Source organism: Microbacterium songi, from assembly GCF_042747925.1.
In the GTDB taxonomy this organism is placed as follows: Bacteria; Actinomycetota; Actinomycetes; order Actinomycetales; family Microbacteriaceae; genus Microbacterium.
On sequence record NZ_JBHZIE010000010.1, the window covers coordinates 230,687 to 457,590 of the forward strand.

Sequence of the window (226,904 nt, forward strand, 5' to 3'; positions counted from 1 at the left end):
ACGGTCCATGCCGGCGATGCCGATGGCCGACAGCAGGGCGCCGATCGTGGTGGGGATGAGGCACACCAGCAGGGCGATCAGCACGGGGATGCTGACCGGCGAGGCCGCGTACGAGGCGATCGGGTTCAGCGTCAGCACGACCACGAGGAAGACGATCGACAGGCTCGCGAGCAGGATGTTCAGCGCGATCTCATTCGGTGTCTTCTGCCGGCTCGCACCCTCGACGAGCGCGATCATCCGGTCGACGAAGGTCTCGCCGGGCTTCGAGGTGATGCGCACCACGATGCGGTCCGACAGCACGCGGGTGCCGCCGGTGACCGCGCTGCGGTCGCCCCCCGATTCGCGCACGACCGGCGCGGACTCGCCGGTGATCGCCGATTCGTCGACCGTGGCGATGCCCGAGACGATGTCGCCGTCACCGGGGATGAGCTCGCCGGCGGTCACGATGACGACGTCGCCGAGGCGGAGGTCGGCCGACGACACCTCTTCGATGGCCGAGGCATCGGCGGCAGCATCCGTCCCCTCGTCGTAGGAGGAGACGCGACGCGCCATCGTGCTGGTGCGGGTCTTGCGCAGGCTCGCGGCCTGCGCCTTGCCGCGGCCCTCGGCCACCGATTCGGCGAGGTTGGCGAAGACGACCGTCAGCCACAGCCAGATCGCGATGCCCCAGGTGAAGCCCGCGGGCACGGATGCTCCGCCCGACGTCTCGGGCCCGCCGAGGAACGGCTCGGCGACCGCGATCACCGTGGTGAGGGCTGCGCCGACCCAGACGAGGAACATGACGGGGTTGCGCCAGAGCGCGGCGGGGTTGAGCTTGCGCAGAGCACCCGGGAGCGCCTGCCAGAGCTGGCGTGCGCCGAACGCGCGGACCGGCGCGGGCCGGGTCGCCTCGGGAGTGGAGTTGATGAGCACGGACATGTCAGACGAGGCCTTCCGCCAGGGGACCCAGTGTGAGCACCGGGAAGTAGGTGAGAGCGGTGATGATGACCGCCACGACGACCAGGAGGCCGACGAACTGCGGGCGGTGGGTGGGCAGCGTGCCGACGTTGGTCGGCATCTTCTGCTGGGCGGCGAGGGAGCCCGCCAGCCCGAGGGCCAGCACGATCGGAACGAACCGGCCGAGCAGCATCGCGACGCCGAGCGCGGTGTTGAGCCACGGCGTGCTGGCCGTGAGCCCCGCGAACGCCGAGCCGTTGTTGTTGGCCGCCGACGTGAAGGCGTAGAGCACTTCGCTCAACCCGTGGATGCCGGGGTTCCAGATCGAGGTGCTCTCGATGTCGGCGCGCACGGGCGGGATCGCGAAGCTGAGTGCGGTGCCCACGAGCACGAGGGTCGGCGTCACGAGGATGTAGAGGCTCGCGAGCTTGATCTCGCGGGGTCCGATCTTCTTGCCGAGGTACTCGGGGGTGCGTCCCACCAGCAGACCGCCGACGAACACCGCGATGATCGCCAGCACGAGCATTCCGTACAGGCCCGATCCGACGCCGCCGGGGGCGACCTCGCCGAGCATCATGTTGATCATCGGCATCATTCCGCCGAGCGCCGTGTAGGAGTCGTGCATCGAGTTGACCGCACCCGTCGAGGTGAGGGTCGTCGCCCCGGCGAACAGCGCGGATCCGACGATGCCGAAGCGCTGCTCCTTGCCTTCCATCGGCGCACCGGCGAGCTGGGGGGCGGTGCCCTGCCCGAGCGACTCGAGCCAGACGCCGGCGGTGATCGTGACGAGGAAGATCGTGGCCATGACCGCGACGATCGCGTAGCCCTGGCGGTTGTCGCCGACCATCCTGCCGAAGGCGCGCGGCATCGCGAACGGGATCGCGAGCAGCAGCAGGATCTCGACCGCGTTCGTCCACGGTGCGGGGTTCTCGAACGGGTGCGCGGAATTGACGTTGAAGAATCCGCCGCCGTTCGTGCCGAGCTCCTTGATCGCCTCCTGCGAAGCCACCGGGCCGCCCGGGATCGACTGCGAACCGCCCGTGAGCGTGCTCACGTCGGTGAAGCCGGCGAAGTTCTGCACGACGCCGGCCGCCAGCAACGCGATCGCCGAGATGATCGCGAGGGGGAGCAGGATGCGGGTGATGCCGCGCACGAGGTCGACCCAGAAGTTGCCGATCGTCGCCGACCCGTGGCGCGCGAAGCCGCGGACCACGGCGATCGCGACGGCGATGCCGACGGAGGCCGAGACGAAGTTCTGCACGGCGAGTCCGGCGAGCTGCACGGTGTAGCCCAGCGTCAGCTCGGGGGAGTAGGACTGCCAGTTCGTGTTCGTCACGAACGAGACCGCGGTGTTGAAGGCGAGGCCCTCGGGCACGGCGGGGAGGCCCAGTGAGTAGGGCAGCACGGCTTGGGCCCGCTGCAGCGCGTAGACGAACAGCACGCCCACGACCGAGAACGCCAGCACGCCGCGGGCGTAGGCGCGCCACGTCTGCTCGGCCTGAGGGTCGACGCCGACGAGACGGTACGTGCCGCGCTCGACGCGCCAGTGCTTCGCGCTCGTGTAGGTGCGGGCGATCCAGTCGCCGAGCGGACGGTAGAGCAGGACCAGGAGGAGGACGATGCCCGAGATCTGCAGGACGCCGAACCAGACGGCGTCGGCGGGCAGAGGCGCGGCCATCAGAAGCGCTCCGGCTTCAGGAGGGCGACCACGAGGTAGGCGATGCCGCCCACGGCGAGGACGGCGGCGAGGATCGAGAAGACGATCACAGCTTTTCCACGCCTCTCGCGACGAGGGCGACGATCGCGAACAGCGCGAGCGTCGCGGCGAGGTAGATCACATCGAGCACAGGAACTCCCGTAACATCCGGCATCGCCGGGACTGCTGCCGCGCGACTGCTGTGGCGCGGGTGCCCGCGGTGGGGCACTTCTCGATGCAACACCCGGACGGATGCGGCATCCGTCGTCCTCACGGTTTCCATACGGCGTGCGCTGATTTGCTCACGGACTCCGCGCGGCGAGGATGCTCCCGGCCCGCGGACACGGGCGGATAGGGTGGGCGGCACGGCCGACGAGGGGATACCCGTGTTCGATCTCAGCTACGCGCGCGACCTGGTGATGACGGGCGCGATCTTCGGGGTCGCCGCGTTCGTCTGGGCTGGATGGGCCCAGGAGAAGCCGCCGCCGCGGGTCGCCTGGCGGGTCATCCTCGGTCTCTTCAGCCTCGCCGGCGCCGCCCTGGCGGGCATCACAATCCCGGTCGCCATCCGCCACTGGGATTCGCCGACGGCCATCGACCCGTCGACCGGGGCGTTCGCGGTCTACCTGACGGTGTTCTGGGTCGAGGTCGTCCTCTGCGCCGGGCTCGCTTTCTGGGCGGCCCGCAGGAAGCGGTCCGACCTCATCGCCCCTCTGATCCTCGCGATCGTGGGCATCCACTTCCTCCCGCTCGCGGCGGTCTTCGGTCAGCCGATCATGGCGGTCGCGGGCGTGCTGCTCACGGCCATCGCCGTCGTGGCGGCGCTTCTGCCGACCGGGTCCGTCGGGCGCAGCTTCTGGTGCGGCATCCTCGCAGCTCCGGTGCTGCTCGTGATCGGCGCCGTCTGCGCGTTGGCCGGCATCCCCGAGGTGCGCGAAGCCTGAGACGGGCCCCGCGACTCAGGCGGACGTATCGGTGCGCTCGGTCTCGGGCGGACCGGCCGGCCTCGAGACCCGACGCGCGTGTGCGGGCGATTCCACGGGGATCTGTCCGCTGCGCTCCTGGCCGGGCAGAGGGCGGGACCGCCTGCCGTAGATGAGCTCGGTCGAATCCAGCAACCACGGGACGAGGTTGATCGAGACGCCGTGGATCATCATCAGCTGCTGGCCGATGCGCCGTGCGCGCCGGTTGTGCAGCACCGACTCCCACCAGTGACCCACGATGTACTGCGGCAGGTAGACGGTCACCACCGAAGAGCCGTGCTTCTCGCGGTACTTCTTGATGAAGCCGGCCACGGGGCCCGCGAACGTGCGGTACGGCGACTCGATGATCACCAGCTGCACGGGGATCCGGTGGTCGATCCACTGCTGCTGCAGCCGATCGGTCTCCTCCTTGTTGACCGAGACGTGGATCGCGAACGTGTTCTCGTGCTTGGCGGCGAGCGCGTAGTCCAGGGCCTTGATCACGGGCTTCTGCAGGCGGTTCACCAGGATGAGGGCCACGTCGCCCTCCGATCCGAAGTGCGTCTGGTCATCGGGCTCGATCTCGGCCTCGACGTCGCGGTAGTAGCGGTGCACGCCGATCATGAGCACTGCGAGCACGGGGATCGCCAGGAAGACCAGCCAGGCTCCGTGCGTGAACTTGGTGATCGTCACGATCACCAGCACGGCGACGGTCATCGTCGCGCCGATGGAGTTGATCACGAGTCCCTTGCGCAGCTCGAACTCCTCGGCGCGCGCGGACTTCTGCGCCCTCGCCTCCTCCGGCAGTGCGCGGAGCTCTCGCAGGCCGCGGCGCCAGTGCCTGATCATTCCGATCTGGCCGAGGGAGAACGACACGAACACCCCGATGATGTACAGCTGGATGAGGTTCGTCAGATTCGCCTGGTAGACGATCTCGACCAGGATCGCGCCCAGTCCGAGCAGGATCATGCCGTTGGAGTAGACGAGCCGGTCGCCGCGGGTGTTGAGCGCCTTCGGTGCGTACCCGTCGCGGGCGAGCACCGACCCCAGCAGCGGGAAGCCGTTGAACGCCGTGTTCGCGGCGAGCAGCAGCACCAGGGCGGTCGCGGCCTGGATGATGTAGAAGGGGATCGAGCCCATGCCGAACGTCGCGGAGGCGACCTGCGCCATGAGACTCGGCTGCGGGTTGTTCGCGCAGTCGAAGCCGATGAGGTGACAGGGGTTCTCGGCGTAGTGCACGCCCGAGACGAGCGCCAGCAGCGTGAGCCCGGCGAACATCACGATCGCGATGGTGCCCATGAGCGTGAGGGTCGTCTGGGCGTTGCGCACCTTGGGCTTGCGGAACGCGGGCACGCCGTTCGAGACGGCCTCGACACCGGTCAGGGCGGAGCATCCGCTCGAGAAGGCGCGCAGGATCAGCAGGATGACGGCTGCCTGACTCAGGCTCTCCGCCTGCACGGCGTACTGCGCACTGCTCGCAACGGGCGGGTCGCCCAGGATCATGCGGATCACGCCCACCACGATCATCACGACGACCGAGCCGATGAAGAGGTACGTCGGAATCGCGAAGACGAGCGACGCCTCGCGCACGCCGCGCAGGTTCACGATGACGATGATGATGATGAAGACCACGGCCAGTTCGACGCGCAGGGGGTTCAGGCCCGGGAGCGCCGAGATGATGTTGTCGACACCCGACGCCACCGACACGGCCACGGTCAGCACGTAATCCACGAGGAGAGCGGATGCCACGACCACGGCGGGCACTTCGCCGAGGTTCTTCGATGCCACCTCGTAGTCACCGCCGCCCGACGGGTACGCCTTGATGAGCTGCCGGTAGCTGACGACCACGACGATGAGCAGGAAGACAACGGCCGCGGCGATCCACGGGCTGAACGCCAGGAAGCTGAGGCCGCCGATCAGCAGGATCATCAGCAGTTCCTGCGGCGCGTAGGCCACGGACGACAGTGCATCGGACGCGAAGATCGGCAGCGCCATCTTCTTGGGCAGAAGCTGCTCGTCGAGCGCTTCGCTCGTGAGGGGCTCACCGATGATGAGTCGCTTCGCGATCGGAGTCTCGTCGAGCGGCTCCGTGCTGTCGTTGGTCACGCCGCGCGACACTACGCCTGTCGGCACATCAGCGCAATCTGGCAGGCGGCACGTCACCGGATCGTGTTCTGCGTGTCGCATGCCATACTTCCGCAGTGCGCGACATAGACATGCAGGGCATCGCGGCGGGCGAGGTGGTGCTGCCCGACGCGCGGCGCTCGCTGAGGCGTACGGCCCGGCTCGAGCCGTTCGCGATCGGCGTGTTCGCCGTCACCGAGGAGCAGGTCGCCGAGCTGCTCGGCGAGGCCGCCGAGCACCCGCGCCGGCCCGCGGTCGAGCTCAGCTGGCTGCGGGCGATCCGGTTGTGCAACGCGGCATCCGAGTGGGAGGGCCTCGACCCCGCGTACACGTACGACGGCGACCAGGTCACGTGGCACGTGGACTCCGACGGCTATCGTCTGCCGACGGAGGCGGAGTGGGAGTACGCCTGCCGGGCCGGCTCGACCAAGCCTCACTACGGACCGCTCGCCGAGATCGCCTGGACGAGCGCCGACGGGGTGAGCCGGCCGCAGGAGGTCGGGGGGAAGCTGCCGAACCTGAACGGGCTCTTCGACACTCTCGGCAACGTGTGGGAGTGGTGCTGGGACCTCCTCGACCCGGCCCGCTACGGCGATTACCGGGTGTTCCGCGGGGGCGGGTTCGCCGACGACGCCTGGAGCGCCCGCGCGTCCACGCGTCGCGGTGGGCCGCCGCGCGCCACCCACGAGGACGTCGGCATGCGGTTCGCGCGCGGCGCCTTCGACGGACCGGATGCCGCGCAGGGCTGGTCGGCGGCCGAAGACCTCGAGCGCGCGTCGGGTGACGACCCCCGACCGTCGGGCCGGACTCCCCGCCGCTGAGCGGGACGGGTCGCGCGGCCGGAGTGCGTCGGACGCTCAGCGCGCGGCGCCGCCCAAGAACTCCTTGGCGGCGACGACGAGGTTCTCGACTCCGCGCTCGATGGTCGGGTGGAGCACCGGCGCGAAGAACGGCGAATGGTTCGTCGGGATGTCGCGTTCGATGGTGCCGGCGGCGGCCGCATCCGTGTACGTCTGCGGATCGACGCCGCCCCAGAACCAGTAGATCAACGGCACGCCGGTCTCGCGGGCGAACCACGAGACGTCCTCGCTGCCGGTGAACATGCCGGGATCGACGACGCTGCCCTCGCCGAAGGCGCGCTCGAAGGACTCGGTGAGACGCGCGGTGGCGGTGGCGTCGTTGATCGTCGGCGGGAGGGTGTGGTCGGTCGTGATCGTCGGCGGCCGCTCCGCCCCCGACGCGTCCGCCTCCGCGAAGATGACACGCTCGACCTTCGCGAGCAGTCGCGTGCGCGCCGTGTCGTCGGGGTATCGCAGGCTGAGTTCGAGCTTCGCCTCGGCCGGGATGATGTTGTTCTTCAGGCCCGCGTGGATCGATCCGACGGTGACCACCGCGACGTCGCGCGGGTCGATCTCACGAGAGACGATCGTCTGCAGGCGCATCACGGTCGCCGCGGCCATCACGATGGGATCGATCGTGGAGTGCGGGCGCGAGCCGTGTCCGCCGCGGCCGTGCAGGGTGACGGTCAACCCGTCGGAGGCGGCCATCTGCGTGCCGGGGCGCACGCCGATCAATCCGGCGGGAAGCGGGGTGAGGTGCTGGCCGAGCACGATGTCGGGCGTGGGGAACCGTTCCATCACGCCGTCGGCGATCATCGCCTGGGCGCCGGCGCCGTACTCCTCCGCGGGCTGGAAGACGGCCACGACGGTGCCCGACCACTCGTCCTTCGCGTTCACGAGGTGCTCGAGCGCGCCCAGCATCGCCGTCACGTGCATGTCGTGGCCGCACGCGTGCATGACGGGCACGTCGTTGCCGGCCGGATCGGTGCCGCGTGCGGTGCTCGCGTACGGCAGGCCGGTCTGCTCCGGCACGGGCAGGGCGTCCATGTCGGCGCGCAGCCAGACGACGGGGCCTTCGCCCCTCTCCGAGTCCGCCGACGGGTTGCGGATGATCGCGACGATGCCCGTCTTGCCGATGCCCTCCTCGAAGTCGATGCCGAGATCGGCGAGGTGCGCAGCGATCACGCCGGCCGTCCGCGTCTCCTGGAACGACAGCTCAGGATGCCGGTGCAGGTCGATGTACAGCGCTTCGAGGTCGATCGTCATGGGGTGAGCCTACGCGGGGTCGTTACGCGGTGTTCGCGGCCGGGTTCGGTGGGGGTTCGACGGCGCGACCCGTCCCGGACTTCTGCAGAACGATGTGCCGCGCCGGGCAAGGCGCCACAGGTGGTGCCACCCGTCACACCCTGCAGAAGGTGGGGACCTCTCGGCGCGCCGCGGAGGGCGTTACTCGCGGAACGGCAGATTGAGGTCGGCCGGATCGACGTCGACATCGCCGACATCGTCGGGGCCGCCGGTCCCGGGCACGGCGCGCACGTCGTCGGGGTCGATGTCGTCGTCCACACCGTCCGGCAGCGGGTCGTTCTGCTTCGCCTCGGTCTCGCGCTCGCTGCCCGGCCCGTACGTCGTGTCCTTCCGCACGGAATCGGCTTCGGGGAGGCCGGTGTGGGGAAACGTGTCCGCGCCGTTGGCGTCGGTCGGTTGCGTGCCGTTGGTGTCCATGTTCCCGAAGGTACGGACGTGACCGCCCGTCGTCGGGGGCCTTGACAGGTGCGCGCGACGGACGTACGTCAGCGCGCGGGCGGCGCGGTGCTGCCCCGCACGACGAGCTCGAACGGCAGGGTCTCGCCGGGCTGAGGCGTCCGGTCGTCGGATGCCTCGAGCTCCGCGAGCATCGTCGTCGCCGCCCGCTCCCCCTGGCCGAGCGGGAACTGGTCGACCGTCGTGAGCCGGAAGAACGCACCGAGCTCCGAACCGTCCACTCCGACGACCGAGAGGTCTTCGGGCACCCGGACGCCCCGCTCGCGCGCGGCCGTCAGTGCGCCGACCGCGAGTTCGTCGGAGGCCGCGAAGATCGCCGTCGGGGCGACACCGGTGCCGCCGCCGTCGAGCAGCAGGCGTGTGGCATCGGCGCCGCCCTGCAGAGTGAAGTCGGTCGACACCACGAGCTCGGGACGCACCGGGATCGAGGCATCCGCCAGCGCCTCCTCGAACCCCCGGCGGCGCAGGGTCGGCACGTGGTGCCGGTCGCCGCTGCCGTCGGCCCCGATGTGGGCGATCACCCGATGCCCCTGCTCGAGCAGGTGCTCCGTGGCGAGACGGCCGACGGCGACGTCATCGACCGTGAGGGTCGTCGCCGCGACGGTCGCCGCGGCGCTCGGACCGCCGATGGCCACCACGGGCAGGTCGAGCTCGCGCAGGCGCGCGCTCTCACGTTCGTCGAGCGTGATGGCGATGAGGATCACACCGTCGACCCGCTGCCGTCGCAGGAACGTGTCGAAGATGCGCTCCCGCTCGTCGCGGTCGATCGTCAGGTTGTACAGCGTGATGTCGTAGCCGCTCTGCATGAGCGTGGCCGTGATGCCGCTCAGCACCGTCGAGAAGAACCACATGTCCAGCAGCGGCACCATGACACCGATGTTGCGCGTGCGCCCGGACGCCAGGCTCGACGCCGACGACGAGACGACGTAGCCGAGCCGGGCCGCGGCCGCCTCCACGCGGTCGCGGGTGTCCGCGGCGACGGGTCCCCGGCCGCTCAGGGCGCGCGAGACCGTCGCCGTCGAGACCCCCGCGAGGCGGGCGACGTCGTCGATCGAGCTCATGCCGGGGTCAGTCCGCGACCAGCCAGACCGTCACGTCCTGCGGCACGGCCCCGTTCTCGAGGGGCTCGCTCGCCAGCAGCACGCGGGCGCCGTCGGGCAGCACCACGGGTCGGCGGCCGAAGTTGGTGAGCACCGTGACCTCGCCGTTGCGGAACGCGACCACTTTGCGCCGGTAGCCGCTCAGCCACTCGAGCTCGCCGCGGCCGAGGCCGTATCGACGTCGCGTCCGCAGGGCCAGCCGGTAGAGCGAGAGAGTGGATGCCTCGTCCGCGGTCTGCGCGTCGTGGGCGAGCTCCGCCCATTCTGCGGGCTGCGGCAGCCATGCGGCGCCCGTGGCGTTGAACCCGAAGGCGGGCTCGTCCGCGTTCCAGGGCAGCGGGACGCGGCATCCGTCCCGTCCGTAGCGCTCGCCGGCGGTGCGGAACCAGGTCGGATCCTGACGCACCTCATCGGGGAGCTCGATCACTTCTGGCAGTCCGAGCTCCTCGCCCTGGTACAGATAGGCGCCGCCCGGGAGCGCGAGCATGAGCGCGGTCGCGGCCCGCGCGCGCCGGAGACCCAGCTCGGGGATCGGCTTGCCGGGGGAGTCCGGTCCGATGCCCTGGCCCTGCGGGCTCGCGGCGGTCAGCGCGAGTCGGGAGGCGTGCCGCACGACGTCGTGGTTCGACAGCACCCAGGTACTGGGCGCGCCGACCGCGCCGAAGCCCTCGATCGACTCGCGGATCACCCGACGCTGCTTCTTGGCCTTCCAGTCGCTCACGAGATAGGCGAAGTTGAACGTCTGCTGCATCTCGTCGGGCCGCACCCACTTGGCCATCTCGGCCACGGTCGGCATCCACGCCTCGCCGCACAGGGCGCGATCGCCCTCGTACTCGGCGAGCACACCGTGCCAGTCGCGGTAGATCTCGTGCACGCCGTCCTGGCCCCAGTACGGCACGTTGCGCTCGTTGCCGCCCATCGAGTCACCGTCCTCCGGCGCGTGGTAATCGGGCAGGCCGTCGGCCTTGACCAGGCCGTGCGCGACATCCACGCGGAAGCCGTCGACGCCGCGGTCGAGCCAGAACCGCAGGATGCGACGGAACTCCTCGTGCACGACGGGGTTGGACCAGTCGAAGTCGGGCTGGCTCTCGTCGAACAGGTGCAGGTACCACTGGCCGGGCGTGCCGTCGGGTTCCGTGACGCGCGTCCACGCCGAACCGCCGAAGACCGAGTCCCAGTTGTTCGGCGGCGTGGCCCCGTCGACGCCCTTGCCGTCGCGGAACATGTAGCGCGCCCGCTCGGGGCTGCCCGCCGGGGCGGCGAGAGCCTGCTGGAACCACTCGTGCTGGTCGGACGAGTGGTTCGGGACGAGATCGATGATGACGCGGATGTCGCGGCGATGGGCGGCGTCGAGCATGTCGTCGAAGTCGCCCAGCGTGCCGAAGAGCGGGTCGACGTCGCAGTAGTCCGCGACGTCGTAGCCGGCATCCTTCTGCGGCGAGACCATGAACGGGCTCAGCCAGATGGCGTCGACGCCGAGCTCGGCGAGATCGTCGAGGTGCGCCGTCACGCCGGGCAGGTCGCCGATGCCGTCGCCGCTCTGGTCGGCGAACGAGCGGGGATAGATCTGGTAGATCACCGCGGAGCGCCACCACTCGGAGCCGGGGGTGCTGGAGGTGCCGGGTGCGGTGAGGCCGGAGGGGGAGAGGTCGAGCGAAGTCATCCGACGAGCGTAATGGAAGCGCTTGCATGGGTGCAAGCGCTTCCATCGCCCCCGGTAGGGTGGGCGCGTGCCGACACCCGAAGCCCTGCACCGCGCCGAGGCGCTCATCGCCACCATCCCCGACTACCCGGAGCCGGGGGTGCTGTTCCGCGACATCACACCGCTCCTCGCGGATGCCGCGGCCCACCGAGCCGTCATCGACGCCATGATCGAGCCGTTCGCCGGCACGTTCGATGTGGTGGCCGGAGTCGAGGCGCGCGGGTTCCTGCTCGCCGGTGCCATCGCCGTCGCCGCGGAGGTCGGCCTCGTGCCGATCCGCAAAGCCGGCAAGCTGCCCCGGCCCGCGGCGTCCGTCGCCTTCTCCCTCGAATACGCCGAGGCCACCATCGAGGTGCACGACGACATCGAGCCCGGCACCCGCGTGCTACTGGTGGACGACGTCCTGGCCACCGGCGGCACCCTCGCCGCAGCCCACGAGCTGCTCGCCGCGATCGGCGGGATCGTCGCCGGAACCTCCGTCCTGATGGAGATCGAGGCCCTGGGCGGTCGCGCGCTCGTCCCCGACGTGCGCGCGGTCTTCCTGGCGTGAGCCGACCTGGGTGCGCTCCGAATCGCGGCGCGTCCCGGACTTCTGCAATTCGGCGGACTCTGCCGCGGCCGCCCGCGGAAGTGTGCGGCCCGACCGAGGTGGTCAGCGCGCGCTGCAGAAGTTCGGGACGGCGGGGGACGCGGGGGACGCGGGGGACGCCGGGGGCCGGCTTCAGACGGCGGCGGCCGGCGTCGGGCGGCGCGAGCGGAGGTCGCACCTCCCTGGCAGACTGCCGTCGTGCGCTTCACCCAGCCCCCGGTCGTCGCGGTGCAGGCGCGCCCCGAAGCCGAGATCGACCACGGCGCCTGGCCGGCGACGATCCCGGCGGTCGCGCAGTTCCTGCGCGAGGGGATCGATCTCGCGCCGGGCGTGACGTTCCTCGTCGGCGAGAACGGCTCGGGCAAATCGACGATCCTCGAGGGTGTCGCCCTCGCCTACGGCTTCTCGCCCGAGGGCGGGTCCGCCTCGGCGAGACACAGCACACGGCCGACCGAATCGCCGCTGTCGGACTGGCTGCGCGTGCAGCGCGGGGTCGGCAGCAGCCGGTGGGGCTTCTTCCTGCGCGCTGAGACGATGCACTCGTTCTACACCTACCTCGAGGCGAACCCCGGCGACGGCCCGGAACCGGCGTTCCACGAGATGAGCCACGGCGAGTCCTTCCTGGCGATCCTCGACACGCGCTTCGACGGTCCCGGCTTCTACTGTCTCGACGAACCGGAGGCAGCCCTGTCCTTCTCGTCGACCCTCACGCTCATCGCGGTGCTCGATCGCATCGTCGCCGAGCGCGGCCAGGTGCTCTGCGCGACCCACTCGCCCGTACTCGCGGCGCTGCCCGGAGCCCACATCCTCGAGGTCGGTCCGTGGGGCATGCGGCCCACCGCGTGGGAAGACCTCGAGCTCGTGCAGCACTGGCGCTCGTACCTCGAGTCGCCCGGACGCTACCTGCGCCATCTGCTCGGCTGAGTCAGGCCCGGTTGATCATCCGGCGATCACTCGCCGGCCGCGGACGTAGACCTCGACGACGGATGCCTCTCGCATGCCCATCAGCAGGGTGAAGAGCTCGGCAGCCGGCCCCTGCTCGCGCGCGAGGTGCAGGGTCTGCTCGAACCCCGCCTGGGCGCCGGGCTCGATCACGACGAAGTCGGCCTCCTTGCCGGCGTCGAGGTTGCCGAACACCTCTTCCTGGTCCAGCGCGCGGGCTCCGGCGAGCGTGCCGAGGAACAGCAGCTGGGCGGGGTGTAGCGCGCTCGCCAGCAGGCTCTCCTCGCCCATGTGCACCTTGTAGCAGTCGTTGAGCACGCGCGGGATCAGCCACTCGTCGCCGCCGCCGATGTCGGACCCGATCGCCACGGTCACCCCCGACGCGATCGTGCGTCGCCACGGCATCGTCCCGCTTCCGAGGAACAGCTGCGACGTCGGGCAGTGCGCGATCGACGATCCGGTCTCGGCCAGACGGTGCAGTTCGCCGTCCTGGCAGTGCACGGCGTGCGCGAGGATGCTGCGCCGCCCGAGCAGGCTCTCGCCGCCCCGCCGCGATCCCGGCAGGAACAGGCCGTCGTAGGTGTCGAGGTAGGAGTGCACGCCGTACACGTCGCGCACCGCGGCGATCTCCCCGTCGCCGGGGCGGTCGTTCTCATTGAGGTGCGAGTGGAAGTAGATGCCCTGCGCGCGCACGTCGGCGTACAGGTCGCCCAGTCTCGCCAGCGTCTCGGTGGTCACCGAGAGGCTGAACCGCGGCACCACCGCCACCTGCGTGAGGGCGCGGCGAGGATCGACGCGCCCGACCGCATCCCGGCCGTGCCAGCGCGCGATCTCGTCGCGCGTGAGCCCGATCGCCGTGTCATCGTCGGTGATCAGGGCGGCCGCCGAGGACGGGCCGATGGTCTGGATGCCGCGACCGCTGACCGTGCGCAGCCCGGCCGCCAGGCCCGCCTCGAACAGCGCGTCCTGCGCCCCGGGGAACGCCGAGCCGAACACCATCGCCGCCGTCGTCCCGACCGCGGCGCGCCGCCGTGTGAACTCGGCGGCGACGAGCCGGGCGTGGTCGGGGTCGGCGAGTCGGGTCTCGGCCGGGAACACGCAGCGCTCCAGCCATTCGAGCAGTTGGCCTCCGCCGAAGGCGTCGGTGGTGAAGGTCTGCGGGTAGTGCAGGTGCGTGTCGACGAAGCCGGGTACGAGGTATCCGCTCGTCTCCCGCACGTCGTGGCCGGCCCACTCGTCAGGCACGTCCGCCCACGCCCCGGAGTACGCGATCGATCCCTGGTCGTCGACGACCAGGGCGCCGTCCGGCACCGACACCAGCGACCCGGCGGCCGCCACGAGCGTCGGCGACCCGGTGATGTGCAGGAGGTGCCCGCGGTGGATCGTCACGGTGGAGCCTCCAAGTAGCGCCGCTCGAGACGGCGGCGAGAGCGATTCTGGTTTCCCCGAATTGCCGCCACGTAACGCCGCCGTAAATCCTGCGCGACGGTCGGCGCCGGAGGTGGCGCCCGCGCGCCGGGAAGCTCTAGCTTCACTTCCAGGCGAGGGCGTGGCCCGTTCGGGTGCGCTCCATTATCCAGAGGAGCCACCGATGTCCACCACCGAGCGACCGCCGACCGGCGACACCTCCCGCAAGAAGAAGGGCAAGCGCCCGGACGACAACACCGTCGACGGCGTCCCGCCCCTCGCGCGCCTGTTCCCCCTCGGGCTGCAGCACGTGCTGGCGCTGTACGCCGGCGCGGTCGCGGTTCCGCTCATCGTCGGCGGCGCACTCGGGTACTCCGCTCAGGACCTCGCCTTCCTGATCAGTGCCGACCTGTTCATCGCCGGCATCGCCACCATCGTCCAGTCGGTCGGCTTCTGGCGCTTCGGGGTGCGACTGCCGCTCATGCAGGGCGTGACATTCGCCGCGGTCGGTCCGATGATCGCGATCGGCACGCAGCACGGCATCACCGCGGTCTTCGGTTCGGTGATCGCCTGCGGACTGTTCATGATCCTGATCGCGCCGTTCTTCGCCCAGCTGCTGCGGTTCTTCCCGCCGATCGTCACCGGCACCGTCATCCTCATCATCGGGCTGTCGCTGATGAGGGTCGCCGCCGGCTGGATCATGACCGGCTCGACTCCGGAGGAGCCGGGCGCGCCGCCGGTGAACATCGCCTTCGCCGCCGGGACGGTGGCCTTCATCATCCTGATCGAGCGGTTCGGACCGCCCGCGCTGGCCCGCACGTCCGTGCTGCTGAGCCTCGTGCTCGGCACGATCGTCGCGCTCTTCGTCCCCGGAATGGTCGACTGGTCGGGCGTCGCCGAGGCCGGCTGGTTCGCGGTCGTCACCCCCTTCCACTTCGGCCTGCCGACGTTCGAGATCGCCTCGATCGTGTCGATGCTGATCGTCGGCATCGTGATCATGACCGAGACCACCGGCGACATGATCGCGGTGGGGGAGATCGTCGACAAGCCGGTCACGCGCCGTCAGCTCGCCGACGGCCTCCGCGCCGACGGCCTCGGCACGGTGCTCGGCGGGATCTTCAACACGTTCCCGTACACGGCGTTCGCGCAGAACGTCGGGCTCGTCTCGCTCACGGGTGTGCGCTCGAGGTACGTCGCCACGATGGCCGGCGCGATCCTCGTGGTACTGGGGCTCATCCCCAAGGTCTCGGCGATCGTCGAGGGCGTTCCCCGCGCCGTGCTGGGCGGCGCCGGGATCGCGCTGTTCGGCATGGTCGCGGCATCCGGGATCCGCACGCTGGCGAAGGTCAGGTTCAACAATCGCAACGTGCTCATCGTGGCGATCTCGGTCGGCGTCGCCTTGCTGCCGACGGTCGCTCCCACGATCTACGACCGCTTCCCGGACTGGTTCACCCTCATCTTCGACTCGGGAATCAGCGCGGGTGCGATCGTCGCGATCCTGCTGAACCTGCTGCTGAACACCGAGGAGATGCGCAGAGAACACGCCTCCGACCCTGCGATCGGGGCATCCGATGCCATCCGGGGCCCGGCTGCGGCCGCCCTCGTGCACCCGGAGGCCGAGGGGACGGGCCTGATCCCCACTCAGCTGCTCGATACCGGCGACCAGGCCGCCGCACGGGCCGACGAACGACCCGCGAAGGACGACGCGGGGGGCCCGGCGCGCGCGTAACCCACGCGCAACAGTTGTAGGACAGGCTTAGGCCATGTCGATCAAGGTCGCTCTCGAGCACTACACGAGTTACGAGTTCGCACGTCCGGTGACGGTGCACCCGCACCTCGTGCGCTTGAGGCCGGCTCCGCATGCGCGCACGCCGATCGAGGCGTATTCGCTCGACATCTCGCCGAAGAACCACTTCCTCAACTGGCAGCAGGACCCGTTCGGCAACTGGGTGGCACGCATCGTCTTCCCCGAGAAGGTGAGCCACCTCGAGATCACGGTCGGACTGGTCGCCGACATGATGGTGATCAACCCGTTCGACTTCTTCATCGAGGAGTACGCCGAGCGCTTCCCGTTCCACTACACGCCCGAGCTCGCGGCAGATCTCGCTCCCTATCTCTCGCCGGTGCAGGACAGCGACGATGCCGGAGCGTGGATGCAGGGTCTGCCGCCGCTGCCGGCCGACGGTGTGGCGACGGTGACGTTCCTGGCTGATCTGAACGCCGCCGTCACCGGCGCCGTCGCGTACGACGTGCGCATGGAGCCGGGGGTGCAGAGCCCTGACGAGACGCTGCGGATCGGCATCGGATCCTGCCGTGACAGCGCCTGGCTGCTGGTCAGCCTGCTGCGGAAGTACGGGCTCGCCGCCCGCTTCGTCTCGGGCTACCTCGTGCAGCTGGCGGCCGATCAGAAGTCGCTCGACGGGCCGAGCGGTCCCGAGGAGGACTTCACCGACCTGCACGCCTGGGCCGAGGTGTACGTGCCGGGGGCCGGCTGGATCGGAATGGATGCCACCAGCGCGCTCTTCGCCGGGGAGGGCCACATTCCGCTCAGCGCGACACCGCACCCGAGCACGGCCGCGGCCATCGAGGGCGGGACGGAGCCGGTCGAGGTGCGCTTCGACTTCCACAACGAGGTGCGGCGCATCCACGAGGACCCGCGCACCACGAAGCCCTACACATCCGCGCAGTGGGAGCGCATCGACGCGCTCGGCGAGAGCGTCGACGAGCGACTCCGGGCGGGTGACGTGCGCCTCACGATGGGCGGCGAGCCCACGTTCGTCGCGCTGGACGATGCCACGGCGAAGGAATGGAACACCGCCGCAGACGGCGAGCACAAGCGAGAGCTGGCGAACGTCCTCGCCGGACGGCTGCGGAGAACCTACGCGCAGGGCGGCGTCGTGCATCGCGGCGACGGCAAGTGGTACCCGGGCGAGCGGCTCCCGCGCTGGAACATCGCACTGCAGTGGCGCACCGACGGCGTGCGGCTGTGGTCGAACCCCGACCTGTTCGCCGATCCGTGGAGCGATGAGCCGACCCCGGGGGCACCGGCGCTGGCCCGGGCGCTCGCCCGCCGTGTCACGGAGGTGCTCGGCCTGCCCGACGGGCAGCTGCTCCCCGCGTTCGAGGACCCGCTGGCAGAGCTCGCGGCCGAAGTCCGCAAGCCCGAAGGCCCAGCGCCGGGCGAGGATCCCGATGCGGAGGGGCTCGTCGGGATGGATGCCGCCGTCGTGGAACCGACGGGGTGGGTGCTGCCGCTGACCACCGAGGACGAGTGGACGAGCCCGTCCTGGCGCTTCCGCCGCGGCCGGCTCGTACTGCGGCAGGGGACCAGCTCGATCGGGCTGCGACTGCCGCTGGACTCGGTGTCATGGGTGGATCCGGAGCAGCCCGGGGAGCCGTCGTATCTCGAAGCCGGCCCGCCCCTCTATCCGCGCGTGCCGTCGGTCGCGATCGTCGATCCCGACGGCGCCAAGACCACCGCCCTCACGTTCGAGGGCCGCGACGGGTTCGTCCGCGTCTACCTCCCGCCCACCACGACGCTCGAGGCGTACACGGCGCTGCTCAAGGTGGTCGAGATCGGGGCGGCGGATGTCGCGGTGCCGATCGTGCTCGAGGGCTACGGCCCTCCGAACGACGCGAGGATCACCCAGTTGATCGTGACGCCCGACCCCGGCGTGATCGAGGTGAACGTGCAGCCCACCTCGTCGTGGGCCGACCAGCGCGACCTGACGGTGACGCTCTACGAAGAAGCGCGGCAGAGCCGCCTCGCGACCGAGAAGTTCGACCTCGACGGTCTGCACACCGGCACGGGCGGCGGCAACCACATCACGCTGGGCGGCAGCCAGCCCATCGATTCGCCCCTGCTGCGGCGGCCGGACCTGCTCACGAGCCTCGTCACCTACTGGCAGCGGCATCCGAGCCTGTCCTATCTCTTCTCGGGGCGGTTCATCGGCCCGACGAGCCAGGCGCCGCGCTTCGACGAGGGCCGCCCCGAAGCCGTCTACGAGATGGAGATCGCGATCCAGGAGGTGCACCGTCTGGCAGGGATGGCCCGCGCGGAGGATGACGAGCACCCGCTGCCGTGGCTGGTCGACCGCGCGCTGCGGCACCTGCTGACCGACCTGACCGGCAACACGCACCGGGCCGAGTTCTGCATCGACAAGCTCTACAGCCCCGACAGCAGCCGCGGCCGCCTCGGACTGCTCGAGCTGCGTGGGTTCGAGATGCCGCCGCACGCCGAACTCGCGCTCGTGCAGGCGCTGCTCGTGCGCAGCCTCGTCGCGATGTTCTGGGAGAAGCCGCTCGATGCTCCTCTCGTGCGCTGGGGAACCCGTCTGCACGAAGACTTCCTGCTGCCGCACGGCGCGCACGACGACATCGCGCAGGTCGTGCACGACCTCCGGGCCCACGGCATCGCGTTCGAGGAGAGCTGGCTCGATCCGTTCGTGGAGTTCCGGTTCCCGCGGATCGGCATGACGCGGATCGCAGGGCCCTCGGGCGAGGCCATGGAGCTCGAGCTGCGACAGGCCATCGAGCCGTGGCACGTGCTCGGCGAGGAGACCAAGGCCGGCGGCACGGCGCGCTACGTCGACTCGTCGGTGGAGCGCATCCAGGTCACCGTGCGCGGCGTCGACGTGAACCGCCAGCTGGTGACATGCCAGGGTGTACCTGTGCCCCTCACGCCGACCGGACACCTCGGCGAGTACTACGCGGGGGTGCGCTATCGCGCCTGGCAGCCGTGGTCGGCGCTGCACCCGTCGATCGAAGCGCACGCGCCGCTGGTGTTCGACATCGTCGACATCGACTCCGCCGTGAGCCTCGGCGGGGCGACCTATCACGTGGTGCACCCGGGCGGACGCTCGTACGACCGGCCGCCGATCAACGCGAAAGAGGCCGAAGCGCGGCGGGCCGGGCGATTCGAGCCCCGAGGCCACACCGCGGGTGCCCTCGACATCGCCGCGATGCACGATCGCGCGCGACGCGCGGCTACGATCGACTACCCGCACATGCTCGACCTTCGGAGGGTTCCCCCGGCGTGACCCTGCTCCGCGACTACGCCGCTGCGCTGACGCAGCCGACGCTGCCGATCTCTCCGGGGAACGGCGGCATGTCGGGCGCGCGCTACGACGAGGTCATCGGACCCGACGGAGCCCTGCGTGCGGCGTGGAAGGGCATCGGCTCGACGGCCGCGAACCTCACCTCCGAGGAGCTGCGGCGCCTCGAGGAGGAGATCGCGAGGTCGCTCGTCGACGACGGCGTGACCTACGGCCATCCGGACGACGGCCCGCGTCCGTGGCGGCTCGATCCGATGCCGCTGGTGCTGGATGCCGCGAGCTGGCGACGGCTCGAGACCGGTCTTGCGCAGCGCGCCGAGCTGCTGAACGCCGTGCTCGCCGACGTCTACGGCGCGCAACGGCTGCTCGCCGACGGCGCGATCCCGGCGTCGGTCATCGTGGGGCATCCCGGATTCATCCGCGCGGTGGCGCGGCCGAGCGCTGTGGACGCCCACCCGCTGCTGCTGTCGGCGACCGACCTCGGTCGCGACGCCGACGGAGAGTGGCGCGTCCTCGCCGACCGCGTGCAGGCGCCGTCGGGCCTCGGATACGCGATGGCCAACCGACGCGTCATCGCCCGCCTGCTGCCCGAGCTCTATCAGGACGCCGAGCTGCACCGCCTCGACCCGTACTTCGCCGCGCTCCGCGACGCGCTGCTCGGATGCGCCGAGCCCGACAACCCCAACCCGCGCGTCGTGGTCCTGAGCCCCGGCACGCATTCCGAGACGTCCTACGACCAGGGTTTCATCGCCCACATGCTCGGGTTCCCGCTGGTCCAGGGCAGCGACCTGGTCGTCCGCGACGGCGCGGTCTGGATCAAGCCGCCGCGGTGGCCGAAGGCCGCCCCCGCCGATCGCGTCGACGTCATCCTGCGGCGCGTGGACGCCCCGTACAGCGATCCCCTCGAGCTGCGCGGCAACTCCCGCCTCGGTGTCGCCGGTCTGGTGGAGGCGGTGCGCCGCGGCCGCGTGCGTGTCGTCAACGGGCTGGGCGCGGGCGTGCTCGAGAACCCGGCGCTGCTGCCGTTCCTCCCCGCGCTCAGCGAGCGGCTCCTCGGCGAGCAGCTGCGCATCCCGTCGACGACGGCATGGTGGTGCGGCGACCCGACGGGCGTGGCCGAGGTGCTGCACCGCCTCGAGACCGACCCGCAGTCGGTCATCGTCCGCACGATCGACGGTGCGCTCGCCGGAGCGGCGCGGCCGGATGTCGTGGGGCCGGATGCCGCGACCTCCGCGTCGGACGTCGCCACGGGTGTCGCCGCCGAGGTCGTGGACGGCGCCGGTGCTGCGGCGACGGTCATGGGCCCCGACGAGCTGCGCGCCCGCATCCTCGCTGAGCCGTACCGATACGTCGGGCTCGAACGACTGCCGCTGTCGCAGGCGCCGACGTGGGGGGAGGGTCAGCGCGTGCATCCGCGATCGATGATCCTCCGCACGTTCACGGTGCGGCACCGGTCGGTCTACCGGCCGATGATGGGCGGCATGGCGACGCTGTTCGACGAGGCCGGAGTGCCGCTGACGAAGGACGTCTGGGTGATCAAGGCGGACCCGGAGGACGCCGACCAGGGCCTGTCGGCCGTCACGCCCCTCACGCTCGTGCCCTCGATCCCGGCGCTCGCGCCGCGCGCGCTCGAAGACATGTTCTGGGCCGGACGCTACGCCGAGCGGGCCGAAGACCTGCTGCGGCTCGTCGTCACCACCCACGCCCATCTCGAGCAGCGCAGGGGCGTCGACGGCGACGTCGTGCCGGTCCTGCTCGGCGCGACCGAACGGCTCGCGGGGCGCCGGTGGCTCGACCCCGAGGCGGAGCTGCGCTCCCTCATCGTCGACGCCGACCGGCGCGGCTCGGCCGCGCAGTCGCTGGCCGCCCTCCGCACCGCGCTCGAAGGCGTCCGTGACCAGATGTCGAGCGATACGTGGCGGGTCTTCGGCCTCACCGACCGGGCTCTGCTCGGGGTCCGCGAGTCGGGCCACAGTCCGCACATCGCCGAGTTCGCGGGTAGGGCGCTGACCGGCATCCTGTCCTTCCAGGGCGTCACGGCGAACATGATCCGCGACACCGGCTGGCACATGATCGAGGCGGGGCGCTACCTCGAGCGGTCGATGCAGTTGTGCACCCTCCTGGCCGCGACCACGACCACGCGCCGCGGGAGTGCCGCGAACCGGGAAGTTCTGGACGGAGTGCTCGTCGCGTCCGAGAGTCTCGTCACCCACCGTCGGCGTTACCGCGGCTACGGGCGGGTCGCGAGCGTGTTCGATCTGCTGCTGACCGACCTCGACAACCCACGGTCCCTCGGCTTCTCGCTCGAGCAGCTGCGCGTGCACCTTTCGGCGCTCCCCGATTCCACCGGCTCGACGCGTCCTGAGCGACTGCGGCAGGACCTCGCCGACGCGCTGAACAGCGCCGACATCGCAGCGATGGTCACCGCATCCGGTCAATCCCGTCCGGCGCTGGAGCTGTTCCTCCTCGAGACCGCGGCGTCGCTGCGCCAGCTGGCACAGTCGATCGCCGACCTGCACTTCGCCGGTGGCCCGCTGCCGCAGCTGATCTCGTCGCTGTCGCTCGTCGAGGAGACGGGGGTGCGCGCATGAAGTACCGCGTGACCCACCAGACCGTGTACTCCTACGACGGCAAGGTGAGCGACAGCCTGGGGCTCTATCACCTGCAGCCGCGCACACTGCCGTGGCAGGAGGTGGCGGATGTCGCGGTCGCGGTCACCCCGTTGCCGGCGGATGTCGCGCCGGACGAGGACTACTTCGGCAATTCCGTGACCTACTTCCATGTGCTCGAGCGGCACAAGCAGCTCACGATCGAGGCCACGAGCGACGTGTCGGTCATGACGCCGCGCTACGACGACGACGCGCTGGCGACTCCGTGGGAGCAGGCCCGCCCGCTCCTTCACCCCGCGACCCCGCACGCGTGGGCGGCGGTGGAGTTCGCGCTCGAGTCGCCGAAAGTGGCCCACCTGGCCGAGGCGACGGCGTACGGGGCGGAATCCCTCACGCCCGGGCGTCCGATCGGCGAGGCCGCCACCGACCTCATGCAGCGCATCTACCGCGACTTCGACTACGACACGAAGGCGACGACGGTCACCAGCACGGTCGCGGACGCGATGCGCGAGCGGGCCGGGGTCTGCCAGGACTTCGCGCACGTCGCGCTCGCGTGCTTGCGCGGAAACGGTGTGGCCGCCCGTTATGTGAGCGGTTACCTCGCCACGCGGCCGCTGGCGGGAAAGCCCCGCGTGGTGGGGGCGGATGCCTCGCACGCCTGGCTCGCGGTCTGGCTGCCCACGTCCAACGAGTGGCTGGCGATCGACCCGACGAACAACCAGTGGGCGAACGACCGTTATGTGACGGTCGCCTGGGGTCGGGACTACGGCGACGTGTCACCGGTCAAGGGGATCATCTTTTCGAAGGCGAAGAAGTCAACCCTGCGGGTCGCGGTCGACGTCGCTCCCGTGGGCTGACACTGTTGGAGGAATGAAGGCTTATTCCTGTCGCATCTGCAGCGCACCGCTGTACTTCGAGAATTCGGTCTGCGTGTCGTGCGGGACGGGTCTGGGGTACTCGCGGGGCGAGCGTGAGATCGTGCCGGTCGACCTCGCGGGTCGCTACGTCGATGCTCAGGGCCTGATCTGGCACGTCTGCCGCAACCTCAACCTGTCGGGCTGCACGTGGCTGGCACCGCTCCAGGGCGGTCAGTGCTTCAGCTGCTCACTGACCCGCACGCGCCCGAACGACGCCGACCTGCCCGGCATCGAGGCGTTCCCGATCGCCGAGCGCGCCAAGCGCCACCTCATCGTCGAGCTCGACCGTCTCGACCTCGCCGTCGTGGGCCGGGAGGAGGACCCCGGGCGCGGTCTCTGCTTCGATCTGCTCTCCAGCAGCCACGAGAACGTCACGATCGGCCACGACGACGGCGTGATCACGATCGACCTCGCGGAGGGGAACGATTCCTACCGCGAGCGCATCCGCAGCAAGCTCGACGAGCCGTACCGCACGATGCTCGGGCACTTCCGGCACGAGATCGGGCACTACTTCGAGTGGCAGCTGGTCGAGGGGACCGAACACGAGGCGCGGGCCCGGGAGCTGTTCGGAGACGACCGGGCGGACTACCAGGAGGCGATCGATCGTCACTACTCGCAGGGGCCGCCGGCGAACTGGCACGAGAACTACATCTCGAACTACGCCACGATGCACCCCTACGAGGATTTCGCCGAGACGTGGGCGCACTTCCTGCACATCAGCGACACGGTCGACACCGCGGCCGCCTACGGTCTGGTGCCGTCGCTGTGGGCGGTCGGCGACGGTCGCTTCCGAGATCTGGTCATCGAGGTGTGGATGCCGATGGCCACGGCGCTCAACATGATCAACCGGTCGATGGGCCGCCGCGATCTCTATCCCTTCGTGATGCCGCCGGCCGTGATCGACAAGCTCGAGTTCGTGGCGTCCCTGCGGCCGGTGGTGCCCGCGGCCTGATCCCGCAATCGACTCCCGAGGTTCCCGGAGCAGGGCCCCCGCCCGCTCAGACGAACGAGGGGAGGTCGGCCCAGGCATCCGGAGCCGGCGTCACGCCGTCGCGGATGACCGTGCCCTCGATCAGGCCGTAGGGGCGATCGGCCGCCCAGAACACCTCGTTCTCGTTCTCGAGACCGAACGGCGCCATGTCGTACGCGAAGTGATGCTTGTTCGGCATCGCGAACCGGACCTCCGCGATCTCCGGCCGCGCCTCGATGGCCGCCTTGCCCATCTCCCAGAGGGTCTGCTGCAGAGCGAGCGAGTGGACGGTCGCGAAGGTCGACAGCAGCACGGCCGACACCTCGGTGTAGAGCGCGTTGTAGTCGATGCCGGCGTCGACGGCCTCGGGCAGATAGCGCCACCGCCCGGTCACCGAGGTGGCCATGATGCGATCGGTGGTCTCGACGAGCGTCGTGTACCGGTCCCGCGGGAAGCCCGTGAACTCGCTGCCCGACGACTTCAGCACGGTGAGGTCTTTCAGCCCCCCGGTGACGTGGGTGGCGGCGTCGATGATCTGCACGGCCGCCAGCCGGGTCGCGCGACCGGACCGCACGAAGGAGTGATCGTGCGGTGCCCCGTCCGAGACGATGCGGTCCCACGCGTACTGCTCGGCCTGCCAGAGCCCGCCCTCGATCCAGTCGAACCCGTCCACGAAGTGACGTCCGAGGCGCAGCAGGTAATCCTCCGGCGAGCCCACGCCGTGCTCCTTCGCGAACGCGAACGCCGTGTTCTTCTGCGTGTCGGTCGCCACCACGAGGGCGTTGTCGCCCACCAGGTACGAATCGACGAGCGCGGCACCGCGCAGCTGCGACGAGACGTTCAGATCTTCGATGTGGTGCACAGACCCGTCGCGGGTGATCTTGACGATGCGGTTCTCGGCCTTGCCGTACTTGTTTGCTCCCAGGCTGACTGACACCACTGCTAGCTCCCTCTGTAGGTGGAATAGGCGAACGGACTCAGCAGCAGCGGCACGTGGTGGTGCCGCACCGATCCGTCGTCCGTGGCGTCGACGGTGAACGTCACGGTGACCGAGGGGTAGAACGTCGGGGTCCCCCGCGCGGCGAAGTACTCGCCCGTCAGGAACGTGAGGCTGTAGTCGCCCGCGGGCAGCACCTCGGGACCGAGGCCGAGGCGACCGTCGGCATCGGTGCGACCGTGGGCGATGATCGTGCCCGACACTTCGCCGACGACGGATGAGCCGGATGCCTCGGCCAGGACGAGCCCGACGCCGGCGGCGGGACTCCCCGAGACGGCGTCCAGGACATGGGTGGTGAGGTGACTGATCATGGTGTCATCCTTCCGTCACGCCCGCCCGCAGGCGCAGCAGCGCGATCTCGGCGAGTTGGCCGGTCGCCTCGTCGGCCTCGGCCTCCTCGTCGTTCGCCAGACGGCGTTCCAGCTCTTCGAGCATCTCGTCGGGGGCGCGCCCGGCGGCGCGGATGAGGAACACCCTGCCGAAGCGCTCCTCGTAGGCTGCGTTCCCCGCCGCGATGCGGTCGGCGACCGAGGCGTCCGCGTCGTCCATCGATGCCTGTTCGCGGGCGGATGCCGCGGCCTCCGCCCCCGAGCCACTCGGGCGCTGCCCGATCCGGGGGTGGTGGGCGAGCGCTTCGTCCAGGTCGGCGCGGGACCAGCCGGTGGCGAGATCGGCCGCGCGTGCGGCGAGCGCGTCGACGTCGGCGTAGGGCCGGCCGGCGACGACGTCATCGACCCACCAGGGGATCGAGGCCCACACGCGGACGACGGATGCCGCAGCCGCGGCATCCGCGTCGTTGAAGTCCCCGAGCGCGAGAGTGTCGGCCGGGGTCCCTGCGGGTGACATGCGCACACGCTAGCGGCCCCGCGTTTCCTCGGGATTACAGCGGGGCGGTCAGCGGTCCGGATGGACGATCAGCCATCGCGCGACGGCGGCCACGGCACCGGTGTTGTGGATGCGGTGCGGGGTCGAGCAGGGGTAGCTGATCGAGTCGCCGGGCCGCAGGATCACGCGCTCGTCGTCGAAGTCGATCGTCAGCTCGCCCGAGACCATGGTGCCGACCTCGTAGCCGTCGTGGCGGAAAAGCTCGTTGTCGGCGTGCGCGGTGCTGCCGACGGGATACATCGACTCGAAATAGTCGACGCCGGGGGTGCGGCCCGGCGCGAGCCGGCGGAAGGTCACCCCCGTGTCGAGCAGCACGCCGGTGGCGTGGTCGGCGCGCTGCAGCGTGAAACCGCCCGCGGTCGCGCCGATCTCGCGGACGATGTCGATCCGCGTGTCGAAGACGGCGGCGAGCGGGACGTCGAGGGCATCGGTGATCGCGATCAGCCGCGACACGCTCGGCCGCAGGACGCCGCGCTCGATCTGCGACACCGCGCTGGGCGAGATGCCGAGGGCGTCGGCCAGTTGCCGGGCGGAGAAGCCCTGCTGCTTGCGGAGGTCGCGCAGGCGCGGGCCGACATCGGCGTTCGAATCCGCCGCCGTCGCATCCACGGCGGCGCCGTCGACGGGAAAGGTGGCGGCACGGTCCGACATGCCTGCATCCTATCCGGCGCTCCGATGCGGCCTCCTCGTGCCGCCGCGCCGCACTCTCGGGGCTCCGCGCGAGGCGGGTGCGGGATGCCGAGATGAGAGCTCTGTAATGAAGGAGCAACTTCACACGAGCGTTACAGGGCAGAAACCTGCGGCGTCCCGTGAAGCAATAACTTCACATCAGCACCACCAGGCCGCGGACCCCACGTCGTGGTCATCCATGACCCGGGCATCCCCATGCCCTCCCCACCTGGAAGGTCTGTCCATGACGCTCAAAGACGGGGCGGCGACCGCCGCACCCATGACCAAGCCGCACGACATCGTCGAGGCGGCCGGCCACCCCACCGGGGGCGGCAACATGAAGCCCGAATACGACATCCGTCTCGCGAACGAGGATCTCGCTCCGCTGCGCAAGCAGAAGTGGACCTCCTACAACATCTTCGCGTTCTGGATGTCGGACGTGCACTCGGTCGGCGGCTACGTGACCGCCGGCAGCCTCTTCGCGCTCGGCATCGCGAGCTGGCAGGTGCTGCTGTCGCTCCTGATCGGCATCCTCATCGTGCTGTACTTCACCAATCTCGTCGCGAAGCCGAGCCAGAAGACCGGGGTGCCCTACCCCGTCGTGAACCGGGCGATCTTCGGCATCCGCGGGGCGAACATCCCCGCCATCATCCGCGGCCTGATCGCGGTCGCCTGGTACGGCGTGCAGACGTATCTCGCGTCGCTGGCGCTGAACATCGTCTTCCTCAAGTTCATCCCGGGCAGCGCAGACCTGCTCGACTACAGCTTCCTCGGGCTGAGCGCGCTCGGCTGGATCTCGTACGCGGTGCTGTGGGTCGCCCAGGCGGCGCTGTTCTGGAACGGCATGGAGGCCATCCGGCGTTTCATCGACTTCGCCGGCCCCGCCGTCTACGTCGTGATGATCGTGCTGGCGGTCTATCTCGTGTCGCAGGCGGGCTGGGAGAACATCAGCTTCGACCTGTCCGAGGGGGAGCCGCTCGACTTCTGGGCGTCCATTCCGGTCATGATCACCGCGATCGCGATCGTCGTGTCCTACTTCTCGGGTCCGATGCTCAACTTCGGCGACTTCGCGCGCTACGGGAAGTCCTTCGCGGCGGTCAGGCGCGGCAACTTCCTGGGACTCCCGATCAACTTCCTGTTCTTCTCGATCCTCGTCGTGGTCACCGCCTCGGCGACGGTACCCGTGTTCGGTGAGCTGATCACCGATCCCATCCACACCGTGGAGCGCATCGACACGTGGTTCGCGATCCTGCTCGGAGGACTCACCTTCGTGATCGCCACGGTCGGCATCAACATCGTGGCCAACTTCATCTCGCCCGCGTTCGACTTCTCCAATGTCGCCCCGCACAAGATCAGCTGGCGCATGGGCGGCATGATCGCCGCCGTCGGATCCGTCATCCTGCTGCCGTGGAACTGGTACTCCAACCCCACCGCCATCCACTACACCCTCGGTGTTCTGGGCGCGATGATCGGACCGCTCTTCGGCATCCTGATCGCCGGCTACTACGTCTCAGCGCACCAGCGCATCAAGGTCGACGACATGTTCACCATGTCGACCGAGGGCTCCTACTGGTACAAGAAGGGCTACAACCCGAACGCGGTCAAGGCGCTGCTGTGGGGCGGCATCCCGACGATCGTCCTGGCGATCTTCCCGAAGCTGATCGCCGACATGGGCGGAATCGACGTCTCGTGGATCGGCAACTTCACGTGGTTCATCGGCTGCGGGCTCGGCTACGTGCTCTTCATCCTGTTCGAGCGGGCCGATCCACGGGTGCCCACCCTGGCCGGCCTGGCGGAGGGCATCTCCGACGGCACGCTGGACGGGGCCGCAGCGACGGCGAGCGCGGAGCCGCCGGCCATCTCGGCCGAGGTTCCCGTGCAAGCTGCGAAGAACGACACCCACGGATGAGGATCACCCTCATCAACCCCAACACCTCCCGGGCGATGACCGCGAAGATCGCGGCCGCCGCCCGGGAGGTGGCGGGGCCCGGGATCGAGATCGTCGCGGTGTGCCCCGACGAGGGCCCGTCGGCGATCGAGTCCCACTTCGACGAAGTCTTCGCGGCCGTCGCCGTCGTCGCCCTCATCGACAAGGACCTCCGGGACGGCGGCAGCGACGCCTATGTGGTCGCCTGCTTCGGAGACCCCGGCCTGGACGCCGCGCGCGAGCTCGTCGATGTGCCCGTGATCGGGATCGCCGAGGCCGCGATGCACGTGGCCTCGATCTCCGGCCGGTCCTTCGCCGTCGTCACGACCCTCTCGCGCACCCTCGGGCGGGCGAAGGACCTGGTGGCGCGGTACGGGATGGCCGAGGCCTGCGTCTCCATGACGGGGTCGGGCATTCCGGTCCTCGACCTCGAGGACACCGGATCGGCCGCGTACGAGACGATCGCCGGCCTCTGCGCGGAGGCCGTCGCCGATCGGGGCGCGGACGTCATCGTGCTCGGGTGCGCGGGCATGGCCGACCTCTGCACGACTCTGACCGCCCGTGTGGGTGTGCCGGTCGTCGACGGGGTGGCGGCCGCGGTGGGGTTGGCGTCGGGGATGAGCCGCATGGGCGTCGGCACCAGCAAGCGCGACGAGTACGCGACCCCGCCGTCGCGCACGCCCGTCCTGCGCTGACGAGACCTCCACCGCCTTCTCCGTGCGGGCACGGCTCGAGCTTTTACGCGGGGGAAACGTGAGCGCATCCCGCCGGCACGCCGGATGGGGGAAGGTGGACTCAGGCGAGAGAGAAGAGAACTGATGCGCGAGGAGCGTTTCGTCGTCCGGTCAGGACGCGCGTTCGTGGACGGGGTGTTCCAGCCCGCGGCGGTGGTCGTGGAAGACGGCGGCATCATCGACGTCCTGGAGGTGCGCGGCCGCGTCAGAGGCGCCGCGACCGTCATGGTGCCCGACGATGCCGTGCTGCTCCCCGGCCTCGTGGACTCGCACGTGCACGTCAACGAACCCGGCCGCACCGAGTGGGAGGGGTTCCGTTCGGCGACGCTGGCCGCCTCCGCCGGGGGCGTCACCACCATCGTCGACATGCCGCTCAACTCGATCCCACCGACGACCACGGTGGACGCCCTCGAGATCAAGCGGGCCGCGGCCGCGCCCTCCGCCTTCGTCGACGTCGGCTTCTGGGGCGGTGCCGTTCCCGAGAACCTCGGCATGCTCGGTCCGCTGGCCGAGGCGGGCGTCTACGGCTTCAAGTGCTTCCTGGCGCCGTCGGGGGTCGACGAATTCGGCCACCTCGACCGCGCGCAGCTCGCCGCGGCGATGGAGGAGATCGCCGCGATCGACTCCCGGCTGATCGTGCACGCCGAAGACCCCGCGCTCCTCCACGAGCACGGAGCCCTCGGCCGCGGGTACGAGGCCTTCCTCCAGTCGCGGCCGCCGGCCAGCGAGGCATCCGCCATCAACGCCGTCATCACCGAAGCCCGTCGCACCGGCGCGCGCGCCCATATCCTGCACCTCAGCGATGCGGGGTCGCTTCCGGCGATCCGGGCCGCGAAAGCGCAAGGAGTGCGCCTCACGGTCGAGACGTGTCCGCACTACCTGACGATCATCGCCGAGGAGATCCCCGACGGCGCCAGCGAGTTCAAGTGCTGCCCGCCCATCAGGGACTCCGGCAACCGCGATCTGCTGTGGGACGGGCTGCGGGATGGCACGATCGACGCCATCGTGAGCGACCACTCTCCGAGCACCGTCGACCTGAAGCGCTCGGGCGGCGGCGATTTCGGTCTGGCGTGGGGCGGCATCGCCGGCCTGCAGCTGGGGCTCTCGGCCGTGTGGACCGAAGCGCGTGGCCGCGGCATCCCGCTCGAAGCCCTCGTGCCGCTGTTCACCACCGGCCCGGCGCGCGTCGCCGGCATGCCCGACGTCGGCGTCATCGCCGAGGGGGCACCCGGTCACCTCACCGTGTTCGGCGTCGACGACCCCCTGCTCATCGACGCGAAGGCGCTGCTGCACCGCAACCCGATCACGGCGTACGACCACCGGCTCCTCACCGGGCGCGTGCGCCGCACGTGGCTGCGTGGCCAGTCGGTCTTCAACGTCACCGAGGGGGGCGCGGGCGAGGCTCCGGAGTTCCGCCAGGCCCGCGGCCGCCTGCTGACCGCCCCGGCCGGAGTGCAGGCGTGACGGCCGTCTCCTCGGCCGACGTCGCCGCGCCGATGCAGTTGGATGGAGCCATGGCGACCGACCTCGAGATCCTCCAGCCCGGCCGGGGTCCGATCCCCGGCGAGCACTACCTCGCCGCCTCGCCCGACACGGTCATGTGGGGGCGACTGCCCTGTGCGACGGATGCCGCGGTCCTGCGCATCGCGTCGGGTCAGACGGTCACGATCGACACCGTCAGCCACGAGGGCGTGCTCGAGGACCAGGGCAAGGACCCGCTGGCCTACTTCACCGGACACGGCGTGCCCGAGGCATCCGTGCTGGAGGACGCGATCGAGATCGCCGCGACGCTGTCGCGGGACCCCGCGGCCGACGGACCGCACGTCGTCACCGGACCCGTGTTCGTCGTGGGCGCGCAGCCCGGTGACCTGCTGAAGATCACGGTCGAGCGGCTCGACCTGCGGGTGCCGTACGGGGTCATCTCGAACCGGCACGGCAAAGGCGCGCTCGCCGGGTCGCTCCCGCGCACGCCGGGCACCGTGAGCGTGTTCGCACCCGTGCAGCGCGACGGCGACGGCTTGGTCGGCGCCCTTCCGGTCACCGAGGGCGGGGAGCGGGTCGTGCGGTTCCCGCTCGCGCCGTTCCTCGGCACCATGGGGGTCGCCGTCGCGTCCGACGAGCGCCCGCACTCGGTGCCGCCCGGCGCCCACGGCGGCAACATCGACATCAACCTGCTCGTCGTGGGCACTGTCCTCTATCTGCCGGTGCAGGTCGAGGGGGCGCTCGCCTACGTGGGCGATCCGCATTTCGCGCAGGGCGACGGCGAGGTAGCGCTCACGGCGTTGGAGGCGTCGCTGCGGGCGACCCTGCGCTTCGACGTGGTGCCGCGCGCGGAGGCGCTCGCCGAGTTCGGCGAGGTGGGCGGACCCCTCGTGCGCACGCCGGAGTACCTCGTGCCGACGGGTCTCGATCCCGACCTCAACGAGGCGATGCGCCGCTGCGTCCGCGCGGCCCTGTCTCTCATCGAGGCGCGCTGGGGCATGCAGGAGCACCTCGCGTACGCCTACCTGAGCGCGGCGACCGATTTCGACATCTCGCAGGTGGTCGACATCGTGTGCGGCGTGCACGCGCGCATCCGCGAGGCGGACTTCGCGGGCGTGGCGGCCGGGGGCAGGTTCGGCGGCGCGGGCGGAACTGCGCCGGATCGCCGGACGCCGCCGGGGGTGGTTCTCGATGAGTGAGGCTGCTGCCGAGGCGTCCGTCGACGGCCCGGCGCTGTCCGACGACCTCCGCCGTGCGTTCGAGGCGTACGAGAGCGCGATCATGGCGAACGACCTCGACGCGCTGGACGCCGCGTTCGCGCCGGGAACGGGCACGATGCGCGGCGACGGCGCGGGGCTGCTCGTCGGACACGACGCGATCAGCGCATTCCGCGGGGTGCGCGGGGGAGTTCCGCCGCGGACGATCACGAGGGTCGAGCACCGGCCGTTGGGGGCGGATGCTTCGCTCATCGTGTCGGTCTCGCGCTACGCCGGCGGCGGGACGGGCCTGCAGACCCAGCTCTGGGAACGCATCGACGGGCGCTGGCTGATCACCGCCGCGCACGTCACCCCCCGCGCGCAGGCGCTCGACCGATCGGTGTGGCGCACCGTCGGCGATCCCCTCTGGCAGGGAGCGTGGGAGGGGCCGCTGCGCGGACTGACCGTGGCGGTGAAAGACCTCTTCGCCATCCGCGGGTACCGCATCGGCGCCGGCAATCCGACGTTCCTCGACGACGCGCGCGCAGAGAAGACCTCGGCGCCGGCGATCACCGATCTGCTCCAGGGCGGGGCGTCGCTGCGGGGCATCGCACGTACGGACGAGTTCGCGTACTCGATCGCCGGCGACAACGCGCACTACGGAACCCCTCCGAACGGCGCCGTGCCGGGAGCGCTCCCGGGCGGCTCCTCCAGCGGACCCGCGTCCGCGGTCGCCACCGGCCAGGCCGAGATCGGGCTCGCGACCGACACGGCGGGCTCGATCCGGGTCCCCGCTTCGTACCAGGGGCTGTGGGGCCTGCGCACGACCCACGGTCTCGTCCCCCGCCAGGGCCTGCTGCCCCTCGCGCAGTCGTTCGACACCATCGGCTGGCTCACCCGCGATGGCGAGACCCTGCAGCGGGTCGTCGACTGGTGCCTCAGCTATGACGGATCGGACTCCACCGAGAGCGTGCTCGGCGAGTCGGGCGAAGAGCTGCCGTGGAGCTTCCTCATCCCCGACGAGATCCTCGACGCGGTCGAGCCCGACACGCGCGCCGCGTTCGAGGCGCTGGTCGGGAAGCTGCAGCAGGGCACGGATGCCCCACCCGTGGCATCCGTCTCTCTCGGCGATCTCGGGGAATGGTACGAGCCGTTCCGCACCGTGCAGGCAGCCGAGGCGTGGCGCAACAACCGCGACTGGGTGCGCGAGCATCCGGGCGCTCTCGGCCCGGCCGTCGCGGAGCGCTTCCGGCTGGCCGCCACGATCACGCCCGCGCAGGAGGCTGCGGCCCGCACCGTCCTGACGGAGCTGAAGAAGCGCGTGCAGGGTGTGGTGGCGAACGCGGTGCTGCTGCTGCCGACCGTGCCGGGGCCCGCGCCGATGCGCACCTCGGTCGGCGCGCGGGTCGACGATGTGCGGCAGGCGACGCTGCGCATGACCACGCCGGCGGCGATCGGCGGGCTGCCCAGCATCTCAGCGCCGCTCCTGACCGTCCCCTCGAACCTCGGGTCCGCGCCGGTCGGCGTGTGCCTGGTGTCGCGCGCGGGCACCGACATCGCGCTCGTGCGGCTCGCGCGGCGTCTGGCGGATGCGGTGGCCCGCGCATGATCCGCTCGACCCCTCACATCGCACACCCCGTGACCCGCACCACCCCCGCGAAGGACCCTTCATGACCGACCCGCACCCTCTTCCCGGCCCGATCGACCCGCCCGCACGCCTGCTCATGGGCCCGGGGCCGATCAACGCCGACCCGCGTGTGCTGCGGGCCATGTCGGCGCAGCTCGTCGGGCAGTACGACCCGGCGATGACCGACTGCATGAATGAGACCCAGCAGCTCTATCGCGATGTCTGGGCCACCGGCAACGAAGCCACCGTGCTCGTCGACGGCACTTCCCGCGCCGGCATCGAGGCCGCCATCGTCTCGCTGGTCCGGCCCGGCGAGAAGGTGCTCGTGCCCGTGTTCGGGCGGTTCGGGCACCTGCTCGCCGAGATCGCCGAGCGGGCCATGGCCGAGGTGCACACGATCGAGGTGCCGTGGGGCCAGGTGTTCCCGACGTCCGTCGTCGAAGAGGCCATCCTGCGCGTCAAACCCACCCTTCTCGCGATGGTGCAGGGCGACACGTCCACGACCATGCTCCAGCCGCTCGAGGACATCGGTGCGATCTGCGCGAAGCACGGCGTGCTGTTCTACTCCGACGCGACGGCGTCCCTCGGCGGCAACGAGTTCGAAGCCGACGGGTGGGGGCTGGACGCGGCGACCGCCGGTCTGCAGAAGTGCCTGAACGGTCCGTCCGGTTCAGCGCCGATCACCCTCTCGCCCCGCGCCGTCGAGGTGATCCGGTCGCGCAAGAAGATCGAGGCGGGCATCCGCGAGCCCGGCGACGAGGATGCGCCCGACTTCGTCCGATCGAACTACTTCGACCTCGGCATGATCCTGGACTACTGGGGCCCTCGGCGCCTCAACCACCACACCGAGGCGACGACGATGCTCTACGGCGCGCGCGAGTGCGCGCGCATCCTGCTCGAGGAGGGCCGCGCCGAGGTCATCGAACGCCACCGTGTGCAGGGCGCCGCGATGCTGGCCGGCGTGCAGGGCCTCGGGCTGACCGTCTTCGGCGACCTCGGGCACAAGATGAGCAATGTCGTCGCGGTGGAGATCCCCTCCACCGTGGTCGGCGACGAGGTGCGCTCCTCGATGCTCCTCGATTTCGGCATCGAGATCGGCACGTCGTTCGGACCGCTGCACGGCAAGGTCTGGCGTCTGGGCACGATGGGCTACAACGCGCGCACCGACGCCGTCCTGCAGACGCTCGCGTCGTTCGAGGCCGTGCTCCGGCGTGCCGGAGCATCCGTTCCCGTCGGTGGGGGAGTGGATGCCGCAATGGACATATACGCCTCCTCCGGACGGTGATCGTGCCGACACTCCTCCGACTCACTCCCGACGACGTCGCCAGGTCGGCGCGACGCGTGATGGCGCGCTGCGACGAACTCGCTCTCGTCACCGCGGAACGCGGCCACATCGAGCGCGTCTACCTCTCACCCGAGCACGCCAGGGTGAATCGGCTGGCGGCGGAGTGGATGCGCGAGGTGGGGATGCGCACGTGGCAGGACGCCGCGGGCAACCAGGTCGGACGCTCCGGGCCCGACGACCTGCCGGCGCTGATGCTCGGCTCGCACCTCGACACCGTCCCCGATGCCGGCCGCTTCGACGGGATCGTCGGCGTGCTGATGGCGATCGAGGTGGTGCGCATGATGCGGCACGCCGCCCTCGCCGACCCGGACTGGCGGCTGCCGTTCGCGCTCGAGGTCGTCGCGTTCTCGGATGAGGAGGGCACCCGCTTCGGCAAGGCGCTGCTCGGCTCGTCGGCGGTCGCGGGCAGCTGGAACGACGAGTGGTGGGCGCTGGAGGACGGCGACGGCACGAGCCTGCGGCAGGCGTTCCTCGAGTTCGGGCTCGACCCCGGACGCGTGGGCGAAGCGGCGCGGCGGCCGGACGAGCTGATCGGCTACCTCGAGGCGCACATCGAGCAGGGACCCGAGCTCGACCGCCGTGGAGAGTCCCTCGCCGTGGTGTCGTCGATCGCGAGCGCACGCCGATTCCAGCTGGTCGTCGAGGGCGAGGCGCGCCACGCCGGCGGCACGCCCTACGACATGCGCCGCGATGCGCTCCTCGGGGCCAGCGAGGCGGCTCTCAGCGTGGAGCGCATCTGCCGCGGCGAGCACCACATCATCGGCACGGTCGGTCAGTTCGAGGCCTTCCCCGGCGCCGTCAACATCGTGCCGGGCGAAACGCGCTTCTCGCTCGACCTGCGCGGAGAGTTCGACGGCGAGCGCGACCGCGTCTGGGATCGCATCTCGCACGAGCTCGACGACATCATGGGCCGCCGCGGGCTCCGGTGGCGTGCGCACGAGGTGCACAGCGCGCCGGCGGTGCTCTGCAGCCCGCTCCTGCAGGACGTCATCCGCCAGGGCATCATGGCCACCCGTCCCGTGGGCGCGGACGACCCCGCGGTGATCTTCAGTCGAGCGGGTCACGACGGCATGGCGATCGGCGCGATCGCTGACGTCGGGATGCTCTTCCTCCGCAATCCCGACGGCATCAGCCATCACCCCGACGAGTTCGTGAGCGGCGGGGATGTCGCGGCCGGGCTCCGTGCCTTCGGCGAGGCCGTGCTGCACCTGGCTCACGAGTCGCGCTGAGCCGCGGCATCCGCTCGCTCGTCGTCGCCCGCGGGCCCCGACATATGTAACGACGCCGAAACACCACCGCCAGTGTTCGTGAAATCTACATCGCATAGCGTCGGCATCATCGCGTCTCGCCGAGTCCCACAGGCGCGCGACTCCATCCACCCGATGCACCATCCGCATTCCGTCACACGGCATGCCCCACTTCGCCCCTGGAGACACCGCACATGACATTCCTTTCCTCTCGCCGCGCATCGCGCGTCGTCGCCGCCCTCGCCGGTGCCGCCGTCGCGGCGGTCGCCCTCGCCGGGTGCGCATCCGGCGCGTCGAGCACGCCCGCATCGTCGTCGTCCGACGGTGCCGCCGCCGGACTCGGCGACCTCAAGGTGCAGCTCAGCTGGATCAAGAACGAAGAGTTCTCCGGCGAGTTCTTCGCCGACTCGAAGGGCTACTACACCGACGCCGGCCTCGGCACGGTCACCCTGACGCCCGGTCCGTCGACCGGCGCCGCCGAGCTCATCTCGGGGAGCGCCGATGTCGCCCTGTCGGATGCCGTCTCGATCGGCTCCGTCGTGTCGTCGGAGGGCGCGCCGCTGAAGATCATCGGCACGACGTACCAGAAGAACCCGTTCACGGTGCTCTCGCTCAAGGCCGGCGGCGACATCGCCACCGCGCAGGACCTCATCGGCAAGAAGATCGGCGTCCAGGACTCCAACACCGCCCTCTTCAAGGCGCTGCTCGCCGCGAACGACATCGACGAGTCCGAAGTCACCATCGTCCCCGTGCAGTACGACCCGGCGCCGCTCATCAACGGCGAGGTCGACGGATTCATCGCCTACCTCACGAACGAGGCGATCACCGTCGCCGCGTCGGGTGTCGAGACGACGAACCTGCCTTTCGCCGACAACGGCCTGCCGTTCGTCGCCGAGACGGTCACCACGACCGACGACATGATCAAGAACAAGCCCGACGTGCTCAAGGCGTTTCTGAAGGCCGAGATCCAGGGCTGGACCGACGCGGTCAACGACCCGGAGGCGGGCGCCAAGCTGGCCGTCGAGACCTACGGCAAGGACCTCGACCTGAACCTCGAGAACTCGATCGCCGGCGCCAAGGAGCAGGCCGAGAAGCTCGTCGTCTCGGACGAGACCGCCGAGAACGGACTCTTCACGATCTCGGACGACCTCCAGGCCGCGACGATCAAGAGCCTCAAGGGCGCGGGCATCACGCTCGAGGCCTCCGACCTCTTCGACATGTCGCTGCTGACGGCGGTCTACGAGGAGAACCCCGACCTGATCGCCTACAAGAAGTAAGAGGAGCCGCAGACATCATGACGCAACCCGGTGTGATCACCGGAGTCTCCACCGGTGCCCAGGGCGAAGCCCTGGGCACCGGCCTGCAGATCTCCGGGCTCAACAAGGTCTTCACGTCCGGCCGCAAGAGTGTGGTCGCTCTGCAGGACGCGAACCTCCACACCGAGCAGGGGTCCTTCCTCGCCCTGCTCGGACCGTCCGGTTGCGGCAAGTCGACCATCCTGCGGATCCTCGCGGGCCTCGAGGGCGCCACCAGCGGGACCACCAGGGTCGACGGCAAGAGCCCGAAGGAGCTCCGCAAGGAGAACAAGCTCGGCATCGCCTTCCAGGATTCCGCGCTGCTGCCGTGGCGGAGTGTGCTCACGAACATCCGTCTGCCTTTCGAGATCGCCGGCAAGACCGTCGACAAGGGGTACGTCAACGACATGATCTCGCTCGTCGGCCTGAAGGGGTTCGAGAAGGCGAAGCCCGCGCAGCTCTCGGGCGGCATGCGGCAGCGCGTGTCGATCGCCCGATCGCTCATCCTCAAGCCCGAGGTGCTCCTGTTCGACGAGCCGTTCGGCGCGCTCGACGACATGACGCGGCAGAAGCTGAACCTCGAGCTGCTGCGCATCTGGACCGAGAAGCCGGCGACCACGCTCCTGGTGACCCACGGCATCTCGGAGGCGATCTTCCTCTCGGACTACGTCGCGGTGATGAGCCCGCGTCCCGGGCGGGTCAAGGAGGTCATGAAGATCGACCTCCCGCGTCCGCGGACGCCCGAGATGATGCGCACCCCCGAGTTCCATGCCTACGTCGACCAGGCGTCAGAGCTGCTCTTCGGCGCCGGGGGCGCTGCCGCCGATGACCACTGAGACCGCCCCGGCGAGCCGGGCGACGGGAACGGGACCCACCGAGCCGCCGCCCAAGACGGGCACGATCCACTGGGAGGACGTCAAGCTTCCCGCGTGGGCGACCGGTGTGATCGGCGGGGTCGTCCTGATCCTGCTGTGGTGGATCCTCGCCGCGACCGTCTTCGCCAACGTCGGCCCGTCGGGTGCGCAGGCCATCCCGACGCCGTTCCAAGTCGTGATCGCATTCGGCGAGGCCGGGTGGGACTACTTCGCCCGCAACTTCTCGGTCACGCTCGCCGAGGCCGGCATCGGCTACCTGTGGGGCAACGGACTCGCCCTTGTGCTCGCTGCGCTCGTCCTGGTGGTGCCGCGGCTGGAGGGCCTCGCGATGCAGCTCGCGATCATCACGTACTGCGTGCCGATCGTCGCGATCGGGATGCTGGCGGTCATCGTGATCGCGCCGCCGACGGCCGGGCAGCCGAGCGGCACCGCCGTGCTGCTCGCCTCGCTGTCGGTCTTCTTCACGACGGTCGTCGGCGCCCTGCTGGGCCTCAAGTCCGCCGACACGTCGAGCCTCGACCTGATCACGGTGTACGGCGGATCGAAGTTCACCCAGCTGATCAAGGTGCGCCTGATCGCCGCTCTCCCCGCCATCCTGAACGCTCTGCAGATCGCCGTACCCGCCGCCTTCCTGGGCGCCGTGCTCGGCGAGTTCTTCGGCAAGATCGAGTCGGGCGTGGGCCTGGCGATGACCCTCGCCCAGCAGAACTCGAACGGGCCGCTGGTCTGGGCCCTCGCCCTCTCCAGCGGCGCCGTCGCCCTTCTCGGCTTCACACTCGTCGGAATCGTCGCGCGGCTCATCGCGCCCTGGTCGAAGGGGAGCGCCTCATGACCACGCTCACCGCTGCAAGCGAGATCCAGCTGGCCTCGCCCGCTGTAGCCGACCTCACCCGTGATGTCCGCCGCGCGGCGACGCGGAACGTCCTGCGGGCTCTCGGCTGGAGCCTGCTGACCTTCCTGCTCACCCTCGTGGCCGTCGTCGCGCTGTGGGTCGGCATCCTCTGGGTCTTCCAGATCTCGCCGCTGATCGCCAAGGGCCCCGTCGACGTCTGGAACTACTTCTTCACCGTGCCCGCGGCCGAGACCAACCGCGCGCTCATCATGGGCAACCTCGGAGTCACGCTCGGCCACTCGGTGATCGGCTTCATCTCCGGGCTCGTGGTCGCGATCGTCGGGGCGATGATCTTCCAGCTGAACAAGGGCGTCGAGCACGCACTGATGCCGGTCGCGATGCTGCTGCGGTCGGTTCCGCTGATCGCCATGGCGCCCGTGATCATCATGATCTTCGGGCGCGACATCTGGACGGTCGCGGTCATCGGCGGCATCGTCGTGCTCTTCCCGGCGCTCGTGAACATCTCGTTCGGCCTCCGCTCGGCGTCGGCGCAGATGAACGACCTCGTCGACGTCTACGGCGGCGGCGCCTGGACGAAGCTCAACAAGGTCGCGATGCCCTCGTCGCTGCCCGCGTTCTTCGCCGCCGTCCGCATCTCGGTTCCCGGCGCGATCACCGGAGCGCTCCTGGCCGAGTGGCTCGCCGTCGGTGGCGGCATCGGCGGCTCGATCGGTGGATTCGTGCCACAGGCGCAGTTTACCGCCCTGTGGGCCTCCGTCGTCGCGGTGACCGCGGTCTCGCTCATCCTCTACAACGTCATCCAGATCGTGGAGGACGTCGTGCTCGCTCGTATGGGGATGCACTCGCAGAAGGGCGTGTAGGTGCCCTCCATCGCCGCACCCGACGCCCGTCGGGTGGACGGCGACGAGCACGGGACGGATGCTGCGGCCCGGCGTCTGGGCGCCCACATCCGCCGCCTCCGCCAGGCGCGCAGGCTCACGCTCGTGCGGCTCGCGTCGGCCACCGAGCTCTCCCACCCGTTCCTGAGTCAGCTCGAGCGCGGTCTCGCGCAGCCGAGCCTCGCGTCGCTGCGGCGCATCGCCGTGGCGCTCGGAACGAGCCCGATCGAACTCATCGCCGCCGCGGATGCCCCGGCATCCGGCGGCCCTGCCGTGGAGGTGCACCGCCGAGGCGACGGCGCGCTGTCGGCCGATTTCGCCGTGGGGACGGCGCGGATGCTCGCGGGAGCGCGGCGGCCGTTCCACCCGATGGAGTACCACGCCGAGAACGTCGACCCCGGCGACAGCTTCGCGCACGATGAGGACGAGTTCGTCTACGTGCTGTCAGGGTCGGTGTGCATGGAGGTCGACGGGGCGGTCTCGGTGCTGTCGCCCTCGGACTCGGCCTACTACGCCGGCGGGGTGGCGCACCGGTGGTGGTCAGAGGACGGCCGGCCGTACCGGCTGCTCGTCGTGAAGCAGAGGCCCTGACGCGCTCCGGGCTCAGCCCTGCATCAGGCGCCACACCCGGTCGCGCGAGAACGGCTGCTCGAACGGTCGCCGCCCGAGGGCACGCGCGATCGCGTTCCCGATCGCCGGCGCGACCGGGTTGTAGGGCGATTCGCTCATCGACTTCGCACCGAACGGACCGAGGTCGTCGCTCGTGTCGGCGAAGTACACCTCGGTCGCGGGGACGTCGGCGAACTGCGGCACGCGGTACTGCCGGAACATCGGGTTCACGACGGTTCCGGCATCCATCATGACCTCTTCGTAGAGCGCGCTGCCGATGCCCTGCGCGGCACCGCCCTCGATCTGACCGATGCACTGCGCCGGATTCATGACGAAGCCGGCATCGGCCGACTGCACCGACTGCAGGATGCGCACGGTGCCGGTCGCGGCGTCGACGGCCACCCGCACCGCATGCACGTTGAATGCGATCGACCGCAGATCGCCGAACTCGCTCCCGGTCGCGACGAGCCCGTGCTCGGAACGCTCGGCCTCGGGTGCGGCCGCGACGATGCGTGCGAAGTCGACGACGCCGTTCGGGGTGTGCACGCCGTCCTCCTCGAGACGGCACGCGGATTCCTCCGCCCCCGTGATCTCGGCGGCGATGCGACGCATCCGCGCCTCCAGCGCGAGCGATGCCGCGTGCAGTGCCTTGCCCGCCACCGTGATGCCGGCCGACGCGAACGCTCCGGTGTCGTGGGCCACGGCATCCGTGTCGGAACTGCGCAGCCGCAGCCGATCGAAACCCGCCCGCAGCACGGTGGCCGCGATCTGGCGGTGCACCGTCGATGTGCCGTTGCCGAACTCGGCCGTCCCCACCGAGAGCACGTACACACCGTCGGGGCGGAGGGTGACCGACGTGTGCGCGATGTGCCCGCGAGGCGCCATCGTGGCGATCATGGCGACGGCCATCCCCTCGCCGACCTGCCAGCCGGCGGGGGCCGCGACGCCGTTGCCTGTCCGCAGCGCGGACTCTGCGAGATCGAGGCACTGATCGAGCCCGTAACTGCCCCAGACGAGGTCCTCCTCGTACTTGTCGTCCTCCTCATGCAGGGGGTCGCCCTCGCGGACGGCGTTGAGGCGACGGAGCGCGAACGGGTCGATGTCGAGCCGCTCGGCGAGCATGTCCATCGCCGACTCCACCCCGAGGATCACCTGACCGAGGCCGTACCCCCGGAAGGCGCCCGACGGCACGTTGTTCGTGTAGACGGCCTCGGCGTCGATCCACTTCGTCGGCGCGCGATACAGCGTGATCGACTCCGCGCAGCCGTGGAACAGCACGCCGATCGCGTGGTTGCCGTAGGCGCCGGTGTCGCTCAGCACATCGACCTTCATCGCCGTGAGCTCGCCCTTGCGGGTGGCCCCGAGCGTCACGGACACCCGCATGGGGTGGCGCACCGACGCGCGCCGGAACTCGTCGGCCCGCGAGAATTCATAGGACACCGGACGGCCCGTGCGCAGCACGGCGAGGGCGACGAGGTCTTCGGTGAAGATCTCCTGCTTGCCCCCGAAGCCGCCGCCGACGCGTGGCGCGAAGACGCGGACGCGGTCTGCGGGGAGGTCGAAGATGCGCGCGATCTCGTCGCGCGTGAGGAACGGCACCTGCGTGCTGGAGCGGATCACGAGGCGCCCGTCGTCGTCGAGCCAGCCGAGCGATCCGTGCGTCTCGAGCTGCGCGTGCGAGACGCGTGACGTCTGCCATGTGCCCGTCACGGTGACCTCGCTCGCCGCCAGCGCCGCGTGGATGTCGCCGCCGAATCCGTCGTGCAGGGCCGCGACGACGTTGCGCTCGGACCCGGCGACCCGGTCGTCGGGGGTGCGGTCGGGGTGCACGAGCGGGGCGCCGGCGCTGCGGGCCTCCTCGGGGTCGAACACCGCCGGGAGCACGTCGTACGAGACCCGGATGAGCCGGCACGCCTCTTCCGCCACGGCCGCGGTCTCGGCCACGACCGCGGCGACGCGCTGGCCGACGAAGCGCACCACCTCGTCGAGCATGCGCGTGTCGTCGGGGTCGTCCTCGCGGTGCTCGTGGCGAGCCGTCGAGTAGCGGCCACCCGGCACGTCCTCGTGGGTGTACACGGCGACGACTCCGGGCAGCGCCCGTGCCGCCGACGTGTCGATCGACGCGATGCGGGCGTGCGGATGCGGTGAGCCCAGCACCCGCAGCGTCAGTGTTCCCGGAATCGACGTGTCGAAGGTGTACGGCTCGAGGCCCTGGACCACGCGGCGGGCGGCCTCGGGCGAGACCGAGCGGCCGACGACGGGGTCGACCTCGCCCCGCCCCGTCGTCCGCACCGGCCCGAGCACGGACTCCTCGATCGCGGCGCGGATGGGGCGGTAGCCGGTGCAGCGGCACAGGCTGCCCTTCATGCGCCGGTCGAGGTCGGGCAGATCGGCCGCCGTGAGCGTCGAGGCGGTGACGCTCATGCCGGCGGTGCAGAAGCCGCACTGGAAGCCGAAGTGCTCGATGAGCTTCTCCTGCACCGGGTGCAGAGTGTCGTCCGGGGCGAGCCCCGACGCCGTCGTGACCGACGACCCCTCCGCGCGCACGGCGGGCACGATGCACGAATGCACCGGCTGCCCGTCGAGCAGAACGGCGCACGCGCCGCAGTCGCCCGCGTCGCAGCCCTTCTTCACCTCGTGATGGCCGTGCTCCCGCAGCAGGGTGCGCAGGCACTGCCCCGCCCGCGGGTCAGTGTCGAGGGTCTCGCCGTTGACATCGAGTCTCATGCCACCGCCTCCGATGCGGTCGTGACCGGCGGCACCAGCTCGCCCCGGATCCGCTCCGCCAGCACGATGCTCACCCCACGCCGCCAATCCGCCGAGCCGAGGGGGTCGGTGTAGTAGTCGGGCGCTGCGGCGACGGCATCGGCAAGGGTCGCGGCATCCGGAACCGCCTCGAACCGGAAGACGGTCGGTGTGAGGGTCGCCGCCGAGACCGTGAAGACGGCGCCGCCGTCCTCGTCGACGCGTCCCGTGACGACGGCGCCGGAGCGACCGAGCTCGGCGAGGGCGATCTTCCGCAGGATCAAGCGGGATCGCAGGGCGGCTGCCGGCAGTTCGACGGCACGGACGACTTCGCCGTGGGCGAGCGAGTGCGTGCCGTTGCCCGTCATCAGGTCGGCGACCGGCATGCGGCGATCGGTGCCGTCGGGTCTCCAGATCCAGGCGACGCCGTCGAGCGCGGCGGCGTACGAGACGAGCGCGCCGGCCGAGTAGGCGCGGCCCAGGTTGCCCCCGACGGTGGCGGTGTTCCAGATCTTGAACGAGGCGAGCAGGGCGTTCGCGGCGTCGGGGATGACCGATGCCGCGGTCCACCCCGCCGGCACCTCCGCGCTCTCCGCCCAGGCGACGAGCCGGGCGATCGTGCACGTGGCGCCGATGCGGAGCCCGAGAGCGGTGACCTCGATGTCGGGCCATCCCATCGTGGTCAGGTCGACGAACCCGGTCGTGCCGACCTGGGGCTCGCTCATCAGCCAGGTGCCGCCGGCGAGATAGACCTCTCCGGGGCCGAGCGCGAGGTCGGCGCGGCTGCGCGCGGCGCGGTAGCTCGTCACGGTCTCGACGTCCACAGCACCTCCTCCGGTCGGCTCGGGTCAGTCAATCAAACCCCGGTTTCACGGGTGTTTCGCCGTTATGCGGCGACGGGCGTCCTCATCTTCTGCACACGTCCTCCGGCAGGGCGCCGGTGGCCCGGATTCCTGCGGCCGATCCCGCCGGGGCTATCGGCTCTGCAGAAGTTCGGGACGGACGAGCCGCGTCAGAGGCGCTCGGCGAGCTCGCGAGAGGCGGCGGCGACCTCGGCCGCGACGACCTGCTCCTCGACCGTGACGAGGGTGCCGTCCTCGACGATCGCGCGCCCGCCGACGTACAGACGGCGCAGCGGAGGCATCGCGCCGAGCCCGAGGGCGGCGACCGGGTCGAGGATGCCGGCGTGCTCGACGCCGTCGACCCGCCAGACGGCGATGTCGGCGAGTTTGCCGGGCTCGAGCGAGCCGATCTCGGCCTCGCGACCCAGGACGCGCGCACCGCCCATGGTCGCGATGCGCAGGCCCGTCCGCACCGAGAACGAGTCGGCACCGGTGCGGAGGCGACCCATGAGCACGGCTTCGCGGATCTCGATGCCGAGCTGCCCCGACTCGTTCGACGCCGACCCGTCCACGCCCAGCCCGACGGGCACCCCTGCCCTCAGCATGTCGCGCACCGGTGCGATGCCCGAGGCCAGTCGGGCGTTCGACGAGGGGCAGTGGGCGACGCCTGTGCCGGTCGCGGCGTAGCGGGCGATGGCGGTGTCATCGAGGTGCACGCAGTGCGCCATCCACACGTCCGGCCCGAGCCAGCCGAGCGACTCGAGGTACTCGGTGGGCGAGGTGCCGAAACGTTCCAGGCAGTAGGCGTCCTCCTCGACGGTCTCGGACGCATGGGTGTGCAGGCGCACCCCGAGCGACCGGGCGAGCGGCGCCGATTCGCGCAACAGGTCGGCGGTGACCGAGAACGGCGAGCACGGGGCGATCGCCACGTGCGCCATCGATCCGAACGACGGGTCGTGCCACCGCTCCACGGCTTCCTGCGACGCGGCCAACGCGGCATCCGTCGTCTCGACCGCGAAATCCGGCGGCAATCCGCCCTGGGAGGCGCCGAGGTCCATCGAGCCGCGCGTCGCGTGCAGCCGCACCCCGACCCGCGAGCCCGCCGCGACGATCGCTCCGACGATGTCGCCCGACCCCTTCGGGAAGATGTAGTGGTGGTCGCCGACGGTGGTGCACCCCGAGCGGGCGAGCACCGCCATCCCGCCTGCCGCGCCGATGCCGGTCAGGCGCGCGTCGATCTGCGACCACAGCGGGTACAGCGCCGTGAGCCAGTCGAAGAGGATCGCGTCCTGCGCGTACCCGCGGGTGAGCCATTGGTAGAGGTGGTGGTGGGTGTTGATGAGACCCGGGGTGACGAGGCATCCGGTGCCGTCCACGATGTCGGCTCCCGCCCGCAGCTCCGCGGGCGCCGGGCCGTTCCCGACGGCCGAGATCACGCCGTCCTCGAAGACCACGTGACCGGACGCATGCTCCGTCCCGGCGGCGTCGACGGTGGCGACATAGGCGTTCTCGATGATGGTCCGTGTCATGTCACAGCTCCAGCTCGACGGCGGTCTCGAGGGCGGCCTCGATGCTGCGCATCCACCCGTCCTTCAGCGCGCCGTTCTTCTCGTCGTACAGGGAGGCGCCCGCCACGAGGTTGCTCGAACAGGCGCACACCATCCCGGCGCGGAGCCCGCGGAGGCGGGCGACGACGAAGAGAGCGGATGCCTCCATCTCGACGTTCAGGATGCCCATGCGGTGCAGCTGATCGATCCACTCCGGTGTTTCGGCGTAGAACGCGTCGTCGCTCACGCTGATACCGGAGAACGCGCGGGTGCCGGCGTCCTCGGCGATGCGCGCGGAGTGGCGGGCGAGTGCCAGGGTGAGCTCGATGTCGGGGACTGCGGGGAAGCCGACGGGGACGTACGCGGAGGTGGTGCCGTCGTTGCGGTAGCTTCCCTCGCTCACGAGCAGGTCACCGGGCTCGATCCGGGGCTGGAGTCCGGCCGAGCTGCCGACACGGATGAACGACGTCACACCCACGCGGGCGAGCTCTTCGACGGCGATCGCAGTCGACGGACAGCCCATGCCGGTGGAGGTGGCGGTGATGTGGCGGCCCTTGTACCAGCCGGTCATCGTGCGATGCTCGCGGTTGTGCGCCACCTCTCGTACATCGGTGAGGAACTCGGCGACGAACGGCACGCGGAACGGGTCGCCGGGCAGCAGGGCGACGGATGAGACCTCCCCGGGGGCGACGGCGATGTGGTACTGCCGTTCACCGATGCCGACCTGGGACTTGTCGACGGGGGCAGGGGCGGGCGCGGATGCGGGTGAAGACATCGATGACCTCCGGGACGGTGCTGAGACGACGGATATCGCCGCAGTCCCCGCCCTGACCGCTGATCGACCGACGGGGGTCGCGCAGGATCATGGTGATGGGACACGCAGTGCCGTGACGCTATCAGGCAGACATTGCGCCGCTGTTACGGCCGCACCGGCCCCGGTACCCGACTCCGATCGGTGGATCGGACCCGACATCGTCCTCAACGGCACGCCCGAGCCGCCGTGTCGGGCCGCGACGATCTCCGCCAGCGCGGCGATCGCGCTCTCCTGCACGGTGGCACCGCCGAGATCGAGTCCGAGCGGGGAATGCAGGCGTTCCAACTCACCGTCGGTGAGGCCCGCGGCCCGCAGGAGTGCCGCACGTCGTGCGACGGTGCGGCGGGCGCCCATCGCGCCGACGAACGCGACGGGCAGGCGCAGCGCGACCTCGAGCGCGGGTACGTCGAGGCGTTCATCGTGGGTGAGCACGCACACCGCCGTCCTCGCGTCGACCTCGGTCGTCGCGAGGTACTCGTGGGGCAGCGCGACGACGAGCTCGGTCGCCTCCGGGAATCGATCGGGCGTCACCAGCAGCTCCCATGCGTCGCACACCGTCACCGCGAAGCCGGAGGCCGCGCCGATCCGACAGAGAGCGGCGGCGTGCTCGCCGGCTCCCAGAACGATGAGCCTCGGGCGTGGAGCGCGCGAGAGGGCGAGGATCGCGGCATCCGGAGCGAACGCCAGCAGTCGGGTGTCGGCCACCGTCTCGGCGAGTGCGAGCGCGTCCGCCACCTCGAGGTCGCCGCTCTCGCGGAGTGACCGGGGTGTGCAGAGCAGGCCCGCCGAGGGGCCCCGGGTGATCAGCCCGACGGTCGTCGGACGCCCGGCGGACGCCCGTTCGAGCAGGGCGACCACTTCGTCATCGTCCGGTGCGACCACCCACGCGACCACATCGACGGCGCCGCCGCAGGCGAGGCCCGCGGCGTGCGCCGTCTCGTCGGAGAAGCCGAAACTCGCCGTCTGCGCCCGACCGGACCGCAGTGCCTGCACGGCCAGGGCGACGGCATCGCCTTCGACGCAGCCGCCCGATATCGCCCCGATCACCTCGCGCGTCTCGGTCACGGCCATCGACGAGCCCACGCCGCGCGGGGCGCTGCGGGCGACGCGGGTCACCGTCACGATGGCGACGCGTTCCCCGGCCCGCAGTCGCGGCAGGATCGCCTCGGCCAGTTCGAGCATGGTGACAACGCTAATGCGCTCGTGTTACCCGGGCGCTACGCTGACGTGACCATGGCGCCCCCTCGCATCCGCGGACTCGTGCTCGCCGCGGGGGCCGGCGTCAGATTCGGCGGGCCGAAGGCGCTCGCCTGCTCCGACAGCGGGAGTTCCTGGCTGGAGATCGCGACCCGGATGCTGCGATCCGGCGGCTGCGCGGACGTCCTCATCGCTCTCGGCGCCGGTGCCGACGAGGCGCGGTCCCTCGTCCCGTCGGACGCGTCGATCCTGATCGTGGAGGACTGGGCCGAGGGGCTGGGCGCGACGCTGCGCGCGGGCTTGGTCAAGGCAGCACGCGGCGTGGACGCCGTGGTGGTCACCCCGGTCGACACCCCCGACGCCCCGCCGCGCGCGGTGTCCCGTGTGATCGCAGCGGCAGCGGAGGAGGGCCGCGTGCGGGTCGGCCTGGTGCAGGCCGTCTATGGGGGGCGGCCGGGGCATCCGGTGCTGATCGGCGCGGATCGGGTGCCCGAGCTCATCGGCGAGCTGCACGGCGATCGCGGTGCCCGCGCGGCGATGAGCGCACGCGGGGTCGTCGAGGTGGAGTGCGCCGATCTCTGGTCGGGCGCAGACGTCGACCACCGCTGACGGAACGTCGTTCGCGGTGGGTGATCTGCAGCGCGCCTTGACATCGGTGAATAGTTACTGTTCACTCAGTCACATGAGTGCATCACCCACCGTGGCCGGCCGGAGCAGGCGGTCGAGCGTCCGCTCCACGGCGGACGAGCAGCGCGTGCGCATCATCGCCTGCGCGGTGGACACGTTCGCACGCGCCGGCTATCGGGCCACACCGGTCGCCGATGTCGCTGACGCCGCGAAGGTGTCCACGGCCTACGTGTTCCGGCTGTTCGACGGGAAGCTCGGGCTTTTCGTAGCCGCCGTCGACGACTGCTACGACCGTGTAACGGCGGCGCTGATCGCCGGGGCGGAGGCCGTCGAAGATCCCGGCGCGCATGCAGCGGCCAGGCTCGACGCGATGTCGGACGCCTACGTGGCGCTCATCCGCGATCAGAGCCTCATCGCGCTCCAGGTGCACGCCCAGAGCGCGTGCGACGTGCCCGAGATCCGCGACGCCGTCCGTCGGGGGATCGGTCGCATCGTCACCGCGGTGACGCGCGAGACCGGGGCGGATGCGGCATCCGTCCAGCGGTTCCTCGCCTACGGCCAGCTGTGCCACCTCATCGTCCAGGCGGGGATCGGCGATGTCGACGCCGCCTGGGCACGGATCGTCGACAACGGTATCGATCACCTCTGAGCCGACACCGAGCCCTCCCCGGATCCACCTCGAGCCCGCGCCCATCGCGGGATTCTTTTTCCCCAACGAAGTGACTGTTCAGTCACTCACAAATGAACGGAGCATCTCATGAACACACCAGCACCCGCCCGCGAGACCGTGCGCGTCGTCCTCCCCGGGGTCGTCGCGCCGTCGGGGCTCGAAGTGACGACCGCACCGATACCCGCGCCCGGCGCCGGGCAGCTTCTCGTCGAGCTCGAGGCGACGGGTATCTCCTTCGCCGAGCAGATGATGCGGCGCGGCCGCTACTACGGGCAGCCGGCCTTCCCGTTCACACCGGGGTACGACCTCGTGGGGCGCGTGGTCGACGTCGGCCCGGGAGCGGACGAAGCGATGCGGGGACGACGGGTGGCCACGATGACCAAGACCGGTGCATGGGCGGGTCATGTCGTGGTCGAGGGCCGCGACAGCGTTCTCGTCCCGGAGGGGATCGCGCCCGAGGACGCCGAGACCGTCGTGGTGAACGGGGTGACCGCGTGGCAGATGCTGCACCGGATCGCGCACGTGCGACCCGGGCAGACGATCCTCGTGTTCGGAGCGAACGGCGGTGTCGGCGGCATCCTCATCCAGCTCGCGCACCACCACGGTGTGCGCATCATCGGCGCGGCCTCGCCTCGTCATCACGACGCGCTGCGCGCCGGCGGGGTGATCCCGGTCGACTACGCCGATCCCCGGCTCGCCGATCGTGTGCGCGAGATCGCGCCCGGCGGAGTGGACGCGGTCTTCGACAACATCGGCGGCGACATGACGCGCACCGCCTGGAAGCTGCTGGCGCCGGGTGGAGTCCTCGTGACCTACTCGATCATCAGTGCACTGAGCGACGGCGGCGCCATGTGGGTCCCGTTCACGAAGGCGATCGGGCAGGCCCTGTGGTGGAGCGTGCTCCCCAACGGCAGGAAGGCGACGTTCTACAACCTGTGGGCGGGTCACCGGACGCGTCCGGCGCGATTCCGCCGGCACCTCGAGGAGGACCTCGGACAAGTGTTCGCACTGCTGCGTGACGGCGTCCTCACCGCGAACATCGCCGCCCGCTACCCGCTGAGCGAGATCGTCGCCGCGATGGAGCTCGCCGAGTCGAGGACGCTGAACGGAAAGGTGATCCTGGTGCCGTGAGCCGGCCGGCGCCTCAGTGGCGCTTGTCGATGACGATGTTCAACGGGGGCTCGCCCGCGACCAGCCGCTCGATCTGGGTGCGGACCAGCTTCGCGATGCGCGGACGCATCGCGCTGGTGGCGCCGCCGACGTGGGGAGCGATGAGCACACCGGGAAGCGCCCACAGCGGGTGGTCCTCGGGGAGCGGTTCGGGGTCCGTGACATCGAGTGCGGCGCGGATGCGACCCCGGCGAACGTGATCGACGAGGGCGTCCGTGTCGATGAGGGGTCCGCGCCCGACGTTCACCACGAGTGCGCCGTCGGGAAGCGCCGCGAGCGCAGCGTCATCGATGATGTGGCGCGTCTCTTCGCCGCCCGGCAGGCTGGCGATGACGACGTCGGTCGCGCCGAGCAGCGCGGGCAGCTCATCGATCGCGTGCACGGCGACCCCGTGCTCGACCCGCGCCCGACTCGCGACCGCGGTGATCTTCACCTCGAAGCCGGCCAGACGTGCCGCGATCGCTTTTCCGACACCGCCGTAGCCGAGCAGCAGCACCCGCCGGTCGGCAAGACTGTCGGCGAAGTCCTGTGCCCAGCGGTGCTCGTCCTGGGCGCGGACGTAGGCGGGAAGATGGCGCTGCGCCGCCAGGGCGAGCGCGACGGCGAGTTCCGCCGTCGAGGTCTCGTGGACGCTCGTCGCGTTCGCGAAGGCGAGGCCGTCGGGCAGCAGGTCGGCGATGCCCTCGTAGCCGATGGACTGACCCTGCACGAACCCGACCTCGACGCCCTCGAGCAGCGGGAAGACCTTGCCCATGCTCATGTAGGGCGGCACGACGATGTCGATGCGGTCGCGCGGGGCCGCAGCATCCATCGACCAGACCACGACGTCGACGTCCGCAGCGATCGGCTGCAGGTCGTCGGCGAGTTCGGCGGTGGGCACGGTCACGACGTAGCGGGAGGTCACCCGTTCACGCTACCCGCAGGCGGAGGGGTTCCCTCGCCCGGGATCGGTCAGGCGGCGGAGGAGACGAGCGACGCGATCGCAGACGTGAAGAACGCGATCCCGTCGGTGCCCGAGCGCATGGCCGCGGTCGTGTCGGGACCGAAACCCTCTTCCACCGCATGCTCGGGGTGCGGCATGAGACCGACCACGTTGCCGCGCTCGTTCGTGAGTCCGGCGATGTCGTCCAGCGAACCGTTCGGATTGACGCCCAGGTAGCGGAAGGCGACGAGACCCTCGCCGTTGATGCGCTCGAGGGTCGCGGCATCCGCGATGTATCCGCCGTCGGCGTTCTTGAGGGGGATGACGATCTCCTGCCCCTCCTCGAAATGCGACGTCCAGGCCGTCGACGCGTTCTCGACGCGCAGGCGCTGGTCGCGACGGATGAACTGCTGCGAGGCGTTGCGGATGAGTCCGCCGGGCAGGAGGTGAGCCTCGACGAGCATCTGGAAGCCGTTGCAGATGCCGAGCACGGGCATGCCCGCGTCGGCGGCGGTCCGAACCTCGTTCATGATGGGCGCGAGAGCGGCGATCGCCCCGGCGCGCAGGTAGTCGCCGTAGCTGAAGCCCCCGGGCAGCACGAGAGCGTCGACGCCTTCGAGGTCGTGGGAGCCGTGCCAGAGCGCCACCGGTTCGCCGCCGGCCACGCGGATCGCCCGTTGCGCATCACGGTCGTCGAGCGAGCCGGGGAAGGTGATGACACCGACGCGTGCGGTCACGCCACGACCTCGACGCCGACCACGTCTTCGATCACGGCGTTCGAGAGGATCTCGTCAGCGATCTCCCGCGCCTTGGCGAGCACGTCTTCGCCGACCTCGCCCTCGACGGTGAGCTCGAAGCGCTTCCCGATGCGGACGCTGGTGAACTCCTCGATCCCGAGCCGTGCGAGAGCGCCGGCGACGGCCTTCCCCTGCGGGTCCAGAAGCTCGGCCTTGGGCATGACGTCGACGACGATGGTGGGCATTGAGCAGCTCCGGATGTCGCGGGCAGGGGTCCACCCCAGTCTACGGCTCCGCCTCCGCGGCTGCCGAGCACCCGGCGCGTGGCCGGCCTGCCCGTCTCGCGCGGCGGCCCGGGTTCGTGGCGCAGGTCCCACCGGGGGACGGGACCACCGTGACCGGATCGTTATCACGTCATGGGAGCGCTCTCTTGACGACGTGGGAGCGCTCCCGTAACGTTCTGACCGTTCGGTGAGAGCGCTCCCACGGAATCCGGACCGACAAGAGACGTCGGCCTGACGGAGGGGGAGCGGGCTCGTTCACTTTCGACCCTTCCGTGCGGGCGCAGGCCCGGGACGGGCCCGATCCGCACCCGTACGACCACACCCGCACGACCGAAGAGCAGCACCACGGCACGACCCACCACCGCAAGACCACCAGCACCACCCACACCAGCACCACCCACACCACAAAGGAGTGACACGTGAATTCACGCGCACTGCGGCGTACCGCGATCATCACGGCCGCCGCGTCCATCTCCGCCCTCGTCCTGGCGGGCTGTTCCACGGGCGGTGGCGGCGCTGCCGCCAGCGCCGACCCGAACGAGAAGGTCACCCTCACGGTGGCCACGTTCAACGACTTCGGGTACACCGACGAGCTGTTCCAGGAGTACATGGACTCGCACCCGAACGTGACGATCGTCCACAACAAGGCCGCGACGTCCAACGACGCCCGCGCCAACTACTTCCAGAAGCTCGGCAAGACCGGCCTCGCCGACATCGAAGCCATCGAGGTCGACTGGCTGCCCGAGGTCATGCAGTACTCCGACCTGCTGGCACCGGTGCCCGCCGATCTCAAGGACCGCTGGCTCGACTGGAAGACGGCCGCCGCCACCGACCCCGCCGGCAACCTGATCGGCTACGGCACCGACATCGGACCCGAGGGCGTCTGCTACCGGTCCGACCTCTTCGCCGCAGCCGGGCTGCCGACCGACCGCGAGTCGGTCGCCGCTCTGCTCGAGGGTGACTGGTCGAAGTACTTCGAGGTCGGCGCCCAGTACACCGCCGCCACCGGCAAGGCGTTCTTCGACTCCGCCGGCGGCACCTACCAGGGCATGATCAACCAGGTCGACGCGGCCTACGAAGACCCGGACTCCGGCGACATCACGGCGACCACCAACCCCGACGTCAAGGACATCTACACCCAGGTGCTCGACGCCAGCAAGACGCAGTCCGCGCACCTCGCACAGTGGTCGGACGACTGGAACGCGGGCCTGGCGAACGGCGCCTTCGCCACGATGCTCTGCCCCGGCTGGATGCTCGGAGTCATCTCGGGCAACGCCAAGGACGTCACCACGTGGGACATCGCCAACGTGTTCCCCGGCGGCGGCGGCAACTGGGGCGGTTCGTACCTGACCGTCCCGGGCAACGGCGCGCACGTCGCGGCGGCTCAGGAGCTGGCCGACTGGCTGACCGCTCCCGAGCAGCAGATCAAGGCGTTCTCCTCGGCGGGCACCTTCCCCAGCCAGAATGACGCCCTCACCGACTCGACGCTGCTCGACGCGACGAACGAGTTCTTCAACAACGCCCCGGTCGGCCAGATCCTCACGGACCGCGCCAACGCCGTGACGGTGTCGCCGTTCAAGGGCGAGTTCTACTTCCAGATCAACGACGCGATGCAGAAGGCCCTGACGCGCGTCGAAGACGGAACGCAGGACGCGACCACCTCTTGGGACCAGTGGTCCTCTGAGGTCGACGCCCTCAAGTAGCAGGTGCGGATGCCGCGGCCACCCTCGTGGCCGCGGCATCCCCCAGGGCGTCTCGCTTCGCTCGCTCGACGACCGGCATCCCCGGTCCCACCTCGCTCGCCCGACGATCGGGCGTGCTGACCCCACCGACCCAGAGCAGTGAAACGAGGAGAGTCGTGACCACGACGATCAGGACCCCCCAGAGCCCGCGCACGACGCGGGCCGCGGCATCCGATGAGGATCGCCCGCCCCGCGAGCCCAAGCGCATCGGGTTCGGCTCGAGGATGAGCGCGTGGGACCTCAAGGTCGCCCCGTACCTCTACGTCTCGCCGTTCTTCCTCCTCTTCATCGTCACCGGCCTGTTCCCGATCGCGTACACCGCGGTGATCTCGTTCATGGACTGGGATCTCATCCGCGGCACGGGCACGTTCATCGGTTTCGACCAGTACGCGTACGTGCTGAACAACCCCAAGTTCTGGATCGCCCTGCGCAACACGTTCAGCATCTTCCTGCTGTCCACGGTTCCGCAGCTGCTGCTGGCCGTCTTCATCGCGGCCATGCTCGACCAGAACATCCGCGCCAAGACCTTCTGGCGCATGGGAGTCCTCCTCCCCTACGTGATGGCCCCCGTCGCCGTCGCCCTCATCTTCAGCAACATGTTCGGCGACCGCTACGGAATCATCAACACCTACCTCGGCTACATCGGCATCCCGGCCGTCCCCTGGCACTCGAACGCCTTCGCCAGCCACATCGCGATCGCCACGATGGTCAACTTCCGCTGGACGGGCTACAACACGCTCATCCTGCTGGCGGCCATGCAGGCGATCCCGCGCGACTACTACGAGGCTGCGGCGATCGACGGCGCGAACAAGTTCCGGCAGTTCCTGTCGATCACAGTCCCGAGCCTGCGTCCCACCCTGATCTTCGTCATCATCACCTCGACGATCGGCGGCCTGCAGATCTTCGACGAACCGCGCATGTACGACCAGACCGGCACGGGCGGCGCCAACTCGCAGTGGCTCACGATCACCCTGTGGCTCTACGACATCGGCTGGGGCGAGTGGAACTTCGGTCGCGCCGCGGCCCTCGCGTGGATCCTCTTCCTCATCATCATCGCGATCGGGTTGATCAACCTGCTCGTCACACGAGGACTGGTGCGCGACGACGGCGCACGCGGAGCCGTCTCGCGCCGTGATCAGCGCGCCGCCGCCCGCGCCGCCCGACGCCGCGTCCAAGCCGAATCACAGCAGCGAGAGAAGGGCCAGCGATGAGCGCCGTCGACAACGCACCGATCGTCATCCGAGACCGGGCGATCACGGAGCCCGCCCCACGCGGAGGTCGGCGCGCGAAGGCGCGACCCGTCCGGGGCTCGCGACCGGGGTGGTTCGTCTACGCCTGCCTGGGAGTGGTGCTCGCCGCCGCCCTCTTCCCGTTCTACTGGTCGTTCCTCATCGGCTCGGGCGACGCGTACACGATTCGCGACCCCAATATGTCGTGGCTGCCCGGTGGCAACTTCATCGAGAACGCCGCGAGAGTCATGAACGACCCGGCGGTGAACTTCTGGCAGGCGCTGTGGAACTCGATCTACAGCTCCGCCCTGATCGCCATCTCCGTGGTGTTCTTCTCCACACTCGCCGGGTGGGCGTTCGCCAAGCTGCGGTTCAAGGGCAGCAAGTGGATGCTGGTGTTCGTGGTCGCCACGATGGCCGTGCCCATGCAGCTCGGCGTCGTGCCGCTCTACATCCTGTTCAGCAACATCGGCTGGACCGGCCAGATCGGCGCGATCATCATCCCCGCCCTCACGAGCGCGTTCGGCGTCTTCTGGATGACGCAGTACATGCAGCAGGCTGTTCCCGACGAGCTGATCGAGGCAGCCCGGGTGGACGGGGCGAGCTCGTTCCGCACGTTCTGGACCATCGGTGTCACGGCCGCGCGGCCCGCGGCCGCCATGCTCGGCCTCTTCACCTTCGTCACCGCGTGGAACAACTTCTTCTGGCCGTTCATCGTGCTCGACCGGCAGAATCCGACCCTCCCGGTCGCTCTGTCGCTGCTGCAGTCGAACTACTTCGTGGACTATTCGATCGTGCTGGCCGGCGTGCTGCTGGCCACGATCCCGCTCCTGCTGCTGTTCGTCTTCGTGGGCAAGCAACTTGTGAGCGGTATCATGGCGGGCGCTGTGAAGGGATGACCATCACCTCGCCTTCGACCCGCAGCTTTTCCGAAAGGACCACCCCCGCCGTGGCATCCGCACCCCGAGAATTCCCGAACTCGTTCCTCTTCGGCGCGGCCACGGCCGCGTATCAGATCGAGGGCGCCGCGCACGAGGGCGGCCGCCGCGACTCGATCTGGGACGCGTTCAGCCGCGTACCGGGAGCGGTCATCAACGCCGACAACGGCGACGTCGCGTGCGACCACTACCACCGCTACGGCGATGATGTGGCGCTGATGAAGAGCATGGGCCTGCAGACGTACCGCTTCTCGACGTCGTGGTCGCGCGTGCGTCCCGACGGCGGGCCGGTCAACCCCGCAGGCGTGGACTTCTACAAGCGTCTCGTCGACGAACTGCTCGACGCCGACATCCTCCCGTGGCTGACGCTCTACCACTGGGACCTTCCGCAGGCCCTCGAGGAGCGCGGCGGCTGGACCGTGCGCGAGACGGCGGACCGCTTCACCGAGTACGCGCTCGACATGCACGACGCCCTGGGCGACCGTGTGAAGGTCTGGACGACGCTCAACGAGCCGTGGTGCTCGTCGTTCCTCTCCTACACCGCGGGGCTGCACGCACCCGGTCACTACAGCGAGGTCGAAGGGATGCTCGCGTCGCACCACCTCCTGCTCGGTCACGGGCAGGCGGTGCGAGAACTGCGCGCCCGCGACAGCTCGCTCGAGCTGGGCATCACCCTGAACCTCACCGTCGCCGACCCGGTCGACCCGGCGGATCCCGCCGACGTCGCCGCCGCGGCCAAGATCGACGGGCGCTTCAACAGATGGTTCCTCGGCCCCGTGTTCGACGGCGAGTACCCCGCCGATGTGCTCGACGACATCCGCCGGCTCAACCCGTCGGCCGCCGAGACCTTCGAGGCCGCGGTGCTCCCGGGCGACCTCCAGACCATCGCGACCCGCATCGACGCCCTCGGGGTGAACTACTACCACGGCGAGCTCGTCGGAGCCACGCCCGCCCCCACCGAGCCCCGCAGCGGTGACGCACCGACCGATCGCGTCGGCGGCTCTCCCTTCCCCGCCCTGGAGGACGTGTACTGGCACGACCGCGGTCTGCCGCAGACGTCGATGTTCTGGGACGTGCAACCCGAGGGTCTCACCCGTCTGCTGCGCCGGGTGTCGGAGGAGTACGCCGTGCCCGCGGGCACCTCGATCTTCGTGACCGAGAACGGCGCCGCCTACGACGACGTGCTCGTGCAGGAGGACGGCGAGCCGCGCGTCCACGACGCCGACCGCGCGGACTTCCTGCGCGTGCACCTCGGCGCGATCCTCGACGCGATCGACGCCGGCGTGGACGTCCGCGGCTACTTCTACTGGTCGCTCATGGACAACTTCGAGTGGGCGTGGGGGTACGAGAAGCGCTTCGGCATCGTCCGGGTCGACTACGACACGCAGGCGCGCACGCTCAAGGACAGCGGTCGCGCCTACCGTGACGTCATCTCCGCGCGCGCCCTCGACCTCGCCGCGACCCCGCAGTAGAGCCGCGGGACGGAAACGAGATGACGACCGACGCGGTGCGGACACCCGCCACCGGTCCGGCGACGATCGAAGAGGTCGCGGCGGCGGCGGGCGTCTCGCGGTCGACCGTGTCGCGCGTGGTGAACGGGTCGACGGCGGTCAGCCCGACCGCCCTCGATGCCGTGCGCAGGGCCATCGCCGATCTCAGCTACGTGCCCAACCGTGCTGCGCGCTCGCTCGCGAGCAGGCAGACGCACGCGATCGCGCTGATCGTGCCGGAAGACACCACCCGGTTCTTCGGAGACCCGTTCTTCGCGGCCATCGTCTCGGGCATCAACGCGCGGCTGTCACGGTCGGACTACGTGCTCAACCTCTTCATCGCCAGCGATGACGCGGGCGACAAGACGACGAGCTACGTGCGCGGCGGCAGCATCGACGGCGCGGTCATCGTCTCCCACCACACGAGCGACACCTTCATCGACCGCATCGCGCAGTCCGTGCCGGTGGTCTACGGCGGACGGCCCGTACGTGACCGCGAGGGTGCGTACTACGTCGACGTCGACAATGTGCAGGGCGGTCGGGATGCCACGGCTCATCTGATCGCGAAGGGCCACCGCCGCATCGCCATGATCTCGGGGCCCGAGACGATGCCCGCGGGCATCGACCGTCTCGAGGGCTACCGTGATGCGCTTGCGGCCGCGGGGCTCAGCCCCGTCACGGTCGAGGACGGCGAGTTCACGACGTCGGGGGGTTCCGCCGCGATGCGCCGCATCCTTGCGAGCGGCATCGAGCTGCCCGACGCGATCTTCGTGGCGAGCGACCTGATGGCCCGCGGCGTGCTGGAGGTCCTGCATGCCGCGCGCCTGAGGGTGCCCGATGACATCGCGATCATCGGCTTCGACGACTCCCCGGTGGCGACCTCCGTCACACCGGCGCTGACCACCGTCCGCCAGCCGTCGCACGAGCAGGGCGAGCAGATGGCGACGGTGCTGCTCGAACTGCTCGCCGGCGGCTCGCCGCCGCACGTCACCGAGCTCGCGACGACGCTCATCGAGCGCGATTCCTGCTGACCCGCGCCCGCACCCCGCGGATGCACGATCTGCGTGCGTCCCTAGGTCGGATCCCCGCCGAGCGGGCCGATGACCGGCAGCGGGCCGCCGTCGTCGGCGCCGGTTCGGCGCCACCGGGCGATCAGGTTGCCGAGGTGGTAGATGAGGAGGGCGGATGCTGCGCCGATGACGATCGCGCCGAGCTGGAAGTCGCCCCACTGCATCGTGAAGCCGGCGATGGCGATCACGAGCGCCACCGCCCCCGTGTACTGGTTGACCGGGCGGGAGAAATCGACGCGGTTGTCCACCCAGATCTTGATGCCGATGATGCCGATGAGTCCGTACAGGGCGGTGGTCACCCCTCCGAGGACGCCCATCGGGATGGTGTTGAACACGGCCCCGACCTTCGGCGACAGGCTCAGCAGCACCGCCGTGACGCCCGCGACCCAGTAGGCGGCCGTCGAGTAGACGCGGGTCGCGGCCATCACGCCGATGTTCTCGCCGTACGTCGTCGTCCCCGATCCGCCGAAACCACCGGCGAGGGTCGTCGCCACGCCGTCGGCGATGAGCGCGCGACCGGTCTGCGCGTTGACGGCCGTGCCGGTCATCGTCGCGACCCCCCGGACATGCCCCACGTTCTCGGCGATCAGCACGAGGACGACGGGCAGGAACATCGCGATGACGCCCCACGTGCCGGGGCTGGTGAGGTCGGCCACGTGGAACTCGGGGAGGCCCACCCACGAGGCATCCGCAACCGACGAGAAGTCGAGTTCGCCCACCATCGCGGCAAACGCGTACCCGACGATGACGCCCAGGAAGATCGAGATGCGACCGAGGAATCCTCGGAACAGCACGCTGAACAGGATGACGGCGCTCAGGGTGACGGTGCCGGTGAGCGGAGCCTCTCTGAAGTTCGACCAGGCGACCGGCGCGAGGTTGAACCCGATCAGGGCGACGATCGAGCCCGACACGACGGGCGGCATGAGCCTGTCGATCCAGCCGAGACCGGCGATCTGCACGATCACCCCGACGACCACGAGCAGCAGTCCCACCGCGACGATGCCCGCGAGGGCCGAACCCATCCCCGCGGTGGCGGTCGCCGCGGTCACCGGCGCGATGAATGCGAAGGACGAGCCGAGGTAGCTGGGCAGCTTGTTCTTCGTGATCACGAGGAACAGCAGTGTGCCGATCCCCGAGAAGAGCAGTGTGGTCGATACGGGGAAGCCGGTCAGCACCGGCACCAGAAAGGTCGCACCGAACATCGCGATGACGTGCTGCACGCCCACCGCGATCGTGGCCGGCCAGCTCAGGCGCTCGTCGGGGCCGACGACCTGGCCGGGCGCGACGGTGCGGCCGTTTCCGTGCAGGGTCCAGATGGGCATGGTGCTCCTTCGGTGGGGATGGCGCGGGCGCCGACTACGACGTGAGGCGCTCGAGGAGGGCGCGGTAGCGGTCCGCGGTCCGCTCCACGATCTCGGCCGGGAGCTCGGGCGGGGTGCCCTGTCTGTCCCAGTGCGCGGAGAGCCAGTCACGGACGATCTGCTTGTCGAAGCTCGCCATGCGCTCCTTCGCCGTCGCACCCGTGTCCCAGGCCTGGGCGTCCCAGTAGCGCGAGGAGTCGCTCGTGAGCACCTCGTCCGCGAGAGTGAGCACGCCGTCGGCATCCGACCCGAACTCGAACTTCGTGTCGGCGAGGATCAGGCCGCGCGACCGGGACAGAGCCGCTGCCCGCTCGTAGATCTCGAGCGACGTGTCGCGCAGCGCGGCAGCGGCGTCCGCCCCGACGATGTCGACGGTCTGCGCGTACGAGATGTTCTCGTCGTGCTCGCCCATCGGCGCCTTGTAGGCGGGGGTGAAGAGAGGTTCGGGCAGGCGGTCGCCGTCGGCGAGCCCGGCGGGGAGCGGGATGCCGCACACCGTGCCGCTCTGCTGGTACTCCACCCAGCCGCTGCCCGTGAGATAGCCGCGCACGACGCACTCCACCGGGTACATCTCCAGGCTCCGCACCAGCATCGCGCGGCCGACGACGCCGGCGGGGATCAGCTCGTGCACGCCGTCGGCGGTCAGCTCGTGATCGGCGACGAGATGGTTCGGGATGCCTCGCCCTCCGTCGCCGCCCGACAGCTGGTCGAACCACCACAGGCTGAGGGTGGTCAGCAGCACGCCCTTGTCGGGGATGCCCGGGGAGAGCACGACATCGAACGCGCTCACCCGGTCGCTGGCCACCACGAGCAGTCGGTCGGATGCCTCGGCGGCGCCTTCGGGGGCGTACAGGTCGCGCACCTTGCCCGAGTAGACGTGCTTCCAGCCGGGGAGGTCGAGGGGAGTGCTCACCCGCCCATTATCGCGGCCGGGCGTCACGCCCCGCGTCCGGGGGTGATCTCGTCGACGTAGGCGAAGGCCTCCGCGATGAGCGGGGCCCAGTGCTCTCTCTCGGCGCGGTCGACGAGAAGCCACTCGCGCATCTCCCGCTCGCGCATGACCATGCGCTCGGCGACCCCGGAGGCGACGATCTCATCGGCGCGCGCCGCGGGAACCTTGACCACGAGCGAGCTGAGGTACCCCACGAACGCGAAGATCTTGCCGCGGACGCGCAGCCCCTCGCTGCCGAACATCGGACCGATGTCGACGTCGGGACGCGTGAGGTACTCGGCCGCGATCGGGTCGAAGATCGCGTGGGCGCGAGCAGACCCCTCTTCGTCCTTCATGCGGCCACGGTAGCCCGCGGCGTGCCTTCCGGGAAGAGTCGGGCGGGCCCTCACGCCACCGCGCAGAGTGTATAGTCCATATGGACTAGTCGATACGGAGCACTGATGGGCGTTCTGCAGGCGAAACTCACCCCCCTCGGAGTGATGGTGCTGGCGTTGCTCCGCGAAGGCGATATGCATCCCTACGAGATGATGCGTCTGATGCGGCAGCGGCACGACGACCGTCTGGTGGCTCTGACCAACGGCACGTTCTACCACACGGTCGCGCGGCTCGAGCGGCTGGATCTCCTCGAAGAGGTCGGCGTCGACCGCGACGGCAACCGCCCCGAGCGGACGACATACACGCTGACGGCTGCAGGGCACGACGTCGTCACGGAGTGGGTGCGTGCGGAACTGCCGCGCATCGACCACCCCGCGGAGTTCCGCATCGCGCTCGCCGAAGCGCACAACCTGTCACGCGAAGAGACGATCGACCTGCTCGGCGTGCGGCTCGTCTCGCTCTCGGAAGAGCACCTGCTGCACGTCGGCGGCCTCGAGAAGGCTCGCGAACGCCCGGTGCCCGAGCAGTTCCTCCTCGAGATCGAGCGGCAGGAGGCGCTCCTCGCCGCCGAGCTCGGCTGGCTCCGCGCCCTGATCTCCCGTCTCGAGCGACGGGACTTCGCCTGGGGGGAAGCCGAGCTGGTCCCCCGATCCCACCAATACCTCTCCGACCGAATGGCTGCACAGCAATGACCGAACCGACCACCCGGGCCGCAGCATCCGCCGCCCGCAAGATCACCGCCGCACCGTCGGACGCCCCCGGACGAAACCCGTGGCCAGCCCTCTGGGCGCTCGTCATCGGCTTCTTCATGATCCTCGTGGACACGACGATCGTGTCGGTGGCCAACCCTGCGATCAAAGCGGCCCTCGACCCGACCACGAACAACCTCGACAACGTCGTCTGGGTCACCAGCGCGTATCTGCTGGCCTACGCGGTGCCGCTGCTGATCACCGGGCGTCTGGGCGACCGGTTCGGCCCCAAGAACCTCTACCTGACGGGTCTGGTGGTCTTCACGCTCGCCTCGCTCGGCTGCGGGCTCTCGAACAGCCTCGGGATGCTGATCGCCATGCGCGCCGTGCAAGGACTCGGCGCCGCGCTGCTGACCCCGCAGACGATGGCGATCATCACCCGCACCTTCCCGCCCGACAAGCGCGGAGCGGCCATGGGCCTGTGGGGAGCGACCTCGGGAGTCGCCATGCTGGTGGGGCCGCTCGCCGGAGGCCTGCTCGTGGACGGCCTCGGGTGGGAGTGGATCTTCTTCATCAACCTCCCGGTCGGCGTCATCGGCTTCGTGCTCGCCTGGATCCTCGTGCCGAAGCTCGAGACGCACCCGCACCGCTTCGACGTCCTCGGCGTCGTGCTCAGCGCCGTCGCCCTGTTCCTCATCGTGTTCGGGCTGCAGGAGGGCGAGAAGTTCGACTGGGGCGTCATCTGGGGACCGATCACGGTGTGGTCGATGATCATCGCCGGTGTCGTCGTGCTGGCCCTGTTCCTCTGGCAGCAGGCGAAGACGAAGAGCGAAGCGCTGGTGCCTCTCGCCCTCTTCCGCGACCGCAACTTCAGCGTCGCCAACATCGGAATCGCGACCGTGGGGTTCACCGTGACGAGCATGTCGCTTCCGCTCATGTTCTTCATCCAGCTCGCACGCGGCCTCACGCCCACCGAGTCGGCGCTGCTGCTGGTGCCGATGGCGGTCGCGGCCGGCGTGCTCTCGCCCTTCGCGGGGAAGCTGCTCGATCGCACCGACCCGCGCTTCCTTCTCGTGCCGGGGCTCGTTGCCGCGGCGGCAGCGCTGGTCTGGTACTCGAGCCTCATGAACGCCGACACTCCGATCTGGATGTTCCTGTTCCCGTCGGCCCTCATGGGCATCGCGAACGCCGGCATGTGGGGACCGCTGGCCACCACGGCGACGCGCAACCTGCCGATGCACCAGGCCGGCGCGGGCGCGGGCATCTACAACACCACGCGCGTGATCGGATCGGTGCTGGGTTCGGCCGCGATCGCCACGTTCATGCAGAGCCGGCTCGAGGCGAACCTGCCTGGTTCGGCCGATTCGTCGTCGGGCTTCGGCACCGGCCAGCTGCCCGCGATGGTCGTTCCCGGATTCTCGGCGGCGATGGCGCAGTCGATCCTGCTGCCGGCGGCCGTCATCCTCGTCGGCGCGGTCGCGGTGCTGTTCCTGCGGCGCCCGAAGGCCTCGAGCACGTCGGACTGGCACGCCGCGCAGGCGACACCCGGGGCACCCGCGGCGTCCGGTGCGTCTGACGCCCGCGACGCCTGACGACGCCCCGTCGCCGGAGGGCCCGCGTCAGTTCTCGTGCACTCCGGCGGCGATGTCGCCGCGGTGCTGCGAGCCCTCGAGCTCGATCCGCTCGACCGCGCGGTACACGCGTTCCGTCGCCTCGGCGAACGTCGTCCCCAGCGCGACCACGCTGAGCACCCGGCCGCCGGTCGCGATCAAGCCCTCATCGGTGACGGCCGTCGCGGCGTGGGCGATGTGCACGCCGGAGACGGATGCCGCGGCATCCAGTCCCTCGATGGGCCTGCCGGTCACGGGCGCCTCCGGGTACCCCTCGCTCGCGACGACCACCGTCACGGCGACCGCCTCAGCGAACGCGGGGGTCGCGTGGTCCTCGAGGGTTCCGGATGCCGCGGCCAGCAGCAGCTCCGACAGGGGGTCGAGCAGCCGAGGCAGCACGACCTGCGTCTCGGGGTCGCCGAAGCGCGCGTTGAATTCGATCACCTTGACGCCGGAGTCGGTGAGGATGAGTCCGGCGTACAGCAGGCCGATGAAGGGTGTCCCTTCGGCGTCCATCGCGCGCACGATGGGTTCCGCCACGTCGCGCGTGACGAGCTCCACGAACGCCGCTTCACCGCCGAACGTCTCGGTCAGCCACGGCAGCGGCGAGTACGCGCCCATGCCGCCGGTGTTCGGACCCGCGTCGCCGTCGCGGAGGCGCTTGTAGTCCTGCGCCGGGCTGAGGGGGAGGACATGGTCTCCGTCGCTCAGGAAGAACAGCGATACCTCGGGGCCCGACAGGAACTCCTCGACGAGCACCGGGCCGGTGGGGAGGTGGAGGTCGGCGTGGGCGAGTGCCGCCTCCCGGCTCCCCGTGACGATCACGCCTTTGCCCGCGGCGAGCCCGTCGGCCTTGACGACGTGCGGTGCGCCGAGCGCATCGAGCGCCGACTCCACCTCGGCACGCGTCCGCGCGCGGACGGCGCGCCCGGTCGGAACGCCGGCGGCCTCCATGATGCGCTTCGCGAACGATTTGGATCCCTCCAGCTGCGCGGCCGCCCTCCCCGGACCGAAGACGGGGATGCCGTGGGCGCGGAGCGCGTCGGCCACACCTGCGACCAGAGGCGCCTCGGGGCCGATCACGACGAGGTCGATGTCCTGGCCGTCGGCGTACTCCTTCACCGCGGCGGCGTCGCTCGGGTCGAGGGCGACCAGACACGCGACCTCCGCGATGCCCGCGTTCCCCGGAGCGGCGAACAGCTCGTGCGCGGCGTCCTCCGACGCCAGGGCGAGGGCGATGGCGTGCTCGCGCGCGCCCGAACCGAGGACCAGGATTCTCACCGGCCCAGCCTATCGGCGGGGGTTCCCGGGCGCAGTGGCGCACGTCGCCGCGCCCGGGCGTAGCGTGGTCGTGTGCCTCCCAAGATCACGACCGACGTCGGGCGCTCCGCGCTCGCCGCCGTGCGGACGGCGGCCGAGGCATCCGCTCCTCCCGCCCGCGCCGAGCTCGCGACCGCGGTGCGCTACCTGCTGCAGCTGCTCGCCGAGAAGGCGCCAGGGCATTCGGTCGAGGTGCGCGTGCCGCCGTTCGGGGCCGTCCAGGTGGTCGAGGGACCGCGTCACACGCGCGGGACGCCCCCGAACGTGGTCGAGACCGATGCCGCCACCTGGATCGCCCTCGCGACGGGGCAGGAGCAGTGGACGGATGCCGCGGCCGCCGGTCGGATCCTCGCCTCCGGCATCCGGGCCGACGTGTCGGACCTCCTGCCGCTTCGGCCCTGATCGAAACTCCTCCCGGAAGGTTCGCCGACGCCGACCCCCGGGGGCTGCAGAGGTGGGAGGATGTCGCTATGGCGGCCCACCGCTTCGGCGGAAATGTATACGGCAAACGCGAGTACCTGCTGGACGAGGAGCTACTCGACGTCTCGGTGCGGCGCGCCCCGCGCATCGGTCGCTTCCTCGGAATGGGCATCGTTCTCGGGCTGCTCGCCTCCACCGTGCTGACCGTGGCCTCGGGCATGAACGAGGCGGCGGGCGGCATCGTCTCGAGCGGTCCCTCCGGCGTCCTGCTCGTCTTCGGAGTGCTGTCCGCCGTCTGCATCGGCATCGGCCTGGTGATCTTCGGCGGGATGGCACTGGTGCTGGACCGTATGATGGCGCGGACACTCCGGCATTCCCTCGCGGAGCGCGCGACCACCCTCACCGACGACCTCGACACTCCGTCGAACGACGACCTGCCCAAGTGGGTCCGAGACCACGAAGAGCTCTCCTGACGGTTTCGCGCAGTTCCGGGAGAGCGCCTGTCGCCCCCTGATGCGGTGAGACAATGGAGCCATGCCAGATCAGGCGGACACACCGGAGTACGCGGCGCCGACACAGGATGTCGAGCCGCGCGTGGTCGTGCGCGACGAGGTCGTGACGGTCAGCGTCCGACGCGCGCCGAAATACACCGTCTTCGTCGTCCTCGGCGCCGGGCTCGGCATCCTCGTCGCGCTCATCCTGACGTTCACCTTCAACGGCTCGAACCAGGAGAGCGCCAACACGGGCATGGTCTACTCGCCGACGCAGGTCTTCGGATTCCTCGCCCTCGTCTGCGGCGTCGTCGGAGTGGTGGTGGGCGGTGTCGTCGCCCTCATCTTCGATCGGGTGCTCTCACGCCGCAGCCGCGAGGTCGCCGCCGACCGCGAAAGCGCGCACTTCGACGACTGAGGTCTGCCCGCTCCTGATCACGCCAGTTCGGCGATGATCGGGTGGATCGCGGTGTCGAACGCCACCACGTCGCCGCGCAGACCGTCGGTGACGGCGATCGTGAGCGAGCCGATCCACCACACGCCGCGCTGAGCGAGCGGCAGCACCTGCACGTTGAGCTCGAACGAATGCGCCCGCCGGCCGACCTGCCTTTCGTGCTCCGCGATCGCGCTCGCGTACGCCCGGTAGGAGACGCCCGGCTTGGCCGCGGCTTCTTTCGTGTACCGCTCATGCGCGTGCTTGGAGTACTCCAGCGCCTCGACGGCGTGGGGTGCGATCGCCGAGCGCAGTTCGGGCGATCCCCCCTCCGGCAGGGCGATGAGCGTGCCGAAACCGTCGACGAGATCGAGCGGGATCGGAGACGGGTGCGCCTGCGGCTCGACCGTCATGGCCCAGTACTCCCGCCACTGGCGCTCCAGAAGCGCCTGCGCCTGCTCGCTGCGGTCGTTCGCGTGCGGTGCGATTCCCCGCAGGTGCGGCAGTTCGTCGGGGGAGCGGATGCCGAGCACCTGCCGCAGGTAGAGCGCGAGCAGCACCGGCTGGCCCGCGTCCTCGCGAATCAGCCACTCAGGCGCCCCGGTCCCTCCCATGCGCCCATTGTAGGGCCGCCCGACTCCTCGGGATGGGGCCGGATGCCGCGGCCTGCAGCGGTCGCAGCGCCTCTCCACAGGCGTCGCACGGTCGACGCGGCATCCGGCCCCCGCACCCGCCGGTAGGCTGGCTCCGTGGCCTCCGCATCCACCGATCCCTATGCCGCAGCCGGCGTCGACACCGCTGCCGGCGACCTCGCCGTCGAACTCATGAAGTCGGCGGTCCGTCGCACCCACGGCCCTGAAGTGCTCGGCGGCGTCGGCGGCTTCGCAGGACTGTTCGACGCCAGTGCGCTGCGCGCCTACAGCCACCCGCTGCTGGCGACCAGCACCGACGGCGTCGGCACGAAGGTGGCCATCGCGCAGGCGATCGACAAGCACGACACGATCGGCATCGACCTGGTCGGCATGGTCGTCGACGACATCGTCGTCGTCGGTGCGAAGCCGCTCTTCATGACCGACTACATCGCGTGCGGCAAGGTCTTCCCCCACCGCATCGCCGAGATCGTCGCCGGCATCGCGCAGGGCTGCGCCGCGACCGGCACCGCCCTGGTCGGAGGAGAGACGGCCGAGCATCCCGGGCTGCTCGGGCTCAACGACTACGACGTCGCGGGTGCGGCGACGGGCGTGGTCGAGGCATCCGCGGTGCTCGAAGCCGGTCGGGTCCGGGACGGCGACGTCGTCCTCGCGCTGGCGTCGAGCGGCCTCCACTCCAACGGCTACTCGCTCGTGCGCCACATCTGCACGGGCGCGGGCATCTCCTACGGCGACAACGCCGCCGACTTCGGCACGACGTGGGGCGAGGCCCTCCTCGAGCCCACGCGCCTCTACACCTCGCCGCTGCTCCGCCTGCTGGCCGAGCCCGGCCTCGACGGCGCGGTCCACTCGCTGAGTCACGTCACGGGTGGGGGTATCGCGGCGAACCTCGCCCGCGTCCTGCCCGCGTCGGCCTGGGTGGAGGTCGACCGCTCGACCTGGTCGCCGCCGCCCGTCTTCCGCGTGCTCGCCGACCTCGGCGGGCTGGAGCTGACCGCCACCGAGGGCACCTGGAACCTGGGTATCGGGTTCCTCGCCGTGGTCGACGCCGGGAAGGCGGATGCCGCGGTCAGCGCCCTCGCCGGTGACGGCATCGCCGCCTGGCCGGTGGGCACGGTGCACACCGGCGCCCGACCCGACGGCTCCTTCGAGCAGGGCGCCAAGGGCGTCGACGGAGGAGCGGTGCGCCTCGTGGGCGCGTACACGGACGGCCCCTCGTCTGCCGCCGCTGAATCAGATGGAGCGAACTGACACCCCATGTGCGGAATCGTCGGCATGGTGGGCCGTGGGCCCGTCAACCAGGAGATCTACGATGCCCTCCTGCTCCTCCAGCATCGCGGTCAGGATTCCACCGGCATCGCCACCGCCGAGAAGAACGGCGTGTTCCACATCTCGAAGGCCCGCGGCCAGGTGCGCGAGGGCTTCCGCACCCGCGACATGCGCAACCTGCTCGGTGAGATCGGTCTCGGTCACGTGCGCTACGCCACGAAGGGCGCGGCGACGAACGAGGAAGAGGCGCAGCCCTTCTACGTGAATGCGCCGTACGGCATCGTGCTGGTGCACAACGGCAACCTCACGAACACGCGCGAGCTGACCGACGACCTGTTCCACAAGGATCGCCGGCACCTGAACACGACGTCCGACACCGAGCTGCTGGTGAACGTGCTCGGCAGCGAACTGCAGTCCGAGATCGCCGGTCTGGAGCTCGACCCCGAGCAGGTCTTCGGCGCCGTCGCCCGCGTGCACGAGAGGGTCGAAGGCTCGTACGCCACCATCGCGCTCATCGCCGGGTACGGCCTGCTGGCGTTCCGCGACCCGTTCGGGATCCGCCCGCTCATCATCGGCACGCGCGCGTCCGACGAGGGCGGATACGAGTGGGTCGTGGCCTCCGAATCGCTCGTGCTCGAGAACGCCGGGTTCGAGGTCGTCCGCGACGTGATGCCCGGCGAGGCCGTGTTCATCGACCTCGAGGGACGTCTGCACACCAAGCAGTGCGCCGCGAAGACCCAGCTCGCACCGTGCTCGTTCGAGTACGTCTACCTCGCGCGCCCCGACTCCGAGATGAACGGCATCTCGGTCTACGAGGCGCGTCTGCGCATGGGTGAACGCCTTGCAGACACGATCGCGAAGTACACGCCGACCGGATCGATCGACGTGGTGATGCCCATCCCCGATTCATCGCGACCTGCGGCGATGCAGGTCGCCCGCAAGCTGGGGCTCGAGTACCGCGAGGGCTTCTACAAGAACCGTTACGTCGGCCGCACGTTCATCATGCCCGGACAGGCGGTGCGCAAGAAAAGCGTGCGACAGAAGCTGAACGCGATGTCGAGCGAGTTCAAGGGCAAGAACGTGCTGCTGATCGACGACTCGATCGTGCGCGGCACGACGTCGAAAGAGATCATCCAGATGGCACGGGATGCCGGGGCCAAGTCGGTCACGTTCGCCAGCGCCGCCCCGCCCGTGCGTTTCCCGCACGTCTACGGGATCAACATGCCCTCGCGTCAGGAGCTCGTCGCGCACGGCCGGACGATCCCCGAGATCGCGACCGAGCTGGGCGCGGACTATCTCGTCTACCAGGAGGTCGAAGATCTCAAGGCCGCGATCATCGAGGGCTCCGACCTCGACGATCTCGACATGAGCTGCTTCGACGGCCGCTACGTCACCGGAACCGTGACCGAGGAGTATCTGGCCTGGGTCGAGGGCTCGCAGGAGAGCTGACGCCCTTCCTTTCGCGCCCTTCCCCGGCTGCCCTTCCTCGCCGACGGTGAGGGTTGCCGCCGCATCCGTTCGCCTGCTGTTCAGCTGCCGCACCCGCGGCGTTCCGACGACACGGGGCAGCGGTTCTTCCCGGCGGTGTTGCCTGAGGGAAGCGCCGCGACTTCGTGGTGCGCCGACCGCGAAGGACGACAATGACACTCAGCAGCACAACTTCACGGCGAGTGGCGGCCTGGCTGGCCGTCGCCGCCCTGGCGGCAGGCGGGATCGGCATGGCCGCTCCCGCGGTCGCCGCCGAGAGCGACGATGACCCCTCGATCACCGAGAACGGCGGCGCCGCGCGCCGCGATGGAGACCACACGCAGGCTCTGCGGGACTCCATCAAGGACACCCCCGCGAAGAACGTGATCCTGCTGATCGGCGACGGCATGGGCGATTCCGAGATCACGGTCGCGCGCAACTACGCCGAGGGCGCCGCGGGCGAATTCGCCGGCATCGATGCGCTGCCGCTGACAGGCAGCTACACGACCTATGCCGTGAACGATGACGGCACGATCAACTACGCGTCCGAGTCCGCATCGACGGCGAGCGGGTGGTCGACCGGCACGAAGACCGTCAACGGCAAGCTGAGCGTGGACTACCTGGACAACCCGCAGTCGACCCTGCTCGAGCTCGCCAAGGCGAACGGCAAGAAGACCGGCAACGTCTCGACCGCCGAGATCCAGGATGCGACGCCCGGTGCCGAGATCGCGCACATCTCTGCGCGCAGCTGCTACGGCCCCGTCGCCACGGCGCTGACCTGCCCGGACGAGACGGTCGAGGCAGGCGGCCTCGGGTCGATCAGCGAGCAGCTGCTCAACGTGCGTCCTGACGTCACCCTCGGCGGAGGCTCGAAGAGCTTCCTCGAGACGGCGACGGCCGGCCCGTGGGCGGGTCAATCGCTCTTCGCCCAGGCCGCCGACCGCGGCTACCAGGTCGTCGGCGACGCCGCCGGTCTTGACGCGGTGACCGCCGCCGACCAGACGCAGCCCGTGCTCGGACTGTTCAGCGAGGGCAACTTCCCCGTGCGCTGGGAGGGTCCCGCAGCGACCATCGGCGGCGGAGATCTGCCTGCGGCATCCTGCACCGAGAACCCCGCCCGCCTCGACACCGGCCTGTCGCTCGCCTCGCTCACGACGAAGGCGATCGAGCTGCTCGACAACGAGAACGGCTTCTTCCTGCAGGTCGAGGGCGCGAGCATCGACAAGCAGGACCACGCCGCCAACGCCTGTGGTCAGATCGGTGAGACGGTCGACCTCGACGAGGCCGTACAGGCCGCACTCGCGTTCGCCGAGCAGGACAAGAACACGCTCGTCGTCGTCACGGCCGACCACGCGCACACCAGCCAGATCGTCGGCGCGACGCCCCCGGGCGCGAGCGTCAACCTGCTGACCACCGAGGGCAACCCGATGATCGTGTCGTACGGCACGGCGCCGGTCGGCTCGTCGCAGCAGCACACGGGTTCCCAGGTGCGGATCGCGGCCTACGGCCCGGGCGCGGGCAACGTCGTGGGCCTGCTCGACCAGACCGACCTGTTCTTCATCTCGGCCGACGCGCTGGAGCTGAACCGCGATCTCGGCGCGCTGAGTGCGGGGGTCACCGTCACGGCCTCGCCCGCCGAAGTACTTCCGGGCGATGAGGTGACGATCACGGTCAGCGGCCTGGCGGGAGATCACCAGGTGACGGCGACGCTCGGGTCCGATCCGGTCGACCTGGGCCAGCGCGATCTCATCAGCGGCACCACCACCTACACGGTGACCGCGCCGGAAGAGGTCGGAACCTACGGCGTGACGGTCACGGGCGCGCAGACCGGCACGACGGCGCAGGCGACCTTCGCGGTCACCGAGACGCCGGCATCGCCGGCGCCGGCGCCCTCGACGTCGGAATCGCCCGCGGCAGCAGCCGGCGGCGTCTCCTCGGGCGGCATGCTCGGGAGCACCGGTGGCGGCATCCCCGCAATGGCCATCATGGCGGCGATCGCTCTCATCGCCACCGGTATGGTTCTGCGCGCACGCAAGCGTCAGCGGAGCATCGTCTGATCCGCAGGACCTGAGGGGAAGGGGGTGGGGTGCTGCGGCATCCCACCCCCTTCTGCCGTGACGCCCCTCGCGCTCCTCTAGGCTCGGGAGGTGAGTAACGCCCCCGCCCGTCCTGTGTGGCAGGGGCGAACCCTCGCCCTGGTGGGCATCGTCCTCTTCGCGTTCACCCTGCGCACCGCCGTCGCCTCGCTGTCGCCCCTCACCGGGTACATCGCCGAGGATTTCGACCTGCCCGCTGTGGCGATCGGTCTGATCGGGACGGCACCCCCCGTCTGCTACGCGATCTTCGGGATCCTCACCCCGCAGTTCGAGCGCCGCTTCGGGCTCGAGCGGCTCGTCGTCCTCGCGGCAGCGGTGGCGGCGGTGGGCATGGTCGCGCGTGCGCTGGCGAACGACGCGGTCACGCTCCTCCTCCTCACCGCACTGACGTTCGCCGCCGTGGGGGTGGGCAACATCCTGCTGCCGCCCCTGGTGAAGACGTACTTCCCCGACCGGGTCGGCCTCCTCACGACGGTGTACACGAGCACGATGGCGACCGCGACGTTCCTGCCGCCCCTGATCGCCGTGCCGGCGGCGGATGCTGTCGGCTGGCGCGTCTCGTTGGGGATGTGGGCCCTCTTCGCCGTGCTGGCCGCCCTCCCGTGGATCGCGCTGGTGGCGCGGGAGCGCGCCGCGGCCGAGGACGACGATGACGACGTCCTGGGGGAGATCGCCCCCGGAGTGTTCGGCAGGCTGTGGTCGCTGCCTCTGGCATGGGCACTCACCGCGACCATGGTGGTCTCGAGCACGGTCGCCTATACGTGTTTCGCCTGGCTGCCCACGATCCTCGTCGACATCGGCGGGGTGCAGCCCGCGACGGCGGGGCTGCTTCTCTCGCTCTTCGCGATGATCGGCCTCCCGTGCTCACTGGTGGTGCCGATCCTGGTGGCGCGACTGCAGATCGTCCGCACCCTCTTCGCGGTGGCGATCGTGTCGGGCCTCCTCGGGGTCGCGGGACTCGTCCTCGCTCCCGCAGCGGCGCCCTGGCTCTGGACCGCACTGCTCGGCGTCGCGCCGCTGCTGTTCCCGATGGTTCTCGTGCTGTTGAGCCTGCGCTCGCGCACACACGAAGGCGCGGTCGCCCTGAGCGGGTTCGTGCAGAGCGTGGGCTACGCGATCACGGCGACGATCCCGCTGCTCTTCGGCCTGCTGCACGACGCGACGGACGGCTGGACGCTGCCCCTCGGCCTGCTGGCGCTCGTCATCCTGATCGGGATCCCGGCGTCATTCATCGTCGCGCGCGGCGGCACCATCGAATCCGCATGGGAGCGGCGTCACGGTGCATGGTGATCGCCGAGGGCGGCGATCCGTGCATGGTAATCGCCGAGGGCGGCGATCCGTGCATGGTGATCGCCGAGGGCGGCGATCCGAGCGTGGAACAGACCTGGGTCAGGCCTTCTCCAGCTCGTCCTCGTCTTCGCCCTCGTATTCATCCGACCACTTGTCGACGTAGAGCTCGCTGTCGCCCGCGGGGTGCAGTTCGCGTTCGAGCGCACCGTAGTTCACCGTGGGGCTGTAGGACTTCAGCTCCCGGGCGATCTTGGTGTGCTTCGCCTTTTGACGGCCACGACCCATGCGAGACCCCCTCATATCTGAGATGCGAGCTGTGTGCGATGCCCGCCGCGTTCACGAAACCGGTAAGAGCCGGTAAGAGTAGCATTCAGAATAACACGGAGCATCCGGTCACCCGCGGCTCCGCCGACGATTCGGAAAGGGTCGTGACGAATATGTCGCAAGAGGCATCCGTTCCCGCAGATGAGACGGCGGCCGCTGCGCCGACCAACGCCGACGTTCAGGGGGCGGTCATCGTCGGGGTCATTCCCGGCCAGCCGAGCCGCGTGCTCAAAGAAGGAGCGCGCTACGCCCGGCTGATGAACGCCCCGCTGCTGGTCGTCTACGTGGACGTCACCCGATTCGTCACCTACGAGGACCCGGACGGCTACGTGCACTCCGCACCGATCGACATCAACATCGCCGCCGGCGACAGCGCGTTCGCCGAGGTGACGGCGACCGCCGCCGCGATGCTCGACGGTCACGACGTGCGCTGGAGCGCGCGCCAGCTGGTCGGCGATCCCGCGCTCGCGATCAAGCACCTGGCGGAGCAGGTTGACGCGAAGCTGCTCGTGATCGGCACCCGCCGCCGCGGCTTCGGAGAGTCGATCCGCGAGTTCTTCACCGGCGCGGTCGCGGCCCGGCTGGCTCATCGGCAGCACCGACCGATCCTGGTGGTGCCGCTCGGCGAGCCGGTGGCCGACGATCAGGACATCTGGCCGGAAGGCTGATCGGCCGGTCGAGAACGGCCGGTCGACGACGGTCGCCGGACGAGAGGAGGGCCCGGCGATCCGCCGGGCCCTCCTCTTGTCACCGGTCGCTCAGCTGCGCAGGGAGCGCGTCAACGCGCGTGCGGCGTCATCGAGACCCGAGACGAGCGCATCGACCACGTCGGCGGCCAGCGCACCTCCGCGTGCGACATGCGTGCGCAGGTCGGCACGGATCTGACCGCGGAACTCGTTGATCGCAGCATCCGCCCTCGCCAGCTGCTCGCGACTGGCGGCACGCGGCACGTCTTCGGGTGCGCTCCGGGTCGTGCGCGCGCGGTCCTCGTTCGCTGCCGCGGCGAGGTCGGCGCGAAGACTCCGCATGGCCTCGCGGACGCTGCCGCGCACCTCGTCGGCGATCAGACGCACGCTGTCGGCGAGTCCGGCCTCGATGCCCTCGAGGTCGCCCGCGCGGGAGGCGACTTCGGCGCGCCCGGCGTCGGTGATCTCGTACACGGACTTGCGCCCGTCGACGGACTTCGTGACGAGGCCCTCTTCTTCGAGCTTCGCCAGTCGTGGATAGACCGTCCCGGCGCTCGGAGTGTACGTGCCACCGGTGCGGTCCGACAGTGCCTGCATGATGTCGTACCCGTGGCGCGGGCCCTCGTCGAGCAGATTGAGGAGGTAGAGGCGAAGGTCGCCGTGGGAGAAGACGGGACTCATCACCACTCCTGTCCGGCGTCCGCCGACGTGCTGTCGTGCGGGGCGGTCTCGGGCTCGGCGAGGGAGGACGCGGGTTCGGATGCTGCGACCGCGGTCCTGCGCAGCACCGTGATGTCACCCGAGACGGAGTTGGCGCGGACGTCGACGAAGGACCCGCTCAGCTCGCCGGCGGAGCCGACGTAGTTCGTCGTCGGTCCGGTGCCCTTGCCCGATCGCTTGACGCCGTCCACCAGCACGCGTCCGCTGACGCTGCGAACGACGAAGTTGGCGGGCAGACTGTCGTCGATGCGGATCGTGCTCGCACCGCTCACCGTGTTGAGACCGACCTGGTGGATCGATCCGGTCGAGTCGACGAGCATCGCGCCCGACACGGTGTCGATCGTCGCCTTGCTGATCGACCCGGTGACGGCGACGTCGCCGGAGACGCTGTTCGCGCTGAGGGCACCGACGACCTCGCGTGCCTGCACGTCGCCCGAAACCGCGTTGACCGTCAGGTCGCCGGTCAGGCCGTCGACGATGATGTCACCCGAGACGGTGTTCAGACGGGCGTCGTTGACGATGCCCGACACCAGAGCGCTCGCCGAGACGACGCCGAGGGTGAGCGCTACGTCGCGGGGTACGGCCACGCTGATCTCGGCCTTGGGCCCGCCGGCTCCGAAGTTGCGGAACACTTCGAGGAAGTTGTCCCAGCGCAGCTGCGGGTGGTCGATCTCGACGGTGTCGCCGGTGGCCTCGATGCGGAGGTCCTTGATGGTGACGCCGTGCACCTCGATGCGAACGCCCGGCTCGTCGTGTCCGACCACGTCGATCTGTCCGCCGACGAGGCCCACTTTGAGCTTGCGGATGGACTCGATGTCGATGACGCGCGTCTCGCCCGGGTGGATGATCCACTTCTCGAGGGTCATGAGTGCTCCTGGTGATTCGGTGATGAAGACGCGATATATCGCGATAGGCGACAGTAACACGATATATCGCGTCTGGGCAACGTGCGGGGGCTGAGAGTTCGCCGAGCACGGTTGACCTTGACGTTGCGTCAATCCCTATGGTCGAAAGAGATCGAGAGAGGAGAAGGCGATGGACTGGTCGATCCAGCAGGTGGCCAAGCTCGCGGGCACGACGAGCCGCGCCCTCAGGCACTACGACGACATCGGGATCCTGCGCCCGACCCGCATCTCGGCAAACGGCTACCGGCACTACGACGAGCTCGCCCTCGTGCGCCTGCAGCGGATCCTGCTGCTGAGGGACCTCGGGCTCGGCCTGCCTGCGATCGCCGAAGTGCTCGACCGGAATCAGAGTCCCCGAGACGCCCTCACGGGGCACCTCGGATGGCTTCGGCAGGAGCAGGACAGGCTCGCCCGCCAGATCGCGGCGGTGCGATCGACGATCGAGACCCTGGAGGGAGGTGAACAACTGATGGCAGAGAACATGTTCGACGGGTTCGATCACACCGTGCACAAGGACGAGGTCACCGCGCGCTGGGGCGCCGACGCGTACGCCCAGGGCGACACCTGGTGGCGAACGAAGAGCGCCGAGGACCGGAGCGAATGGAAGCGACGTCTGTCCGACCTCACCCGCGACTGGGTGTCCGCTGCGGAGAGTGGCGTCGCGGCCGACTCCGCGGAGGCGCAGTCGCTGGCCGCCCGTCACGTCGAGTGGCTGGGTTCGGTTCCCGGAACGCCCATGGCGACGGGTGAGGCGAAGGCCTACGTGCAGGGGTTGGGTGAGATGTATGTGGCAGACCCTCGCTTCGGCGAGAACTACGCCACGTCGGCGGGCGGATCAGCCGGCGCGGAATTCGTGCGCGACGCTCTCCAGGTGTTCGCGGACACGCGCCTGTAGACGCCGACACCGGCCTCACGAACGAAACCCCCGGCCGTATCGGCCGGGGGTTTCGTCGAAGGGATGACCCTAGGTGCGGTTGCGTCCGCTGATGACGCGGAACAGGAACGCGATCAGGGCGATGACGCCTACGATCAGCGCGACCCACAGAAGCCACTGGAAGGCGGCGTTCAGTCCACCGACGATGGCCAGCACGATGGCGACCACGATGATGATGATGAGGGCGAGGTTCATGGAGGGTTCTCCTTCTGATAGTCCGGCGCGGTGGGGGTGCTCCGCGCTCGGGTGCCTCGAAAGGCACGGGGTGATGTTTCCATACCTGCGGATTCGCCCGGAAGGGGTTGACGACTCACATCGTCGGTGGTATCTCGAGCCAGCCGCGTGGGCGCCTTAGCGACACGGCCCGGCACTGTCAACCGCGCCCGGGTGCGCGCGGTGCCGTTCTATCGTCGGCGAAGAAGAGAGAGGGCGCGGATGCCTGAACGACGGTCACACGGATCTCGGGAGAATGCTCCCGTTCGGCGTCGGCCGACGCGGGAGCACTGATCGGATGCCTCGGCTCACGAGGGTCGTCCCCTTCATGGATCCCGGCTACACGCGCGTGCGGGTCGGCACGTCCCATCAGTTCGTCACGGCGCGCGGGCGCACCGCCGGGAAGAAGGATCAGGCGCGCATCCAGGCGATGGTCATCCCGCCGGCCTGGACCGACGTGTGGATCAGCACGCGACCCGACGGGCACATCCAGGTGGTGGGCACCGACGCCGCGGGTCGCAAGCAGTACATGTACCACCCGCAGTGGAGCGCCCGGCGCGACAAGGGCAAATTCGCCCGCGCCCTCGCTCTGGCGGAAGCGCTCCCGCGCGCTCGCGCCCGCGTGACCGCGGCGCTCCGGACCACGGGCATCACGCGGGAGCGCACACTCGCGGTGGCCTTCCGGCTGCTCGATCAGGCTGCGCCCCGCGTCGGATCGACCGCCTACCTCAAGGCCAACGGCAGCCGTGGTCTGTCGACGCTGCAGCGCCGCGACGCGACGGTCGCGGCATCCGTCGTCACCCTGTCCTTCCCCGCCAAGAGCGGCAAGCACGCGCTGCTCCGCATCGACGACGCCGACCTCGCGGCCGCAGTGACCGAGCTCAAGACCGGGCGACCCGGTGCGCCGCTGCTGGCTCCGCGCCGTGGGCGGAAGCGCGTCGCCCTCGGCGCGGGCGAAGTGAACCGCTACGTGCACGAGGTGACCGGGGGCGCGTTCACGGCGAAGGACTTCCGCACGCTCCGCGGCACGGTCGCCGCGGCGGAGGAGCTGGCCAGGATCGGCGTGGCGCACAGCGAGAAGGAGCGGAAGCGAGCCGAGCTCCAGGCGGTGCGGGCCACCGCCGACGCGCTGGGGAACACCCCCGCGGTGGCGCGCGGCAGCTACATCGACCCGCGCGTGTTCACGGAATACCGGAGGGGTCGTGTGATGACGCTGAGCGGTTCGCGGGACGCGGCGATCTGTGCACTGCTCAAGCGGGACCCTCCTCCGGGCCGGTAGGTCACGCGCCTAGGCTGACCGCATGAGTCCTGCGCCGATGATCGATGCGCGCACCCTCGGCCTCGTCGTCCTCGGGGGGGTCCTCGGCGTCGGATTGCGCGCGCTCATCCTGCTGCCGCTCGGCGCTCCCGTCGCGCCCCTGCTCGTGCCGGCCGTGACCCTCGTCGTCAATGTCGTCGGCTCGCTCCTGCTCGGCATCGTCGTCGGCACCCTCGACGACCGGCACCCACGTCTGCGCGCCTTCCTCGGCACCGGCGTCATGGGCGGTTTCACGACGTACAGCGCCTTCGCGGTGCAGACGGCCGAGCTGTCGGCGGCGCAGCCTCTCTTCGCCCTGGCCCTCGCTGCGCTGAGCGTCGTCGTCGGGGTGCTGGCCGGTGCCGCAGGGTTGGCGGTGGGGCGGGTGATCGCCCGTACGCGCGGCCACATCGAGGAACCGGAGGAGGCCGAATGAGCCCGCTGACCGTGGCGGCGACGCTCGCCGCCGGCGGGATCGGCGCAGGTCTGCGCTACCTCATCGACGCGCTCGTCATGCGCGGGCGAAAGGGGGGATTCCCCGCGGGAATCCTCGTGGTCAACATCTCGGGATCGCTACTGCTGGGCATCGTCACGGCGCTGTGGGCAGGCACGCCTGCCGTGACGATCCTCGGCCTCGGGCTGCTGGGCGGATACACGACATTCAGCACCGTGTCCGTCGAGTCGGCGCTCTTCAGCGAGCGCGGCCGCCGGCGGCGGGCGCTGCTGAACGCCGTGGGCACGCTCGTGGCGTGCGTGGCGGCGGCGGGTCTGGGGCTGTTTCTGGGAGCCTCGGCAACGGGCTGAATCCGGATGCCGCGTCCTCGGCGTCCCGCGGATGGCCCGGGATCCACGTGGGATACTGGAGTTTCGATACACCTCCGTATCCGCCGACGTGCCGCGGCAGCCCGCTGCGGCATTCGTGCCCGGGCGTGCCCGGGGACGCGGCATCCCGCACCATCTCCGATCGAAGGTCGACCGTGTCGAAACTCGCCGTCCTGAGCCTGCGCAACCGTGCGCTCATCGCACTCGTCACGATCGTCGTCGCGATCTTCGGCGGGATCGCGTTGACGAGCCTCAAGCAGGAGCTGATCCCGTCGATCGAGTTCCCGCAGCTCGCGATCGTCACGACCTACCCCGGCGCGTCGCCCGAGGTCGTCTCCAACGACGTGTCCACGCCGATCGAGACGGCGATCCAGGGGGTTCCGGGTCTCGAGACGAGTTCGGCCACCAGCACGACCAACGCCTCGATCGTGCAGGCGTCCTTCACCTACGGCACCGATCTGGCCACGGCCGAGCAGAAGATCACCCAGGCGATCAACCGCATCAAGAGCACACTCCCGGACGGTCTCGAGCCGAACGTCATCTCGGCCAACTTCGACGACTTCCCGGTCGTGCAGGTGGCGGTGACCGGCTACAGCGACCCCCAGGCGATCCAGGCCGAGCTCGAGGCATCCGTCATCCCCACGCTCGAGAAGGTCGACGGCGTCAATCAGGCGCAGGTCGTGGGCGGGCAGGGTCAGCGGATCACGATCACCCCCGACACCGCCGCGCTGAGCACCGAGGGCTTCTCGCAGCAGTCCATCCGGGACGCCCTCGATCAGAACGGCGTGCTCTTCCCGGGCGGCGACATCACCGAGAACGACCAGACGCTCACGGTGCAGACCGGCCTGAAGCTCACCAGCGTCGAGGACATATCGGCGCTGCCCCTCGTGCCGTCGGACGCGGCGCAGTTCCGCGAGGGGACCGTGACGATCGGGGACGTCGCGACCGTCGCGGAGGGGACCGATCCGATCACCACGATCTCGCGTGTCGACGGCGCCCCTGCGCTCACGATCGCGGTCACGAAGCTTCCGTCGGCCAACACGGTCGACGTCTCCCGCGGCATCCAGGCCGCGCTCCCCGACATCGAGTCCTCGCTCGACGGCGCCAGCTTCACCGTCGTCTTCGACCAGGCCCCCTACATCCAGCAGTCGATCGACTCGCTCGCGCAGGAGGGCCTGCTGGGCCTCTTCTTCGCCGTGATCATCATCCTGCTGTTCCTGATGTCGGTGCGCTCGACCCTCGTCACCGCCATCTCGATCCCCACCAGCGTGCTGATCACGTTCATCGGCATCCAGGCGTTCGGGTACTCGCTGAACATCCTCACCCTGGGTGCGCTGACGATCGCGATCGGGCGCGTCGTGGACGACTCCATCGTCGTGATCGAGAACATCAAGAGGCACTATGTCGGCGGCGCGGACAAGCTCGGCGCCATCACGCACGCGGTGAAGGAAGTGGCGACCGCCGTCACCGCATCGACCATCACGACCGTCGCGGTCTTCCTGCCGATCGCGTTCGTCGGCGACGTGACCGGGGAGCTCTTCCGGCCCTTCGCACTGACGGTCACGATCGCCATGGTCGCCTCGCTCCTGGTGTCGCTGACGATCGTCCCCGTGCTCGCCTACTGGTTCCTCCGCCCCGGCAAGCCGCTGCTCGATGAGAACGGCGCTCAGGTCGATCCCGAGTCTGCGGAGGCGCCGCCCACAAGGCTGCAGCGCGCCTACCTCCCGATCCTGCGGTGGACGCTCTCGCACTCACTGATCACGCTCGGCATCGCGGGCCTCGTGCTGGTGGGCACGGTCGTCGCGGCGCCGTTCATGAAGACGAACTTCCTCGGCGACTCGGGGCAGAACACGTTCACCATGACCCAGTCCATCGGCGCGGCGCCGAGCCTCGACGCCGAAGACCAGGCGTCCCAACAGGTCGAGCAGACGCTGCTCGGCATCGACGGGATCGACACGATCCAGGTGTCGATCGGCTCGAGCGGATCATCCCTGCGCGACGCGTTCAGCGGCGGCGGATCGGGTATCACCTACTCGATCACGACGTCCGCCGACGTCGACCAGGTGGCGCTGCGCGCCACCGTGCAGGACGCCGTCGACGCCCTCGGCTCGGACGCCGGCGAATTCACGATCGCGGGTTCGGGCGGCGGGTTCGGGTCGACGGACGTCGAGATCGACGTCGCGGCGCCCAGCCAGGGCGCCCTCCAGGATGCGACGGACGCCGTCGTGTCCACCTTGACGGGCAAGGACGGCATCGGCCAGGTCTCGAGCAACCTCTCGGCATCGCTGCCGTACATCGCGGTGCAGGTCGACCGCGACAAGGCCGCCGCCCTCGGGCTCTCGGAGGTCGCCGTGGGCGGGATCGTCTCGGGCACGATGCAGCCCCAGTCGATCGGCACCGTCGAGGTCGACGGCACGGGGCTGACCGTCTACCTGGCGGCGTCGCAGACGCCGGCGACCCTCGGCGAGCTCAGGCAGCTCGCGATCCCCTCGGCGACCGGCCCCGTCCCCCTGCAGGACATCGCCACCGTCGAGGAGAGCCAGGGGCCGACCTCGGTCACCACCCAGCGGGGGCAGCGCACATCGACCGTGACGGTGACCCCGTCGACCGACAACCTGACGACGGCGTCGGCGTCGGTCACGACCGCGTTGGAGGACGTCGAACTGCCCAGCGGAGCGACCGCCGAGATCGGGGGCGTCATCACCGATCAGCAATCGGCCTTCTCGCAGCTCGGGCTGGCTCTGCTGGCCGCGATCCTGATCGTCTACATCGTGATGGTCGCCACCTTCAAGTCGCTGCGTCAGCCGCTGCTGCTGCTCGTGTCGGTGCCGTTCGCGGCGACCGGGGCGATCCTTCTGCAGATCGCGACGGGCGTGCCGCTCGGGGTCGCCTCGCTGATCGGCGTGCTGATGCTGATCGGCATCGTGGTCACGAATGCGATCGTGCTGGTGGATCTCGTGAACCAGTACCGCGTCCGGGGCATGAGCACGCTGGAGGCCACGGTCGCGGGAGGCTCGCGTCGACTCCGCCCGATCCTGATGACCGCGCTGGCGACGATCTTCGCGCTCACCCCCATGGCCCTCGGCATCACCGGGCACGGCGGATTCATCTCGCAGCCGCTGGCGATCGTCGTGATCGGCGGGCTCATCTCCTCGACGGTGCTGACGCTCGTCGTGCTGCCGACCCTGTACAACCTGGTCGAGGGCGCGCGCGAACGGCGGGTCGCCCGCCGTGGTGGGGGAGCGGACGCGTCGTCATCCGTCGACTCCCGTGAGCCGGCCCTGGCGGGGGCTGCCGGCTCCGCGGTCGGCGGCGCCGCTCCCTACGAGACGCGTCGGGAACGGCGCGCGCGCGAAGTGACAGCGCACGAGGAGTCGTCACGCACCGAGATCCCGGATGCCGCGGCATCCGGTGCGTCGGATCGCATCGGTCGCGAGCAGGGCGCGGACGGCGACGTCGGGGGCGAGGTCGCGGGCGAGCAGGGGTCGGCGGATCCGGCGGGTCTGACCGAGGAGGGTGCCGCGGGTTCAGACGGTGACGAGAGCGGAATCGACGGGGACGCGCACCGTGGCAGCTGAACGGCGCGGGCCGCGCAGACGCACGGAGCGTGATTCGGCGGCGATGCCCGTGAGCGAGGCGGAGACGCGACCCCCGGTCGCCTCACGACCGGAGTGCGCGCCGGTGGAGACGACGCGGCGGCGGGCAGGAGCGGAGTGGCGGACGGCGGCCCGCGGGGTGAGGGTGACACGCGGAGCCGGCCGCAGCGCCGTCAGGGAGTCGTGCGTGCACGTCGTGGCGGCGATGGGCCTCTCGGGCTGCGCATCGAGGGCGACCGACGGGGCTTCGACGACCTGCAGCGCGCGTGCGCCGTGGGCGCGGAGCTCGGCCGTGAACAGGAGGATCCACGTGAACATCGCGGAGAAGGCCACGAGCTCGAACGCGGCCAGATTGATGTAACCGAGCGTCATCGCCGTGCCACCGGCCACGAGGAGGACGGTGACGGGAATGCTCGTCTTCCGCAGGTGCGTGCCGATTCCGCGCAGGACGATCGGGGCGCCGATGAGGACGGCGGCGAAGGAGAGCACCATCCCGGATGCGCCCTGCTCGTGGAGGGCTTTGAGGGTGTTGATCGGGACGAGGCCGACGATCGCGAGGTGGGCTCCGATGGAGATGAAGGCGCCGGCGAGGATGTGGGGCGCTTTGTGGTGCGACCGCGACCTCCCGACATGGGTGCGCAGATCGCGGTAGACGCGCACGGAGAAGGCGACGAAGAGGACACCGCAGAGCACCATGGTGCCGTTGAAGATCGCCGCCGAGAAGTCTCCGAGCGTTCCGAGCTGGCTGAAGTACAGGTGCCACCAGATGGGGTCGTTCGTGGTGACGATGGAGAACGCGATGCCGAGGACGAGGACCGCGACGATGCCGCCGAGCAGTTGACTCGTGGAGAGTGCGGGCAGCGCGATCGTCGGAACCGCCAGTCGCGGCATGCTCCACGGCCGGTCGCGACTGTGGATCGTCACGCTGCGGCGAAGCGTGTTCAGCGAAGGAAGGGAGATCAGGGAATCGGCGAGTGTCATTTTTTTCCACGCGGGGTCTACTGGTAGTCTCCCGACGCGGGTTCCCCAAACAACGTTGCCGCCGCCTTCTCCACCGCGGGTCGGGAGCGCTGATCGAATGCCGTCCCCAAAACGACTCCTTGCGGCGATCCTATCCTGTGTTCCTGATAGAACGTTACCCACGATTCAATGCGTGCCCGGCGTGTGCTGCAGCACCGACGATCAGGTCGTGATACCCCACCGCAGTGACCACGATTCTCCCGGCTGCAGCCACGTGAGGCCTGTACCCGAATTGAACGCGTCGGCCGGGGCCGTCATGGGCTCGACGGCCACCGCCAGCGGTCTCCCGGGATATCTGTCCGTCGTGTACACCTGCACGTAGTCGAAGCCGGCGCCCTGCCAGAGCGTCACCGACCGACCGTCCGGGGCGGTCAGCGTGGTCCGCGCCGTGCCCTCCGCATCCCGCGACAGCCGACCGTACGCCCGGTTCACGTCGATGTCGCCCAGCCGCGCACCCGACCGCAGGTCGGTCGCAGCATCCACCGGTACCTCCTCGACCGGCAGCAGGCGCTCGTCGAGGATGTCGTATGTGTCACCGGGCACGCGCAGAACGAGGTCGGCCGTGTCGACCGCGTCGAAGCACAGGTAGGGGTGCGTGCCGAGAGCCACCGGCGCGTCGTCGGCTCCCACGTTCGTCACGACGTGCTCGACGTCGATTCCGCGGTCGGTCAGCCGGTAGGTCACCGTCGTGTCGAGATGGAACGGGTAGCCGGTCTGCGGGAACACCGTGGCGGCAAGCGTGGCTTCCGTACCGTCCTCCGACTCCGTGACGAGGTAGTCCCGGAAGCGCAGGAGTCCGTGCGTGGCCGTGTTCGTCGAAAGCTCGGTCACCGGCAGCTGCCGTGTCTCCCCGCGCTGGGTCCACTTGCCGTCGCGGATGCGGTTCGGCCACGGCACCAGCACGATCCCGGATGCCCCGGGGGTCGTCGACCCGGCCGGGTAGGGCGGGACGAGCGCGACACCATCCACCGTGAGAGCGCGGAGGGATGCTCCGACCTGCGCGATCTGCGCGGTGACGCGTCCATCGGAACTCCGCAGCGCCACCTGGCGTCCGGTCGGATCGGCGGGTCGGAATGTCGTCATGTTCACCTCTGCAGCCACGGCCGCAGCAGCCGCGTGACCCAGGGTAGGACGAAGTAGGTCATCACGGGCGTCAGGAGCACCGTCGACACGAGCAGTCGCACCACGAGCGGCCACTCGGTGAAGCCGGGCACGTAGCCCAGCAACCAGGACGCGAGCAGATTCGTCGGGAAGAAGCCGAGCCAGATCGTCACGGCCTGCTTCCACCGGGGTGGCGCCGACGGGATCGGCTGCTGGATCGGGCCCGTCTGGGGTGAGGCATCCGTCTCGGTCTTCGACTCGATGTGCGTGGCGGCCACCGCATCGAACCACCCCTCGATACCCGTGCGGCGCTCGACCCGCACCTCGCTGGCGAAGGCGCGGCCCGACTCGAGCCACCATGCGCGCTGAGGCGAGTCCTCCCACGCCTCGAGGGTGGGGATGTCGCGGAAGCGGTAGAGCATGTACCAGACGTCGCTCCCTTCGCCGGCGCGCACCCAGCCCGAGCCCAAGAACCCGTCGAAGCCCGTGGCGAGGTCGGTGCCGGCCTGCATCCAGCTCGTGGCGATCGTCGCGCGCTCCGGGTCGATGCGGCGCTCGATGGCGACGGTGATCGATTGCTCTGCCATGCGTCCATTCCACCGCATCGGCGGAGCCTGGTCGGCCGATGCGTGCGCGAGGTCCACGTCTCGGGGCTCTCAGGGTCGCCGCGACCGGGTGCGCTACCATGAAGGGTCGGCTCTGGACACCGCGATGGTTCGCGGATGGGTTTGTGAGTCCAATGGGGCCGATGGTGGGAACGATCTGTTCCGACGACCATCCAGTGAATGGCCCCCGGCCGACAATGTCCGGGCAACTCCCCTTCGGCGGAGTCCGCGCAGCGCGGACTTCCGATCCTGCCGGAGGATGCCGCATGTGCGGCGGCGTCTCCGCGTGTGGCGGAGCGTTCTGGAGTGCTGTTCTCGTATCGAGACAACCCAGAAGGACCCCCTCATGGCACATCAGAAGAAGCCGTCCACCGGACGCCCGAATTTCGAGCCTCGCTACGGCCAGGCCAAGAACGGCGACAAGCGCACGTCGTTCCAAGACGCCAAGCGCCGCCCCGCGGCGGCCGGCGCCCCCAAGGCCGGCAGCCGGAGTGCGGGTCACCGCGGCCACCGTGCCGCGGAGGAGGGCGCTGCCGCTCCGAAGGCACGCTGGAGCGCGTCGCAGCGTGCCGGCCGCGACGAGTCCCGCGGAATCCGCGACCATGCGCCCCGCAACGACCGTCCGGCGCGTTCGAATGACGATCGTCCGGCGCGTTCGTTCGGCAATGACCGTCCGGCGCGGACGTATGACGATCGTCGTCCGGCACGGTCGAATGATGACCGTCCGGCGCGGACGTATGACGATCGTCGTCCGGCGCGGTCGAACGACGACCGTCCGGCGCGTTCGTTCGGCAATGATCGCCCGGCGCGTTCGTTCGGCAATGATCGTCCGGCGCGGACGTATGACGATCGTCGTCCGGCGCGTTCGAACGATGACCGTCCGGCGCGGACGTATGACGATCGTCGTCCGGCGCGGTCGAACGACGACCGTCCGGCGCGTTCGTTCGGCAATGACCGTCCGGCGCGGTCGAACGACGACCGTCCGGCGCGTTCGTTCGGCAATGACCGTCCGGCGCGTTCGTTCAACAGCGACCGTCCGGCGCGTTCGTTCGGCAATGACCGTCCGGCGCGCACGTACGACGATCGTCGTCCGGCGCGGTCGAACGACGACCGTCCCTCCCGCTCGTACGTCGAGCGTCCGCGCCACAGCGGTGCGGGTCGTGCCGTCGCCGGTGCGCACACGGCGAACCGTTCCGACTGGAACGCCGAGACGAAGGCCAAGCACCACGAGCAGCACGTCGACGTCGTGCACGAGCGTCTGCAGGCCGAAGCCGTTCAGGCGACCGAGGTCGGATCGATCTCGTGGGGCGACCTGGGTCTGGGTCAGAACATCGTGAACACCCTCATCGAGCTCGGCGCGCCGTCGCCGTTCCCGATCCAGGCGGCGACGATCCCCGAGGTGCTCGCGGGTCGTGACGTCCTCGCCCGCGGCCGCACCGGCTCGGGCAAGACCATCGCCTTCGGCGCCCCGCTCGTGGAGCGGGTGCTGAAGTCGCAGGCCGGCACGAAGCGCGAGTTCGCACGCGCTCCGCGCGCGCTCATCCTGGCTCCGACCCGTGAGCTGGCGCTGCAGATCGACCGCACCATCCAGCCCATCGCGCGCAGCGTCGGCCTGTTCACCACGCAGATCTACGGTGGCGTGCCGCAAGCCCGCCAGGTGGGTGCGCTCCGCAAGGGCGTCGACATCATCATCGGCACCCCCGGGCGCATCGAAGACCTCATCAATCAGCGCAAGCTCGATCTCTCCGAGGTCATGGTCGCCGTGATCGATGAGGCCGACCACATGAGTGAGCTCGGGTTCCTCGAGCCCGTGCAGCGGATCCTCCGCCAGACCGCCGAGGGCAGCCAGAAGCTGCTCTTCTCCGCCACGCTCGACCGCGAGGTCGCGGGAGTCGTCGACGAGTTCCTCGTCGAGCCCGCCGTCTACGAGGTCGCCGGCGAGACGCAGGAGACCGGAACGATCGAGCACCGCGTGCTCGTCATCGACCATCGCGACAAGGCCGAGATCCTCAGCCGCCTCGTGGACCGCGATGGCAAGACGCTCGTGTTCGCCCGGACGCGCGCATTCGCCGAGATGCTCGCCGAGCAGTTCGCCGACGAGGGCATCCCGGCCGTCGCGCTGCACGGAGACCTCAACCAGGCCAAGCGCACGCGCAACCTCGAGCGACTGACGTCGGGCAGGGTCAACGTCCTGGTCGCGACGGACGTCGCGGCTCGCGGCATCCATGTCGATGACATCGACCTGGTGATCCAGGCCGATCCGCCGGACGAGTTCAAGACCTACCTGCACCGCTCGGGCCGCACGGGCCGCGCCGGTGCGCAGGGTCGTGTCGTCACCCTGATCACGCGTCAGCGCCGTCGGAAGATGACCGAGATGCTCGAGCGTGCCGAGATCGACGCGCCCTTCGAAGACGCCCGCCCGGGCGATGACGTCATCGCCGAGCTCGTCGGCGCGCTGCCGACCAATGCGGAGCTGACCTCCGCGTAGTCGCACACTGCATGCGAACCGCCCGTTCGACCTCCCGGTCGGACGGGCGGTTCGGCGTGCGCGTCAGAACAGCCGGTCTCCCTCCGCGGCGCGGCCGCGGGAGGTCGTGACGATCTGCGTGCGCGCCGCGAGACCCGGCTGCGGCCGCCCACGCGGGTGTTCGTCTTCGTCGCGGCCGTCCAGCCCGTGGGCGCGCAGGAGCGGACGCATGCGCGTGGCGAGCCACGCCCGATAGGGCTTCGGCGCCATCGACGCGGCTCCCGGGTACAGGCCGAGGTACGAGGAGACGACTTCAGGATGCTGCGCCTCCAGCCACTGCATGAACCACGGCTTCACGCCCGGTCGGAGATGCAGTGCGCCGTAGATGACGGTGCCGGCACCGGCGGCACTGATGCGCGCGAGGGCGTCGTCGATCGCGGCGATCGAGTCGGTGAGGTGGGGGAGGATCGGCATGAGGAACACCGTGACCCGGAAACCCGCTTCGGTGGCCGCGCGCACGGTGTCCAGCCGCGCTGCGGCTGACGGCGTGCCGGGCTCGAGCAGCTTCTGGAGTTCGTCGCCGAAGACCGCGATCGACATCGCGAGGGTCACCTTCACCGATGCCGCGGCGTCCTTCAGGAGCGGGAGGTCTCTGCGCAGCAGTGTGCCCTTCGTGAGGATCGAGAAAGGCGTACCCGCCTCCGTCAGCGTGGTGATGATCTCGGGCATGAGCCGGTAGCGCCCCTCGGCGCGCTGGTACGGGTCGGTATTCGTGCCGAGCATCACGGGCTCGTGCTGCCAGGAACCACGGCGCAGTTCGCGCGACAGCACGTCGGCGACGTTCACCTTCACGATGATCTGCGAGTCGAAGTCCCGCCCGGCGTCGAGATCGAGGTACTCGTGCGTCCCGCGGGCGAAGCAGTAGGTACACGCGTGCGAGCAGCCTCGATAGGGATTGACCGTCCAATCGAAAGGCATCGCCGACGCGCCCGGCACGTGGTTGAGGGCGCTCTTGGCCATGACCTCATGGAAGGTGATTCCGGCGAACTCCGGCGTGGTGACCGACCGGACGAGCCCGTCGAGGTGTTCGAGACCGGGGAGGGCGGCGGCATCCGCGGTGCCCAGCTGCTGCCCCTGCCATCTCATACTTCATGGGAACAGAATGACGAAGGAAAGTCAATCGCTGAGGTTCGAGAGTAGAAGATCGGGTGCTCGAGCCGACGCGCCTGCGTGAGGGTGACCCGCGCGAAGCGCGCGAGGGGGACAGAATGGACGGTGTGACGGAACCCCGGCCGCACGGAACACCCGCGACTCGTCGCGCTGCTCGGCTGCAGCGCGAACGGGATGCGGGGCATGCCCAGACGGGCGGGACGGGCTGGTCGTCGCAGGCGGCGGGAGCGCATCCGCCGATCTTCCGGCCTCCTCCGCCGCCGGAACGGCACCGCACCACGCCGGTCGAGCCCCTCATCGGCGCGCATGCCGAGCCCGCGCCGGTGCGGCACGCGGCCCGCCGGCGGGCCGCGCACGTGCGGGCCGTCTACGGGTTGACCGCAGCCTGCGTGCTGCTTTTCGGCGGCGTGGTCGCCGTCTCGGCCGCCGTCGCCGGTCATGCGGTGTCGGACACCGCCGATGCCAGACTGTCGGCCCCCGAGCAGAAGATCGTGAGCGACAGCGTCGAGGCATCCATCCCCTCCACGGTCCCCGTGCCGGCCGAGTCCCTCCCGGCCCCGACCATCAGCGGCGCGCCCGCGACCGTCGATCTCTGCGCATCGGCCGACTTCACCGCCGCGCTGGCGTCCGGAGACGACGCCGCCACGATCGCGGCGGCGGGCGGCGCCGAGATGTTCCGCCAGTCGGTCGCCGCCGGCACGGCGCCGTGCGTGTCGCTCGCCGATCCCACCCGCACGTGGCTCGTCGTCAACAAGACCCGGCCGTACGATCCGACCGGATATGCGCCGAGCCCGCTGGCTCTTCCCGCGGGCGTGCAGAGCATCGTGGGAGGAGAGCTGCGAGCGGATGCGGCGGCCTCGCTCTCGACGATGGCCGCGGCCGCAGCGGCCGCCGGTGTCGGGGAGATCGCGCTCGAGAGCGGCTATCGGTCGTATCAGACCCAGGTCACCTCGTACGGCAACCAGGTCTCGCAGAACGGAGCCGCCGAGGCCGACCTCTCCAGCGCTCGGCCGGGGTACAGCGAGCATCAGTCTGGTCTGACCGGCGATCTGGTCGCCTGCGACGGAGGCGGGTGCGGGACGCTGGACGACCTCGCCGCGACCGCGCAGGGCCAGTGGCTCACCGCCAACGCGTGGCAGTACGGCTGGATCACCCGATACGAGGACGGCCGCACCGACATCACCGGGTACATGCCCGAGCCGTGGCATCTGCGCTACATCGGCGTCGACCTGGCCAAGGCCTACCACGACGGCGGCTGGCACACGCTGGAGGAGTTCTTCGGGCTCCCCGCGGCACCCACCTACGTGGGGTGACGCCGGTCCGAGCATCCGTTCCCGCTGCCGACGGGGTCGTCGTCGCAGCGAGGTGGAGGCATTCCACAACGCCGAAACCGGGTCTCAGCATTCAGGGAACGCAATCCCACAGGTGCTCAGCGTGCGCTGACGCGTGGGGCCTAGGATCGACGGCGGCGAGGGAGCCGAAAGCGCCTCGCATCGACGCGAACCGCCCACGGCGGACAGGAAGGACCGGCAATGGACCGCGATATCTACGACGAGGACCACGAAGCATTCCGCGACGTCGTCAAGGAGTTCATCAAGCGCTTCGCGAGCAGCGAGAAGATCGCGCAGTGGGACGAAGCCGGAGAGATCGATCGCGCGACGATGATCGCCGCGGGCGAGCAGGGTCTGATCGGACTGTCGGTCCCCGAGGAGTTCGGCGGTGCAGGGATGCTGCAGGACTACCGGTTCCGCACCATCGTCAACGAAGAGGTCATCGCCGCCGGTGCGGGTTCGCTGGCGGGCGCCTTCGGCATCCAGGACGACCTCGCGGTGCCCTACATCGTGCACATGGGCACCCAGGCCCAGAAGGAGAAGTGGCTGCCGCGGATGGCGACAGGTGAGATCCTGGGCGCCCTCGCGATGACCGAGCCGGGTGCGGGCAGCGATCTGCGCGGCATCAAGACGACCGCGAAGAAGGTGGACGGCGGGTACATCGTCAACGGTGCGAAGACCTTCATCTCCAGCGGCAAGACCGCCGACATCGTGGTGACGTTCGTCAAGACCGGTGAGGGCAACCGACCCGACGCATTCAGCCTCCTCATCCTCGAGAACGGGATGGAGGGCTTCGACCACGGCAAGACGCTCCACAAGATGGGCTCGCACGGACACGACACCGCCGAGCTGTCGTTCAGCGACGTCTTCGTGCCCGAGGAGAACCTCATCAGCGGCACGGAGGGCCAGGGCTTCATCCAGCTCATGATGAACCTTCCGCTCGAGCGGCTCTCCATCGGCATCGCCGCGGCGTCGGCGTCGCAGGCGGCCTACGCGTGGACCGTGGAGTACACCAAGAGCCGCGAGGCGTTCGGCGAGCGGATCATCGACTTCCAGAACACCCGGTTCAAACTCGCAGACATCGCCACGACGCTGGACGTCATGTGGGCCTACCTCGATCGCGCCCTGCTGGCCTACAAGGACGGGGCTCTCACGCCTGAGGAGGCCGCGAAGGTCAAGTTCTGGACGACCGACCGCGAGTGGGAGATCCTCGACACGTGCGTGCAGCTGCACGGCGGGTACGGGTACATCACCGAGTACCCGATCGCGACGGCGTTCCTCGACGCGCGCGTGCATCGCATCTACGGCGGCACGAACGAGATCATGCGCGAGATCGTCGGCCGCCAGATCGCCGGCAAGCGCTGAAGACCACGGATGCCGCGCTCTCACTCCTTGCGCGAGGGGCGGGGGCGCGGCATCCGTTCTCAGGGGAAGAAATACCAGAACACCACGGCGGACACGGCCCACGACGCCACCAGGAACACCAGGTCGCGGACGCGGAACGGCACGAGGTGCCTCTCGGTGCGGTCGGGGTATGCGCCGAATGCGCGGGCGTCCATCGCCAGGGCGACCCGCTCGGCGTGACGGATCGCCCCGGCCAGCAGCGGGACCAGGTAGCCCGCCCCCCGGGCGATCGAAGCGAACGGCCCGCGTCCGCCGTGCGCGCCACGTACGCGGTGCGCCTGCCGGATGACCTCCAGCTCGTACCCGAAGCGAGGGACGAACCGGAACGCCGCGAGCGCCGTGTATCCGATGCGGTACGGCACGCGCAGCTGCTGGACCATGGCGCGCACGACCTCGACCCCGCTCGAGCTCAGCCCGGCGAGGAGGCCGAGCGCGACGATGGCGGCGAGCCGCAGACCGGTCGCGAAACCGACCTCGAGTGCTCCGCCGTAGAGCGCCCACCCGCCGACCTGCAGCACCACGACGCTGCGGTCGACCCCCGCGGGATCGGCCCACACGGCGAAGCCGACGCCGACCACGACGACGGCGACGGGGATCGCGACGAACAGCAGCAGAGCGGTGCGCAGGGTGAACCGAACGCCGATCAGCAGGACGACATAGGTCAGCGCGAGGAAGGCGAGCGGAGTGGCGAGGTCGCGGACGAACGCGAGCACGATCATCGCCGGCACGGGCCCGGCGAGCGTGGCGAGCGGGTTGAGGCGGTAGAGGAAGCGCGGGGCGGAGCCCGCGACGACGGGAGCGTACGGATCGAAGGAGTCCCGGCCGGGGCGGGCGCCGACGTGCGCGGTCGCGTCGGCGCCCGCGTCCGGGATCACGCGTCGCCTCCGTCGGCCGCGGCCGCGACGAAGGGCAGGTCGCGGAGGCGTGCGAGGTCCGCGAGTCGCGGATGCCGTACCATCCTCTTCAGCGCGCGTCTGAGCGGCGGCGGCCGCAGTCCGGCTCGCACGATCCGGTCATCATCGGCGAACACCTCGGTGGTCGGCGCATCGGCGACGATGCGCCCGTCGGCGAGGATCACCGTGCGGTCGGCGTACTCGGTCACGAGCTGCATGTCGTGGGTCACGACGATGACCGTCGTCCCGTCGGCATTGAGCCGGCGCAGCAGACCGAGGAGTTCGTCGGCGCGGGCGCGGTCCTGTCCGAACGTCGGCTCATCCAGGACCAGCACCGGCGCGCCGGCGATGAGGGCGGTACCCACTGAGAGGCGCCGCTTCTGCCCGCCCGAGAGAAGGAACGGATGCACATCGGCCTTGTCGAGGAGACCGAACCGCACGAGCATCGCGTCGACACGCTCGGCGATCTCGTCGTCGGCGACGCGGGCCGATCGCAGTCCATGGGCGAGTTCGTCGAACACGGTATGGGCGATGAACTGGTGCTCGGGGTTCTGGAAGACGAACCCCACGCGCGACGCGAGTGTGCGCGCGGAGGCGCGTCCGACGTCGAGGTCGCCCACGTGGACGGTGCCGCGCGGCGGGGCGATCACGCCCGCGATCGCCTGGATGAGGGTCGTCTTCCCCGCGCCGTTCGCACCGATGACCGCGACGAACGCTCCCTCGGGGATGTCGAGGGCGACGTCATGCAGGACGGTGCTCGCGCCTCGGCGCACGGTCAGCCCGCGGACGCGGATGAGGGGCGGCGACGGCGGTGGGGCGCCACGAGAAGCCGTTCCGGGGTCGAGGCGCGGTGTATGGGCCCCCGACGGCGCGGGCGGGCCGGCGGGGGCGGGCTGGGCATCCAGCGCCGCGCGCAGCTCATCGGGGGTGAGGGGGAGGGGGTCGAAACGCCAGCCGGCCGTCCGCAGCCGCAGGGCCGCCATCGTCGAGGTGGGGAGCCACACCCCGAGACCGTGCAGCTCCTCGGCCCGACCGCGCAGGACGTCGTCGACCGGGCCGTCGGCGACCAGGTGCCCCGTGTGATCGAGCACCACCACGCGGTCGACGAGGCCCACCGCCGCATCGAGGTTGTGTTCGACCAGCAGGATCGCGCGATCCCCGGCGGCGACCAGATCGGCCAGCGCGGCGTAGACCTCCTCGATGCCCTGGGGGTCGAGGTTCGCTGTGGGCTCGTCCAGCACGAGCAGCGGCGAGCCCATGGCGAGCGCGCACGCGATCGCCAAGCGCTGCCTGCCCCCGCCCGACAGGCGGTCGGGGTTCTGATGACGACGCTCCCACAGCCCCACCCTTCGCAGCGACTCCTCGGCGCGCCGCAGCACCTCGGCGACCGGCATCCGCAGGTTCTCGGGACCGAAGGCGACCTCGTCGAGCAGGGTGCCCGTGACGATCTGCGCGTCGGGATCCTGGAAGACCATCGCGACCTGCGTGCTGAGGCGGGCGACCGTGCTGCCCGAGGTCTCATCGCCGCCCACCGACACCGACCCCCGCAGGATCGCCGGCAGGTCGTGCGGGATCAGGCCGTTCATCGCCAGCGTGAGCGTCGACTTGCCGGATCCGCTCGGTCCGAGGAGCAGGACCACCTCACCCGTCGCCACGTCGAACGACACGTCGGCGGGGGTCGCGGCATCCGCCCCCTCGTGCGTGATCCCGAGATCCCGTATCCGCAGAAGCGGCTCGGCTGGAGTCGTGCCCACCCCGTCGGCGCCGTTGTCGGATGCGGCCACAGCGAGAACCGTCAGCGTCGCCCGCGACGGGCGACGCCGGCCTGGCGCAGTGCAGTCCCCACGCCGAGGCCGGCGGCCGTCCAGCCGATCGGTCCGAGGAACGACAGGATCATGTAGACGAGCTGCGCCCAGACCGGGAGGGTCGCGAGGTTCGCGGCGACGCCGACGACGGCCGCGACGAGCACGCCGATCACGGCGGCCGAGACGAAGAAGCGCCAGGCGCCCCATGCGCGATAGCGCGTGAGTGCAGCGACGCCCTCCTGGATGCCGCCGAAGAGCAGGGCGGTGCCGAGGAACCGCCCGGCGAAGGGCAGCGCGAACGCGCTCGCGACCAGAGCCGCCATGACGTGGGTGATGAGGGCGACCCAGGGCAGGCGCAGGACTTGCTGGGCGATGATCCCCGGCAGCACATGGGCGCCGAGGACCAGGCCGTACAGGATCGGCACGCCGGCGATCACCAGCGGCGTGATCAGACCGGCGATGCCCCCCACGACGCCCGTGGCGACACCGATCGCGGCGCACGTGAGCAGCACGCTCGTCGAGATCCGGGATGCCGCTGCCACGCTCTCAGCTTAGCCTCGCCTAAGTGGAGTGCCCGGGCGAGATCCTCCGCTGTCGAAGGAGTTGGTGCGCCCCTCACACCCGCCGTCGACGGCGCGTGAGACGCACGCCGGGAAGCGGCGGAGCGGGCACGCGCTCGTCGGCGTGACCGACCACATGCCCGAAGCGGGCGGATGCCTCCTCCCACGCATCCCGTGCGTCCACGACCTCTTCGTGCGAGCGCGCGACGAAGTTCCACCACATCACGATCTCGTCGGGGAACGGTTCGCCCCCGATGAGGAACGCCGTGACATCCGCGTCGCCGGCCGCGACCACGATCTCCGACCGCTGCGTGCCGAGATAGAGCAGCTCGCGCACGTCGACACGGCTCGTCGCCACGTCGGGGGTGCCCGTCTCCGCCGAGACCGTTCCCGCGACACCGATGAGCGCGTACTCCCAGTCGGCCCGCAGCGGCACGCGGAGGCGTGAACCCGCACGTACCCGAAGCTCGGCGCCGACGATCGGCGTGTGCACGGTTGCGGGGGAGACGACATCGCCCAGTTCACCGAGTACGACCGTCGCCTCGCCCGGTGCTCCCGCTTCTCGTGCAGCAGGCTGCAGCGCGAGCGTCGGCAGGTCTTCGTGGCGTTCGAAGTCGGGCGCGCCGTGCCGGCGGGACTCGGGCAGGGCGACCCAGAGCTGCAGGGCGTCCAGAGGTGCGGCATCCTCTCCCATCGAGTACTCCGAGTGCGAGATGCCGGCACCGCTGGTCATGAGGTTGAGCGCACCGCGGCGCACGATGACGTCGCTGCCGACCGAATCCCGGTGGTGCACCTCACCGACCAGCGGCCATGTCACCGTCTGCAGGCCGATGTGGGGATGCGGCTCGACGCGCATGCGCGTCACCTGGGGTCCGAAGCGGTCGAGGAAGCACCACGCGCCCACCATCGGAAGGTCGCGCTGGGGGAGCGCCCTGTGCACTTCCATACCCCGGAGACCCCCGAGCGGCACGGCACGCGACTCCAGGAGAAGCGCGCGCGGTCCGTCGCAGGCCGGTGCCGCCTCCGCCACCTCCTCGGCGTCGACGTCGAGCCGGGTCATACGCCGCCGCCTCCCGAGGCGTGGCCACCGCCCGCCGCCGGACGTTCGCGTGGCCAGTCCACGACGAGTCCGTCGATATCGTGCTTCTGCAGGTACGCGGTGACGAACGGGCAGGTCGGGCGTACGGTCTCGCCGCGGGCCGCGGCATCCGTCAGCGCCGCCTTCACGAGGGTGCTGCCGAGACCCCGTCCGCCGAACGCGGGGTCGATCTCGGTATGCGGGAACACCACCCGGCCTTTGCGGTCGGTGAAGAACTCGCTGAACCCGCCCAGGACATCGCCCACCCGGATCTCGTACCGACCCGCCTCATCATTGCGCGTGACCGTCGTGTCGTCGTGGTCCTCGGTCATGGTCGTCCTCTCCTCGCCGGGTGCGTACTCCCCACAACGTACGGCGGAGCGCGCCATTCCGCCACGTGCGGTGCGAGGGCGTCGTCCGAATGCGGATTCGGCAGGATCGGGGGCAGACTCGGAGGATGCCCACGTCCCTCCTCGACCTCATCCCCCGCGGAGCCGGCGACGACGCCATCTACGAGGGATTCGTCGAGTGGGCGGAGGGACGCGGGCTCGGCCTGTATCCCGCCCAGGACGAAGCCGTCATAGAGATCGCGTCGGGGGCCCACGTCATCCTCTCCACGCCGACCGGCACCGGCAAGTCCCTCGTGGCCGTCGCGGCTCACGCGGCGGCGCTCGCCCGCGGCGGCAGGAGCTACTACACCGCGCCCATCAAGGCCCTCGTGAGCGAGAAGTTCTTCGCGCTCGTCGACATCTTCGGCCCCGAGAACGTCGGCATGGTGACGGGCGATTCGTCGGTCAACGGTGACGCGCCGATCATCTGCTGCACCGCGGAGATCCTCGCGAATCAGGCGCTCCGGCACGGTGCCGACACCGACGTCGATCAGGTCGTGATGGATGAATTCCACTACTACGGCGACCCCGATCGCGGCTGGGCCTGGCAGGTGCCGCTGCTGCTGCTTCCGCGCGCGCAGTTCGTTCTCATGTCGGCGACCCTCGGAGACGTCTCCGACATCGCCGCCGACCTCACGCGGCGGACGGGTCGCCCGACCGCCCGCATCACCGGCGTCGAACGGCCTGTTCCCCTGCACTTCTCCTACGTACGGGTGCCGGTGCACGAGACCGTCGAAGATCTGCTGAACACCGGCCAGGCGCCGATCTACATCGTTCACTTCTCCCAGGCCGCGGCGATGGAGCGGGCGCAGGCCCTCTCGTCGGTGCGGATCGTCTCGCGCGAGCAGCGCGACGAGATCGCCGATGCGATCGGCGGCTTCCGATTCACGACGGCTTTCGGCCGCACCCTCTCCCGCTACGTCCGCGCGGGCATCGGCGTGCACCACGCCGGCATGCTCCCCCGGTACCGGCGGCTCGTGGAGACCCTCGCCCAGCGCGGACTGCTCCGCGTCATCTGCGGCACCGACACCCTCGGCGTCGGCATCAATGTGCCGATCCGGACGGTGCTGCTGACGGCGCTCACCAAATTCGACGGACAGCGGATGCGGCAGCTCAGCGCCCGCGAGTTCCATCAGATCGCCGGCCGCGCGGGGCGCGCGGGCTATGACACGGCCGGGACCGTCGTGGTGATGGCGCCCGAGCACGAGATCGAGAACGCGGCCATGTTCGCGAAAGCGGCGGACGACCCCAAGAAGCTCCGCAAGATCGTCCGCAAGAAGGCGCCGCAGGGGTTCGTCAACTGGAGCGAGGCGTCCTTCGAGAGGCTGGAGACGGCCGAACCCGAGCCCCTCGTGCCGCAGCTGCAGCTCACGGCGGCGATGATGATCAACGTCATCGCCCGTGGCGGCGACGTGTTCGCCCACGTCCGGTCGCTCGTCTTCGACAACCACGAGCCCCGTGCGCGGCAGTACGAGCTGGCCCGGCGGGCGCTCGGGATCTTCCGGACGCTGGTGGCCGCGGGCGTGGTGGAGGTGGTCGATGCCGGAGCGGAAGCCCCGGGTATCCGCCTCACCGTCGATCTGCAGCCGAACTTCGCCCTCAATCAGCCGCTGTCGCCCTTCGCGCTCGCGGCCATCGAGCTGCTCGACCCCGAGGACGGACGCGATTCTGCGCAGAACTCCGCGAATCCGGGCCCGGCGTCCCCGGCTGGGGCGGAATCCGGCTCGATCTCGCCGGATGCGAGGAGTTCCACCCCTGGAGTCGGCACGGGCCACTACGCGCTCGACGTGGTCAGCGTCATCGAGTCGACGCTCGACGACCCGCGACCCGTGCTGTCCCAGCAGCAGTTCCAGGCCCGGGGCGAAGCCGTGGCGGCGATGAAGCGCGAGGGCATCGAATACGAAGAACGCATGGAGGCGCTCGAGGAGGTCACCTATCCCAAGCCGCTCGAGGCACTCCTGGCGCAGTCTTTCGAGGTCTTCGCGGCGAGCCAGCCGTGGGTGCGGGACTTCGAGCTGTCTCCGAAGTCGGTGGTCCGCGACATGTTCGAGCGGGCGCTGTCGTTCGCCGAGATGATCCAGGTGTATCAGCTCGCGCGGAGCGAGGGTCTCGTGCTGCGCTACCTGAGCGACGCGTTCCGGGCGATCCGGCAGACGGTTCCCACCGACGCCCAGACCGAAGAGCTGCTCGACATCATCGAATGGCTCGGCGAGCTCGTGCGCCAGGTCGACTCGAGTCTGGTCGACGAGTGGGAGAGCCTGATCAACCCGGCCGACGACCCCACCGCCCCGATCGTGCCGCCGGCGCCGCCGTCGGTGCTCACGAACCGGCGCGCGTTCCTGGTGCTGATCCGCAACGAGCTGTTTCGCCGGGTGCAGCTCGCGGCGCTCCAGCGCGACGACGCTCTCACCGAGCTCGACCCCGATGTCGACTGGCCGGCCGCCCTCGACGCCTACTACGACGAACACGACGAGCTGCTCACCGGCGGTGCCGCGCGGTCGCCGGCGCTCGTGAGCGTCGATGAGACGGATGCCGCGGCGTCCGGTCTCTGGAATGTCGAGCAGACCCTCGACGACCCCGACGGAAACCACGACTGGCGCATCCGTGCGGTCGTCGACCTCGCGGCCTCGGAGGAGGTCGGCACGGCCGTGGTGCGTGTGACCGAGGTGCTGCGGCTCTAGCGCGGATCGCAAGATGGGCAGTTCTGGTCATGCCACCGGTGTGCGGGACGACGACACTCGGTGTCGACCTCAGATCGGGGCCGGGAGCGAACGGAGTCGTCCAGATGTCTCACCACACGCCATCTCCAGCCCGCGATGCCGGGCCGACGCGCGGCATCCGCCGGGCTCGCGCCGTCGGACTGCTGATCGTCGCCGGCGCGGCGCTCGCCGCCTGTGCTCCGGGCGCCTCACCGGCCGCCGTGAGCACGGCGCATTCGTTGCACGACGCGTCCGCGGCGGCCGAGTCGGATCTGCAGGCGGCGCGCGCCGCGACGGCGGACTTCGCCGATCTCGAGCTCGCGCAGGCCGCCGGATACGCGAGCACGATCGACGATCTGGGCTGCTTCCAAGACGAGGACAAGGGCGGGATGGGGCTGCACTACCTGGATGCCGCGCAACTGGATGACGTGCTCGACGTCGAGCGCCCGGAAGCGCTGGTCTACGAGCTCGACCCCGCGGGCGCGCCAGCCGCGCTCGTGGGTCTGGAGTTCATCGTGCCGGTCGACGCGCGGACCTCGGACGAACCGCCGACCCTCTTCGGAAACGAGCTGCACCGGCATTCGGTCCTGCCTCTGTGGGTGATACACGCGTGGGTGCACCGCGAGAATCCTGACGGGGTCCTCAGCGACTACAACCCCGACGTCGCCCTGTGCCCCGACGGAGTGCCGATCTTCGGCGTCGACCTCCCCAAGAGCGGCTGACGGTCGTCCCGGCGGCCGGCCGACGTCCGGCCGGGGAGGTCGGAGGCCCCGGCTACCCTGGACGGATGACCTCCCCCTTCGCCGGCGACCCGTACGCCGACCTCGCGTGGGACCCCGATGAGCTCGCTCCGCCGCCCGACGACTCCTGGGCCCCGCCCGCGGACGATGGATGGATGCCGCCGCCCGAGCGCGCGGGTGCCGGCCGGAGCACATCGCCCTCCCCTGGCTCGTCGGCCGCGGCATCCGTCCCGCCCGCCATCGGCGTCACGCCCTCCCGATACGCGACACCGCTGGAGGCGCTGCACACCGTCTTCGGCTACGACAGCTTCCGCGGCGACCAGGCCGAGGCCATCGACGCGATCACGGCCGGTGGCGATGCGATCGTGCTCATGCCCACCGGCGGTGGCAAGAGCCTGATCTACCAGGTGCCGGCGCTCGTGCGAGAGGGGACGGGACTCGTCGTGAGTCCGCTGATCGCCCTCATGCACGATCAGGTCGACGCTCTTCGCGCCAACGGCGTGCGCGCCGCCTACCTCAACTCAACGCAGCAGGCGGGCGAACGTGCGGAGGTCGAGCGCGCCTACCTCGCCGGCGAGCTCGACCTCATCTACGTGGCCCCCGAGCGTCTCTCGAGCGCCGCCACCCTGCGCCTCCTCCAACGCGGCACCCTGAGCCTGATCGCGATCGACGAGGCGCATTGCGTGTCGCAATGGGGCCATGACTTCCGTCCCGACTACCTCGCGCTCGGCGGGCTGGCCGAGTCTTTCCCCGGAGTGCCGCGCGTCGCCCTGACGGCGACCGCCACCGAGGCGACGCACGCCGAGATCGGGGAACGGCTGCGGATGCCGCACGCGCGGCACTTCGTCGCCAGCTTCGACCGCCCGAACATCCAGTACCGCATCGCGCCCAAGGCCGAGGTGCGCCAGCAGCTTCTCGGCTTCATCCGCTCGCAGCCCGAGGGGTCGGCGGGCATCGTCTATGCGCTCAGCCGAAAGAGCGTCGAGCAGACGGCCGAATTCCTGCGGGGGAAGGGGCTCGACGCCCTGCCCTACCACGCGGGTCTCGACGCCGGCGTGCGCGCGGCCAACCAATCGAGGTTCCTCCGCGAGGACGGCGTGGTGATGGTCGCCACGATCGCCTTCGGCATGGGCATCGACAAGCCCGACGTGCGGTTCGTCGCGCACATCGACCTGCCGAAGTCGGTGGAGGGGTACTACCAGGAGACCGGTCGCGCCGGTCGCGACGGCGAACCGTCGATCGCCTGGATGGCCTACGGCCTCGGTGATGTGGTGCAGCAGCGCCGACTGATCGAGCGCGGCGACGGTGATCGGGCGCACCGCATCAGGCAGGGCCAGCACCTCGACGCGATGCTCGCGCTCTGTGAGACGACCGGATGCCGCCGCGTCGACCTGCTCGGCTACTTCGGGCAGCCCTCCACGCCCTGCGGCAATTGCGACACCTGCCTGGAAACGCCCGAGATCTGGGACGGCCTGATTCCCGCGCAGAAGCTGCTGTCGACGATCGTCCGTCTGAAGCGCGAGCGCAACCAGGCCTTCGGCGCCGGTCAGCTGATCGACATCCTCCGCGGCAACCGCACCGAGCGCGTCCTGCAGCAGGGGCACGACAAGGTGGCCACCTTCGGCATCGGCGCCGACCTCAGCGAGCAGGACTGGCGGAGCGTCATACGTCAGCTCCTCGCCCGCCGTCTTCTCGTCGCGCAGGGGGAGTACGGCACGCTGGGTCTGTCCGAGCAGAGCGCGGGAGTGCTGTCCGGCTCGACCGCCGTGCCGCTGCGACGCGACACGATCGGCCGCGGCGGGTCGTCGTCGGGGTCGCGCGCCCGCAGGTCCGAGGCATCCGCAACCCTCGATGCGGGTGATCGCTCGGTCTTCGACGCGCTGCGCGCGTGGCGCTCCGAGACGGCGAAGGCGCAGGGCGTTCCCGCCTACATCGTGTTCGGCGATGCGACGCTGCGGGCGCTGGCCGAGGTGCGGCCGTCCACGGCGGCGCAGCTCGCGGGCATCAGCGGCATCGGCGAGAAGAAGCGCGAGGCCTACGGTGAGGCCGTCCTCTCGGTGATCGCCTCCGCCTGACGCGGCCGGCGACCGTCGGGGCGCGACAGGCCTTCCGTCGGGTCTCCGGCGATGAGCCGGTTGCAGACGCGAGGTCGAGGCACGGCAGGATGGGGGGATGCCTCCTCCGCCGCCGCCGGGCCCGACGCCGCCGCCGCCGGGCCCGCCGGGTACGAAGGCGGTTCCCATCGTGGTGATGGGCGTCTCCGCAGCGGGGAAGACATCGGTCGCCAAGGCGATCGCGGCGGCGGGCGCCTTTCCGTTCGTCGATGCCGATGCCCTGCATCCCGCGGCGAACGTCGCGAAGATGGCGCGCGGTGAGGCGCTGGAGGACGTGGACCGGTGGCCGTGGCTCGACGACGTGGCGCACGTCCTCGCCGACGGCGCGGAGGCCGGGGGAATCGTGGTGGCCTGCTCGGCGCTGCGCCGCCGCTACCGGGATCGCCTCAGAGCGGGGGCGCCCGGCACGGTGTTCGTCCACCTGACCGGTGCCCCCGAGTTGCTGGCGCAGCGGGCGGCTGCCCGCACAGGCCACTTCATGCCGCCGGCGCTGCTGCGGTCCCAACTCGACACCCTCGAGAACCTCGGAGCGGATGAGGCGGGCGTCGCCGTCGATGTCACGCCCTCCGTCGCCGATGTCGCGGCCACGGCGGTGACCTGGTTGGCCGGTCACGCGGCCGAACTCGTCAAGGACGGCGCCTGATCCAGGGTCTACCCGCGGGATGACGCGGGGGTGATCGAGGCTCCGAGGGATTCTTGAGGAGTCGGGTCGGGCTGACCCGTTGCATCGCATGCCCTCCGACCGACCACATGTGGGGTGTGCACAACCTACCCGTCGGAGGCGGTCCGACCCTCTTGGAGGTATCGCCCAACCGGTTTCAGCGTTCGTTGTCGGACTCCTACCGTTGATGGTGTCTTCTTCTTTCTCTGACGAAAGGTCCCGACAATGGCCGACGCCGTCGTTCGCTCCCTCAAGCCCGCCATCAACCGGCGCACCCCCGCCGGTGGCGCCGCGCGCGCCCCGCATACCGCCGCCGAGGCATCCGACCCCCGCATCGACGTCGCGGACGTGACGGACCGTCTGCTCGGCACCTGGGCCGACACGCGACGCGAAGCGCGGGAGATGATCAAGGACCCCGCCTTCTGGCGCGTCGACGGCCAGAGCATGTCCGAGCACCGGGAGCGGGTGCTCAGCCAGATGCACCTGCTCGTCGAGCAGGGCGGCGTGCACCGCGCGTTCCCGAAGGAGTACGGCGGAGCAGGCAACAACGGCGCGAACATCGCCGGCTTCACCGAGCTCGTCGCCGCTGACCCGAGCCTGCAGATCAAGGCGGGCGTGCAGTGGGGGCTGTTCGGCTCGGCCGTCCTGCAGCTCGGAACGAAGGAGCACCACGACAAGTGGCTGCCCGGCATCATGAGCCTCGAGATCCCCGGTGCGTTCGCGATGACCGAGACGGGACACGGCTCGGATGTCGCGGCCGCCGGCACCACGGCGACCTACGACCCCGAGACCGAGGAGTTCGTGATCCACACCCCGTTCCGCGCGGCGTGGAAGGACTACCTCGGCAACGCCGCGCTCCACGGCATCGCGGCCACGGTGTTCGCGCAGCTCATCACGAACGGCGTGAACCACGGCGTGCACTGCTTCTACGTGCCGCTCCGCGACGAGAACGGCGATTTCCTGCCCGGAGTCGGCGGCGAGGACGATGGCCTCAAGGGCGGTCTGAACGGCATCGACAACGGCCGCCTGCACTTCGACCACGTGCGCATCCCCCGCACGAACCTGCTGAACAAGTACGGAGACGTCGCCCCCGACGGCACGTACTCGAGCGAGATCTCGAGCCCTGGCCGTCGCTTCTTCACGATGCTCGGAACGCTTGTGCAGGGCCGCGTGTCGCTCGACGGATCGGCAGCCTGGGCCTCGGCCCTGGGTCTCGACATCGCGATCACCTACGGCAACCAGCGACGGCAGTTCGACTCGGGTGCGGGCACGGACGAGGTCGTGCTGCTGGACTACGGCAAGCACCAGCGCCGGCTGCTGAGCCGCCTGGCCACCACGTACGCCACCATCTTCGCGCACGACGAGTTCCTCCAGAAGTTCGACGCGGTCTTCAGTGGCACGGCCGACACCGACCACGACCGTGAAGACCTCGAGACCCTCGCTGCCGCGCTCAAGCCGCTCTCGACCTGGCACGCGCTCGACACCCTCCAGGAGGCCCGCGAGGCCTGCGGCGGCTCGGGCTTCCTCGCCGAGAACCGCCTCGTCGGACTGCGCAGCGACCTCGACGTCTTCGTCACCTTCGAGGGGGACAACAACGTCCTGCTGCAGCTCGTCGGCAAGCGACTGCTGAGCGATTACGCCAAGCAGTTCCGGGGTGCGGACGCCGCGACCATCGCCAAGCTCGCCGTCGGCCAGACCGCGGGCAAGCTCTTCCACGGTGCCGGCCTCCGGCAGTTCGGGCAGTCCGTGTCGGACTTCGGTTCGACGGCGCGCTCGGTCGAACGCGGTCTGCGCGGCGACCAGCAGCACGAGCTGCTCGCCGGCCGGGTGCAGCAGATGGTGGCCGACATCGCGGGGCGTCTGCGTCCGGCGGCCAAGCTGTCGCCGGCCGAAGCGGCTGCGCTCTTCAATGCCAACCAGTCCGAGCTGATCGAGGCCGCGCGCGCCCATGGCGAACTGCTGCAGTGGGAAGCCTTCACGGATGCCGTCGCCAAAGTCACCGACGCGGGGACGAAGCATGTCCTCACCTGGCTCCGGGACCTCTTTGGTCTGGGCTTGATCGAGAAGCACCTCGCCTGGTACCTCATCAACGGACGGATGTCGGCGCAGCGCGCGGCCGCCGTGTCGAGCTACATCGATCGCCTCTGCTTGCGGCTGCGCCCGCACGCGCAGGACCTCGTGGACGCGTTCGGGTACGAGCCGGAGCATTTGCGCGCGGCCATCGCGTCGGGTGCCGAGCAGGCCCGTCAGGACGAGGCGCGCGCGTACTACGCCGCGCTGGTCGCCTCCGGCGAAGCCCCCGTCTCGGAGAAGTCGCTGAAGAAGAAGTAACGCGCTCTGCACGCGGGAACGCCGAGGCTAGGGTGAGCGGATGACCGTGAGCCGTGACATCCGACTCGGCGACGACGGCATCCCGCGCTGCGCATGGGTCGGCGACGACCCCGAGTATCGGCGCTACCACGACGAGGAGTGGGGCCACGCGCTGCACGGCGACAGCGCCCTCTTCGAGAAGATGAGCCTGGAGGGCTTCCAAGCAGGGCTGTCGTGGATCACGATCCTGCGCAAGCGCCCTCGGTTCCGCGAGGTGTTCGCCGGCTTCGACCCCGACACGGTCGCGATGTTCGGCGACGACGACGTCGAGCGGCTGATGGGCGACGCGGGTATCGTCCGCAACCGCGCGAAGATCACGGCGGCGATCTCGAACGCCCGTCTCGTCGCCGAGATGCCCGACGGCGCCCTCGACGCGCTGCTCTGGTCGTTCGCTCCGGATGCCCCGGGCCCGCGTCCTTCGTCGTTCGCGGATGTGCCTGCGACCACCGCGGAGTCGACGGCGATGAGCAAGACGCTCCGCAAGCGCGGCTTCCGGTTCGTCGGGCCCACGACGATGTACGCGCTGATGCAGTCCGCCGGCATGGTCGACGACCACGTCGAGGGATGCTGGCGCGCCGCGGCCGAGGTCTGACCGCGCCCGACGTCGGGCACGGAGCGCCGTGCGAGCGAACGTCGCGGCCGGCGGGTTAGCCTGAGCGAGCCTCGCCCCGTACGCGTGGTCTGCCGAGGAGTCACATGCCGTTCGCCGTCCGCGCCGCCCGCGCGCGTCGGATTCAGCTCGCGGCGTTCGCGGGCGTGGTCGGCGTGCTCGTTGCGGCGGTCGTGAGCCTGGATGCCGCCACGACGACGGCGCTCGACGAGGGGGCGGCGGCGATCGTCGCCGCCGCCGTCCCGCAGGCGCAGGGGGTCGCGCTGGACGCGCTGCTGGCGGCGGATCCGGATGCGCAGGATGCCGCGGTGACGGTCGCCGTCACCGAGGCGTTCGGGGCCGCATCCGTGACGGTGCGTCGAAGCGTCTGGGGAGAGGGTGTCACCGAGGACGGCGCTGCGGAGCGGCGGATGCTCGCCGATCCGCACGTCCCGGAGCTCTCGCGGCTGGTGGAGGGTGCGTGGCCGGGGACGGCGGACGAGGTCGCGGTGTCGGCCCGTGCAGCCGAACGCACGGGCGACGAGGTCGGGGGAGAGATCGTCCTCGACGGCGTGCCGGCGAAGATCTCGGGCATCTGGGAGCCCCTCGACCCCGCGGACCCCGCCTGGTTCGGAGAGCCGTCGGTGGGTTCCGGGCGAACCGGCGAAGCGATCGGTCCCGTGCTCGCCGCGGAGGAGCGGGTGGCGGCGCTCGGCCAGGTTCCCCGTGTTCGCTGGATGGTGACCCCGGCATCGCCGATCACGGCCGGGCTGCTGTCCGCCTACCAGGACGGCGCACAGCGGCTCGCGGGTGCTCGGGCCGCCCTCGACCCGGGGGGACGGCAGAGTCTGCGCATCGAGGGCGAGCTCGGCAGCACGATGGCGCGCGCCTCCGCGGCGGTGGCGGGCTCCCGGGCGATGCTCGCGGTCCCCCTCGCCGTTCTGCTCCTGGTGGGGGCGATCGTGCTCGGCGTGCTCGCCCGCACCCTCGCGCGCAGCCGCGACGACGAAAGACGCGTTCTGCTCGCGCGGGGTGCGTCGCCCGGTGCCCTCGTCGGCGTGATGATCGCGGAGACCTCGATCGTCAGCGTGGTCGGAGCGCTCGCCGGCGCGGCGATCGGCCTGGCTGTGGCGGCCGGAGCCACAGGCGTCCTGGAATCGACGCCCGCGACCGTTCCGGGGATCGCCGTCGCGATCGCCCTCGCTGCGGTCGCGGTCGCGACGGCGTCGGCTGCGCCGGGGGTCGCGGTCGCCCGGTCTGCGAGAGCGGATGCGGGTCGACGCAGTGCGCTCGCCCTGCTGCTGCCTCTCGTCGCCGCGGTGGCCGTTTCGCTCCTGGCGAGCGCGCAGTTGGCCAGCGGCGGCCTGATCAGCGCGGGACGGCCCGATCCGCTCGCCGCATCGGCACCCGCCGCCACACTTCTCGCCGCGAGCCTCCTCATCACCGTCGGTGCGCTGCCCGTTGCGACACTTGCCGAGCGGGCGGCGCGCCGCACTCGCGGGCTCGCGGGCGTGCTCGCGATGCGTCGACTCGCCCGACAGGCGGGCCCGCTCACGGCCGGCGTCCTCAGTCTCGCGCTGCTGGCGTCGTCGGGTGTCTTCGCCTCGGTTCTTTCGGCACGCGTCGCGGACGCGCAGCAGGGCGGGGTGACACGCCTGCTGGGTGCGGACGTGCGCGCCGTCTTCGACATCCCCACCACGATCGACGAGCGGCACGCCGGGGTCGCCGCCGACACGGTGGAAGGCCTCCCCGGCGTCGACTCCGCGTTCGCCGTGCTCACACGTCGGGCCACACTCGGATCGCTCGACGTCGCGCTGGTGGCGGCACCCGCGGCGTTGCTGGCGGCCTCGTCGACGACGGGCGGCGCTTTCGACGTCGGTGGGCTGATCGTCGGCACGACGCCGCCGCTCCGAGGCGGATCGCTGGCGGTGGACGTCGCGGCCCGAGGGTCCGTCCCGGGTACGACCGTGACGGTCGTCGCCTGGGTCACGGACGGCGACGGTGCCGTCCGACGCGTCGACCTCGGCGCCGTCGCGACCGCCGGCAGGGCGGCGACGGGCGCCGCCGCGCAGACGGTGACGGCGGACGTCGGTGAGGGTTCACGCCTGAGTGCACTCGAGGTGTCGGCGGTGTTCCCCGACGACGCCGCCGCCGGCAACGTCCCCGAGGCCCGGATGACCCTCGCTGCACGCGACGCCGAGGGCGAGCTGACGCTCCCCGAGGACGAGGTCACGCTGAACCGCAGGCAGCAGAGCTTTCGAATCCCGACCGTGACCGGGCTGCCGGAGGCCCTGCCCGTCGTGCTCACCTCCCAGCTGGCCGACCGACTCGCGGTGCAGGACGGCGCCGAGCTGGCTCTCCGGGTGGGCTCGATCACTCCGCCCATCGCCGTGGAGGTCGATGCGATCGTGCCCGCTCTCCCCGGGGTGGGAGGGGAGGACGGGATCGCCGTGGACCTCGCCGCCTTCGAGTCGCGCGCGATCGAGCTGGGCGGTTCGGTACTCACGGCGAACGAGCTGTGGATCGACAGCTCCGCCACAGACCTGGCCGCGGCATCCGTTCGGTCTGTGGCTGTCGACCCCGTCCGGCCCGAGACGGCCGCCTCCGTCGGCACCGCGGCTGTCACCGCGCCCACCATCGGGCTGCTCGCGGCCGGCGTCGGCGTGGTCGCGGTGCTCGCGGCCCTGGCGTTCAGCGTCGTGGCGGCGTCCGCGTCGCGGCGTCGGCGGGCGGAGTTCGTGCCCCTGAGGTCGTTCGGCTTCTCACCCGCGCTTCAGCGCAGGACGTCCGTCGTCGAGGCCGGGCTCGCGATCGGCTACGGGCTGATCGCCGGTGCGCTCGCCGGGGCAGTCGCCGCCGAGCTGCTGGTGCCGGCGCTCATCGCGGGACTGCCGGGGGCCGCATCATGACGGTGTCGCGTCGATTACGCCGGCAGTCCGCCCGCACCACGTCGGGCGCCGCGTTGGCGCTGGCCGCCGCCTCGACCGCACCGGCGATCTCGATGTTCATCGTGATCCTCGTCGCCCTCGTGTCCTACGCCGGCGCAGCCGGACCTCTGCTCCTCCAGGAGGCGAGGACCGGCACCGTGCGGGCGGCGATCGACGATGTCGCGCCTGCGGAACGCGACCTGACCGCCTCCACCCGGGGTATCGCGACACCGGGACCCGCCTCGGGAAGCGCCGAGTCCGTCCCGTCAGGCGCCGCGTCCGCGCCGCCCGAGGCCGCGTTCGACCTCCCGTCCGAGCTGGCGCCCGTCTGGGGGGCGCCGCTCGAGCAGCTCGCGCAGACGCGCGCCGCTCTTCCCGAAGACCTGCGGGGGGTGCTCGACCCGCCCCGCCTGGTCGTCGCACTCGACAACATCGCGGCGGTCCCGCCCGCGGGCGCAGCGCGCCCCGCGAACCGCGTGATGCTGACATTCGACCCCGACTCGCCACGCAGGACCCGGTTCGTCGAGGGCGTCGCCCCCGACACCACCGCGCCATCGATCACCCCCGACGAGACGGCGTCCGGCGTCGTCGACGCCTTCTCGATCGGTCTGTCCCGCGTGGCCGCAGCCGATCTCGCGTGGCCGGTGGGCGAGAGCCGCACGATGGGCTATCCCCGCGGTATCGCCTTCAAGGTCACGCTCAGCGGGATCTTCGAAGCGGCCGACCCGGACGACCGGGAATGGGACCATGTGCCGACGGGGCTGAATCCCGATGTCGTGTACGACGGTTCCGGCAGCGCAACGTACTACGCCACGGCGTACGCGTCACCCGGTCGGCTCTCGGACGCACTCGTGGTGCCGGACTCGGCGGCCAGCGTCGCCTGGCTCCCGCTCGCGGTCGACCGCGAGCAGGGAGCCACGGCCGCATCCGTCGCCGCGCAGCTGCGCGGGTTCGCAAGTACTCAGGTGCCGTTCGCGGTCGTCGTCGAGCGACAGCAGCCGACCGGACTGGCGTTCCGCAGCTCGTCGGCGAACGCGATCGACGCGGGCATCGGGCGGGCGGACGCGATGACCGCGGTCGTCTCCCTCGTCGCGGTAGGACCGGTCGCCGTGGCGATCGTGGCGCTCGCCCTCACGGGTCGCATGCTCTCCACGCGTCGCGTGGGGTCGGTGCGGCTGGCCCGCGCGCGCGGCGGCTCGATGCCCCGTCTGGCCGTGCTCCTGGCCATCGAGGGGCTGATCCTCGGCGGCATCGGAGCGACGATCGGATGCCTCGCGGCGGCGGTGGCGCCCGGCTGGGGCGGTGCCGCGTCTGTGGTGATCCCGTTGCTCGTCGCGCTCACCCCCGCGGTCGTCGTGCCCGTCCTCACGGTGCATGCCGCAGCGCAGACCGCCCGGTCCGACCTCGGCGTCCCCGCAACCGCCGATGCCCGACGACGACTGGTGGCCGAGGCATCCGTCCTCGTCGGCGCGGCGGTGGTCGTGTGGCTCGTGGCCACCCGCGCGACGTCGGATGGCGTCGATCCCGTCCTGACCATGCTGCCTCTCGCCCTGGCCGCTGCCGGTTGCGTCTTCGCGCTGCGTCTCGTGCCGCTCGTGCTGTCGGTCATCGAGCGGGGCGCGCCGTCGCGGAGCGGCCTCGTCGGCCTGCTCGGGCCCGCGCGGGCCCGACGCGACCCCGCCGTCCGCGCGGCGCCGGTGCTGGCCGTGGTGGTCGGGATCGCGATCGCGCTGTTCGCCGTGGCCTTCTCCGAGACGGTGCGCACGGGCATCCACACCTCGGCGCAGGCGCAGGTGGGCGCCGACGTCAGACTCACCGCGCCCTATCTGCCGCAGGACCAGCTCGAGCGCCTCGCGGGTCTCGACGGCGTGGAGGCGACCGCGCCGGTGTACTTCGATCAACGGGTGGACGGCGAGGTCGGCGGCCAGCGCGTGCCGCTGGTCGTCTACGTCATGGACGTCGAGCAGCTCGCCGCGGTGCAGGCGGGACTGCCCACCGCGATCGCACTGCCCGCGACGCTGCGCGATCGGGCGGGCGACGCGGTACCGGTCGTGGCGTCGCGAGCGCTCGCGAGCAGGATCGGGTCGTCGACGCTGGAGATCGACGGCACGGTCGTCGACGTCGTATCGGAGGCGCCGACGGTGTCTCCGTTCGGCGGCGCGGAGTCATGGGTGCTCGTCGACCGCGCGAACGCCGAGCGCCTCGTCCGTGACCGGTTCGCCCCGTCGGTGGTGCTGGTGGACGTCGCGACATCGGCCTCCGCAGAAGAAATCGCCGAGGCAGCCCGCGCCGTCGCCGGGCCGGAGGCGTCCACCACGACGCCGACCGATGTGCGGGACCGACTCCGCGACGACCCCGCCCTGATCGCCGTCGAGACGGGGCTCGTGGCATCCGTCATCGCGGTCGCCCTGCTGCTGGGCTTCGCGGTCGGCATGACCCTCGTGCTGGGGGCAGCTGCGCGTGGGCGGATGCTCGCGCTGCTGGGTGCGCTCGGGTACCCGCGTCGACGCGAGCTGCCGCTCGTCGCCTGGGAGGTCGGACCCGCCCTCCTCCTCGCGCTCCCCGTCGGGGTCGGGGTCGGGCTGGCGATGCCCTACCTCGTGCTGCCCTCGCTCGATCTGTCGCGCTTCATCGGCGCTGCGGAGCAGCCCGCGGTCCACATCGGCGGCTGGCTGTCGCCGGTCGTGATCGGGGCCTTCCTGATCGTGGCCGTGGTGGCGGTCGCGTTGGCGACCGCCGCGGCATCGCGGGTGTCGGCAGCGACCACGCTGCGCTCGATCGACGAGGAGGGTTCGCCGTGATCAGCACGTCGACCGAGAGGATGTCAGCATGACCATCGCGACCGAGAGCGATCCGGATGTGGAGTGCGAGGGACTCGTGCGCATCTTCACCGCGCAGGGTGTGGAGGTGCAGGCGCTGCAGGGGCTCGAGCTGACGATCGGGCGCGGCGAACTGGTCGCGCTGGTGGGCGCGTCAGGGTCGGGCAAGTCGACCCTGCTCGGCATCCTGGCCGGCCTGGACGTGCCGACCGCCGGCACCGCGAGGGTCGCGGGCCACGACCTCGTGACCATGAAGGGTCGGGAGCGGGTCGACTACCGGCGCCGCAGCGTCGGCTTCGTGTGGCAGCAGTCGGGCCGCAATCTCCTGCCCTACCTCAGCGCGCGGGAGAACATCGCGATGGCGCACGCGGTGGCGGGGGTCGTGCCGCGTCATCGCCGCGCCGCCCTCACCGGCGACCTCCTCGGCCAGCTCGATGTCGCGCACATCGCGGACAGGCGACCGGATCAGCTGTCGGGCGGGCAGAAGCAGCGCGTGGCGATCGCGGTGGCGCTCGCCAATGAACCCCGGGTGCTTCTGGCCGATGAGCCCACGGGAGAGCTTGATGAGGCGACGAGCGCAGAGGTGCTGGCCGCGCTCGAAGCGGCGAACCGGCAGCGCGGTGTCACCACCCTGATCGTCACTCACGACGCCGCCGTGACCGAGCACGTCGATCGCACAGTGCGCATCCGCGACGGGCGGACGGCCACCGAGACGTTCCGGAGCACGCAGACGGATGCCGCCGGTCGCAGCATCCGTGTCGCAGAGGAATTCGCGGTCCTCGATCGCTCCGGCCGGATGCAGCTGCCCGCGGACTTCGTCAGCGCGCTGTCGTTGCGCGAACGCGTGCGCCTGTCGCTCGAGTCCGACCGCATCGAGGTGCGTCCCGGGGCGGGCGCGGACCGTTCGAGGGACGACCGGGAACCCGGGCACGGGGACGGGCCTGCGCAGACGCCGGAGGGAAGTCGATGAGTGCTGCGCTGCGGGCCACGGGGGTATCACGGGTCTTCCGCACGCCGGCAGGGGACGTGACGGCGGTGCGCGAAGTGGATCTCGAGGTGCAGCCAGGCGAGCTCGTCGCCCTGCGGGGGCGTTCCGGATCGGGCAAGACGACACTGCTGACGATGCTGGGAGGGCTCGACGTCCCGACGACGGGACGCATCGAGGTGAGCGGTCACGACCTGTCGGATCCCCGCACGGATGTCGCGTCCCTGCTCGGTACCGAGGTCGCCTCCGTGTTCCAGGCGTTCGGGCTGATCCCCATCCTCTCCGCCGCGGAGAACGTCGAGGTCCCGCTGCGCATCCGGCGGCTGGACCCGCGGGAGCGCGCTCGCCGGGTCGCCGACGCACTCGACGCGGTGGGACTGACCGATCACGCCGCCCAGCGCCCCGGCGAACTCTCCGGCGGCCAGCAGCAGCGGGTCGGCATCGCGCGGGCGCTCGTCGCCGACCCTGCCGTGCTGCTGGCCGATGAGCCGACCGGCCAGCTCGACTCCGAGACCGGCGCGCAGATCATGGAGCTGATCGCGCGCGTCGCACACGAGCGCGGCACCGCGACCATCGTCGCGACGCACGACCCCGCCATGCTCGCCCGCGCCGACCGGGTGCTCGAGATGCACGACGGCCGCTTGGTGCCGGTCGCTTCCGTCTGACCGCGGGCCCCCCAGATGTCGGTGCCTTCGGGCACACTGGGGTGGACTACTCGGGAGGCCCGCATGACCGCTACCGACGCCGCGACGCCGGCCGCAGCATCCGTCCCCGCGACCGCTGACGCGCACGAGGTCATCCGCGTCGTCGGCGCGAGGGAGAACAACCTGAAGGACGTCAGCGTCGAGATCCCCAAGCGCCGGTTGACCGTCTTCACGGGAGTGAGCGGGTCGGGCAAGTCCTCGCTCGTCTTCGGCACGATCGCGGCCGAATCGCAGCGGCTGATCAACGAGACGTATCCCTCCTTCGTGCAGCAGTTCATGGGCACCCCGCAGCGGCCCGACGTCGATGCGCTCGAGAACATCAGCCCGGCGATCCTGGTCGACCAGGAGCGCATGGGTGCGAACGCGCGCTCGACCGTCGGAACGGCCACCGACGTGCACGCGATGCTGCGCATCCTCTTCAGTCGCCTGGGCACTCCGCATATCGGCTCGTCGCAGGCGTTCTCCTTCAACGTGCCGTCGGTGAGCGGCGCGGGCGCGATCACCAAGGCCGGCGGGGCGAAGGAACGGCGGGAGTTCAGCATCACGGGCGGTATGTGCCCGCGCTGCGAAGGACTCGGCGAAGCGAGCGATGTCGACCTCGACGAGCTCTTCGACAGCAGCAAGTCTCTCGCCGACGGGGCGCTCACGATTCCGGGGTACAACGTGGACGGGTGGATGGTGCGCGCGTTCACCGAGTCGGGGTTCCTCGACGCGCAGAAGCCGATCAAGGACTACACCCCGCAGGAGCGCGCCGACTTCCTCTACAAGGAGCCGACGAAGGTTCGCATCCAGAACATCAACATGACGTACGAGGGGCTGATCCCGAAGATCACGGCGAGCTTCCTCAAGAAGGACCGTGACGCGCTGCAGCCCCATGTCCGCGCATTCCTCGACCGCGCCGTCAAGTTCACTGCCTGCCCCGAGTGCGAGGGCACCAGGCTGAGCGCTCCGGCACGCTCGTCGAAGATCGGGGGAGTGAGCATCGCGGATGCCGCGGCCATGCAGATCTCCGATCTGGCGGTGTGGCTGCGCACGATAGACGACCCCTCGGTGGCTCCGCTCATGACCGGGCTGAGGGAGACCATCGACTCGTTCGTCGAGATCGGCCTCGGCTACCTCTCGCTGGACCGGGCGAGCGGAACCCTCTCGGGCGGGGAGGCGCAGCGCACCAAGATGATCCGCCACCTCGGATCGAGCCTGACCGACATCGCCTATGTGTTCGACGAGCCCACGGCGGGCCTGCATCCCCACGACATCCAGCGCATGAACGAGCTTCTCCGGCAGCTGCGCGACAAGGGCAACACCGTGCTCGTCGTCGAGCACAAGCCCGAGGTGATCGAGATCGCCGATCATGTCGTCGACCTCGGGCCGGGAGCGGGCAGAGCGGGAGGCGAGATCCAGTACACGGGGGATGTCGCGGGCCTGCGCGCCTCGGGCACGCTGACCGGCCGCCACCTCGACCATCGGGCCCGCCTCAAGCCCGCCACGCGCACAGCCACCGGGGCGCTCGAGATCCGCGGTGCCACGCAGCACAACCTCCAGAGCGTCGACGTCGACGTGCCGCTGGGGGTGCTGACGGTCGTCACGGGGGTCGCCGGCTCGGGCAAGTCGTCGCTCATCCACGGCAACGTTCCCTCCTTCGACGAGGTGGTGGTCGTCGACCAATCAGCGATCAAGGGGTCCAGACGCAGCAGTCCCGCGACCTACACGGGGCTCCTCGACGCGATCAGGGCGTCGTTCGCGAAGGCGAACGGCGTGAAGCCGTCGCTGTTCAGCGCGAACTCCGAGGGCGCGTGCCCGGCGTGCAAGGGGCTCGGCGTGATCATCACCGAGCTGGGGTTCGCCTCATCGGTCGAGACCCCGTGCGAGATGTGCGGCACCACCGGGTTCAGCGACGAGGTGCTGGAGCACCGACTGGCCGGGAAGAACATCGCCGAGGTGCTCGCGATGTCGGTGGCCGAGGCATCCGAGTTCTTCGCCTCCGTCAGTGCGAAGGGGCCGGCCCAGACCACCCTCGCGCGCATGATCGATGTCGGCATCGGCTACATCACCCTCGGGCAGGCGCTGAACACGCTGTCGGGGGGAGAGCGTCAGCGGCTGAAGCTCGCCATCTCGATGGCCAAGAAGGGCGCGATCTACGTCCTCGACGAGCCGACGACCGGCCTGCACCTCGCCGACGTCGACAATCTGCTGGGGATGCTCGACCGGCTCGTCGAGGCGGGCAACAGTGTGATCGTCATCGAGCACCATCAAGCCGTGATGGCGCACGCCGACTGGATCATCGACCTCGGCCCGGGGGCAGGGCGCGACGGCGGTCGGATCGTCTTCGAGGGGACGCCCGCCGACCTCGTCGAGAGCGGCGACACCCTCACGGCGACGCATCTGCGCGCGTACGTCGCTCAGTAGCCCCGCAGCCGGGTCAGGCGCGGTTCGCGTACGGGTAGTCCGACTCCCTGTTCTGGAACTGCAGGATCGCCTCGTTGCGGACATGCCCGTTGTCGATCTCGATCGCGCGGCGGATCGTGTCGGATTCGGCCCACGCCGTCGGCCCCTCCATCACGGTGCGCAGGAACGGCGTGAGAGCGCTGCTGATCTCCCATGTCGCGGAGTTCCACAGCACAGACGGGCTGTGATCGACCGCGTAGTAATTCGTGTTCTCGCCCACGGTGATCATGGGCTCGGCGAAGGAGGTCGGTCGCGCCCACTCGAACCCCATACCCTCGTCGATCGACACGTCGACGATCAGGCTGCCCGGACGGAAGGCCGAAAGGTCTTCGGTGCGCAGGTAGGTGAGGGGGGCATTCGGGTCCTGCAGGGTGCAGTTCACGACGATGTCGTGGGCGGCGAGGAACGGAGCCAGCGGCACAGGGCCATCCGCCGTGTTCACGGTGCTGTCGAACGGGGCGTCGGGATTGTGCTCGAACCGGATGATGTCGATCGAGGGGATCGGCGAGCCGACCGCGGCGGTGTCGCGGTTGGTCAGGACGCGCACGTCGTGGATGCCGTGCGCGTTCAGCAGCGTCACCGCACCGCGGGCGGTCGCGCCGAACCCGATGACCACGGCATTCAGGCGCCGTCCGTAGTCGCCGGTCGAGCCGCACAGCTGCAGGGCGTGCAGTACCGAGCAGTACCCGGCGATCTCGTTGTTCTTGTGGAAGACGTGCAGCCCGAAGCCGCCGTCGCTCTTCCAGTGGTTCATCGCCTCCCACGCGATCAGCGTGAGGTTCTTGTCGATCGCGTGCTGCGTCATCGCGCGGTCCTGCACGCAGTGCGGCCATCCCCACAGCACCTGCCCGTCGCGCAGATCGGCGAGGTCGGAGGCGAGCGGCTTCGGCAGCACCACGACGTCGGCCCCGGCGATGATCTCGTCCCGCGAGGCGACGGCGCCCACCCAGGGCGCAAGCTCGTCGTCCGTGAGGCCGAAGCGCAGCCCGTAGCCGGTCTCGAGCATGATGTTCGCGCGCAGATCCTCGTCGATGCCCTCGAAGTGCGCGGGGTGGATGGGCAGCCGCTTTTCGTCGGCCTTCCGGGAGGTCGCCATCACGCCGAGGCGCAGGAGCGGGGATGCAGTCGTGTTCACGGGGTCTCCATCGCTCAGCGGCCGGCGTCGTAGAGGTGACGGCCGCCGTGTCCGAGCACCTTGATCATGACGCCGCGGCGACGAAGCTCGGCGACCGTCCGCGTCTCCTCGTCGATGTCACGACCCAGGGCATGAACGTTCGCCACGACGAGCACATCGCCCGCGCGGAGCGTTCCGAACAGACGGGCCAGTCGCGTCTCCCAGTTCTCCATCGTCTCGGGCGCCGGATGCCGGAACCCGTCGATGGGGACGCCGAAACGCGTCAGCTCGGTGCGCTGCTGGGTGACGGACGGCATGTCATCGCGTGTGACGACCAGGCCGACCAGGCGTGATCCTGCCGGTCTGGCCAGCCACCAGTCGCGGTCACGCTGCAATTCGGTGAAGCACTCCGGGCACTCGGCGGCGGGGTGCACGACGGGGGTGGGGCTCGTCAGGTCGGTGACATCGGCCAACGGGCACCTCCTTCGTGTTCCGGGTGACTCCATTCTGCCCTGATCGCCGGACGCCGGGTGTCAGTCGTCCCCGCCGAGCCGTAGTCGCAGGCTGATCTCGTCGGCGTCGAGTTCGGCCAGAGCGTGGCGGAGGGCGGCCGTGCTGTAGATGCCGTCCGACGAGAGGTCGTTCAGGCGGGCCCGCATCGCGCCGAGCATGGCGAGACGCAGCTCCGACATGTCGGCGGCCAGCGTCGAGGTCTCGTCGTTCTCGGAACGGGTGAGCCGTTCCGCCACCCGCTCGATCAGCGCCGGGGGGAACTCCGAGCCGTCCCGCCGCGTCAGCTGGGCGCTGGCGAGAGCGGATGCCGCGGCCTCCTGCAGCTCGTCATCGAGGGCGTCCTCCTCCTCGTCCGACAGGCCCGTCTCGCCGGCGCCGACGAGTCCCACGCGTTTGGCCACCCCCGGCAGCGTGAACCCCTGGATCATCAGGCTTCCGACGGCGACCAGGAACGCGACGAACACCAGCAGGGGGCGCTCGGGCGTATCCCGGGGCAGCGTCTGCGCGGCGGCAAGGGTCACGACGCCGCGCATGCCGCCCCAGACGATGATCGTCCCGTGCCGCCAGCCCAGCGGCGACGCCTGGTAGTAGTCGATGTCCGCCAGCGAGCGGGTGATCCGCGTGCGCATGCGCGCCAGCCAGCGCTCGCGGCGCTCGGGTTCCCGGAGCAGGCGCCGGCGACCGCCGGTCATCATCCGACGTCGGCGGCGCACCATGCGGGCGCGCTCGCGTTCCGACAGCTCGCGGGTCGGCGGGGCCGGCCGGGGCGGCCGGGGCGCAGAAGACGGCGCTCCCGGCATCGCGTCCGCCCGTGTGATCCGCTCCTTGAACGCTTCGAGATTCTCCCGCTCCTTGTCGCGGGCGCGACGGCTCTGCAACCGGATCAGGACGGAGACGTACGCGGCCCGAACGAGCAGGATGATGCCGAGAGCCGCCGCCGCCAGCCACAGCGCGTGGCCGATGCCCTGATGATCTCGCTGGTTCTGGGTCACGATGTCTTCGAGCTCGAGCCCCATCAGCAGGAACACGGAGCCCTCGAGCACCAGCTCGACGGTGCGCCAGTTCAGCTCGTCCGACATGCGCTGCTCGGGCGTGAAGAACCGAGCCGCCCCCTGCCCCGTGACGATGCCCGCGACCACCGCGGCCACGAGCCCGGAGCCGCCGAGGGCTTCGGTGGGGAGATAGGCGACGAACGGCACCGCGAAGCTCAGCGCGGTGTTGGCTGCCGAATGCGACACCCAGAGACGCACGCGCAGGTTGAGGGCGCCGATGACCGCCCCGATGACGATCGCGATGACGATGCCCCAGACGAAGGAGCCGATGGCCTCGCCCCACGAGACCGAGCCGGCGACGAACGCGGCCACGGCCGTGCGCAGCAGGACGAGGGAGGTCGCGTCGTTCAGCAGGCTCTCGCCCTCGAGCATCGTGATGACGCGCCCGGACAGGCCGACACGTTTGGCGATGGACGTGGCCACGGCGTCGGTGGGGCTGAGGATCGCGCCCAGGCCGATCGCCAGCGGCAGGCCGAGGGTCGGGATCACGAGGTAGAAGAAGCCCCCCAGCACGACCGCGCTCACCAGCACGAGCAGCACGCTGAGCCCGGCGATGGGGCGGAAGTCGCGCCGGAACTCGATGGCCGGCAGCGATACCGCCGCCGAGTACAGCAGGGGAGGCAGGACTCCGACCAGGATGATCTCGGGATCGAGCTTCACTTCGGGGATGAACGGCAGCAGGCTCACGATCGCGCCGATGGCCACGAGCATGAGCGGACCCGCGATCCCGAGCCGGGGGGCGATCGCGCTCGTCAGAGCGACGACGATCACCCCCAGGATGACGACGATCAGCGGGTCGAGCATGTCAGAGCAGCCCGAGCTCGCGAACGGCGTCGCGCTCGGCGGCCAGTTCCGCGACCGATGCGTCGATGCGGGCGCGGGCCCGGGCGTCGACGTCGAGGCCCTCGACGATGCGGTAGGCGCCGTCCTCCGCCGTCACGGGGAACGAGCACACCAGCCCCTCCGGCACGCCGTACTCTCCGCGCGAGATCAGCGCGGCCGACGTCCAGCCGGTCCCGGTGCCGAGAATCCAGTCGTGCACGTGCTCGATCGCCGCGTTCGCAGCCGATGCGACCGACGACGAGCCGCGCACCTCGATGATCTCCGCCCCGCGCCGGGCGACCCTCGGGATGAACGTGCCGTCGAGCCAGGCGGCGACGGCCGCCGCGGAGCCGAAACGCTCGGCGAGGGCATCCGCCACCGGACGCCCGGCGACCGTCGCGTGGGTGACGTCCGGAAACTGCGACGCTGAATGGTTGCCCCAGATCGTGACGCCGGCGAGGTCTCGGACGGGCGCCTCGAGGGCGGAGGCCAGCTGTCCGAGCGCGCGATTGTGGTCGAGGCGCGTCAGCGCGGTGAATCGATCCGGCGCGATGTCAGGGGCGGATGCTGCGGCGATGAGCGCGTTCGTGTTCGCAGGGTTGCCCACCACGACGATGCGCACGTCTGCGGCCGCGTTCTCTCCGATCGCGGCGCCCTGGGGTCCGAAGATCCCTGCGTTGGCGGCGAGCAGATCGGCACGCTCCATCCCCGGCCCGCGTGGCCGAGCCCCCACCAGCAGACCGATGTGGCAGGCCTCGAACGCGGTCGCAGGGTCGGTCGTGACCTCGACATCGCGCAGCAGGGGGAACGCGCCGTCCTGCAGTTCGAGGGCTGCGCCCTCGGCCGAGCGCACGCCCTGCTCGATCTCGAGCAGCCGCAGACGCACGGGCCGGTCGGCCCCCAGCATCCCCCCGGCGGCGATGCGGAACATGAGGGCGTAGCCGATCTGTCCGCCGGCTCCGGTGATGGTCACGGTCGTGGCACGCGGTTCCATGCCCCGAGCCTATTGCCGGGCCGTCGGCGGCGCTGGCCCGCTCAGGGCGTGCATCGCTCCGCCCGAGCGCATCCCCAGTACGGTGTCCACATGACCTTCAACGACAACGCAAAGGTCGGCCGCACCACTGCGCGTCGTCGGGGCCGCGGTGTCGCCATCGCGGGCGGCGGCATCGCGGGCGTCGGCGCCATCGCGGTGCTGCTCATCAGCCTGTTCACCGGGCAGGACCTCAGCGGTCTCCTCGGCGGCGGCGCCGCGCAGCCCGCGGGCGGTGACAGCGGCAGCGAGATCGCGAACTGCGAGACGGGCGCCCAGGCCAACACGAACGACGACTGTCGTCTGGTGTTCGCCGCGACCGTCATCGACGAGTACTGGGAGACGAACGTCGAGGGCTACCGGCCGCCGCAGCTGATCATCGTCGACGGGTCGACCTCGACGCAGTGCGGCACCGCCTCCAACGCGACGGGACCGTTCTACTGCCCGCCGGAGGAGACGGTGTACGTCGACCCGACCTTCTTCGGCCTGCTGCGTTCGCAGTTCGATGCGACGGCGGGCCCACTCGCCCAGCTGTACGTGCTGGCGCACGAGTACGGCCACCACGTACAGCAGATCACGGGCGTCATGAACGACCACCCCGACAACGGCACCGGCCCCGACAGCAACGGGGTGCGCACCGAACTGCAGGCCGACTGCTTCGCCGGCGCCTGGGTGGCGTACGCCCCCGACATCGTCGACGACAGCGGCACGCCGTTCCTGCAGACGCCGACGCCCCCGCAGATCGATGACGCGCTCAATGCCGCGGCATCCGTCGGCGACGACCACATCCAGCAGGAATCGGGCGGAGCGGTCAACCCCGAGAGCTGGACGCACGGATCGAGCGAGCAGCGCCAGCGCTGGTTCACGACGGGCTTCGACGGCGGCCCGAACGCCTGCGACACCTTCAGCGTCCCGGCGAGCGGACTGTGATGCAGGTGTCGGGACTCGATTCGCTCTACCCGCCCATCGAGCCGTACGAGACCGGCGAGCTGCTGGTGGGCGACGGCAACCGGATGTACTGGGAGCAGAGCGGCAACCCCCAAGGCAAGCCGGTCGTCTTCCTCCACGGCGGGCCCGGATCGGGCTCGTCCCCGTGGCATCGCCGCTTCTTCGACCCCGAGCGCTACCGGATCGTGATGCTCGACCAGCGCGGATGCGGGCGGAGCACCCCGCACGTGAGCGCTGCCGACGCCGACCTGCGCTTCAACACGACGTGGCATCTCGTCGCCGACATCGAACTGCTGCGCCGCAACCTCGGCATCGACCGATGGCAGGTCTTCGGCGGCTCGTGGGGGAGCGCCCTCGCGCTCGCGTACGCCCAGACGCACCCCGGCGCGGTGTCGGAGCTCGTGCTGCGGGGCATCTTCACCCTCCGGCGGCACGAGCTCGAGTGGTTCTACGAGGGTGGGGCATCGTCGATCTTCCCCGATCTGTGGGAGCAGTTCACCGCTCCGATCCCGGTGCTCGAGCGGTCCCACCTCATCGAGGCCTACCACCGCCGGCTGATCGACCCAGACCCCGCGGTGCATGGTCCAGCCGCGATGGCCTGGACGACGTGGGAGGCCTCGACCCTGACCCTGCGACCCGACCCGAACCTCGTGGCGTCGATGACGGATCCCGACGCCGCCACCGCGTTCGCCCGCATCGAGAACCACTACTTCATGCACGAGGGCTGGTTCACCGAGGGGCAGCTGATCGCGAACGTCGGCATCATCCGCGACATTCCGGCCGTGATCGTGCAGGGGCGGTACGACGCCTGCACGCCCATCATGACCGCGTGGGACCTGCATCGGGCGTGGCCCGAGGCCGACCTCGTGGTGGTGCCGGATGCCGGGCATTCGGCCTCGGAGCCGGGAATCGCCGCCGCCCTTCGCGCCGCGACCGATCGGTTCGCCGGGGCCTGAGCAGCCGCGGGTCACCTCGACGAGCTACGACCACGGAGCAGGTCGGCGGCGACCTCCCCGATCACGATCGCCGGCGCGTTGGTGTGGCCGCGGATGAGGTTCGGCATGACCGACGCGTCCGCGACGCGCAGTCCGCTGACGCCACGCACGCGCAGTGCGGGGTCGACGACGGACGAGGAATCCGTTCCCATCCGGGCCGTGCCGACCGGGTGGTACAGGGTGTGGGAGTAACGGCGCATGGCCAGTTCGGCCCGCTCGACGGGCGTCATGTGCTCGCCGCCGGCGGGCTGTATCCACCCTCCGGTGGTCACGGTGCGCATCGCGTCGGTGTCGATGAGCTCCTCGCACGCCGCGAGCCCCGCGCGCAGCGTCTCGGCATCGATGCCGTCGGCGTCGCTCAGGTAGCCGGGATCGATGAGGGGTTTGTCGCGCGGGTCGGTCGAGGCGAGCCTGATGGTGCCGCGACTGCGCGGGCGCAGGAGGATGGCGCCGACGGTCAACCCCTCGGCGGGAAGCGGGACGAGACCCTCGCCGACGTAGGGCGCGGACGCGAAGATGATCTCGATGTCGGGGAGGTCGGCCGCCATGCCGATCCGGTCCGCGACCGCGGTGCGGACGAACCCGTATGCCTCGGCGACGTTGGAGGTCAGCATCCCGCGACGCCGCAGCAGATAGTTCGCGAGCTCGGCGGGCTTCTCGGCCGCGTACAGCGTGCCGCCCCGCGCAGCCGGTGCGAGCCCCGCGACGAGGTGGTCGCGGAGACCCTCGCCGACCTCGGGGGAGTGGGCGACGATCCGGATGCCCCGCTCTCCGAGGTGCTCCGCCGGACCGATGCCGCTCAGCAGGAGCAGCTGCGGCGTGTTGACGGCGCCTCCGCAGAGGATCACCTCGCGGCGGGCGCGGGCATGACGGGTGATGCCGTCGATCTCGAGATAGACGCCGGTGGCTCCCGGCACGGCGGGATCGTCCCGCCCGGCCTCGAAGGTGACACGGCGCACCAGCGCGCCGGTGACGACGCGGAGGTTCGGGCGGCCTTTCGCGGGGCGGAGGTAGGCGTCGGCGGTCGAGGAGCGCGACCCCCGATGCTGCGACACCATCGTGCGGGAGAACCCCTGGCCGGCCGGGAGGTTGGCCGCCGTGACCCGGTGGCCGGCCTCGCGCGCCGCGTCGAGGAATGCCGCGGTCTGCGGACGCGGATCGCGCTGATGTTCGATCGGCTGCGCGCCCGCGGCGCCCTGGGTCGGGTCGGCGGGGTCCTCCGTGCGCTCCACCCGCCGGAAGTAGGGCACGAGGGCTTCCCACGACCACGCGGGACCCGCGGCATCCGCCCACTCGTCGTAATCGGCGGCGAACCCCCGCACCCACATCATCGCGTTGAGGGACGACGAGCCCCCGAGGGTCTTGCCGCGCGGCCAGTACACCGTGCGGTCCTCGAGTGCCGGCTGCGGAACGGTGTCGTAGTTCCAGTCGAAGGGTCCGCGGAAGAGCTTCGAGAACGCCGCGGGGACGTGCAGCTCGAGCGCCGTGTCGGGCGCACCGGCCTCGAGCAGCAGCACGGTGACATCCGGATCCTCGGTCAGACGCGCAGCGAGGGCGGCGCCGGCCGAGCCGGCGCCCACCACGATGTAGTCGGCCTCGTCGACGCGGGCCGCCGCAGATCTGCCACTCACGCCCGGAACGCCTGCACGAGCGTCGCCGCCAGGCGCGGCAGGTTGCCGTCGACCTTGAAGCGCGTGAAGCCCTCGCTGACCGCGGCACCCGTCCGCGAGGTGACGAACCACGGCGGCTTGGGAAGCACGCTGAACGTGCCCGGGCGCCCGATGGCGCCGGCCGAACGCGGGAACGGCCGGAAGGGTCCGCGCACGACCGATCGCTCGACGCGGTCGAGCAGATAGCCGTTGTGCACGATGCCGATCCCGCTCTGCACGTCATCGGCGGTGCCGCCGGGAAACGCCCCCCACGTCACGGTGGGGGTGAGGAACGCGAACGCCGTCCACGTGTTGATCGCGATCGCGCCGTAGCGCAGATCGGCGATCGCGCGCTCGAAGCCGTCACCCAGCGCCGCGAGCGTCGTCGGGTCGATGAGCACATTGGCGCCGAGCGTGCCGGTGAGCTTCTGGTTGGCGTGCGCGACCGCCGCGTCGAGGAACTCCTGGCCGTTGCCCGGCAGAGAGACCACGCCGAGGACCGGGGCGAAGTATTCGGTCGTCTCGAGCGCCGTCGCGTCGGCGTCGGCGTCCAGCTCGACGAGTGCACGAGTGCGGTCGGCGTTCCAGATCGCGGAGGGATACGCGGATGCCGCGGCCTGCAGCTTCTCGTCGGCCTTCGGGTACCAGACCGACCTGGCCGGCGCGGCGTCATAGGCCGTGGCGAGCGCCATGAGGAAGGCCTCGCGCTGCGGCCAGTCCGCGCTCACGATGACGACCTGGCCGGCGATGCAGTTATGCCCGCTGTTCTGCAGACGCATGGTCGCGACGTGCTCGGCGTGGAAGCGCAGATCGGCGTCGCTCCAGGCGCCCGGCACGATGATGACCGGAGAGACGCCCCCGAGCTCGGCGGTGATCGGCTTGTGGAGGGCGGGCCGGTTGTCGCGCCGGTTCTGCTCACCGGTCTCGCCCGGTCCCCAGACGATCGTGTCGAATGTGGTCGCCGCGCCCGTGATGTGCACGTGCGCGATCCCGGGATGCCCCGTCAGGTGAGCGCCCACGTCTCCCGCGCCGCGGACGATCCGCAGGAAGCCCGGCTCGATGAGCGGCGCGAGCGCCCGCTCGTAGATCGGCACCAGCGCGTCCTGGGTGGGGTTGACCTTCAGGATCACCGTGCGGTTGTGGGCGAGCAGCTCGTAGAAGACGTCGAGCACGGGGATCGACGTGACGTTGCCGGCGCCGAGGACGAGCCCGACTCCGCCGCTCGCGGTCGGTCGACGTTGCCCGAGCCCCGCCGAGCCCACCGCCTCTTCGGCGGTCACGCCGGGCTGAAGCCACACTTCACCGGTGTAGCCCGAGAGCAGGAGCCCGTCGATGGCACGGGAGGGGAACGTGTGCGCGCGGATGCGTCCGCCGGGCGCAGCATCCGTCCGGACTCCCTCGAGCGGGCTCCGACCCGACGCGAGCGCGCGCAGCGACACGAGGTACGCGTCCAGCGACACCAGGACCGCGTAGGGGCCGGCGAGCCACTCCTCGCCGCGGAGCGGATGCCCCGGCGCGAGGTCCTTCGAGAGCGACGCGGTGTCGGCCCACTCCTCGGCCACGGCGCCGACCGCGGCCCGCACCCGCTCGAACAGACGCGCGCGCTGACCCAGCGTGAGCCGGGACCACGTGCGGGCGCCGGTTGCGAGCTGTGCGATCGCATCGTCGACGACCGTGAAGCGCGGGTCGTCGGACGGGCGCGGGGAGCTCGGGCTGGCGGTCTCGGTGCGGGACCCGTTCGCGATGGAAGACACGGCGCTCTCCTTTGTGCGGTGCGTCCAGCCTACGACTGCGCGGCCGGGGTCGCGGTGGCGTCGGACGGCCGCTCGACGCGCGCCGGTAGTCTGTGGAGAGACGGGGGGATGCATGGGCGAGACGACGAACGATCCCCGCGACTGGGTGCGGCACGTCATCTGGTGGCATGTGTATCCGCTCGGTTTCACAGGCGCGTACCCCGATCCGGAAGACGGCGGGGACCACGGCCTCGACCGCATCGTCCCGTGGCTCGATCACCTCGTCGAGCTGGGTCTCTCCGGGCTCGCGCTCGGACCGATCTTCGCCTCCGCCACGCACGGCTACGACACACTCGACTTCGATGTGGTCGATGCGCGTCTGGGTGGGGATGAGGCGTTCGACAGGCTGGTCGCGGAATGCCGGCGGCGCGGCATCCGGATCCTGCTCGACGGGGTGTTCAACCATGTCGCGCCCGCCTTCGCCCATCAGGGGTGGATCCGCCGGGGCGCCGACGGCGAGCCCGAGACGTTCGAGGGGCACGGCGGTCTGCTCGAGCTCGACCACGACGACCCCGACGTCGCGGACGCGGTGGTCGAGGTGATGAGCCGGTGGCTCGAGCGCGGGGCGGACGGCTGGCGACTCGATGCCGCGTACGCCGTCGATCCGCGATTCTGGGCGCGCGTGCTGCCGCGGGTGCGGGAGCGCCATCCGTCCGCGTGGTTCACGGGTGAGGTCATCCACGGGGACTTCGGCGCGTTCGTGACCGCCGCGACCGTCGATTCCGTGACGCAGTACGAGCTCTGGCAAGGCATCTGGCACGCGATCTCCGACCGCAACCTGTTCGAGTTGGCGCACGCCATCGAACGTGACAACGCGATGCTCGACGTGTTCGTCCCGACGACGTTCCTCGGCAACCACGATGTGACCCGGCTGTCTTCGGCGATCGGCGCGGATTTCGTGCCGCACGCGGTCGCACTGCTGTGCACCCTGGCCGGCACGCCGATGATCTACGCGGGCGATGAGGACGGCCTCACCGGAGTCAAGGAGGAGCGCTTCGGCGGCGATGACGCCGTGCGTCCCGCTTTCGCCGACGCTGCACCCGCCGCCGATGCCTTGAGCCCGGCCGCCCGGGCGCTGCGGACGGTGCATCACGACCTCCTCTCGCTGCGACGGCAGCACGCCTGGCTGCACAGCGCCCGCACCGATGTCATCGACGTGACGAACACGTCCATCGTCCTGCGCACGGCGACGGCCGACGACGGGGTGGTCACCGCGCTCAATCTGGCGGACGGACAGGTCGAGCTTCCCGCGGCCGATGCGATGCGGGTCCTGGCCGGTGAAGCCACGGTCGCGGACAGCATGGTGCGCCTGCCCCCCCGCGGCTGGGCGGTCCTGTCCACCCGCCCGTCCGGCGACTGACCGGGCGACGGACTCGCCCGGTCCGGCGCCGCGGCGGCAGCGCTGCGGCAGATGTGCGACGCTGGCAGGGTGCAGCGGGCGGTGGTGATCGGGGCGGGCAGCGCCGGATGCGTCGTCGCGTCGAGGCTCGCCGATCGTTACGACGTCGTCCTGATCGAGGCGGGGCGTCCCGCGGATGCCGGTGCCGTGGGCGACGCACACGACGCGGTCGCCCATCCGCAGACGTGGGCGTTACCGGGTCAGCTGACCGCGGACCGTCGGTGGACGGCGATGCCCGGTCGCGTCGTCGGAGGCTCGTCGGTGGTCAACGGGGGGTACTTCGTCGCGCCGGGGGAGTCCGATCTGCGCGACTGGCACGAGGCAGGGGGAGACGCCTGGGAGCCGAGCAGGGTCGCCGCTCAGCTCGATGAAATCACGACGCGGTGGGGCGTGCCGCTGGCCCCCCAGACGCACCCGATCGCTGTCGCCTTCACCGCCGCCGCTGAGGCCTCCGGCCTTGACCGCGGTCTGCTGGCCCTGCGCACCACGGTCGCCGACGGCGTGCCCCGCAACATCGCCGACGAGCTCACCCCGCGAGGGTCGCTCACCGTGCGCAGCAACTGTCGGGTCCTGCGCATCGAGGTCGATGATGGCCGTGCGGTGGCCGTCGACATCGCCGACGCCGAGGGGGAGCGCGAACTGATCACCGCCGACGAGATCGTCGTGTGCGCGGGAGGCTTCGGCACCCCGCGTCTGCTGCTCGCCTCGGGCATCGGCCCTGCCGATCAGCTGCGCGCCGCCGGTGTCCACCCGGTGGCCGACCTGCCCGGTGTCGGCGCTGCTTTCAGCGATCACCCCACCGTATGGGTCGAGTGGATGCCCACGCCCGAGTTCGCCGCGACGTCGGCGCGGCCGGAGGATGCGTATGGTGCGTTCCCCGTGGCGCTGCAGCTCAGCGCCGACGGCGGACCGGGCGAGGACCTCGAGATCCTCGCGTGCACGCAGCCCCCCGACCTCGAGGCGCGGGCGGAGACGCGCGATTCCCCGTTCGGTGTGATCGTGGGGTTGCAGCGTCCCCGCACGCGCGGCACGGTGGCCGTGGCATCCGCCCGTCTGCTCGCAGCGCCGCGGATCGACTACCGCTACCTCGAGGACGCCCGCGATCGCGCGGCGCTGCGTACGGGTGTGCGTGCCGCGGCGGGGATGCTGCGATCCGCGCCGTTCGCCGGGCTCGTGGCGGGTCTCGTCGACCTGGACGACCTGACGCTGCGCGACGACGACCTGCTCGACGGGTGGATCCGCGAGCGGCTGGGAAGCGCCGCCCACACGTGCGGGTCGGCGCCGATGGGCGTCGACGACCTGGCGGTGGTCGACGGTGCGGGTCGCGTGCGCGGCATCGCGGGGCTGCGCGTGGCCGACGCGTCGGTGCTGCCCCGCGTGCCGTCGCGGGCTCCCGCGGCGGCGGCCATGCTGGTGGGCGCGATCGTCGCAGACCAGATGTGACGCGTCTGCGGGGTCAGCTCCGCGCGGCGCCCTCGATGATCTCGGCGACGGCCCCGGGCTGAGAGAGGAACGGGGAATGGCTGGTGTCGAGTCGGTGCACCTGCGATCCGGAGCGTGCCGCCAAGGCCTCCTGGGCGAAGACGGGGAAGATCACGTCCTGTTCCGTGACGATGTACGTCGTCGGTCGATCGCGCCACGCGACGGTCGTCAGCGTGTCGGTGAATGCGCGAAGGCTCTGCGGTCGCAGCTTCGCGGTGTACGCGTCGGCCGCCGCCGGGTCGACGTCGCCGTAGAAGAGCGTCTGGGGTGGCTGGGCGTCGTCGCCCGCGGTGGCGAGCGCGCCGTCGATGTGCCACCAGTCCGGCGCGACACCGCCCACCGAGGCAAGAAGCGATTCGCCCTCATCGAGCACGAATGCCGCGATGTACACGATGTGGCGCACGCGCGGATCGGTCGCCGCCTGAGTAGTGGGCACCCCGCCGTAGGAGTGTGCGACGACCGTGACGGGGCCGTCGATCCCCGCGATCGCGGTGGCGACGGCGTCGGCGTCGTCGGCCAGCGCGAGGTCGGCTTTGTCGTCGGCGTGCACCGTGGGCAGGTCTACCGTGTGGACATCCCATCCCCGAGCGCGGAGGATGTCTGCGGTCGGTTCCCAGCACCACGACCCGTGCCAGGCCCCGTGCACGAGGAGGATCGTCGAGTCATCGGCCATGGTGGCTCCTTCGTTGGTGGATCGTCGGTGATCCGGAGTTCAGGATAGGGCGCCGACCCGCTCGGTGCGAACACCGAGCGGGTAGCATGCGAGACGTGGCCAGATTCGTCCTCACCCTCGTCGGAGCCGACCGCTCCGGTCTCGTCGCCGCGGTCGCGGAGCGCGTGCGAACGCACAGCGGCAACTGGGAGAGCAGTCAGCTGGCGGAGATCGCGGGAGTGTTCGCCGGCGTCGTCCAGATCACCGTTCCCGACGCGCAGGCGGCTGATCTGCTCGACGCGCTCGGCGCGATGGATGGTCTCGCCATCACCACCCACGAGGGCTCGGACGATCCGCCGGCGCGGGTCGACGATCGCGTGGTGGCGCTCACGGTTCTGGGCAACGACAGGCCGGGCATCATCGGCGAGGTGACGGCGGTGCTCGGCACCCACCGTGTGAACATCGACCGGATGACGACCGAAGTGCGCGATGCCTCGATGTCGGGGGGCAGCCTGTTCGAGGCATCCGTCACCGCACATGTTCCCGCCGCCGTCGACGTCGAGGCGCTGCGCGACGATCTGGAACGCATCGCCAGTGAGGTCCAGGTCGACATCGCCTTCGCTGCTCCGGCTTAGCGCCTCAGCGGGGCAGGAAGTGGCGGCGGGCGAGCGGCGCGATCTCGAGCTGTTCGGCATCCGATCCGGTGACCCAGCGCAGCTCGGCGATCTCGGCGGCGGCCACCGGCACGCTCTCGCCGATCTCGACGGCGAACACGTCGGCGACGACGACGAACCCCGGTTCGTTCGCGGCGTCCTCGCGGAACGTGCCGAGGGGACGCAGGTCGTCGAGGCGGGGGCGGATGCCGATCTCCTCGTCCAGCTCGCGCACGAGCGTCTCCGCCGGGGACTCGCCCGGGTCGGGCTTACCCCCGGGCTGCATGAAGGCGGTCGTCCCCTGCTTGCGGACGACGAGGAGGCGCCCTTCGCGGTCGGTGATGACGGCCGCCGAGACACGGATCTCTCGCGTCGGTTCGGCGTCGGCATCGGCGTCGACGTCGTGCAGTCGTCGGAGTGCAGCGACGACGTCCGCGTGCCAGCGCCGGGCCGCGGCGAGAACGCCGGTGAAGATCGACACGTCGTGTGTGACGCCGAGATATCGGACCACACTCGCCTCGACGCCCGCCCGACGCAGGGCCGCACCATAGGCGGCGCCGTCGCCGCGGAGCGGGTCGTATTCGGCGGTGAGGATGACGGCGGGTGGGAGGCCCGCATGGGATGCCGCGCGCAGGGGTGAGGCGAGGGGGTCGCGTGCGTCGGCGGGATCGGGCAGATACGTGCGGGCGACGGAGCGCATCTCGCGGATCGCGATGAAGCTCGGGATGCCGAGTGCCCACGTCGCGCGCAGGTCGACGTGCGCTCCGGTGAGGTCGACGACCGGGACTTCGAGCACTTGCAGGCGTAGCGGCACGTTCGCCCTGTCCCGGTTGGCGAGGGTGACGGCCGCCGCGATCCCTCCACCCGCGGAGGTGCCGCCGATCCCGATGCGATCGGGATCGATGCCGTGGTGGCCGGCGTTCTCGCGGAGCCACGTCAGGGCGGCGTATCCCTGTTCGACCGGCGTCGGGAAGCGGTGTTCGGGCGCGAGGGCGTAGTCGACTGCGACGATCGCGACACCGGCGTCGATTGCGCGGCGTCGGTAGGCCGCATCCGTCGTCGGATAGTCGATGCCCCCGATGCGGAACGCGCCGCCGAAGAACATGAGCATCGCCGGTATCGCCGCGTCGTCGGCGGGCGGGCGATAGATGCGCACCCGCACGTCGGGGTAGCCACTCACGGGGATCGTGTGTTCCGAGATCGGCAGGTCGGGTCCGGCCGTGCCGACGTTCTTGAGCTCGTCGCGGTCCCAGGCGAGCGCCTTGCGACGATTCTTCGCGCGAGCGACGGCGGAGGGCGACTTCTTCGCGGCGGCCGGGCGAGCGGCCGGCTCCGGTGCAGATGTGGACGGGGCGGGAGACGCGACGGCCGGGAGGCGGCGGCCGCCGCCCAGACCGGGGAAACGTCCTCTCAGCTCTGCCATTCGTTCCGTGACGCGGGTGAGGCGGCCCTTCAGCTGGGCGCGCACCTGCGTGAGCGCCTTCGACAGGAGGTAGCGGCGGTGGACGCGGAGGCGTTCCGCGAAGAACGGGTCGAGCGGCATGGTCGGCCGTCCTTTCGCGTGCGAGTGTGTCCCGCGAGGGTATCGCGCGGCCACCCCCGACTCCGACCCCGCCCGGACCCGGACGCCCGTCATGGCCGTGGCGCTCATGACACTCACGTCGCCCACGGCGCTCACGTCGCCCACGGCGCTCACGTCGCCCACGGCGCTCACGTCACCCACGGCGCTCACGTCACCCGCGGCGCTCACGTCACCCGCGGCGCTCACGTCGCCCGTAGCGCTCACGATGCGAGGTCGTAGCGGGCTCTCCCGCCCAGCCGCGGCGTGCGGTGCACGTCTATCCACGGGGGTGGGATGAACCACACGTTCATGCGCGTTCCGGGCCCATCGACGCGGATCTCCCATCCGTCGTCGTGAATGCGATGGTGACATGTCGTGCACAGAAGGATTCCGTTGGCGAGATCGGTCGGACCGGAGTCTCTGCGCCACCACCGGATGTGGTGGGCCGCCGTCATGCCGGGCGGAAGCCCGCAGAAGGCGCACCCGCCGTCTCGCTCGGCCAACGCGAGCTTCTGGGCGGGGGTGAAAAGCCGCTTCGCCCGGCCCCAGTCGAGGATCTCGCTCGCACCGCCGAGGATGCACGGGATCACCTGCGCGTCTCCCGCCATCCGGCGGGCCGTTCCGATCGACACCGGCCGGCCGATGCCATCGATCGTCGCCACCCCGTGGCCCGAGTCCAGATCATCGAGCGACATGCGCACGACCACGGTGGTCGACGGCGCCGTGGGCACCTGGTCGCATCCGAGAGCGTGGCGACACAGGTCGACGAGGGCGTCGGCGCGCATCTGCTTCACGGAGCGCTGATCGGCGATCGCCTCTGTCGCCCCTCCGCCGCTGCCCGCCGCATCATCCAGATCACGGCGACGAAGCATGCCGGATACCAGGCCCTCGACCGCCGCCTTCACCGGAGCACCCGACTCCGGGTCGAGCACGCCCTCGACGCGGATCATGCCCCAGCGATCCTCGACGATCGAGAGGCCGCGCTTGCCGCGCAGGTCTTTGTCACGCGGCTCGAGCCCATCGGGATCGAGATGAGCCTCGGCGCGGGCGATGAGCTTCTGCAGCTGATCGGCGGCGAGGCCGTGGCACTGCTCCACGAGCGCACGTTCCATCTGATCGACGGCAAGGCGATCAGCCCGCATCTCGACCCTCTCGAGCATGGCGCAGATGGCTGACGCCGCATTGACGCCGAGGACGCCGGTCTGGAGCGCCGCGGCCACGTGCCGCCGTCGCGCGGGTGCTTTCTCGCCGCTCAACGTCATCCGTGCAGCCGTGGCCTCGCCCACGGCGACGATGCGGATGGCATCCCCCACGGTCGCGCCGGTGGTCGCTGAGATCAGGGAGGCGGGGGTGCGGAACCCTTGGCGCCGCGCCAGGGAGTCTCTGCCCAGCTCTGCGCGCGACTGTCGGGCGATCTCGGCGGCAATGGGCGCGTAGGCCGCGTCGAGGAGTCGCCGGGCGACGCCGAATGACTCGTTGACCGCCATCAGCTCGGCAGGAGTGAGCGCCCCCGGGGCGCGATCGCCGCCGACCGAACGCAGCGCGTCCAGCGCTGCGGCGAGATCATCGAGTGGTGCGGTCATGGAGCAAATCTACCGCACCCCACCGACATAGTTTAGAAGATAGTTACTATCTGTGGGCTGATCGACGACAGAACCAGCGGGAGGTATCTGGGGAGGAGGAGTTCCGACAGTTTCTGCGAGATGAGAACATATGGACTACTCGCCGAGGTCCAGGAGCTTTTCGTCTCGCCGCGCCCGCTTGCTCGGCGACCCGCAAGACTTAGGCTTCACCACGCACCACGCACCACGCACCACGTCACCGACAACGGAGCCGCCCATGTCCTCTCCCGAGCGCCGGGCCACCGCCGCCACCCTCGCGATCCGAGAGGCGCGCGACTTCCTGTTCGCGCACGCCACCGATTACGACCGTGCGGTCGCGGGGTTCGCCTGGCCCGAACCCGAGGAGTTCAACTTCGCCCTCGAGTGGTTCGACGTCGTCGCCGCCGAGCACCCGCATCGACCTGCCGTGACGATCGTGTCGGCCGACCTCGCGGCGCAGTCGTGGTCGTACGGCGACCTGTCGCTCCGGTCCGACCGGGTGGCCAATTGGCTCCTCGGCCTCGGCATCACCCGGGGCGATCGGGTCATCGTCATGCTCGGCAACACGATCGAGATCTGGGAGGTCATGCTCGCCCTCACGAAGATCGGCGCCGTGTCGGTGCCCACGTCGACCCTGCTGACCGCGCACGACCTGGCCTATCGCGTCGAGCACGGTCAGGCCCGCGCGGTGATCGCCCCGACCGCCCTCGCCGATCGCACCTCTCTGCTCGACGAATCGGTGATCCGCATCGGCGTGGGCACCGATACCCCCGCCGGCTGGGTGAACACGGATGCCGCGGCCGGGGCATCCGTTCCTTTCGAGCCCGATGCCCCCACCCCCGCCTCGGACCTCAGCCTGCTCTACTTCACATCGGGGACGACGTCCCGTCCGAAGCTCGTCGAGCACACGCACATCTCGTATCCGATCGGTCACCTGTCGACGATGTACTGGCTCGGCGTCCGGCCCGGCGACGTGCACCTCAACATCTCGTCGCCCGGCTGGGGCAAGCACGCGTGGAGCAGCTTCTTCGCGCCCTTCCTCGCGCAGGCGACGGTGTTCGTCTTCAACTACGCGCGCTTCGACGCGGTCGAGCTCATGAACGTCATGCAGGCGCACCAGGTCACCACGTTCTGCGCACCGCCCACGGTCTGGCGCATGCTGATCCAGGCCGACCTGACGCAGCTGACGCACCTCCCACGGGAGCTGCTCGGCGCGGGAGAACCATTGAACCCGGAGGTCATCAGTCGGGTGCGGGATGCCTGGGGTTCCACGATCCGCGACGGATTCGGTCAGACCGAGATGACCTGCGCGGTCGGCAACTCTCCCGGACAGCCGGTGAAGGACGGGTCGATGGGTCGCCCGCTGCCCGGCTACCCGGTCGTGCTGCTGGACCCCGCGACCGGCGACGTGGTCGCCGACGAGGGGGAGATCGGGCTGGATCTCTCCGGTCGGATCGTCGGCCTGATGGCCGGCTACCACGACGCGCCCGAGGCGACGGCGATCGCGTGCCGCGACGGGTTCTTCCACACCGGCGACATCGCGTCCCGCGACGCCGACGGCTACCTGACGTACGTCGGACGGGCCGACGACGTGTTCAAGGCGTCGGACTACAAGATCTCGCCGTTCGAACTCGAGTCCATCCTGCTCGAGCATCCGCTCGTCATCGAGGCGGCCGTGGTGCCCAGCCCCGACCCCGTGCGCCTCGCCGTGCCGAAGGCGTACATCTGCCTGACGGCGGCGGGGGAGGCTGAGCTCGAAGCGAGCGCCCGCGACATCTTCGCCCACGCCACCGCGCGGCTCTCGGGGTACCAGCGGATCCGCGTGGTCGAGTTCGTCCCAGAGCTCCCGAAGACGATCTCGGGCAAGATCCGTCGCGTCGAGCTGCGCGAGCGCGAAGCACGGCGCATCGCGGGCGCGGCGTCCGATGAGGATGCGAACGGCATCCAGTTCCACGACCGCGACTTCCGCTGAGTCGCGTCGATCCGTGCCGTCGGTGCCACCTGCGCCGACGGGGGCGGCCGACCTAGGCTGGGGGCGTGAGCAGCGACACCCCCGCGACCGATGGTGATTCCGCGACCGATCTCGGCCCCCTCGCCGAGCGCGTCGGGCAGCCCGGTGAGCCCGCGCAGCCGCAGCACCCGCTGATCGCCCGATGGCGGAACGCGGCCCCCGCCGACATCGATGCGATCCATGCCGTGGTGGCCGCCGCCGACCGTGTCGACCACCCGACCTGGGTGACGCCCCGAGAAGACGTCGCCGACACCTTCGACCTGCCGCACATCGACCACGGCTGCGACACGATCCTCGCCGAGACGGCAGACGGCGTGGTCGTCGCCGTCGGCTCATCCATGCGGCACTCCTCGACCGAGACGCGCATCCAGGTCGACCTCGACGGCGCCGTCCACCCCGAGTGGCGCCGGCGGGGCATCGGGACCGCGGTGATCGGCTGGCAGTACGCGAGGGCGCTGCAGCAGCTCGCCGAGTCCGACACGAGCCTGCCCGCCGTGATCGAGGTCTACGCCCACGAGGGCGACGACGGGCTCGTCGCTCTCGCCGAACAGCTCGGGCTGCGGACCGAGCGATGGTTCACCACCATGGAGCGCGACATGGCACTCCCGGTGCCCGAGATCAGCGGGACGGAGGGCATCCGCTTCGTGCCCTACACGGCCGATCGCGCCGAAGACGCGCGTCAGGCGCGCAACGACGCGTTCCGCGACCACTGGGGGAGCCTCACCTCGTCGCCCGAGCGGTGGCAGAAGTTCGTCGAGGGTCCGTTCCTGCGCCCCGACCTCAGCACCCTGGCCCTGGACGGCGATCGGGTCGTCGCCTTCGTGCTCGCGTCGGTCAACGAAGACGACTGGGAGTCCCTCGGCGCGACGAACTCCTATATCGACCTCATCGGAGTCGTGCGCGACCACCGCGGCCGCGGTCTCGCGCCCCGCGCGATCGCGCGCACTCTGCGGGCGATCGCCGATGCGGGTCTCGAGCGCGCCGTCCTCGACGTGGACACCGCGAGCCCGACGGGCGCGAACACGCTGTACGAGCGCCTCGGATTCCGCGCGACGGACCGCGAGCGGGCTCTCGTCCGACGCTTCTGAACGACGGATGCCGCGGCATCCGTCGCCCGGCGGCCCGGGCGCCGTCGATCACGGACACGACACCCCGCATCCCGTCCGGCGGTGGCGGCGTCTCCCGTCCGTCAACGGTCTCGACACCGGTCGTTCATCGATGTCTGGTTGAACGGAGCCGATGAGCCGCAGCATCCGCCACCCCGCCGTCATCGCCCTCGCTGCGCTCGGCGCGCTCCTCGCGGGCGCGGGCGTCGGGTCGACCATGCTGCTGCGGCGGCAGGCGGCTCTCGCCCGACAGCGCATCGGCAAGCCGCACGGCGAGGTGCCCGACGCCGACCGCACGTACAAGCCCGCGCGCGGCAATCCGATCGAACTGCTCGTCCTGGGCGACTCGATCGCCGCGAGTCTCGGGGTCGCCACTCCGAACGAGACATTCGGCGCGCGTCTGGCGAAAGGCATCAGCCGCAGCACCCGGCGCGCCGTCACGCTCCGGACGGCGGCCGTCGTCGGCGCCGAGTCCTCCATGCTGGCCGCCCAGCTCGCGTCACTGCCCGCGGACTACCGAGCGGATGTCGCGGTCATCGTCGTGGGCGGCAACGACGTCACCCACCGCGTACCCGTCGACACCTCGGTGCGACACCTGTCCGCCGCCGTCCGCGCCCTGCACGATCGCGGCAGCGCGGTCGTGGTGGGCACGTGTCCCAACCTCGGCGCGCTCCGCCCGGTGCCGCAGCCCCTGCGCGCCCTCGGCGGCAGGGCCTCCCGACAGCTCGCTGTCGCGCAGCGCGCCGCCACCCTCGGCCTGGGCGCGTACGCCGTCGAGCTGGCGGCCGTCGTGGGTCCGTTCTTCATCACGAACCCGGACGAGATGTTCAGCCTCGACCGCTTCCATCCCTCAGCCCTCGGCTACCGGCGCACCGCTGCGGCCGTGCTCCCCTCGGTGCTGGTGGCCCTCGGCGGCGCCGAGCGGCTCCCGTTCGGCCATCATGCGCCCGAGAACGGTCTCACCCGACCGCCCGTCGGATCAGCTCGGTAAGCGTCTTCTTCGTCGCCGGCGTGAGCTTCGCGAGGGCGTAGGACGTCGGCCAGATATCGCCGTCATCGAGCTGGGCGGGGTCGCTGAAGCCCAGCGTGGAGTAGCGGGTCTTGAATTTCGCCGCCGGCTGGAAGAAGAACACCACCTTCCCCTCGGCGTTCGCGTAGGCCGGGAATCCGTACCAGGTCTTGGGCATGAGCTGCGGCGCCTCCTTCGAGGCGATCTCGTGCAGGCCCTCGGCCAGCACCTGCTCGTCGGCCTCCATCTCGGAGATCGCTTTCAGCAGCAGTGCCTCGCCGGCCGCGCGGTCCTTGCCCGCCTTCGCCTCCGCGCGCAGCTCCTTCGCGCGGTTCTTGACGGCATCGCGCTCCTCCTGCGACAGCCCGTCCGATGTCGTGGCCATGGGTGCTCCTTCGTTCGTGCGGTGCCGGATGGCGTTCCTCACCTCGACGCTACGGGCGGGGACGTCGGCACGCTTCTCCGATCCTGCTCGATGCCGGACCGGTGCGCCAGGTCGGGCCGGCTCCGACTCGCAACGAGCCGGTTCAGCGCGGCGAGAGCCCCGGAGTCAGCGCTTCGCGCTCGTCGAAGACGAAGCAGTCGCCCGTGAAGTGCGCACCGCCGACCTGCTCGAAGTACGTGAGGATGCCTCCATCGAGCTGCAGGACGTTCGGATGGCCTTCCTCGCGCAAGTGGATGGCCGCCTTCTCGCAGCGGATCCCACCCGTGCAGAAACTCACGACGGTCTTCCCCGCGAGATCCGCGCGATGGGATGCCGCGGCATCCGGGAACTCGGTGAACTTCTCGAGGCGCCAGTCGAGAGAGCCCTCGAACGTGCCGTAGTCCACTTCGAAGGCATTGCGGGTGTCGAGCATGACCACTTCCCGCCCGGCATCGTCGTGGCCCTGGTCGAGCCAGCGACGGAGGGTCGCGGCGTCGACCGCCGGCGCTCTGCGCTCGGACGGGCGGATGGCCGGGTGATCCATGCGGATGATCTCGCGCTTGACCTTCACGAGCATCCGGCGGAACGGCTGCGTGCGCGACCAGCTCTCCTTCGGGGCGAGGTCGGCGAAGCGGTCGTCTCCACGCAGTTCGTCGACGAGGCCGCGGACGTCGTCCGGCTGCCCGGCCAGGAAGAGGTTGATCCCCTCCTCGGCGAGCAGAATCGTGCCACGCAGCGCCCGCGCTCGCGTGGACGCCGCCAGCTCGTCGCGGAGGGTCGGGAGTTCGCCCTCCCCGGTGAGCGGGGTGAACAGGTAGGCGGAGATGTTGAGCACGCGATCCATCGGCCCGGAGTCTACTGCGGCGCGACGACTTAGACTGGAGTGTCCCCGTCTCTCCTCTGGAACCATCGTGATGTCAGCCACTCCCGCCCGCACCTTCGACGTACGGCACCTGCAGATCGCCCGCGCGATCTTCGCGGCGATCGCGGCCATCATGATCACGTTCTCGCCCGATCACTCCGCGGCGGTGGGACTCTCGGTCTTCAGCGGCTTCGCGATCGCGACCGGTCTGGTCTTCCTCCTGGCGGCATGGCTGGTGTATCCGGCAGGCGCGCGGTGGCCGTCGGGGACGATGGGCGCGCTGTCGATCGTCGCCGGCATGATCGCGGGCATCGTCGGCATCCGCTCCACCACCCTCTTCTTCTCGGTCGTGATCTCCTGGGCGCTCGTGATGGGTCTCGTCGAGACCGTTTCCTGCGTCCGCGAGCGCAGCGCCGCCTTCGCCCGAGGCGATGCGGTGGCCCGGAACGCCGCGCGCGACGGCCTCACGGTCGGCATCATCACGATCGTCGTCGGCGTCGCGCTGCTGTTCGTCCCGGCCCAGTACGCGCTGCAGTACTACATCGACGACGCGAACCAGTACTTCACCCTCACCGGGATCACGATCGGGGTCGGCATCTTCGGGGGGTATGCCGCGATCATCGCCGTGTACCTCGCGATCGCGGGCCTCTCGCCCCGGACCCGCCCCGACGAGGCATCCGAAGCATCACAGGACCGCGTGGCCGCGCAGCCCGCCGACGAGGCGCCCGGAGGCACCGCATGACCGATCCGACACCCAAGCCCACGACCCGTCGCGACCTGATGAAGCCGGTGCAGCTGCTCGCCTTCGCCTTCGGAGCGGCTCTTTTCGCGGGCGTCGTGACGCTCATCTCGATGGGGTTCTTCCAGCAGCGCGAAGCCGGTCAGTCCGAACGGGCGCTGGTGGTCGGCGCAATCGTGTTCGGTGTGACGTTCATCGTCGTCCTGGTCGGTCTCGCGCTGATGCTGCTGGCCGTCGACCCCGCCCAGGTCACGAAGGGGCTCGACCGCCCGGTGCTGCTGGACAAGACCGGTGACCGCAATGCGCCGGATACCTCGCCCTCCGGTGAGACCAAGCCTCGAGGCTGACACCACGTATCGTGTGCGATGGCGCGCATGAGCGTGCCTCTCGATCGCCAGGAGACACGATGCCCGCACCGATCCGCCCCGAGGGGATGCACACGATCTCGGAGGGGACCACCTCCACCGTCGACGAGGTGCTCGAATACGCCCGCCGTCGTGCCCTCTACGCGGGGGTGCCGCTCGACAAGCCGATGACCCCGAGAGACCTCCAGCGCCTCGCCTCGGGATCCATCACCGCCGAGGGCATCGGCTCGCGGCGCGCGATCGCCATGTTCGAGAACGTGCTGGCGCCCGCCTGCCTCTCGACCGACCACCCCGGATACCTGTCGTTCATCCCCTCGGCGCCGAGCAAGGCCGCGCTGGCATTCGACCTCGTCGTGTCGGCGTCGTCGATCTACGGGGGCTCGTGGGTCGAGGGTTCGGGTGCGGTGTTCGCCGAGAACGAGGTGCTGCACTGGCTCGCTGCGGAGTTCGGCCTGCCGGCCGATGCCGGCGGCGTGTTCGTGCAGGGCGGCACGATCGGCAACCTGTCGGCGCTGGTGACGGCGCGCGATGTGGCTCGACGCCGCAATCGTGAGTCCGGACGACCCGACCCCGCCCGCTGGGTCATCGTCTGCAGCGCCGAGGCGCACTCGTCCATCGCGTCGGCCGCCGCCGTCATGGACGTCGACGTCGTCGCCGCCGCCCCCGGCGCCGACGGGCGCCTGCGCGGTGACGCGGTCGCGGCGGTGCTCGCGGAGCACGGCGACGCGGTCTTCGCCGTGGTCGCCACGGGCGGCACGACGAACTTCGGCATCGTCGACGACATCGCGTCGATCGCCTCCGCGACCAAGGGGGCGCCCGGCCGGGAGATCTGGCTGCACGTCGACGGCGCCTACGGCATCGCCGCCATGCTCGTCGAGGAGATGCGGCCCGCATTCGCGGGAGTCGAGCACGCCGACTCGGTCATCGTCGACCCGCACAAGTGGCTCTTCGCGCCGTTCGACGCGTGCGCGCTGCTCTACCGGAAGCCGGCCCTCGCCCTCGGCGCGCACACGCAGAAGGCCGAATACCTCGACACCCTCACCGAGAAAGCGGACTGGAACCCCTCCGACCTGGCCGTGCAGCTCACGCGCCGCGCACGCGGACTGCCGCTGTGGTTCTCCCTCGCCACCCACGGGACGCAGCAGTATCGCGAGACGATCGGCCACAGCATCCGACTCGCCCGTCGCATCGCCGACGAGATCACCGCGCGCAACGGTCTGTCGCTCGTGCGCGATCCGCAGCTCTCGGTCGTGGTGTTCCGCCGCGAAGGGTGGAAATCGGCCGACTACCAGGCCTGGTCGGACCGTCTGCTCGAGGAGCAGCACGCGTTCGTCGTGCCGAGTTCGCACCATGGCGAGCCCGTGCTGCGCTTCGCGATCATCAGCCCGATGACGTCGTACGAGCTGCTCACCGGAATCCTCGACACGCTCGCCTGACGACAGGACGCCCCGGCCGCTACGGGCGCTCGACCAGCTCCGAGGCGAGGCCGACGTAGCTCGCCGGCGTCAGCGCGAGGAGTCGCTCTTTGGCGGCCTCGCCGATGTCGAGGCCGCGCACGAACTCGGCGAGATCGGCGGCTCCGACACGGCGACCCCGGGTGAGGTCCTTCAGCAGCGCATAGGGGTCGGTGATCTTCGAGCGGCCGGCGGTGATCTCCGCGCGGACGACGGTCTGGATCGCCTCGGCGAGCACTTCCCAGTTGGCGTCGAGGTCGGCCAGGAGCACGTCTTCTGCCAGTGAGATCTCGCCGAGACCGCGCTGCAGGTTGTCGAGCGCGAGCAGCGAGTGCCCCAGGGCGACGCCGATGTTGCGCTGGGTGGTCGAGTCCGTCAGGTCGCGCTGCAACCTGCTCGTGACCAGCGTCTGCCCGAGGGTCGCCAGCAGTCCGCCCGCGATCTCGAGGTTGGCTTCGGCGTTCTCGAAGCGGATGGGATTGATCTTGTGCGGCATCGTCGAGGATCCGGTGGCGCCCTCGACGGGGATCTGCGCGAAGTATCCGAGCGAGATGTAGGTCCAGACATCCGTCGCCAGATTGTGCAGGATGCCGCCGGCATGACGCACCCGGTCGTAGAGCTCCACCTGCCAGTCGTGCGATTCGATCTGCGTCGTGAGCGGGTTGAACCCGATGCCGAGGCTGTCGATGAACGCCCCGCACAGCTCGATCCAGTCGACGTCGGGCTCGGCCGCACTGTGCGCGGACCACGTGCCGGTCGCGCCGGAGAATTTCGCCAGGTACTCGGATGCCGCGACCTGCGCCGCGACGCGCTCGAGACGCCAGGCGAACACGGCGAGCTCCTTGCCCATCGTGGTGGGGGTCGCGGGCTGACCGTGGGTGCGCGCCAGCATCGGCGCATCCCGGTGCCGGATCGACAGGGCGCGGATCGTGTCGATGACGCTCACCAGCTTGGGCAGCCACACCTCCACCACCGCCCGCTGGACGGTCAGCGCGTACGACGCGGAGTTGATGTCTTCACTGGTCGCGGCGAAGTGGGTGAGCTCGGCGATGGCGTCGAGCCCGAGCGTCGAGAGGCGGTCGCGAACGAGGTACTCGACGGCCTTGACGTCATGACGGGTGACGGCCTCCTTCGCGGCGAGCCAGTCGATCTCGCTCTGCCCGAAATCGACGTAGAGCGCGCGCAGGCGCTCCTTGTCGGCGTCGGAGAGCGGTGCGGTCCCGAACAGCGAGCGGTCGGTCAGCACGATCAGCCATTCCACCTCCACTTCGGTCCTCGCACGGTTCAGACCCGCCTCCGAGAGATGGTCGGCGAGCTCGGCGACGACGGCCCGGTAGCGGCCGTCGAGCGGGCTGAGGGGCTGAGGGGGAAGTGAAGGCACGGTGCTCCCGTCGGGATGCGGCGCGCTGCCCGCGGTCAGGTCGCGGGGCGGATCGCAGGTTCGAGCTGCCGGAAGAGCGACCGGCTGGCGCTTTCGATCATAGCGAGCACCTCGTCGAACATTCCGGTGCCGGCATAGTACGGGTCGGGCACGTCCAAGGTCGAGGCGCGGGCGTCGAACGACATCAGGAGGGCCACTTTGTCGACGTCGGACTCGTCGCGTGCCCACGTGTGCAGGATGCGCTCGTGGCTCCGGTCGAGGGCGACGATGAGGTCGCTGCGCGAGAAGTCCGCGGGGGTGAACTGCTTCGCCCGGTGGTGGGTGCCGTCGTAGCCTCGACGTTCGAGCGCCTGGATCGTGCGCTGGTCCGCGCGCTCGCCGACGTGCCAGTCGCCGGTGCCGGCACTGGTGGAGACCACGCGATCACCGAGGCCCGCGGCATCCGCGAACCATCGGAAGACGACCTCGGCCATCGGGGACCGGCAGATGTTGCCCGTGCAGACGAAGACGACCCGGAAGGGCTCGTCGGCGCTGGCAGTCATCCCCCCATTCTGGCCCCGATCCCCTCCTGCACAGGAGCCGATTCGCCCCTTTCCTCCCCGGATGCGTCGACACCGCCGATCGACCGGTGATCGCGAGCGGATGCTGGGACCATGGCGATCGACGACTCCTGCGGCGGCGGCGCATTCACCGCAGACACGCTGCGACGGGTGGGGCGGCAGCTCTCCGAGGCGTCGCACCGGCTGGGCCTGGTCGCGCACTCCTCGGCCCACCTCGCGGCGGCGACCGATTGGCAGACCACGGCGGCCCGGCGCTTCCACGATGCGGTCGCAGTGTGGCGCACCGAGGGAGCGGCATTGGTCGGCGGAGTGAATGACATCGCGGAGCGGGTGGAGTGGGCGCAGCTTCGCGCCTCCCTGCGGGACGGCGGGTGGTGCCGATGACAGGTGCGGCGGGTGCGACGGACGGTGGGGGCATCGACATCCGAGGCGGGGGCGTCGTCGCGGTCGACACGACGACGCTGCGCGAGGTGGCCGCCCGCTTCGCCGATTTGGCTGACGAGCTGCGGCAGATCGGCGTCCTCGTCGGATCGGCCGGCGGGCAGCTGTTCGCGCTCGGGAACGAGGGCTGGGACCTCGCGAACGAGGTCGAGCAGCTGCGGCGACGGGTGCAGCAGGCAGACGACGCCGCGTCGGACTTCGACATCGAGCTGCGCAGCGCGGCCGCCACGTACGAGACCATCGAGCTGCGCGCCGAGCGTGCGGTGGCAGCGGCCGCCGGAGACGTCGACGGTGTCGTCGCCCTCGACGCCCGCGCGGCCCTCATCGCCGGCGAGTTCCCCGGAGCGGCGGAGGCCGCCTCCGCCCAGCTGAACGGGCGGGGGATGCTGTGGCCGAGGGGTCTCGCGGAGCAGGCGTCGGCCGCGCAGCCGTGGTGGCTCCCCGGCGTCGGCCCGGTGGCCGGGCTCGCCACGGCGGGGTTCTGGCAGGGCGTCCGCGCGGCCGGGGAGGGAACGGTCCCCTCCGGTGCGCTCCTGCGGCCGACCGGCGCGACCGCAGCCGTCACGGTGCTGCACCGCTCGCGGACGGAAGCGGCCCCGACATCGCTCGCCGGCGCCGCGGCGCGGATCCCCGGTGGTGCGGGCCAGGAGCGGGTGCGCGTGGAGAAGTACACGATGCCCGACGGCTCCCGGCAGTTCGCCGTCTACGTGGCCGGAACGCGGTCGGTCGACGCGCGCGGCGGTCGCGACGCCTTCGACATGACCTCGAACCTCCAGCTGTACGGTGGGGCGCGCTCGTCGTCATACGAAGCGACCGTCGAGGCGCTGCGACTCTCGGGCGCGCGACCCGGTGACACCGTGCACGAATTCGGGCATTCGCAGGGGGCGATGATCGCGGCCCACGTGGCGCTCGAAGGCGGATACGACACGAAGACCCTCGTCTCGTTCGGTTCGCCCGTCGAGGCCGACGTCGGCGCGGGCACTCTCAGCGTCAGCCTGCGCCACACCGACGACCCGGTCGCCGGTCTCGAAGGTGGCGGCCATGCCGAGGCGGTGGGAGCGCCGGGCAGCTTCGTCGCCGAGCGTCTCGCCGACCCCGCGACGGGCTGGCGCGACGTGAAACTGGCCGCTCACGGGATCGACGGCTACACCGCGACGGCGGAGATGCTGGACGTCTCGCCCGACCCGCGCATGGCGCCCGTTCGTGCGCTGTTCGCCGAACTCGGCACAGCCACATCGGTCGAGACCGTCCAGTACGCCGCGGAGCGTCCCCAGGCCGTCCCGCATCCACAGCCGGGGGGACTCCCCTGATGACGCGGGCGGGCTCAGTCGCGGCGGCGCGACTCGCGCTGCTGCGGACGCAGGAACAGGCCGAGCACCCAGTTGATCAGCGAGATGACGAGCGCGGCCACCACGCCCCACCAGAAGTCCTCGACGCGGAGACCCCACGTCCACCATTGGGTGAGCCATGCCGTCAGCCACAGCAGGAAGCCGTTGATCAGCAGCGAGATCAGGCCGAGGGTGAGGATGTACAGCGGAAAAGCGAGCACCTTGATGACGGTGCCGATGATCGTGTTCACGATCGCGAAGACCGCGGCCACGATGAGCAGGGTCAGGATCATCTGCAGCGTCTCGCCCGGGGCGAACGGAATGATCGTGACCATCAGGGCGGGCATCAGGGTGACGACCCAGATGGCGAAGGCGTTGATGACGACGCGGATGAGGAAGCCCATAATGCGCCCAGTCTGGCACGCGGGTCGCGCCCTTCCCAGAGCACCGCCCGCGCATCGGCGCTTCTAGACTCGGACCGTGACCACAGCTGCTGATTCCCCGACCGACGCAGGTGCTCCGCACGGCGCCAGCGAGAGTGCGGCGTCGAGTGTGCCCGCGGATGCGGTTCCCACCGCTCCGGCACCCGGTGCCGCTCCCGTGCGCATCCGTCCGGAGATCGCCGCGCTCGCGCCCTATCGTCAGGGCAAGCAGGCCGGTGCGGACGCCTTCAAGCTGTCGAGTAACGAGAACCCTTTCGATCCGCTCCCCAGCGTGGTCGCCGCGCTGCACAGTGTGATCGGAGTGAATCGCTACCCGGATGCCTCGGCCGCGCGCCTCCGCCACCGTCTGGCCGACCGCTTCGGGGTCGCTCCCGACGAGGTGCACGTCGCAGCCGGCAGCGTCTCGATCCTCGCGCAGCTGCTCCTGGCGGCCGCGTCGCCGGGCGACGAAGTCGTCTACGCCTGGCGGTCCTTCGAGGCCTACCCCGGCCTTGCGCTGATCGCCGGAGCCACACCCATCGAGGTGCCGCTCACCGCCGACTCCCGCCACGACCTCCCGGCGATGGCCGCCGCCGTCACCGACCGCACGCGCGCGATCATCGTGTGCAGTCCGAACAATCCCACGGGCCCGATCGTGACCCACGACGAGTTCGAGTCGTTCCTGCGGTCGGTGCCCGATGACGTGCTCGTCATCCTCGATGAGGCGTATGCGGAGTTCGTCACCGACCCTGCCGCGGTCGACGGCATGCGCGTGCTCGGCCTCGCCGGTCATGCGAACGTCGTCGCGCTGCGGACGTTCTCGAAGGCCTTCGGACTCGCGGGCCTGCGCGTCGGTTACGCGATCGGCCACCCGCGCATCCTTGACGCCGCCCGCAGCACCAGCATCCCGCTGTCCGTCACTGCTCAGGCGGAGGAGGCGGCTCTCGCAAGCCTCGACGCCGAGGTGGAGCTGCTCGAGCGAGTGGCCCACATCGCGAATCGGCGCGATCGCCTCGTCGCCGGTCTCCGAGACGCCGGGTGGCGCATCCCCGACGCGCAGGGCAACTTCCTGTGGCTCGCGACGGGCGAGGACACGGTCCGCGTGGCGACGGCCTTCGAAGAGGGCGGTCTGATGGTGCGTCCGTTCGCGGGGGAGGGCGTGCGCATCTCCGTGGGAGAGGAGGACGCTGTCGAGAAGATCCTACGGATCGCAGCATCCGTTGTGGGCACCCTCCCAGAAGGGCACTCGGCGCGGGGGTAGCGTTAGGACCGTGAGCCTGCCTGAAGATCCTGCACTCGTCCGGGTGCTGGCCGCCGACGGGTCGCTGGCCCCGACCGCCGCGGCCGAGCGCTACCTGCCCCTGATCGACGCACTCGGCGATGCGGAGCTCGAGGGCTTCTATCGCGACATGACGATGATCCGCGCGTTCGACCGCGAGGCGACCAACCTGCAGCGCCAGGGCCAGCTCGCCCTCTGGCCGCCGAGCTTCGGGCAGGAGGCCGCGCAGGTGGGCTCGGCCCGCGCCGCCCGACCGCAGGACCACTTGTTCCCCTCCTACCGGGAGCACGTGGTCTGCATGATCCGCGGCGTCGACCTGGTCGACATCATCCGCGTCATGCGTGGACTCACGCACGGCGGGTGGAACCCGTTCGATCCGAAGAACGGCAACACGCACATCTACACCCTCGTGCTCGGCGCCCACACGCTGCACGCGACGGGACTCGCGATGGGCATGGTGTTCGACGGCAAGACGGGGACAGGCGACCCCGAGCGCGACGAAGCGGTCATCGTCTACTACGGCGACGGCGCCTCCAGCGAGGGCGACATCCACGAGGCGATGGTGTTCGCGGCGAGTTATCAGACCCCCGAGGTCTTCTTCCTGCAGAACAACCAGTGGGCGATCTCGGTGCCGGTCGCCACCCAGTCGCGCACCCCCCTGTTCCGCCGCGGCGAAGGCGCCGGCATCCCAAGCGTGCAGGTCGACGGCAACGACGTTCTGGCCAGCTACGCCGTGACGAAGCTCGCCCTCGACGAGGCGCGCGCCGGGGGCGGTCCCCGGGCGATCGAGGCACTCACGTACCGGATGGGCGCGCACACCACGAGCGACGACCCCACGAAATACCGCACCTCGGACGAGGAGCTGTCGTGGGCGCGGCGCGATCCGATCGAGCGGATGCGCACGTTCCTCCGCGGCCGCGGGGCGTCGGACGCCTTCTTCGCCGACGTCGACGGAGAGGCGCGGGCCCTCGCCGATGACGTGCGCGCGCGCACGATGAGCCTCGAGACGATCCCGGTGAACATGATCTTCGACAACGTCTACAGCGAGCAGCATCCGCTCGTCGAGTCCGAGCGCACGTGGCTCGCCGGCTATGAGGAATCGTACGAGGGGGGCGCATGAGCAACGCGATCAGCGGCGAGGTCACGCAGGCCGCGCCCGATGAAGTGGCGTCACCCGTGACAACGATGCCCTTCAGCCGCGCGCTCAACGCCGGCCTTCGACGAGCCATGGCCGCGTCCGACCGCGTGCTCATGATGGGTGAGGACATCGGCCGGCTCGGCGGGGTGTTCCGCGTGACCGAAGGTCTGCAGGCGGAGTTCGGCGAACGGCGCGTCCTCGACACGCCGCTGGCGGAGTCCGCGATCGTCGGCACCGCGATCGGCCTGGCGATGGGCGGCTTCCGTCCGGTCTGCGAGATCCAGTTCGACGGTTTCGTCTTCCCCGCCTTCGACCAGATCACCGCCCAGCTGGCCAAGCTCACTTATCGGCACGAGGGCGCACTGCAGATGCCCGTCGTGATCCGCATTCCGTACGGGGGGCACATCGGGGCGGTCGAGCACCACCAGGAGAGCCCCGAGACGTACTTCACGCACACGCCAGGACTGCGGGTCGTGTCGCCCTCGACGCCGAACGACGCCTACTGGATGATCCAGGATGCGATCACCTCCCCCGACCCGGTGATCTTCCTCGAGCCGAAGAGCCGTTACTGGCAGAAGGGCGAGGTGGATGCCTCGGCCCGCGCGCTCCCGCTGCACGCGAGCCGCATCGTCCGGCGGGGTACCGACGTCACGATCGTCGCGCACGGCGCCATGGTCGCGACCGCGCTGCAGGCTGCCGCGCTCGCCGAGTCGGAGGGGACCAGTGCCGAAGTGATCGACCTGCGGTCGCTCTCGCCCGTCGACTACGGGCCGATCCTGGACTCGGTGCGACGCACCGGCCGGATGATCTATGCGCAGGAGGCGCCGGGGTTCGTCTCGCTCGGCAGCGAGATCGCGGCGACCGTGATGGAGCGCGCGTTCTACTCCCTCGAGGCGCCGGTGCTGAGGGTATCGGGCTTCGACACCCCGTTCCCGCCGGCCAAGCTCGAGGGGATCTACCTGCCCGACGCCGATCGCATCCTCGAGGCCGTCGACCGCGCTCTGGCGTACTGATCGCCCGCCCCCGACCTCCGTCCCCGCCCGCCCAGCCCCGCCCGCCCACCATGACCGCGATACCCTTCCGGCGCATCAAGACCCTCTCTGAGCGAGGGTCTCGACACGGCGCCGGGGTCTCGCCGGTATCGAAGGGAAACCGCATGAGCACGCAGACGTTCCACCTCCCCGATGTGGGCGAGGGCCTGACCGAAGCCGAGATCGTCTCGTGGCGGGTCGCCCCCGGTGACACCATCGCCGTGAACGACGTGGTCGTCGAGATCGAGACCGCGAAATCGCTGGTCGAGCTGCCCTCGCCGTTCGAGGGCGTCGTCGGCGAGCTGCTGGCGGGCGAAGGCGACACCGTCGAGGTCGGAGCGGCGATCATCACGATCTCGGGGGCGAGCGAGAGCGCGATCGCGGATGTGCCCGAGGCGGCCGAGCCGGAGTCCGACGGCAGCGGTTCGGTGCTCGTCGGATACGGGAACGCCGGTCACGTCCAGTCGCGACGCCGCAGACCTGCAGAACGGCCGGTCGTCTCGTCTGTGGGTGTGATCGCGAAGCCGCCCATCCGCAAGCTTGCCCGCGATCTCGACGTCGATCTGGCCGATGTCGTCGCCAGTGGACCGGCGGGCGAGGTCACGCGGGAGGACGTGGTCAAGCACGCGTCGCAGGCCAGCGTGTTCCGCAACATCGAGACACCGGAGTGGAACGCGGTGCGCGAGGAGACCATCCCCGTGGCCGGCCGGCAGCCCGAGGCGGCCCGGGTGGTCTCGCCCGAACCCGTGACCGTCGCGGCGCCGCCGGCCGACGCCGCCGGGCGCGAGGAGTCGATTCCGGTGCGGGGCGTCCGCAAGGCGACCGCATCGGCGATGACCAGCAGCGCCTACACGGCTCCGCATGTGTCGGTCTGGACCGACGTCGACGCCAGCCGCACGATGGAGCTCGTGAAGCGCCTGAAGGCATCGCCCGATTTCGCCGACACCAAGGTGTCGCCACTGCTGATCATGGCCCGCGCCGTGATCTGGGCGTCGCGTCGGACGCCGATGGTGAATGCCGCCTGGATCGACGACGCCGAGGGCGGCGGTGCGCAGATCCGCGTGCGCCACTACGTGAATCTCGGAATCGCGGCCGCGACACCTCGAGGCCTCCTGGTCCCCAACATCAAGGACGCGCAGGACCTGAACATGCGCGGGCTCGCCCAGGCGCTCGAGAAGCTGACGCTGACGGCCCGTGAGGGCAAGACGACGCCCGCCGACCAGCAGGGCGGCACGATCACGATCACGAACATCGGCGTGTTCGGGATGGATGCCGGAACCCCGATCATCAACCCCGGCGAGGTCGGCATCGTCGCCCTCGGCACGATCCGGCAGAAGCCGTGGGTCGTGGACGGCGAGGTGCGGCCACGCTGGGTGACGACCGTGTCGGGGTCGTTCGATCACCGCGTGGTGGACGGCGACGGCGTCTCGCGGTTCATCGCCGACATCGCCTCCATCCTGGAGGAGCCGGCGCTTCTCCTCGATTGAGAGGCCTGTGCCCCTTCACGCGCGGTCGTGGAGTGTGATGAGGTAGCCGTCGGGATCGGCGAAGGTGAAGGCCCAGCCGAACGGACCCTCGGTCAGCTCGGACGCGATCGTCACACCGTCGGCCACCAGCGCCTCGTGGATCTTCCGCGACTCCGGGGCGTGCATCCACACCCCGATCCCGCGGCCCAGTGCGCCGGCGTCGAGATCGAGGCCCGGGAGCGGCGAGCGCACGGCGAAGGCAGCGGGCTTCGTGTCGAAAACCACGGCATGCGGCGGCCCGGGCTGGCGCCTGAGGCCGAGGTACTGCTCGTAGAACGCCGCCGAGCGCGCGATGTCGCGCACCTGCAGAGAGACGAAGTCGGGACCGGAAACAGTCATGGTGAGCTCCTTCTTTGTGTCAGTTATCTGACATAGCCACCGTATGTCAGAATACTGACATGAGTCAAGACGACCGCAGGATCGAGCTCGTGACATCCCCGGGCTACCTGCTGAAGGTGGCCTCGAGCGCGCTGCGCGCGGCCATGGAGGACGTGCTCCGCCCGCTGGGCATGACGGTCACTCATTACTCCTGCCTCGAACTCCTCGCCCAGCGTCCGGGGTCGTCGAATTCCGACCTCGCCCGTGGCGCATTCGTCACCCGACAATCGATGAACGTCCTGCTCCGGACGCTTCAGCGCGACGGCCTCGTCACCCGATCCGACCAGGCGACCTCCGGCCGCGCCCTTCCGACCGAGCTGACCGATGCGGGACGCCGTCAGCTCGCCGCAGCGAGCGCGGCGGTGCGCGACGTGGAAGACCGCATGACCGCCGATCTGCAACCCGGCGACCGCGAGAGACTCGTGACCCTGCTGCGCAGGTGCGCGGATTCCCTCACCGATGGCTGAGCCCAGGCAGCCCGAGCACCCGAGGTCCGCCCGCCACGGGAGTCAGGTGCGGCGTTCGTGCCGGCGCGGCTTCAGGCGTGCCGGGGCATCCGTCGCGGGTGACCACTCGCACTCGAAGCTGCCGCGGTAGCCGAACAGGAAGCCGAAACGGTGATTGCGCACCTCGAGGTCGACGTGGAAGCGCTGATCGGCGTCGTCGAAGTATTCGTGCAGCCGCGCGCGACCGCTGAAGAGCAGGGGGAATCGGAAGGCGACCGGACCTTCGTTGAACCGCTGGGCGTCAGAGGTGAGGATGAGCCCGCCCCGGTCGTCGACCTGCAGGTCGAGGTCGACCGCGAGGTGCTGGTGGGTGCCGAGATAGTCGACGATCCGACCCTGCTCGAGGATCATCGTCGCGTCGAAACGTCGGTGGTGGGCGCCGACGGTGTACTCCCGGACGAAGGTGACCGTCTCGCGCCCCAGCGGGTCGCGGTAGGGGTAGTTCTCGACCGTGAACGGCACATCGACGCCGATGTCGGGGATCAGGATGCTGCGCAGTCGGCCGATCTGCAGGAACGGAACGGTCCACCACGGTCCGCGGCGGATCGTGGTCATCACGCCGCGGCCGGTGCAGGCCTCGGCCGAGTCCAGCCCGACGCCGAACCGACGGCGCATCATGGGGTGCAGGCGGGCGAAATCGTCGCCGAGGGCGCGCTCGAAGATGGAGGTCATGCGGGGATGCCCGGATCCGGGAGCGCGGCCAGCGTTGCGGGGGCATCCTGCAGCTGATCGCCGCGCCGCGACCCCGACGCGGGCGCCCGCCGGCAGCGGCCCGCGCGTGGCCGGTCGGCACGCCACCACCACAGCGCGCTCCAGAGCGGCCAGCGTTCCGGGGGCACACCGGTCTCCAGCCAGATGCGCAGGCGGTCGAAGCTCCACGCCGTCGCCCAGCCGAGCACGGGCCGGACCACCACGTCCAGGACGCCCCACCCCGGCGCGTAGTCGTAGCCGGTGAGGAACAGCGTGCCTCCGTCGGTCGGCACGTAGCGCCAGTAGCCGCGGCCCGCCCGGATCGGGGAGAGGCGGTCGGCGGTGTGGAACCGCAGCGCCGATGTGCGGGCGCCGCCTGAACCGCGTCTCTCACCCACGCTGACGCCCGTGCCGTGGACGACGTGGAACGGCACACGCCGTTCGTACGTGAAAGCCGTCGCCCCGGCATCCGTCACGGCCATCGGGGTGATCCGCGTGAACCTGACGTCCCAGCGCACGTGCTCGGCGGGTGTCTGGCTGGCGTCCCACACCGCGTCGAGGTCGGCCGCGATCCGCGCTTCCACGTAGATCCCGTTGCGTCCCACACCCCGACGCTACGACACGCCGCGCGGGACGGGCGGGCGACGTTCCGAAGACGATCGCGCTATTTCGTGTAGCGCGTGCGTCCGCCCACGATGGTCTGCATCACGTGGGCCTGCAGCAGTGCGCCGGGCCCGGCGGTGAAGGGGTCGATGTCGAGGATCGCGATGTCCGCGGCGAATCCGACGGCGATGCGTCCGCGTCGGTCGCCTTCTCCGACGGATGCCGCGGCATCCCGTGTCGCGTGACCGATGGCCCGCTCGAGCGGAAGCGCATAGCCCGGGTGCACGGCCGTTACCGCTGGATCGAGCGCCGAGGCCCGCGTCGCCGCGACGTACATGTTCGCCAGCGAGTGGTGCGGCGCGGTCGGCGCGTCGGTCGAGAACGCCAGGAGCGCGCCCGCGTCTTCGTACTCGGGCCAGGCGAAAGCGCGGTCGACACGATCGTCGCCCAGCATCTCGGCCCAGTTCGCGAAGATCGCGGGGTCGGCATGCACAGGCTGCATGGATGCCGTCACCCCCAGTGTCGCCATGCGCTCGGCCGTGCCGGGAGCGGCGTACTCCAGGTGCTCGATACGGTGCAGCCGGGGTCGATCTCCGTTCTGGGCGATGGCGTGCTCGATCGCATCCAGCGCGATCTCGCTCGCGTAGTCGCCGATCGCATGCTGGGCGATCTGCAGCCCCGCCGCATCCGCCGCCGTCACGACCGGCCGCAACCGCTCGAGCGGCCAGATCGGATCGGCGTTCGAACCGTCCGAATACGGATGCCGCATCGCGGCGGTGCAGGCATCGATGACACCGTCCAGGACGAGCTTGATGCCGACCACGCGCAGCCAGGGCGTGGACGTGGATGCCGCCAGTTCGACGGCGCGGTCGACCTGCGCGAGGTTGGCCGCGTCGTCGCCGGTGTTCGTGATCAGCCAGTGCGCCGCGACGCGGAGGGGGAGCTCACCCCCGTGGCGTTCCCACGCTCGTCGCAGCGCGGCCAGACCGAACTCGTCGAACGCCATGTCGACCACGCCCGTCACTCCCGACTCGAGGTAGGCGGCGAAGGCGCGCTCCACGTCGTCGTCGCGGTCCGCATCGGTGGTGGCGATGTCACGGTGCGCCCAGGCGTACCGGCTGGCCGCCGTTTCCAGCAGCAGACCGGTCGGCTCGCCCGCGGCATCCCGCACGATCCTTCCTCCGATCGGATCGGCGGTCTCGCGCGTGATGCCGAGCTCGGCGAGGGCCGCGCTGTTGACCCAGCACGAGTGATAGTCGTTCGCGTCGAGGTAGACGGGGATGTCGGCGACAGCGTCGTCGATCATCGCTGCGGTGGGCTTGCCTTCGGGGATGGAGTCGAACAGCCAGCCCTTGCCCCAGAGCGCGGGGGCATCGGGCGCGGCCGCGCGCGCGTCGCGCAGGCGCGCCTGTACGTCTTCGATCGATCGCGCGTCGGTGAGCGGCACCTGACCGAGAGCAGCGCCCATCATGAGGAGGTGCATGTGGGCGTCGGTGAAGCCCGGCAGCACGAGACGGCCGGCGAGATCGACGACCCGCTCGGCGCTCGGCGCCCCATCACCGTCGCCGACGTAGGAGATCGTGTCGTCGTCGATCGCGAAAGCCGCAGCCCACGCGGCTGTGGGATCGGGGTCGCCGGTGAAGATGCGGCCGTTGATATAGAGGTCGGTCACGGCTGGCCGTCCTTTCCGAGAGGTGTCCGCTGCAGGACGGCGTAGAGCCCCCCGGCGACGATCATGCCGACGGGGACGGACAGGTCCACGAAACCGGTCGCCTGCGCGATCGGCCCGGTCCAGACATCCGTTGCCAGGCAGACCGCGGTCGCGATGCCACCGCAGACCAGTGCGGTGATGCCGGGGAGGCCCCACCCTCCCGAGTACCAGTAGCGTCCGCCCGGGTGGTCGTCGAACAGCTGCTCGCCGTCGTACGAGCAGCGCCGCAGCAGGACGTCGACGACGAAGATCGCCATGGCGGGTGCGGACACGATCACCAGGAACTGCAGCATGAGGTTTGCCGCCTCGAGGAGGCTCGATGAGAGGACGAGGTAGATCGTGAGGGCGGTGCCGACGACCCCGACGATGATGGCGGCGGGGATGCGGCGGAGCCGAAAGCCGATCGCCTGCAGCGCCATGCTCGAGCTGTAGGCGGTCATCGCGTTGAGCGCGATCGTGTTGACGACCACTCCGATCACCAGGACCGGACCGAGCCACAGGGGGAGGAGGTCGAACAGGGCGCGGTCGAGGCCCATCGCGAAGGCGTCCGCGCTGAGCCCGGTGGCCAGCAGCGCGCCGACGATCGTGAACACGATGAAGGGGAGGGCGCCTCCGAGCGCCGTCGCCGCGGCGATGTGCGACGGCTTCGTGGAACGAGGGAGATAACGGGCGAGGTCGGGACTGTTGATGAATGACAGCGGCGTGGACGCGAGAATCGTGAACCCGATGGACACCGCCGACCACAGCGCCGTGCCGCTGAGTCGCTCCGGCGCCGCGTATCCCCAGTCGACGGTCGGCAGGATGAAGGCGGCGACCAGCAGGAAGATGACGAACAGGGTGATCGCCATGATCGGGTACAGGCGAAGGATCAGCGCGTGACCGAAGATCGCGACGATGATCGTGACCGCGGACACGACGAGCGTCACGCCGATCGGAACCCAGACCGGGTCCTCCAGTCCCGCACGGCGCAGCAGGTCGGCGCCCATGAACGAGGACGCCAGCCACGTCAGCGACAGGAAGACCGCACCGATGAACCAGCCCACGACGGCGACGAAGAGCTTGTTGCCGAGGATGCCGTACATCGCTCGGGTCACGACCGATCCCGACGTGCCCGACGCTGGTCCGCTCGCCGCGATGACGCCGGGGAACACCCACAGCAGCGACGCCGCCAGGATCGCCGCGACGGCCTGCCAGATCTCCAGGCCCAGCAGGATGAGCGTGGCGCCGATGGTCAGATTCAGGATGCTGACGCTCGGCGCCGCCCAGATGAAGAACAGCTCGCGCGCACGGCCATGCCGCTCGGTGTCACCGATGAGTTCGATCCCACGGGTCTCGGGTCGGGCGGCCGATTCCGGCGAGGTGTCATGTGGAGCTCGAGCAGTGGTCATCGTCATCCTGACTCGAAAGGATCTATTGGTCAGGCAACCAATAGACTATTGGTCACATATTCAATAACATGACGGGCATGGCGTCAAGCAGTAATCCGGTGCGGTCGCGCAAGCGGCCGGAGGAGCGGCGCGAGGAGATCTTGTCGGCCGCGGCCTCGATCGCTCTCGATGAGGGGCTCGAACGGATCACCCTGCGAGCGGTGGCCGATCGACTGGGTGTGCGCCCGGGCCTGATCACCCATTACTTCCCCGCCGTCGAAGACCTGGTGGTCGAGGCATTCGCGCGGGCTGCGGAGCGCGAGCGCGAGCAGTTCTTCCCTGCCGGCGGCACGCCCATGCAGCGCCTCAGGCATTTCATCGACTACCTCGACGCCGGCGCTTCGATGCCCCTCGCCCGACTGTGGCTAAACGCACGCCACCTGTCGCGGTTCAGTTCGCCTCTGGAGGCGATGCTCGAGCAACAGGATGATCTCGATCAGGCGCGGCTGATCGCGCTGATCGAGGAGGGTGTCCGCGGGGGAGACTTCGCCGACGTGGATGCCGCGGGCGCCAGCATCCGCATCTTCCTGGCCATCGACGGCGGAGGCTCGTATGTGAACAGCCGTACGGCACACAGGAATCCCGTGCACAGGCATTTCGCGGCCGATGTCGCCGAGTGGACCCTCGGTCTCGCGCGCGGCACGCTGCGCCCGCGCGCGCTGGACGCCGACCCCGCCGCCCGCTCCGCCCGCTCCTGAGCCGCGCGGCGCCCCGTTCACGCGCGCGCACGGTTCCCGCCGAGCTCATAGCCGGCGTGCGCACCGAGCTCGTGCGTTCGGCGCCACGGCGTGCGTTCGGCGCAGCTTCTGCGCGCGGACGGGTCGGACGAGCGCACCCGCTGTCTGCGCGGCGCATGGTCGTCCGCTCGACGCTAGGCCGGGGGTCGGAGCTGACCGAGCAGTTCGGCGTCCCCCGTTCCGGAGTGCTCCGTGAAGCGTCCGCCGACCACGCGATACATTGCGTACTCGGCCACATTCGCGTGGCGTCGGGTCGCCGCGATGCCGCGGAACGCGCCCAGGTGCGTGCCGCTGGCGCGGAGGTGCACGGCGAGACGGTCGTCTTCGACGATCAGCTGGATGCGGCGCCATCGCCAGTCGGGGAAGGCGTCGAACAGGTCGGCCATGTCCTCGACCCACGCGTCCGCCCCGCCGGGTAGGTGCGCGCGCTTGGCTGACGGAGCGACGAAGCTTCGGATCGCTTCCAGATCGTGCCGATTGCACGCGTCGAGGTAGTCGGCGTACCACTCGCGTATCTCCCAGGGCTCCACCTCCCCATTATCCGCGGCCACCCCGCCCCGACTCGCCTCGTCGCTCCTCGCCGCGTCGGCCGCCGCCCCGCGCGTCGAACGGTCGCGACACGCCGTTACCGCGGGCGCGGCGCGCGGCCGCGCGGCGTGTCGCGACCGCTCGCGTGACCCATCCCACACTCCCGCACCTCGACTTGAGAACGATTATCAATAGCCATAGTGTGGAGGCATGACCAATTCGCAGCGCTCCCTCCGACGTCTGATCCCGGTCGTGGCGACGGCCGCAGCATCCGCTCTGCTGCTCGCGGGATGCGCGAGCGGCGCCGCGGGCTCCGGCGCCGCGTCGGACGACGGCAAGATCCGCGTCGTCGCCTCGACCGACGTCTACGGCCAGATCGCAGAGGCGATCGGCGGCGACCATGTGGACGTGACCTCGGTCATCGCGTCGGCCAGCCAGGACCCGCACGAGTTCGAGGCCACCGCCAGCGACCAGCTCGCGGTGCAGCGGGCGCAGTTGCTGATCGAGAACGGCGGCGGCTACGACAGCTTCATGGACACCCTCGTCGAGGGTTCCGGATCGACAGCGCCGCTCATCACGGCAGCGGAGCTCTCGCCGGCATGGCCGAGCGACAGCGAAGACCACGCGCACACCGAAGGCGCCGATGACGATCACGGTCATATCGAAGGCTTCAACGAGCACGTCTGGTACGACCCGACCACGATCTCGGCGGTCGCAGACGCCATCGCGAGCGAGCTGACGACCCTCGTCCCCGAGGCGGCGGCTGACATCACCGCCAATGTGGCGACCTTCCAGAGCGGGCTCGACGGCATCGAGGGCGAGGTCGCGGCGCTGAAGAGCGCTCACGGCGACACGGAGGTCTTCGCGACCGAGCCGGTGCCGATGTACCTGGCCGCTGCGGCGGGCATGACGAGCGTCACCCCCGGCGCTTTCAGCGAGGCGGTGGAGGAGGGGCAGGATGTCGCGCCCGCCGTCCTGCTCGAGTCGCTGAACGTCATCAAGGCCGGCGGCCTCGTCGCGGTGCTCGCGAACGCGCAGACCGGCGGACCCGAGACCCAGCAGGTGATCGCACAGGCCGACGGACAGGGCATCCCGGTGCTCGAGTTCACCGAAACCCTCCCCGAGGACACGACGTATATTCAGTGGATGACCGACAACGTGGCGCTGCTCGCCTCCGCGCTCGACGGATGACCGCACCCGCCATCCTCGAGATCGCGGGCGCCTCGCTGCGCCGCGCCGGCCGAGAGCTCTGGACCGGGCTCGACCTGCGGGTCGAGCCCGGCGAGCTGATCGCGGTGCTCGGGCCGAGCGGGTCGGGCAAGACCACGCTGCTGCGCGCCATCCTGGGTCTCGAAGCCCTCAGCGGTGGCAGCATCCGCGTCGACGGCGACGCCATCTCGGGTCGGGGCGATCGCCGCATCGGCTACGTCCCGCAGCAACGTCCGCTGCCGCCGGACACATCGATGCGCGGGCGCGACCTGATCGCGCTCGGCGTCAGCGGACACCGCTTCGGATTTCCTCTCCCGCGCCGTGCCGATCGCGCACGGGTCGAGGAGCTGATCGACGCGGTCGACGCCCGCAGCTTCGCCCAGCGTCCCGTGGGCCTGCTCTCGGGCGGCGAGCAGCAACGCCTGCGGGTCGGTCAGGCGCTCGCCGACCACCCGCGCCTGCTGCTCTGCGACGAGCCGCTCACGAGTCTCGACCTCGCGAATCAGCGCGACGTCGTGCGACTGATCGACGATTATCGACGGGATGCCGAGGCCGCGGTGCTGCTCGTCACGCACGACATCAACCCGGTGATGAACGCGGTCGACCGCATCCTCTACATCGCGAACGGCCGCTTCACGCTGGGCAGGCCCGACGAGGTGCTGGATTCGAAGGTGTTGAGCGATCTGTACGGCGCACCGGTGTTCGTCCTGCGGGCAGGCGGCCGGCTGGTGGTCGTCGGAGCCCCCGATGCCGACGAGGCCCACCACCACCACGACGAGGACGGGCACGCGTGAACTGGTCGGATGTCTGGGACGCCATGTTCGGAGGGCTGGCGGACTACGGCGACATCCTCGCCCTGGTGTCGAACTCCGTCATCGCGGGCGCGATCCTCGGGCTCGTCGGCGGGCTGATCGGGGTGTTCGTGATCCAACGCGACATGGCGTTCGCCGTCCACGGCATCAGCGAGCTCTCCTTCGCCGGGGCCGCGGCCGCCCTTCTGTTCGGCATCGACGTCGTCACCGGATCGATCGTCGGTTCCCTGATCGCGGCGGTCCTCATCGGGGTGCTCGGTGCGCGCTCGCGCGACCGCAACTCGATCATCGGCGTGCTCATGCCGTTCGGTCTGGGCCTGGGCATTCTGTGCCTGTCGCTCTACAGCGGTCGTTCGGCCAACCGCTTCGGCCTGCTGACCGGCCAGATCGTCTCGGTCCAGAACTCGCAGCTCGGCGCCCTGATGCTGATCAGCGCGATCTGCCTGGTGGGGCTCATGATCATCTGGCGCCCGCTGCGGTTCGACTCGCTCGACCCGCAGTCCGCGGCGGCACGCGGCGTGCCGACGCGCGCCGTGTCGCTCGGGTTCATGGTGCTCCTCGGCCTCATGGTGGCCGTCAGCGTGCACATCATCGGCGCGCTCCTCGTGCTCGCGCTGCTGGTCACGCCCGCCGCCGCCGCCACGCGCATCAGCACCGGTCCCGTCGCGGTGCCTCTCCTGGCCGCCCTCTTCGGTTTCGTCTCCGCGGTCGGCGGCATCCTGCTCGCGATCGCCGGAACGCTCCCCGTGAGCCCCTACATCACGACGATCTCGTTCCTCATCTACATCGTCTGCCGGGTCGTGGGTGGCAGGCAGGGCCGCGTGCTTCGCGACAGCGGCGGCCGTGCCGACCGGAGCGCGGTCGCTCTCGGGTGATCCCGAGACTGCCCTCGTAGACTTCTCCCATGGTTCAGCGCAATACGTGGCAGCGCGAGCGTGTACGCGAGGCGCTGGCCGACGCCCGCGGCTTCGTCAGCGCGCAGAACCTGCACGCGTCGCTGCGCGACGACAACACCGGCATCGGCCTGGCGACCGTCTACCGTGCGCTGGCCGGTCTCGCCGCCGACGGCTCGGCCGATTCGCTGCAGAGTCCCGACGGCGAGAACCTCTTCCGCGCCTGCGTCACCCCCGGTCACCACCACCACCTGATCTGCCGCTCGTGCGGTCTCACCGTCGAGATCGAGGCGACGGATGTCGAGCAGTGGGCTCAGCGCACGGCGGCGCAGAACGGCTTCAGTGCCGCCGAGCACGTGGTCGACATCTTCGGGCTGTGCGGCCCCTGCACCCAGGCACTGGCTGTCGAGCGTGACCCGGCTTAGTCCGGTCGCCTCGGCCTCGCCCCCACGCTCGCCGCGCTCGCGGGTGGGTGTGGCGCTCGCCGTGGGCGCTGCCGTGGTCGCGGGGCTTTTCCTGATCGATGCGCTGGCCCCGGCGTTGTACTCCGCCTCGCTGCCCACCCGCGTGCAGGACGGCCTGACGCTCTCGATCAGCGTCCTCATCGAGTCCATGCCCTTCGTCGCGCTCGGCGTCGTCCTGTCGATCGCCGTGCAGGTGTGGATCCCGCCGGGGATGATCGAACGATGGATGCCGCGCCGCGCGTGGGCCCGGCGTGCGGTGCTCTCCCTCCTCGGAATGGTGGTGCCCGTCTGCGAGTGCGGGAATGTGCCGTTCGCCCGCGGCCTCATGATGCGCGGGTTCACGGTGCCCGAGACGCTCACGTTCCTCATCGCGGCACCGATCGTCAACCCCATCGTCATCATCACGACCCACCAGGCCTTCGGGTTCTCGGACGGCATCCTCATCGCCCGACTCGTGGGCGGCTACCTCATCGCGAATCTGATCGGGTGGCTGTACAGCCGGCACCCCGATCCGGATGGGCTGCTCACGGACCGCTTCCGCGAGACGTGCGAACTCGTCACACACGAGCAGGGCGGCCGCGGGCGTCGCAGCCTCGCGCAGTTCATCGTCGAACTGCGCTCGGTCATGCCCGCGCTCGTGATCGGATCGGCTCTGGCCGGTGCCGTGCAGGTGCTGATCCCTCGATCGGCGCTGCTCGCCATCGGATCCAACCCGGCGCTGTCGATCGTGGCGATGGTCGCGCTCGCGATGATCGTGTCGATCTGCTCGAATGTCGACGCGTTCTTCGCGCTGTCGTTCGCGTCGACGTTCACTCCGGGCTCGATCGTGGCCTTCCTGCTCGTCGGGCCGCTCGTCGACGTGAAGATGCTCGCACTGCTCAGGACGACCTTCACGACCCGCGTCCTCTTCGGTCTCGTGGTCGTGGTGGTGCTCGCAGGCTTCGCCATCGGGGCGGGGGTGAACCTCCTTGCGTGACGTCGGCTTCCTCGGTACCCGCTGGCTCGGGGTCGGCCTCGCTGCCTGCCTGTCGGTCGTCACGATCAGCCTGGCGCTGACGGGCCAGCTCGGGCTCTACATCAACCCCGATTCGGCGTGGTTCGCGGTGGGCATGGCGGTGCTCGTACTGATCGGCACGATCCTCAGCTTCGCCCTCCCGCTCGGCGCGGAGGCCGATCACGGACACGATCACGATGAGCCGGCCGCACCCCGCGCGCCGCAGGACGAAGCGACACACGCCCACGACCACGCCCACCGTCCCGCCCGCCCGAGCGCCGGCACGCTGGTCGCCGTGACCGGTGGGGTCGCAGCATCCGCCGTCGTCGCCTGCATCGTCCTGCTTCCCCCGGCCTCGCTCTCGGCCGAGCTGGCCATGTCGCGCGACGTCGGCGCCGCGCCGCTCTTCGCCGGGCAGGATGCCGTCACACTCGCATCGACCGGCGACACGTCGTCGTTCGGGGTGGGGGACTGGGCTACGGTCTTCGCGACGGCCACGAACCCCGACGCCTTCGACGGCGACGCGATCACCCTGACGGGCTTCGCGACTCCGGTGGACGGTGGCGACGGCTTCCAGCTGACGCGCCTGGTCATCACGCACTGCGTGATCGACGCGCAGCCGGCGAGCGTCCCGATCGTCTCCGGCGCCGCGACGCCCGAGACGGGCCAGTGGATCACCATCACGGGCACGGTGCGCGCCACCTCCGAGGGCGGTCTGGAGATCGACGCCCAGTCGATCGACGCGGTCGAGGAGCCGAAAGACCCCTATGAGTACTGACCGCTCGACGCGCAGCTCCCGTCGCCGGCTCCGTCAGTCCCGCGCATTCATCGGAGCATTCGCGATCGTCGTCGCCGTCCTCGCGGGTGCAGCTCTCGCCGGGGCGGCCGCCACCACGGCGCAGGGCCCGCGGGTGACCGACGTGCAGGTGGATCCGGCCGCGGCGGTCGCGGCATCCGGCTCGCGGATGATCATCACCACCACGCAGTCGCTGCAGACCGTCGACGCGGGTCAGGTCACCGTCACGCCGGCGACGCCCTTCACCGTCGACACCTCCGGCCGGAGCGTCGGGGTGCGCTTCACGCTGCCGCTGCACGACGAGACCGCCTACACGGTGACGGTCGCCGGTCTCGAGGGGCTCGGTGGGGGACCCGCCGCCGAGATCTCGCAGTCATTCACGACGTCGGGCATCGACGTGTACCTGCTGCGGCGCGGTCAGGACGGGGACACGATCTTCCGCACCGATCTCGCGGGCGAGACCGCGGACGCCGTCTTCACGCACGAGCACATCGAGGACTTCCGTGCGACCTCTTCGCACCTCGTCGTGTCGGTGCGATCGGGCGAGGGTACCGGCACGAACGGCGATGGCGAAGCGGAGCTGATCGTCACCGATCTGGACGGCTCGAACGCGCGCGACCTGACACTGCCGGGGGACGGATACGTGTCGAATCTGCAGAGCGCCGATCGTGGTGAGCTGATCGGCTACACGTTCTCGGACGCCAACCTGTCGGCGACGACGGGGAGGGAGAGCGCGCTGTTCACCGCGTCGCTCAAAGACGATGCCGCGGATGCCGAGCCCACGCAGATCGCGGTCGCAGGCGACGATCAGAGGGTCGCGGAGTGGCGCTTCGTGCCCGATACCGACAGCATCCTGCTCCTCGCCTTCAGCGGGAGCCTGCTGCTCACCTCCGCGACCGGCTCCGATCCGGTCGCACTCGGCAACGCGGTCTCGATCGACGGGATCGCACGAGGGTCTTCGCACGCCGTTGTCGAACGCGCCGACGCGCGCTACGCGATCGACCTGACCGACGGCACCGAGCAGCCCCTCGTCGACGCCGCGGGCGAAGAAGGGCTGCCCGGCCCCGTCACCCCGATGCCGGGCGAGGGCGGTGGCACGCTGCGCACGTTCGCAGAGGTGGAGAACAACACCACGCTGATCAGCACGACGGTCTCGGTCGTCCGAGACGACGGCATTGCGACGCCGGTGTTCACCGCACCCGCGACCGACGGGGTACTCCAGACGTGCGTGTCACCGAGCGGTCGGTACGCCGCGGTGCTGGTCGCTCCCGACATCGTCGACAACCGCTACGACGCCTACCTGCTGCCGATGACGTCGCGGCCCGAGACCCACATCATCGACCTGTCCGCCACTTCCGACGATCGCGAGGTCTCGATCCTGTCGGGGTTCGACGCGTCGTGGTGCCAGGTCCCGCCCCGATGACGACCTCGTCGCCGCCGAGGGTCCGACCCGCCACCCGCCGGGATCTCGAAGGGCTGGCGGCCGACGTCGCTCCGAGCCTGCTCGGGGCCCACCTGACGGTCACGAGTGCCACCGACGCCGAGGAACACGCCGAGACCGTCACGATCCGCCTCACCGAGGTGGAGGCCTATCACGGGCTCGGCACGGGACCGACGGCCGACCCGGGATCGCACGCGCGCATGGGTCCCACCCCGCGCAACGCCACGATGTGGGGCGACCCGGGTCACCTGTACGTCTATCTCAGCCACGGCATCCACTCGTGCGTGAACATCGTGTGCGGCCCGGCGGGGGTAGCCGGCGGGGTGCTGCTGCGCGGAGCCGAGGTGATCGAGGGGGCGGATGCCGCGACCCGGCGACGACCGGCGGCGATCCGCCCGCGCGACCTGGCGCGAGGGCCGGGCAGGCTCGGGACGGCCATCGGCCTGAAGCATCCGCTGCACGACGGGATCGACGCGATCACGGGCGAGTCTTGGCAGGGGGCTTCGGCGCGGCTCGAACTGCTGTCCGAGCCGCTGACCCGGTTCGCCTCCGGCCCGAGGGTGGGAGTCGCCGGCGCGGCGGGGACCGCGAAATTTCCGTGGCGGTTCTGGGTGCCTGATGATCCGACGGTCTCCGCCTTCCGATGGGGGCGGGGCGCGGCATCCGCGTGATCGGCGCGTTCGCGCGGGGCGGCCTCAGCGCAACGACACCACCGCGGTGAAGGCCGATCGGATCGCGCGCATCTGCTTCTCGTAACGGGCGGCCACCACGATGAGCACGGCGCCGCCGATACCGAGCCAGAGCCACCAGGGAACGGCGACGTACGACTGCGAGATCCACGGCCACAGCTGCGCGCCGGCATGCACCAGTAGCACCGCCGAGCCGAGTACGAGAGGTGCCTGCAATCGGCCCAAGGCACCGGTGAGCACCATCGCGATCGCGACGACACCCAGCGCGACCACCCGCCATAGTTCGCCCGGACCGACGTCGAGCGCGAGCGAGGGGAGCGTGAGGAGGGCGAGGCCCGGACCGAGCGTCGGCCAGGTGCGCGCGGTCGCGTCGCTGCGCAGTCGCCGGATCCCGAGCACGATGAGGCCCAGGGCGGGTGGTGCGGTCACGGCCTCGATCGGATCGACGCCGTGGAGGGCGAGCGCGCTCACCGCGAACAAGACCAGAGCGACCGCCGAGGCGACGGGGAGGGCGATGCCGAGCCGATCCCTGGGCATGACTCCGAAGGCCCCCGCGGCGGTCAGCGCCGACGTCAGGACGAAGGCTCTGATGCCGTCGACGAGAGGATCTGCGCCGAGGAGCAGCGTGCCGGCCAGCGCCCACAGCACCACGGTGACGGCGAACACGGCGCCTGCGGCGAGATCCACTCGGTGATCGCGCGTGGATCGGATCGCGGCGACGCCGATGGCGGCGACCACCCCCGCACCGGCGAGTGCCCAGAGATCGGGTTCGATGCCGACCGGGGCCAGATCGGCGACCGCCACGAAGCGGAGCCCTGCCGCGATGGTCGCCCCGAGAAGCCCTCCGAGGGCCGTGACCGCCGCCAGACCCCGCCAGCGGGGAAGACGAAGGAGTGCCGCGCCGGCGACGCCTGCGACCGCCGCGACGAGGACCGTGATCGCGGTCCGAGGCAGGTCATCGTCGGCGGAGCCGCTCGCACGCGCGGCCTGCACCACGGTGGTCGCGACGAGCAGCGCGGCCCCGGCGCCGGCCAGCACCGTCGATGCGATGGGGGGTCGGTCGTCGTCGGTCATCCACACCGAGACTGCGGCGACGAGCACGGCGCCCGCGCCGGCGACCAGGGCCGCCGCGTCTCCCCAGGGAAGCGCATCGGCGTCGGACGCGAAGAGTGCGCGCGCGCCCATCAGAAGGGAGCCGGCGGTCAGGATCATCGCCGACGGCGACGCGAGGCGGAAGGTGCGCGACGCCGGCGCGACGGCGCACCCGACGGCAGCCAGCAGCGCACCCACGATCACCAGCCACACCCGTACCGGTTCGACGGCAGAGGTGGTGCTCGGCAGCAGCGCCAGGCCGAGGCCCCCGAGCCAGACCGCGCGCTCGCTCGCGGTTCCCGGGCGGCGCCAGAGCACGAGCGCTGCACCCGCCATGACGGCGAGCGCGAGCGGGATCGTGACGGCCTCCACCGTGGTCACGGTGCCCACGCCGAATCCGACCCCCGCGAGAACGAGTGCGGCGCCGAAGGCGGTCCACCGCGTGATGGTGCCCAGTGGCCGCCGATCGCGAGCGGCGGCCGCGAGATGGAGTGTAAGGGCGAGCCCGATCGAGATGGTCAGGACGAGGGGATGCCGCGCCTGGCCGATCAGCGACATCGTGGCAAGCCCCACCGCGAGCGGAGGGACGACCAGCGCGAACGCCGCCTCGGGCGAGGCATCCGCTCGTCCTCGCCGGCCGGCGATGAACCCGAAGGCCGCCGCGTAGGCGAGGAGGACGAAGCCCGCCGCCCACCACCCCTGCAGCGCCGCGCCGACGATCGTGCGCTCGAGTGCCACCAGGGCCGACACGACGAGAGCGGAGGTCGCTGTGGCGACGGCGGTGCCGCGGGTCCGCCGGAGCGGCGTCCACGACACGACGAGAGTCAGGGTGGTGGCGACGGCGGCGACGACGCCTCCGCGGACGTCGGACCCCGACCAGCTCGCCAGTGCGGGCATCGCGAGTCCGATCGTCACCCCGAGCACCGCGGCGACGGTCGCCTCGGCCCGGCGTCGCAGCCATGTCATCAGGACCGCCAGGACGATCAGCCCGATCGACGGCGGCAGTGCATACGCCTCGATGGTCGGCGCGTCCCCTGCGAGGTTCGCTGCGAAGGGTGCGAGCCACAGCCACAGCCCGATCGTCGCGAAGCCGATCGACGGCCAGATCAGCAGCCGCCGTGGGGCCGCCGACACGGTGGCGCCGGGGGCGGTGGTCGAGAACACGCCGGGTAGGGATGCCGCTTGCGGAGCCGCCCACCCCCGGCACACGGATGCTCCGGCGAAGCCCGCTGCCGCGATCACGCTCACCGCCCACCATCGATCGGACGCGGCCGACATCGCCACGGCGGCCGCGGTCGCGAGCGCCCCGCCGTCGACGAGCGCGCGCACGCGCCGACGCTCGGGCGTGGGAGTCGCACGCGTGCCGACGATCGCGGCCGCCCAGGTCGTGGCCGCCGCCGAGCCCACGATCGCCGGCGCGGAGTCGGCGGCCAGCCCGGCGGCGTCGAGGACGGCGAAGACGCCGGTTCCCACGAGGGGGGCGACCAGCAGGGCTCCTGCGCGGGCGGCCGCCCCGGTGATGGGCGTTCTCCCCACGGCCACGATCGTGAGGAGCGCGACGAGTGCGGCGGAACGGATGATCCCGGCGACGGGTTCTCCCAGCAGGCCCGGCCCGGCATCGTCGGGCGACAAGGGAAGGAGCGGCGCGACGAGGCGTGCGAACGACACGACGATGAGCGTCAGCGCGCTCACGGTGAGCGCCGATCGGGTGGACCGGTCGGGTGCCGCCGCGGCCGCGAGCACGAGTGCGGCGAGCGCGATCCACGAGAGGAGGATGAACGGCACCTCGGTGGCGGAGACGACGGATCCGGATGCCGCGGCCATCGCGGCCGGCGCGACGAAGGCCGAGATCGCGGCGACCATGACAGCGGAGACGGTCAGTCGCACGGCGAGCGCGCCGCGTGCCGCCGCGACGACATGAAGGCAGATCGGCACCGCCAGTGCCACACCCACGCCGACGAGCCAGAGCGCCGGCGCGGTCGTGCCCGCCAAATAGGCGACGGTCGCCGAGAGGAACGCGGCGATCCACCACCCGCGCGCGGCCTGTGCGTGGCGTGCGACGGCGGCGACGGCGACCGTGGCGACCGCTGCTCCCACGCCCACCACGACGGCGGGGATCGCGGACAGGACACCGGCGCCGAGGAGGAGCGCCACGGCGACCACCACCCGCGCGTCGCGCCACCCCGGGCGTCGCAGAGTGGGAGCGACGAGGAGCAGCGCCGCGACCGCCACGGCTCCGAGCCCACTCCACAGCGCCGCGTCGACGCCGGTCGTCAGGAGCGGCGATCGCGCGAACGTCGGTGTCTGCCACGGCGTCCACGCGACGATCAGGTCATGGGATGCGCGCGCGGCCCACATGATCACGCCGATCACGAGACTGGTGCCGCCGATGAGCGTCGCGCCGATGGAAGCGACCCGCAGTTCGCGGCGTGGCCGTTCGCGACCTCGAAGCCGATCGATCAGGGCGGCGACCGCGACGGCGATCACCGGCCCGAGGAAGAACGTCTGCAGATCCAGCTCGCCGCGCACCGCCACCTGCCAGCCGAGCATCCCGGCGACGACGGCGCCGAGCGTCGTGACGGCCGCGAGGAGCACTCCGCGCCACGGCAGCTCGTCCGCGCCGTCGACGGGCGCGGCATCCGAGGCCCCACCTTCCGGTGAGGCCTCCGTCTCGACCTTTGCCGCGAGATCGTCGGCGTCGGCGTCGGACAGCATGCCGTCGGCGGCCGCCGGGGCGTCGGTGCGTGCGCGCAACAGGAAGGCGTGGGTCGCGCTGAGCCCGACGATCGCCACGGTCGACCAGAGCGGCAGGACGATGCTGTCGGGTGACGAGACGGCCGCGACCGCTGCCGCGCCGACCAGCGAGATCACCCCGACCACGGCGAGGGTGACGCGTTCGGGCACCGCGTCAGCACGAGCTCGTGCCGCCGACCACGGCGGAGGCAGGGTGTGCGCCATGCCGCCCACGCTCGCGCCCAGCAGTCCCGCGACGATCGCGGCGTTCGACTCGAGGCCGCTCAGACCGCCGACGAGCAGGCCCAGCCCCGTCGGCAGAGCCAGCACCGCGACGAGGTCGGGTGCACGCAATCGCGAGAGGCGAGCCCAGACCCGCAGCAGCACCCCGACGACCAGCGCGGCCACGCCCGCGTAGACCGCGGGTCGCGTCGCTCCCGCGCCGAAGAGGTCGTTGGCGCGCACGGCCCACGCGTCCAGCGCCAACAGGATGACGCCGAGTACCGCGATCCCCTCGGCCGTCGCGGTGAGCTCGCGGCGCCTCAGGAAGGATGCCGTCGCTATGGTGGCGGCGGTGACGCCGGCGATGATGAGCGCGCGGACGGCGATGCCCGCGACGAACCAGGCCAGCAGCAGGAAGAAGACGGCGGCGACGCCCACAAGGGAGACGCCGACGATCAGCAGCAGCACCGGCACGCTCAAGCGCCGCCGAGGCCGGCGGGGCGGAGCAGCGGGCGGTTCGATCGCGACGACGGGCTCCGCGGTGGCCCCGGGCGCCACTGCCGGACGCAGATCGTCGATGTGGGGCGGGGGCAGCTCTCCCCACGCGTTCACGGGGACAGGCGTCGCGACGGCAGGTATGGCGGGGGCAGGCGTGGCGGGGGCAGGCGTGGCGGGGGCAGGCATCGCGCGGACAGGCGCGGCCGGCGGGGCGACCGGCGCCGCGGGAGCCGCTGCGTGCGCACGACGTATCTCGGCGATCACCGCTCGCCGCTCATGATCGATGTCGACCGCCCGGCGCCCCAGCTCCACCAGGCGCGCTGCGCGAGGGTCGCCCAGCACCAGGCCGCACTGACGGCAGGTCATCTCGGTGATCGGCGTGAAACACGCCGGGCACAGGTGCGTGTCGATCAGATCTGTCGCCGATGACGGCCACACCGTGTCTTCGTCCTGCGGATTCGTCATGAGTCCCCCGGATGCTGAGACCCCCATGCTGGCACCACCTCGATGCGTTCCGCCGCATATGCGCGGGAGCGGGGGAACGCGGAGCTCCCACCCGTCGTGGGGAGGAATCGCTGCGTGCTAAACTCGACGTTTGTCCGCGTGCACTCCTGCACGTGGTTCGCTCCCCCTCTTCATACGGGCCCATCGGCCTGTGTGCGGCGTGGGTGCAGACAAGGGATCTTGGGTGGGGCCGTCCGGCCTCACGGTATTGAAGGAGAAGAAACCATGGCAGCAGTGTGCCAGGTGACTGGAGCGGTTCCCGGCTTCGGTCACAGCATCTCGCACTCGCACCGCCGGACGAAGCGTCGCTTCGACCCGAACGTGCAGAAGAAGACCTATTACGTCCCGTCGCTCGGTCGCAACATCAAGCTGAACGTCTCGGCGAAAGGCATCAAGGTCATTGACGCGCGCGGCATCGAGTCCGTCGTCAAGGACATCCTCGCGAAGGGTGTGAAGCTCTAATGGCCAAGAAGGCTCAGGACGTTCGTCCGATCATCAAGCTGCGTTCGACCGCCGGCACGGGCTACACCTACGTGACGCGCAAGAACCGCCGCAACAACCCCGACCGCATCGTGCTGAAGAAGTACGACCCGGTGATCCGCAAGCACGTCGACTTCCGAGAGGAGCGCTAAGCCATGGCCAAGAAGAGCAAGATCGCGCGCAACGAGCAGCGCAAGGTGATCGTCGCCCGCTACGCGACCAAGCGCCTCGAACTGAAGAAGGCGCTCGTGTCGCCGACCTCGACCGACGAAGAGCGCGAAGCCGCACGCATCGGGCTGCAGAAGCTGCCCCGCAACGCATCGCCGGTGCGCGTGCGCAGCCGCGACGTCATCGACGGTCGTCCCCGAGGCAACCTCACGAAGTTCGGCATCTCGCGTGTCCGGTTCCGTGACATGGCACACCGTGGCGAGCTGCCCGGCGTGACCAAGTCGAGCTGGTAACCACCCGCAGCGCCAGACAGACGCAGCATCCGGAAGGCCCGGCGATCCACGGATCGCCGGGCCTTCCGTCGTTCCCTCCTCCTCACGACGCCGACCGCACCCGCCGTCACATGGGCCACAGGAGTCACACGAAACCGGCCGACACGCCGCCAATATGACGTCGGATGCCTCGAAATCCGCGTGATTCCGCGGAAAGTCGGTATATTCGAGCCCGGTCGATCCGACCAGCCGAGGGCATGTGTCCTTCGGTCCGAGTAACGAAAGGCGGCAAGTGCGCCGCCTTGGAGGACACCCACATGGCTGACAAGTCCATCACCAAGACCGAACTCGTTGCGAGCATCGCCAGCGCCACCGGCCAGAGCCAGGCCGCCGTTTCGGGCGTGCTCGACTCCCTCTTCTCGACCGTCTCCGACGCTGTCGCCAAGGGCAGCAAGGTGTCGATCCCGGGGTGGATCGCGTTCGAGCAGGTCGAGACCTCGGCTCGCACCGGCCGCAACCCGCAGACCGGCGCCGAGATCGCCATCCCGGCCGGCAAGCGCGTCAAGGTCACCGCCGGTTCGAAGCTGAAGGCCGCCGTCAAGTAGACGAGCTCCACACGCAGCACGCCCCGCACGCGGGACGTCACGAGGGGGGATGCCGCGGCATCCCCCCTCTCGCGCGTCCGGGGTCCACGGATCGGCGCTCCCGACCCGTCCTGCGACCTAGGCTTGAGGGGTGATCCCCACGGCCGCTCCACCCGTCGCCGACGCGACGAACGGGGCACCCCCACGCCTGGGCGCCCCCCGCCTGATGCGGCTGGCCGGGCCGGCGATCCTCGTCGTGGTCGCCCTCGTCGCACTGGTGCTGGGCCTGGCGTACGGCGGCGGCGCAGCACCGCTCCTGATCGGCGATCCCGGGCCGATCGTCCGCTGGGGACTTCCGGCGGCGACGCTGCTGGTCAACCTGTCGGCCGCGGGGTTGGTCGGCAGCCTGGTCGTGGGCCTGTTCGCGCTGAAGGCGGGCGAGCGCGAATTCGATGCCGCGCTGGATACGGCATCCATCTCGGCCTCCGTCTTCACGATCGCGGCCGGCGTCACCGGGTTCCTCACCTTCCTGAACGTCATCCCCGCGGCCGTCAGCGCCGACGCCGCGTTCGGCCAGCAGCTCGGCCGCTTCCTGGTCGAGACCGAAGCCGGTCGCGGCTGGCTGATCACCACGATCGCCGGCGCGGGCCTCACGGTGCTCACCTTCGCGGTGCGCTCCTGGACGGCGACGCTCGTCATCGCGATCCTGGCGATCGCCGCGATGGTGCCGATGGGCACCCTCGGACACTCCGGCGAAGAGGCCAATCACAACATCGCCGTGACGGCCCTCGTCCTGCACATCGTGGCGGCAGCGGTGTGGCTGGGCGGCCTCATCCTCATGATCGTCGTGCGTCCACTCATGTCGCGCGAGAAGATGGCCGCGGCACTGGTGCGGTACTCCAGCATCGCTCTGGTCGCCTTCATCGTGGTGGCGATCTCGGGCACGGTGCGCGCGGCGATCAGCGTGGTCACCTGGGAGGGGCTCCTCTCGCCCTACGGCGCCCTCGTGATCGTCAAGGTCGTCGCCCTCGTCGCGCTGGGCGTGCTCGGCGCGTGGTACCGCCGGCGCCTCATCGGCAGAGTGCGGGAGGATGCCGCGTCCCGCGTCTTCTGGTGGCTGATCGGCGTCGAACTCGCGTTCATGGGGGTGGCGAGCGGCGCCGCCGCGGCCCTGGCGCGTACGCCTCCGCCCGTCGACACCCTCCTCGCCGAACAGACGCCCGCGGTGATCCTGACGGGTGCGACGCTGCCGCCGGAGCTCACCCTGGAGCGCTGGTTCACCTCGTGGAGCATCGACCTGCTGTGGGCGTTCGCGGTGGCCTTCGGGCTGTTCTTCTACCTCGCCGGCGTCTGGCGCATGCACCGCCGCGGCGACCGCTGGGCGCCCTATCGCACCGTCTTCTGGGTGCTCGGGATGCTGCTGCTCCTCTGGGTGACGGGCGGCCCGGTGAACGCGTACCAGGACTATCTGTTCAGCGTCCACATGGTCGGCCACATGCTGCTGACGATGGCGATCCCGCTGCTGCTCGTGGCCGGCGCGCCCGTCACGCTGGCCGCCCGCGCGATCCGCAAACGGGATGACGGAACCCGCGGCGGACGCGAGTGGATCCTCTGGGCCGTTCATTCGCCGGTCGCCCGCGTCCTGACGAACCCGTTCGTGGCGGCGGCCCTGTTCGTCGGATCCCTCTGGGTGTTCTACTACACCGACCTGTTCCGCTGGTCGCTGTACGACCACCTCGGCCACGAATGGATGGTCGCGCACTTCCTCATCACGGGCTATCTGTTCGTGCTGACCCTGATCGGCATCGATCCGGTTCCGTTCCGGCTCCCGTACGCGGGGCGGCTGCTGCTGCTCATCGGCGTGATGGCGACCCACGCCTTTTTCGGCATCGCGATCATGATGCAGTCGGGGCTCATGGTCTCGGAGTGGTTCGGAGCAATGGGGCGCACGTGGGGCGCGACGCCGATGGAGGACCAGTACGTCGGCGGCGGCGTCGCGTGGTCGGTGGGCGAGATCCCGACCCTCATCCTCGCGATCACGGTGGCGATCCAGTGGAGCCGCAGCGACGACCGAGCGCAGAAGCGCCGCGACCGTGCGGTGGATCGCGCGGGAGACCTCGAGCTCGACGCCTACAACGAGCAGCTCGCCGCCCTCGCTGAGCGCGACGCCCGCGCCTCCCGCTGAGCGTTGAGGGATGAGCGGATGCCGCAGCATCCGTCACCTCATCGTTCGTCGGTGCTCGTCACCGAGATCGAGGCCGTGCCGTCGGCGAGGATGTCGATCGACCCGCGGAGCGCGAACGGGACGTCTTCGGACACGCGCGTGATGCGGCCGTCGTAGAGCGAGCGGATGTCGACGTCGATGTGCGCGACCGCCTCGGTGCGCTCGATCTTCCAGTCGGCGCCGTCAGGTGTCACCGTGACGGTCGGCTGGGTGACGATTGACCAGGTCGGCGGGGAGACGATGCGGTCCTGCACCGGGTACCCGAACGGGCACGCGGTCGGCTGCAGCACCTGCTGGGTCGCGCATCCGGTGAGGAAGTTCTGCACCTGCTCCTCCACGACGGCGACGAACTGCGCCGTCGGCTGCGCCTGCAGGTCGACGGGGATCGATACGAGCGGCGAGTCCGAGACCACCGCGGTGCCGGCGGCGGTGGCCACCGGGGTGTCGACCGTGACCGAGTAGAGGCCGGGGGAGAAGACGAGCAGCGGCACCGCGGCAAGCGGGTCGGCGTCCGCGAGGTCGGGTGAGATCTGTCGCTTGTCGATCGTGAATCCGTTCACGCTGAAGCTCATGGAGCCGCGCACCGTGAGGTCGATGACGGCCAGCGGGCTCGTCGCGAACCTCCAGCGCGGCGTGATCCCGATCCACCCGTCGGAGGTCACGTCGAAGGTCGTGCTGCCGGCGTAGTCGCCCGCGCGGTACGACATCGTGACGCGCGTGAGGCCGCCGTCGGCGGTCTCGGACACCGCCTGGATGTCGGTCAGGCTTGCGAGCGCATCCCGCCGCAGCAGCGCCTCGGAGCTGACTTCGGGCATGCCCGCCGCGCGCAGAGCGGCCGACTCGATCGCCACCCCGGGCAGCGTCAGCGCATCGGCGGCGCGGCCCTCCGACAGCAGCGTGAGGTAGCGCTCGACGAAGGCGGTCGGGCTGTAGAGCTGCCGGTACAGGCTGAGCGCCCCCGCCCCGATCGCGGCGACGAGCAGGACGCCGACGATGGCCAGCAACGTCAGGTCCACGGCCAGAGACGAGCGGCGAGCGGATGCCGCGCCCGCCGTCGCCGAGGCATCCGGGGTCTGCTCCGCATCTCCCCGAAGCGTCACCCCCGCCCCGTGATCCACGAGGCCAGTCTAGGAAACCCCGCCCGGGAGTGAGCCGAACGCGTCATCCACCGAGATGTCCTCGGATACGCCGGACGAAGCCGCCGCTGGCTAACATGAGGCGGTGACCACGCCTCCTCTGTCCACCGAGCTCTCGGCGGAGCAGGAGGCGCTCTTCCGGCTCATCGAGGACACGCGCGACCATGTGTTCGTCACCGGACGGGCCGGCACCGGCAAGTCGACTCTGCTGCAGTACCTCGCGTGGAACACATCGAAGCAGATCGCGGTGTGCGCACCGACCGGCGTTGCGGCGCTCAATGTCGAGGGGCAGACCATCCACTCGTTGTTCCGCCTGCCGATCGGGTTGATCGCGGGGGGCGAGCTCGATCAGTCCGATGCGACGCGGAAGATCCTCAACGCGCTGGACACGCTCGTCATCGACGAGATCTCCATGGTCAACGCCGATCTGATGGACGGCATCGACCGTTCTCTGCGGCAGGCGCGCGGACGCAAGGCCGAACCGTTCGGCGGGGCGCAGATCGTCATGTTCGGCGACCCGTACCAGCTGGCTCCGGTGCCGCCGCGGGGCGACGAGCTCCGCTACATCCAGGATCACTACCGGTCGTTCTGGTTCTTCGACGCGAAGGTCTGGGCCGGTGAGGTCGCCTCCGACGGGCTCGTCGATCTCGGTCGTCACGGCGCCGAACTGCACATCCGCGAGCTGCGCGACATCCACCGGCAGTCCGATCCCGCCTTCAAGGCCATGCTCAATGCGGTGCGCTACGGGCACGTGACCGCCGATATCGCGCAGGTGTTGAACGACACCGGAGCACGGCGACCCCCGGAGCCCACCGACGGCGAGACCCCGATCATCACCCTCGCGACCCGCAACGACATCGTGAATTCGATCAACCGCCGTCACCTCGAGGCGCTGCCGGGCAGGGCGCAGACCGCTGCCGCCGAGATCAGCGGTGACTTCGGCCGGGGGGAAGCGGGCTACCCGGCCGACTCGGAGCTGCAGCTCAAGGTGGGTGCACAGGTGATGTTCCTGCGCAACGACACGTCGTCGTACGGCGATCCGGCACGGTGGGTGAACGGCACCATCGGGACCGTCACGCGGATCGCGGGCGGCACGGTGCGGGTCGACGTCGACGGGGACGAGTTCGACGTCGAGCCGGCCGTCTGGGAGAGGTTCCGCTACGCGTACGACCCGGGGGCGAAGTCCCTCTCGCGCGAGATCGTCGCGGAGTTCACCCAGTTCCCGCTGCGGCTGGCGTGGGCGGTGACGATCCACAAGTCCCAGGGCAAGACCTACGACCGCGCGATCGTCGACCTGGGGTCGGGGGCGTTCGCCCCCGGGCAGACGTACGTCGCCCTGTCGCGCCTCACGTCGCTCGACGGCCTGTACCTTTCGCGACCGCTCCGGCCGAGCGACATCCGCGTCGACCCCGACGTGCAGCGGTTCATGGCGTCGGTGCGGGCCGCGGCATCCTGAGCAGGTCCGTCCGTCCGCCGAGCGCGACGGGGGACGCGGGTCAGGCGACCGCCGACGCCTTCGCGGCGGCGAGGTCCACGAAGAGGTCGGTGTTGAAGCGGTACGCCACCAGAACCTCGTCGATGACGCGCTCCTGCTCGGCGGCGTCCCAGGGCGCGGCATCCAGCTGCTCGCGGTAGAAGTCCTTGAACTCCTTCGGATCGGCGATGTCGCCGAAGATGTAGAAGCCGATCCCGTTCGTCTCGAACCCGAATCGACGCGCCATGAGCCGTCCGATGAAGAGCCCGCCCGAGAGGTCGCCGAGGTAGCGCGTGTAGTGGTGGGCGACGAAGCCCCCCGGCCAGGTCGCTCCCACCCGCTCGATGCGGTCGACGTAGCGCTGCGTGGTGGGCAGCGGCGTGATGCGCTCGCGCCAATCGGGGCCGATCAAGAACTCGAGGTCCGCTGCGAGCGCGGGAAGACGCGTCAGCTTCTCGCTGATGAAGACGGATGCCACGGGATCGCGTCGCATGCGATCGGCTGCGGCCTCGAGGGCGGAGTAGATGAACCAGTGCTGCGCGACGAGCGCGACGTAGTCATCGCGCGTGCCCTTGCCCTGCATCAGGTCGGACATGAAGCCGGCGTGCTCGCTGCCGGAGTGCGCGCTGCTGGAACGTTCGCGGAGGGCTGCGGAGAAGGGGATCACGGAGTCCATGACCTTCATGGTAGCTCAAGGTAAGGACGTCCTAAGTTACGAATGTGCTACGAGTGCGGACGCGGCTCGACGCCGAGGCGGGCACAGGCCGCGTCGTAGAGCGAGACGATCTCGCGCCGCACCTCGCGACGTTCGGTGATGGCTCCCCCGGGCCAGGGGACCCGGAGGTCACGGACCGCGCCGCCGGCGGTCGTGACACTCCACACGCCGCCGTCACCGTCGAAGCCCGTCATGGTCGATGCGGCCAGCGTCCGGTCGCCGAATGCCCGCACGATCAGCAGGTTGTCGTCGGAGTGATCGTCGTTCATGTGTGCGAGCACGCCCTCGACCGCGGCGTTATCGAATCGATGCGTCATGGCCCGAGCCTACGAGCGGAACCTGACGGGGATCGTCGCGGTGGTGTGTTTGAATCGAGAGTCGGACGACCCGGGGGTGAACATGCGAGCCGCAGGCTGGGGCCGTCGTGCCGCCGCGACGGCAGCGGGGGCACTCGCCATCATGCTGACGCTGGCCGGATGCTCCGCCAACGGTGCGGTCACGCTGGACGTGCCTACCCAGGTGGACGCGCAACTTCCGGCTGAGACCGTGCAGCAGATGCAGGATGCGGTGACCTCCGCCATGGTCGCGACCGGTTCGTCCGGGGCGATCGTGGGCGTCTGGGCGCCCTGGAGCGGCACATGGGTCACGGGCCTCGGTACGGAGTCGGCCACCGACCCCACGCCCGTGGGCGTGGACGACGGGTTCCGGGTCAGCCGAGTCACACGCGCGATGACGTGCGATGCGCTCTACAGCATGGTCGGCGAGGGCAAGCTCGCCCTCGAGGACTCGGTGACGAAGTACGTGTCGGGGGTGCCCGACCTGGAGAACATCACCCTGGGTCAGCTGTGCGACAGCACCTCGGGGATCGGCAGCTACAAGCCGCGTCTCTTCGGCATGTGGCTGGCCAACCCCGACCGCGACTGGAACCCCCGGGAGCTCGTGAGCTACGGGCTCGGTCAGCCTCTGACCGGCACGCCCGGCACGGCCTTCGTCGATTCGGATGCGGGATACGCGCTGCTCGGACTCGCCCTCGAACGCGCCGCGGGGATGAGCGCGTCCGACGTGCTGGAGACGTACGTGTTCAGCCGGCTCGAGCTGGGCTCCACCAGCCTTCCCGGGGGGACGGCCGCGCCGCCGGCGGTGGCGGGAAGCTCGCTCCTCGGTCACCACTCGATAGCGGGTGCCGACGGCGTGATGAACTGCACCGAGCCCCTCGACATCACGACGTTCTCGTCCAGTACCGGCTACACCGATTCAGGGGCCGTCTCGACCATCGCCGATCTCGGACGTTACAGTCAGTCCCTCGCCACCGGCGCCCTCGAGCCGAGCGGCATCGATCGCCTGGCCGAGCCGCTCGTGATCGCCGGCGCACCGTCGTGGCTCACGACGCGGGGTGGCGTCATCCAGGCCGCGTCGCTCGTGGGCCAGTTCGGCTCGGTGCCCGGCTACATGTCGGCGGCGTTCAGCGACACCAACACCGGCCTCACCGTGGCCGTGGTGCTCAACAACTCCGGCGCGGCGGACACCCTCGGGGCGTACCTCGCGTGGGAGCTCGCGGCGATCGCGTCCAAGGCGCCCGCGGCGGGCGGACAGTCGGCGCCCGATGCCGGGTTGCCGTGGACCGCTCAGCAGTTCCACGACACCATTGCGGCCAACGCGATCTGCGCCGCTCCCGCTCCGTGACGCGCGCCTCGCGCGCTTCCGGTCCCGCACGATGAACCCGCGCTCCGGGCCGGGGTCGGCGGTGCTGCTCGTCGTCGTCGGCCTCGCCTGCCAGGAAGTGGGTGCGGCGCTGGCGGTGCTGCTCTTCCCCTCGGTGGGCCCGCTCGGCATGGTGATGCTCAGACTCGTGTTCTCGGCGGTCCTGCTTCTCCTGATCACCCGGCCGAGCCTGCGCGGCCACAGCGCGCACGGTTGGCGCTCGGTCGTCCTGTTCGGCCTGGTGCTCGCGCTCATGAACGGTCTGTTCTACCTGGCCCTGGAGAGACTGCCGCTCGGCATCACCGTCACGATCGAAGTGCTCGGGCCGCTCATCCTGTCGATCGTCGCCAGCCGTCGACGATCGGCCTGGCTGTGGGCGTTACTCGCCCTCGCCGGCGTCATCGCGCTGGGCGGCGGCGGGTGGGAGCGCCTGGACCCGCTGGGCGTGGCGTTCGCGCTCGGTGCCGCCGCGAGCTGGGCGTTCTACATCCTCGCCTCGGCCCGGGTGGGCCGGGAGTTCCCGAAGCTCGACGGGCTGGCGCTCGCGATGACGATCGGCGCGCTCGTGTCGCTGCCGTTCGGCATCCTGTCGGCCGGTCCCGCGCTCCTGCACCTGAATCTGCTCGCCCTGGGCGCGGCCGTCGCCGTCCTGTCCTCGACCATCCCGTACGCGCTCGAGCTCGTCGCCCTGCGCCGGCTCCCGGCCGCCGCGTTCGCGATCCTGATGAGCGTCTCACCCGCGATCGCGACGCTGGCCGGATTCCTCCTCCTCGGGCAGCAGATCACGTGGCTCGAGGGTGCGGGCATCGCGCTCGTGATCGCGGCGAGCATCGGCGCGGTGCGGGCGTCGTCACGTGCGGCCGGGCGGGCCAGGCGGCAGGCGACGGATGCCGCGGCCCCGGCATCCGCATCGTCAGCGTCGTCCACGACGGATGAGCCGTTCGCCGAACCCGTCGGCTGAACCCGGCGGTCCGCGCTCCCGTCCGAGCTCGCCGGCAGCACTCCGGCCGTCACACCCCGAGCAGCGTCGACACGAGATGCGGGGCGATCGGGTCGTCCACACGCAGCACCACGCGCACGCGGGCACCCTCGTGGTCGCGCGGTCCGATGCGCTGCCCGCGCAGGTCGGCGATCGTCTGCCCCCTCCCGGGCCCGTCGGTCGTGTCGACGCGGACCGGCACACGCGGGGCGACGTCGATGCGCGCACCGCCCGCGGCGATCACGGCGGCGAGCGGGTCGTGGAGCGAACTCGTGCGGTGCCCGTAGATCGGCAGGTAGAAGTCGAAGTAGTGGTCGAGGATCTCGCCGAGCGCCTGCACGAACGGGTTCGTGGAGGCGAGGAGTGCGGCGCGGTCGTCCTCCGACAGCGTGTGCTCCATCGTCACGTCCAGCGGCACCAGGGTGACGTCCCAGTCGGCGCTGAGCGCGGCATCCGCCGCTTCCGGGTCGTTGAAGACGTTCGCCTCGGCGACAGGACTGATATTGCCGGGTACGAGTGCGGCGCCTCCCATGGCAGTGACGCCCGCGATGCGGCCGGGGAGCGTCGGGTCGGCCTCGAGAGCGAGCGCGATATTGGTCATCGGGCCGATCGTGACGATGTGCAGACGACCCTCGTACAGGTGCGAGAGGGCGATCAGCAGGTCGACCGCCGACTGCTCTTCGGGCACCCGCGTCGCCGGCGGGAGCTGCACGCCCCCGATGCCGTTGTCGCCGTGCACGTGCGGCGCACCGCCGTCGTACGGATGGCTGAGGTGGTCGTGAGCGCCGACGGCGACCGGGATGTCGTCGCGGCCCGCGAGTGCGAGCAGGTCGAGCGTGTTGCGCGCGGCCTGCGCGGCGCTCGTGTTCCCGCTGACCGTGCCGACGCCGACGAGGTCGATCGCGGGGCTCGCGAGCAGGTAGCCGAGCGCGACGGCGTCATCGACACCGGTGTCGCAGTCGAGGTAGACGGGGGTGGTCATGGTGCTCCTGAGGATGGGGATGAGGGAGGGGACCACGCTGTGCCGCCGTCATACGGTTATACCCGACCGGCCCGCGGCGCCGTGGTGGAATGACCCCATGACCTCTTCACCTCTCGGCGCCCTCGCGGTGGTCGGCAGCATCAACGTCGACCTCACGGCCTCCGTCGATCGTCTTCCGGCCGCAGGCGAGACCGTGCTCGGCGGCACACTGCAGCGCCACCCCGGCGGCAAGGGTGCGAACCAGGCGGCCGCGGCCGCTCGGCTCGGGGGGACGGTGCGCATGATCGGCGCCGTGGGCGACGACAGCGACGGGCAGTGGATGCTGCAGACCCTGCGCGACGTGGGCGTGGACACGTCGGGGGTCTGGCTGGGGGAGCAGGCGACCGGGACCGCGCTGATCACGGTGGATGCCAGGGGCGAGAATCAGATCGTCGTCTGCCCCGGCGCCAATGCCGACGCGGTCATCGACGGGGTGACATTCACCGAGGGCGAGGCGGTGCTGGCGCAGCTCGAGATTCCGACGGACGTGGTGGCGGCCCTTGCCGAGGCGGTGCCCGGGTTCCTCGCGATCAATGCGGCGCCGGCACGTCCGCTGCCCGACGCGCTGATCCGCCGCGCAGACCTGATCATCGTCAACGAGACCGAATTCATCCTGCTGCCCGAGGTCGATGCGGCGACGCTGGTGGCCGTGACGTATGGCGGCGAGGGGGCGGCGCTGCGTGCGGGTGGTCGCGAGATCGCGCGCGTTCCGAGCCCGAGCGTGCAGGTGGTCAGCTCAGTCGGTGCCGGCGATGCCTTCTGCGCCGGCCTCACGCTCGCGCTGCACGCGGGGTGGGGTCACGAGGACGCTCTGCGCGCCGCCTGTGCGGTGGGCGCGGATGCCGTCACCTACCCCGATGCGCAGCCGCCGCTGCGGCGGTTGGCCCAGTACCTCTGACGGGCGAAGGAACAGCGCGGCACCGCCTTCAGCGACGGTCGGCGTTCGCTCAAGAACACCTCAGGTGCGCAGTCCTCCGGACCTCATCTCGACGCGAATCTCAAGAATGGCTCAGGTTCCGGTGAAGTGGGCTGTCCCCCGTTCGGGGGACAGTTAGTCTCGTGTTGTCGGCAGGTGAGAGGCTGGGGAGCTTCTGGGGAGTTGACTCCACCTGACGGCACAGAGAGACATTCTGGGGATGTGAGGAGACGCGGTCTGGGGCCGCGTCTCCTTCTCTCTGACACCGTCGTCCGCGTGCACTGGGGGCTCGCGACGTAGACGTGCTCGGCGTTACCAGAGCTGAGACGCGGCGGGTCGATTCGGCACTGTGCGGGCCGCCGGATCGGCCCGCCGTTCCGTTTCCGGTCGAGGGCACGACCTGAGGCCGCGTGTCGGAGCGATGGAGGGGATGACGGGAATCGAACCCGCGCTATCAGCTTGGGAAGCTGAAGTTCTGCCATTGAACTACATCCCCGGGCAGAGCCTTGCGGCGCCTCGTAAGCATAACAAACGCGGATGCCTCGGCCGCGGCATCCGCTCGTCTGCGCGTTCTCGGTCTCCGCGATGCGCCCGCAGGTCGACCCGGCGCAGATGAGTCGCCGCCCCATTCGCAGGCACCCGCGCGGCTAGGCTGAGCGGGTGCTGCTGAGCGACCGCGATATCCGTGCCGAGATCGATGCGAAGCGCATCGGCCTCGATCCCTGGGACTCCTCGATGGTCCAGCCGTCGAGCGTCGATGTGCGCCTCGATCGCTACTTCCGGCTGTTCGACAACCACAAGTACCCCTTCATCGACCCGGCCGAGGATCAGCCCGACCTCACACATCTGATCGAGGTGCGTCCCGATGAGGCGTTCATCCTGCATCCGGGCGAGTTCGCACTGGGCGCCACCTTCGAGCAGATCACCCTGCCCGACGATGTCGCCGCACGACTCGAGGGCAAGTCGTCGCTCGGCAGGCTGGGCCTGCTGACGCACTCCACCGCGGGTTTCATCGACCCCGGCTTCTCGGGGCACGTGACCCTCGAGCTCTCCAACGTCGCGACGCTTCCGATCAAGCTGTGGCCGGGTATGAAGATCGGGCAGCTCTGCTTCTTCCGGCTGTCTTCGGCCGCGGAATCGCCCTACGGCTCGGGCCCGTACGGCAACAGGTATCAGGGGCAGCGCGGGCCGACGGCATCCCGTTCGTCCCAGAACTTCCACGTCACCGATGTCGGCGTGACCGATCTCGGATCGCACGGTGAGTGACCGCCGAGTCACCTACCACCGGGCGGTCGTTCGCGACATCGCGCCCGAGACCCTCTACCGCCTGCTCTGGCTGCGGGTCGCGGTGTTCGTGGTCGAGCAGCAGGCGGCCTACGCCGAACTCGACGGCCGCGACATCGAGCCCGACACCGAGCTCTTCTGGGTCGAGCTCGACGGCGTTCCGGCGGCGACGCTCCGGCTGCTTCGCGACAGTGAGGGGAAAGAAGACGGCGGCACCGCTCGGATCGGCCGGGTGGCGACGGCCGTCGATGCGCGGGGTCGCGGCCTCGCCGCCGAGCTGATGACCCGAGCCGTCGCGCGGGCGGAGACGCGGTGGCCGGGCTCCGGGATCGCGCTGGACGCGCAGGAGCACCTCGCGGCGTGGTACGCACGGTTCGGCTTCACGGTGAGCGGACCGGTCTACGAGGAGGACGGCATCCCGCACGTCCCGATGACGCGCGCGGGCTGAAACACGATGTCGGACGGATGCTGCGGCATCCGTCCGACCGCTCTTGACGTGTCTGCCAGACCCACTAGCCTTGTCCAGCGAGAACGCGGGGGCGTCGCGGAGAGGGTGATGAGGTGACGGACAATCCACTGGTGGCGGAGAGCATCGACACCGCCACTCCGTTCAGCGGCACCGGCCTCCTCGACGACGGCACGCAATTGGCTCATGCGATCGAGTCGGGCGATTGGATCGAGGGAGGACTGGCGGTCTTCGCGGGTGCGCTCGACACCGTCGCCGCGGTCTCCGACCCGCTCGGTTCGCTCATCGCCGCGGGACTCGGCTGGCTGATCGACCACTTCGAACCGCTCAAGGGCTGGTTCAACGACCTCACGGGAGATGCCGGCGAGGTCGCCGGCTTCGCGCAGACATGGAGCAACGTGTCGCAGGCCCTGCACGCCTCGGGGGACGAGCTGACGCGCATCCTCGCGGACGTGGCTGACCTGCACGGCGAGGCGATGGATGCCTACCGGCGCTTCCAGGCGGATGCCGCGCAGCACATCCACGGCGCGGGTGACTGGGCGGGTGCCATGAGTACCGGGCTGTCGATCGCGTCGACCATCGTGCAGGTCGTGCACGACCTCGCGCGGGACGTGATCTCGCAGCTCGTCGGCTCCGCGATCTCGTGGGCGGCGGAAGCAGTCTTCACCCTGGGTCTGGCCACCCCGTGGATCATCGAGCAGGTCTCGACGCGTGTGGCGTCGCTGGCGGGCAAGGTGGGCACGCAGGTGACGAAGCTCCTCGCGGCGTGCAAGAGGCTGGCGACTCTGCTCGACGAGCTGAAGACCCTGCTGTCGAAGGCGGGGACGCTGCTGGAAAGCGTGCTGCGCCGTGGCGGGTCGGCCGGACGCGACCTCCCGGTCAGCGCCGGGCGGGATCTTCCGGGCGGCACGACGCTGCGCGACTTCGAGTTGCCGACGCATCTGAGTCCCGACGCGCAACGTGCCCTCGACGACATGGTGAACGAAGTGCCGCCACGGTTGACGAGGCTCGAGAACGGCGACTATCAGCTCGCCGACGGCGTCGACGTCGACAGCTTCACCCGCCAGCAGCCGCATCACGACATGGACGAGTTCAATCGGCAGGTCGAACTCCAGCGGAACGGACTGAACGACCTGTCCGTCGCCGAGTGGCGGCACAATGTCGAGCACTACCGTGAGCACGGGCGCATGGGTGAAGATCTGCAGGCTCTCGAGCGGGCAGAACGCGGGGGCGTGCCGGGTGACGGTCAGGCCGTTCTCCACGGCCCCGATCAGGTCGCGGGTGGTCGACCGGAGAGATTCGACGGATTGGGCGACGCCGGGATCAACTCGTCGCTGGGATCGCAGTGGAAGAATCGAGTGAATGACCTTTGGGACGATGTGGATGAGTCGGTCGCCGACATTCCGCGCGACCTCTGGCCGTACATTCGCCTGAATGTGCACCTCGGTCTCGATGATGTGAGCGGATGACCCGCTCGGGAGAGGAACCATGTCCCCCTTGTCCGACGAGGTGACCGGCCTCTTCTCCGCGGCTGCCGGCGTCGATGCCGCACAGTGGGGACAGGCGATCGAGACGCACCGCGCCATCCGCGCGCCCTACCGCGCGGCCCGCAAAGCGTCGAAGCCGTCCGCCTCCGAACTGGCGGCCGTGCAGAAGTCGCTGCTGGCTACCCTGCGTCCGCATGCCGATCGCATCCGCGAAGCGGGAGAGGGCGCCTTCATGGACGTGACGCTGCTGGTCGAGAACGGCGCGTACGCGATGCTGAAGCGATCGTCGCTGACGGAGGATGATTTCGAGACGCTGGTCGCGCCGCTGCGTGCGGCGGGAATCTCGTCGGCCGTGCTGGATGCCACGTCGGCATGAGCGTCTTCACGCAGGTCACGCCTCTGGCCCCGATCGCCGCGTCGACGATCGATGCGCGTGTGGGGCGCGTTCCCGACGAGATCATCGAGGCCTGGCGCGAGCACGGCGCCGGCTACCTCGGTGACGACGGCTTCGTGCGGCTGATCGACCCGGATCGGGCCGACACCATGCTCGAAGGCGTGATCGGGTTCCCGGAGGGGGCGACCGTCGTGTTCGCCACCGGGCTGGGCGACCTCATCGCCTACGTCGCGGGACGCTGGTGGGTCGTGCTGTTCCGCTGGGGCACGATCGACGTCACCGAGGTGGATGTCACCGACGCCTTCCTGTCGATGATCCAGTCGGACGCCGGGCAGGATCGGGTCCTCGAACGACAGCCCTATCCGGCCGCGGCCATGAGGGAGCACATCCCCGGAGTGGACCAGTGCTTCGGTTTCGTTCCGCTGCTCGCGCTGGGTGGGCCGCCGACCGCCGATCACCTGCAGCTCGGCGGCCTGTGGGAGCACATCGCACTCATCGTGCAGCTCGCGGGCCCGCCGCAGCCGCGGGGACAGCTCGCACTGTAGGGGCTGAGTTCTGACGAATGCCGCGGCATCCGTCCGACTGCCTGCGCTCGCGTGATGCTCGGCGGCTCTTGTGTTACTCCACAGCACCGCTGTAGGTGGTCGATTTCGAGGTTATCCACCGGTTTGCGATTCGGCCGCTGATCTGGTTGTTTTTGGCGGTTCGGTGTCGGTGGTCGCCGGCAGAATGGGGGGTATGGAAGCACTCGCTGACACGCTGCGACAGGTCGAGTTGATGCTCGGTGCGGTGGTGGGTCGGGTGTATCGGTCGGGCGAGCTGCGGGGCATGGATGACGAGGTCGTGCTGGCGCTTGTGCGGGGGGCGTCGGTGATTGCCCGGCAGGCCGAGGCGTTCCTGGTGGGCGTGGTTGCGGAGTTGGAGGAGCGGGGGGATGTCGCGCCGTATCCGGAGCGGCCCACGACCCGGTTCGGGTGCCGGTCGGTGAAGGAGCTGGTGCAACGCACGACGCTGGGGTCGGGTCGGACGGCGGGTGACATCGTGAAGGCAGCGCGAGCCCTGCAGCAGCCCGTAGCGGTGTCGCCGGGTGAGGTTCTCCCCGCCGCGTATCCGGCGCTTCGTGAGGCAGCGGCGGATGGGGTCGTGGGGCTGGAGGCCCTGGCCGCGGTCGTCGGAACGCTGACTGCGGCGCAGTGCGACCGGGGGGCACGGTTGATCGCGGACGCAGAGCTCGCGGCATCGGCTCGCGGGGTGGGGGTGGACGGTGGCCCGTGTCCGGGGGTCGATGATCTGCGGTTGCAGGCGCAGGTGTGGGCGGCGTATCTGGATCAGGACGGTGCCGAACCGCGCGAGACCCGTGCGCTGCGGAAGAGGGCGTTCACCATCGGCGTGTGCCGGGATGGGATGGTGCCGTGCCGCGGGACCCTGCTGCCGGAAGTCGCCGCCCAGCTGCAACGCTTGTTCGACAGCATCCTCAACCCCAAGACGGACGGACCCGACGTTCCACCAGGTCCCAGATTCATCGACAGTGGTGACGTGGCTCTTGGCGACGTGGCTCTTGGCGGCGCTGCTCCCGACGACGTCGCTGATCCCCGTTCGCGGGTGATGCGGCAGCATGACGCGTTGGCGATGGTCCTGGCGGTCGCGGCGAAATCGGGCGCGGTGCCGTCGATCGGGGGCGCGGCCCCGACCCTCGTCGTGTCCGTTGCGGCTGAGGATCTCGTGTCGGGTCGGGGTCACGCTCACCTCGACGGGTGCGACGAACCGGTCTCCCTCGCCGTGGCCCGGCAGGTCGCGTGCACGGGCGGAGTGCAACGGGTGACATCCGATGCGGGCGGCCGGATCGTGGGGATCGGCATCATCGACCGGGTGTTCGCGGCCTATCAGCGCCGGGCGATCACCCTCCGCGACGGGGGATGCCTCATCCCCGGCTGCCACGTCCCTCCCGCATGGTGCGAAATCCACCACGTCACCGAACACTCCCGGGGCGGACCCACCCACACCGACAACGGTGTCCTGCTCTGCTGGTGGCACCACCGCACCCTCGATTCGAACGGGTGGAAAGTGCGCATGCGGGGCGGCATCCCCGAAATACGCGGCCCATCCGCATGGGACCCCGGAAGGCAGTGGAGACCCGTCACCACATCACCCACCCGCCTGAGCCGGGCACTACGCGCCCGAAGCCCCGGCTAAGCGGGATCGCGCCTGCAACAGGCGTACGCACAGCGATGTCCGACGCTGACGCCGACGACTGCGGTCGTCGGCTAGGCAGACCGCTGACCCTCGTTGGTGCTGTCGAGAATGAGTCGAGTCGCTTCATCCGGTACGTCCCATTGCGGAAAGTGCCCGCACCGCTCGAACCAGTGCAGCACGGCGTCGGGGAACAGTTCCGTAGCGCGAGCGGCCTGTCTGGGCAACGTCACCAAGTCGCGCCGCCCCCACCCGATCGTGACCCGGCCGGGGACTCTGCCGGCCGGAGCGCCTTGTTGCTTGGGGCCCTTGGTGAGGGCGTTCATGGCGGCGCCGGTCGCGGGGGAATCGGCCAGTCCGCGCACGTCCGGAAGCACGGTCTCCTGCGAGAGCGCCCAGGGTCGCGCCGACAACTGCGCCAGCAGCAGAGTCCTTGAGACAGGGTTGCCGAGCAGGGATGGCAGCCTGCCTCGCAGCGCTCGGACCAGAGCGATCGACGGCCGCAGCGTGGCGCCGAAGACGACGAGCTCGCGGTGGCTCCAGAAACCGCCCGGGTCCAACGCCACCGTGTCGCCGCCGACTCCCCGCCGTGCGAGCTCGAGCACCATTCGGCCGCCCATTGACTGGCCGACGGTCGAGACTCCGTCCAGCCCCTGCTCGCGGATGAAGTCTGCGACGGAGTCGGTCAGCGTGGCGATCGAGACCTCGCCGGTCAACGGGGGTGTCTCACCGAATCCGGGGAGGTCGACGGCGATGACCTCACGACGCTCAGCCAGTTCGTCGAGGATCGGGGCCCAGGATCGCCACCCTGCGCCCAGACCGTGTACGAGCAGCAGTGGGCTGCCCCTTCCGCGTCGAACATGGTTCAGCGTCATCCCCGCAACGCTAACCCACACGGATCTCGGCAGGGCCGGTCACCGCGAGTGAGACGACCGAAGCCGTTGCCACTCCTCCCGACCGTTTTATCGGCATGGTCGCGGAGTTCGAATCCGGTCGCAGCCGAGCCCGCATCGGAACGGTTCACTGGTCGCCAAGGCGGGAGGCTGTCTTCGCGGCGTGACAGCCGAGCTCCCCGAGCTGTTCGACGTCGCCCGCTCGACCATCCACCGAACAGTCGAACGACAGCAAAGAGCTACCACGGGCCGACGATCGTAAGGGATCCGCCGAGGGGCCTGCTGCCTTGTGCAGTGGCGAGCAGGGTTGCTCAACCACGCGCCGAGATGAGTGCGGCCGTCATCAGTGTGTAGTCGTCGGCGCTCATGGTCTGAGCCCAGAACTGCCGTGGTTCGAGCGGTAGTCGACTGAGCTGGACGGGCACCGTGTTGAGATCCAATCGGAGTGCGACCGCGATGCGATGGTTGCCGTCGAGCGTGGCGAATCTTTCGTTGAAGCGGAGCTCGAGAGGTACCAGGATTCCTCGTTGACCAATGTCGGCGGTGAGCGCGTCGAGGTGCGCCGGAGTGTCGACGACCTCCGGTGGCGCCCAGATCTCTTCGCGGTCAACGGCTCGATAACGAGCCACGAGCGCAGTCGGCAACATAAGGAAGGACACGACGAGACGGTACCAACCATCGGCTATCGTCCGACGACGAACGTCCCCTGGTGAAAGCGCATCTGCAGCCGTCCTCGGTCAAGCGCCCATATCGAGGAGTGACGGCTGTCTCGATCGGCGGTACGGATGACATAGGTGACCAGGGCGAGGTCGTGTACCAGCTCGACGAACTCCCACTCGTCGGTCACGACGGGATCGCGATCACCCTCGCCGGCGAGAGCATCGACGATCTCGTCACGGTGCCAACGGCGTCCGGAACGACCGATCTCGACGAAGGCAGGATGGAGGAGTTCGCGCACGCGCGACTTGTCGCGGCGAGTAGCCGAGCTGAGCAGCTCCTCTTCCGCAGCGCGGACGGCGTGTTGGTCCATGAGTCCAGCCTGTCAGCTGTGCGCGCGGGGATCCGCCCGCGGTCACGACGAGGACACGCCGGTCAGGGTATGGTTCCCGCGTGGGATAGGGCTGCGTCGCTCAGTCACGACGGATCCGCGGACTCGTATCGGTGATGCCGTCGCGTCTGAACCCAGATCCATCTGCGGCGCCGGCAACAGCGTCCACGGAACGGGCCGGGTCTCAGGCGAAGGTGCGAACGATCTGGTCTGCGAGAGAGCCGGCGGTGTTCATGGCAATCGAGATCACCACAGCCGCGACCGCACCGAAGACCATGATGCGTCCGAGGCCGCTGCGGCGGATGATCGCGGCGGCCAGCACGCCCACGGCGGTAAGCACTGCGATCGTCTGTCCGGCGACCACAGCGAAGGCGACGTAAACGAACGTTTCGGTGCCGGGTTCGAAGCCTCGAGGGGAGAGCAGCGCGATGAGCGCGGGGACAACCACGATTCCTGCAACAAGGAAGATGCCGGGGGGCAACTCTCGCTTGCCGTGGGCGCTCTGTGCAGCTTCCTGGGTGGCGCTCATGTCGACACGGTATCGCGTGGTGATAAGACAATCACATTGTGCACAATGGGATTGTGTGCAACCATAAAGGCTCGAACGATAGGAGACTCAGCATGGATGCGATCTACACCGCGGAGGCGCTCGCGACCGGCGACGGCCGCAACGGGCATGTCCGTACGACGGATGGACTCATCGACACCGACGTGCGCGTGCCGAAGGAGATGGGCGGAGCCGGGGGAGAACCGAACCCCGAACTGCTCTTCGCCGCCGGATACGCAGCGTGCTTCCACAGCGCACTGCAGGCGGTCGCCCGTGCGCAGAAGGTCGCCATCCACGACACGAGCGTCGGCTCGCAGGTGAGTGTGGGCAGCAACGGCAACGGCGGCTTCCAGCTCGCCGTCGTTCTCGAAGTCGTCATCCCGGACGTTCCGCACGAGCAGGCACAGGCCCTCGCGGATGCTGCGCACCAGGTGTGCCCGTACTCCAACGCGACGCGCGGCAACATCGATGTGACGGTCACCGTCGTCGACGACTGACCACCGAAGCGTTCCCGCACGACGAGAAGCCCTCACCCGATCCGGGTGAGGGCTTCTCTCGATTCGTGCGCTTTACTCAGTCGGCGGAACCGGCCGGAGCGGCCGGTGCGGTGAGGCGTGTCGCCGCGGCGATACCAGCCTCGAAGCCCCGCTCGAACGAGTGCTCCGACCTGCGTCGCCCGCCCTCGCGGGAGCCGTGCCCACGGCGACCGTGCGCGTGCGGGCCGTGTCCGCATGCGTCGCCGTCCCGACCGCCGCCGCGCGGGCCGAAGCCCTCGCGGGGGTGCTCGCCGGGGCCGAAACCGGCGCGCTCGGCGAACTCGCCGCGCCCACCGAAGCCGCCCGGGAAGCCCTGGCCGAACCCGCGCCGTCCGTGACCGAAGCCACGGCCGTGCCCGAAACCGCGACCGCGCGGCATTCGCTCGTCTTCGTTCCAGCCGAACTCACGAGCGATCTTCTCGAGCGATGCGACGGTCGTCGCATAATCCTCGGGCGAGACGGCGCCGGCGACCCGCTCGCGGATCGTGTCGACCCGTGTGCTGAACGTGTCGCGTTGAGCGCGGCCCTCGTCGGTCAGCGTCGGTCAGCGTGAAGACGCCGTCGGTCTCTGTGACCCAGCCGCGCTCGATGAGCCTCGCCATCACCCGGCCACCGCGCTTGGCGGCGAACCGTGCGATGCGGGCGAGGCGCGCGTCGTCGGCGTCGCCGGCCAGCATGTTCAGGAGCATCCATTCGCGACGGTCGAAACCGTCGGCGGCGAACTCCGTGGCGAAGGCCTCGGTGAGCTGCCGGTCGACCAGCCGCAGCCAGAAGCCGATCGGTCGGTTGTCATTCTGTGTGTTGTCGTTGCTTTCCATGGGAAATCCTCTCGTGGGCCGGGGCAGTGGCTCGACCGGCCGGTTGATGCATGTCAAGTGGCATGTATATGTAGTGTGACATACGATCTCGATGCATGTCAAGTCGCATGTACCTTTGATTCGTGACGACTTCGGATGCTTCTTCTCCCGACCCCGCGGAGACGATCGCCGCCGCGCTCGCTCAGCTGCGCGGACGCCGCGGGCCGCGGCCGCCGTGGGCGGGCGGCGAAGACGGCGACGCACCGGGCCGCCCCCCGTGGGGCCCGGGCGGGCGCGGATTCGGCGGGCACCACGCACACCACGGCGGCCGGGGTGCAGATCCGCGCGGGGGAGGGTGGCCCGAGGCGATGCAGGCGCGATTCGGCGGTCCGGCCCGGCTTCGACTGCTGGAGGCACTGGTCGCCGCATCTGGTCCACTGTCCGTCAGCGAGATCGGCGAGGCCATCGGGGTCGATCAACCGAGGGCATCGCGGCTCGTGCAGCAGTCCGTCGACATCGGGCTCGTGCGCCGCGAGGCCGATCCCGACGATGCGCGCCGCACCCGCATCGTCCTCACCGACGAGGGCTCGGCGATCGTGCGCAGCTTCCGCGGCGATCGGCGTGAGGCCGTGGATCGCGCGCTGGCCGGCTTCAGCGACGAAGAGCGGGCCGACCTCGCGCGCCTGCTCGCGAAATTCGCCGCGGCCTGGCCGCGCTGAGCGCTGAGCGCTGACCGCGGGGCGGCGTCAGTCGATCACGGCCTGCTTCGCCTTGACCGGCAGCATCAGCAGAAGTCCCGCCAGCAGGACGATGACGATACCGAGGATGCCGAGGCGGGTATCGCCGGAGAGCCCGACGAAGAGCGCGAACAGTCCGGGTGCGAGGAACGACACCGCGCGACCGGTCGTGGCGTACAGGCCGAAGATCTCGCCCTCGCGGCCGGCAGGGGTGATGCGGGCCAGGAAGGAGCGACTCGCCGCCTGGATGGGGCCCACGAAGGCGCAGAGCACCAGGCCGGCGATCCAGAAACCGATCGCCGCGGTGCCGATGAAAAGGACGGCCGTGCCCGCGACGACCAGGCCGATCAGCGAGGCGAGGATGACGTTCTTGGCTCCGAGACGGTCATCGAGCCGTCCCGCGAGGATCGTGAACACACCGGCGACGACGTTGGCGGCGACGGCGAAATAGAGGACTTCGCTCGAGCTGAAGCCGAACACCTGCGCGGCGATGATCGCGCCGAAGGTGAAGACTCCGGCGAGGCCGTCTCGGAAGACGGCGCTCGCGAGAAGGAACATGAGCACCTGCCGGTTGCCGTGCCACAGCTTCGTCAGCGTGCCCCACAGCACACCGTAGGAACGGAAGAAGCCGACGTGCACCTGGCGCTCGCGCGGCGGGATCTCGGGTACCCGCAGGAGGACGGGTATCGCGAAGATCGCGAACCAGATCGCGGAGGCCACGACGGCGAGCCGGATGTGCAGGCCGCCCTCGGTGCTGATGCCGAGAAGGCCGGCCCGGCCCTCGGCCCCGAAACCCTGAATGAACAGCGCGAGCAGCAGGATGAGCAGCACGATGCCGCCGACGTATCCCATGCCCCATCCGAAGCCCGAGACGCGCCCGATGTTCTTGCGCGTGGACACCTGGACGAGCATCGCGTTGTAGTTGACGCCCGCGAACTCGAAGAACACGTTGCCGACGGCCAGCAGAGTCGCCCCGAGCACGAGGTAGCCGGGCGCGCCTTCGACGAAGAACATCGCGATCATCGCGACGACCACGACGGCGGTGTTGATGCCCAGCCAGAGCTTGCGGCGGCCCGTGCCGTCCGTGCGCTGTCCGAGCACCGGCGCGAGGACGGCGATCAGGATGCCGGCGATCATGAGAGCGACGCCGACCAGGCTCGCGTTGCCGGCGAGGGCCTGCACGAGCGCCGGATCTTTCGCGTCGTCTCCCGCCGCCGCCACGATCTGCGGGTCGACGAACAGGGAGCTCGCGAGATATGTGCTGAAGACGAACGTCGTCACCACGGCGTTGAAAGCCGCCGACCCCCAGTCCCACAGCGCCCACGAGACCACCTGTGCGCGCGGAGCTGCGACTCCCGGATCGGGATTCTCGGCCGCTCTGCCGATCGGACCGATCGCGCCGGTGTTGACCGTCGGCGGTGGCGCATTGACAGAAGGCTTGAAGATCGGCTTCTGCGGCTGCGGATCGGGTTCCATGTCGACACGCTAAGGCCCTTCGGTGAACGCGCAAAGTTGAGCCAATTCATATCAAGTTCATTTGACACGTCGATCGCGTCCCGCTAGCCTTGAGTCATCGCGGCTCAACCTCGAGCGGCGACCCAGACTTTCCGCCAGACCCCGGACGGCAGCATCCGCTCTCGTCCCCTTCGTAAAAGGAGAATCACATGCCCCGTGCTGTTGGAATCGACCTCGGTACGACCAACTCCGTCGTCTCGGTGCTCGAGGGTGGCGAGCCGAAGGTCATCGCGAACGCCGAAGGTTTCCGCACGACCCCCTCGGTCGTCGCCTTCACAAAGGACGGCGAGGTGCTCGTCGGCGAGACCGCGAAGCGCCAGGCCGTCACGAACGTCGATCGCACCATCGCGAGCGTCAAGCGCCACATGGGCACGAACTGGACGTTCGACGTCGACAGCAAGAAGTACACGCCGCAGGAGATCTCGGCGCGCATCCTCGGCAAGCTGAAGCACGACGCCGAGGAGTACCTCGGCGACTCCGTCTCGGACGCCGTCATCACGGTTCCCGCCTACTTCAACGACGCCGAGCGTCAGGCCACGAAGGAGGCCGGGGAGGTCGCAGGCCTGAACGTGCTGCGCATCATCAACGAGCCCACCGCCGCGGCCCTCGCGTACGGCCTCGACAAGGGCAAGGAAGACGAGCTCATCCTCGTGTTCGACCTCGGTGGCGGAACGTTCGACGTCTCGCTGCTCGAGGTGGGCAAGGACGATGACTTCTCGACGATTCAGGTGCGCTCGACCGCGGGCGACAACCGCCTCGGCGGCGACGACTGGGATCAGCGCGTCGTGGACTACCTGATCAAGCAGTTCAAGGCCACGTCGGGCGTTGACGTCTCAGGCGACAAGATCGCGCTCCAGCGCCTCAAGGAGGCCGCGGAGCAGGCGAAGAAGGAGCTCTCCAGCTCCGCCTCGACCAGCGTGAACCTGCCCTACCTGTCGCTCACCGAGAGCGGACCCGTGTCGCTCTCCGAGACCATCACGCGGGCGAAGTTCGAGGACCTCACCAAGGATCTGCTGGACCGCACGAAGAAGCCGTTCGCCGATGTCATCCGCGAGGCCGGCATCAAGGTGGCCGACATCGATCACGTGGTGCTCGTGGGTGGATCCACCCGCATGCCCGCCGTGAGCGAGCTCGTCAAGAGCGAGACCGGCAAGGAGCCCAACAAGGGCGTCAACCCGGACGAGGTCGTCGCTGTCGGCGCCGCACTGCAGGCCGGTGTGCTCCGCGGTGAGCGCAAGGACGTGCTGCTGATCGACGTCACCCCCCTGAGCCTCGGCATCGAGACCAAGGGCGGCATCATGACCAAGCTCATCGAGCGCAACACGGCCATCCCGACCAAGCGCAGCGAGACCTTCACGACCGCCGACGACAACCAGCCGTCGGTCGCGATCCAGGTCTTCCAGGGCGAGCGCGACTTCACGCGTGACAACAAGCCGCTCGGCACCTTCGAGCTGACCGGCATCGCCCCGGCGCCCCGCGGTCTTCCGCAGGTCGAGGTCACCTTCGACATCGACGCGAACGGCATCGTGCACGTGTCCGCCAAGGACAAGGGCACGGGCAAGGAGCAGTCGATGACGATCACCGGCGGGTCGTCGCTGCCGAAGGACGACATCGAGCGCATGGTGCGCGAGGCCGAAGAGCACGCCGCCGAGGACAAGAAGCGTCGTGAGTCCGCCGAGACCCGCAACCAGGCCGAGACCCTGTCCTACTCGATCGACAAGCTGATCAAGGACAACGACGACAAGCTGCCCGCCGAGGTCAAGACCGAGGTGCAGGGAGATGTCGACGCGCTCAAGACGGCGCTCGCCGGTGACGACGACGATGCGGTGAAGGCCGCGTTCGACAAGCTCAACGCGAGCCAGGGCAAGCTGGGCGAAGCGATCTACGCATCGTCGCAGGCCGCGGGCGAGACGCCCGACCCGGCGGCGACCGACCCGGGCAACGGCGAGGTGCCGAACCCCGAGGAGGACGTCATCGACGCCGAGGTGGTCGAAGACGACGACGAGAGCAAGAAGTAGGGATCATGACGGACAAGAACTTCGACAACGACGAAGTTCGTCCGGACGACGAGGGGTCGGAAGCTCAGGCTTCCGACCCTCAGTCGCAGGATGAGCTGACGGTCGACGACATCCTCGGAGCGGAGCAGTCCGACGAGGCCGCGGTTGCGGAGGCCGACGACAAGGACGCCTCCCTGCTGCTGGACCTCAAGCGTCTGACCGCCGAGTACGCCAACTACCGCCGACGCACCGAAGAGCAGCGTCAGCTGGAGGTCGAGCGCGCCCAGGGGCGCGCGGCGACGTCCCTGCTGCCGGTGCTCGACGACCTCGATCGCGCGGAGAAGCACGGTGACCTCGAAGAGGGCACGCCCTTCGCGGCGATCGCCGTCAAGATGCGTGCGGCTGCCGAGAAGCTCGGCATCACGTCCTACGGCGCTGCGGGCGAGGTCTTCGATCCGCAGCAGCACGAGGCGATCTTCCAGGTGCCCACGCCGGGCGCGACCGAGTCGACCGTGCTGGAGGTCGTCGAGACCGGGTACCGTCTCGGTTCCGTCGAACTGCGGCCCGCGAAGGTCGTCGTCGCGGTGCCGGCCGAATAGCCCCGGAGGGAGCATTCATGGCCAGTCAGGACTGGTTCGACAAGGACTTCTACGCGGTGCTCGGCGTGCCGAAGGAGATCACCGAGGCCGACCTCAAGAAGGCCTATCGCAAGCTGGCGCGCAAGTATCACCCTGATTCCAATCAGGGGGATGCCGCGGCCGAGGCCAAGTTCAAGGAGATCAGTGAGGCGTACTCGGTGCTCTCCGATACGGAGCAGCGACAGGAGTACGACCAGATCCGGGCGATGGGCTCGGGCGCGCGCTTCACGGCGAGCGGCCAGGGCGCCGGCGGGTTCGAGGACGTCTTCAGCCGCTTCGGTCAGGGGCGCGGCGGTACCCGCACGCAGAATCCGCAGGAGTTCGAAGACATCTTCTCGATGTTCAACCAGGGCGGCGGCTTCGGCTCGGGTGGCTTCGGTCAGACCAGCGGGGGCTACCGCGGCTTCGGCGGACCCACGCGGGGGGCCGATGTCACGGCCCGCACGACGATCGATTTCCTCACGGCGACCAAGGGCGAGACCATCACGCTGCAGGGCGAGGACGGCAAGCCGTTCAAGGTGAAGATCCCCGCGGGGGTGTCGGACGGGCAGAAGATCCGTTTGCGCGGTCGCGGACGTCCTTCGCCGGACGGCGGCGAGACGGGTGACATCGTCGTGCAGGTCGCGGTGCGGCCGCATCCGGTGTTCACCCGCGACAATTTGAATCTGCGCGTCACCGTGCCGGTCACCTTCACCGAGGCGGCCCTCGGCGCCACGATCGAGGTGCCCACGCTCGGCGGCGACCCCGTCAAGCTGCGCGTCGCCCCGGGCACCCCGTCGGGGCGTGTGCTGCGCGTCAAAGGTCGTGGCGTGCAGACGTCGAAGGGTATCGGCGATCTCCTCGCGGAAGTGCAGGTCGCCGTGCCGTCGCACCTCGACGACGCCGCTCGCGAGGCGCTCGCGAAGTTCCAGGAGCTGGAGCCGAAGGAGAACCCTCGCGCCGACCTCATGACGAAGGCGCGCGGCTAGGCGCCCGGCGATCCCATGACACGACTCCGGTGCGATGGACGCCCGCTGCGGTGGTGGCGGCGCGCACGCGCCTCTTCCGAAGTCGTGTCGCACGAGGGCAGGACGCGAAGGGACGGACGGGAGGTGAGCACCGATGGATGACGATCTCGACGAGAACTCCCCGATCTTCGCGATCGCGGCGGCTGCGGAGCTTGCGAACATGCACCCGCAGACGCTCCGGCAGTACGACCGGCTGGGGCTGGTCGTGCCCGAGCGCACCCAGGGGGGCTCGCGGCGTTACTCGTTGCGCCATGTGCAGCAGTTGCGCGAGGTCGGTCGCCTGTCGGGTGACGGCATGAGCCTGCCGGCGATCGCGCGCATCATCGAGCTCGAAGAGCGGGTTCGGGAGTTGCATCACCGTGTGCGCGATCTCGAATCGCAGATGGTCGCCGAACGGCAGAACCGGCCGGGCGCACGCGTGTTCGCCGCCGAGATCAGCGGATCCGTCGTCTCCGTACGGCACGGGACACGCTTTCGCCGGTCGCGCGAGGTGATGCTGTGGCAGCCACGACGCCCCCTGCCGCCCGGCACCGACGAGGACGCGGCTCTCCCGCCCGAGTGAGTCCGGGCTGGCGGACGCGGGGGGATGGCGGGAGGATATCGCCTATGCCGACCCTCGACGACGTCCGCGCGCTCGCCCTCGCGATGCCCGACACGGTCGAGAAGGTCGAAGGTCACGGCGGCGGCGCGAGCTGGCGCGTCCACGACCGGATGTTCGTCTGGGAGCGTGGGCCCAGTGCGACCGACGAGCGCCAGCTGGCCGAGCTCGGACGCACATGGCCCGACGGCACCGTGGTCGGAGCTCGCACGGAGAGCGTCGAGATGAGGGATGCGCTCATCGGCAGCTCCCCGCAGCACTTCTTCACCATCCCGCACTTCGACGGGTACCCCGCGGTGCTGGTCCGACTCTCCGCGATCCCTCGGGGCGTGCTCGCAGAAGTCATCACCGACGCGTGGCTCGCCCGCGCCCCCGTCCGGGCGGCGAAGGCGTGGCTCGCCGACCACCCCCCACGTTGACGACCCGCCCGCCCTCGCACGTCATCGACGTCGATGCAACCCCTCCGATCGCGTCGGAGGCCCCTCCTATCGTGAGGACATGCCCGAACCCGTCGACCAGTACAGCTTCGACAACCCGCTCACACGGTATGACCGCGTCGAGCCGCCGATCCAGCATCAGCCTGAGCCGGGGGTGCAGTCGCGCATGACGCCGGTGCCCGACCTCGGGGAGAAGACCTACCGTGGCACGGGCAGGCTGCAGGGGCGCCGAGCGCTCATCACCGGCGGCGACTCGGGCATCGGCGGCGCGACCGCGATCGCCTTCGCTCGGGAAGGCGCCGACGTCGCCATCGTCCACTTGCCCGACGAGGAGGGCGATGCCGAGCACATCGTCGAGCTGATCCGCGAGGCCGGCCGCGTCGGGGTCGCCATCGTCGCCGACATCACCGACGCCGCGCGCTGCCGCGAGATCGTGCGGGACGCCGTCGCAGCCCTCGGCGGCCTCGACATCCTTGTCAACAACGCCGGGAAGCAGGTCGCGGTCGACCGGGTCGAAGACCTCGCAGACGAGCAGTTCGAGTCGACCTTCCGCACGAACGTGTTCGCGCCGTTCTGGCTCGTGAAGGCCGCGCTGCCGCACCTGCAGCCAGGCTCGACGATCATCAACACCGCCTCGCTCGAGGCGTACCAACCCGCCCCCGACAGACTCGACTATGCCGCCACGAAGGCGGCGATCAACAACCTGTCGAAGGGGCTCGCCCAGCAGCTCGCTCCGCGCGGCATCCGTGTGAACGTCGTGGCCCCCGGCCCCACCTGGACGGCGCTGCAGGTGTCGGGCGGGGTATCCGACGACCAGATGGCGGACTTCGATGAGGAGAGCACCTACAAGCGGGCCGGGCAACCGGCCGAGATCGCGCCGGCGTTCGTCTTCCTCGCATCCGCCGAATCGAGCTACGTCTCGGGTGAAACGCTGAACGTCAACGGTGGGATGGTGACGCCCTGAACGCCGCGCCCACGCTCTACGCGCTGCACGCGCTGGGATCGAGTGCCCGCGAGTTCGACGGTCTGTCGGCGCGGCTGCAGTCTCGCCTGCGCGTGGTCGGGATCGAGCTGCCCGGCTTCGGGGATGAGCCCGTCACCGACGACCTGTCGGTCGCGGGCTTGGCCGACCACGTGATCGCGCGCATCGTCCGTGACGGAGCGCAGCGCTGGATGCTGGCCGGGCACAGCATGGGCGGCAAAGTGGCGTCCGTCGTCGCCGCGCGGGTGCTGAACGGCACCGCGAACCTCTTCGGACTGACGGGTGTCGTGCTCCTGGCCGCCTCGCCGCCGACTCCCGAGCCGATGGCTGAAGAGCGGCGTGCGCAGATGCTGTCGTGGGTGCAGGGCGGCCCTCTCGGCACGGCGGAGGCCCGCACGTTCATCGACATGAACATCGGCTCGCCGCTCGACTCCACCGATGATGCCGTCGCGGAGTCGGATCTGCGTCGGGGGTCTCCCGTCGCGTGGCGGCACTGGTTGGAGTCGGGAAGCCGCGAAGACGTCTCGGACGCCGTCGGCGTGCTCGACCTTCCCGCGGTGGTGCTCGGCGGCGACGACGACGAGGATCTGGGCGCGAAGGCCCAGCCCGATCTGCACGGTCGGTTCTACCCCCGTGCGCGGTTCGTCACCCTGCCCGGTGCCGGCCACCTGCTGCCGTACGAACGCACCGATGCGGTCGCGGATGCCGCGCTCGCGCTGTGGGACGAGATCGAGCGATCCGCGCCCGCGGTGCCCGCCCAGTGGAGCGCGCTGATCGCCTCGTCGCGCACGGATCAGCGCGTCCGGGCCACGCTCGCGCGGCGCGCGATCGCCGACGATCCCGAATACGCGCCCCAGGTGCTGACGCCCGCGGCAATGAGCGCTCTGCGGGCGCTCGCCGACGTCGTCGTGCCGCAGCCGGACGGTCCGAGGATCGACCTCGCCGCCCGCGTGGACGCGCAACTGCATCGCGGCGAAGGCGACGGGTGGCGCGTCGCCGACATGCCGCCCGATCCCGAGGCCTACCGATCGGGACTGGACGCGATCGCCTCAGCCATGGAGGGGGACATGGGCAAACGGCGGGCGGCCGTGCGCAGCATCCTGGACGAGTCCTTCACGCCGCCGAAGGGATGGACCGGGCAGCAGCTGAGCGCCTGGTTCGAAGACGCGCGCGTCGACCTCGTGCGGCAGTGGATGGCGCATCCCGCGACGATGGCGCACATCGGCTACGACGGCTTCGCCACCGGCGGAACGGTGCTGCCGTTGCGGGGCTTCTCCGACCTCCGGCAGGGCGCCCGCGACGCCTGGGAGCCGACCGAGCTGGGAGAGGAGCGCTCGGTATGAACCTGACGACGATGCAGCGTTTCGCCGACGACGACGTGGTCGATGCCGTCGTGATCGGAACCGGTGCGGGTGGTGCGCCGCTGCTGGCCGCCCTCGCGGCACGCGGCCTTCGTGTGGTGGCCCTCGAGGCCGGGCCCAACTTCGATCTCGAAGACCTCACGCCCGACGAGAACGACGCCGTGCAGATCAACTGGATGTCGGAACGCCTGAGCGGTGGCGAGACCCCCACCGCGTTCGGTCCGAACAACAGCGGGCGCGGCGTCGGGGGGTCGACCCTGCACTGGGGTGCCTTCACGCCCCGCCCCGATCCGAGGGACCTGCGCCTGGCCACCGAGAGCGGGCAGGGGCGGGACTGGCCGATCGAACACGCCGACCTGACGCGGTACTTGGAACGCGTCGAGGCGACGATCGGGGTGTCCGGGCCGGCCGAATATCCCTGGGACCCGTCCCGTCGGTACGCCTACCCGCCCGCCGCCCGCAACGCGTCGGCCGATCTCGTGGCGCGCGGCTGCGAGGCACTCGGCCTGCGTGCGACCGATGCGCCCGCGGCCGTCCTCACCCGCGGCGTCGACCAGCCGCATGCCGGTCACCGCAACGCCTGCATCAACTGCGGCGCGTGCCACCAAGGATGCCGATTCGCGGCGAAGACCAGCATGGACACGACCTACCTCCCGGCGGCGGTCGCGGCAGGTGCCGAGATCCGCCCCGACAGCACTGTGCACACCGTCGAACTCGACGGGCGCGGTGACGTGACCGCGGTCGTCTATCGGCGCGACGGCGTCGACCGGCGCCAGCGTTGCGCCGCCCTGTTCCTCTGCGCGGGCGGAGTGGAGACGCCACGCCTGCTGCTGAACAACGACCTCGCGAACAGCAGCGGGCAGGTGGGACGCAACTTCCTCGCCCATGGCGCGGTGCAGGTGTGGGGACGCTTCGACGATCCGGTGCGCAGCTACCGCGGCTACCCGTCGTCCCTCATCTCGGAGGACATGGTGCGCCCCGCCGACGCCGATTTCGTGGGCGGTTATCTTCTGCAGAGCCTTGGCGTCATGCCCCTGACGCTCGCCACGACATTCGTCCGCGGCGGCGGGCTCTGGGGCGAGGATCTCGTGCGGATGATCGAGGGATACCGCTACTACGCCGGTGTCGGCATCAACGCCGAGTGCCTGCCCTCCGAGCGGAACCGTCTGGAGCTGAGCGACGAGCTGGACGAGTTCGGCATCCCGCGCGCGCGGATCTCGTTCTCGGCCGGCGAGAACGAGGAGGCGATCGATCGGCACGCCACCGCTCTGATGACCCGCATCCTCGAGAGAGCCGGGGCGACGGACACGATGGTGCTCGCGCGCACGGCGCACACCCTCGGAACGTGCCGCATGAGCACGGATGCCGAGACCGGCGTCGTCGACGGATACGGCCGGAGTTTCGACATCCCGAATCTCTGGATCTGCGACAACTCGATCTTCCCCAGCGCCCTGAGCGCCAATCCCGCGCTGGCGACGATGGCGCTGTCCCTGCGGACCGCCGAGCGGTTCCTCGCCCCCGCGTGAGGATGCGGTCGACGCGGCGAGCGGCATCCGCGAGACTGGCGGCGTGCCCGGCGTCGACCCCTCGCGGAACCGGACACCGCACCCGCGGTGTCCCGCTGCCGAAGGAAGCCTGAGATGACTCGTATCCGCATGGACCTGTTCGCTTCGCTCGACGGCTTCACCGCGGCGCCGGGCAACGTCGGGGAGAACCCCATGGGCGAGGATTGGGGGGCCCTGACGGCGGCCTACGCAGCAACCCGCACCTTCCGGGCGAAGGTGTTCGCCGACACCAGCGGCGCTGGAACCACGGGTGTCGATGACGCCTACGCGACCGCATTCTTCACAGGCGTGGGCGCGGAGATCATGGGTGCCGGCATGTTCGGCGTGCACGCCCACCCCGACGATCCGGATTGGAAAGGCTGGTGGGGCGAAGATCCGCCCTTCGGCTTCCCTGTGTACGTCCTCACGCACTCGGCACCGCGACCCTCGTTACGCTTCGGTGGCGGGACCGCATTCCACTTCCGGACCGGACCCATCGAGGGAGTGCTCGACGAGGCGATCGCCGCGGCGGGCAGCCTCGACGTGAGGATCGGGGGCGGAATCAGCACGGCACGCGAGTTCCTCAGCGCAGGGTTGGTCGACGACCTGCACGTCGGAATCGCGCCCATCGTGCTCGGCCGAGGCAACGGCGTCTGGGAGAACCTCCGCGGACTCGAGCTCTCGCACGCCGTGTCGACGGAAGTCGCCGAGAGCGGCACGATCCACGTCACCTTCACCCGCTAGTCTCCACACCGTCCCCATGTCGTCGCCTGTCGCCTCTGCCTACGCGGACCGGGCCGGTGAGTACGTCGCGAAGCTCGGTGCGATCTCGTCCGCCCATCCGTCCGACCTGCAGCTGATCACCTCGTGGGCGTCGCGCATCGACGGTCCGATCCTCGATGCGGGGTGCGGCCCGGGACACTGGACTGCACATCTCGTGCAGCAGGGCCACGACGTGCGCGGCGTGGACCAGGTGCCCGAGTTCATCGACCATGCTCGCCATACCTACCCCGGCGTGCCTTTCACCGTCGGCAGCTTCGACCGGCTCCCTGATGCCGACGGCAGTGTGGACGGCATCTTGGCCTGGTACTCCCTGATTCATCACGACCCGAGCGCGGTACGCGCCACACTCGAAGAGTTCGGACGGATGCTACGACCAGGCGGCGCGCTTCTGATCGGCTTCTTCGTCGGTCCCCTCGTCGAGCCGTTCGATCATGCAGTGATCACCGCCTACCGGTGGCGGCCGGAGGCGCTCGCGAACGAGCTGAGCGCCGCGGGCTTCCACGTCATCGAAACCCATACGCGAACCGGACGGCATCCGAAGCCCCGCCCCCACGGAGCGATCGTCGCCGAGCTCGCAATGGCGGACTGAGCGCTGCGGGTCGGTGGCTAGCCTGGGCGCATGGAAGCGGAATGGATCGAATATCAAGGCCCGGAAGACAGATCATGGCGGTGACGGCGGATCGACTTCGGCCGACATCGGGACGACCGGATCCATGGCGGTGATCTCCGTTGACCTGAGCTACCCGTTCGAGGGTCGGTGGCGAGTGCAGAACAGTCCCGCTGACCGGGTGCCCAGTCACGGCACCACCGCGTTCGCGTCGTCGTATGCGATCGACTTCGTCCCCGTCGATCTCCGGGGGCGCACCGCGCCCATCCGGGTGGGCACTCTCGTGCGGCCCGAACCACCGGAACGGTTCCGCGGCTTCGGGCTGATCCTGCGTGCTCCGGTGGATGGGATCGTCGTTCTGACGCACGACTCGGAACCGGACCATCCTGCGTATCGTGGTCTCCCCTCCGTCGGATACGCCCTGACGCAGCGGCGGCGAGCGCAGGCAGGGTGGGTGGCCCTCGCCGGGAATCATGTGCTCATCGAGACCGACGGCATCGTGGTCGCGCTCTGTCATCTCCAGCAGGGCAGCATCGAGGTGCAACCGGGTGAGCGAGTGGATGTGGGCGACGCGCTCGGTCGATGTGGGAACTCGGGGAACAGCACCGAGCCGCACGTGCACGTCCAAGTAGTCGACAACATCGACATCGATCAGGCCCGCGCGGTGCGGATGACATTCGATGGGTCGATGCCCCGGAACGGCGACATCGTCATCGCAGCCGCCACCTGAGCGTCATCGCGGCCTAGTGTCGACGCATGACTTCTCCACTGCGGAAGGCGACAGCGTGAATCATCGCGGAGCGCCTCGTGCTGCTGCCGCGATTCTCACCGCGGCGGTTCTCATGGTGGCGGTGACCGGCTGCACTTCGGCCTCTTCCGGGAGTCGCGCGGCCTTGTACGAGAGCATCGATGATCTCGCACGGGACAGCACGGCGATCGTCGTGGGAACGGTGACGGCGCAACGGCAGAGCGACGACGCGATGGTCTCGACGTTCCAGGTGTCGAACGCGCCGACCAACCCGCAGCTCGGTGGTGATCTCGACAGCGCCGACGTTCCACCTGTTGCGGGTGACATCGTCGAAGTCCGCCAGATGGACAGTGCGGGATCCTCGCTCGCTGCGCCGCTCCTGGAACCGACCCGGGAGTACCTCCTCTTCCTCACGCCGAGCATGTTGGGTGGCGACGCCGCCACGCAGTACTACGTGACGGGTGGCGAGGCCGGCCTGTACATCCGCGAGGGAGACGAGTTCCGACGCATGGTGACGGACAGCGGCGACACCCTTCCGGAGACGATCACCATGACCGGGGACGAAGGAGGCCCGTGATCGCCACGCGCGGACGGCACGTGCGAGGTATGGTCACAGCTGACCCGATCGCTCGGCCGAAGAGACGGCGGCAGCCCGCGTCGGTGCGCCGAGCTTGGTCAGGATGTTTGCGACGTGTCGGTGCACGGTGTGCGGGCTGACCCCGAGATTCTCGGAGATCTGCGTGTTCGTCATCCCGTCGGCGACAAGGCGCAACACCTCCCTCTCGCGGGAGCTCAATTGGTCGGCGCGACCGTCGAGCGGGCGGAGTCGATCCGTGCGATGGGTTGTCGTTCTCCCTACGACGCCGAGATTCGCGAGCACTCGTTCCGCGATGTCGGACTGCGCCTGCGCCTCGGGGTGCGCAGGGGGAAGCGACGAAGCGAGCCCCAGCCGTGCTTCCGCCTCATCGAATGGGAGTCCCGCATCGTGGAACAAGCGGACGGCGCGACGCCATGACGCCGCGGCGAGGTCAGGACTCGCGACGATGGCCGCGGCCTCCGCGGCATGCGCTGCGAGCGACGGTGTCGCCACGCTTCCGGCGATCACGGCGATCACGGCGAGCTCACGAGCTGCGGTGGCGGCGCGTTCCGTGTCACCGGACGCGTTCGCACATCGGGTTGCGGCCCGGAGGACGCGTGCTCTGACCAGCGTGTCGCTCTCGTCGATTCGAGACAGGAGAGCATCTACCTGCGCCCACGCCAAGGGGGCTTGTCCGCGGTCCATGAGGATCAGCGCGCGACCCAGGATCGCGCGGACATCGAACTCCGCACGCGCGAAGAGATTCTCGGCCTCGTCGAGTCGCCCCTGCCGCCGGCGCAGTTCACCGAGCGCGATGACGGCGTCCACACGGGATCCGCGACGAGAGGTCTGCATCCGATCCAAGACGGCCAGGAGCTGGTGCTCGGCATCTACCCACTCACCGCTGTCGAGCTGAACGGACGCGTACATGATGCGGCAGACATCGAAAAGCGGCATGAGCCCCCTCTCGCGGCAGACGCGCTCGACTCGGGCGCACCATTCCAGGGCCCGGGAGAGGTCCTGAGTCTCGTAGCACGCCGCGACGAGCCAACAGCAGATCTTCCCCATCCACATCGGATCCGAGACCTCGCCGGCAAGAGCTGCGGCCACCGACTCGTTCAAGACGCGGAGGCCGTCGGCTGGCTCACCACGACGAACCACAGCCAACCCCGCGAGTGCGTGACCGACGAATTCGAGATCGACCACGCCGAGCTGCGCCCCGATCTCGGCCGCACGTGTCCCCGCTTCCACCGCGATATCCGGCTGATGCGTGACATTCAGTGCGAGCTCCGCCTCACGGGCGGCCAGCCACCCGTGCTCAGGCACGGTGTCAGTCTGCGAGCGGAGAAGCTCTCGGGCTCGGGAGAGCCACCCCTGCGCGACGGAAACGCCCTCACCGAACAACGCAGCGTCGTATCCCAGGGCGACCGCCGCCCGAGCGGCCCCGCGATCATCCCCGGCCGCCCGGTATAGCCGATAGGCCCGCTCTCGGGCGGAGAGGCAGCCGGCGGCATCATCGAGCCACCACTTGGCCTGGGCGATGTCCTCCGACGCGGCGGCGTCACCCACGGGATCACCGGCGTCACGCACGGGATCATCGGTCATCAGCCCGGCGCCCCGGCCGGATACCGGTGCGGCGGGTGTCGCCACGAAAGACGCCCCACTCGAGTGCTCCCGCAGACCCGGGTGGGCCGCTCGACGACCGCGCATCGGGGTGCCACGTAGTCAGGATGGCACCCCATGCGCGGATCGGCTAGGCGGCGACGCCCGCAGCCAGCGCCTTCACGTCCGCGGTCGTCAGTGCGTTGCCGGCGATCCCCCAGTCGCCACTCTGCACCTCCTCCACGATGCACCACGTCACGGGGCGCATGTTCTCGCCTTCGATGGCGACCATCGCATCCGTGAGATCGCGAACGATCTGCTGCTTCTGCTCGCGGCTGAAGACGTCTTCGATGATCTTGACCTGAATCAACGGCATGATTTCCTCCTTCGGATGCCCAGCCGCTGCCGGGCACCCTCAGGATCTCCCGGCGACGGGGGAGCCGGCATCACCGGTATGGGCCACCTTCGTCCCGCGCGACTGATGGCCCGGACGGGCCACCGGACGATGCCGGCCCCGACTCACCGTGACGCAGCAGCGATGAAGCCCGCGAGGATTGCGCAGACCGCGAGGGATGTCGTGATCACTCGGATCAGGAAGAACTTCTCCCACCGGCTCCGTGTCTGCTGCCAGTCTTGCGGCGGAGTCGACGGCTCCCAGCGAGCCATTGCTCGATTGATCGGCAGATCGCCGCGCACGGTCGCCATCAGCGTGATGACGAGGGCGCTCAGCGCGACAGCGGTCGCGACGACTGTCACTGCTCCTCCGCCGGCGAGGGCGACCACGACACTGACGGCGGTGGAGAGCAGACTGACGAGCATCAGCGGCTTTGCGAGTCTCGGGGCATCGCGATCGATGAGACGTTTCATCGTGAGATAGGGCTCGTATTCGAGCTCCCGCAGTGGCGGGTTCAGGATGAACTGTCCCGTGAGATGCACTCCGGCGAGGAGGCTGACCAGCGCGAGCGACACACCGAGCGACACAGCGAGCACATCTGACCCTTCTCGTCCGGCCGAGATGATCGGGCCGACGCCGGATCATCTCGAGGGAGGAGTTCTCATTCTGCTCCGCCGCTGCGCGCAGGTGAAGGTCGGCACGGATTTCGTCTCTGGTGGCCGGCGCCTCCGCGATCATGGACGGGGCGCCGCGGCGTCAGGACGAACGGGCGAGCACCCAAGCGGCGTCAGCGTCGGTGGCGTCGATGATGCTCAACTGCACCGGGCCGGCGTAGCCGCCGCTTTCGATGATGGTCGACAGTGCCCCGCTGCACAGCATGGTGCCCTCGTACAGCGGCCGTTGGTCCTCGCCGGTGGCAGCCGTGGTCAGGCGAAATCTGACCCGCTCGCCGTCGCACCGTCCTTCGAGGAGAACTTGCCCACCACGCAGCACGTCCACCGAGGTCGAAGTGGATTCCGGGACTCCACCCGCGCCGACGGCGTCGAACGTCGCGCGTGCGATTTCATCGGCCGCCGTGGGCGGCGGTGTGAGCGGCAGCGGGGTCGTGGTCGTCGTGATTGTGGGGCTCGGTTCCCACGAGCTCTGCGAGGAGGGTGTGACCGGGGCCTGTCCGTCGCTCAAGCCGGGGGCCGCGCACGCGCTCAGCGATGCGATGAGCACGATCGAGGCGCCGCCCACGAATGAATTCTTCTTTCGAAGGCGTGCTGTCGTTCGGTCCGAGCGAGTGGATTCGATGTCATCCATCACTCCACGCTGGCACCATCGCACTCGGAAGGACGGCATTCCCACGGCATTGCCAGACACCCGGCTGCCGGTCGCTTAGGGCAGTCTGTGACGATGAGTCATTCGCCGGTCGTCCATATCGTGCTCGTCCGCTGGAAGCGGGAAGTCAGCTCAGCGGTGCTGGATGAGCTCACGGAAGGGGCGCACGCGCTCGCGGACGCGGTCCCCGGGGTCCTCGATGTCGCGTGCGGACCGAACACCAGCCCGGAAGGTCTTGCGGGCGGGTTCGATTGGGCGCTCGTCGTCGATTTCGTCAGCAGCGCTGCTCGCGACGACTACCTGCCTCACCCGGCGCACCGACCCGTCGCGGAGCTCATCACGCAGTGGGCGGAACAGGTCGTCGTCTTCGACGTCGCTGCATCATCAGGTGACCGCTGACCATCGACCGAGGACTCAGTGGGGATGGCCTTCGATCGAATAACGGCGTTCGATCCCCGTCGTCACTCGACCCCATTCGCTGCCGGTGACTCGCTTCCGATGCTCCTCGAAGGCGGATTCGTCGTCGAACCGTTCCTCGACCGTCCACGTCATGGGGTCGTCCGTCGCAGTGACGGTGAAAGACCGGCAGCCAGGCTCATCACGAGTGAGCGCGATGTGCTCCGGCAGGTGGAGACGGACGACGCGCGCCTGCTCCTCGGTCGTGCAGATCAGCTGTCCCCTGACGCGCACCTCGCTCATCCACCCACCGTAGGGGAGGGCGCCAGGGCGTCGCTGACGGTCGCGGAGGATCGCCCTTCTCTCAGAGCCGCTTCCTCAGGAGGAGCGAGTCGCCGTGCACTTCGTCATCCTCCTGCTCACCCGTGTCGACGAACCCCAGTTTGTCGAGGACTCGCAGCGACGCCGTGTTCCACGCACGTACGGTCGACACGAGGTGCGTGTAACCGAGCATCCGCGCCTCTTCGACGATTGCGCCCCCTGCCTCAGTCGCATACCCGAGATTCCAGAACGCCCGCAGGAACTCGAAGGCGAGCTCAGGTTCTCCAGGGCGGCCGACGGAGCTGTCTATGAGCCCGCAGTACCCCAGGGGGGTCTCGGAACCTCTGCGCTGCACGACGAGCAGACCGGGCGCCGGTACCTGCGTGTAGCCACGCAGCCGAGCCTCCAGCTCAACAACGCGGGGATGTCCATCACGAGTGAGGCGACGATGAGCGGGGACGCGGGGGTCACGTTCCGCCCAAAGCTGTCGGTGAAATGCGGCGTCGTCGATCCGCCACGTCCGCAACACCAGGCGCTCGGTCTCGACAGTCCCCGTCGGTGCTGCCCTGTCGTCGCCCCGCATGACGTGATTATGGCAGCCCGACACTCGTGAGACGGGCGCCGCAGTTCCGTCTGCGCATCCGCCGTCCCGTGCGTCACTCGGCACGCGCGCTTCGCCGGCACGCGCGAGGCGTGTCGGGCCCCGCGCCCGCGGAGTACTCGCGACGTACACCTTTCCGGCGGATGCGCAACCCCTGCGGCGAAGCGAGGGGAGCCGTGTCAGGGTGAAGTCCCTCAACTGACAGGACGGCACTATGTCGGCTCGAAACACCCTTGTTCGCGGAATGCACGACGTCGGCCTCGCGGCCTGGTTCGGCGGCACCCTCATGGGCGCCGTGGGCCTCAACGGCGGAACGGCGAAGGCCGCGAACCCCCAAGAACGGCTGCGGCTTTCGTCCATCGGCTGGGCGAAGTGGGCCCCCGTGCAGCTGGGCGCCATCATCATCCACGGCATCGGCGGGGTCGGACTCATCCTCGGCAACAAGGAACGCCTCAAGAACCAGTCCGAGGCGCGCACCAACACGGGTATCAAGCTCGTCGTCACGATCGCGGCCGGCGTCGCCAGCCTCTACGCCGGACTGCTCGGAGCGAAGATCGCCAAGCACGCCGATGAGGGTGGCGCGGGCGTCACCGAGCCCGATGCCTCCGCGTCGAAGGAGCTCGCGTCGGTGCAGCAGCAGCAGCGCGTCGTCCAGTGGGTCATCCCTGCGCTCACGGCGGTCCTGATCGTTCTCGGAGCGCAGCAAGGCGAGCAGCAGCGCCCCATCGCCGGATTCCTCGACCGCTTCACCCACTGATCAGGAGCGCACCATGCAGATGGACGAACACGACAAAGCAGGCACGTCGGATGCCGCGGCCGACGGTTCCACCGTCGCATCCTCGTCGGAGCCCGACGAGAACCTGCCCGACACCACGGACGAGAAGGACACGCCGGTCGAGAACCCGTCAGGCTGACCCTCATCCACCCGGCGTCCGCGCCCCGGCGACCTCCGTCGCCGGGGCGCGCCCTTGTCCTCCCGCGTGGAGTGCCTGAGCCGGCTCGTCGTACGGACGCGGGCGGCGGTGCGCGGCGGATCAGGACGGATGCTTCGCGAGCAGTTTCGACACGGCGATCATGGCACCCCCGAGCACGGCGGGTATCCCGCCACCGGGATGAACGGACGCCCCCACACGCCAGAGCCACGGCGTCCCCGGGTCTCGATATGCCGGTCGGTGGAGCGGACCGCTCATCCACAGCGGCCGCGCGGCGCCGTACAGGGCGCCGTGCGGTTCGCCGAATGACCCGTAGTACTGCGGATCGAGCACCACCTTCGCGCCCAGGCCGGCGGTCAGCGGAGCATCGAGACCCATGATCGTCGAGATGCGCTCGACCTCACGGCGCACGAAAGGGTGCTCGAGCGTGTACTTCCCGCCGTCGGCCGGCCCGGTCAGCAGGATGCCCAGGGTGCTCCGGTCGTTCGGATAGATCTCACCGGCCCGGTAGTGGTTGACGAACACCATCGTGTCGGCGGGCTCGTCGCCCGCAGCGAGGCTGCGATGCAGCGCGGCAGGCCTGGTCGGAAGGATGACGCTGTGGGCGGCGATCTCGTCGGGCAGGGCGTGGTCCAGCACTCCGTAGATCGCGATCGCCGAGCAGGAGAGCGTACGGGGTCGGCGCGAGCCAGATCGGCCCCGCAGCGCGTCCAGGCGGTCGGCGTCGAGCGCACTGACGACCAGATCGGCGGGATACGCCGTGCGGGTGGTCGTGACCCGACCGCGTTCGACACGTGTCACCGTTTCGCCTGTGCGCACCTCGACGCCTGCGGCATCCGCCAGCCTCTGCAGAGCGAGCACGATCTCGTAGACGCCTCCGCGCGGCACCCACACCCCGGTCTCAGCCATGATCGCGGGCATGCTCGCATAGAGCGCCGGTGTGCGCGCCGGCGAAACACCGGCGTTGAGGGTATGGATGGCGATGATCTCGCGCAGGCCGTCCGGCAGCCACGTGAGGCCGTCCAGATAGGCGCGCGTCGTGAGTCGGGAGCCGTAGACACCGAGCAGTCGCCGCAGCGCAGGCAACGACGCGCGGTCGAGCGGATCGGCGAGCAGCAGCGCGGTCACGTCATCGGCCAGAGGTGCGTGCAGAGCGCTGAACCGCTGCCAGGCCGGGTACCAGGGGTGGCCCGGCGGCACGGGCAGCGAGACGACCTCCCCGTCGTAGTAGTAGCGGCCGACCTCGGGCAGGCGCACCAGTTCGAGCGCGCCGACGTCCGCGATCGGCCGGCGTCCCGCATCCAGCCGGCGCAGCAGCTCGTCCCATACGCCGGGGAAGGTGACGAGGGACGGCCCCGTGTCCACCCGTTCTCCGTCGAGTTCGAACCGTCGGCTCTTGCCGCCCACGGTCGTCGAGGATTCCAGCAGGGTGACGCGGTGACCCGACCGGGCGAGCAGCGCGGATGCCGCGAGGCCGCCCAGCCCGCCTCCGACGACCACGATGCGACTCATGACGTCACGCCTTGCGCGCTGATCAGCACGGTCACGGGTAGGTCCCGAAGAAGATGGCGGCGAGGAGCAGCGCACTCGCCACGGAGCCGGCGATGTACGGGAACGCCACGGACAGGGGATAGAGGAGTCGACCGGTCGCCGGCGTGGGGCGCCGCATCAGGCGGACGATCAGGATGCCCGCGATCACGATGTTGACAGCCGCCACGGGCAGGCTGACGACGGCGAAGAGCGCCGTGGCCACCACCCACCACGCCGCACTCCAGACGGCGGTCCCGCGCGGTCCGAGCCGGACGGCCGTCGTCGTGATGCCCGACGCGCGATCCTCTTCGATGTCCTGCACGGCGTCGAAGGCATGCTTTGCCACGCTCCACGCGAGCAGACCGGCCACCGCCGGCCACACCGGCGGCGCACCCAGCGCGACGGGAACGATCAGCAGGGGCAGCGCGTACGCGGCGTTGCTCAGGGAGTCCAGGAACGGGCGCGTCTTGAAGCGCAGGGGTGGCGCGGAATAGAAGACGAACACGCCCGTGTAGAGCAGGATCAGGGCGACCGCCGCGAGCGGGAGCGCGAGGACGAAGTAGACGAGGAAGGGGAGGTTCAGGGCCGCGACCGCCCACGCGATCAGCCGTACCTCCCGCGGCTCGATGCGCGCACCCTCGATGGAGCCCTTGCGCGCGTTGAGCGCATCGGTGTCCTGGTCGAAGATGTCGTTGACGCCGTAGATCAGAAGATTGAAGGGCAGCGTCAACCACAGGATGATCGGAAGAGCCTGCAGGTCGAAGAGCTGGCCGGTCAGCCACATGCCGACGACACCGGTGCCGATGGCGTTGATCCACAGGACCGGGCGCGAGATGTGGATCAGCCGCGTGACGTTCGACCATGCCCCGGACGATCGGGTCCGGGGTGCCACCCCGGGCCGGTCAGCGACGGTGACTCCCACCGGTCGAACGCCCTACCGGCGCGCTGTGATCGTCGATGGCAGTACTCCTCGAGCTGTCGGTCAGCGGCGCGTCCGGTGATACGTACTCGCGATTTTAGCCGGGGTTCCCGGGCTCGGGGTCGGGCGGCGCGGACGCCCGCAACACGCCGTCCGTACGCGGCGCAGCGCGTCCGCGCGCGGCGTGTCGCGGCCGCGCGGCGGAGTCCGGTCATCCGGCGCTCGGTCAGGCGGCGGATGACTCCGCGGCCAGTCGCGCGACCAGGCCGTGAGCGGTCTGTTCGTCGAGGATCAGATGCGTGACGACTCCTGCGCGGAGCGCCGCCAGGAGCGGCACGATCTTGTTGTCCCCGGCGACGGCGCACACGCGGCGGGGAATGCGACGCAACTGCGCCGGCGTGGGACCGGTTGCACGTTCGTTCAGAGTGAGGTCCTCGTACGTCCCGTCCGCACGCAGGAACACGGTGCAGACATCGCCGACGACGCCCTCCCGGTCGAGCATCCGGATATCGGCGGGTTCGAGGTAGCCAGCGGAGTACACATGGCTCGGTACCTGGCCGGTCACCGCCCCGATGGAGAACAGCGCGATGTCCGCCCGCTCCTGGAGGTCCAGAACGCGGGCCACCGATCGCTCCCGCCACATCGCCTGCCGCGTCGCGGCGTAATCGAAAAAGGCGGGTACCGGGAAGAACTGCACGCGGGCGTCGTAGGCCTCTCCGAAGCGGGCGACGAGATTGCCCACGTAGTCCGATCCGGTCACGCGATTGTTGGCGCCGCCGTTGAGCTGCACGATGACGCTTCCGCGCGTCGGCTTCTGGGGCAGGTGCTGAGCGACCGCTGCAAGGGTCGTGCCCCACGCCACGCCGAGAATCATGTCGGAGTCGAACCAGTTCGAGACGACACGCGCGGTGGCCGTCGCGACCTGGTCGAGCCGTTCGTGGGTCGAGGCCGAATCGCTGACCGGGACGACATGCGCCTCGACGCCGAAGGTGCGCGCGATGCGCTGCGCGACCTCGGGAGCATGAGAAGGCGTCGGGCGGAGGGTGACACTGACAAGTCCGGAGGAGCGAGCCTCCTTCAACAGCCGCGACACCGTCGAGCGCGACATGTGCAGCCTGCTGGCGATGGTCTCCATGGTCACGTCTTGCAGGTAATACATGGACGCAGCCGTCAGGATCGTCTCTTCCTTGTTCATTTCCCCCCTTTTGCACATACGTGCAGGTTGCCTGCGCGCTTTGCCATCGGCGTCGTCGAGCGTAATACGCTTCTGGCCGGCGGCGGATGCACCGGCGCCGTCGCGGAGGAACGGACGAGACCATGCCCGATGATCGGCTGAGCACTGCGACCCGCGAACGCGCCCTCGCGCGGCTCGTCTCCAGCGCTGACGCAGGCGGCGAACTCGATGTCCTCGTGATCGGCGGCGGGATCACCGGGGCGGGAATCGCCCTTGATGCGGCGAGCCGCGGCCTGGACACCGCGGTCGTCGAGGCGCAGGACTGGGGATCGGGAACCTCGTCCCGGTCGAGCAAGCTCGTGCACGGGGGGCTGCGCTACCTGCAGATGCTGGATTTCAAGCTGGTCGTCGAGGCGCTCGCCGAGCGAGACCTTCTCCTGACCCGCGTCGCGCCGCACCTCGTGCGGCCCGTCCCGTTCCTCTACCCCCTGCGCCACCGTGTCTGGGAGCGTGCGTTCGTCGGAGCCGGCATCGCCCTGTACGACGCGCTCGCAAGCCTTCGAAGAGGGAAGCGGGCACTGCCGTGGCATCGTCACCTGTCGAGAGCGCAGGTGGCCGAGGTGTTCCCGGATCTCTCCGCCTCCGCTGCCGTCGGAGCGATCGAGTACTGGGATGCGACCGTCGATGACGCGCGATACGTGGCCACCCTCGTGCGCACGGCCGTGGGTCGCGGCGCGCACGCGGCGGCCCGGACGCAAGTGGTCGAGCTCACCAAGAACGACCGCGGAATGGTCGACGGAGCAGTGCTGCGCGACCTCGAGACCGGTGACGTCTTCCCTGTCAAGGCACGTCACGTCATCAGTTCGACGGGGGTGTGGACGGAGCGATCGCAGGCCCTGGCGGGCGAGACGGGAGGCCTGCGGGTCCTGGCCTCGAAGGGCATACACATCGTCGTCCCCCGCGATCGCGTGCGGGGTGATGCCGGACTGATCCTGCAGACCAAGACGAGCGTGCTCTTCGTCATCCCGTGGTCGCGCTACTGGGTGATCGGTACGACCGACACCCCGTGGAACGAGGACCTCGTGAGTCCGACCGCTCATGCCCGCGACATCGATTACGTCCTGAATGAAGCGAACGCGGTCCTGGAGCACGCCCTCACGCGCGACGACATCGTCGGAACCTGGGCGGGACTGCGCCCGCTGCTGCAGCCGGGGACGAAAGAGGGAACGTCATCCGAGAAGGTCTCGCGCGAGCACACCGTCGCGTCTCCCGTCCCCGGTCTGACGGTGATAGCCGGAGGGAAGCTGACCACGTATCGGGTGATGGCACGCGACGCCGTCGACTTCGCGCTCGGAGAGGAGCAGGCATCCGTGCGGCCCTCCCTGACGAAGTCCATTCCGCTGACGGGCGTCGGCACCCTCGGCCAGATGGAGCGCGACAAGCGAGCGATCGGGCGCCAGTTCGGGTGGGATGGGGCCATGATCGACCACCTGACGCACCGCTACGGCGCGAACATCGGTGACATCGCTCAGATCTGCGACGCACAGGCCGACATGGCCGTCCCCCTGCGACATGCCCCCGCCTACCTGCGGGCGGAGATCGTCTACGCGCTCACGCACGAAGGCGCACTCCACCTGGAGGACGTCATGCATCGCAGAACGCGCATGGTCTACGAATACCCCGGCGAGGCACGAGCGGCCGTGCGCGAGGTGGCCGAGATCGCGGCCGGCGAACTGGGATGGACGGCCGAGCAGCGGGACTCCGAAGTGAGGGCCTACCTCGCCGACGCCGACGCGGTGGCCGCGGCTGCCCTCGAGCCCGATGACGCCGCCGCCGCCCGCGCACGGGCAGCGGCACCGGGGATCCTGCGGATGGCGTAGCCGCCCCGACCCGGATCACCAGGCCGACCATGTCCCATCTCAACGGAGAGAACCACTGAACGTGACTCGCTATGTACTCTCGATCGACCAAGGCACGACGAGCTCCCGCGCCATCGTCTTCGATCACGCCGCGACGGTGGTCGCGAGCGGCCAATTAGAACACCGGCAGCACTTCCCACGCGCCGGGTGGGTCGAGCATGACGCCGTCGAGATCTGGAACAACGTCCGGGAGGCCGTGGGCCTGGCGCTCACGCGGGCGAACCTCACCCATAGCGACATCATCGCGGTCGGCCTCACGAACCAGCGCGAGACCACGGTCGTGTGGAATCGACACACGGGGGTGCCGGTCTATCGGGCGATCGTGTGGCAGGACACGCGCACGCAGCGCATCGTCGAAGACCTCGCCCGGGAACAGGGGGTCGACCGCTACAAGGATGTCGTGGGACTGCCGCTGGCGACCTACTTCGCCGGACCGAAGGTCGCATGGATCCTCGACAACGTCGAGGGCGCCAGAGCAGGAGCGGAGCGCGGCGACCTGCTCTTCGGGACGATGGACACCTGGATCCTGTGGAACCTGACGGGAGGCGTCGACGGCGGCCTGCACATCACGGATGTCACGAATGCGTCGCGCACCATGCTGATGGATCTGGACACCCTCGCCTGGGATGAGCAGATCGCCTCCGATATGCGCATACCGATGGGGATGCTTCCCGAGATCAGGTCCTCGTCAGAGGTCTACGGCGTCGGTCGATCCCACGGCATGCTCCCCGGAGTGCCGATCGCCGGTGTTCTCGGGGACCAGCAGGCTGCGACGTTCGGACAGGCGTGCTTCAGCGAGGGCATGGCCAAGAACACCTACGGCACGGGGAACTTCCTCCTTCTGAACACGGGTGAGAAGCGCGTTCGCTCGCAGAACGGCCTGCTCACCACCGTCTGCTACAAGATCGGCGAGGCTCCCGCGGTGTACGCGCTGGAGGGATCGATCGCGGTGACCGGATCTCTGGTGCAGTGGCTGCGCGACAACCTGGGGATGCTCGCAGACGCCGCCGACGTGGAAACCCTCGCCCGGCAGGTCGAGGACAACGGCGGCGCCTACTTCGTCCCCGCGTTCTCCGGACTCTTCGCACCGTACTGGCGCCCCGACGCGCGCGGGGCCCTCCTCGGATTGACGCGCTACATCACGAAGAACCATCTCGCTCGGGCAGCCCTGGAGGCCACCGCCTTCCAGACCCGCGAAGTGGTCGAGGCGATGAACGCGGATTCCGGCATCCCCCTCACTGAGCTGCGGGTGGACGGTGGGATGGTGGCGAATGAGCTGCTCATGCAGTTCCAAGCCGATCAACTCGGTGTCGACGTCCTCCGACCCGAGGTCGTCGAGACCACCGCGCTCGGGGCGGCGTACGCCGCCGGCATCGCGGTGGGGTTCTGGGAAGGGCCGGACGCGGTCACTCGGAACTGGCGCGAATCCCGGCGGTGGACACCCCGGATGCCCCTCCTGGAGAAGGAGCGGATGTTCCGCAACTGGAAGAAGGCGGTCACGCGCACCATGAACTGGGTCGACGGCGACGTCGACACCTGATGTGCCGCGCGGTCGCCCCCCACCTCACCTCACCCCCACAGACTCGTCACCCGTTCACTCGTCACCCCCACACAAAGGAGTAGGGACCACATGAAAACCACCTTCCTCAGACGCAATCCGTTCTGGCTCGCGCTGTCACTCGTGCTGATGCTCGTGTCCGCCATCGTCGCATCGGCCGTCCAGACCAATGCCGGCTCCGTCGCGATCAAGGACATGCGCTGGGAGACGCCCTCCGGGCAGATGATCAGCGCCCTGCTGTTCACACCCGACGGCGTTTCGGCCGACGCGAAGGCGCCGGCGATCGTCGTGTCGCACGGGTGGTGGAACAACCGCGAGATGCAGGACGCGAACTACGTCGAGCTCGCGCGCCGCGGATTCGTCGTCGTCTCCATCGACATGTACGGCCACGGCAACTCGTCGCCCTTGATCAACGATCAGCTCGAGCTCGGCGGCACCGGCATGTACGACGTCGTCAAGCTGGTCGCCGACCTGCCGTACGTCGATCCCGAGAAGATCGGCGTCTCAGGCCACTCCAACGGCGCCCGCGCGGCCAACTTCTCCGTCGTCCTCGACGACGCCGCAGACGAGCAGCTCATCGACGCGGTGTTCCTCGTCGACAACGACCCGATCTACATCGACGCGGACGGCGCCTACACGAATGTCTACGGCACTCGGGATGTCGGTCTCGTCGCCGACCAGTACGACGAGTTCTTCTTCCGCAGCTACAGCGCGGAGGGAACCCCGCTCACGCCTCCGCGCGACTACATCACGACCCCGAACGCCCAGTCATTCCTCAACTTCGGCGCCGACCCGTCCGGAGCGGAGCAGCGCTCGGCAGGTGAGTTCTATGCGGAGGACTCGGCCGAGCGTGTCGTGTACACGCCGGCGGAGACACACCCCTGGGGAACGATCTCCCAGACGACCGTGGCCTCCCAGCTCGAGTTCTGGGAGAAGACGTTCGGTGCTCCCACGCCGATCGAGGCGGGCGCGCAGGTATGGCAGGTGAAGGAGACGGCCACGGCGTTCGGACTCGTCGGGTTCGGCATCTTCCTCGTCGCCTTCACGCGCGCGCTTCTGGGCACACGCGCCTTCGCCGGACTGAAGCTGACCGAGGAGCGACAGCTCGCCGCCTCGACCCGCACCGGGTTGGCGTGGTTCTGGGGCGGGCTCCTGGTCTCTGCGCTCTTCTCCGGCTGGAGCTATGTGTGGCTCAGTCAGCAGCCGGTGATGCAAGGGATCGCCTTCAACGCGGTGCCGAGCATCTTCACCCAGGGTGCGGTCTTCTTCATCGCCGTGTGGGCGGCCATCAACGGCATCGTCGGTCTGATCATCATGGTCGTGTCGTACTTCGCGTTCGGTCGCCGCAACAGCGTCGATCTGCGTGCTCGCGGTGTGCTGCCCGGGTGGAAGAAGTTCTTCCACGGCATCGGGCTGGGCGCCGTCACGGTCGCCGCGGCCTTCACGATCGTCTTCGTACTCGACTACTTCTTCAAGACCGACTTCCGGTTCTGGGTCGTCGCCGTCAAAGCGTTCGACGCCGACAAGCTGTGGATCGCCCTGCTGTACGTCCCGTTCTTCCTGGTCTACTTCCTCGCCAACTCGGTGGCCATCAACGGGTTCAACCGCTTCACGCTCCGCGGAAAGGAATGGCTCAACACCCTGGTGCTCGCCGTCGCCAACTCGCTCGCCCCGATCGTCCTCGTCGTTGTGCAGTACGTGACGTTCTTCGTCACCGGCGAGACGATTCCCGGGTTCGGAGGCATCTTCAGCATCTGGCTGTTCCCGGTGATCCTGATCCTCGCGGTGTCGGCGGTCATCTCTCGCAAGATCTACCGTGCGACCGGCAACCCGTACATCGGCGGGTTCATCAACGCCGCGGTGGTGACGATCATGTCGGTGACCAACACCCTCACGGTGACCTACTGATCGGCTGACCGCGGGGAGGTGCACGTCGGCGACGACGGGCACCTCACCGCGAACGGTCGCGACACGCCGTCCGTACGGCGCGCAGCGCGTCCGCGCGCGGCGTGTCGCGACCGTTCGGGAGAGTCCGGTCATCCGGCTCGGTGACAGAGTCCGGTCATCCGGCTCGGTGACCCGTCAGCTCGTGCGCACCCACGTGGCGCCGTTCCAGCGGATCGCACCCGCGGCGGCGAAGCTGTCGAGCCAGCCAGACATCGGCCATCGCCCCCAGATCCCGGCGAAGATCGCACCGTTGCGCAGGATGTCGTCGAGGTGCTGCCACGGCGGCGACGACGTCGGGTGCCACTGGTGGTACGCGTGCGCACCCCCGACCCAGCGGAGGGCGACACCGCGCTCACGGGACCGCCAGGCGAAGTCGGTGTCCTCCGCGCCGTAGCCCTCGAATACCGGCGAAAACTCTCCGATCGCCTGCCAGGTCGTCGACGTGAGAGCGAAGGACAGCGACCAGAACAGGTCGTACTCGCGCGGGTCGGCACGGCGCACCTCGCCGTCGTCGGGCATCGGACGGGCGGGATGGGGGCGGGTCAGCTCGAGCATGTCGGCGAACGTCGACGGCCGCACGCCCTCAGCCAGGTAGGTCACCGGCCCGCAGAGGAGCGAGTCCGGATGCTGCGCCGCCGCGCGCTCGTAGCGCCCGAGCAGCTCGGGGCCCGCGAGGCAGTCGGCATCGAGGAACACGAGCACCTCTGCACCCGCGTCGATCGCGGCCCGCGCTGCGGCGTTTCGTCCGGCGGCCACGCGCAGCCCCTGCACGCCGGGTGGGACGTGCACGGCGATCGCCTCTGCGCCGTCGGTCGGGGAGGCGGGCGCCTCCTCGTCGAGCCAGCCGACCACGCGGATGAGCGGGTCGGTGCGATCCAGCCGGTCCAGGAACTCCTGCTGACGCTGGAGATGGGCTGCACGGGACTGCGAGGCGACCGTGATCACGGCCACGCGGGCCGTCATCGCGCGGCTCCGAGGATGTCCGCGGCGGCACGGGCGGCGGCTCCGCCGATGCCCCACCGGTCCCACGCCGGAGACAGCGAGCGAGCCCTGTCGAGGAGGGCGGGCAACCGGTCGGCCGACGGCCAGGAGTCCGCCACGACCGCGAGTCCGGCGTCGTCGAGCACCCGCGCGGTGGCCCCCTGCTCGTCGAACGGGCGCGGTGAGGCGATGACGAGCGCACGCGCCTCCGCGGCCGCGAGGTCGGCCACACTGTTCTGGCCCGCGGCGCTGATGACCACCTCGCTCGCGCACAGGGCATCCCAGGGATCGGCCTGCCATGAGCCCGAGGAGGCTCCCGCGACCGTCATGGTCCAGCCGTGGGCCGCAGCATCCGTCGCTGCTCGGTGCAGCACGTCGGTGCCGGCGACCTGTCCCAGCACCAGCACGTGCCGGGCGAGCGGATGCTGCGACCGCGCGCGCCCGTCGAACCGCGTGATTCCGCCGACCCAGGACACCTTCTCGCCCACGACCTCGAGCGCCGCGGACGGGGTCATGCCGCGCGCCCACGGCGCGATGATGCGATCCGCCACGCTGTACGCCAGCCGGTGGGGTGCGTCGGTGCGCTCGCCCGGCTGGGTGAAGACGACCGTCGGCACGCCGAGCAGGCGCACCCAGACTGTCACCTCGACCGAGACGTCGACCACGAAGACGTCGAACGGATCGCGCTCGCACTCGTCGGCGATCGTGGTCAGCCGGCGCCGATGGCCCGGATGGCCGCGGGGAGCCCAGTGCAGTGCACCGCCCGCGGTCGGGTCGTCGGCGAGCGGATCGTGCGGAACGCCCGCCGCGTCGAATCGCGGATCGTCGTCGCGGGGGAGCACCACCCACTCGGTGCCGTCGGGCAGATCGGCGGGCTGCTCGAGGCTGGAGAACACGGTCACATCGGCGTCGAGGTGTGGTCGCACCGCCAGGAAGCGCGTGAGATGACCGTGCCCGTGGTGGTGCACGTACCACCCGGCACGTGTCACGCGACCGCCGAACGCTCGTCGAGGGTGGAGGTCAGCGCGAGGAGGATGTCTTCGAGCTCGTCGTGCCGGCGCTCCAGCGAATGACGGATCACGGCGTCCGCGCGCACGCGCTGACGGAAGCCCTGGTCCACGACGCTCCGCTGGATCAGCAGCTCGACCGCGCCGGCGAGGGCCTCGACGTCTCCGCGGGGTACCGCGAGGGCGCCCTCGGATCCGCCGGTCACCTCGGTCACGCCCCCCGCGTCGAAGGCGGCGACGGGCGTTCCGGTCGACATCGCCTCGGCGATCACGAGGCCGAACGGCTCGTCCCACATCGGTGTGACCAGTGCCACGGCACTGCGGCCGACGACGCGGGCGAGGGCTTGCTGGCGCAGCGGCCCGACGTACCTGACGTCGGGGCCGAGACGGGGGAGGATCTCGCGCTCGAAGTACAGCGGATCGCCCACGCGACCGGCCAGCACGAGCCGGCGACCGACGAGACGGGCGGCGTCGATCGCCAGGTGGGGCGCCTTCTCGGGCACGATCCGCCCGAACCAGACGAGGCCCCTCCCCCCGGTCCCGGCTGACCAGCGACGGGTGTCGACCGCGTTCGGGAAGACCGTCGACTCGACGCCGGCGTGGAGCCACTCCCGCATCGTGTGCGTGCTCACGGCGAGGTAGCGGTGTTGAGCGCCCTCGACGCTGCGGTGCGCCGCGAGGATCTCGGGCAGGGGAGGCGTGTGCAGCGTGGTGATCATCGGCATGGGCAGCCGATCCGTCCAGGCGATCGGCACGCCGTGCAGGCTGTGGTTGTCCACCACGTCGAAGCGCTCGGGCCCGTGGGCGATGTACGCCATGGCCCGGTGCATCGCGAGGGCGACTTCGCGTCGGTGCCCGCGCGGGTACGCGACGTCCGACACCGGAGCGCCGTCGGGCCACCGCAGCCGGGGGAGAGTCAGTTCGGGGGCGTCGCCGAGGAAGTCCGAGCCCGCAGGACCGCAGAGCACGACCTCGTGGCCGTGCTCGCGAAGTCCGCGGACGCGCTCCCACACGGCGCTCTCGAGGCCGCCCGCGTGCGGCTCGTGGAGCGCGTGACGCGAGGGGGCGATGACCGCGATCTTCAGGGCCCTCGTGAACGGATTCATCCGATGTCCCCTCGTTCGGTCACTCGTGCGTACAGGTCGGTGTGCCTGCGACGGATCTCGGCCAGATCCGTCAGCCGCGACATCCGGCGCTCGGCCATGACGTGCGTGCGTTCATCGCTCCCCGGGCGTGAACCGGCGGCGGCGCTACGGTCGATCGCCGTGGCCAGGGCGGCGGGATCGCCGATGTCGAAGTACTCGTACGACCGCGGATGCTGCTGACCGAGGTATCCGACATGCGGTCCCGCGACCGGCACGCCCAGGTCGTGGCAGAGCTCGACCCACCCGGAGTGGGTTCCATGACGATAGGGCAGCACGCACACATCGAGGCCCGCGATCTCGGCCCAGAGCTGCGCATCGGAGGCGCGCGGCCGGCGCTCGAGACTGAGTCGGGGGGTCGCGTCGACGATGGCGGCGAGATCGGCCACGACGGCCTCGTCGCGCACGTCCTCGTTCAGATAGACGACGCCCGCGACATCGTGTCGGCGTTCCCGTTCGACCGCGAGCGCGCGTGCGAGGGTCCCGACGGCGCCCACGGCGTCGATGTTCGGCCGGAGGTCGCGCAGGTGCATCCCCGCGGTGACGGGGCCACGGGGGAGCCCGGCCGGTGCCACGTCGATCGGCAGCAGAGGCGGATGCGGGATCACCTCGACGTCTCTTCCCCAACGCCGTGTGATCTCGCGCGCGGCACCGGGGGTGAGCGTCACCAGTGCGCTCGCCGCGGGGATCAGCTCGTCGAGAATGCGCAGGTGGCCGGACTGATCGCTGAGCTGGGGGTTCTCCAGGTCGTGCACGGTGTACACGACCGGGCGTCCGTGCCGCTTCGCCGTGGCGATCGCGGCGGCTACATGGGCGGCTGCGTACGACTCGGCGCCGAAGTGCACGTGCAGCACATCGAACCGCTGCGCGTTCCGGTCGAGCCACGCGGCGTCCAGCATCTGGGGCGGCCACCATCGACCCTCCGGTGCTCCGGGCGGCAGCGGATCGGGGAGGAGCTCGATGAACCGGGGGTCGCTGACCGCACGCACGTAGGGGTGCTGAGAGGGGATGGCGGCGACTCTGAGTCGCGGCGGGGCAATGACGGTAACGGCGCCACCCTTCGAGGTGAGGAGGAGAGGGGAATCAGCGTGTCAGGGGGTCCTGAAGGGGTCGACGTAGCGCACAGAGCGCGGGAGGGGAAGTCGGGCAAAATGTCCTGGACACGGACGTACAGTTCTCACTATGCGATCGCGACGGTCTTCTGATGGGGCCCTTGCGGGCGAGGAGAAGTGATGATAGCGACCGAAGACGTCGATCCCCGCACACGGCACTACCGCGAGTTCTACGGTCTCTCGGAGCATGCGCTCGAGGCGGGCCTCGTGATCGGCAACTGCCAGGCCGAATCGCTGCGACTCGTCATCGACGCCGCCGACACCCCCACCGTGCGCGTTCCGCCGGTGCACGAGCTGGAGCCCTCGGACATGCCGCACTTCGAGCGGCTGCTGCGAGGCGCCTCGTTCGTCGTGACCCAGCCCATCCGTGACGACTATCGGGGACTGCCCGTGGGGATGTCTCAGGTGCGCGCGCTCCTGAAGGACCACGCCCGGTTCGCTGTCGTCCCCGTCCTGCGGTTCACCGGGCTGCATCCCTTCCAGCTGATCATCCGCATGGGCGGGCGTGTGGAGGATCCCCCGCTGGTGCCGTACCACGACGTGCGCGCACTGATGCGTGCGGCGGGGCTGACACCACGGCAGGGACTCAGCGCCGATTCGGTGCGGGCCACCGCCGCGGCTTCCGTCGCCGAACTGGCGCGTCGAGAGCAGAGGAGCGGCGCCCTGCCCATCTCGGATGTCTTCGCGGCGCCCGAGTTCGACATGATGCGCACGATCAACCACCCGGGCAACCCCGTCTTCCTGACGCTCGGCGCGCGGGTGCTCGAAGCGTTCGGCGCCCCGCACCCGCCGGTGGACCCGGGTCGCCCGCTCCTCGCGAGCGTCCAGGCTCCGCGCGAGGAGTGGGTCGCGGAGGCGTGGGGGCTGACGGATGCGACGCGGGAGGGGTGGATCGTCGACGGTGCGGCCGTCGGGGCCGAGGTCGTCGCCGAGGCGCACGCCCGGTGGTACGAAGAACGGCCGGAGTTCGTTCGGGAGGCACTGACCGTCGAAGCCGACGCGGTGCAGGCGTGGGCGGCGTGAGCCACCCGCGGATGGTGCTGCACGATGACCCGCAGCACGGGGTCGCGCTGTACGCCGACCAGCTCACCGGCGCGATCGGACTTCCCGGACTCGGGATCCTGCTCGACAGGCTCGGCGACCTACCCGCGGGGACGCCTCTGCACCTGCACTTCACCGACCGCCTGTGGGCGGACTCGCCGGAGGCGGCGGCCGAACGGATCGTCGGACTCGCGGGGCGGCATCCGTTCACCGTCACGCTGCACGATCTGCCGCAGCCTTCGGACGGTGAGCGCAACCTGCCGCGGCGGTCCGCCTGCTACCGCGCCGTCGCGCGCGCTGCCGGCCGCGTCGTCTGCAACAGTGCCCACGAGGCTGCCCTGCTGCGGGAGTACACCGACTCGGGAGTGGATGCCGTCGTGATCCCTCTCCCCGTGCAGCGGCAGCCCTCCGGCGCGATCGAGGCGCCGGACGGCAGCGTCGGCGTGCTCGGCTTCTTCTACCCGGGCAAGGGTCACGACCAGGCCCTCGCCGCGATGGCCGATGCCGGTGCGACGACCATGAGCATCCTCGGCCGGGCGTCGCCCGGGCATGAGCAGGAGCTCGACGCCTTCGTGGCGCGCGCAGCGACGGTCGGGGTGCACGTCGAGGTGAGTGGGCACGTGGACGACGCCGAACTCGTGCGGCGCAGTCGCCGTGTCTCGGTTCCGGTCGTCGCCCACCGGCATGTGTCGGCTTCGGGTTCGCTGGGCAGTTGGATCTCCGCCGGCCGTCGGCCGATCGCGACGGCCAACCGCTACACGACCGAGATGGCGGCGCTGCGACCGCGTACCCTGACGATCGCCGACCCGGACGAGCTGGGCGCCGCGATCGCCGCCGCCTTCGCCGACCCCGCCACGACATGGCTTCCGAGCGACCTCGACGTCCCGCTCGGGCGCGCCGAGGTGGCCGCCGCCTATGTCGCCGCGTGGGAGGGGGTGCAGTGGTGACACGGCCCCCGTTCGGCGGGTGGGTGCCGGGCAACCGGTGGGACCTGCTCGACGGTGTGCATCCCGATCCGCTGCCCACCGTGTCGGTGGTGATCGCGCATTTCGAGCAGCCTCGCGAGCTCGCGCGCACTCTGCGCGCTCTCGACCGGCAGACGTACCCGGGCGCCCTCGTCGAGGTGATCGTCGCCGACGACGGCTCCGCTCTCGAGCCCGCCGTCGGGCCCGGCGTGCGGCTCGTCCGGCAGGAGGATCGGGGCTTCCGGCTCTCGGCCGTGCGCAATATCGGCGTGCAGGAAGCGTCGGGCGACATCCTGTGCTTCCTCGACGCCGACACCGCCCCCGAACCGGACTACCTCCGACGGTTGACCCGACTGCCCGCCCTGCTGCCCGAGACCGTGACCGTCGGGCGCCGCCGGCACGCCGACCTCGCGGACGTGCCGATCGACGTGCCCGTGGAGGAGGTGGCGCCCTCACGCGCACTGGAGGACCCGGCCTGGCTTGCCGACGCGTACCGGTGGTCCCGCGATCTGCGCGACGCCGACGAGCGGTCCTACCGGCATGTGATCGGGGCGACTCTCGCGTGCACCCGGTGGCTCTTCGACGAGGTCGGCGGTTTCGACGAGACCTTCACCGACTACGGCGGCGAGGATTGGGAGTGGGTGCATCGCGCGTACTCCGCCGGTGCGCTGCTCGCGCACGAGCCGACGGCGATCGTGTGGCACGACGGCCCGGACTGGGCCGGGCGCGACGATACGGCGGCCGCCGAGCGGCACAACGACGAGGTGCTGCGCATGACCACCCGCATCCCGGTGGCGGGGTCGCGCGGGCATGCCGTGCGTGCCCGCGTCCCCGACGTGGTCGTCCGGCTGCATGATCCCGCCGGCGGGGAAGCGACGGATGCCGCGACCTTCGTCTGCGTCGACACGGTGCTGAGCGCCCTGCCGCATGCCCGCGTCCTTCTCGACGAGGGGCGTTCCCTGGCGCTGTTCGCCTCCGACCCCCGCGTCGGCATCGCCCGGCCGGAGGATGCATCGCCTCATCGGGCGAGGGTGCACTTCGACCTCCCTCGTCCCGTGGCGTTCCACGGCGATGCTGCGGCCGGCGAGCTGTCGACGGCGATCGGGCTTCTCTCCAGCGCCGAGCACGGCGACCTGCGTCTGCGCGACCGCGACGGGACCCTCGTCGGGCGGGCGGTGAGCGGACGAGCCGCGCAGCGACGAGCGCGGTGGGACGTGGACGAGGTCGTCGCCATCGAGGACGTGCGGCTGGACGGCGCGATCGTGCTGCGCGCACAGCCCGATGTCGAGGCCTACCTCGGGGGGTGGGCGGCGGAACGCCACCTGCGGTGACGCGGGGCCGTCCGTCTACCGCGCGCCGGGCTGGGCCTCGAGATAGGACTCGTAGTCGGCTCGGGAGATGTCCGCGTAGTCGTATGCCCATTCGAGAATGGATTCCGCGACGACTCGGCCGTTGCCGATGTAGCCGGCGATGAGCGCGGCGGTGCTGGACTGCACGTGGGCGCGCGCGAGCGTCGTCGCGCACGTGTCGGCGTACCGGCGGAACGGGGCGTCCTCCAGCGTCTCCATCTCGATGCCCCCCTTCATGTCGTGGAACTGGCGCACGTAGAAGTCGTTTCCGTTCTCCTCCACCCGCAGGTGCCCGAGGAACGGGTCGGACACGGCCTGCAGGATGCGCTGCATCGCCACGACCCTGCCGCCCTCGCCGAACTGTTCGACGTGGTCACGGACGGCCTGCGGCTGGACGATCCCGCCGAACTCCTCGAGCACGCTGCGCCCTGCCTGCTTCGCCTGCAGCAGAAGGGCATGACCGGAGCCGTCCTGCATCAGCACGAGGAAGCAGCGCGTCCCCACGCTGCCCACACCCACCACGCGGCGCGCGACGTCGCTGACCACGTAGTGCTGGAAGAGCATCCGGATGTCGACCTTCGTGCTCGCGACGTAGTCCAGGGTGAACGCGTGCAGTCGCTCTTCCAGCTCGGGCGCGGTGTGCGTCATCGTCGGGGGCGACTCGATGAAGCGCAGACGGCCGTTCTCCGCCCGCTCGGTGATCCGGCGGGTGGCGCGTTCACCCGTCCGCTTCTGCGCATCGCGCATCGCGGCTCGCATCGTCCGCCGCGACGCGGGATCCGTGCCGCTCAGCCGCGAGTGGGCGTCGAAATGCTCGTAGTAGCGCTCGAGAGGACTCAGGCGGACGCCCGCCGCCATGGCCCGGGCGTAGGTGCGGACCGCGCTGAGTGCCGCATTGCGCACGACCCGTTCATCGCGCGACGTCGACTGCCCGGCGATCACGATACTCGTGACGAGCCGCTTGAGGTCCCACTCCCACGGGGCCCAGCCCGCCTCGTCGAAGTCGTTGAGGTCGAACACGAGCGTGCGCTGCGGCGAGGCGTAGAAGCCGAAGTTGGCCACGTGCGCGTCGCCGCACGACGCCACCTGGATTCCGCTGTGCGGATCGCGCGCGAGATCGACCGCCATGATCGCGGCCGTACCGCGGTAGAAGGCGAACGGGCTGGCCGACATCCGCTCCGCACGCATCGGGAGCAGGTCCTGCACCCGCGTCGCGTTCTGCGCGTCCAGGATGCCGAGCGGGTCGCGGCCGGCGGTGTCGCGCCGCGACAGCGTGCTGCGGGGGACTTTCGAGCGGATGCTGCGGCCGATGTCGAACTGCGCGCTGAGTGTCGGCGGCGACACCCACGTCGCATCCAGGGGTTTGGGCGAGGTCATGTGCTGATCATGGCACCGACCCGCGGGCCGGTGAGGGGTGCGTCTATATAGTGCAGGTGTGACAGCCGAGGCGGATCGCGCGAGGAGCAGGGGCGAGAACGATCGCACCCGTCGCTGGGGCGAGCTCATGTACTGGCCGCTGACCCTGGCGGCGCTG

General features: G+C 70.1%; 209 protein-coding genes, 1 tRNA gene and 1 pseudogene (2 of these 211 running past the window's edge). 125 read left to right on the plus strand and 86 right to left on the minus strand.

The genetic code is table 11. The features are described 5' to 3' along the window. The 3 genes in view from kdpB to kdpF are tightly spaced (at most 1 nt apart) and all read right to left on the minus strand, a layout consistent with a single transcriptional unit that may run on beyond the window. A protein-coding gene (gene kdpB, locus ACFM35_RS12180; protein WP_378842370.1) for a potassium-transporting ATPase subunit KdpB crosses the window boundary here: on the minus strand, positions 1-918 show its 5' end (the start). Its footprint begins 1,227 nt before the window's first position; the window shows 918 of its 2,145 coding nt (coding positions 1-918); its start codon is at positions 916-918; its stop codon lies beyond the left edge, outside the window. Position 919: 1 nt separating this feature from the next. After that, positions 920-2,614, minus strand: a complete 1,695-nt coding sequence (gene kdpA, locus ACFM35_RS12185; RefSeq protein WP_378842372.1) for a potassium-transporting ATPase subunit KdpA — start codon at positions 2,612-2,614, stop codon at positions 920-922. Continuing rightward, positions 2,614-2,703 carry a K(+)-transporting ATPase subunit F gene (kdpF, locus tag ACFM35_RS12190; protein ID WP_378842374.1) on the minus strand — a complete coding sequence of 30 codons (90 nt, stop codon included), beginning with the start codon at positions 2,701-2,703 and terminating at the stop codon, positions 2,614-2,616. The genes kdpA and kdpF overlap by 1 nt, the downstream gene beginning before the upstream one ends. Positions 2,704-3,018: 315 nt before the next feature. Between kdpF and ACFM35_RS12195 the strand changes: the two genes are divergently transcribed. Then, positions 3,019-3,576 carry a hypothetical protein gene (locus ACFM35_RS12195; protein WP_378842376.1) on the plus strand — a complete coding sequence of 186 codons (558 nt, stop codon included), beginning with the start codon at positions 3,019-3,021 and terminating at the stop codon, positions 3,574-3,576. 15 nt (positions 3,577-3,591) lie between these two features. Here the strand turns inward: ACFM35_RS12195 and ACFM35_RS12200 are convergent, their stop codons facing one another. Continuing rightward, positions 3,592-5,700 carry an APC family permease gene (locus ACFM35_RS12200; RefSeq protein WP_378842377.1) on the minus strand — a complete coding sequence of 703 codons (2,109 nt, stop codon included), beginning with the start codon at positions 5,698-5,700 and terminating at the stop codon, positions 3,592-3,594. A gap of 110 nt (positions 5,701-5,810) precedes the next feature. On the opposite strand from ACFM35_RS12200, the gene ACFM35_RS12205 reads away from it, so the two are divergent. After that, a complete protein-coding gene (locus tag ACFM35_RS12205) occupies positions 5,811-6,539 on the plus strand; it encodes a formylglycine-generating enzyme family protein (RefSeq protein WP_378843020.1) in 729 nt (242 codons plus the stop codon). Between the two features lie 36 nt (positions 6,540-6,575). Here ACFM35_RS12205 and ACFM35_RS12210 read toward each other — a convergent pair whose 3' ends face one another. The 4 genes from ACFM35_RS12210 to ACFM35_RS12225 all read right to left on the minus strand — a co-directional run bounded on the left by ACFM35_RS12210 (position 6,576) and on the right by ACFM35_RS12225 (position 11,081). Continuing rightward, positions 6,576-7,823: an amidohydrolase gene (locus ACFM35_RS12210; protein ID WP_378842379.1), complete on the minus strand. Its 1,248-nt coding sequence runs from the start codon at positions 7,821-7,823 to the stop codon at positions 6,576-6,578. 180 nt (positions 7,824-8,003) lie between these two features. Beyond that, a complete protein-coding gene (locus ACFM35_RS12215) occupies positions 8,004-8,279 on the minus strand; it encodes a hypothetical protein (protein WP_378842381.1) in 276 nt (91 codons plus the stop codon). 68 nt (positions 8,280-8,347) lie between these two features. Further along, the gene (locus tag ACFM35_RS12220; RefSeq protein WP_378842383.1) at positions 8,348-9,379 is read right to left on the minus strand and encodes a LacI family DNA-binding transcriptional regulator; all 1,032 of its coding nucleotides are present in this window, start codon (positions 9,377-9,379) and stop codon (positions 8,348-8,350) included. A gap of 7 nt (positions 9,380-9,386) precedes the next feature. Continuing rightward, positions 9,387-11,081 carry a glycoside hydrolase family 13 protein gene (locus tag ACFM35_RS12225; protein WP_378842385.1) on the minus strand — a complete coding sequence of 565 codons (1,695 nt, stop codon included), beginning with the start codon at positions 11,079-11,081 and terminating at the stop codon, positions 9,387-9,389. Positions 11,082-11,148: 67 nt separating this feature from the next. Here ACFM35_RS12225 and ACFM35_RS12230 point away from each other — a divergent pair, with 67 nt between their 5' ends. Then, complete coding sequence (locus ACFM35_RS12230; protein WP_378842387.1) at positions 11,149-11,670, plus strand: adenine phosphoribosyltransferase; 522 nt, start codon at positions 11,149-11,151, stop codon at positions 11,668-11,670. A gap of 237 nt (positions 11,671-11,907) precedes the next feature. Beyond that, positions 11,908-12,633, plus strand: a complete 726-nt coding sequence (locus tag ACFM35_RS12235) for an AAA family ATPase (RefSeq protein ID WP_378842389.1) — start codon at positions 11,908-11,910, stop codon at positions 12,631-12,633. Positions 12,634-12,648: 15 nt separating this feature from the next. On the opposite strand, the gene ACFM35_RS12240 is transcribed toward ACFM35_RS12235, so the two are convergent. After that, a complete protein-coding gene (locus tag ACFM35_RS12240) occupies positions 12,649-14,040 on the minus strand; it encodes an amidohydrolase family protein (RefSeq protein ID WP_378842391.1) in 1,392 nt (463 codons plus the stop codon). A 202-nt stretch (positions 14,041-14,242) separates the two neighbouring features. On the opposite strand from ACFM35_RS12240, the gene ACFM35_RS12245 reads away from it, so the two are divergent. The 5 genes from ACFM35_RS12245 to ACFM35_RS12265 are packed head-to-tail and all read left to right on the plus strand — an operon-like array spanning position 14,243 to position 23,590. Then, positions 14,243-15,787, plus strand: coding sequence for a nucleobase:cation symporter-2 family protein (locus ACFM35_RS12245; RefSeq protein WP_378842393.1), 1,545 nt, complete (start codon positions 14,243-14,245; stop codon positions 15,785-15,787). Positions 15,788-15,821: 34 nt separating this feature from the next. Further along, on the plus strand, positions 15,822-19,097 hold the full coding sequence (locus ACFM35_RS12250) for a transglutaminase family protein (protein ID WP_378842395.1): 3,276 nt from the start codon (positions 15,822-15,824) through the stop codon (positions 19,095-19,097). Then, the gene (locus ACFM35_RS12255; RefSeq protein WP_378842397.1) at positions 19,094-21,703 is read left to right on the plus strand and encodes a circularly permuted type 2 ATP-grasp protein; all 2,610 of its coding nucleotides are present in this window, start codon (positions 19,094-19,096) and stop codon (positions 21,701-21,703) included. The genes ACFM35_RS12250 and ACFM35_RS12255 overlap by 4 nt, the downstream gene beginning before the upstream one ends. Further along, positions 21,700-22,578: a transglutaminase family protein gene (locus ACFM35_RS12260; RefSeq protein WP_378842399.1), complete on the plus strand. Its 879-nt coding sequence runs from the start codon at positions 21,700-21,702 to the stop codon at positions 22,576-22,578. Before ACFM35_RS12255 ends, ACFM35_RS12260 begins: the two co-directional genes overlap by 4 nt. A gap of 13 nt (positions 22,579-22,591) precedes the next feature. Next, positions 22,592-23,590, plus strand: coding sequence for a zinc-binding metallopeptidase family protein (locus ACFM35_RS12265; RefSeq protein WP_378842401.1), 999 nt, complete (start codon positions 22,592-22,594; stop codon positions 23,588-23,590). A 46-nt stretch (positions 23,591-23,636) separates the two neighbouring features. Here the strand turns inward: ACFM35_RS12265 and pucL are convergent, their stop codons facing one another. The 4 genes from pucL to ACFM35_RS12285 are packed head-to-tail and all read right to left on the minus strand — an operon-like array spanning position 23,637 to position 26,141. Continuing rightward, a complete protein-coding gene (pucL, locus tag ACFM35_RS12270) occupies positions 23,637-24,548 on the minus strand; it encodes a factor-independent urate hydroxylase (RefSeq protein WP_489672263.1) in 912 nt (303 codons plus the stop codon). A 2-nt stretch (positions 24,549-24,550) separates the two neighbouring features. After that, on the minus strand, positions 24,551-24,916 hold the full coding sequence (uraH, locus tag ACFM35_RS12275; protein ID WP_378842403.1) for a hydroxyisourate hydrolase: 366 nt from the start codon (positions 24,914-24,916) through the stop codon (positions 24,551-24,553). Positions 24,917-24,920: 4 nt separating this feature from the next. Then, positions 24,921-25,451: a 2-oxo-4-hydroxy-4-carboxy-5-ureidoimidazoline decarboxylase gene (uraD, locus tag ACFM35_RS12280; RefSeq protein ID WP_378842405.1), complete on the minus strand. Its 531-nt coding sequence runs from the start codon at positions 25,449-25,451 to the stop codon at positions 24,921-24,923. 48 nt (positions 25,452-25,499) lie between these two features. Beyond that, entirely contained in the window at positions 25,500-26,141 is a 642-nt protein-coding gene (locus ACFM35_RS12285) for a helix-turn-helix domain-containing protein (protein ID WP_378842407.1), read from the minus strand. Between the two features lie 262 nt (positions 26,142-26,403). Here ACFM35_RS12285 and ACFM35_RS12290 point away from each other — a divergent pair, with 262 nt between their 5' ends. From ACFM35_RS12290 to ACFM35_RS12345, 12 genes are all read left to right on the plus strand, one after another. Beyond that, positions 26,404-28,068, plus strand: coding sequence for an NCS1 family nucleobase:cation symporter-1 (locus ACFM35_RS12290; protein WP_378842409.1), 1,665 nt, complete (start codon positions 26,404-26,406; stop codon positions 28,066-28,068). After that, positions 28,065-28,781, plus strand: a complete 717-nt coding sequence (locus ACFM35_RS12295; protein WP_378842411.1) for an aspartate/glutamate racemase family protein — start codon at positions 28,065-28,067, stop codon at positions 28,779-28,781. The genes ACFM35_RS12290 and ACFM35_RS12295 overlap by 4 nt, the downstream gene beginning before the upstream one ends. A gap of 123 nt (positions 28,782-28,904) precedes the next feature. Continuing rightward, complete coding sequence (gene allB, locus ACFM35_RS12300) at positions 28,905-30,284, plus strand: allantoinase AllB (RefSeq protein WP_378842413.1); 1,380 nt, start codon at positions 28,905-28,907, stop codon at positions 30,282-30,284. 50 nt (positions 30,285-30,334) lie between these two features. Continuing rightward, a complete protein-coding gene (locus tag ACFM35_RS12305) occupies positions 30,335-31,501 on the plus strand; it encodes an acetamidase/formamidase family protein (RefSeq protein WP_378843024.1) in 1,167 nt (388 codons plus the stop codon). Then, the gene (locus ACFM35_RS12310) at positions 31,494-33,107 is read left to right on the plus strand and encodes an AtzH-like domain-containing protein (RefSeq protein ID WP_378842415.1); all 1,614 of its coding nucleotides are present in this window, start codon (positions 31,494-31,496) and stop codon (positions 33,105-33,107) included. Before ACFM35_RS12305 ends, ACFM35_RS12310 begins: the two co-directional genes overlap by 8 nt. A 61-nt stretch (positions 33,108-33,168) precedes the next feature. After that, positions 33,169-34,410 (plus strand): pyridoxal-phosphate-dependent aminotransferase family protein, encoded by a 1,242-nt coding sequence (locus ACFM35_RS12315; protein WP_378842417.1) that lies wholly within the window; start codon positions 33,169-33,171, stop codon positions 34,408-34,410. Between the two features lie 2 nt (positions 34,411-34,412). Then, positions 34,413-35,699 carry an allantoate amidohydrolase gene (locus ACFM35_RS12320; protein ID WP_378842419.1) on the plus strand — a complete coding sequence of 429 codons (1,287 nt, stop codon included), beginning with the start codon at positions 34,413-34,415 and terminating at the stop codon, positions 35,697-35,699. Between the two features lie 212 nt (positions 35,700-35,911). Next, positions 35,912-36,994 carry an ABC transporter substrate-binding protein gene (locus tag ACFM35_RS12325; protein WP_378842421.1) on the plus strand — a complete coding sequence of 361 codons (1,083 nt, stop codon included), beginning with the start codon at positions 35,912-35,914 and terminating at the stop codon, positions 36,992-36,994. A 17-nt stretch (positions 36,995-37,011) separates the two neighbouring features. Beyond that, positions 37,012-37,848 (plus strand): ABC transporter ATP-binding protein, encoded by an 837-nt coding sequence (locus tag ACFM35_RS12330; protein ID WP_378842423.1) that lies wholly within the window; start codon positions 37,012-37,014, stop codon positions 37,846-37,848. Then, positions 37,838-38,719 (plus strand): ABC transporter permease, encoded by an 882-nt coding sequence (locus tag ACFM35_RS12335; protein ID WP_378842425.1) that lies wholly within the window; start codon positions 37,838-37,840, stop codon positions 38,717-38,719. The genes ACFM35_RS12330 and ACFM35_RS12335 overlap by 11 nt, the downstream gene beginning before the upstream one ends. Beyond that, positions 38,716-39,600 carry an ABC transporter permease gene (locus tag ACFM35_RS12340; RefSeq protein WP_378842427.1) on the plus strand — a complete coding sequence of 295 codons (885 nt, stop codon included), beginning with the start codon at positions 38,716-38,718 and terminating at the stop codon, positions 39,598-39,600. Before ACFM35_RS12335 ends, ACFM35_RS12340 begins: the two co-directional genes overlap by 4 nt. Then, positions 39,601-40,209 carry a helix-turn-helix domain-containing protein gene (locus ACFM35_RS12345; RefSeq protein ID WP_378842429.1) on the plus strand — a complete coding sequence of 203 codons (609 nt, stop codon included), beginning with the start codon at positions 39,601-39,603 and terminating at the stop codon, positions 40,207-40,209. A gap of 12 nt (positions 40,210-40,221) precedes the next feature. On the opposite strand, the gene ACFM35_RS12350 is transcribed toward ACFM35_RS12345, so the two are convergent. The 5 genes from ACFM35_RS12350 to ACFM35_RS12370 form a co-directional block, all read right to left on the minus strand. Further along, positions 40,222-42,954, minus strand: coding sequence for a molybdopterin-dependent oxidoreductase (locus tag ACFM35_RS12350; RefSeq protein ID WP_378842431.1), 2,733 nt, complete (start codon positions 42,952-42,954; stop codon positions 40,222-40,224). Next, positions 42,951-43,796, minus strand: coding sequence for an FAD binding domain-containing protein (locus tag ACFM35_RS12355; RefSeq protein WP_378842433.1), 846 nt, complete (start codon positions 43,794-43,796; stop codon positions 42,951-42,953). The genes ACFM35_RS12350 and ACFM35_RS12355 overlap by 4 nt, the downstream gene beginning before the upstream one ends. 188 nt (positions 43,797-43,984) lie before the next feature. Then, entirely contained in the window at positions 43,985-45,343 is a 1,359-nt protein-coding gene (locus ACFM35_RS12360) for an 8-oxoguanine deaminase (protein WP_378842435.1), read from the minus strand. 1 nt (position 45,344) lies between these two features. Next, a complete protein-coding gene (locus tag ACFM35_RS12365; RefSeq protein ID WP_378842437.1) occupies positions 45,345-46,136 on the minus strand; it encodes a nucleoside phosphorylase in 792 nt (263 codons plus the stop codon). Positions 46,137-46,223: 87 nt separating this feature from the next. Continuing rightward, entirely contained in the window at positions 46,224-47,357 is a 1,134-nt protein-coding gene (locus ACFM35_RS12370) for an XdhC family protein (RefSeq protein ID WP_378842439.1), read from the minus strand. A gap of 51 nt (positions 47,358-47,408) precedes the next feature. Between ACFM35_RS12370 and ACFM35_RS12375 the strand changes: the two genes are divergently transcribed. From ACFM35_RS12375 to ACFM35_RS12385, 3 genes are all read left to right on the plus strand, one after another. After that, the gene (locus ACFM35_RS12375) at positions 47,409-47,981 is read left to right on the plus strand and encodes a nucleotidyltransferase family protein (RefSeq protein ID WP_378842441.1); all 573 of its coding nucleotides are present in this window, start codon (positions 47,409-47,411) and stop codon (positions 47,979-47,981) included. Positions 47,982-48,054: 73 nt separating this feature from the next. Then, positions 48,055-48,648: a TetR/AcrR family transcriptional regulator gene (locus ACFM35_RS12380; protein ID WP_378842442.1), complete on the plus strand. Its 594-nt coding sequence runs from the start codon at positions 48,055-48,057 to the stop codon at positions 48,646-48,648. Between the two features lie 108 nt (positions 48,649-48,756). After that, entirely contained in the window at positions 48,757-49,800 is a 1,044-nt protein-coding gene (locus tag ACFM35_RS12385) for a medium chain dehydrogenase/reductase family protein (protein ID WP_378842444.1), read from the plus strand. A gap of 13 nt (positions 49,801-49,813) precedes the next feature. On the opposite strand, the gene ACFM35_RS12390 is transcribed toward ACFM35_RS12385, so the two are convergent. Genes ACFM35_RS12390 through purS form a run of 3 tightly spaced genes read right to left on the minus strand, consistent with a single transcriptional unit; the run spans position 49,814 to position 51,743 of the window. Then, on the minus strand, positions 49,814-50,743 hold the full coding sequence (locus tag ACFM35_RS12390; RefSeq protein WP_378842446.1) for a 2-hydroxyacid dehydrogenase: 930 nt from the start codon (positions 50,741-50,743) through the stop codon (positions 49,814-49,816). Positions 50,744-50,790: 47 nt separating this feature from the next. After that, positions 50,791-51,498: a phosphoribosylformylglycinamidine synthase subunit PurQ gene (gene purQ, locus ACFM35_RS12395; RefSeq protein ID WP_378842448.1), complete on the minus strand. Its 708-nt coding sequence runs from the start codon at positions 51,496-51,498 to the stop codon at positions 50,791-50,793. After that, positions 51,495-51,743: a phosphoribosylformylglycinamidine synthase subunit PurS gene (purS, locus tag ACFM35_RS12400; protein WP_378842450.1), complete on the minus strand. Its 249-nt coding sequence runs from the start codon at positions 51,741-51,743 to the stop codon at positions 51,495-51,497. Before purS ends, purQ begins: the two co-directional genes overlap by 4 nt. A 311-nt stretch (positions 51,744-52,054) precedes the next feature. Between purS and ACFM35_RS12405 the strand changes: the two genes are divergently transcribed. The 6 genes from ACFM35_RS12405 (at position 52,055) to ACFM35_RS12430 (ending at position 58,212) form a co-directional block, all read left to right on the plus strand. Next, a complete protein-coding gene (locus ACFM35_RS12405) occupies positions 52,055-52,198 on the plus strand; it encodes a hypothetical protein (RefSeq protein ID WP_378842452.1) in 144 nt (47 codons plus the stop codon). A gap of 3 nt (positions 52,199-52,201) precedes the next feature. Further along, a complete protein-coding gene (locus ACFM35_RS12410; protein WP_378842454.1) occupies positions 52,202-53,485 on the plus strand; it encodes an ABC transporter substrate-binding protein in 1,284 nt (427 codons plus the stop codon). 155 nt (positions 53,486-53,640) lie between these two features. Continuing rightward, positions 53,641-54,735, plus strand: a complete 1,095-nt coding sequence (locus tag ACFM35_RS12415; protein ID WP_378842456.1) for a carbohydrate ABC transporter permease — start codon at positions 53,641-53,643, stop codon at positions 54,733-54,735. Next, complete coding sequence (locus tag ACFM35_RS12420; protein WP_378842458.1) at positions 54,732-55,652, plus strand: carbohydrate ABC transporter permease; 921 nt, start codon at positions 54,732-54,734, stop codon at positions 55,650-55,652. The genes ACFM35_RS12415 and ACFM35_RS12420 overlap by 4 nt, the downstream gene beginning before the upstream one ends. Continuing rightward, positions 55,649-57,163, plus strand: a complete 1,515-nt coding sequence (locus ACFM35_RS12425) for a glycoside hydrolase family 1 protein (RefSeq protein WP_378842460.1) — start codon at positions 55,649-55,651, stop codon at positions 57,161-57,163. Before ACFM35_RS12420 ends, ACFM35_RS12425 begins: the two co-directional genes overlap by 4 nt. 20 nt (positions 57,164-57,183) lie before the next feature. Beyond that, entirely contained in the window at positions 57,184-58,212 is a 1,029-nt protein-coding gene (locus tag ACFM35_RS12430) for a LacI family DNA-binding transcriptional regulator (protein WP_378842462.1), read from the plus strand. Between the two features lie 41 nt (positions 58,213-58,253). On the opposite strand, the gene ACFM35_RS12435 is transcribed toward ACFM35_RS12430, so the two are convergent. Genes ACFM35_RS12435 through ACFM35_RS12445 form a run of 3 tightly spaced genes read right to left on the minus strand, consistent with a single transcriptional unit; the run spans position 58,254 to position 60,899 of the window. Further along, a complete protein-coding gene (locus tag ACFM35_RS12435; protein ID WP_378842466.1) occupies positions 58,254-59,573 on the minus strand; it encodes a uracil-xanthine permease family protein in 1,320 nt (439 codons plus the stop codon). Positions 59,574-59,607: 34 nt separating this feature from the next. Beyond that, positions 59,608-60,525: a phosphoribosylaminoimidazolesuccinocarboxamide synthase gene (locus tag ACFM35_RS12440; protein ID WP_378842468.1), complete on the minus strand. Its 918-nt coding sequence runs from the start codon at positions 60,523-60,525 to the stop codon at positions 59,608-59,610. 23 nt (positions 60,526-60,548) lie between these two features. Next, positions 60,549-60,899: a hypothetical protein gene (locus ACFM35_RS12445; protein WP_378842470.1), complete on the minus strand. Its 351-nt coding sequence runs from the start codon at positions 60,897-60,899 to the stop codon at positions 60,549-60,551. Between the two features lie 105 nt (positions 60,900-61,004). Here ACFM35_RS12445 and ACFM35_RS12450 point away from each other — a divergent pair, with 105 nt between their 5' ends. Together ACFM35_RS12450 and ACFM35_RS12455 are read left to right on the plus strand one after the other, a co-directional pair. Continuing rightward, positions 61,005-61,631: a PadR family transcriptional regulator gene (locus tag ACFM35_RS12450; RefSeq protein WP_378842472.1), complete on the plus strand. Its 627-nt coding sequence runs from the start codon at positions 61,005-61,007 to the stop codon at positions 61,629-61,631. Continuing rightward, entirely contained in the window at positions 61,628-63,220 is a 1,593-nt protein-coding gene (locus ACFM35_RS12455) for a DHA2 family efflux MFS transporter permease subunit (protein ID WP_378842474.1), read from the plus strand. Before ACFM35_RS12450 ends, ACFM35_RS12455 begins: the two co-directional genes overlap by 4 nt. A gap of 27 nt (positions 63,221-63,247) precedes the next feature. Here ACFM35_RS12455 and purD read toward each other — a convergent pair whose 3' ends face one another. Then, positions 63,248-64,519, minus strand: a complete 1,272-nt coding sequence (gene purD, locus ACFM35_RS12460) for a phosphoribosylamine--glycine ligase (RefSeq protein WP_378842475.1) — start codon at positions 64,517-64,519, stop codon at positions 63,248-63,250. A gap of 72 nt (positions 64,520-64,591) precedes the next feature. Between purD and ACFM35_RS12465 the strand changes: the two genes are divergently transcribed. The 3 genes from ACFM35_RS12465 to ACFM35_RS12475 all read left to right on the plus strand — a co-directional run bounded on the left by ACFM35_RS12465 (position 64,592) and on the right by ACFM35_RS12475 (position 65,887). Beyond that, complete coding sequence (locus ACFM35_RS12465; protein ID WP_378842476.1) at positions 64,592-64,960, plus strand: sterol carrier family protein; 369 nt, start codon at positions 64,592-64,594, stop codon at positions 64,958-64,960. Positions 64,961-65,028: 68 nt separating this feature from the next. Next, the gene (locus ACFM35_RS12470) at positions 65,029-65,451 is read left to right on the plus strand and encodes a hypothetical protein (RefSeq protein WP_378842477.1); all 423 of its coding nucleotides are present in this window, start codon (positions 65,029-65,031) and stop codon (positions 65,449-65,451) included. 61 nt (positions 65,452-65,512) lie between these two features. Continuing rightward, positions 65,513-65,887 (plus strand): potassium transporter Trk, encoded by a 375-nt coding sequence (locus tag ACFM35_RS12475; protein ID WP_378842478.1) that lies wholly within the window; start codon positions 65,513-65,515, stop codon positions 65,885-65,887. Between the two features lie 17 nt (positions 65,888-65,904). Here the strand turns inward: ACFM35_RS12475 and ACFM35_RS12480 are convergent, their stop codons facing one another. After that, the gene (locus ACFM35_RS12480) at positions 65,905-66,516 is read right to left on the minus strand and encodes a zinc-binding alcohol dehydrogenase (RefSeq protein ID WP_378842480.1); all 612 of its coding nucleotides are present in this window, start codon (positions 66,514-66,516) and stop codon (positions 65,905-65,907) included. A gap of 210 nt (positions 66,517-66,726) precedes the next feature. On the opposite strand from ACFM35_RS12480, the gene purM reads away from it, so the two are divergent. The 4 genes from purM to ACFM35_RS12500 all read left to right on the plus strand — a co-directional run bounded on the left by purM (position 66,727) and on the right by ACFM35_RS12500 (position 72,674). After that, a complete protein-coding gene (gene purM, locus ACFM35_RS12485; RefSeq protein ID WP_378843025.1) occupies positions 66,727-67,803 on the plus strand; it encodes a phosphoribosylformylglycinamidine cyclo-ligase in 1,077 nt (358 codons plus the stop codon). A gap of 6 nt (positions 67,804-67,809) precedes the next feature. Beyond that, positions 67,810-69,270 carry an amidophosphoribosyltransferase gene (gene purF, locus ACFM35_RS12490; RefSeq protein WP_378842482.1) on the plus strand — a complete coding sequence of 487 codons (1,461 nt, stop codon included), beginning with the start codon at positions 67,810-67,812 and terminating at the stop codon, positions 69,268-69,270. A gap of 191 nt (positions 69,271-69,461) precedes the next feature. Beyond that, positions 69,462-71,345, plus strand: a complete 1,884-nt coding sequence (phoA, locus tag ACFM35_RS12495; RefSeq protein ID WP_378842484.1) for an alkaline phosphatase — start codon at positions 69,462-69,464, stop codon at positions 71,343-71,345. A gap of 90 nt (positions 71,346-71,435) precedes the next feature. After that, entirely contained in the window at positions 71,436-72,674 is a 1,239-nt protein-coding gene (locus ACFM35_RS12500) for an MFS transporter (RefSeq protein ID WP_378842486.1), read from the plus strand. A 99-nt stretch (positions 72,675-72,773) separates the two neighbouring features. Here the strand turns inward: ACFM35_RS12500 and ACFM35_RS12505 are convergent, their stop codons facing one another. Continuing rightward, positions 72,774-72,959: a DUF3073 domain-containing protein gene (locus tag ACFM35_RS12505; RefSeq protein WP_378842488.1), complete on the minus strand. Its 186-nt coding sequence runs from the start codon at positions 72,957-72,959 to the stop codon at positions 72,774-72,776. Between the two features lie 152 nt (positions 72,960-73,111). On the opposite strand from ACFM35_RS12505, the gene ACFM35_RS12510 reads away from it, so the two are divergent. Continuing rightward, positions 73,112-73,666: a universal stress protein gene (locus ACFM35_RS12510; protein WP_378843027.1), complete on the plus strand. Its 555-nt coding sequence runs from the start codon at positions 73,112-73,114 to the stop codon at positions 73,664-73,666. A gap of 90 nt (positions 73,667-73,756) precedes the next feature. Here the strand turns inward: ACFM35_RS12510 and ACFM35_RS12515 are convergent, their stop codons facing one another. After that, complete coding sequence (locus ACFM35_RS12515; RefSeq protein ID WP_378842490.1) at positions 73,757-74,365, minus strand: PadR family transcriptional regulator; 609 nt, start codon at positions 74,363-74,365, stop codon at positions 73,757-73,759. After that, positions 74,365-75,270, minus strand: a complete 906-nt coding sequence (locus tag ACFM35_RS12520; RefSeq protein WP_378842492.1) for a DUF4097 family beta strand repeat-containing protein — start codon at positions 75,268-75,270, stop codon at positions 74,365-74,367. Before ACFM35_RS12520 ends, ACFM35_RS12515 begins: the two co-directional genes overlap by 1 nt. A 169-nt stretch (positions 75,271-75,439) precedes the next feature. Here ACFM35_RS12520 and ACFM35_RS12525 point away from each other — a divergent pair, with 169 nt between their 5' ends. Then, a complete protein-coding gene (locus ACFM35_RS12525; protein ID WP_378842494.1) occupies positions 75,440-76,204 on the plus strand; it encodes a MerR family transcriptional regulator in 765 nt (254 codons plus the stop codon). Between the two features lie 69 nt (positions 76,205-76,273). On the opposite strand, the gene ACFM35_RS12530 is transcribed toward ACFM35_RS12525, so the two are convergent. Then, on the minus strand, positions 76,274-76,438 hold the full coding sequence (locus ACFM35_RS12530; RefSeq protein ID WP_378842496.1) for a hypothetical protein: 165 nt from the start codon (positions 76,436-76,438) through the stop codon (positions 76,274-76,276). Between the two features lie 316 nt (positions 76,439-76,754). Here ACFM35_RS12530 and ACFM35_RS12535 point away from each other — a divergent pair, with 316 nt between their 5' ends. The 4 genes from ACFM35_RS12535 (at position 76,755) to ACFM35_RS12550 (ending at position 82,153) form a co-directional block, all read left to right on the plus strand. Then, positions 76,755-77,735 carry a DNA topoisomerase IB gene (locus tag ACFM35_RS12535; RefSeq protein WP_378842498.1) on the plus strand — a complete coding sequence of 327 codons (981 nt, stop codon included), beginning with the start codon at positions 76,755-76,757 and terminating at the stop codon, positions 77,733-77,735. A gap of 22 nt (positions 77,736-77,757) precedes the next feature. Beyond that, positions 77,758-78,189 (plus strand): fluoride efflux transporter FluC, encoded by a 432-nt coding sequence (locus ACFM35_RS12540; RefSeq protein ID WP_378842500.1) that lies wholly within the window; start codon positions 77,758-77,760, stop codon positions 78,187-78,189. Beyond that, a complete protein-coding gene (locus tag ACFM35_RS12545) occupies positions 78,186-78,557 on the plus strand; it encodes a fluoride efflux transporter FluC (RefSeq protein WP_378842502.1) in 372 nt (123 codons plus the stop codon). The genes ACFM35_RS12540 and ACFM35_RS12545 overlap by 4 nt, the downstream gene beginning before the upstream one ends. Positions 78,558-78,730: 173 nt before the next feature. Continuing rightward, positions 78,731-82,153 (plus strand): efflux RND transporter permease subunit, encoded by a 3,423-nt coding sequence (locus ACFM35_RS12550; protein WP_378842504.1) that lies wholly within the window; start codon positions 78,731-78,733, stop codon positions 82,151-82,153. On the opposite strand, the gene ACFM35_RS12555 is transcribed toward ACFM35_RS12550, so the two are convergent. The 3 genes from ACFM35_RS12555 to ACFM35_RS12565 all read right to left on the minus strand — a co-directional run bounded on the left by ACFM35_RS12555 (position 82,103) and on the right by ACFM35_RS12565 (position 84,879). Further along, positions 82,103-83,152 carry a DUF998 domain-containing protein gene (locus tag ACFM35_RS12555; protein ID WP_378842506.1) on the minus strand — a complete coding sequence of 350 codons (1,050 nt, stop codon included), beginning with the start codon at positions 83,150-83,152 and terminating at the stop codon, positions 82,103-82,105. The two genes, ACFM35_RS12550 and ACFM35_RS12555, sit on opposite strands and share 51 nt — an antisense overlap. A 201-nt stretch (positions 83,153-83,353) precedes the next feature. Then, positions 83,354-84,274 carry an aldose 1-epimerase family protein gene (locus ACFM35_RS12560; protein WP_378842508.1) on the minus strand — a complete coding sequence of 307 codons (921 nt, stop codon included), beginning with the start codon at positions 84,272-84,274 and terminating at the stop codon, positions 83,354-83,356. 2 nt (positions 84,275-84,276) lie between these two features. Beyond that, on the minus strand, positions 84,277-84,879 hold the full coding sequence (locus tag ACFM35_RS12565) for an antibiotic biosynthesis monooxygenase (RefSeq protein WP_378842510.1): 603 nt from the start codon (positions 84,877-84,879) through the stop codon (positions 84,277-84,279). 364 nt (positions 84,880-85,243) lie between these two features. Between ACFM35_RS12565 and ACFM35_RS12570 the strand changes: the two genes are divergently transcribed. After that, positions 85,244-87,385, plus strand: a complete 2,142-nt coding sequence (locus tag ACFM35_RS12570) for a DEAD/DEAH box helicase (protein ID WP_378842512.1) — start codon at positions 85,244-85,246, stop codon at positions 87,383-87,385. A 63-nt stretch (positions 87,386-87,448) separates the two neighbouring features. Here ACFM35_RS12570 and ACFM35_RS12575 read toward each other — a convergent pair whose 3' ends face one another. Next, complete coding sequence (locus tag ACFM35_RS12575; protein WP_378842514.1) at positions 87,449-88,510, minus strand: Rv2578c family radical SAM protein; 1,062 nt, start codon at positions 88,508-88,510, stop codon at positions 87,449-87,451. A 131-nt stretch (positions 88,511-88,641) separates the two neighbouring features. Between ACFM35_RS12575 and ACFM35_RS12580 the strand changes: the two genes are divergently transcribed. Together ACFM35_RS12580 and ACFM35_RS12585 are read left to right on the plus strand one after the other, a co-directional pair. Continuing rightward, a complete protein-coding gene (locus ACFM35_RS12580; RefSeq protein WP_378842516.1) occupies positions 88,642-89,847 on the plus strand; it encodes a M15 family metallopeptidase in 1,206 nt (401 codons plus the stop codon). 219 nt (positions 89,848-90,066) lie between these two features. Further along, a complete protein-coding gene (locus ACFM35_RS12585; protein ID WP_378842518.1) occupies positions 90,067-91,230 on the plus strand; it encodes an acyl-CoA dehydrogenase family protein in 1,164 nt (387 codons plus the stop codon). Between the two features lie 59 nt (positions 91,231-91,289). Here ACFM35_RS12585 and ACFM35_RS12590 read toward each other — a convergent pair whose 3' ends face one another. The 5 genes from ACFM35_RS12590 to ACFM35_RS12610 all read right to left on the minus strand — a co-directional run bounded on the left by ACFM35_RS12590 (position 91,290) and on the right by ACFM35_RS12610 (position 95,937). Beyond that, the gene (locus ACFM35_RS12590) at positions 91,290-92,141 is read right to left on the minus strand and encodes an energy-coupling factor transporter transmembrane component T (RefSeq protein ID WP_378843029.1); all 852 of its coding nucleotides are present in this window, start codon (positions 92,139-92,141) and stop codon (positions 91,290-91,292) included. Continuing rightward, positions 92,141-93,946: an ABC transporter ATP-binding protein gene (locus ACFM35_RS12595; protein WP_378842520.1), complete on the minus strand. Its 1,806-nt coding sequence runs from the start codon at positions 93,944-93,946 to the stop codon at positions 92,141-92,143. The genes ACFM35_RS12590 and ACFM35_RS12595 overlap by 1 nt, the downstream gene beginning before the upstream one ends. Before the next feature lie 11 nt (positions 93,947-93,957). Beyond that, a complete protein-coding gene (locus tag ACFM35_RS12600; protein ID WP_378842523.1) occupies positions 93,958-94,509 on the minus strand; it encodes an ECF transporter S component in 552 nt (183 codons plus the stop codon). A gap of 73 nt (positions 94,510-94,582) precedes the next feature. After that, positions 94,583-95,587: a pirin family protein gene (locus ACFM35_RS12605; protein ID WP_378842525.1), complete on the minus strand. Its 1,005-nt coding sequence runs from the start codon at positions 95,585-95,587 to the stop codon at positions 94,583-94,585. Further along, positions 95,584-95,937 (minus strand): GNAT family N-acetyltransferase, encoded by a 354-nt coding sequence (locus ACFM35_RS12610; protein WP_378842527.1) that lies wholly within the window; start codon positions 95,935-95,937, stop codon positions 95,584-95,586. Before ACFM35_RS12610 ends, ACFM35_RS12605 begins: the two co-directional genes overlap by 4 nt. Before the next feature lie 125 nt (positions 95,938-96,062). Between ACFM35_RS12610 and ACFM35_RS12615 the strand changes: the two genes are divergently transcribed. The 11 genes from ACFM35_RS12615 to ACFM35_RS12665 all read left to right on the plus strand — a co-directional run bounded on the left by ACFM35_RS12615 (position 96,063) and on the right by ACFM35_RS12665 (position 115,008). After that, positions 96,063-98,675 carry a DEAD/DEAH box helicase gene (locus ACFM35_RS12615; RefSeq protein ID WP_378842529.1) on the plus strand — a complete coding sequence of 871 codons (2,613 nt, stop codon included), beginning with the start codon at positions 96,063-96,065 and terminating at the stop codon, positions 98,673-98,675. 104 nt (positions 98,676-98,779) lie between these two features. Next, a complete protein-coding gene (locus tag ACFM35_RS12620; RefSeq protein ID WP_378842531.1) occupies positions 98,780-99,415 on the plus strand; it encodes a hypothetical protein in 636 nt (211 codons plus the stop codon). 65 nt (positions 99,416-99,480) lie between these two features. Further along, a complete protein-coding gene (recQ, locus tag ACFM35_RS12625; protein ID WP_378842533.1) occupies positions 99,481-101,508 on the plus strand; it encodes a DNA helicase RecQ in 2,028 nt (675 codons plus the stop codon). 97 nt (positions 101,509-101,605) lie between these two features. Continuing rightward, on the plus strand, positions 101,606-102,190 hold the full coding sequence (locus ACFM35_RS12630) for a gluconokinase (protein ID WP_378842535.1): 585 nt from the start codon (positions 101,606-101,608) through the stop codon (positions 102,188-102,190). Between the two features lie 243 nt (positions 102,191-102,433). Next, positions 102,434-104,539 carry an acyl-CoA dehydrogenase family protein gene (locus ACFM35_RS12635; RefSeq protein WP_378842537.1) on the plus strand — a complete coding sequence of 702 codons (2,106 nt, stop codon included), beginning with the start codon at positions 102,434-102,436 and terminating at the stop codon, positions 104,537-104,539. Between the two features lie 40 nt (positions 104,540-104,579). Continuing rightward, positions 104,580-105,170, plus strand: a complete 591-nt coding sequence (locus ACFM35_RS12640) for a DNA-3-methyladenine glycosylase I (protein WP_378842539.1) — start codon at positions 104,580-104,582, stop codon at positions 105,168-105,170. Between the two features lie 104 nt (positions 105,171-105,274). Next, entirely contained in the window at positions 105,275-108,076 is a 2,802-nt protein-coding gene (locus ACFM35_RS12645; protein WP_378842541.1) for an FtsX-like permease family protein, read from the plus strand. Then, a complete protein-coding gene (locus ACFM35_RS12650) occupies positions 108,073-110,895 on the plus strand; it encodes a hypothetical protein (RefSeq protein ID WP_378842543.1) in 2,823 nt (940 codons plus the stop codon). The genes ACFM35_RS12645 and ACFM35_RS12650 overlap by 4 nt, the downstream gene beginning before the upstream one ends. Before the next feature lie 28 nt (positions 110,896-110,923). Then, on the plus strand, positions 110,924-111,883 hold the full coding sequence (locus ACFM35_RS12655) for an ABC transporter ATP-binding protein (RefSeq protein WP_378842545.1): 960 nt from the start codon (positions 110,924-110,926) through the stop codon (positions 111,881-111,883). After that, entirely contained in the window at positions 111,880-112,563 is a 684-nt protein-coding gene (locus ACFM35_RS12660; protein WP_378842547.1) for an ABC transporter ATP-binding protein, read from the plus strand. Before ACFM35_RS12655 ends, ACFM35_RS12660 begins: the two co-directional genes overlap by 4 nt. A gap of 63 nt (positions 112,564-112,626) precedes the next feature. Further along, entirely contained in the window at positions 112,627-115,008 is a 2,382-nt protein-coding gene (locus tag ACFM35_RS12665) for an ATP-binding cassette domain-containing protein (RefSeq protein WP_378842548.1), read from the plus strand. 13 nt (positions 115,009-115,021) lie between these two features. Here the strand turns inward: ACFM35_RS12665 and ACFM35_RS12670 are convergent, their stop codons facing one another. Genes ACFM35_RS12670 through ACFM35_RS12685 form a run of 4 tightly spaced genes read right to left on the minus strand, consistent with a single transcriptional unit; the run spans position 115,022 to position 119,542 of the window. Beyond that, positions 115,022-116,143 carry a N(5)-(carboxyethyl)ornithine synthase gene (locus tag ACFM35_RS12670; RefSeq protein ID WP_378843031.1) on the minus strand — a complete coding sequence of 374 codons (1,122 nt, stop codon included), beginning with the start codon at positions 116,141-116,143 and terminating at the stop codon, positions 115,022-115,024. A 53-nt stretch (positions 116,144-116,196) separates the two neighbouring features. Continuing rightward, positions 116,197-116,634: a recombinase family protein gene (locus ACFM35_RS12675; protein ID WP_378842550.1), complete on the minus strand. Its 438-nt coding sequence runs from the start codon at positions 116,632-116,634 to the stop codon at positions 116,197-116,199. Positions 116,635-116,694: 60 nt separating this feature from the next. After that, on the minus strand, positions 116,695-118,530 hold the full coding sequence (locus ACFM35_RS12680) for a cation:proton antiporter (protein ID WP_378842552.1): 1,836 nt from the start codon (positions 118,528-118,530) through the stop codon (positions 116,695-116,697). Position 118,531: 1 nt separating this feature from the next. Next, positions 118,532-119,542 (minus strand): malate dehydrogenase, encoded by a 1,011-nt coding sequence (locus ACFM35_RS12685; RefSeq protein WP_378842554.1) that lies wholly within the window; start codon positions 119,540-119,542, stop codon positions 118,532-118,534. 90 nt (positions 119,543-119,632) lie between these two features. Here ACFM35_RS12685 and ypfJ point away from each other — a divergent pair, with 90 nt between their 5' ends. Both ypfJ and pip read left to right on the plus strand, forming a co-directional pair. After that, positions 119,633-120,508: a KPN_02809 family neutral zinc metallopeptidase gene (gene ypfJ / locus ACFM35_RS12690; RefSeq protein WP_378842556.1), complete on the plus strand. Its 876-nt coding sequence runs from the start codon at positions 119,633-119,635 to the stop codon at positions 120,506-120,508. Further along, complete coding sequence (pip, locus tag ACFM35_RS12695) at positions 120,508-121,482, plus strand: prolyl aminopeptidase (protein ID WP_378842558.1); 975 nt, start codon at positions 120,508-120,510, stop codon at positions 121,480-121,482. The genes ypfJ and pip overlap by 1 nt, the downstream gene beginning before the upstream one ends. An 11-nt stretch (positions 121,483-121,493) precedes the next feature. Here pip and ACFM35_RS12700 read toward each other — a convergent pair whose 3' ends face one another. Both ACFM35_RS12700 and ACFM35_RS12705 read right to left on the minus strand, forming a co-directional pair. Then, positions 121,494-123,152, minus strand: coding sequence for a GMC family oxidoreductase (locus ACFM35_RS12700; RefSeq protein ID WP_378842560.1), 1,659 nt, complete (start codon positions 123,150-123,152; stop codon positions 121,494-121,496). Beyond that, positions 123,149-124,924: an aldehyde dehydrogenase family protein gene (locus ACFM35_RS12705; RefSeq protein WP_378842562.1), complete on the minus strand. Its 1,776-nt coding sequence runs from the start codon at positions 124,922-124,924 to the stop codon at positions 123,149-123,151. The genes ACFM35_RS12700 and ACFM35_RS12705 overlap by 4 nt, the downstream gene beginning before the upstream one ends. Positions 124,925-125,036: 112 nt before the next feature. Between ACFM35_RS12705 and ACFM35_RS12710 the strand changes: the two genes are divergently transcribed. Together ACFM35_RS12710 and ACFM35_RS12715 are read left to right on the plus strand one after the other, a co-directional pair. Further along, positions 125,037-126,323 (plus strand): alpha-amylase family glycosyl hydrolase, encoded by a 1,287-nt coding sequence (locus tag ACFM35_RS12710; RefSeq protein ID WP_378842564.1) that lies wholly within the window; start codon positions 125,037-125,039, stop codon positions 126,321-126,323. 69 nt (positions 126,324-126,392) lie between these two features. Beyond that, positions 126,393-127,805 carry a GMC family oxidoreductase gene (locus tag ACFM35_RS12715; RefSeq protein WP_378842566.1) on the plus strand — a complete coding sequence of 471 codons (1,413 nt, stop codon included), beginning with the start codon at positions 126,393-126,395 and terminating at the stop codon, positions 127,803-127,805. Between the two features lie 13 nt (positions 127,806-127,818). Here the strand turns inward: ACFM35_RS12715 and ACFM35_RS12720 are convergent, their stop codons facing one another. Continuing rightward, positions 127,819-128,517: an alpha/beta hydrolase gene (locus ACFM35_RS12720; RefSeq protein WP_378842568.1), complete on the minus strand. Its 699-nt coding sequence runs from the start codon at positions 128,515-128,517 to the stop codon at positions 127,819-127,821. Between the two features lie 95 nt (positions 128,518-128,612). Between ACFM35_RS12720 and ACFM35_RS12725 the strand changes: the two genes are divergently transcribed. After that, complete coding sequence (locus tag ACFM35_RS12725; protein WP_378842570.1) at positions 128,613-129,131, plus strand: glycine cleavage system transcriptional repressor; 519 nt, start codon at positions 128,613-128,615, stop codon at positions 129,129-129,131. Between the two features lie 4 nt (positions 129,132-129,135). Here the strand turns inward: ACFM35_RS12725 and ACFM35_RS12730 are convergent, their stop codons facing one another. Together ACFM35_RS12730 and ACFM35_RS12735 are read right to left on the minus strand one after the other, a co-directional pair. Continuing rightward, positions 129,136-130,935 (minus strand): alpha/beta hydrolase fold domain-containing protein, encoded by a 1,800-nt coding sequence (locus tag ACFM35_RS12730; protein ID WP_378842572.1) that lies wholly within the window; start codon positions 130,933-130,935, stop codon positions 129,136-129,138. Further along, the gene (locus ACFM35_RS12735) at positions 130,932-132,293 is read right to left on the minus strand and encodes a DUF222 domain-containing protein (protein WP_378842574.1); all 1,362 of its coding nucleotides are present in this window, start codon (positions 132,291-132,293) and stop codon (positions 130,932-130,934) included. Before ACFM35_RS12735 ends, ACFM35_RS12730 begins: the two co-directional genes overlap by 4 nt. A 256-nt stretch (positions 132,294-132,549) precedes the next feature. On the opposite strand from ACFM35_RS12735, the gene ACFM35_RS12740 reads away from it, so the two are divergent. The 3 genes from ACFM35_RS12740 (at position 132,550) to ACFM35_RS12750 (ending at position 136,419) form a co-directional block, all read left to right on the plus strand. Beyond that, positions 132,550-134,283 (plus strand): AMP-binding protein, encoded by a 1,734-nt coding sequence (locus ACFM35_RS12740; RefSeq protein ID WP_378842576.1) that lies wholly within the window; start codon positions 132,550-132,552, stop codon positions 134,281-134,283. Positions 134,284-134,348: 65 nt separating this feature from the next. Next, positions 134,349-135,410 carry a GNAT family N-acetyltransferase gene (locus ACFM35_RS12745; RefSeq protein ID WP_378842578.1) on the plus strand — a complete coding sequence of 354 codons (1,062 nt, stop codon included), beginning with the start codon at positions 134,349-134,351 and terminating at the stop codon, positions 135,408-135,410. 151 nt (positions 135,411-135,561) lie between these two features. Then, positions 135,562-136,419, plus strand: coding sequence for an SGNH/GDSL hydrolase family protein (locus tag ACFM35_RS12750; protein ID WP_378842580.1), 858 nt, complete (start codon positions 135,562-135,564; stop codon positions 136,417-136,419). Here ACFM35_RS12750 and ACFM35_RS12755 read toward each other — a convergent pair. Both ACFM35_RS12755 and ACFM35_RS12760 read right to left on the minus strand, forming a co-directional pair. Further along, the gene (locus tag ACFM35_RS12755; protein WP_378842582.1) at positions 136,388-136,822 is read right to left on the minus strand and encodes a hypothetical protein; all 435 of its coding nucleotides are present in this window, start codon (positions 136,820-136,822) and stop codon (positions 136,388-136,390) included. The two genes, ACFM35_RS12750 and ACFM35_RS12755, sit on opposite strands and share 32 nt — an antisense overlap. A gap of 142 nt (positions 136,823-136,964) precedes the next feature. Continuing rightward, positions 136,965-137,705, minus strand: coding sequence for a sulfurtransferase (locus ACFM35_RS12760; protein ID WP_378842584.1), 741 nt, complete (start codon positions 137,703-137,705; stop codon positions 136,965-136,967). A gap of 70 nt (positions 137,706-137,775) precedes the next feature. On the opposite strand from ACFM35_RS12760, the gene ACFM35_RS12765 reads away from it, so the two are divergent. From ACFM35_RS12765 to ACFM35_RS12775, 3 genes are read left to right on the plus strand one after another with little or no spacing between them, the layout of a single operon-like run. Then, positions 137,776-138,465: an acyl-CoA synthetase gene (locus tag ACFM35_RS12765; RefSeq protein WP_378842586.1), complete on the plus strand. Its 690-nt coding sequence runs from the start codon at positions 137,776-137,778 to the stop codon at positions 138,463-138,465. Continuing rightward, complete coding sequence (locus ACFM35_RS12770; protein ID WP_378842587.1) at positions 138,462-138,809, plus strand: amino acid transporter; 348 nt, start codon at positions 138,462-138,464, stop codon at positions 138,807-138,809. Before ACFM35_RS12765 ends, ACFM35_RS12770 begins: the two co-directional genes overlap by 4 nt. 59 nt (positions 138,810-138,868) lie before the next feature. After that, a complete protein-coding gene (locus ACFM35_RS12775; RefSeq protein WP_378842589.1) occupies positions 138,869-140,263 on the plus strand; it encodes a pyridoxal phosphate-dependent decarboxylase family protein in 1,395 nt (464 codons plus the stop codon). 19 nt (positions 140,264-140,282) lie between these two features. On the opposite strand, the gene purB is transcribed toward ACFM35_RS12775, so the two are convergent. Both purB and ACFM35_RS12785 read right to left on the minus strand, forming a co-directional pair. After that, positions 140,283-141,662 (minus strand): adenylosuccinate lyase, encoded by a 1,380-nt coding sequence (gene purB / locus ACFM35_RS12780; protein WP_378842591.1) that lies wholly within the window; start codon positions 141,660-141,662, stop codon positions 140,283-140,285. A 35-nt stretch (positions 141,663-141,697) separates the two neighbouring features. Continuing rightward, a complete protein-coding gene (locus ACFM35_RS12785; RefSeq protein WP_378842593.1) occupies positions 141,698-142,204 on the minus strand; it encodes a low molecular weight protein-tyrosine-phosphatase in 507 nt (168 codons plus the stop codon). Positions 142,205-142,315: 111 nt separating this feature from the next. Here ACFM35_RS12785 and ACFM35_RS12790 point away from each other — a divergent pair, with 111 nt between their 5' ends. Continuing rightward, positions 142,316-142,606: a hypothetical protein gene (locus tag ACFM35_RS12790; RefSeq protein ID WP_378842595.1), complete on the plus strand. Its 291-nt coding sequence runs from the start codon at positions 142,316-142,318 to the stop codon at positions 142,604-142,606. After that, a complete protein-coding gene (locus ACFM35_RS12795) occupies positions 142,603-143,973 on the plus strand; it encodes a hypothetical protein (protein ID WP_378842597.1) in 1,371 nt (456 codons plus the stop codon). The genes ACFM35_RS12790 and ACFM35_RS12795 overlap by 4 nt, the downstream gene beginning before the upstream one ends. A gap of 14 nt (positions 143,974-143,987) precedes the next feature. Here the strand turns inward: ACFM35_RS12795 and ACFM35_RS12800 are convergent, their stop codons facing one another. Continuing rightward, positions 143,988-144,395: a phage holin family protein gene (locus ACFM35_RS12800; protein WP_378842599.1), complete on the minus strand. Its 408-nt coding sequence runs from the start codon at positions 144,393-144,395 to the stop codon at positions 143,988-143,990. A 196-nt stretch (positions 144,396-144,591) separates the two neighbouring features. On the opposite strand from ACFM35_RS12800, the gene ACFM35_RS12805 reads away from it, so the two are divergent. The 4 genes from ACFM35_RS12805 (at position 144,592) to ACFM35_RS12820 (ending at position 149,348) form a co-directional block, all read left to right on the plus strand. Then, positions 144,592-145,674 (plus strand): histidinol-phosphate transaminase, encoded by a 1,083-nt coding sequence (locus ACFM35_RS12805; RefSeq protein ID WP_489672265.1) that lies wholly within the window; start codon positions 144,592-144,594, stop codon positions 145,672-145,674. A gap of 10 nt (positions 145,675-145,684) precedes the next feature. Continuing rightward, the gene (locus tag ACFM35_RS12810; RefSeq protein WP_378842601.1) at positions 145,685-146,812 is read left to right on the plus strand and encodes a thiamine pyrophosphate-dependent dehydrogenase E1 component subunit alpha; all 1,128 of its coding nucleotides are present in this window, start codon (positions 145,685-145,687) and stop codon (positions 146,810-146,812) included. Positions 146,813-146,877: 65 nt separating this feature from the next. Further along, positions 146,878-147,843, plus strand: a complete 966-nt coding sequence (locus tag ACFM35_RS12815; protein ID WP_378843035.1) for an alpha-ketoacid dehydrogenase subunit beta — start codon at positions 146,878-146,880, stop codon at positions 147,841-147,843. A 143-nt stretch (positions 147,844-147,986) separates the two neighbouring features. Continuing rightward, positions 147,987-149,348 carry a dihydrolipoamide acetyltransferase family protein gene (locus ACFM35_RS12820; RefSeq protein ID WP_378842603.1) on the plus strand — a complete coding sequence of 454 codons (1,362 nt, stop codon included), beginning with the start codon at positions 147,987-147,989 and terminating at the stop codon, positions 149,346-149,348. A gap of 15 nt (positions 149,349-149,363) precedes the next feature. On the opposite strand, the gene ACFM35_RS12825 is transcribed toward ACFM35_RS12820, so the two are convergent. Next, positions 149,364-149,726: a VOC family protein gene (locus tag ACFM35_RS12825; protein ID WP_378842605.1), complete on the minus strand. Its 363-nt coding sequence runs from the start codon at positions 149,724-149,726 to the stop codon at positions 149,364-149,366. Between the two features lie 59 nt (positions 149,727-149,785). On the opposite strand from ACFM35_RS12825, the gene ACFM35_RS12830 reads away from it, so the two are divergent. Next, a complete protein-coding gene (locus ACFM35_RS12830) occupies positions 149,786-150,232 on the plus strand; it encodes a MarR family winged helix-turn-helix transcriptional regulator (protein ID WP_378842607.1) in 447 nt (148 codons plus the stop codon). A 42-nt stretch (positions 150,233-150,274) separates the two neighbouring features. On the opposite strand, the gene ACFM35_RS12835 is transcribed toward ACFM35_RS12830, so the two are convergent. Genes ACFM35_RS12835 through ACFM35_RS12850 form a run of 4 tightly spaced genes read right to left on the minus strand, consistent with a single transcriptional unit; the run spans position 150,275 to position 154,663 of the window. After that, positions 150,275-150,943 carry a DUF4166 domain-containing protein gene (locus ACFM35_RS12835; RefSeq protein WP_378842609.1) on the minus strand — a complete coding sequence of 223 codons (669 nt, stop codon included), beginning with the start codon at positions 150,941-150,943 and terminating at the stop codon, positions 150,275-150,277. Continuing rightward, entirely contained in the window at positions 150,940-151,566 is a 627-nt protein-coding gene (locus ACFM35_RS12840) for an SRPBCC family protein (protein WP_378842611.1), read from the minus strand. The genes ACFM35_RS12835 and ACFM35_RS12840 overlap by 4 nt, the downstream gene beginning before the upstream one ends. A gap of 59 nt (positions 151,567-151,625) precedes the next feature. Next, the gene (locus ACFM35_RS12845) at positions 151,626-153,236 is read right to left on the minus strand and encodes an amidohydrolase (RefSeq protein ID WP_378842613.1); all 1,611 of its coding nucleotides are present in this window, start codon (positions 153,234-153,236) and stop codon (positions 151,626-151,628) included. Then, a complete protein-coding gene (locus ACFM35_RS12850; protein ID WP_378842615.1) occupies positions 153,233-154,663 on the minus strand; it encodes a purine-cytosine permease family protein in 1,431 nt (476 codons plus the stop codon). Before ACFM35_RS12850 ends, ACFM35_RS12845 begins: the two co-directional genes overlap by 4 nt. Before the next feature lie 77 nt (positions 154,664-154,740). On the opposite strand from ACFM35_RS12850, the gene ACFM35_RS12855 reads away from it, so the two are divergent. Beyond that, positions 154,741-155,400 (plus strand): TetR/AcrR family transcriptional regulator, encoded by a 660-nt coding sequence (locus ACFM35_RS12855; RefSeq protein WP_378842617.1) that lies wholly within the window; start codon positions 154,741-154,743, stop codon positions 155,398-155,400. Between the two features lie 173 nt (positions 155,401-155,573). On the opposite strand, the gene ACFM35_RS12860 is transcribed toward ACFM35_RS12855, so the two are convergent. Continuing rightward, positions 155,574-155,969 (minus strand): ester cyclase, encoded by a 396-nt coding sequence (locus ACFM35_RS12860; RefSeq protein ID WP_378842619.1) that lies wholly within the window; start codon positions 155,967-155,969, stop codon positions 155,574-155,576. Between the two features lie 208 nt (positions 155,970-156,177). Here ACFM35_RS12860 and ACFM35_RS12865 point away from each other — a divergent pair, with 208 nt between their 5' ends. Genes ACFM35_RS12865 through ACFM35_RS12900 form a run of 8 tightly spaced genes read left to right on the plus strand, consistent with a single transcriptional unit; the run spans position 156,178 to position 163,247 of the window. Then, positions 156,178-157,158, plus strand: coding sequence for a metal ABC transporter solute-binding protein, Zn/Mn family (locus ACFM35_RS12865; RefSeq protein ID WP_378842620.1), 981 nt, complete (start codon positions 156,178-156,180; stop codon positions 157,156-157,158). Further along, positions 157,155-157,970, plus strand: coding sequence for a metal ABC transporter ATP-binding protein (locus ACFM35_RS12870; RefSeq protein ID WP_378842621.1), 816 nt, complete (start codon positions 157,155-157,157; stop codon positions 157,968-157,970). The genes ACFM35_RS12865 and ACFM35_RS12870 overlap by 4 nt, the downstream gene beginning before the upstream one ends. After that, positions 157,967-158,863, plus strand: a complete 897-nt coding sequence (locus tag ACFM35_RS12875) for a metal ABC transporter permease (RefSeq protein WP_378842623.1) — start codon at positions 157,967-157,969, stop codon at positions 158,861-158,863. The genes ACFM35_RS12870 and ACFM35_RS12875 overlap by 4 nt, the downstream gene beginning before the upstream one ends. A gap of 29 nt (positions 158,864-158,892) precedes the next feature. Continuing rightward, entirely contained in the window at positions 158,893-159,306 is a 414-nt protein-coding gene (locus ACFM35_RS12880) for a Fur family transcriptional regulator (RefSeq protein WP_378842625.1), read from the plus strand. Further along, positions 159,293-160,321, plus strand: coding sequence for a permease (locus ACFM35_RS12885; RefSeq protein WP_378842627.1), 1,029 nt, complete (start codon positions 159,293-159,295; stop codon positions 160,319-160,321). The genes ACFM35_RS12880 and ACFM35_RS12885 overlap by 14 nt, the downstream gene beginning before the upstream one ends. Beyond that, a complete protein-coding gene (locus ACFM35_RS12890; RefSeq protein WP_378842629.1) occupies positions 160,314-161,117 on the plus strand; it encodes a TIGR03943 family putative permease subunit in 804 nt (267 codons plus the stop codon). The genes ACFM35_RS12885 and ACFM35_RS12890 overlap by 8 nt, the downstream gene beginning before the upstream one ends. Continuing rightward, positions 161,107-162,558 (plus strand): hypothetical protein, encoded by a 1,452-nt coding sequence (locus ACFM35_RS12895; protein ID WP_378842631.1) that lies wholly within the window; start codon positions 161,107-161,109, stop codon positions 162,556-162,558. The genes ACFM35_RS12890 and ACFM35_RS12895 overlap by 11 nt, the downstream gene beginning before the upstream one ends. Beyond that, positions 162,555-163,247, plus strand: a complete 693-nt coding sequence (locus tag ACFM35_RS12900; protein WP_378843037.1) for a DNA-3-methyladenine glycosylase — start codon at positions 162,555-162,557, stop codon at positions 163,245-163,247. Before ACFM35_RS12895 ends, ACFM35_RS12900 begins: the two co-directional genes overlap by 4 nt. A gap of 24 nt (positions 163,248-163,271) precedes the next feature. Here ACFM35_RS12900 and ACFM35_RS12905 read toward each other — a convergent pair whose 3' ends face one another. Then, positions 163,272-168,275 (minus strand): SCO7613 C-terminal domain-containing membrane protein, encoded by a 5,004-nt coding sequence (locus ACFM35_RS12905; RefSeq protein WP_378842633.1) that lies wholly within the window; start codon positions 168,273-168,275, stop codon positions 163,272-163,274. A gap of 264 nt (positions 168,276-168,539) precedes the next feature. Here ACFM35_RS12905 and rpmB point away from each other — a divergent pair, with 264 nt between their 5' ends. The 5 genes from rpmB to ACFM35_RS12930 all read left to right on the plus strand — a co-directional run bounded on the left by rpmB (position 168,540) and on the right by ACFM35_RS12930 (position 172,003). After that, positions 168,540-168,776 (plus strand): 50S ribosomal protein L28, encoded by a 237-nt coding sequence (gene rpmB, locus ACFM35_RS12910; protein WP_378842635.1) that lies wholly within the window; start codon positions 168,540-168,542, stop codon positions 168,774-168,776. Then, positions 168,776-168,946 (plus strand): 50S ribosomal protein L33, encoded by a 171-nt coding sequence (rpmG, locus tag ACFM35_RS12915; RefSeq protein WP_018173550.1) that lies wholly within the window; start codon positions 168,776-168,778, stop codon positions 168,944-168,946. The genes rpmB and rpmG overlap by 1 nt, the downstream gene beginning before the upstream one ends. 3 nt (positions 168,947-168,949) lie before the next feature. Next, on the plus strand, positions 168,950-169,255 hold the full coding sequence (rpsN, locus tag ACFM35_RS12920; protein WP_378842637.1) for a 30S ribosomal protein S14: 306 nt from the start codon (positions 168,950-168,952) through the stop codon (positions 169,253-169,255). Positions 169,256-169,551: 296 nt separating this feature from the next. Continuing rightward, positions 169,552-169,839: an HU family DNA-binding protein gene (locus ACFM35_RS12925; protein ID WP_378842639.1), complete on the plus strand. Its 288-nt coding sequence runs from the start codon at positions 169,552-169,554 to the stop codon at positions 169,837-169,839. Positions 169,840-170,044: 205 nt separating this feature from the next. Then, positions 170,045-172,003: a bifunctional copper resistance protein CopD/cytochrome c oxidase assembly protein gene (locus tag ACFM35_RS12930; RefSeq protein ID WP_378843039.1), complete on the plus strand. Its 1,959-nt coding sequence runs from the start codon at positions 170,045-170,047 to the stop codon at positions 172,001-172,003. A gap of 38 nt (positions 172,004-172,041) precedes the next feature. Here the strand turns inward: ACFM35_RS12930 and ACFM35_RS12935 are convergent, their stop codons facing one another. Further along, complete coding sequence (locus ACFM35_RS12935) at positions 172,042-173,160, minus strand: hypothetical protein (protein ID WP_378842641.1); 1,119 nt, start codon at positions 173,158-173,160, stop codon at positions 172,042-172,044. Between the two features lie 103 nt (positions 173,161-173,263). Between ACFM35_RS12935 and ACFM35_RS12940 the strand changes: the two genes are divergently transcribed. After that, a complete protein-coding gene (locus ACFM35_RS12940) occupies positions 173,264-174,634 on the plus strand; it encodes an ATP-dependent DNA helicase (protein WP_378842643.1) in 1,371 nt (456 codons plus the stop codon). Positions 174,635-174,674: 40 nt separating this feature from the next. Here ACFM35_RS12940 and ACFM35_RS12945 read toward each other — a convergent pair whose 3' ends face one another. Together ACFM35_RS12945 and ACFM35_RS12950 are read right to left on the minus strand one after the other, a co-directional pair. Then, entirely contained in the window at positions 174,675-175,328 is a 654-nt protein-coding gene (locus tag ACFM35_RS12945) for a biliverdin-producing heme oxygenase (protein ID WP_378842645.1), read from the minus strand. A 47-nt stretch (positions 175,329-175,375) separates the two neighbouring features. Next, positions 175,376-175,684, minus strand: a complete 309-nt coding sequence (locus tag ACFM35_RS12950; protein ID WP_378842647.1) for a DUF2470 domain-containing protein — start codon at positions 175,682-175,684, stop codon at positions 175,376-175,378. Between ACFM35_RS12950 and ACFM35_RS12955 the strand changes: the two genes are divergently transcribed. Together ACFM35_RS12955 and ACFM35_RS12960 are read left to right on the plus strand one after the other, a co-directional pair. Then, positions 175,683-177,050: a serine hydrolase domain-containing protein gene (locus ACFM35_RS12955; protein ID WP_378842649.1), complete on the plus strand. Its 1,368-nt coding sequence runs from the start codon at positions 175,683-175,685 to the stop codon at positions 177,048-177,050. The genes ACFM35_RS12950 and ACFM35_RS12955 overlap by 2 nt on opposite strands. Positions 177,051-177,081: 31 nt before the next feature. Beyond that, entirely contained in the window at positions 177,082-178,029 is a 948-nt protein-coding gene (locus ACFM35_RS12960; protein WP_378842651.1) for an EamA family transporter, read from the plus strand. A 49-nt stretch (positions 178,030-178,078) separates the two neighbouring features. Here the strand turns inward: ACFM35_RS12960 and ACFM35_RS12965 are convergent, their stop codons facing one another. Beyond that, entirely contained in the window at positions 178,079-179,029 is a 951-nt protein-coding gene (locus tag ACFM35_RS12965; protein WP_378842653.1) for a nucleoside hydrolase, read from the minus strand. A gap of 97 nt (positions 179,030-179,126) precedes the next feature. On the opposite strand from ACFM35_RS12965, the gene ACFM35_RS12970 reads away from it, so the two are divergent. After that, positions 179,127-179,966: a ribokinase gene (locus ACFM35_RS12970; RefSeq protein WP_378842655.1), complete on the plus strand. Its 840-nt coding sequence runs from the start codon at positions 179,127-179,129 to the stop codon at positions 179,964-179,966. A 440-nt stretch (positions 179,967-180,406) separates the two neighbouring features. Here the strand turns inward: ACFM35_RS12970 and ACFM35_RS12975 are convergent. Further along, positions 180,407-180,480 (minus strand) — tRNA-Gly (locus ACFM35_RS12975). A 164-nt stretch (positions 180,481-180,644) separates the two neighbouring features. Between ACFM35_RS12975 and dcd the strand changes: the two genes are divergently transcribed. From dcd to ACFM35_RS13005, 6 genes are all read left to right on the plus strand, one after another. Further along, on the plus strand, positions 180,645-181,250 hold the full coding sequence (dcd, locus tag ACFM35_RS12980; RefSeq protein ID WP_378842657.1) for a dCTP deaminase: 606 nt from the start codon (positions 180,645-180,647) through the stop codon (positions 181,248-181,250). Next, complete coding sequence (locus ACFM35_RS12985) at positions 181,243-181,716, plus strand: GNAT family N-acetyltransferase (RefSeq protein ID WP_378842659.1); 474 nt, start codon at positions 181,243-181,245, stop codon at positions 181,714-181,716. The genes dcd and ACFM35_RS12985 overlap by 8 nt, the downstream gene beginning before the upstream one ends. Before the next feature lie 113 nt (positions 181,717-181,829). Then, positions 181,830-183,203, plus strand: a complete 1,374-nt coding sequence (locus tag ACFM35_RS12990) for a polymorphic toxin type 15 domain-containing protein (protein ID WP_378842661.1) — start codon at positions 181,830-181,832, stop codon at positions 183,201-183,203. A 19-nt stretch (positions 183,204-183,222) separates the two neighbouring features. Beyond that, a complete protein-coding gene (locus ACFM35_RS12995) occupies positions 183,223-183,597 on the plus strand; it encodes a hypothetical protein (RefSeq protein WP_378842663.1) in 375 nt (124 codons plus the stop codon). Then, positions 183,594-184,160, plus strand: a complete 567-nt coding sequence (locus ACFM35_RS13000) for a T6SS immunity protein Tdi1 domain-containing protein (RefSeq protein WP_378842665.1) — start codon at positions 183,594-183,596, stop codon at positions 184,158-184,160. The genes ACFM35_RS12995 and ACFM35_RS13000 overlap by 4 nt, the downstream gene beginning before the upstream one ends. Before the next feature lie 193 nt (positions 184,161-184,353). Beyond that, positions 184,354-185,808 (plus strand): HNH endonuclease signature motif containing protein, encoded by a 1,455-nt coding sequence (locus ACFM35_RS13005; protein WP_378842666.1) that lies wholly within the window; start codon positions 184,354-184,356, stop codon positions 185,806-185,808. A gap of 71 nt (positions 185,809-185,879) precedes the next feature. Here ACFM35_RS13005 and ACFM35_RS13010 read toward each other — a convergent pair whose 3' ends face one another. The 4 genes from ACFM35_RS13010 to ACFM35_RS13025 form a co-directional block, all read right to left on the minus strand. Further along, positions 185,880-186,680 (minus strand): alpha/beta fold hydrolase, encoded by an 801-nt coding sequence (locus ACFM35_RS13010; protein ID WP_378842667.1) that lies wholly within the window; start codon positions 186,678-186,680, stop codon positions 185,880-185,882. A 329-nt stretch (positions 186,681-187,009) separates the two neighbouring features. Next, entirely contained in the window at positions 187,010-187,357 is a 348-nt protein-coding gene (locus ACFM35_RS13015) for a ParB N-terminal domain-containing protein (RefSeq protein ID WP_378842668.1), read from the minus strand. Between the two features lie 23 nt (positions 187,358-187,380). After that, entirely contained in the window at positions 187,381-187,728 is a 348-nt protein-coding gene (locus ACFM35_RS13020) for a nuclear transport factor 2 family protein (protein ID WP_378842670.1), read from the minus strand. 202 nt (positions 187,729-187,930) lie between these two features. Next, positions 187,931-188,275, minus strand: a complete 345-nt coding sequence (locus ACFM35_RS13025) for a hypothetical protein (protein ID WP_378842672.1) — start codon at positions 188,273-188,275, stop codon at positions 187,931-187,933. 92 nt (positions 188,276-188,367) lie between these two features. Here ACFM35_RS13025 and ACFM35_RS13030 point away from each other — a divergent pair, with 92 nt between their 5' ends. Then, positions 188,368-188,790, plus strand: a complete 423-nt coding sequence (locus tag ACFM35_RS13030; RefSeq protein ID WP_378842674.1) for an organic hydroperoxide resistance protein — start codon at positions 188,368-188,370, stop codon at positions 188,788-188,790. A 76-nt stretch (positions 188,791-188,866) separates the two neighbouring features. Here ACFM35_RS13030 and ACFM35_RS13035 read toward each other — a convergent pair whose 3' ends face one another. Both ACFM35_RS13035 and ACFM35_RS13040 read right to left on the minus strand, forming a co-directional pair. Then, a complete protein-coding gene (locus ACFM35_RS13035) occupies positions 188,867-189,208 on the minus strand; it encodes a hypothetical protein (protein ID WP_378842676.1) in 342 nt (113 codons plus the stop codon). Between the two features lie 25 nt (positions 189,209-189,233). After that, positions 189,234-189,647, minus strand: a complete 414-nt coding sequence (locus ACFM35_RS13040) for a hypothetical protein (RefSeq protein ID WP_378842678.1) — start codon at positions 189,645-189,647, stop codon at positions 189,234-189,236. A gap of 122 nt (positions 189,648-189,769) precedes the next feature. Between ACFM35_RS13040 and ACFM35_RS13045 the strand changes: the two genes are divergently transcribed. Beyond that, entirely contained in the window at positions 189,770-190,345 is a 576-nt protein-coding gene (locus ACFM35_RS13045; protein WP_378842680.1) for a MarR family winged helix-turn-helix transcriptional regulator, read from the plus strand. Between the two features lie 27 nt (positions 190,346-190,372). On the opposite strand, the gene ACFM35_RS13050 is transcribed toward ACFM35_RS13045, so the two are convergent. Further along, positions 190,373-191,839: an MFS transporter gene (locus tag ACFM35_RS13050; RefSeq protein WP_378842682.1), complete on the minus strand. Its 1,467-nt coding sequence runs from the start codon at positions 191,837-191,839 to the stop codon at positions 190,373-190,375. A gap of 188 nt (positions 191,840-192,027) precedes the next feature. Here ACFM35_RS13050 and dnaK point away from each other — a divergent pair, with 188 nt between their 5' ends. The 12 genes from dnaK (at position 192,028) to ACFM35_RS13110 (ending at position 203,157) form a co-directional block, all read left to right on the plus strand. Next, positions 192,028-193,896: a molecular chaperone DnaK gene (dnaK, locus tag ACFM35_RS13055; RefSeq protein WP_378842684.1), complete on the plus strand. Its 1,869-nt coding sequence runs from the start codon at positions 192,028-192,030 to the stop codon at positions 193,894-193,896. A gap of 5 nt (positions 193,897-193,901) precedes the next feature. After that, positions 193,902-194,474: a nucleotide exchange factor GrpE gene (locus tag ACFM35_RS13060; protein ID WP_378842686.1), complete on the plus strand. Its 573-nt coding sequence runs from the start codon at positions 193,902-193,904 to the stop codon at positions 194,472-194,474. A 17-nt stretch (positions 194,475-194,491) separates the two neighbouring features. Beyond that, complete coding sequence (locus ACFM35_RS13065; protein ID WP_378842688.1) at positions 194,492-195,481, plus strand: DnaJ C-terminal domain-containing protein; 990 nt, start codon at positions 194,492-194,494, stop codon at positions 195,479-195,481. A 133-nt stretch (positions 195,482-195,614) separates the two neighbouring features. Further along, positions 195,615-196,082: a heat shock protein transcriptional repressor HspR gene (locus tag ACFM35_RS13070; protein WP_378842689.1), complete on the plus strand. Its 468-nt coding sequence runs from the start codon at positions 195,615-195,617 to the stop codon at positions 196,080-196,082. A gap of 44 nt (positions 196,083-196,126) precedes the next feature. Beyond that, positions 196,127-196,537, plus strand: a complete 411-nt coding sequence (locus ACFM35_RS13075; protein ID WP_378842691.1) for an MmcQ/YjbR family DNA-binding protein — start codon at positions 196,127-196,129, stop codon at positions 196,535-196,537. 79 nt (positions 196,538-196,616) lie between these two features. Further along, positions 196,617-197,519: an SDR family oxidoreductase gene (locus ACFM35_RS13080; RefSeq protein ID WP_378842693.1), complete on the plus strand. Its 903-nt coding sequence runs from the start codon at positions 196,617-196,619 to the stop codon at positions 197,517-197,519. Continuing rightward, complete coding sequence (locus tag ACFM35_RS13085; protein ID WP_378843041.1) at positions 197,516-198,880, plus strand: alpha/beta hydrolase; 1,365 nt, start codon at positions 197,516-197,518, stop codon at positions 198,878-198,880. Before ACFM35_RS13080 ends, ACFM35_RS13085 begins: the two co-directional genes overlap by 4 nt. Beyond that, complete coding sequence (locus tag ACFM35_RS13090; RefSeq protein WP_378842695.1) at positions 198,877-200,424, plus strand: GMC family oxidoreductase; 1,548 nt, start codon at positions 198,877-198,879, stop codon at positions 200,422-200,424. The genes ACFM35_RS13085 and ACFM35_RS13090 overlap by 4 nt, the downstream gene beginning before the upstream one ends. Positions 200,425-200,538: 114 nt before the next feature. Continuing rightward, positions 200,539-201,186: a dihydrofolate reductase family protein gene (locus ACFM35_RS13095; RefSeq protein ID WP_378842697.1), complete on the plus strand. Its 648-nt coding sequence runs from the start codon at positions 200,539-200,541 to the stop codon at positions 201,184-201,186. Positions 201,187-201,202: 16 nt separating this feature from the next. Next, a complete protein-coding gene (locus ACFM35_RS13100; RefSeq protein ID WP_378842699.1) occupies positions 201,203-201,814 on the plus strand; it encodes a class I SAM-dependent methyltransferase in 612 nt (203 codons plus the stop codon). Between the two features lie 124 nt (positions 201,815-201,938). Continuing rightward, on the plus strand, positions 201,939-202,562 hold the full coding sequence (locus tag ACFM35_RS13105; RefSeq protein ID WP_378842701.1) for a M23 family metallopeptidase: 624 nt from the start codon (positions 201,939-201,941) through the stop codon (positions 202,560-202,562). Positions 202,563-202,725: 163 nt separating this feature from the next. Then, complete coding sequence (locus ACFM35_RS13110; RefSeq protein ID WP_378842703.1) at positions 202,726-203,157, plus strand: hypothetical protein; 432 nt, start codon at positions 202,726-202,728, stop codon at positions 203,155-203,157. A 33-nt stretch (positions 203,158-203,190) separates the two neighbouring features. Here the strand turns inward: ACFM35_RS13110 and ACFM35_RS13115 are convergent, their stop codons facing one another. The 4 genes from ACFM35_RS13115 to ACFM35_RS13130 all read right to left on the minus strand — a co-directional run bounded on the left by ACFM35_RS13115 (position 203,191) and on the right by ACFM35_RS13130 (position 206,392). Next, positions 203,191-204,762, minus strand: coding sequence for a LuxR C-terminal-related transcriptional regulator (locus tag ACFM35_RS13115; protein WP_378842705.1), 1,572 nt, complete (start codon positions 204,760-204,762; stop codon positions 203,191-203,193). Positions 204,763-204,910: 148 nt separating this feature from the next. Beyond that, positions 204,911-205,135 carry a tautomerase family protein gene (locus ACFM35_RS13120; RefSeq protein ID WP_378842707.1) on the minus strand — a complete coding sequence of 75 codons (225 nt, stop codon included), beginning with the start codon at positions 205,133-205,135 and terminating at the stop codon, positions 204,911-204,913. A gap of 143 nt (positions 205,136-205,278) precedes the next feature. Further along, entirely contained in the window at positions 205,279-205,749 is a 471-nt protein-coding gene (locus ACFM35_RS13125) for an anthrone oxygenase family protein (RefSeq protein ID WP_378842709.1), read from the minus strand. A 160-nt stretch (positions 205,750-205,909) separates the two neighbouring features. After that, complete coding sequence (locus ACFM35_RS13130) at positions 205,910-206,392, minus strand: hypothetical protein (protein ID WP_378842711.1); 483 nt, start codon at positions 206,390-206,392, stop codon at positions 205,910-205,912. A 159-nt stretch (positions 206,393-206,551) separates the two neighbouring features. Between ACFM35_RS13130 and ACFM35_RS13135 the strand changes: the two genes are divergently transcribed. Then, positions 206,552-206,875 (plus strand): Dabb family protein, encoded by a 324-nt coding sequence (locus tag ACFM35_RS13135; protein WP_378842713.1) that lies wholly within the window; start codon positions 206,552-206,554, stop codon positions 206,873-206,875. 15 nt (positions 206,876-206,890) lie between these two features. Here ACFM35_RS13135 and ACFM35_RS13140 read toward each other — a convergent pair whose 3' ends face one another. Then, on the minus strand, positions 206,891-207,175 hold the full coding sequence (locus tag ACFM35_RS13140; protein WP_378842715.1) for a putative quinol monooxygenase: 285 nt from the start codon (positions 207,173-207,175) through the stop codon (positions 206,891-206,893). A gap of 61 nt (positions 207,176-207,236) precedes the next feature. After that, on the minus strand, positions 207,237-207,776 hold the full coding sequence (locus ACFM35_RS13145; RefSeq protein WP_378842717.1) for a GNAT family N-acetyltransferase: 540 nt from the start codon (positions 207,774-207,776) through the stop codon (positions 207,237-207,239). A 262-nt stretch (positions 207,777-208,038) separates the two neighbouring features. Here ACFM35_RS13145 and ACFM35_RS13150 point away from each other — a divergent pair, with 262 nt between their 5' ends. Then, positions 208,039-208,551, plus strand: a complete 513-nt coding sequence (locus tag ACFM35_RS13150; RefSeq protein WP_378842719.1) for a hypothetical protein — start codon at positions 208,039-208,041, stop codon at positions 208,549-208,551. 13 nt (positions 208,552-208,564) lie between these two features. Further along, entirely contained in the window at positions 208,565-208,708 is a 144-nt protein-coding gene (locus tag ACFM35_RS13155; RefSeq protein ID WP_378842721.1) for a hypothetical protein, read from the plus strand. Between the two features lie 120 nt (positions 208,709-208,828). Here ACFM35_RS13155 and ACFM35_RS13160 read toward each other — a convergent pair whose 3' ends face one another. The 3 genes from ACFM35_RS13160 to ACFM35_RS13170 all read right to left on the minus strand — a co-directional run bounded on the left by ACFM35_RS13160 (position 208,829) and on the right by ACFM35_RS13170 (position 212,370). Beyond that, positions 208,829-210,238, minus strand: a complete 1,410-nt coding sequence (locus ACFM35_RS13160) for a phytoene desaturase family protein (RefSeq protein WP_378842723.1) — start codon at positions 210,236-210,238, stop codon at positions 208,829-208,831. A 31-nt stretch (positions 210,239-210,269) separates the two neighbouring features. Next, positions 210,270-211,148, minus strand: coding sequence for a UbiA family prenyltransferase (locus tag ACFM35_RS13165; RefSeq protein ID WP_378842725.1), 879 nt, complete (start codon positions 211,146-211,148; stop codon positions 210,270-210,272). A gap of 253 nt (positions 211,149-211,401) precedes the next feature. Continuing rightward, the gene (locus ACFM35_RS13170; protein WP_378842727.1) at positions 211,402-212,370 is read right to left on the minus strand and encodes a sugar-binding transcriptional regulator; all 969 of its coding nucleotides are present in this window, start codon (positions 212,368-212,370) and stop codon (positions 211,402-211,404) included. 122 nt (positions 212,371-212,492) lie between these two features. On the opposite strand from ACFM35_RS13170, the gene ACFM35_RS13175 reads away from it, so the two are divergent. The 3 genes from ACFM35_RS13175 to ACFM35_RS13185 all read left to right on the plus strand — a co-directional run bounded on the left by ACFM35_RS13175 (position 212,493) and on the right by ACFM35_RS13185 (position 217,734). Further along, positions 212,493-214,229 (plus strand): glycerol-3-phosphate dehydrogenase/oxidase, encoded by a 1,737-nt coding sequence (locus tag ACFM35_RS13175; RefSeq protein ID WP_378842729.1) that lies wholly within the window; start codon positions 212,493-212,495, stop codon positions 214,227-214,229. 61 nt (positions 214,230-214,290) lie between these two features. Continuing rightward, entirely contained in the window at positions 214,291-215,808 is a 1,518-nt protein-coding gene (gene glpK, locus ACFM35_RS13180) for a glycerol kinase GlpK (protein ID WP_378842731.1), read from the plus strand. 90 nt (positions 215,809-215,898) lie between these two features. Beyond that, positions 215,899-217,734 (plus strand): alpha/beta hydrolase family protein, encoded by a 1,836-nt coding sequence (locus tag ACFM35_RS13185; RefSeq protein WP_378842733.1) that lies wholly within the window; start codon positions 215,899-215,901, stop codon positions 217,732-217,734. A gap of 174 nt (positions 217,735-217,908) precedes the next feature. Here ACFM35_RS13185 and ACFM35_RS13190 read toward each other — a convergent pair whose 3' ends face one another. The 4 genes and pseudogenes from ACFM35_RS13190 to ACFM35_RS13205 form a co-directional block, all read right to left on the minus strand. Beyond that, a complete protein-coding gene (locus ACFM35_RS13190) occupies positions 217,909-218,736 on the minus strand; it encodes a glycosyltransferase family 2 protein (protein ID WP_378842735.1) in 828 nt (275 codons plus the stop codon). Continuing rightward, the gene (locus ACFM35_RS13195; protein WP_378842737.1) at positions 218,733-219,743 is read right to left on the minus strand and encodes a hypothetical protein; all 1,011 of its coding nucleotides are present in this window, start codon (positions 219,741-219,743) and stop codon (positions 218,733-218,735) included. Before ACFM35_RS13195 ends, ACFM35_RS13190 begins: the two co-directional genes overlap by 4 nt. Then, the gene (locus tag ACFM35_RS13200) at positions 219,740-220,867 is read right to left on the minus strand and encodes a glycosyltransferase (protein WP_378842739.1); all 1,128 of its coding nucleotides are present in this window, start codon (positions 220,865-220,867) and stop codon (positions 219,740-219,742) included. The genes ACFM35_RS13195 and ACFM35_RS13200 overlap by 4 nt, the downstream gene beginning before the upstream one ends. Further along, positions 220,864-221,961: pseudogene (locus tag ACFM35_RS13205) on the minus strand (glycosyltransferase); the annotation flags it as partial. The pseudogene ACFM35_RS13205 and the gene ACFM35_RS13200, both read right to left, overlap by 4 nt. A gap of 174 nt (positions 221,962-222,135) precedes the next feature. Between ACFM35_RS13205 and ACFM35_RS13210 the strand changes: the two are divergent. Genes ACFM35_RS13210 through ACFM35_RS13220 form a run of 3 tightly spaced genes read left to right on the plus strand, consistent with a single transcriptional unit; the run spans position 222,136 to position 225,352 of the window. Then, positions 222,136-223,038, plus strand: a complete 903-nt coding sequence (locus tag ACFM35_RS13210) for a WcbI family polysaccharide biosynthesis putative acetyltransferase (protein ID WP_378842741.1) — start codon at positions 222,136-222,138, stop codon at positions 223,036-223,038. Positions 223,039-223,049: 11 nt separating this feature from the next. Continuing rightward, on the plus strand, positions 223,050-224,003 hold the full coding sequence (locus tag ACFM35_RS13215) for a glycosyltransferase (RefSeq protein ID WP_378842743.1): 954 nt from the start codon (positions 223,050-223,052) through the stop codon (positions 224,001-224,003). After that, positions 223,997-225,352, plus strand: a complete 1,356-nt coding sequence (locus ACFM35_RS13220; RefSeq protein ID WP_378842745.1) for a glycosyltransferase — start codon at positions 223,997-223,999, stop codon at positions 225,350-225,352. Before ACFM35_RS13215 ends, ACFM35_RS13220 begins: the two co-directional genes overlap by 7 nt. 15 nt (positions 225,353-225,367) lie before the next feature. Here the strand turns inward: ACFM35_RS13220 and ACFM35_RS13225 are convergent, their stop codons facing one another. Next, positions 225,368-226,747, minus strand: coding sequence for a DUF2252 domain-containing protein (locus tag ACFM35_RS13225; RefSeq protein ID WP_378842747.1), 1,380 nt, complete (start codon positions 226,745-226,747; stop codon positions 225,368-225,370). A 58-nt stretch (positions 226,748-226,805) separates the two neighbouring features. On the opposite strand from ACFM35_RS13225, the gene ACFM35_RS13230 reads away from it, so the two are divergent. Continuing rightward, positions 226,806-226,904, plus strand: the beginning of a protein-coding gene (locus ACFM35_RS13230) for a potassium channel family protein (protein ID WP_378842749.1). 666 nt of this gene lie beyond the right edge of the window; only the first 99 of its 765 coding nucleotides appear in the window; it begins with the start codon at positions 226,806-226,808; the stop codon falls past the right edge of the window.

What these genes read in the sequence shown, in the direction of transcription:
- kdpA (WP_378842372.1), bottom strand. Translation starts at nt 2,614, where the DNA reads ATGGCCGCGCCTCTGCCCGCCGACGCCGTCTGGTTCGGCGTCCTGCAG.
- ACFM35_RS12205 (WP_378843020.1), top strand. Translation starts at nt 5,811, where the DNA reads ATGCAGGGCATCGCGGCGGGCGAGGTGGTGCTGCCCGACGCGCGGCGC.
- ACFM35_RS12210 (WP_378842379.1), bottom strand. Translation starts at nt 7,823, where the DNA reads ATGACGATCGACCTCGAAGCGCTGTACATCGACCTGCACCGGCATCCT.
- ACFM35_RS12215 (WP_378842381.1), bottom strand. Translation starts at nt 8,279, where the DNA reads ATGGACACCAACGGCACGCAACCGACCGACGCCAACGGCGCGGACACG.
- ACFM35_RS12220 (WP_378842383.1), bottom strand. Translation starts at nt 9,379, where the DNA reads ATGAGCTCGATCGACGACGTCGCCCGCCTCGCGGGGGTCTCGACGGCG.
- ACFM35_RS12225 (WP_378842385.1), bottom strand. Translation starts at nt 11,081, where the DNA reads ATGACTTCGCTCGACCTCTCCCCCTCCGGCCTCACCGCACCCGGCACC.
- ACFM35_RS12245 (WP_378842393.1), top strand. Translation starts at nt 14,243, where the DNA reads ATGTCCACCACCGAGCGACCGCCGACCGGCGACACCTCCCGCAAGAAG.
- ACFM35_RS12250 (WP_378842395.1), top strand. Translation starts at nt 15,822, where the DNA reads ATGTCGATCAAGGTCGCTCTCGAGCACTACACGAGTTACGAGTTCGCA.
- ACFM35_RS12260 (WP_378842399.1), top strand. Translation starts at nt 21,700, where the DNA reads ATGAAGTACCGCGTGACCCACCAGACCGTGTACTCCTACGACGGCAAG.
- ACFM35_RS12265 (WP_378842401.1), top strand. Translation starts at nt 22,592, where the DNA reads ATGAAGGCTTATTCCTGTCGCATCTGCAGCGCACCGCTGTACTTCGAG.
- uraH (WP_378842403.1), bottom strand. Translation starts at nt 24,916, where the DNA reads ATGATCAGTCACCTCACCACCCATGTCCTGGACGCCGTCTCGGGGAGT.
- uraD (WP_378842405.1), bottom strand. Translation starts at nt 25,451, where the DNA reads ATGTCACCCGCAGGGACCCCGGCCGACACTCTCGCGCTCGGGGACTTC.
- ACFM35_RS12285 (WP_378842407.1), bottom strand. Translation starts at nt 26,141, where the DNA reads ATGTCGGACCGTGCCGCCACCTTTCCCGTCGACGGCGCCGCCGTGGAT.
- ACFM35_RS12290 (WP_378842409.1), top strand. Translation starts at nt 26,404, where the DNA reads ATGACGCTCAAAGACGGGGCGGCGACCGCCGCACCCATGACCAAGCCG.
- ACFM35_RS12295 (WP_378842411.1), top strand. Translation starts at nt 28,065, where the DNA reads ATGAGGATCACCCTCATCAACCCCAACACCTCCCGGGCGATGACCGCG.
- allB (WP_378842413.1), top strand. Translation starts at nt 28,905, where the DNA reads ATGCGCGAGGAGCGTTTCGTCGTCCGGTCAGGACGCGCGTTCGTGGAC.
- ACFM35_RS12305 (WP_378843024.1), top strand. Translation starts at nt 30,335, where the DNA reads ATGGCGACCGACCTCGAGATCCTCCAGCCCGGCCGGGGTCCGATCCCC.
- ACFM35_RS12310 (WP_378842415.1), top strand. Translation starts at nt 31,494, where the DNA reads ATGAGTGAGGCTGCTGCCGAGGCGTCCGTCGACGGCCCGGCGCTGTCC.
- ACFM35_RS12315 (WP_378842417.1), top strand. Translation starts at nt 33,169, where the DNA reads ATGACCGACCCGCACCCTCTTCCCGGCCCGATCGACCCGCCCGCACGC.
- ACFM35_RS12325 (WP_378842421.1), top strand. Translation starts at nt 35,912, where the DNA reads ATGACATTCCTTTCCTCTCGCCGCGCATCGCGCGTCGTCGCCGCCCTC.
- ACFM35_RS12330 (WP_378842423.1), top strand. Translation starts at nt 37,012, where the DNA reads ATGACGCAACCCGGTGTGATCACCGGAGTCTCCACCGGTGCCCAGGGC.
- ACFM35_RS12335 (WP_378842425.1), top strand. Translation starts at nt 37,838, where the DNA reads ATGACCACTGAGACCGCCCCGGCGAGCCGGGCGACGGGAACGGGACCC.
- ACFM35_RS12340 (WP_378842427.1), top strand. Translation starts at nt 38,716, where the DNA reads ATGACCACGCTCACCGCTGCAAGCGAGATCCAGCTGGCCTCGCCCGCT.
- ACFM35_RS12350 (WP_378842431.1), bottom strand. Translation starts at nt 42,954, where the DNA reads ATGAGACTCGATGTCAACGGCGAGACCCTCGACACTGACCCGCGGGCG.
- ACFM35_RS12360 (WP_378842435.1), bottom strand. Translation starts at nt 45,343, where the DNA reads ATGACACGGACCATCATCGAGAACGCCTATGTCGCCACCGTCGACGCC.
- ACFM35_RS12365 (WP_378842437.1), bottom strand. Translation starts at nt 46,136, where the DNA reads ATGTCTTCACCCGCATCCGCGCCCGCCCCTGCCCCCGTCGACAAGTCC.
- ACFM35_RS12370 (WP_378842439.1), bottom strand. Translation starts at nt 47,357, where the DNA reads ATGCTCGAACTGGCCGAGGCGATCCTGCCGCGACTGCGGGCCGGGGAA.
- ACFM35_RS12375 (WP_378842441.1), top strand. Translation starts at nt 47,409, where the DNA reads ATGGCGCCCCCTCGCATCCGCGGACTCGTGCTCGCCGCGGGGGCCGGC.
- ACFM35_RS12380 (WP_378842442.1), top strand. Translation starts at nt 48,055, where the DNA reads ATGAGTGCATCACCCACCGTGGCCGGCCGGAGCAGGCGGTCGAGCGTC.
- ACFM35_RS12385 (WP_378842444.1), top strand. Translation starts at nt 48,757, where the DNA reads ATGAACACACCAGCACCCGCCCGCGAGACCGTGCGCGTCGTCCTCCCC.
- purS (WP_378842450.1), bottom strand. Translation starts at nt 51,743, where the DNA reads ATGCCCACCATCGTCGTCGACGTCATGCCCAAGGCCGAGCTTCTGGAC.
- ACFM35_RS12420 (WP_378842458.1), top strand. Translation starts at nt 54,732, where the DNA reads ATGAGCGCCGTCGACAACGCACCGATCGTCATCCGAGACCGGGCGATC.
- ACFM35_RS12425 (WP_378842460.1), top strand. Translation starts at nt 55,649, where the DNA reads ATGACCATCACCTCGCCTTCGACCCGCAGCTTTTCCGAAAGGACCACC.
- ACFM35_RS12430 (WP_378842462.1), top strand. Translation starts at nt 57,184, where the DNA reads ATGACGACCGACGCGGTGCGGACACCCGCCACCGGTCCGGCGACGATC.
- ACFM35_RS12435 (WP_378842466.1), bottom strand. Translation starts at nt 59,573, where the DNA reads ATGCCCATCTGGACCCTGCACGGAAACGGCCGCACCGTCGCGCCCGGC.
- ACFM35_RS12445 (WP_378842470.1), bottom strand. Translation starts at nt 60,899, where the DNA reads ATGAAGGACGAAGAGGGGTCTGCTCGCGCCCACGCGATCTTCGACCCG.
- ACFM35_RS12450 (WP_378842472.1), top strand. Translation starts at nt 61,005, where the DNA reads ATGGGCGTTCTGCAGGCGAAACTCACCCCCCTCGGAGTGATGGTGCTG.
- ACFM35_RS12455 (WP_378842474.1), top strand. Translation starts at nt 61,628, where the DNA reads ATGACCGAACCGACCACCCGGGCCGCAGCATCCGCCGCCCGCAAGATC.
- ACFM35_RS12470 (WP_378842477.1), top strand. Translation starts at nt 65,029, where the DNA reads ATGGCGGCCCACCGCTTCGGCGGAAATGTATACGGCAAACGCGAGTAC.
- ACFM35_RS12475 (WP_378842478.1), top strand. Translation starts at nt 65,513, where the DNA reads ATGCCAGATCAGGCGGACACACCGGAGTACGCGGCGCCGACACAGGAT.
- ACFM35_RS12480 (WP_378842480.1), bottom strand. Translation starts at nt 66,516, where the DNA reads ATGGGAGGGACCGGGGCGCCTGAGTGGCTGATTCGCGAGGACGCGGGC.
- purM (WP_378843025.1), top strand. Translation starts at nt 66,727, where the DNA reads ATGAAGTCGGCGGTCCGTCGCACCCACGGCCCTGAAGTGCTCGGCGGC.
- purF (WP_378842482.1), top strand. Translation starts at nt 67,810, where the DNA reads ATGTGCGGAATCGTCGGCATGGTGGGCCGTGGGCCCGTCAACCAGGAG.
- phoA (WP_378842484.1), top strand. Translation starts at nt 69,462, where the DNA reads ATGACACTCAGCAGCACAACTTCACGGCGAGTGGCGGCCTGGCTGGCC.
- ACFM35_RS12505 (WP_378842488.1), bottom strand. Translation starts at nt 72,959, where the DNA reads ATGGGTCGTGGCCGTCAAAAGGCGAAGCACACCAAGATCGCCCGGGAG.
- ACFM35_RS12510 (WP_378843027.1), top strand. Translation starts at nt 73,112, where the DNA reads ATGTCGCAAGAGGCATCCGTTCCCGCAGATGAGACGGCGGCCGCTGCG.
- ACFM35_RS12515 (WP_378842490.1), bottom strand. Translation starts at nt 74,365, where the DNA reads ATGAGTCCCGTCTTCTCCCACGGCGACCTTCGCCTCTACCTCCTCAAT.
- ACFM35_RS12520 (WP_378842492.1), bottom strand. Translation starts at nt 75,270, where the DNA reads ATGACCCTCGAGAAGTGGATCATCCACCCGGGCGAGACGCGCGTCATC.
- ACFM35_RS12525 (WP_378842494.1), top strand. Translation starts at nt 75,440, where the DNA reads ATGGACTGGTCGATCCAGCAGGTGGCCAAGCTCGCGGGCACGACGAGC.
- ACFM35_RS12530 (WP_378842496.1), bottom strand. Translation starts at nt 76,438, where the DNA reads ATGAACCTCGCCCTCATCATCATCATCGTGGTCGCCATCGTGCTGGCC.
- ACFM35_RS12535 (WP_378842498.1), top strand. Translation starts at nt 76,755, where the DNA reads ATGCCTCGGCTCACGAGGGTCGTCCCCTTCATGGATCCCGGCTACACG.
- ACFM35_RS12540 (WP_378842500.1), top strand. Translation starts at nt 77,758, where the DNA reads ATGAGTCCTGCGCCGATGATCGATGCGCGCACCCTCGGCCTCGTCGTC.
- ACFM35_RS12545 (WP_378842502.1), top strand. Translation starts at nt 78,186, where the DNA reads ATGAGCCCGCTGACCGTGGCGGCGACGCTCGCCGCCGGCGGGATCGGC.
- ACFM35_RS12555 (WP_378842506.1), bottom strand. Translation starts at nt 83,152, where the DNA reads ATGACACTCGCCGATTCCCTGATCTCCCTTCCTTCGCTGAACACGCTT.
- ACFM35_RS12560 (WP_378842508.1), bottom strand. Translation starts at nt 84,274, where the DNA reads ATGACGACATTCCGACCCGCCGATCCGACCGGACGCCAGGTGGCGCTG.
- ACFM35_RS12565 (WP_378842510.1), bottom strand. Translation starts at nt 84,879, where the DNA reads ATGGCAGAGCAATCGATCACCGTCGCCATCGAGCGCCGCATCGACCCG.
- ACFM35_RS12570 (WP_378842512.1), top strand. Translation starts at nt 85,244, where the DNA reads ATGGCACATCAGAAGAAGCCGTCCACCGGACGCCCGAATTTCGAGCCT.
- ACFM35_RS12575 (WP_378842514.1), bottom strand. Translation starts at nt 88,510, where the DNA reads ATGAGATGGCAGGGGCAGCAGCTGGGCACCGCGGATGCCGCCGCCCTC.
- ACFM35_RS12585 (WP_378842518.1), top strand. Translation starts at nt 90,067, where the DNA reads ATGGACCGCGATATCTACGACGAGGACCACGAAGCATTCCGCGACGTC.
- ACFM35_RS12605 (WP_378842525.1), bottom strand. Translation starts at nt 95,587, where the DNA reads ATGACCCGGCTCGACGTCGACGCCGAGGAGGTGGCGGAGGCGGCACCG.
- ACFM35_RS12610 (WP_378842527.1), bottom strand. Translation starts at nt 95,937, where the DNA reads ATGACCGAGGACCACGACGACACGACGGTCACGCGCAATGATGAGGCG.
- ACFM35_RS12615 (WP_378842529.1), top strand. Translation starts at nt 96,063, where the DNA reads ATGCCCACGTCCCTCCTCGACCTCATCCCCCGCGGAGCCGGCGACGAC.
- ACFM35_RS12620 (WP_378842531.1), top strand. Translation starts at nt 98,780, where the DNA reads ATGTCTCACCACACGCCATCTCCAGCCCGCGATGCCGGGCCGACGCGC.
- recQ (WP_378842533.1), top strand. Translation starts at nt 99,481, where the DNA reads ATGACCTCCCCCTTCGCCGGCGACCCGTACGCCGACCTCGCGTGGGAC.
- ACFM35_RS12630 (WP_378842535.1), top strand. Translation starts at nt 101,606, where the DNA reads ATGCCTCCTCCGCCGCCGCCGGGCCCGACGCCGCCGCCGCCGGGCCCG.
- ACFM35_RS12635 (WP_378842537.1), top strand. Translation starts at nt 102,434, where the DNA reads ATGGCCGACGCCGTCGTTCGCTCCCTCAAGCCCGCCATCAACCGGCGC.
- ACFM35_RS12640 (WP_378842539.1), top strand. Translation starts at nt 104,580, where the DNA reads ATGACCGTGAGCCGTGACATCCGACTCGGCGACGACGGCATCCCGCGC.
- ACFM35_RS12645 (WP_378842541.1), top strand. Translation starts at nt 105,275, where the DNA reads ATGCCGTTCGCCGTCCGCGCCGCCCGCGCGCGTCGGATTCAGCTCGCG.
- ACFM35_RS12650 (WP_378842543.1), top strand. Translation starts at nt 108,073, where the DNA reads ATGACGGTGTCGCGTCGATTACGCCGGCAGTCCGCCCGCACCACGTCG.
- ACFM35_RS12655 (WP_378842545.1), top strand. Translation starts at nt 110,924, where the DNA reads ATGACCATCGCGACCGAGAGCGATCCGGATGTGGAGTGCGAGGGACTC.
- ACFM35_RS12660 (WP_378842547.1), top strand. Translation starts at nt 111,880, where the DNA reads ATGAGTGCTGCGCTGCGGGCCACGGGGGTATCACGGGTCTTCCGCACG.
- ACFM35_RS12665 (WP_378842548.1), top strand. Translation starts at nt 112,627, where the DNA reads ATGACCGCTACCGACGCCGCGACGCCGGCCGCAGCATCCGTCCCCGCG.
- ACFM35_RS12670 (WP_378843031.1), bottom strand. Translation starts at nt 116,143, where the DNA reads ATGGCGACCTCCCGGAAGGCCGACGAAAAGCGGCTGCCCATCCACCCC.
- ACFM35_RS12680 (WP_378842552.1), bottom strand. Translation starts at nt 118,530, where the DNA reads ATGCTCGACCCGCTGATCGTCGTCATCCTGGGGGTGATCGTCGTCGCT.
- ACFM35_RS12685 (WP_378842554.1), bottom strand. Translation starts at nt 119,542, where the DNA reads ATGGAACCGCGTGCCACGACCGTGACCATCACCGGAGCCGGCGGACAG.
- ypfJ (WP_378842556.1), top strand. Translation starts at nt 119,633, where the DNA reads ATGACCTTCAACGACAACGCAAAGGTCGGCCGCACCACTGCGCGTCGT.
- pip (WP_378842558.1), top strand. Translation starts at nt 120,508, where the DNA reads ATGCAGGTGTCGGGACTCGATTCGCTCTACCCGCCCATCGAGCCGTAC.
- ACFM35_RS12710 (WP_378842564.1), top strand. Translation starts at nt 125,037, where the DNA reads ATGGGCGAGACGACGAACGATCCCCGCGACTGGGTGCGGCACGTCATC.
- ACFM35_RS12720 (WP_378842568.1), bottom strand. Translation starts at nt 128,517, where the DNA reads ATGGCCGATGACTCGACGATCCTCCTCGTGCACGGGGCCTGGCACGGG.
- ACFM35_RS12735 (WP_378842574.1), bottom strand. Translation starts at nt 132,293, where the DNA reads ATGACCGCACCACTCGATGATCTCGCCGCAGCGCTGGACGCGCTGCGT.
- ACFM35_RS12740 (WP_378842576.1), top strand. Translation starts at nt 132,550, where the DNA reads ATGTCCTCTCCCGAGCGCCGGGCCACCGCCGCCACCCTCGCGATCCGA.
- ACFM35_RS12750 (WP_378842580.1), top strand. Translation starts at nt 135,562, where the DNA reads ATGAGCCGCAGCATCCGCCACCCCGCCGTCATCGCCCTCGCTGCGCTC.
- ACFM35_RS12755 (WP_378842582.1), bottom strand. Translation starts at nt 136,822, where the DNA reads ATGGCCACGACATCGGACGGGCTGTCGCAGGAGGAGCGCGATGCCGTC.
- ACFM35_RS12760 (WP_378842584.1), bottom strand. Translation starts at nt 137,705, where the DNA reads ATGGATCGCGTGCTCAACATCTCCGCCTACCTGTTCACCCCGCTCACC.
- ACFM35_RS12765 (WP_378842586.1), top strand. Translation starts at nt 137,776, where the DNA reads ATGTCAGCCACTCCCGCCCGCACCTTCGACGTACGGCACCTGCAGATC.
- ACFM35_RS12770 (WP_378842587.1), top strand. Translation starts at nt 138,462, where the DNA reads ATGACCGATCCGACACCCAAGCCCACGACCCGTCGCGACCTGATGAAG.
- ACFM35_RS12775 (WP_378842589.1), top strand. Translation starts at nt 138,869, where the DNA reads ATGCCCGCACCGATCCGCCCCGAGGGGATGCACACGATCTCGGAGGGG.
- ACFM35_RS12785 (WP_378842593.1), bottom strand. Translation starts at nt 142,204, where the DNA reads ATGACTGCCAGCGCCGACGAGCCCTTCCGGGTCGTCTTCGTCTGCACG.
- ACFM35_RS12790 (WP_378842595.1), top strand. Translation starts at nt 142,316, where the DNA reads ATGGCGATCGACGACTCCTGCGGCGGCGGCGCATTCACCGCAGACACG.
- ACFM35_RS12795 (WP_378842597.1), top strand. Translation starts at nt 142,603, where the DNA reads ATGACAGGTGCGGCGGGTGCGACGGACGGTGGGGGCATCGACATCCGA.
- ACFM35_RS12800 (WP_378842599.1), bottom strand. Translation starts at nt 144,395, where the DNA reads ATGGGCTTCCTCATCCGCGTCGTCATCAACGCCTTCGCCATCTGGGTC.
- ACFM35_RS12815 (WP_378843035.1), top strand. Translation starts at nt 146,878, where the DNA reads ATGCCCTTCAGCCGCGCGCTCAACGCCGGCCTTCGACGAGCCATGGCC.
- ACFM35_RS12820 (WP_378842603.1), top strand. Translation starts at nt 147,987, where the DNA reads ATGAGCACGCAGACGTTCCACCTCCCCGATGTGGGCGAGGGCCTGACC.
- ACFM35_RS12825 (WP_378842605.1), bottom strand. Translation starts at nt 149,726, where the DNA reads ATGACTGTTTCCGGTCCCGACTTCGTCTCTCTGCAGGTGCGCGACATC.
- ACFM35_RS12830 (WP_378842607.1), top strand. Translation starts at nt 149,786, where the DNA reads ATGAGTCAAGACGACCGCAGGATCGAGCTCGTGACATCCCCGGGCTAC.
- ACFM35_RS12835 (WP_378842609.1), bottom strand. Translation starts at nt 150,943, where the DNA reads ATGACCTCCATCTTCGAGCGCGCCCTCGGCGACGATTTCGCCCGCCTG.
- ACFM35_RS12850 (WP_378842615.1), bottom strand. Translation starts at nt 154,663, where the DNA reads ATGACCACTGCTCGAGCTCCACATGACACCTCGCCGGAATCGGCCGCC.
- ACFM35_RS12855 (WP_378842617.1), top strand. Translation starts at nt 154,741, where the DNA reads ATGGCGTCAAGCAGTAATCCGGTGCGGTCGCGCAAGCGGCCGGAGGAG.
- ACFM35_RS12865 (WP_378842620.1), top strand. Translation starts at nt 156,178, where the DNA reads ATGACCAATTCGCAGCGCTCCCTCCGACGTCTGATCCCGGTCGTGGCG.
- ACFM35_RS12870 (WP_378842621.1), top strand. Translation starts at nt 157,155, where the DNA reads ATGACCGCACCCGCCATCCTCGAGATCGCGGGCGCCTCGCTGCGCCGC.
- ACFM35_RS12880 (WP_378842625.1), top strand. Translation starts at nt 158,893, where the DNA reads ATGGTTCAGCGCAATACGTGGCAGCGCGAGCGTGTACGCGAGGCGCTG.
- ACFM35_RS12895 (WP_378842631.1), top strand. Translation starts at nt 161,107, where the DNA reads ATGAGTACTGACCGCTCGACGCGCAGCTCCCGTCGCCGGCTCCGTCAG.
- ACFM35_RS12900 (WP_378843037.1), top strand. Translation starts at nt 162,555, where the DNA reads ATGACGACCTCGTCGCCGCCGAGGGTCCGACCCGCCACCCGCCGGGAT.
- ACFM35_RS12905 (WP_378842633.1), bottom strand. Translation starts at nt 168,275, where the DNA reads ATGACGAATCCGCAGGACGAAGACACGGTGTGGCCGTCATCGGCGACA.
- rpmB (WP_378842635.1), top strand. Translation starts at nt 168,540, where the DNA reads ATGGCAGCAGTGTGCCAGGTGACTGGAGCGGTTCCCGGCTTCGGTCAC.
- rpmG (WP_018173550.1), top strand. Translation starts at nt 168,776, where the DNA reads ATGGCCAAGAAGGCTCAGGACGTTCGTCCGATCATCAAGCTGCGTTCG.
- rpsN (WP_378842637.1), top strand. Translation starts at nt 168,950, where the DNA reads ATGGCCAAGAAGAGCAAGATCGCGCGCAACGAGCAGCGCAAGGTGATC.
- ACFM35_RS12925 (WP_378842639.1), top strand. Translation starts at nt 169,552, where the DNA reads ATGGCTGACAAGTCCATCACCAAGACCGAACTCGTTGCGAGCATCGCC.
- ACFM35_RS12930 (WP_378843039.1), top strand. Translation starts at nt 170,045, where the DNA reads ATGCGGCTGGCCGGGCCGGCGATCCTCGTCGTGGTCGCCCTCGTCGCA.
- ACFM35_RS12945 (WP_378842645.1), bottom strand. Translation starts at nt 175,328, where the DNA reads ATGGACTCCGTGATCCCCTTCTCCGCAGCCCTCCGCGAACGTTCCAGC.
- ACFM35_RS12955 (WP_378842649.1), top strand. Translation starts at nt 175,683, where the DNA reads ATGGCCCGAGCCTACGAGCGGAACCTGACGGGGATCGTCGCGGTGGTG.
- ACFM35_RS12950 (WP_378842647.1), bottom strand. Translation starts at nt 175,684, where the DNA reads ATGACGCATCGATTCGATAACGCCGCGGTCGAGGGCGTGCTCGCACAC.
- ACFM35_RS12960 (WP_378842651.1), top strand. Translation starts at nt 177,082, where the DNA reads ATGAACCCGCGCTCCGGGCCGGGGTCGGCGGTGCTGCTCGTCGTCGTC.
- ACFM35_RS12965 (WP_378842653.1), bottom strand. Translation starts at nt 179,029, where the DNA reads ATGACCACCCCCGTCTACCTCGACTGCGACACCGGTGTCGATGACGCC.
- ACFM35_RS12970 (WP_378842655.1), top strand. Translation starts at nt 179,127, where the DNA reads ATGACCTCTTCACCTCTCGGCGCCCTCGCGGTGGTCGGCAGCATCAAC.
- ACFM35_RS12995 (WP_378842663.1), top strand. Translation starts at nt 183,223, where the DNA reads ATGTCCCCCTTGTCCGACGAGGTGACCGGCCTCTTCTCCGCGGCTGCC.
- ACFM35_RS13000 (WP_378842665.1), top strand. Translation starts at nt 183,594, where the DNA reads ATGAGCGTCTTCACGCAGGTCACGCCTCTGGCCCCGATCGCCGCGTCG.
- ACFM35_RS13005 (WP_378842666.1), top strand. Translation starts at nt 184,354, where the DNA reads ATGGAAGCACTCGCTGACACGCTGCGACAGGTCGAGTTGATGCTCGGT.
- ACFM35_RS13010 (WP_378842667.1), bottom strand. Translation starts at nt 186,680, where the DNA reads ATGACGCTGAACCATGTTCGACGCGGAAGGGGCAGCCCACTGCTGCTC.
- ACFM35_RS13020 (WP_378842670.1), bottom strand. Translation starts at nt 187,728, where the DNA reads ATGGACCAACACGCCGTCCGCGCTGCGGAAGAGGAGCTGCTCAGCTCG.
- ACFM35_RS13025 (WP_378842672.1), bottom strand. Translation starts at nt 188,275, where the DNA reads ATGAGCGCCACCCAGGAAGCTGCACAGAGCGCCCACGGCAAGCGAGAG.
- ACFM35_RS13030 (WP_378842674.1), top strand. Translation starts at nt 188,368, where the DNA reads ATGGATGCGATCTACACCGCGGAGGCGCTCGCGACCGGCGACGGCCGC.
- ACFM35_RS13035 (WP_378842676.1), bottom strand. Translation starts at nt 189,208, where the DNA reads ATGCCGCGCGGTCGCGGTTTCGGGCACGGCCGTGGCTTCGGTCACGGA.
- ACFM35_RS13040 (WP_378842678.1), bottom strand. Translation starts at nt 189,647, where the DNA reads ATGGAAAGCAACGACAACACACAGAATGACAACCGACCGATCGGCTTC.
- ACFM35_RS13050 (WP_378842682.1), bottom strand. Translation starts at nt 191,839, where the DNA reads ATGGAACCCGATCCGCAGCCGCAGAAGCCGATCTTCAAGCCTTCTGTC.
- dnaK (WP_378842684.1), top strand. Translation starts at nt 192,028, where the DNA reads ATGCCCCGTGCTGTTGGAATCGACCTCGGTACGACCAACTCCGTCGTC.
- ACFM35_RS13060 (WP_378842686.1), top strand. Translation starts at nt 193,902, where the DNA reads ATGACGGACAAGAACTTCGACAACGACGAAGTTCGTCCGGACGACGAG.
- ACFM35_RS13065 (WP_378842688.1), top strand. Translation starts at nt 194,492, where the DNA reads ATGGCCAGTCAGGACTGGTTCGACAAGGACTTCTACGCGGTGCTCGGC.
- ACFM35_RS13070 (WP_378842689.1), top strand. Translation starts at nt 195,615, where the DNA reads ATGGATGACGATCTCGACGAGAACTCCCCGATCTTCGCGATCGCGGCG.
- ACFM35_RS13075 (WP_378842691.1), top strand. Translation starts at nt 196,127, where the DNA reads ATGCCGACCCTCGACGACGTCCGCGCGCTCGCCCTCGCGATGCCCGAC.
- ACFM35_RS13080 (WP_378842693.1), top strand. Translation starts at nt 196,617, where the DNA reads ATGCCCGAACCCGTCGACCAGTACAGCTTCGACAACCCGCTCACACGG.
- ACFM35_RS13090 (WP_378842695.1), top strand. Translation starts at nt 198,877, where the DNA reads ATGAACCTGACGACGATGCAGCGTTTCGCCGACGACGACGTGGTCGAT.
- ACFM35_RS13095 (WP_378842697.1), top strand. Translation starts at nt 200,539, where the DNA reads ATGACTCGTATCCGCATGGACCTGTTCGCTTCGCTCGACGGCTTCACC.
- ACFM35_RS13100 (WP_378842699.1), top strand. Translation starts at nt 201,203, where the DNA reads ATGTCGTCGCCTGTCGCCTCTGCCTACGCGGACCGGGCCGGTGAGTAC.
- ACFM35_RS13105 (WP_378842701.1), top strand. Translation starts at nt 201,939, where the DNA reads ATGGCGGTGATCTCCGTTGACCTGAGCTACCCGTTCGAGGGTCGGTGG.
- ACFM35_RS13115 (WP_378842705.1), bottom strand. Translation starts at nt 204,762, where the DNA reads ATGACCGATGATCCCGTGCGTGACGCCGGTGATCCCGTGGGTGACGCC.
- ACFM35_RS13120 (WP_378842707.1), bottom strand. Translation starts at nt 205,135, where the DNA reads ATGCCGTTGATTCAGGTCAAGATCATCGAAGACGTCTTCAGCCGCGAG.
- ACFM35_RS13135 (WP_378842713.1), top strand. Translation starts at nt 206,552, where the DNA reads ATGAGTCATTCGCCGGTCGTCCATATCGTGCTCGTCCGCTGGAAGCGG.
- ACFM35_RS13140 (WP_378842715.1), bottom strand. Translation starts at nt 207,175, where the DNA reads ATGAGCGAGGTGCGCGTCAGGGGACAGCTGATCTGCACGACCGAGGAG.
- ACFM35_RS13145 (WP_378842717.1), bottom strand. Translation starts at nt 207,776, where the DNA reads ATGCGGGGCGACGACAGGGCAGCACCGACGGGGACTGTCGAGACCGAG.
- ACFM35_RS13150 (WP_378842719.1), top strand. Translation starts at nt 208,039, where the DNA reads ATGCACGACGTCGGCCTCGCGGCCTGGTTCGGCGGCACCCTCATGGGC.
- ACFM35_RS13155 (WP_378842721.1), top strand. Translation starts at nt 208,565, where the DNA reads ATGCAGATGGACGAACACGACAAAGCAGGCACGTCGGATGCCGCGGCC.
- ACFM35_RS13160 (WP_378842723.1), bottom strand. Translation starts at nt 210,238, where the DNA reads ATGAGTCGCATCGTGGTCGTCGGAGGCGGGCTGGGCGGCCTCGCGGCA.
- ACFM35_RS13170 (WP_378842727.1), bottom strand. Translation starts at nt 212,370, where the DNA reads ATGAACAAGGAAGAGACGATCCTGACGGCTGCGTCCATGTATTACCTG.
- ACFM35_RS13175 (WP_378842729.1), top strand. Translation starts at nt 212,493, where the DNA reads ATGCCCGATGATCGGCTGAGCACTGCGACCCGCGAACGCGCCCTCGCG.
- ACFM35_RS13185 (WP_378842733.1), top strand. Translation starts at nt 215,899, where the DNA reads ATGAAAACCACCTTCCTCAGACGCAATCCGTTCTGGCTCGCGCTGTCA.
- ACFM35_RS13190 (WP_378842735.1), bottom strand. Translation starts at nt 218,736, where the DNA reads ATGACGGCCCGCGTGGCCGTGATCACGGTCGCCTCGCAGTCCCGTGCA.
- ACFM35_RS13200 (WP_378842739.1), bottom strand. Translation starts at nt 220,867, where the DNA reads ATGAATCCGTTCACGAGGGCCCTGAAGATCGCGGTCATCGCCCCCTCG.
- ACFM35_RS13210 (WP_378842741.1), top strand. Translation starts at nt 222,136, where the DNA reads ATGATAGCGACCGAAGACGTCGATCCCCGCACACGGCACTACCGCGAG.
- ACFM35_RS13215 (WP_378842743.1), top strand. Translation starts at nt 223,050, where the DNA reads ATGGTGCTGCACGATGACCCGCAGCACGGGGTCGCGCTGTACGCCGAC.
- ACFM35_RS13225 (WP_378842747.1), bottom strand. Translation starts at nt 226,747, where the DNA reads ATGACCTCGCCCAAACCCCTGGATGCGACGTGGGTGTCGCCGCCGACA.